General features: G+C 47.3%; 175 protein-coding genes, 2 tRNA genes and 1 riboswitch (1 of these 178 cut by a window edge). Of the genes, 75 read left to right on the top strand and 102 right to left on the bottom strand.

What is annotated here, in order from left to right; genetic code table 11:
* Nucleotides 1-1,695: the 5' portion of an ABC transporter ATP-binding protein gene (locus EL633_RS01560; RefSeq protein WP_126625515.1), read on the bottom strand. It extends 90 nt beyond the left edge of the window; the window shows 1,695 of its 1,785 coding nt (coding positions 1-1,695); the start codon lies at nt 1,693-1,695; the stop codon falls past the left edge of the window.
* Nucleotides 1,692-3,437, bottom strand: coding sequence for an ABC transporter ATP-binding protein (locus tag EL633_RS01555; RefSeq protein WP_126625514.1), 1,746 nt, complete (start codon nt 3,435-3,437; stop codon nt 1,692-1,694). Before EL633_RS01555 ends, EL633_RS01560 begins: the two co-directional genes overlap by 4 nt.
* Nucleotides 3,438-3,979: 542 nt before the next feature.
* On the opposite strand from EL633_RS01555, the gene EL633_RS01550 reads away from it, so the two are divergent.
* From EL633_RS01550 to EL633_RS01540, 3 genes are all read left to right on the top strand, one after another.
* Nucleotides 3,980-8,056: a hypothetical protein gene (locus EL633_RS01550; protein WP_126625513.1), complete on the top strand. Its 4,077-nt coding sequence runs from the start codon at nt 3,980-3,982 to the stop codon at nt 8,054-8,056.
* Nucleotides 8,057-8,737: 681 nt separating this feature from the next.
* A complete protein-coding gene (locus tag EL633_RS01545) occupies nt 8,738-9,565 on the top strand; it encodes a hypothetical protein (protein ID WP_126625512.1) in 828 nt (275 codons plus the stop codon).
* A 249-nt stretch (nt 9,566-9,814) separates the two neighbouring features.
* Nucleotides 9,815-11,842 (top strand): S9 family peptidase, encoded by a 2,028-nt coding sequence (locus tag EL633_RS01540; RefSeq protein WP_126625511.1) that lies wholly within the window; start codon nt 9,815-9,817, stop codon nt 11,840-11,842.
* A 22-nt stretch (nt 11,843-11,864) separates the two neighbouring features.
* On the opposite strand, the gene EL633_RS01535 is transcribed toward EL633_RS01540, so the two are convergent.
* The 10 genes from EL633_RS01535 to EL633_RS01495 form a co-directional block, all read right to left on the bottom strand.
* Complete coding sequence (locus EL633_RS01535; protein WP_161981858.1) at nt 11,865-13,019, bottom strand: Vgb family protein; 1,155 nt, start codon at nt 13,017-13,019, stop codon at nt 11,865-11,867.
* Nucleotides 13,000-14,472: a tRNA (N(6)-L-threonylcarbamoyladenosine(37)-C(2))-methylthiotransferase MtaB gene (gene mtaB, locus EL633_RS01530; RefSeq protein WP_126625509.1), complete on the bottom strand. Its 1,473-nt coding sequence runs from the start codon at nt 14,470-14,472 to the stop codon at nt 13,000-13,002. The genes EL633_RS01535 and mtaB overlap by 20 nt, the downstream gene beginning before the upstream one ends.
* Nucleotides 14,473-14,589: 117 nt before the next feature.
* A complete protein-coding gene (locus EL633_RS01525; protein ID WP_126625508.1) occupies nt 14,590-15,231 on the bottom strand; it encodes a DUF2085 domain-containing protein in 642 nt (213 codons plus the stop codon).
* Between the two features lie 40 nt (nt 15,232-15,271).
* Nucleotides 15,272-15,535, bottom strand: coding sequence for a glutaredoxin family protein (locus EL633_RS01520; protein WP_126625507.1), 264 nt, complete (start codon nt 15,533-15,535; stop codon nt 15,272-15,274).
* Between the two features lie 323 nt (nt 15,536-15,858).
* Nucleotides 15,859-16,032, bottom strand: coding sequence for a hypothetical protein (locus EL633_RS36430; protein ID WP_161981857.1), 174 nt, complete (start codon nt 16,030-16,032; stop codon nt 15,859-15,861).
* 365 nt (nt 16,033-16,397) lie between these two features.
* Nucleotides 16,398-18,263 carry a translational GTPase TypA gene (gene typA / locus EL633_RS01515; RefSeq protein WP_126625506.1) on the bottom strand — a complete coding sequence of 622 codons (1,866 nt, stop codon included), beginning with the start codon at nt 18,261-18,263 and terminating at the stop codon, nt 16,398-16,400.
* A gap of 107 nt (nt 18,264-18,370) precedes the next feature.
* On the bottom strand, nt 18,371-18,550 hold the full coding sequence (locus EL633_RS38055; protein WP_126625505.1) for a site-specific integrase: 180 nt from the start codon (nt 18,548-18,550) through the stop codon (nt 18,371-18,373).
* A 569-nt stretch (nt 18,551-19,119) separates the two neighbouring features.
* A complete protein-coding gene (locus EL633_RS01505) occupies nt 19,120-20,979 on the bottom strand; it encodes a glycoside hydrolase family 15 protein (RefSeq protein ID WP_126625504.1) in 1,860 nt (619 codons plus the stop codon).
* Nucleotides 20,980-21,477: 498 nt separating this feature from the next.
* Nucleotides 21,478-21,975 carry a helix-turn-helix domain-containing protein gene (locus EL633_RS01500; RefSeq protein ID WP_126625503.1) on the bottom strand — a complete coding sequence of 166 codons (498 nt, stop codon included), beginning with the start codon at nt 21,973-21,975 and terminating at the stop codon, nt 21,478-21,480.
* Nucleotides 21,976-22,172: 197 nt separating this feature from the next.
* A complete protein-coding gene (locus EL633_RS01495) occupies nt 22,173-22,493 on the bottom strand; it encodes an SCP2 sterol-binding domain-containing protein (RefSeq protein ID WP_126625502.1) in 321 nt (106 codons plus the stop codon).
* 197 nt (nt 22,494-22,690) lie between these two features.
* On the opposite strand from EL633_RS01495, the gene EL633_RS01490 reads away from it, so the two are divergent.
* Nucleotides 22,691-23,191 carry a 6-pyruvoyl trahydropterin synthase family protein gene (locus EL633_RS01490; protein ID WP_126625501.1) on the top strand — a complete coding sequence of 167 codons (501 nt, stop codon included), beginning with the start codon at nt 22,691-22,693 and terminating at the stop codon, nt 23,189-23,191.
* A 68-nt stretch (nt 23,192-23,259) separates the two neighbouring features.
* Here the strand turns inward: EL633_RS01490 and aroF are convergent, their stop codons facing one another.
* The 10 genes from aroF to EL633_RS01440 form a co-directional block, all read right to left on the bottom strand.
* Nucleotides 23,260-24,339: a 3-deoxy-7-phosphoheptulonate synthase gene (gene aroF / locus EL633_RS01485; RefSeq protein WP_126625500.1), complete on the bottom strand. Its 1,080-nt coding sequence runs from the start codon at nt 24,337-24,339 to the stop codon at nt 23,260-23,262.
* 199 nt (nt 24,340-24,538) lie between these two features.
* On the bottom strand, nt 24,539-24,907 hold the full coding sequence (gene aroH, locus EL633_RS01480) for a chorismate mutase (RefSeq protein WP_126625499.1): 369 nt from the start codon (nt 24,905-24,907) through the stop codon (nt 24,539-24,541).
* Nucleotides 24,908-25,323: 416 nt separating this feature from the next.
* Nucleotides 25,324-26,181 (bottom strand): tryptophan synthase subunit alpha, encoded by an 858-nt coding sequence (gene trpA / locus EL633_RS01475; RefSeq protein ID WP_126625498.1) that lies wholly within the window; start codon nt 26,179-26,181, stop codon nt 25,324-25,326.
* A 92-nt stretch (nt 26,182-26,273) separates the two neighbouring features.
* Nucleotides 26,274-27,509, bottom strand: a complete 1,236-nt coding sequence (gene trpB, locus EL633_RS01470; RefSeq protein ID WP_126625497.1) for a tryptophan synthase subunit beta — start codon at nt 27,507-27,509, stop codon at nt 26,274-26,276.
* Between the two features lie 2 nt (nt 27,510-27,511).
* A complete protein-coding gene (gene trpCF / locus EL633_RS01465) occupies nt 27,512-28,960 on the bottom strand; it encodes a bifunctional indole-3-glycerol-phosphate synthase TrpC/phosphoribosylanthranilate isomerase TrpF (RefSeq protein ID WP_126625496.1) in 1,449 nt (482 codons plus the stop codon).
* 9 nt (nt 28,961-28,969) lie between these two features.
* Nucleotides 28,970-30,013 carry an anthranilate phosphoribosyltransferase gene (gene trpD, locus EL633_RS01460; protein WP_126625495.1) on the bottom strand — a complete coding sequence of 348 codons (1,044 nt, stop codon included), beginning with the start codon at nt 30,011-30,013 and terminating at the stop codon, nt 28,970-28,972.
* Between the two features lie 62 nt (nt 30,014-30,075).
* Nucleotides 30,076-30,639, bottom strand: a complete 564-nt coding sequence (locus EL633_RS01455; protein WP_126625494.1) for an anthranilate synthase component II — start codon at nt 30,637-30,639, stop codon at nt 30,076-30,078.
* Between the two features lies 1 nt (nt 30,640).
* On the bottom strand, nt 30,641-32,260 hold the full coding sequence (trpE, locus tag EL633_RS01450; RefSeq protein WP_126625493.1) for an anthranilate synthase component I: 1,620 nt from the start codon (nt 32,258-32,260) through the stop codon (nt 30,641-30,643).
* 78 nt (nt 32,261-32,338) lie between these two features.
* Entirely contained in the window at nt 32,339-33,382 is a 1,044-nt protein-coding gene (trpS, locus tag EL633_RS01445) for a tryptophan--tRNA ligase (protein WP_126625492.1), read from the bottom strand.
* A gap of 571 nt (nt 33,383-33,953) precedes the next feature.
* Nucleotides 33,954-34,772, bottom strand: coding sequence for a lytic transglycosylase (locus tag EL633_RS01440; RefSeq protein WP_126625491.1), 819 nt, complete (start codon nt 34,770-34,772; stop codon nt 33,954-33,956).
* A 329-nt stretch (nt 34,773-35,101) separates the two neighbouring features.
* On the opposite strand from EL633_RS01440, the gene EL633_RS01435 reads away from it, so the two are divergent.
* From EL633_RS01435 to EL633_RS01425, 3 genes are all read left to right on the top strand, one after another.
* Complete coding sequence (locus tag EL633_RS01435) at nt 35,102-35,812, top strand: metal-dependent transcriptional regulator (protein WP_126625490.1); 711 nt, start codon at nt 35,102-35,104, stop codon at nt 35,810-35,812.
* Nucleotides 35,813-36,086: 274 nt separating this feature from the next.
* The gene (locus EL633_RS01430) at nt 36,087-37,745 is read left to right on the top strand and encodes an O-antigen ligase family protein (RefSeq protein WP_161981856.1); all 1,659 of its coding nucleotides are present in this window, start codon (nt 36,087-36,089) and stop codon (nt 37,743-37,745) included.
* A 190-nt stretch (nt 37,746-37,935) separates the two neighbouring features.
* Nucleotides 37,936-38,250, top strand: coding sequence for a DUF3307 domain-containing protein (locus EL633_RS01425; protein ID WP_126625488.1), 315 nt, complete (start codon nt 37,936-37,938; stop codon nt 38,248-38,250).
* 107 nt (nt 38,251-38,357) lie between these two features.
* Here the strand turns inward: EL633_RS01425 and EL633_RS01420 are convergent, their stop codons facing one another.
* The 8 genes from EL633_RS01420 to EL633_RS01385 form a co-directional block, all read right to left on the bottom strand.
* On the bottom strand, nt 38,358-39,101 hold the full coding sequence (locus EL633_RS01420; protein ID WP_170216677.1) for a PadR family transcriptional regulator: 744 nt from the start codon (nt 39,099-39,101) through the stop codon (nt 38,358-38,360).
* 161 nt (nt 39,102-39,262) lie between these two features.
* Entirely contained in the window at nt 39,263-39,604 is a 342-nt protein-coding gene (locus EL633_RS01415; protein ID WP_126625487.1) for a YrdB family protein, read from the bottom strand.
* 60 nt (nt 39,605-39,664) lie between these two features.
* Entirely contained in the window at nt 39,665-40,522 is an 858-nt protein-coding gene (locus EL633_RS01410) for a WHG domain-containing protein (protein WP_246039065.1), read from the bottom strand.
* Nucleotides 40,523-40,744: 222 nt separating this feature from the next.
* Nucleotides 40,745-41,155, bottom strand: a complete 411-nt coding sequence (locus EL633_RS01405; protein ID WP_126625486.1) for a hypothetical protein — start codon at nt 41,153-41,155, stop codon at nt 40,745-40,747.
* 543 nt (nt 41,156-41,698) lie between these two features.
* The gene (gene purU, locus EL633_RS01400) at nt 41,699-42,559 is read right to left on the bottom strand and encodes a formyltetrahydrofolate deformylase (protein WP_126625485.1); all 861 of its coding nucleotides are present in this window, start codon (nt 42,557-42,559) and stop codon (nt 41,699-41,701) included.
* A 311-nt stretch (nt 42,560-42,870) separates the two neighbouring features.
* Nucleotides 42,871-43,395: a hypothetical protein gene (locus tag EL633_RS01395; RefSeq protein ID WP_126625484.1), complete on the bottom strand. Its 525-nt coding sequence runs from the start codon at nt 43,393-43,395 to the stop codon at nt 42,871-42,873.
* Between the two features lie 127 nt (nt 43,396-43,522).
* Nucleotides 43,523-45,088 carry a flavin-containing monooxygenase gene (locus EL633_RS01390; protein WP_126625483.1) on the bottom strand — a complete coding sequence of 522 codons (1,566 nt, stop codon included), beginning with the start codon at nt 45,086-45,088 and terminating at the stop codon, nt 43,523-43,525.
* A 120-nt stretch (nt 45,089-45,208) separates the two neighbouring features.
* Nucleotides 45,209-46,312, bottom strand: a complete 1,104-nt coding sequence (locus tag EL633_RS01385; RefSeq protein WP_126625482.1) for a DSD1 family PLP-dependent enzyme — start codon at nt 46,310-46,312, stop codon at nt 45,209-45,211.
* A gap of 476 nt (nt 46,313-46,788) precedes the next feature.
* Here EL633_RS01385 and EL633_RS01380 point away from each other — a divergent pair, with 476 nt between their 5' ends.
* From EL633_RS01380 to EL633_RS01360, 5 genes are all read left to right on the top strand, one after another.
* On the top strand, nt 46,789-47,274 hold the full coding sequence (locus tag EL633_RS01380; protein WP_126625481.1) for an FMN-binding protein: 486 nt from the start codon (nt 46,789-46,791) through the stop codon (nt 47,272-47,274).
* 3 nt (nt 47,275-47,277) lie between these two features.
* Nucleotides 47,278-48,021, top strand: coding sequence for an FAD:protein FMN transferase (locus EL633_RS01375; RefSeq protein WP_126625480.1), 744 nt, complete (start codon nt 47,278-47,280; stop codon nt 48,019-48,021).
* Nucleotides 48,018-49,538, top strand: coding sequence for an RnfABCDGE type electron transport complex subunit D (locus EL633_RS01370; RefSeq protein ID WP_126625479.1), 1,521 nt, complete (start codon nt 48,018-48,020; stop codon nt 49,536-49,538). The genes EL633_RS01375 and EL633_RS01370 overlap by 4 nt, the downstream gene beginning before the upstream one ends.
* 179 nt (nt 49,539-49,717) lie before the next feature.
* Complete coding sequence (locus EL633_RS01365; RefSeq protein ID WP_126625478.1) at nt 49,718-52,882, top strand: DEAD/DEAH box helicase; 3,165 nt, start codon at nt 49,718-49,720, stop codon at nt 52,880-52,882.
* A gap of 5 nt (nt 52,883-52,887) precedes the next feature.
* Nucleotides 52,888-53,727: an SWIM zinc finger family protein gene (locus tag EL633_RS01360; protein WP_126625477.1), complete on the top strand. Its 840-nt coding sequence runs from the start codon at nt 52,888-52,890 to the stop codon at nt 53,725-53,727.
* A 95-nt stretch (nt 53,728-53,822) separates the two neighbouring features.
* On the opposite strand, the gene EL633_RS01355 is transcribed toward EL633_RS01360, so the two are convergent.
* Complete coding sequence (locus EL633_RS01355; RefSeq protein WP_126625476.1) at nt 53,823-55,163, bottom strand: MFS transporter; 1,341 nt, start codon at nt 55,161-55,163, stop codon at nt 53,823-53,825.
* A 581-nt stretch (nt 55,164-55,744) separates the two neighbouring features.
* Between EL633_RS01355 and EL633_RS01350 the strand changes: the two genes are divergently transcribed.
* The 4 genes from EL633_RS01350 (at nt 55,745) to EL633_RS01335 (ending at nt 60,507) form a co-directional block, all read left to right on the top strand.
* On the top strand, nt 55,745-56,302 hold the full coding sequence (locus tag EL633_RS01350) for a hypothetical protein (RefSeq protein WP_126625475.1): 558 nt from the start codon (nt 55,745-55,747) through the stop codon (nt 56,300-56,302).
* A gap of 125 nt (nt 56,303-56,427) precedes the next feature.
* Nucleotides 56,428-57,867, top strand: a complete 1,440-nt coding sequence (locus EL633_RS01345; protein WP_126625474.1) for a glycosyltransferase family 2 protein — start codon at nt 56,428-56,430, stop codon at nt 57,865-57,867.
* Nucleotides 57,864-59,015 carry a glycoside hydrolase family 113 gene (locus tag EL633_RS01340; protein WP_126625473.1) on the top strand — a complete coding sequence of 384 codons (1,152 nt, stop codon included), beginning with the start codon at nt 57,864-57,866 and terminating at the stop codon, nt 59,013-59,015. Before EL633_RS01345 ends, EL633_RS01340 begins: the two co-directional genes overlap by 4 nt.
* A gap of 61 nt (nt 59,016-59,076) precedes the next feature.
* The gene (locus EL633_RS01335) at nt 59,077-60,507 is read left to right on the top strand and encodes a cellulase family glycosylhydrolase (RefSeq protein WP_126625472.1); all 1,431 of its coding nucleotides are present in this window, start codon (nt 59,077-59,079) and stop codon (nt 60,505-60,507) included.
* A 20-nt stretch (nt 60,508-60,527) separates the two neighbouring features.
* Here EL633_RS01335 and EL633_RS38350 read toward each other — a convergent pair whose 3' ends face one another.
* Nucleotides 60,528-62,006: an alkaline phosphatase family protein gene (locus EL633_RS38350; protein WP_176599701.1), complete on the bottom strand. Its 1,479-nt coding sequence runs from the start codon at nt 62,004-62,006 to the stop codon at nt 60,528-60,530.
* A 681-nt stretch (nt 62,007-62,687) separates the two neighbouring features.
* Between EL633_RS38350 and EL633_RS01325 the strand changes: the two genes are divergently transcribed.
* The 4 genes from EL633_RS01325 (at nt 62,688) to EL633_RS01310 (ending at nt 66,871) form a co-directional block, all read left to right on the top strand.
* On the top strand, nt 62,688-64,469 hold the full coding sequence (locus tag EL633_RS01325) for a long-chain-fatty-acid--CoA ligase (protein WP_126625471.1): 1,782 nt from the start codon (nt 62,688-62,690) through the stop codon (nt 64,467-64,469).
* A gap of 53 nt (nt 64,470-64,522) precedes the next feature.
* Complete coding sequence (locus EL633_RS01320; protein ID WP_126625470.1) at nt 64,523-64,987, top strand: acyltransferase family protein; 465 nt, start codon at nt 64,523-64,525, stop codon at nt 64,985-64,987.
* Nucleotides 64,936-65,748: an acyltransferase family protein gene (locus EL633_RS01315; RefSeq protein ID WP_126625469.1), complete on the top strand. Its 813-nt coding sequence runs from the start codon at nt 64,936-64,938 to the stop codon at nt 65,746-65,748. The genes EL633_RS01320 and EL633_RS01315 overlap by 52 nt, the downstream gene beginning before the upstream one ends.
* A gap of 118 nt (nt 65,749-65,866) precedes the next feature.
* Complete coding sequence (locus EL633_RS01310; protein ID WP_161981855.1) at nt 65,867-66,871, top strand: alpha/beta hydrolase; 1,005 nt, start codon at nt 65,867-65,869, stop codon at nt 66,869-66,871.
* A gap of 185 nt (nt 66,872-67,056) precedes the next feature.
* On the opposite strand, the gene EL633_RS36425 is transcribed toward EL633_RS01310, so the two are convergent.
* Both EL633_RS36425 and EL633_RS01305 read right to left on the bottom strand, forming a co-directional pair.
* A tRNA-Sec gene (locus EL633_RS36425) sits at nt 67,057-67,155 on the bottom strand.
* Nucleotides 67,156-67,191: 36 nt separating this feature from the next.
* Complete coding sequence (locus tag EL633_RS01305) at nt 67,192-67,845, bottom strand: HAD family hydrolase (RefSeq protein ID WP_126625467.1); 654 nt, start codon at nt 67,843-67,845, stop codon at nt 67,192-67,194.
* A gap of 259 nt (nt 67,846-68,104) precedes the next feature.
* Between EL633_RS01305 and EL633_RS01300 the strand changes: the two genes are divergently transcribed.
* The 4 genes from EL633_RS01300 (at nt 68,105) to EL633_RS01285 (ending at nt 73,856) form a co-directional block, all read left to right on the top strand.
* The gene (locus EL633_RS01300; RefSeq protein ID WP_126625466.1) at nt 68,105-69,454 is read left to right on the top strand and encodes a phenylacetate--CoA ligase family protein; all 1,350 of its coding nucleotides are present in this window, start codon (nt 68,105-68,107) and stop codon (nt 69,452-69,454) included.
* A 227-nt stretch (nt 69,455-69,681) separates the two neighbouring features.
* Complete coding sequence (locus tag EL633_RS01295) at nt 69,682-71,169, top strand: MiaB/RimO family radical SAM methylthiotransferase (RefSeq protein ID WP_126625465.1); 1,488 nt, start codon at nt 69,682-69,684, stop codon at nt 71,167-71,169.
* A 63-nt stretch (nt 71,170-71,232) separates the two neighbouring features.
* Nucleotides 71,233-72,048: a tetratricopeptide repeat protein gene (locus EL633_RS01290; RefSeq protein ID WP_126625464.1), complete on the top strand. Its 816-nt coding sequence runs from the start codon at nt 71,233-71,235 to the stop codon at nt 72,046-72,048.
* 176 nt (nt 72,049-72,224) lie between these two features.
* Complete coding sequence (locus EL633_RS01285) at nt 72,225-73,856, top strand: helix-turn-helix domain-containing protein (protein ID WP_126625463.1); 1,632 nt, start codon at nt 72,225-72,227, stop codon at nt 73,854-73,856.
* Here the strand turns inward: EL633_RS01285 and EL633_RS01280 are convergent.
* Together EL633_RS01280 and EL633_RS01275 are read right to left on the bottom strand one after the other, a co-directional pair.
* Nucleotides 73,853-74,938 (bottom strand): L-threonylcarbamoyladenylate synthase, encoded by a 1,086-nt coding sequence (locus EL633_RS01280; protein WP_126625462.1) that lies wholly within the window; start codon nt 74,936-74,938, stop codon nt 73,853-73,855. The genes EL633_RS01285 and EL633_RS01280 overlap by 4 nt on opposite strands.
* Before the next feature lie 144 nt (nt 74,939-75,082).
* On the bottom strand, nt 75,083-75,544 hold the full coding sequence (locus EL633_RS01275; protein ID WP_126625461.1) for a GNAT family N-acetyltransferase: 462 nt from the start codon (nt 75,542-75,544) through the stop codon (nt 75,083-75,085).
* 335 nt (nt 75,545-75,879) lie between these two features.
* Between EL633_RS01275 and EL633_RS01270 the strand changes: the two genes are divergently transcribed.
* Together EL633_RS01270 and EL633_RS01265 are read left to right on the top strand one after the other, a co-directional pair.
* Nucleotides 75,880-77,112 (top strand): cytochrome P450, encoded by a 1,233-nt coding sequence (locus EL633_RS01270; protein ID WP_126625460.1) that lies wholly within the window; start codon nt 75,880-75,882, stop codon nt 77,110-77,112.
* A gap of 244 nt (nt 77,113-77,356) precedes the next feature.
* Nucleotides 77,357-78,718 (top strand): glutamine synthetase family protein, encoded by a 1,362-nt coding sequence (locus tag EL633_RS01265; RefSeq protein ID WP_126625459.1) that lies wholly within the window; start codon nt 77,357-77,359, stop codon nt 78,716-78,718.
* Nucleotides 78,719-78,841: 123 nt separating this feature from the next.
* On the opposite strand, the gene EL633_RS01260 is transcribed toward EL633_RS01265, so the two are convergent.
* From EL633_RS01260 to EL633_RS01250, 3 genes are all read right to left on the bottom strand, one after another.
* Nucleotides 78,842-79,213, bottom strand: coding sequence for a YtxH domain-containing protein (locus tag EL633_RS01260; RefSeq protein ID WP_161981854.1), 372 nt, complete (start codon nt 79,211-79,213; stop codon nt 78,842-78,844).
* 172 nt (nt 79,214-79,385) lie between these two features.
* Nucleotides 79,386-80,501, bottom strand: a complete 1,116-nt coding sequence (locus EL633_RS01255; protein WP_126625457.1) for a competence protein CoiA — start codon at nt 80,499-80,501, stop codon at nt 79,386-79,388.
* 187 nt (nt 80,502-80,688) lie between these two features.
* On the bottom strand, nt 80,689-81,141 hold the full coding sequence (locus tag EL633_RS01250; protein ID WP_126625456.1) for a hypothetical protein: 453 nt from the start codon (nt 81,139-81,141) through the stop codon (nt 80,689-80,691).
* Between the two features lie 242 nt (nt 81,142-81,383).
* Between EL633_RS01250 and EL633_RS01245 the strand changes: the two genes are divergently transcribed.
* From EL633_RS01245 to EL633_RS01230, 4 genes are all read left to right on the top strand, one after another.
* Entirely contained in the window at nt 81,384-82,517 is a 1,134-nt protein-coding gene (locus tag EL633_RS01245) for an amidohydrolase family protein (protein ID WP_126625455.1), read from the top strand.
* A gap of 57 nt (nt 82,518-82,574) precedes the next feature.
* Entirely contained in the window at nt 82,575-83,042 is a 468-nt protein-coding gene (locus EL633_RS01240; protein WP_246039064.1) for an NUDIX domain-containing protein, read from the top strand.
* 102 nt (nt 83,043-83,144) lie between these two features.
* Entirely contained in the window at nt 83,145-84,542 is a 1,398-nt protein-coding gene (locus tag EL633_RS01235; protein ID WP_126625453.1) for a mercuric reductase, read from the top strand.
* A gap of 78 nt (nt 84,543-84,620) precedes the next feature.
* Nucleotides 84,621-85,454 (top strand): SDR family oxidoreductase, encoded by an 834-nt coding sequence (locus EL633_RS01230; RefSeq protein WP_126625452.1) that lies wholly within the window; start codon nt 84,621-84,623, stop codon nt 85,452-85,454.
* Between the two features lie 138 nt (nt 85,455-85,592).
* Here the strand turns inward: EL633_RS01230 and EL633_RS01225 are convergent, their stop codons facing one another.
* The 3 genes from EL633_RS01225 to EL633_RS01215 form a co-directional block, all read right to left on the bottom strand.
* A complete protein-coding gene (locus EL633_RS01225; protein ID WP_126625451.1) occupies nt 85,593-87,608 on the bottom strand; it encodes a beta-galactosidase in 2,016 nt (671 codons plus the stop codon).
* 376 nt (nt 87,609-87,984) lie between these two features.
* Nucleotides 87,985-88,647, bottom strand: a complete 663-nt coding sequence (locus EL633_RS01220; RefSeq protein WP_126625450.1) for an NUDIX hydrolase — start codon at nt 88,645-88,647, stop codon at nt 87,985-87,987.
* A gap of 18 nt (nt 88,648-88,665) precedes the next feature.
* Nucleotides 88,666-89,646, bottom strand: a complete 981-nt coding sequence (locus EL633_RS01215) for a thiamine pyrophosphate-dependent dehydrogenase E1 component subunit alpha (protein WP_126625449.1) — start codon at nt 89,644-89,646, stop codon at nt 88,666-88,668.
* 547 nt (nt 89,647-90,193) lie between these two features.
* On the opposite strand from EL633_RS01215, the gene EL633_RS01210 reads away from it, so the two are divergent.
* The 8 genes from EL633_RS01210 to EL633_RS01180 all read left to right on the top strand — a co-directional run bounded on the left by EL633_RS01210 (nt 90,194) and on the right by EL633_RS01180 (nt 101,400).
* Complete coding sequence (locus EL633_RS01210; RefSeq protein ID WP_126625448.1) at nt 90,194-92,290, top strand: alpha-ketoacid dehydrogenase subunit alpha/beta; 2,097 nt, start codon at nt 90,194-90,196, stop codon at nt 92,288-92,290.
* 212 nt (nt 92,291-92,502) lie between these two features.
* On the top strand, nt 92,503-93,345 hold the full coding sequence (locus EL633_RS01205) for a zinc ribbon domain-containing protein (protein ID WP_126625447.1): 843 nt from the start codon (nt 92,503-92,505) through the stop codon (nt 93,343-93,345).
* Nucleotides 93,346-93,662: 317 nt separating this feature from the next.
* The gene (locus EL633_RS01200; RefSeq protein ID WP_161981853.1) at nt 93,663-94,931 is read left to right on the top strand and encodes a M16 family metallopeptidase; all 1,269 of its coding nucleotides are present in this window, start codon (nt 93,663-93,665) and stop codon (nt 94,929-94,931) included.
* Between the two features lie 23 nt (nt 94,932-94,954).
* Entirely contained in the window at nt 94,955-98,734 is a 3,780-nt protein-coding gene (locus EL633_RS01195; protein WP_161981852.1) for a tetratricopeptide repeat protein, read from the top strand.
* Nucleotides 98,735-98,783: 49 nt separating this feature from the next.
* Nucleotides 98,784-99,131, top strand: coding sequence for a roadblock/LC7 domain-containing protein (locus EL633_RS01190; protein WP_126625444.1), 348 nt, complete (start codon nt 98,784-98,786; stop codon nt 99,129-99,131).
* 26 nt (nt 99,132-99,157) lie between these two features.
* Nucleotides 99,158-99,619: a nucleoside-diphosphate kinase gene (gene ndk / locus EL633_RS01185; protein WP_126625443.1), complete on the top strand. Its 462-nt coding sequence runs from the start codon at nt 99,158-99,160 to the stop codon at nt 99,617-99,619.
* Between the two features lie 747 nt (nt 99,620-100,366).
* Nucleotides 100,367-100,528, top strand: a complete 162-nt coding sequence (locus EL633_RS36420; RefSeq protein ID WP_161981851.1) for a hypothetical protein — start codon at nt 100,367-100,369, stop codon at nt 100,526-100,528.
* A gap of 95 nt (nt 100,529-100,623) precedes the next feature.
* Nucleotides 100,624-101,400 carry a CPBP family intramembrane glutamic endopeptidase gene (locus EL633_RS01180; protein ID WP_126625442.1) on the top strand — a complete coding sequence of 259 codons (777 nt, stop codon included), beginning with the start codon at nt 100,624-100,626 and terminating at the stop codon, nt 101,398-101,400.
* Here EL633_RS01180 and EL633_RS01175 read toward each other — a convergent pair.
* Both EL633_RS01175 and pncB read right to left on the bottom strand, forming a co-directional pair.
* The gene (locus EL633_RS01175) at nt 101,353-102,189 is read right to left on the bottom strand and encodes a hypothetical protein (RefSeq protein WP_126625441.1); all 837 of its coding nucleotides are present in this window, start codon (nt 102,187-102,189) and stop codon (nt 101,353-101,355) included. The genes EL633_RS01180 and EL633_RS01175 overlap by 48 nt on opposite strands.
* 219 nt (nt 102,190-102,408) lie before the next feature.
* On the bottom strand, nt 102,409-103,821 hold the full coding sequence (pncB, locus tag EL633_RS01170) for a nicotinate phosphoribosyltransferase (RefSeq protein ID WP_161981850.1): 1,413 nt from the start codon (nt 103,819-103,821) through the stop codon (nt 102,409-102,411).
* Nucleotides 103,822-104,160: 339 nt separating this feature from the next.
* On the opposite strand from pncB, the gene EL633_RS01165 reads away from it, so the two are divergent.
* The 3 genes from EL633_RS01165 (at nt 104,161) to EL633_RS01155 (ending at nt 108,201) form a co-directional block, all read left to right on the top strand.
* A complete protein-coding gene (locus tag EL633_RS01165) occupies nt 104,161-105,678 on the top strand; it encodes a phytoene desaturase (protein WP_126625439.1) in 1,518 nt (505 codons plus the stop codon).
* A gap of 164 nt (nt 105,679-105,842) precedes the next feature.
* Nucleotides 105,843-106,901, top strand: coding sequence for an alpha/beta hydrolase (locus tag EL633_RS01160; protein ID WP_126625438.1), 1,059 nt, complete (start codon nt 105,843-105,845; stop codon nt 106,899-106,901).
* Between the two features lie 301 nt (nt 106,902-107,202).
* Entirely contained in the window at nt 107,203-108,201 is a 999-nt protein-coding gene (locus EL633_RS01155) for a hypothetical protein (RefSeq protein WP_126625437.1), read from the top strand.
* Between the two features lie 64 nt (nt 108,202-108,265).
* Here EL633_RS01155 and EL633_RS01150 read toward each other — a convergent pair whose 3' ends face one another.
* The gene (locus tag EL633_RS01150; protein ID WP_126625436.1) at nt 108,266-109,693 is read right to left on the bottom strand and encodes a dihydrolipoyl dehydrogenase family protein; all 1,428 of its coding nucleotides are present in this window, start codon (nt 109,691-109,693) and stop codon (nt 108,266-108,268) included.
* Nucleotides 109,694-109,946: 253 nt separating this feature from the next.
* Here EL633_RS01150 and zwf point away from each other — a divergent pair, with 253 nt between their 5' ends.
* A complete protein-coding gene (zwf, locus tag EL633_RS01145; protein ID WP_126625435.1) occupies nt 109,947-111,527 on the top strand; it encodes a glucose-6-phosphate dehydrogenase in 1,581 nt (526 codons plus the stop codon).
* A gap of 212 nt (nt 111,528-111,739) precedes the next feature.
* Here the strand turns inward: zwf and EL633_RS01140 are convergent, their stop codons facing one another.
* The 5 genes from EL633_RS01140 to EL633_RS01120 all read right to left on the bottom strand — a co-directional run bounded on the left by EL633_RS01140 (nt 111,740) and on the right by EL633_RS01120 (nt 118,596).
* Nucleotides 111,740-111,970, bottom strand: a complete 231-nt coding sequence (locus tag EL633_RS01140) for a CsbD family protein (RefSeq protein ID WP_126625434.1) — start codon at nt 111,968-111,970, stop codon at nt 111,740-111,742.
* A gap of 249 nt (nt 111,971-112,219) precedes the next feature.
* Nucleotides 112,220-114,016, bottom strand: coding sequence for an oligoendopeptidase F (pepF, locus tag EL633_RS01135; protein WP_126625433.1), 1,797 nt, complete (start codon nt 114,014-114,016; stop codon nt 112,220-112,222).
* A 421-nt stretch (nt 114,017-114,437) separates the two neighbouring features.
* Complete coding sequence (locus EL633_RS01130; protein WP_126625432.1) at nt 114,438-115,427, bottom strand: glycosyltransferase family 2 protein; 990 nt, start codon at nt 115,425-115,427, stop codon at nt 114,438-114,440.
* A gap of 882 nt (nt 115,428-116,309) precedes the next feature.
* Nucleotides 116,310-117,371, bottom strand: a complete 1,062-nt coding sequence (locus tag EL633_RS01125; RefSeq protein ID WP_126625431.1) for a mannose-1-phosphate guanylyltransferase — start codon at nt 117,369-117,371, stop codon at nt 116,310-116,312.
* 337 nt (nt 117,372-117,708) lie between these two features.
* Nucleotides 117,709-118,596, bottom strand: a complete 888-nt coding sequence (locus tag EL633_RS01120; RefSeq protein WP_126625430.1) for an acyl-CoA desaturase — start codon at nt 118,594-118,596, stop codon at nt 117,709-117,711.
* Between the two features lie 326 nt (nt 118,597-118,922).
* Here EL633_RS01120 and murJ point away from each other — a divergent pair, with 326 nt between their 5' ends.
* Nucleotides 118,923-121,268, top strand: coding sequence for a murein biosynthesis integral membrane protein MurJ (gene murJ / locus EL633_RS01115; RefSeq protein ID WP_126625429.1), 2,346 nt, complete (start codon nt 118,923-118,925; stop codon nt 121,266-121,268).
* 14 nt (nt 121,269-121,282) lie between these two features.
* The gene (locus tag EL633_RS01110; RefSeq protein WP_161981849.1) at nt 121,283-122,326 is read left to right on the top strand and encodes a homoserine dehydrogenase; all 1,044 of its coding nucleotides are present in this window, start codon (nt 121,283-121,285) and stop codon (nt 122,324-122,326) included.
* A gap of 59 nt (nt 122,327-122,385) precedes the next feature.
* On the opposite strand, the gene EL633_RS01105 is transcribed toward EL633_RS01110, so the two are convergent.
* Complete coding sequence (locus EL633_RS01105; RefSeq protein WP_126625427.1) at nt 122,386-122,709, bottom strand: ferritin family protein; 324 nt, start codon at nt 122,707-122,709, stop codon at nt 122,386-122,388.
* Between the two features lie 267 nt (nt 122,710-122,976).
* On the opposite strand from EL633_RS01105, the gene EL633_RS01100 reads away from it, so the two are divergent.
* Nucleotides 122,977-124,665, top strand: a complete 1,689-nt coding sequence (locus tag EL633_RS01100; protein ID WP_126629301.1) for an isovaleryl-CoA dehydrogenase — start codon at nt 122,977-122,979, stop codon at nt 124,663-124,665.
* Here EL633_RS01100 and EL633_RS01095 read toward each other — a convergent pair.
* The 15 genes from EL633_RS01095 to pgmB form a co-directional block, all read right to left on the bottom strand.
* Nucleotides 124,658-126,040, bottom strand: a complete 1,383-nt coding sequence (locus EL633_RS01095; RefSeq protein ID WP_126625426.1) for an FHA domain-containing serine/threonine-protein kinase — start codon at nt 126,038-126,040, stop codon at nt 124,658-124,660. The genes EL633_RS01100 and EL633_RS01095 overlap by 8 nt on opposite strands.
* Before the next feature lie 167 nt (nt 126,041-126,207).
* Entirely contained in the window at nt 126,208-127,521 is a 1,314-nt protein-coding gene (locus EL633_RS01090) for an LCP family protein (RefSeq protein WP_126625425.1), read from the bottom strand.
* A 239-nt stretch (nt 127,522-127,760) separates the two neighbouring features.
* Nucleotides 127,761-128,516, bottom strand: coding sequence for an XdhC family protein (locus tag EL633_RS01085; RefSeq protein WP_126625424.1), 756 nt, complete (start codon nt 128,514-128,516; stop codon nt 127,761-127,763).
* 47 nt (nt 128,517-128,563) lie between these two features.
* Nucleotides 128,564-128,881, bottom strand: a complete 318-nt coding sequence (locus EL633_RS01080) for an XdhC family protein (RefSeq protein ID WP_126625423.1) — start codon at nt 128,879-128,881, stop codon at nt 128,564-128,566.
* 24 nt (nt 128,882-128,905) lie between these two features.
* Nucleotides 128,906-130,258: a vWA domain-containing protein gene (locus tag EL633_RS01075; protein ID WP_126625422.1), complete on the bottom strand. Its 1,353-nt coding sequence runs from the start codon at nt 130,256-130,258 to the stop codon at nt 128,906-128,908.
* 2 nt (nt 130,259-130,260) lie between these two features.
* Entirely contained in the window at nt 130,261-131,118 is an 858-nt protein-coding gene (locus EL633_RS01070; protein ID WP_371865550.1) for an AAA family ATPase, read from the bottom strand.
* 251 nt (nt 131,119-131,369) lie between these two features.
* Complete coding sequence (locus EL633_RS01065) at nt 131,370-132,473, bottom strand: aminopeptidase (protein WP_126625420.1); 1,104 nt, start codon at nt 132,471-132,473, stop codon at nt 131,370-131,372.
* A 206-nt stretch (nt 132,474-132,679) separates the two neighbouring features.
* Entirely contained in the window at nt 132,680-133,546 is an 867-nt protein-coding gene (locus EL633_RS01060; protein ID WP_126625419.1) for an FAD binding domain-containing protein, read from the bottom strand.
* 93 nt (nt 133,547-133,639) lie between these two features.
* Nucleotides 133,640-135,976, bottom strand: coding sequence for a xanthine dehydrogenase family protein molybdopterin-binding subunit (locus EL633_RS01055; protein ID WP_126625418.1), 2,337 nt, complete (start codon nt 135,974-135,976; stop codon nt 133,640-133,642).
* A gap of 99 nt (nt 135,977-136,075) precedes the next feature.
* A complete protein-coding gene (locus EL633_RS01050) occupies nt 136,076-136,582 on the bottom strand; it encodes a (2Fe-2S)-binding protein (protein WP_126625417.1) in 507 nt (168 codons plus the stop codon).
* A gap of 495 nt (nt 136,583-137,077) precedes the next feature.
* A complete protein-coding gene (locus tag EL633_RS01045; RefSeq protein ID WP_126625416.1) occupies nt 137,078-137,683 on the bottom strand; it encodes a hypothetical protein in 606 nt (201 codons plus the stop codon).
* Nucleotides 137,684-137,869: 186 nt separating this feature from the next.
* The gene (locus tag EL633_RS01040; RefSeq protein WP_126625415.1) at nt 137,870-138,253 is read right to left on the bottom strand and encodes a cupredoxin domain-containing protein; all 384 of its coding nucleotides are present in this window, start codon (nt 138,251-138,253) and stop codon (nt 137,870-137,872) included.
* A 410-nt stretch (nt 138,254-138,663) separates the two neighbouring features.
* Nucleotides 138,664-138,737, bottom strand: a tRNA-Glu gene (locus EL633_RS01035).
* Between the two features lie 195 nt (nt 138,738-138,932).
* Nucleotides 138,933-141,146, bottom strand: coding sequence for a glycoside hydrolase family 65 protein (locus EL633_RS01030; protein WP_161981848.1), 2,214 nt, complete (start codon nt 141,144-141,146; stop codon nt 138,933-138,935).
* A 61-nt stretch (nt 141,147-141,207) separates the two neighbouring features.
* Nucleotides 141,208-141,855 carry a beta-phosphoglucomutase gene (gene pgmB / locus EL633_RS01025; RefSeq protein WP_126625413.1) on the bottom strand — a complete coding sequence of 216 codons (648 nt, stop codon included), beginning with the start codon at nt 141,853-141,855 and terminating at the stop codon, nt 141,208-141,210.
* A 618-nt stretch (nt 141,856-142,473) separates the two neighbouring features.
* Here pgmB and EL633_RS01020 point away from each other — a divergent pair.
* Nucleotides 142,474-143,193, top strand: a complete 720-nt coding sequence (locus EL633_RS01020) for a hypothetical protein (RefSeq protein ID WP_126625412.1) — start codon at nt 142,474-142,476, stop codon at nt 143,191-143,193.
* A gap of 130 nt (nt 143,194-143,323) precedes the next feature.
* On the opposite strand, the gene EL633_RS01015 is transcribed toward EL633_RS01020, so the two are convergent.
* The 10 genes from EL633_RS01015 to EL633_RS00970 all read right to left on the bottom strand — a co-directional run bounded on the left by EL633_RS01015 (nt 143,324) and on the right by EL633_RS00970 (nt 159,741).
* Complete coding sequence (locus tag EL633_RS01015; protein ID WP_126625411.1) at nt 143,324-144,646, bottom strand: hypothetical protein; 1,323 nt, start codon at nt 144,644-144,646, stop codon at nt 143,324-143,326.
* Nucleotides 144,647-144,990: 344 nt separating this feature from the next.
* Entirely contained in the window at nt 144,991-148,326 is a 3,336-nt protein-coding gene (locus tag EL633_RS01010; RefSeq protein ID WP_161981847.1) for a glycosyltransferase family 39 protein, read from the bottom strand.
* 75 nt (nt 148,327-148,401) lie between these two features.
* Nucleotides 148,402-149,823, bottom strand: a complete 1,422-nt coding sequence (locus EL633_RS01005; RefSeq protein WP_126625409.1) for a tetratricopeptide repeat protein — start codon at nt 149,821-149,823, stop codon at nt 148,402-148,404.
* 25 nt (nt 149,824-149,848) lie between these two features.
* Nucleotides 149,849-151,138, bottom strand: a complete 1,290-nt coding sequence (locus tag EL633_RS01000) for an efflux RND transporter periplasmic adaptor subunit (RefSeq protein WP_161981846.1) — start codon at nt 151,136-151,138, stop codon at nt 149,849-149,851.
* Between the two features lie 150 nt (nt 151,139-151,288).
* On the bottom strand, nt 151,289-152,353 hold the full coding sequence (locus EL633_RS00995) for a lysylphosphatidylglycerol synthase transmembrane domain-containing protein (protein ID WP_126625407.1): 1,065 nt from the start codon (nt 152,351-152,353) through the stop codon (nt 151,289-151,291).
* A gap of 81 nt (nt 152,354-152,434) precedes the next feature.
* Nucleotides 152,435-153,400, bottom strand: coding sequence for an NAD-dependent epimerase/dehydratase family protein (locus tag EL633_RS00990; protein WP_126625406.1), 966 nt, complete (start codon nt 153,398-153,400; stop codon nt 152,435-152,437).
* A 40-nt stretch (nt 153,401-153,440) separates the two neighbouring features.
* A complete protein-coding gene (locus EL633_RS00985) occupies nt 153,441-154,631 on the bottom strand; it encodes a glycosyltransferase family 4 protein (protein WP_161981845.1) in 1,191 nt (396 codons plus the stop codon).
* 120 nt (nt 154,632-154,751) lie between these two features.
* Nucleotides 154,752-155,819, bottom strand: coding sequence for a glycosyltransferase family 2 protein (locus EL633_RS00980; RefSeq protein ID WP_218027395.1), 1,068 nt, complete (start codon nt 155,817-155,819; stop codon nt 154,752-154,754).
* A 158-nt stretch (nt 155,820-155,977) separates the two neighbouring features.
* Nucleotides 155,978-156,736 (bottom strand): SIR2 family NAD-dependent protein deacylase, encoded by a 759-nt coding sequence (locus tag EL633_RS00975; RefSeq protein ID WP_126625404.1) that lies wholly within the window; start codon nt 156,734-156,736, stop codon nt 155,978-155,980.
* 284 nt (nt 156,737-157,020) lie between these two features.
* On the bottom strand, nt 157,021-159,741 hold the full coding sequence (locus EL633_RS00970; protein ID WP_126625403.1) for a DUF8815 domain-containing protein: 2,721 nt from the start codon (nt 159,739-159,741) through the stop codon (nt 157,021-157,023).
* A 263-nt stretch (nt 159,742-160,004) separates the two neighbouring features.
* Between EL633_RS00970 and EL633_RS00965 the strand changes: the two genes are divergently transcribed.
* Nucleotides 160,005-160,469: a DUF6992 family protein gene (locus tag EL633_RS00965; protein ID WP_126625402.1), complete on the top strand. Its 465-nt coding sequence runs from the start codon at nt 160,005-160,007 to the stop codon at nt 160,467-160,469.
* A 10-nt stretch (nt 160,470-160,479) separates the two neighbouring features.
* On the opposite strand, the gene EL633_RS00960 is transcribed toward EL633_RS00965, so the two are convergent.
* On the bottom strand, nt 160,480-162,909 hold the full coding sequence (locus EL633_RS00960; protein WP_161981844.1) for an Eco57I restriction-modification methylase domain-containing protein: 2,430 nt from the start codon (nt 162,907-162,909) through the stop codon (nt 160,480-160,482).
* Nucleotides 162,910-162,965: 56 nt separating this feature from the next.
* Nucleotides 162,966-165,548: an Eco57I restriction-modification methylase domain-containing protein gene (locus EL633_RS00955; protein WP_161981843.1), complete on the bottom strand. Its 2,583-nt coding sequence runs from the start codon at nt 165,546-165,548 to the stop codon at nt 162,966-162,968.
* Between the two features lie 172 nt (nt 165,549-165,720).
* Here EL633_RS00955 and EL633_RS00950 point away from each other — a divergent pair, with 172 nt between their 5' ends.
* The 7 genes from EL633_RS00950 (at nt 165,721) to pyrF (ending at nt 175,766) form a co-directional block, all read left to right on the top strand.
* A complete protein-coding gene (locus tag EL633_RS00950; protein ID WP_126625399.1) occupies nt 165,721-166,470 on the top strand; it encodes an FKBP-type peptidyl-prolyl cis-trans isomerase in 750 nt (249 codons plus the stop codon).
* Between the two features lie 241 nt (nt 166,471-166,711).
* Entirely contained in the window at nt 166,712-168,106 is a 1,395-nt protein-coding gene (locus EL633_RS00945) for a solute carrier family 23 protein (protein WP_126625398.1), read from the top strand.
* Nucleotides 168,107-168,546: 440 nt separating this feature from the next.
* Nucleotides 168,547-169,539, top strand: a complete 993-nt coding sequence (gene pyrB / locus EL633_RS00940) for an aspartate carbamoyltransferase (RefSeq protein WP_126625397.1) — start codon at nt 168,547-168,549, stop codon at nt 169,537-169,539.
* Between the two features lie 135 nt (nt 169,540-169,674).
* Nucleotides 169,675-170,820 (top strand): glutamine-hydrolyzing carbamoyl-phosphate synthase small subunit, encoded by a 1,146-nt coding sequence (gene carA / locus EL633_RS00935; RefSeq protein WP_126625396.1) that lies wholly within the window; start codon nt 169,675-169,677, stop codon nt 170,818-170,820.
* A complete protein-coding gene (carB, locus tag EL633_RS00930) occupies nt 170,813-174,028 on the top strand; it encodes a carbamoyl-phosphate synthase (glutamine-hydrolyzing) large subunit (protein ID WP_126625395.1) in 3,216 nt (1,071 codons plus the stop codon). Before carA ends, carB begins: the two co-directional genes overlap by 8 nt.
* Before the next feature lie 200 nt (nt 174,029-174,228).
* Nucleotides 174,229-174,888, top strand: coding sequence for a phosphoribosyltransferase family protein (locus tag EL633_RS00925; RefSeq protein WP_126625394.1), 660 nt, complete (start codon nt 174,229-174,231; stop codon nt 174,886-174,888).
* Between the two features lie 29 nt (nt 174,889-174,917).
* Entirely contained in the window at nt 174,918-175,766 is an 849-nt protein-coding gene (pyrF, locus tag EL633_RS00920; RefSeq protein WP_126625393.1) for an orotidine-5'-phosphate decarboxylase, read from the top strand.
* A 208-nt stretch (nt 175,767-175,974) separates the two neighbouring features.
* On the opposite strand, the gene EL633_RS00915 is transcribed toward pyrF, so the two are convergent.
* From EL633_RS00915 to EL633_RS00895, 5 genes are all read right to left on the bottom strand, one after another.
* Nucleotides 175,975-176,748, bottom strand: a complete 774-nt coding sequence (locus tag EL633_RS00915; RefSeq protein WP_126625392.1) for an alpha/beta hydrolase — start codon at nt 176,746-176,748, stop codon at nt 175,975-175,977.
* A 220-nt stretch (nt 176,749-176,968) separates the two neighbouring features.
* On the bottom strand, nt 176,969-177,826 hold the full coding sequence (locus EL633_RS00910; protein ID WP_126625391.1) for an LLM class F420-dependent oxidoreductase: 858 nt from the start codon (nt 177,824-177,826) through the stop codon (nt 176,969-176,971).
* Between the two features lie 336 nt (nt 177,827-178,162).
* Nucleotides 178,163-180,241, bottom strand: coding sequence for an arginine--tRNA ligase (locus EL633_RS00905; RefSeq protein ID WP_126625390.1), 2,079 nt, complete (start codon nt 180,239-180,241; stop codon nt 178,163-178,165).
* Between the two features lie 184 nt (nt 180,242-180,425).
* Complete coding sequence (gene acs, locus EL633_RS00900; protein ID WP_126625389.1) at nt 180,426-182,366, bottom strand: acetate--CoA ligase; 1,941 nt, start codon at nt 182,364-182,366, stop codon at nt 180,426-180,428.
* A gap of 294 nt (nt 182,367-182,660) precedes the next feature.
* The gene (locus EL633_RS00895) at nt 182,661-183,329 is read right to left on the bottom strand and encodes a hypothetical protein (protein ID WP_126625388.1); all 669 of its coding nucleotides are present in this window, start codon (nt 183,327-183,329) and stop codon (nt 182,661-182,663) included.
* 238 nt (nt 183,330-183,567) lie between these two features.
* Here EL633_RS00895 and EL633_RS00890 point away from each other — a divergent pair, with 238 nt between their 5' ends.
* The 4 genes from EL633_RS00890 (at nt 183,568) to EL633_RS00880 (ending at nt 187,228) form a co-directional block, all read left to right on the top strand.
* Nucleotides 183,568-184,245, top strand: coding sequence for a Chromate resistance protein ChrB (locus tag EL633_RS00890; RefSeq protein ID WP_126625387.1), 678 nt, complete (start codon nt 183,568-183,570; stop codon nt 184,243-184,245).
* A 209-nt stretch (nt 184,246-184,454) separates the two neighbouring features.
* Nucleotides 184,455-184,610 carry a hypothetical protein gene (locus EL633_RS36415; RefSeq protein ID WP_161981842.1) on the top strand — a complete coding sequence of 52 codons (156 nt, stop codon included), beginning with the start codon at nt 184,455-184,457 and terminating at the stop codon, nt 184,608-184,610.
* A gap of 405 nt (nt 184,611-185,015) precedes the next feature.
* Entirely contained in the window at nt 185,016-185,624 is a 609-nt protein-coding gene (locus tag EL633_RS00885) for an RNA polymerase sigma factor (protein WP_126625386.1), read from the top strand.
* Nucleotides 185,625-185,986: 362 nt separating this feature from the next.
* The gene (locus tag EL633_RS00880) at nt 185,987-187,228 is read left to right on the top strand and encodes a hypothetical protein (protein WP_126625385.1); all 1,242 of its coding nucleotides are present in this window, start codon (nt 185,987-185,989) and stop codon (nt 187,226-187,228) included.
* Between the two features lie 84 nt (nt 187,229-187,312).
* Here EL633_RS00880 and EL633_RS00875 read toward each other — a convergent pair whose 3' ends face one another.
* From EL633_RS00875 to EL633_RS00860, 4 genes are all read right to left on the bottom strand, one after another.
* A complete protein-coding gene (locus EL633_RS00875) occupies nt 187,313-187,999 on the bottom strand; it encodes an O-methyltransferase (protein ID WP_126625384.1) in 687 nt (228 codons plus the stop codon).
* A gap of 187 nt (nt 188,000-188,186) precedes the next feature.
* Complete coding sequence (locus EL633_RS00870; protein ID WP_126625383.1) at nt 188,187-189,134, bottom strand: GNAT family N-acetyltransferase; 948 nt, start codon at nt 189,132-189,134, stop codon at nt 188,187-188,189.
* A 448-nt stretch (nt 189,135-189,582) separates the two neighbouring features.
* Nucleotides 189,583-193,965, bottom strand: coding sequence for a DUF6788 family protein (locus EL633_RS00865; protein WP_126625382.1), 4,383 nt, complete (start codon nt 193,963-193,965; stop codon nt 189,583-189,585).
* Between the two features lie 510 nt (nt 193,966-194,475).
* The gene (locus tag EL633_RS00860) at nt 194,476-194,883 is read right to left on the bottom strand and encodes a VOC family protein (RefSeq protein WP_126625381.1); all 408 of its coding nucleotides are present in this window, start codon (nt 194,881-194,883) and stop codon (nt 194,476-194,478) included.
* Between the two features lie 554 nt (nt 194,884-195,437).
* On the opposite strand from EL633_RS00860, the gene recD2 reads away from it, so the two are divergent.
* Both recD2 and EL633_RS00850 read left to right on the top strand, forming a co-directional pair.
* On the top strand, nt 195,438-197,750 hold the full coding sequence (recD2, locus tag EL633_RS00855) for an SF1B family DNA helicase RecD2 (RefSeq protein ID WP_126625380.1): 2,313 nt from the start codon (nt 195,438-195,440) through the stop codon (nt 197,748-197,750).
* A 168-nt stretch (nt 197,751-197,918) separates the two neighbouring features.
* The gene (locus EL633_RS00850) at nt 197,919-198,338 is read left to right on the top strand and encodes an iron-sulfur cluster assembly scaffold protein (protein ID WP_126625379.1); all 420 of its coding nucleotides are present in this window, start codon (nt 197,919-197,921) and stop codon (nt 198,336-198,338) included.
* A 65-nt stretch (nt 198,339-198,403) separates the two neighbouring features.
* Here EL633_RS00850 and EL633_RS00845 read toward each other — a convergent pair whose 3' ends face one another.
* Nucleotides 198,404-199,042 (bottom strand): uracil-DNA glycosylase family protein, encoded by a 639-nt coding sequence (locus EL633_RS00845; RefSeq protein ID WP_161981841.1) that lies wholly within the window; start codon nt 199,040-199,042, stop codon nt 198,404-198,406.
* Nucleotides 199,005-199,646: a flavin reductase family protein gene (locus EL633_RS00840; RefSeq protein WP_126625377.1), complete on the bottom strand. Its 642-nt coding sequence runs from the start codon at nt 199,644-199,646 to the stop codon at nt 199,005-199,007. Before EL633_RS00840 ends, EL633_RS00845 begins: the two co-directional genes overlap by 38 nt.
* Before the next feature lie 338 nt (nt 199,647-199,984).
* Nucleotides 199,985-200,146, top strand: a riboswitch (cobalamin riboswitch).
* A gap of 124 nt (nt 200,147-200,270) precedes the next feature.
* On the opposite strand from EL633_RS00840, the gene EL633_RS00835 reads away from it, so the two are divergent.
* The 3 genes from EL633_RS00835 to EL633_RS00825 all read left to right on the top strand — a co-directional run bounded on the left by EL633_RS00835 (nt 200,271) and on the right by EL633_RS00825 (nt 204,010).
* Nucleotides 200,271-201,374 (top strand): FecCD family ABC transporter permease, encoded by a 1,104-nt coding sequence (locus tag EL633_RS00835; RefSeq protein WP_218027394.1) that lies wholly within the window; start codon nt 200,271-200,273, stop codon nt 201,372-201,374.
* Nucleotides 201,368-202,753, top strand: a complete 1,386-nt coding sequence (locus tag EL633_RS00830) for an ABC transporter ATP-binding protein (protein WP_126625376.1) — start codon at nt 201,368-201,370, stop codon at nt 202,751-202,753. Before EL633_RS00835 ends, EL633_RS00830 begins: the two co-directional genes overlap by 7 nt.
* Before the next feature lie 210 nt (nt 202,754-202,963).
* Entirely contained in the window at nt 202,964-204,010 is a 1,047-nt protein-coding gene (locus EL633_RS00825) for a zinc-dependent alcohol dehydrogenase family protein (RefSeq protein ID WP_126629298.1), read from the top strand.
* 70 nt (nt 204,011-204,080) lie between these two features.
* Here the strand turns inward: EL633_RS00825 and map are convergent, their stop codons facing one another.
* Nucleotides 204,081-204,869, bottom strand: coding sequence for a type I methionyl aminopeptidase (gene map / locus EL633_RS00820; protein WP_126625375.1), 789 nt, complete (start codon nt 204,867-204,869; stop codon nt 204,081-204,083).
* Nucleotides 204,870-204,896: 27 nt separating this feature from the next.
* The gene (locus EL633_RS00815; protein ID WP_126625374.1) at nt 204,897-205,202 is read right to left on the bottom strand and encodes an XRE family transcriptional regulator; all 306 of its coding nucleotides are present in this window, start codon (nt 205,200-205,202) and stop codon (nt 204,897-204,899) included.
* 245 nt (nt 205,203-205,447) lie between these two features.
* Here EL633_RS00815 and EL633_RS00810 point away from each other — a divergent pair, with 245 nt between their 5' ends.
* Nucleotides 205,448-205,741 (top strand): MoaD/ThiS family protein, encoded by a 294-nt coding sequence (locus EL633_RS00810; RefSeq protein WP_126625373.1) that lies wholly within the window; start codon nt 205,448-205,450, stop codon nt 205,739-205,741.
* Nucleotides 205,742-205,882: 141 nt separating this feature from the next.
* Here the strand turns inward: EL633_RS00810 and EL633_RS00805 are convergent, their stop codons facing one another.
* Together EL633_RS00805 and EL633_RS00800 are read right to left on the bottom strand one after the other, a co-directional pair.
* Entirely contained in the window at nt 205,883-206,347 is a 465-nt protein-coding gene (locus EL633_RS00805; protein WP_126625372.1) for a MerR family transcriptional regulator, read from the bottom strand.
* 108 nt (nt 206,348-206,455) lie between these two features.
* Complete coding sequence (locus EL633_RS00800) at nt 206,456-208,585, bottom strand: serine/threonine-protein kinase (RefSeq protein ID WP_126625371.1); 2,130 nt, start codon at nt 208,583-208,585, stop codon at nt 206,456-206,458.
* A 730-nt stretch (nt 208,586-209,315) separates the two neighbouring features.
* On the opposite strand from EL633_RS00800, the gene EL633_RS00795 reads away from it, so the two are divergent.
* From EL633_RS00795 to EL633_RS00775, 5 genes are all read left to right on the top strand, one after another.
* Nucleotides 209,316-210,200 carry a hypothetical protein gene (locus EL633_RS00795; RefSeq protein ID WP_126625370.1) on the top strand — a complete coding sequence of 295 codons (885 nt, stop codon included), beginning with the start codon at nt 209,316-209,318 and terminating at the stop codon, nt 210,198-210,200.
* 260 nt (nt 210,201-210,460) lie between these two features.
* Nucleotides 210,461-211,255: an ABC transporter permease gene (locus EL633_RS00790; protein WP_126625369.1), complete on the top strand. Its 795-nt coding sequence runs from the start codon at nt 210,461-210,463 to the stop codon at nt 211,253-211,255.
* Between the two features lie 5 nt (nt 211,256-211,260).
* Nucleotides 211,261-212,079, top strand: coding sequence for an ABC transporter permease (locus EL633_RS00785; RefSeq protein ID WP_161981840.1), 819 nt, complete (start codon nt 211,261-211,263; stop codon nt 212,077-212,079).
* A 78-nt stretch (nt 212,080-212,157) separates the two neighbouring features.
* Complete coding sequence (locus tag EL633_RS00780) at nt 212,158-213,210, top strand: ABC transporter ATP-binding protein (protein WP_126629297.1); 1,053 nt, start codon at nt 212,158-212,160, stop codon at nt 213,208-213,210.
* Between the two features lie 100 nt (nt 213,211-213,310).
* Nucleotides 213,311-214,453 carry a hypothetical protein gene (locus EL633_RS00775; protein ID WP_126625367.1) on the top strand — a complete coding sequence of 381 codons (1,143 nt, stop codon included), beginning with the start codon at nt 213,311-213,313 and terminating at the stop codon, nt 214,451-214,453.
* Between the two features lie 68 nt (nt 214,454-214,521).
* Here EL633_RS00775 and EL633_RS00770 read toward each other — a convergent pair whose 3' ends face one another.
* Nucleotides 214,522-215,664 carry an ABC transporter ATP-binding protein gene (locus tag EL633_RS00770; RefSeq protein ID WP_126625366.1) on the bottom strand — a complete coding sequence of 381 codons (1,143 nt, stop codon included), beginning with the start codon at nt 215,662-215,664 and terminating at the stop codon, nt 214,522-214,524.
* A gap of 741 nt (nt 215,665-216,405) precedes the next feature.
* On the opposite strand from EL633_RS00770, the gene EL633_RS00765 reads away from it, so the two are divergent.
* The 3 genes from EL633_RS00765 to EL633_RS00755 all read left to right on the top strand — a co-directional run bounded on the left by EL633_RS00765 (nt 216,406) and on the right by EL633_RS00755 (nt 218,900).
* A complete protein-coding gene (locus EL633_RS00765; protein ID WP_161981839.1) occupies nt 216,406-217,374 on the top strand; it encodes an isoprenoid biosynthesis enzyme family protein in 969 nt (322 codons plus the stop codon).
* Between the two features lie 190 nt (nt 217,375-217,564).
* Nucleotides 217,565-218,281, top strand: a complete 717-nt coding sequence (locus tag EL633_RS00760; protein WP_126625364.1) for a helix-turn-helix domain-containing protein — start codon at nt 217,565-217,567, stop codon at nt 218,279-218,281.
* A gap of 76 nt (nt 218,282-218,357) precedes the next feature.
* Nucleotides 218,358-218,900, top strand: a complete 543-nt coding sequence (locus EL633_RS00755; protein WP_126625363.1) for a dihydrofolate reductase family protein — start codon at nt 218,358-218,360, stop codon at nt 218,898-218,900.
* Nucleotides 218,901-219,175: 275 nt separating this feature from the next.
* On the opposite strand, the gene EL633_RS00750 is transcribed toward EL633_RS00755, so the two are convergent.
* Both EL633_RS00750 and EL633_RS00745 read right to left on the bottom strand, forming a co-directional pair.
* Nucleotides 219,176-220,723: an AAA family ATPase gene (locus EL633_RS00750; RefSeq protein ID WP_246039061.1), complete on the bottom strand. Its 1,548-nt coding sequence runs from the start codon at nt 220,721-220,723 to the stop codon at nt 219,176-219,178.
* Between the two features lie 208 nt (nt 220,724-220,931).
* Complete coding sequence (locus tag EL633_RS00745; RefSeq protein ID WP_126625362.1) at nt 220,932-221,264, bottom strand: transposase; 333 nt, start codon at nt 221,262-221,264, stop codon at nt 220,932-220,934.
* Nucleotides 221,265-221,662: 398 nt separating this feature from the next.
* On the opposite strand from EL633_RS00745, the gene EL633_RS00740 reads away from it, so the two are divergent.
* Nucleotides 221,663-222,808 carry a sensor histidine kinase gene (locus tag EL633_RS00740; protein ID WP_126625361.1) on the top strand — a complete coding sequence of 382 codons (1,146 nt, stop codon included), beginning with the start codon at nt 221,663-221,665 and terminating at the stop codon, nt 222,806-222,808.
* A 287-nt stretch (nt 222,809-223,095) separates the two neighbouring features.
* A complete protein-coding gene (locus EL633_RS00735) occupies nt 223,096-223,890 on the top strand; it encodes a hypothetical protein (protein ID WP_126625360.1) in 795 nt (264 codons plus the stop codon).
* Nucleotides 223,891-223,970: 80 nt separating this feature from the next.
* On the opposite strand, the gene EL633_RS00730 is transcribed toward EL633_RS00735, so the two are convergent.
* The 3 genes from EL633_RS00730 to EL633_RS00720 form a co-directional block, all read right to left on the bottom strand.
* Nucleotides 223,971-224,822, bottom strand: coding sequence for a 3-hydroxyacyl-CoA dehydrogenase family protein (locus tag EL633_RS00730; protein WP_126625359.1), 852 nt, complete (start codon nt 224,820-224,822; stop codon nt 223,971-223,973).
* Between the two features lie 181 nt (nt 224,823-225,003).
* Nucleotides 225,004-225,648: an HIT family protein gene (locus EL633_RS00725; RefSeq protein WP_218027391.1), complete on the bottom strand. Its 645-nt coding sequence runs from the start codon at nt 225,646-225,648 to the stop codon at nt 225,004-225,006.
* Nucleotides 225,649-225,784: 136 nt separating this feature from the next.
* Entirely contained in the window at nt 225,785-226,261 is a 477-nt protein-coding gene (locus EL633_RS00720) for a flavin reductase family protein (protein WP_126625358.1), read from the bottom strand.
* A 340-nt stretch (nt 226,262-226,601) separates the two neighbouring features.
* Here EL633_RS00720 and EL633_RS00715 point away from each other — a divergent pair, with 340 nt between their 5' ends.
* Entirely contained in the window at nt 226,602-228,026 is a 1,425-nt protein-coding gene (locus EL633_RS00715) for a PQQ-dependent sugar dehydrogenase (RefSeq protein WP_218027390.1), read from the top strand.
* Nucleotides 228,027-228,034: 8 nt separating this feature from the next.
* Here EL633_RS00715 and EL633_RS00710 read toward each other — a convergent pair whose 3' ends face one another.
* From EL633_RS00710 to EL633_RS00700, 3 genes are all read right to left on the bottom strand, one after another.
* Entirely contained in the window at nt 228,035-228,514 is a 480-nt protein-coding gene (locus EL633_RS00710; protein ID WP_126625357.1) for a YbaK/EbsC family protein, read from the bottom strand.
* Nucleotides 228,515-228,664: 150 nt separating this feature from the next.
* Nucleotides 228,665-230,101, bottom strand: coding sequence for a CUAEP/CCAEP-tail radical SAM (seleno)protein (locus EL633_RS00705; protein ID WP_126629294.1), 1,437 nt, complete (start codon nt 230,099-230,101; stop codon nt 228,665-228,667).
* Nucleotides 230,098-230,427: an oxidative damage protection protein gene (locus tag EL633_RS00700; RefSeq protein ID WP_126625356.1), complete on the bottom strand. Its 330-nt coding sequence runs from the start codon at nt 230,425-230,427 to the stop codon at nt 230,098-230,100. The genes EL633_RS00705 and EL633_RS00700 overlap by 4 nt, the downstream gene beginning before the upstream one ends.
* Between the last annotated feature and the right edge of the window lie 259 nt (nt 230,428-230,686).

The following is a 230,686-nucleotide window of genomic DNA, read 5'->3' as shown; positions in this document are numbered from 1 at the left end:
TTTTCCACGGGCCTCAATTTTGCCGTCTTTAAGCACAATGATCTGATCGGCTTGACGCAGGGCGGCCCGGCGATGTGAGACGGCCAGCACTGTACGATCTTTTTGGGCGAAGATGCGTTGCCAGAGTAAGCTTTCAGTTTCAACGTCCAGGGCGCTGGATAAATCATCTACCACCAGCAAACTGGCCGGTCGCACAAACATGCGGGCTGCCGCCGAGCGTTGGATCTGTCCACCGGAAAGTCGTACGCCTTTTGGTCCGACCATGGTGTCCAATCCCTCTGCCATTTCAGTGACATCGGCTTCGAGTACCGCCAGGCGTAGCGCCTCCCGTGTCCTCTCCTGATCTTCAGGCAATCCTAGCAGGATGTTGTCGCGCAAACTATCGCTGAAGAGGTGGGGCACCTGTGACGTGTACGCGCTATGTGGTGGAATAAAGAACGTATCTGGCGCTTTGATAATATTCCCATTCCAATAAATGTTGCCTTTTTCCCTGGGCAAAAGGCCTAGTAACGTCTGCAGCAGGGTGGTTTTGCCCGCTCCAATGCGTCCCGTAATCACTGTAAATGTGCCCTGCTCCAGGCTTAGATCTATCTCTTCAATACCGTGCTGGCTGTCAGGATAATGATAGGTCAGATCTTGCGTTGTCAGATATTGGAGTCGATCTTCCCCAATATTCAGGATCTCTGGTACCTCAGGAAAAGGACCTTTTGTATAGATCTGGCCGGGTTGAACTAATGTCTGGGGCGGTGCGCCTTTGAGCAAGGTTAACATGCGCTCTACGGAAACTCCTGCCTGTTTATAACGGGTCAGGACCTGGCCAAAGTAGGTTGTGAACTCAGTAATCCAGCCAAGGTAGTACACGAAGAGTGCAAAGTCACCAATGGTAAAGGTTCCTGTATGAATAGATTGTCCTGCTAATAGCAAGATCATACCTGTACCCAGGCTGACGGTGTTGGCGAAAAAGGATTGCATAACCTGATCAAAAATGCGATCGCGTACAGTCATATCCATACGCTTCTGGTTGAGTCCTTTAAAATGGTGGATTGCTTGCTCTTCGGCATTGGCAATCTGGATGGCCTGGACTGCGCCAAAGAGTTCACCAAGGAAGCCAGTTACGTCACCGGTGGCCCGACGATTTTCGTCACGCCGCTTTTTGATTTGAACGCTGGCAATATTTACAGCTGCCGTGATAGCTACTAATGGCAAGAAAATGGCCACTGTAATTATTGGATTGATTTTGAGCATGATAATCAAGGCAATGACTGCAAAGCTAGCGAAGCCGATCAGGTCATTAAACGCCATCAAGAAGACGGCATTTTCATCTACATCATCGCGCAAACGGCTAATAGCCTCTCCTGATGAAGCTGGCAGGGCGTGTGCCCCCGGCAATTGCAGGATGCGTGATAGGATATTTTTTTGCAGCAGGGCAGTATTGCAAAGGATAAATGGCGAATTGGTGAATTGGCAACCTACCACGCCAGCAATGCGTCCAGCAACCGCGCCGAGCAAAAGTGCGACCAGCCACCAGAAACCCATGTCAACTGCCGGTCTGGCGGTCAAATTATTAAAAAACTCTCGACCAACCAGTCCAGGTATCATTTCAAACAGCAGAACTGCTGTAATTGACAGGCAGTTCAAGACATAGTTGCGAGGCTGAAAGCGTATCAGGGCCAGGAAAAATTGCCAGGTTTTCATGCATGTACCTCTTCCTGAGCTGTGAGTAACAGCTGTGAGAAACGGGAATGAGTGTCTTCCTGTAAGCTTACCCGCTTCCCATATTCAGCGATATGGCCAGATTCCATGATCAAAATGCTATCGGCGCGCTTTACTGTTCCCAGGCGATGCGCGATAATGATGCCGGTTCTACCAGTAAGTAGTTTGCTTACCGCCTGTTCGATAAGTTGTTCGGTAAAAGGATCCAGGCGTGATGAGGCTTCATCCAGAATAATCAGACCAGGATCGCGCAGGAAGACGCGTGTGAAGGCCAGCAATTGGGCTTCACCAGCGGAGAGTCCACCTCCATTAGCCGCCAGCATCGTGTCCAATCCATCCTCCAATTTGTCATACCAGCTGGTCAGGCCCAGATCCTGGAGTGCCTGTAAAATTTGCTGGTCCGCAATGCCAGTATCAAAAAGTGTCAAATTGTCGCGCACCGTCGCATGGAAGAGCTGCACATCCTGGGTCACAATACCAATATGGCGGCGTATATCGGCCAGACTGGCCTGTGCCAGGTCCACCCCTCCCAGCTTAACGCTACCGGAAGCTGGCTCATAAAGACGAAAGAGGAGCCGTGTGATTGTGGTTTTTCCACTACCGGTGCGCCCGAGTAGTCCTAATACCTCACCAGGTCGCAGTTGGAAAGAAAGATCTTCTAGCACCATCTCATCGGCCCCATAGCCAAAGTTTACCTGCTCAAATGCAACGCTCAATGCGCCATCGGGCAGAGTTGCGCCAGAGCTATCCTTCAACTGGCTTTTGGTCGCCATTAATTCATTCACTCGCACTATACCTGCGCTGGCCTTTTGAAAATCATCTAATTGGTTGGAGATCATCATAATGGGCTGCGAAAGTTGCTGGGTATAGTAATAAATCAAAAAGGCGAGGCCAATACTAATGCTTTTGCTACTATAAAGCCAGGCAATTAGAGCAAAGGCGATGATGTTGCCGAGCGCGAAAAACAGAACGGGGAAGCTCCATGGAATCGAAGAGAGGATACGTGCCTGTCGGCCTGTGATGAGGCGCTCGCGCGTAAGCATAAAAAGTCGTCGCATGATATAGGGCTGGGCACCACTGGAGCGAATATCCTCGGTTCCACGTAGCCGCTCCTCTAAAAAGCCAAACAGTTCAGCACTTACCTGTCGAAAGGCCTTCCAGGGTTTTACCGCAATGCTTCGGGCGCTGTTGATTACGACCAGGGCGACAAGCGCAAACAGGCTCAGGGCCAATCCAACATGCCATTCTGTGTACCAGAGCACCACCAGGATCCCGATTAAGAGCAGTAGGCCGCCCAGAATCTTGATAACAAACTGAGAGAAGAAATTTGCCAGATTGGTAACATCTCCATCTACCCTTTCGATGAGCTCGCCGGGCGTATGGACTTTATGAAAAGACATATCCAGCTTTACCAGGTGGAGCGCCAGATCAGCCCTCAGGGCATTTGTGGCTCGCCAACCAACTATTTCACTGATATACGTGGCTGCAATCGTGGTGAGCTGTTGAAGAATTGCGACCACAATAAAGAGTATCGCGATCCCCATTAATGATGGTTGTGGCCCTTTGGAGGTGACGGAATCAATAAACATGCGCAAAAATTGTGGGTTAACGAGCTGTAAAACTATTTCAACGCATAATAATAATCCCAACAGGAGGACACGGATACGTTGAGGTGAGAGATAGCGCCATAAAAGATCCCGATAATCTTTGAGTGGAATGCGCATAAGGGCTCCTTTCAGTGAGCAGCAATACTATAACAGGCAACAAAAAGGCGTGGGTTATGCCATGACTTTTTGGATTTGTAAACAATGAGGTCTGAAAGCAGACATAAAAAAACCATGGACATGAATCGGGTTGTCCACAGTCGTGTTAAGCGGTCGTAACTAAATGTTTAGCAGGGGTTTAATGAAAAAGTTCCAGCAAAAAGGCATAGTACGACTGTGGGCGTGGGAGTGTCGTCCCGCGGGACGGCGCATATCCGACCTGAAGCTCACTTTTATCGTACTCAACATAATACTCCTGAACTTTTCAGATGTAGATCTATTTTTTTCAACAAAAGAAGCGTAACCTATTTATTGCTTTTTGTCAAGTATTGTTGAAGTGCCTCAAACATGGGGCATGTGACACTGTCGGATAGCACCGAAGCTCAAGTAGACTATTGATAACCTATATGACTGACACACTTTTAGTTCTCTACTTCATGCAATGCTTAATAGATTTATGTAAGCGCATATATTATCTACGTGGCTTTTGAAAAGGAGTTCATATGCAACTACACGCTTCCCATTGTAATTGCTGTGGGTTGCCAATTGCTGGCCGTGGACAGGACTGTCCGCGCTGTGGCTATCCCATCGAACTTACTGAGGAAATGCACTTTCTAGAACGATCGCTTAAGGATCTGGGGCGGGTAGCAGTGTATGGTGGTGCAGCCCTAAACGTATCGGACCTTATGAGCCGCTACCAGCGTCGACTATCCTATTTGAGTAAGGTGCAAGCTCAGCCAGCTGTTGAGGTCAATCAACAAGTACCAGTAGATGTTGTCGAGCCGGTACCCGTGCAGGTTGCTCCAGCCAGGGCTGCTGCCATTACGACTCCACTGGCTGATCAGGGGAAATCTGCTATGGATGTTTCCCTTGCGCGAACCCCTGCTCAACCTGCGCCTGTCCCGCAACAGGCGTTTTCATTTCAAGACTTTTTTGCCGACCAATCGATTAACATTGTGGCTTCATTAGGCGCATTTTTGATTCTGGTTGGCTCCTTAAGCTTTATTGCCACCACGCCAGATTTTCTGCTGGCTTTTCTGGTCCTATTAGGGGTGCATGCTTTCTTTGGCGCAACAGGTGCGATCACCTTTCGTTTTCCCCAGGTACGTACCGTTTCTATCATTTATACCGCCATTTTTGCGCTGCAGGTTCCATTGGTAGGTTTCTCATTTTACCGCCTGCTAAGTAATGTACAGTTGACGGCTCCTACCTTAATTGCGATCGCGGCGGCTTATGCGACCCTGGCATATAGTTCATTAGCGATCTATCAGCGTTTTCAGCTGTTTGGCTATCTGGCAGCGGCCGCCCTGGCAGTGACAGATGTAGCGACCGCATCAGCCTTACATCTGCAATTTTATTGGTGGCCTTACGCCTTCTTGCTGTTAGCTTTTCCGTTGCTAGTCCTGGTGCGCAGACCTGGTGCTGCTGTTGACAGCAATGTTGGTAAAGCGTTATTGAGCAAACCAGGTCTATTCCTGATGTATACATCTGTGATCGCTAGCGTCTGTGTAGAGGTACGGTTTATACTGGCAGCCTATCTGGTGGATATACGCTTTTCATTCAGTGATGTCGCATTACGTGCTTCGGTCTCAGTTTTTTTGGGTGCTTTACTCGTCTGGATCTGTGCATATATCTGGCTCACCCGACGTTATGCGCTGGCTCAAATAGTACCGTACCTGGTTCTGGCCTGCGTATTCTCATTGCTTTTTCTGTTTCAAGCCGCCACCATTGGCTTTATTCTGGTATTAACCATACTGGCTGGCTTGTGCTGGTTGATGGCCCGCCAGCTTTTACAGGGGAACTGGCCGTTCAAAGCTACCGCCAAGCATTTAGATATCCTGGTCATAGCATTGGTCGTCCTGGTGGCTTATCTGAGCGATCCTGCTATCATCATCCAAATCTTCTCTAGTGCGTATCAAGCAAATGCATTTTATGCTCAGGGTTTTGTTGCAAGCACCTGGTTCCCCATCTCTTGTCTGGCCTTGCTTGTCGGAAGCGCACTCCTTTTGGGAGTGGTGATTAATCATGTTGGTTGGCAGAAACCCCTCACCCATAAACAATCTGGCTGGATGTGGCTTGTGCTGTTGGCGGGATTGGTTTTAAATGATGTTTATACCCAGATGTTGTTATGGAGTCACCTCTCTATCCCCTGGGGACTTTGCTGCTTTGCTCTGGGAAGTGCCTGTATCGCGGGCATTTTTTATCGATGGATACATCCTGCCTGGTCCTATCCGCTGGCTGCCCTTGCCCTGTGTGTGGCATTGGAATCGCTCCTGATGGGGCTTAATCTGCCCATTGAAGGTATGATTGTACTACTGCTTGTATACACCTTAAGCTCATATGCTCTGGCATGTTATCTGAATTTACCTGTCTGGTTACTGGTAGCCATTGGCTTTGCGTCATTCTCCCTGATTCCCCTGTCCCTGCGCATCAACATTTTTCTTCTGTTGAGTTTATTGACACCGCTGTTGGCCGCTGGACTTACGCGCTGGGAAAAGGCACGTTTGACCCCTCTTATGCATAGAAACGGCCAACCATTCTCCCGTTTCTGGGCTGCATATGTGATTGCCCTTCTGTATGGCGTAGCCTTTGGTATGATTGAGTATGGATCTTCACAAGTGATTTTGACTGGTTGGCTTCCTTCCTCCGTCCTTTTTATACTGGAATTGGCCCTGTTGGGCCTGATCTGGTATGGCGTAGCCGCCATCGACAAAGGAAAATGGCCACTGTTTGTTGCCACTGGCTTTGGCCTGGTTGCGGTAATGATGCCGGATAACCACTACTGGTGGTTGCTAGGCGTTGCCATCGTCACTCTACTGATAGCTGCCATGATAAGCCGCCTGGCATCGCTAAAGTGGGCCTTGCCCTGGTATGTAGTTGCTATCGGTACTGTGCTCATGATGGGACTCCAGGGATCCGTACAGGGGTGGGACCAGCCGGAATCATGGTCCTTACTTTTCTTTGCCCTGCTCGTCTATCTGGTTGGTGTCATAGAGCACGAAGAGTTCATGCAGCTAGCCTTATTATGGACATTCGCTGCCCTGGCTTGTTGGGCTGTCTACGTGGCAGGATTGGTAGGAGACCTGTATCGACCGCCATTATTGACATTGATCTTTGCCATTGTTGGCGTTGGAATTCGCTCAATTCGCTCTGACTTTGACTCAGTCACAGGCCAACCACGGCATCAGTGGCTGCGTTATGCTTTGCCGCTGTATGCAACTGCTCTTTTTGCGGCAGCTTTGACAGGTATACAGGGCATGTTTAATAGCGTAAATACCCCCTTCTATGCAGCGATCCCACTGATCCTTTTCGTATATGCCTTGACTGCCTATGGCATTTCTCTGCTGGAGCGTAAGCGCGTAGGACTCTGGTTGGTGGTTTTCTTCGCTGTCTGGGGTATGCTTTTGTTGCCCTCGATCGTAACCTGTGCTACACCGGTTCAATTGCCAATAATTGGCAGCATAAATTGCCAGTCACAGACACAGCTGGTGCTCTATTCCTTTGCCAATGGAGTTTTGCTAACTTGTATACTCGGGGCTATCGTTTTGCGTCTCTTGCGTCACCCTCAACTACAGGCCCTGCGCTCATGGGGATGGATCTGGTATGCTATCGCCGTCTGTGATGTTGCTATTACATGCACCTGGATAGAGATACAATGGACCAGCCTGCCCTTGCCAATCGTGCTTGTTATACTCACCCTATTCACTATCCTGGCCGGATGCATAATGTTCCTGGAGCGTATTCCAGCGCTAAACATGCTGCTAGCCGCGCTGGCCATCTGGACCATCGTACATCTATCGATACCACTCTGGGGACAACTGGAGTTAATCAGCGTCTTCTTCCTAATCCTCTTTGGCACACAGTATATGTGGCAGTTGATTTCAAATGGAACAACCTTTGTGTCCAGTCTCCAGTTCTACAGGATTGTGCCTTTAGTGGGGCAGTTTCTTATAGTTTCTTTCGCTTTCCTCTCTGTATTCAATGGCGGTGACATCGCTCATTCTGGCGCATTTGCCTTGCTTACCTTTGCTATCCTGATCGCATGGTGGGGGCGTTTGCAGACTACTCAAGCACAGCGCCATTATGCATTTTATATTGCAGGCTTCTTATGCACATTGACGCTGAGCTGGGAATTGTGGGCCCTTGGGCAGACAGAATTAACACTCTTCTGTACCCCACCCGCTATCTACTTGATTGCCATCGCGCCTTTTATTAGTCGTGATGAGAAGATTGTTGAACGTGAAAACATAGGTCATTTCTGTTCGATAGCTGGCGCCAGCCTCCTACTTGGCCCTACCCTTTTACTCAGCTTTCAACATAGTAATGTTGCGCCGTCCCTCTTACTGGCAAGTGAAGCCATCTTCTTATTGATGCTTGGCTTTATTACGCATACTCGTTTCTTTGTCCTGAGTTCGGCTGCCCTGATCATTGTGGCTGCGATTCATGTGCTTTTCCTCCCATCGTTAGGTATTCCAACTTTTATGGCTCTCTTTCTACTTGGTATCCTGCTCGTTATCCTGGCGACCACCCTTCTGCTTGTACGTACCCGCCTGACTGCTTTCTGGCAACAGGCTGACTAAAATAGTGTTTGATTCGCATGAAATCCATGCCCCGCTGATCGTTTTTTTCGCGCCTTTGGCGCTCTAAGGGTTTTACGTGTGGTGTCAAATGTTGCGCATCGCGCAACATTTGACACCACACGTAAAAGAAGGGTGGGCCCTTCAGGGCCCGAGTGCGGCTAGCTGCATGCTCCCCGATGAGAGTGGGAAACAAACACTATCTAAGAAAAAGGGTCTGTGATAATGCTTTTATTATTCCAGGCCCTTTTTTTATACTTTTATTTTCCTCACCTGCCAAAGCAATAAGATATCCTCAGCTAAAGGAAACTGGCCGTTAGAATTGTCTCAATTACTATTCATTGTGATATGATGGGGGCATATATTCTGAAGCAGGCTATATCCAAATTACATCTGCCTATCACCATCTTTGTCCTCTATGAGCTCTGATGATAATTGAGTGGATATCAGGTAGTCTAGAAGGAGGAGTAACTCTTCTAGAACACTGGTAGCGCCAGAGGGCATAAGAAATTTCTAATTGTCAGGGTGGTAATTGTATATAAATGGTTTATATTCCCTTTTATAGAGAAAGCAGATATCTTCTGGTTCATGTGGACTTATTACGCATGAAAATCAGAGATTATGGGTTGGTAGCATTACAAATGGATCTAATAGCCGGTTCGTTCGGTTTATGAGGAGGGAGTCATGGAAATTTCGCTGCGGCTGGACACGCTAGGTGTAGTCGAAGTTCGCTATCTGCGTGGTCGTGAACGGTACCGGGATTGGCCCCAGTTTCAATTACTGGCGGCTTCGCGTCAGGCACGTGTTATTTCTTATTTCCCACGCGAAGTGGCTGAGCAACTTCATCAGCAAATCTTGATGATTGAGGCGGCGCTTGGCCTGGATGTAGGGGATGATGATGATGATGATGATGATGAGAAGCCAGTGTTTAATCACGACGAGGCAGAGCATGAAGAAGCGGTAAAGCCAGCTGAACGTGATAGTAGCTCGTTTTCGCCTGCGTTTGCGCAGGCGCTTAAGCAGCTAAACGAACTGGCACGGCAACGTTTACCAGATGCCACAGCCGGGAACCAGAGTCATGGTGAATTGAGCTCGGAACTGGAAACAGATAACGATGAAGATGCACTAGAGCAGTTACAAGATGCGTTTGTGCAGATGATGGAGGTTGTGCGCGAGCTTGCCGAAGAGATGTCAACGGATGCATTGAAGATCACTGGTCGTTTAAAATGTGTTCGTACCAATATCGAGTTTATTCCACGCGCGGACAGCACCGAAGAGAGTGATGATGACGAGGCGGTTGAGAATCCATTAGAGTTACCCACTGATGATGGCTTATTAAGCCTGGATGAGGTGGAGTTGGTGATGGTATTGCAACTGTTTGAGGATGGTCGTTCTCGTCCCGAAGATTTGCCCGCCATTGAGCTACAACTGGATGTTGATGATTTTGAACGCTTGCATGAGACACTGGATATTGCGCTGGAGCGAGATCGTCGCAGTCGTCGTCGTCGCTAAATAATGCCATGAGCAAGTTTCCCACATACTAACTTTTGTGGGGAGGGAAAAAGATGCGGTGCAACCCCCCTCCATTTTTCCTCCCCACAAATAAGTGAGCCTTGCTGGCGCGAGATGTCCGCGAGAAAGCTTGCACATAGCGTTACATAAAAGAGACGTGCCAGAGAAACCCGTGGTATTATTCTTTACAGAGAATATAAGGGATCCACGGGTTTTTTTCTATTGTGTGAAAAAAAGGATAGGAAAGCTATGGGACGATCTATTACCATTGATGATTTGTATGCTTTGAAATTTGTTAGCCGTCCACGTATTTCGCCAGATGGTCAACGTGTGGCTTATGTCGAGACAACGATCGATGGACAGAAGCATGAATATCATTCAGCTATCTGGATTGCGTCTCTACAGGACGGTCAAGCCCGACGTTTTACCAGCGGCTCCGCCAATGCGCATAGTCCAGTCTGGTCGCCAGATGGACGCTGGTTGGCGTTTGTTTCTGAGCGTGTTGGAGAGGCCGCCAACCATGATCCTGCCATCCAAAAGAAACAGGGTAAAGGAAAGCCACAAATCTGGATCTTGCCGACCGATGGTGGCGAAGCACAGCAACTCACCTTTATGCAGCATGGTGCCGCAGCCCCGGTCTGGTCGCCAGATGGAGAGAAGGTGGTATTTAATGCCCCGGTGGGTCCGGAAGATGAAGAGACGATAGAGGGGAAAGCGTTGCCAAAGGTGCGCGTTATTGATCGGCTCTGGTATCGTCTGGATGGCGTTGGTTTCATTAATGAGCGCCGCTCCCATCTTTTCTTGATCAATCGTACAGGTGGTGAGGCGCGACAGTTGACCGATGGTGATTGGGATGATAATGAGGCAATCTGGTCACCCGATGGCACACAAATTGCGTTTACTTCAAATCATAATGAGGACCGCTGGAAGCATCCCGGTGATGACATCTATGTCTTAACATTGCATAATAACGACCTGCGTTGTCTGACCAATGGCCAGCTTGGTTGCTCATCGCTTGCCTGGTCTCCAGACGGACAAGCACTCGCGTTTCTAGGAGCTCCTAAGCAGCATTCAGCCGGACAACTACGTTTATATCGTATCGCTACTGATGCCCGACAGGGTGCTCCAACCTGCCTCTCAAGTACTTTCACTGGCTCGTTTGCCGATTGGACAAACTCGGATATTGGTGATGAACATCTAGCGCCTGCACCAATCTGGTCAGCGGATGGAGAGACCCTGTATGCGATCGCGACCTATCATGGCGCCTCGCAGATCTTTGCTTTATCCAGCCAGAATGATAATGTTGATCCTCCTGTACTTACACCTGGTGAAATACATGTGCGCGATATCAGTGCTGACCAGGCTGCCCAGACCTTTGCCTTGCTGGTTGGTGGTGCTACACGGCCGCAAGAAATCTTTGTGCGTTCAACTTTGTCAGCAGGGGAACTGCAGCAACTTACACATACCAATGATGCGCTGATCGATGAACTTGATCTCTCAACTCCTGAACGAATCACTTATGCTGGCGCTGATGGCTGGGAGATTGAGGGCTGGATTTTGAAGCCGCACGATTTTGATCCAACCCGTAAATATCCACTGGTGATTGAGATCCATGGTGGCCCCAACACCGGTTATGGTTATGGCTTCTTTCATGAGATGCAATTGTTGACAGCCCAGGGCTATGTGGTCTTTTATTGTAACCCTCGTGGTAGTCTCGGCTATGGCTATGAATTTGCTGATGCCGTGCGTAATGCGTGGGGTGAGAAAGATTCTATTGATATCATGCTTGGCATGGATGAAGTTATTCGTCGTGGCTATATTGATGAGCAACGGTTGGCGGTAACTGGCGGTAGCTATGGTGGTTTTATGACTAACTGGCTGGTCGGTCATTCTGATCGTTTTAAAGTTGCTATCACTGATCGCTGCGTCAGCAATATGGCCAGTATGTTTGGCAGTAGTGATATCGGTTGGGATCTGGCCAGTGATGTGCTGGGTACTACTCCCTGGGAGAATCTGGAAAGCTATATGCAGCACTCTCCGATTGCTTACGTCCAGAATATCCATACACCATTGCTGATCATTCACAGTGAGCAAGACTTGCGCTGCAATATTGAGCAGGCCGAGCAACTTTTTGCGGCCTTGAAGTGGATGGGACGCGAAGTCAAATTTATCCGCTTTGAGGGTCAGAGCCATGGCCTCTCACGCGGCGGCCACCCAAAATTACGGCAGATTCGTCTGCAACATATACTGGAGTGGTTTGACTCTCACCTGCAATAAGATAGATTACTTGCAGGTTGGATTATGGAATCAGCTGTCCAAGTTGATTGGTGGCTGATTCCGTAAACCAGAAGCTTTTATCTGGTCCCTGGCTGATACCTAACGGAGTACAATTTTCGGTTGGGATAGGATAGTAGGTGAAGGTTTTTGTGTGCACATTGAGGTGGGCGATAGCATTCGAGACTGCTACTGTGGCCCAGATGTCATTGGCGGAAGTCGCTATTAGCCCATAGATCCCCTGTATGCCATGGCCCGTGAGGGGAACGGCATACGCAGTGAAGCTGGCTTTGTGCGGATCGAATTGGAGCAGGTCGTTGGTGTTAAAGGTAGTAAGCCAGATCATGCCAGCTGGATCGCTATGGACCTCCATTAACACAGATGTCTGCTGTGCTGATGCCGGGGGAGTATAGACATGGATCGCGCCCGTGCTGGGATCCAGACGGCCAAGCTTGCTTTCTCCAGACTGGGTAAACCAGATAGTGCCATTTTTGTCCAGGGTGATGCCATAGGGGCTGAGTTTTTGGACTGTGCGCGGGTTGGAGAGAGGATAATGGGTAAACCTGCCTGTTTTCACCTCTAGCTTACCGATGGAGTCCGCATTCATTTCGGTGAACCAGATATTCCCCTGTTGATCCATCACCAACTCATTGGGGGCGCTGGGTAGGCTTAACGTCTGTTTGGGATTACTGGGATCGGGCGTGGTGACCTGTGGCAGAGAGTACGTGGTAAAATGTCTGGTGCGTGGATCATAGTGACCAATATAATCCGCATACTGCTCCGCGAACCAGATTGTATCGTCCGGGGCAACAATCAGTCCCATGATGCCAGCCTGCCCATGCGGGGGATGGATCTGGGTGAATTTTTTGCTTTCAGGCTCGAATGAAGCCAGATAATTTTGTCCCATCTCGCCGAACCAGACCCGACCGGTCCGGTCGACTGCTGGACGCATCAAGCCGCTTTTATCTTGTGGCACATGATATTCGTTGAAGGTACCGTTAGCCTGTGCCACATCGGCTGGTTGGTTTACATTTGCTGGTATCGGCTCGGTTGAGTGGTTAGTAGGAGGAGGAGTATCTCGGCAAGCTGATAAAAGCAGGATGAGGCCAAGCATCAAGAGATATCTCCAGGCTGGCCTCTGGTAACGTAGCTGGGATGTTTTATTCAACGTAAGTGCCATAGACGCCATCCCCAATCAGGGTGTTCAGGCGCGCTTTGACGACTGTATGTTGCCAGCCATCAGCATTTTCAGGGAGGTCAGCGACTTCTACCCGGATATAGTTATCCGTCAAGCCTTCCCACTTGCCATGCTTGAATTGTTCAATCAGCACCGGCACAGATTGTCCCAGGAATTGTTCGCGGAATAAGCGGCTATGCTCTTCATGTAGATCGAGTAAACGCTGGCTACGGGCCTTCTTGTCCATATCTTTAATCTGTCCACGCATGCGCGCCGCTGGAGTTCCCTGACGTGGCGAGAAACGAAAAACATGCGATTTGGCGAACTCGAGTTCCTGTGCCAACTGATAGGTCAGTTCAAAATCCTCATCGGTCTCACCCGGGAAGCCAGTAATGATATCGGTACTGATCGCCATACCGGGAACCATACGCTTGGCGGTCTGAACGATAGTGCGGTAGCGCTCGCTGTTATAGCGACGAGCCATACGTCGTAAGATAGCATCCGAGCCACTCTGCATTGGCAGGTGTAAGTGACGGCACATGCGTGGATCAGCCCACATCTCCAACCACTCTAATTGGAAATCCTCTGGCTCCAATGAAGAAACACGGATACGGGGAATCTCTGTCTCGCGTAAGAGTGTGGCGATCAGATCGCCCAGATCCAGCTTTTCATCCTCATCGGGGTGGTAGTCGCCCAGGTGAATACCGGTCAACACAATCTCTTGATAGCCAGCGCGAGCTTTGCGCTGCACATTTTCGACTACCGCCTCAATACTGCGACTACGCGATTTGCCGCGTACATACGGCACGATACAATACGTACAACGATTATCACAACCATCCTGTACCTTCATCTGTACGCGGGTGCGCGAGAACAGACGATTGTTCGCCAGTTCACTCGTCTGTGTATTATCTGTAAACGGTGTCAGACGTGCTGGATTTTCCGGTTGTGGTTCTTCTTCCTGTACATCGAAGTTTAACGCATTATCGCTACCGATATGCTGGGTATCCAGGGGCAATACGGGTAAACTGCGTCGAAGTATTGACGTATTATCACTCTCGGTAACTATTGCTTGCTCTTCGTTTGCGCCCTGCGTCAAGATCTTCTCGCGGATAGTTGAGACCAATTCATCTTTGACTGTATTTCCAATCACCATATTTACACCTGGCAGAGCGGAGACGGCCTGTGGATTAAGTTCGGCATAACAGCCAGTGACGACAAGGAGGGCATCAGGATGGCGGCGGTGAGCCTGCGCAATCAACTGTCGTGAACTTCTATCACCCAGATGCGTTACGGTACAGGTATTCACAATATAAATATCCGCGGACTCCTCAAAGTCGCGTTGTGCGAAACCAGCCGCATTCATCTGATCACTAATGGCTTCGCTGTCTGCTTGATTGACTTTACAGCCCAGTGTCGTAACTGCAAACGTTGTTTCCTGTAAATTATTGGACATACTCTCTATTAGTTTCCTGGCCTCTTGGTGATGCCTGTTTGCTATAACGTTTCTTTCAATTTTCTATCGCTAGATTATAGCGCATTGTGCCTACATTGGGTAGTAGTGGCGACCCTATTAATGCTGTGGAGCTTGTGGTGACCTGGCTGTAGTCGTTGGAGCTTTCTGTACAAGAGGCTGCTGCAGATGAGGAGGAAGCGTCGTTTCCAGGATACTTTTTTGCATCAGAGGCAAGGCAAACCAGATATTACCAACGCCGAACAACGTTCCAGTAATCACGCGTAATATCCAGTCGCTTTCGCGCCAACCAAACATCTGAGTCGTACCATCCCAGGCCATCGGAAGGATCATCAAGATCCAGAGCCACCAGGGGATACCAGGCAGGCGTTTTTTGCTTAAGACAAAGACCAGGCTGGTGAGGAACATGGAAGTATAGATAGAGAAGTTACGCTCACAAAGACCAAGTTGATGGCCAAAAATATAGATCGAGTGGGAGGGGATCTGGGCGCAAACATAGTGCAGCGAGAAGAATAATGGCTTGGCAATACTATCCAGCCCAAAATAAGACAGGAAAGGAATCGCAATGGCTGTCCCAACCAGGATACCTAAACCGATCATGACAATATGCGCCCAATAGTCGGTCAAAAAATCGCCACCGCGATCAACAAAGCGCTCAAATGCAGATTTAGGTCGGCCGGGAATAGTGTGGGGTGGGATAGCCCGACGTTGCTGATTGTAAATAGATGGTTGTATGGCCATAGGTACTTCCTTGTTTTTTTTTGCTATTGCTTTTGGTTACTTATCCTTCAAAGGCTGCTGCCAGATCACTATATTCTATACGGCCTTCCGCCACCAGAGTTTCATCGAGGAGAATGACTGGAATACGATAGCGATATTGCTCAAAAAGCTGCATATCTCGGCGTATATCGATTTCCGTCAGGTCGTATGGGATCTCTGTGGCAATTTCGTCTAGCATGTCCCTGGCTTCATCACAAAGATGACAGCCGGCTTTTGTATAAAAGGTGACGTGCGGTCTGGGTCGTTCTTCAATATACTCTTCCACGTTGCTGTGCTCCGTCTAATAGTTATCACCTTAATCATACCATATCGTGCTCAACAGGTAAAACTCAGCCCACTTCTGGTCAGGGCTTTTTCATGTTCGCCAGAGGTCTCCGGGTGATCACTAGTAAGCGATCAGATGTCCATTATTTCAGGTGTGGAGTGTGTGTGGTGCGCAGCTGCAGCCGCGTACCACACACACTCCACACCCCCAACCCGACGCCGCAGGCGCCAAAAAGGAACATGAAAAGCGCAGAAGAGCTACATTTCATCATATTATATATATGTATATCAATATAATGCGATGAGGTGTGACCCTAGCTTAGCTTACCAGCAGCCTCGTGGTGGTGGTGGACAGGTGACGTGAGGTGTAACAGAACTGTGAGTTGTCACCACATTCGTAACATGAGCCGAAACTGGTTTAGCCCAGGCTACAGGAGTGCAGGCGAGAAACAAACAGATCGACAGGACAAAGGCCACTTTTCGCAGAAATTTTGCCATGATGGATTCTCCATTTCTGTCTGAGTAATTCTGTTTCCAATCAGATAAATGGGAACGTCGGCGTTCCTGATTTGGGCGCTAGTCCGTCATATTGAATGACTATCGGTCATGGTGATACATATATATAGCCACATTTATAGATCTTTTGTATAGTCTTTTTGGGCAGAATGGGAATTTTGGGTTAGAGTTAGCAATAAAAGATGTATAGGTATTACAAAGGATGAGTTTGTGCAGGTACCATGCTTCTGATATGTATGAGCTTGTCATGATACTCTCAAAAGCTATGGCAAGCAAAGAGAAAAACGTCCACCTCCGCTTAAAACGGAGGTGGACGTTTTTCTCTTTGCTCGTATGAGCGACGATTATTACTGATCGTTTTCGCGTGAACGTGCACGGGAACGCTCGTGCTGGGTGAGGTAACGTTTACGCAGACGGATGTTTTTAGGGGTAACCTCAACCAACTCATCATTATTGATGAAGTCAAGCGATTGCTCCAGGCTCATCAAAATCGGAGGGGTCAGGCGTACCGAGATATCTGATGTAGAAGAACGGATATTCGTTTTCTGTTTCTCCTTACAGATGTTAACAACCAGATCATCTGGACGAGCATTGAGACCTACAATCATACCTTCATAAACTGGCGTGCCAGGTTCGATAAAGGTATCACCACGCATCTGAGCATTACCCAGACCATATGTGACGGCGGTACCAAGCTCGGAAGCGACCAGCGCCCCCATGCGAGCACTATTAATCTTGCCCATCCAGGGCACAAAGCCTTTGAGCAAACTGCTCATCGCTCCATTACCTTTTGTCAGAGTCAAGAAGGCATTACGGAAGCCGATCAGGCCACGTGTTGGAATATCATACTCAATGCGGATATTGCCACTGCCATCATTGGTCATGTTGGTTAGCTGAGCCTTACGAACCGCCAGGGCTTCAGTTAGCACACCCATATAGGAATCTTTGGTATCAATGACCAGATGCTCGACCGGCTCCTGAAGATGACCGTTCTCATCTTCACGGGTGATGACCTCTGGGCGCGAAACCTGTAATTCATAACCTTCGCGACGCAGTGTCTCAATCAAGACCGAGAGGTGTAACTCACCACGACCGGAAACAACAAACTCATCAGGAGTATTTCCATCAACGACGCGCAAGCTCACGTTCGTCTCTAACTCGCGATAGAGGCGAGCACGCAACTGCCGGGAAGTTGAGAATTTACCCTCACGTCCTGAGAATGGACTGGTATTTACACCAAACGTCATTTTCAGGGTTGGCTCAGAGATCTCAAGTACTGGTAATGCTTCTGGATTGTCGATATCTGCCAGAGTTTCACCAATGTTAGCATCAGCAATGCCTGTTAGTGCGATAATATCGCCAGCCACGGCCTCATCAACCTCGGTGCGACCCAGGCCCTTATAACTCAGCACCAGGTTGATTTTCTGGCGAGAGACTTCACCTTCGCGGCTAATGCGTGCTACTGGAGTATTGGGAGCAATGCGTCCACGAATAATACGTCCAATGGCATACTTACCTTTATAATCGTCATAGTCCAGTGCTGTAACCATCATCTGGAATGAAGCATCGATCTCAACATTGGGGGCTGGCACTGTTTTCACAATAGTGTCAAACAATGGTTGTAAATCTTTACGCTCATCATCGGGATTATACATAGCCACACCATCACGTCCGATGGCATAAAGCACCGGGAAGTCCAGGTGACTATCGGCGGTAGCCAGTTCTAGGAAAAGGTCCTGTGTCTCTTCTAAAACATAATCGATACGTGCGTCTTTGCGGTCAATTTTGTTGACGACCACAATTGGCTGTAAATTAAGTTCCAACGCTTTCTGAAGCACAAAGCGTGTCTGAGGCATAGGACCTTCTGCAGCGTCAATGAGCAAGATACAGCCATCGGCCATATTAAGCACACGCTCTACCTCACCGCCAAAGTCGGCGTGCCCGGGAGTATCGATGATATTGATTTTGACATCTCGATAATCGATAGCTGTATTTTTTGCCAGAATGGTGATACCACGCTCACGCTCCTGGTCATTGGAGTCCATAATCAGTTCGCCCATGTGCTGGTTTTCGCGGAAGATATGGCTCTGCTTAAGCAATCCATCTACTAGAGTTGTTTTACCGTGGTCTACGTGGGCGATAATCGCGACATTCCGAATATCATTTCGTTTAACCAATTTTGAGCCTGCCTGTAAAGCCGTTTCAGCCTGCATAGTAATTTATCAATCCCTCCGTGTGACAGCAGATGTTACAGCAAACTTTTCAGCATGTGCTTATCTGGACACAACTATTTACGAATCTTTGCTTTTCTGCCGAACGTTTAAAAAAGAATAATTTGAAGAGTTTTTTCTTCTGGTCGTATGGACGTTGTGAGATGTCCATACCCACCTCGCGTTATTAGTACGTTTGCATGACTGAGTCGTTGTAATACAACATTGGGGTCAACGCTCATGGCCAAAACAATAGTGGCTGCGGGATGTCGCAAGTCATGAAATCGCATTCTGGTAATTATGCGTCCTTGCAGATTGCATAATAATCAAATCAATGAGTCCCTGTAAGATTTTATCCTAATAAAGCGTTTCTGTCGAGTTGATAGTGCTAAATCAAGATATTTCCATGCGGAATTTGCTTATTTCAGCTTTTTTGGGGTATATACATCTGGATTAAGAAAACATAGATGGTTTTAGTAGGCAAAGGAATTGTGCTTCTAGCAATCTTTGTTCTCTGATGTGCATAGCTTTTCTGCTTTATCCCCCACTTTGCCTGTCTTATATTTATCATAACAAAAGCAGTGGGTCAGTTATTCCCACTATGCTCTTTGTGGGATAGTGTCAGGGCTTTTGTGCTCAAAGCGCTCATGTTCCGCTTCCACACTCGTTCCCTGACGGGAGCTAGCTTGTTTTAGGCGACGCTGCAAACATGTGCTGCAGCACATGTTTGCAGCGTCACCTAAATTTTTTTGTTAGTACTATAATCAAGCCTAAAACTTTGTGGGTACCGCAGCACAAAACTTTATTAGTACCATAGCCTAAAACTTTTGGGAGTAGCGTTGGTGCGATACTCTTCGATTTAGCGTTGCAAGGTGCCGTTGAGGGCACGGTCCATATTATAGCAAGTGCTGATGAGTGAGAGATGGGTAAATGCCTGTGGAAAGTTGCCCAGGGCTTCTCCCGTTGGCCCGATCTCTTCGGCATAAAGGCCAAGATGATTAGAATAGGTAAGCATCTTCTCCAGTACCAGGCGCGCTTCGCTGAGTCGTCCAGAGCGGGCCAGTGTTTCCGCCAGCCAGAAACTGCAGGGACTAAATGTTCCCTCGGTACTACCTAGTCCATCGCTGGCTGCCTGGGTTGGATTATAGCGATAGACGTGTGAGTCACTGGTGAGCTCTCTTTGGATACGGTCAATTGTATCCATCATTCTAGGATCAGTTGGTCCGGAAAACTTGGTCAGGACCATCAGGAGTGAACTGGCATCGATAGCTTCACTGCCGTAATACTGCACGAAACTCCTGGACTTTTCATTCCAGCCCTGCTGCATTACTTCCTCATAGATCTGGGAGCTGATATTTGTCCATTCTGCCAGAGGGGCCGGTAGACCACGGTGGCGGGCGATGCGGATCGCACGATCAAAGGCCACCCAACTCATGACACGCGAATGTACAAAATGTTTCTGACCACCGCGAACTTCCCATATGCCCTCGTCCGGTTCCTGCCAGTGATCTCCTAGCCAATTCAGCAAATGACGCAGATTATGCCAGAGATCATAAGAAATATCCTGATGGCGATCAAAGATATAGATAGAATCCATCAATTCGCCATAAATATCTAGCTGCTTTTGTTTATAGGCATTATTGCCGATTCGAACTGGTGCACTCTGACGATAACCTTCTAGATGGGTCAGGTTGAGCTCGCGCAAGTCATGTCCGCCATCAATGGTATACATAGGTTGCAGTGAGCCATTGCCTTCGAGTTCATGGCAACGGGCATCCAACCAACCCATAAAAGCCTGGGCCTCCTGATAAAATCCCAGGATGAGTAGACTGTAGATCGTAAAGGCTGCATCGCGTAGCCAGGTATAGCGATAATCCCAGTTGCGTTGGCCGCCGAGTGTTTCGGGTAAACTGGTTGTGGGAGCTGCCACAATTGCACCAGTTGGCTCATAGGTCAGAAGTTTTAAAACTAAGGCCGAGCGCTGAACCATCTCGCGCCAGCGACCCTGATATTGGCACTGTGAGAGCCATTTTTGCCAATAATCTTTTGTTTCTTGGAATGCAGCTTCATATTGCCTTGAACTGAGTGGTTTGGGCTCTAAATCGTGATCCTGCGCGCTTTCCAGCACGAAATAAGCGCTTTGATTATTTTGTAGGGTGAATCTTGCTCGTACACCACCCTGTCCATCCGCTTCCAGTGGAACTGTTGAAGCTAATCCCAGACTTAATGATTGACTATGGAATACGACGCCATGATTTGAGAGCGCCAGCGTATGGGGATCGCGTCCATAATTAAAAGCGGGAGTACAGATTATCTCAAAGGGAAGCGAACCACGCACCACCCTGACTTCGCGAATAATATGATGCTGAAGAGTTTTGCTGCCTGATTTCTTGATAGGCATGAAATCAACAATTTCTCCCACTCCATCAGCCGTCAAGAAACGCGTAATTAAAATATTTGTTTCAGGTAGATACATTTGTCGACGGCCCATACTAACCGTTTGGTCAAAAGCTGGACTGATACGGAATGTGCCTCCTTTATTCACATCGAGGAGAGCGCCAAAGACACTGGGAGCGTCGAAGCGTGGGATACAGCACCAATCGATGGCACCATTTTTACCAACCAGGGCGACGGTATGTAAATCTCCAATGACGCCATAATCTTCGATTGGCTGATATGTTTTGTTTTTCAGTTGTAGTGGGGATGTTTGTTCTTGCACAGCTCATTTCCTCATTTGCAAATTTGTATCTGTATCTGATACGTGTTGCTTTTGATAATAGTTGTGCTTGCTTATCCTGAGTACTTGTAGCCATACTTGTCGGGCTGAATCGTGTACACCAGACGCTGAAAAAAATCGGCTTATTTATGGGGATGGTCTGGTGGTCGGTGGATATATCGACATGGTTTATGGAAGGGGTTATCTACATTACGGAGCAACAACGAAGTGGTTGATAGCATTAATTGCAGGCACAACGAAAGGCATGATTGCTATTTTCGCAGTCATCAAAGCTGATCTTCCTGAAGTGACAGCCTGGCTTATGCAGGACATATGCGTGCTGTATTTAAAACCAATCAGCAGAATATATGGCGTCGAATTCTAGAAGATAATTCCGAAGAATAATCTCTTTTTCCTATATTCACAAAGAAGCAACTCATAGCATTTAGAAATATATAGATCTTTAATGCTGAATTTGCCTGATTATTTTGAAAGCACGCGTTACGATAGTGGTGCTTGCATGCGTTTACCGCGTGTTGTGCGTTTGGTGACTGGCATTGCGTTCCTTACTGTGGTTGATTCAGGTGGGATAAGAGAGGCTGTTTGTACTCGTGTGACCTTTTCACGAATCAGTGATATTTGTGAATGAACTGCTTGTCGAGATTGTTGAAGCTTGCGGGCTATTTCAGATGGTCGTTGATTAGCAAGGAGATAGTGGCAAATGATGGCCTGTTTCTCTGTGAGTCCGATGCGGGGATTTTCCAGAGCCGCTCTGGCCAGATCTTCCATGACTCCAAATTTACTTCGTTTATAGTCATTCAGGTCATCTGGTGAAAATAGCCAGCGATCAACTACCCGTACTCCAGGTATTCTTCCAGCTTCTACCAGATGCATAAAGTGCCAATAACTGAGATCCAAATGTTTCGCCGCCTCATGAGTAGTCAACATACCATTGAGGTATTGAAGGTTATGATGTAACTCACTGCTCCTAAGAACCATGTCGGACGCCTTTCTACGGGTTGCCGTATTCCAAAAGTGCCTGGCAAAGACATTACTTAGTCAAGAGGAGTATACCATAGGTCCTTGTAGTACTGCAAGGTTGATCAGGTTTGGTGCCTCATAAGCGTTAAAAGGGTGGATACTGCACATTAACAGTATCCACCCTTTTTGCCTGTTTATGGAGGTAAAAATCTTATTTATTTCATTGGAAATAGATTGGGAATTTTCATTGCCAGTGACATATCGCCAGTTGCCTTGATTTTACCTGAGAGAAATGCGTTCATTGGATTGAGCTGTCCCTGTGTCAGGGCAATCCAATCCTGGTCGCTCATGGTCAAGGTAAGGTCGGGTTTGATGGATTCTGGCGGGACAAGTTCGCAGGTCTGGTTTTGAATTTTCAAGGCATAGGTGCCTGCATCTTCACCAGTAATGTTTAATTGGATGTTTTTATTCAGCCCAGCGGCCGCGGCTGGATTGAAGAGTTTCTGCATGGCTGCGAACGTATCAACAACTTTCATTGTCTATTTGTCTCCTTTGTCATTTGCACAGGGAGGGCCCCTGCTAGCCTTTTTTTAGTATACCATATTCTGTAGAGATCAATTCTCAAGCTCTAAGGTATTTTGCTCTTGTGTCACATCAGGAGCAATGGTATGCTATTGAGAAGCAATTTTGACACTTGTTTACGTATAATCTAAGAGAAAACGAGGATCCTGGTATGGCTGGTACGCGAATTCTGCGGAAGGTGAAGGTAGAAGGTGGCTATCTGCATTTTAGCTCAGCCCATTTCATTACCTATAGTGGTAAATGCGAGCGTTTACATGGGCATAATTATGGAGTGTTGGTAGAGGTAGAGGGTGAACTTGGACCAGATAATGTAGTCTTTGATTTTACGGTTTTGAAGAGGCGTACCAAAGAGATCTGCCAGCACCTTGACCATCGTTTCTTGTTGCCGTTACATAATGCTCAATTAGAGCTAACGCGTTTATCTGACGCGTGGGAGATTCGTTTTCGTGAGCGGCGCTATGTTTTTCCGTTAACGGACGTGGTTGAGCTTCCTATTGAGAACTCTACAGCTGAACTCCTTGCTCAATATATTTGTGAAGAGCTATGTAAGGTGCTTGAGGAGTATCCAGCGGCCAATCTACACACAATCATGGTGGGTGTAGAGGAGGCTCCAACTCAGATGGCTTATTATCAGAAAGATCTACGTTCGTAATGTGATTGATGTACACCAGGACCTCCCTCTGAATGTGGGATAGGTCCTGGTATGTACTATCATTGATATTATCTGGTAACGAGCTTGCGACCGATCGCTGCCGCAACGGCGTGTACCTGGGGCATCAGGTCATGGAACTGCTCGATGGTCACGGATTGTGCACCATCTTTGAGTGCCTCGTCTGGATTAGGATGCACTTCGATGAGAAGTCCATCGGTACCTGCGGCTATTGATGCCAGTGACATGGGACCAACCAGATCGCGACGACCTGTTCCCTGACTGGGATCAGAAATGATTGGCAAGTGCGAGAGGCGTTTGATCAACGGGATTGCACTGATATCCATGGTATTGCGGGTGGTTTTCTCAAATGTACGGATACCACGTTCGCAGAGGATAACATTGCGGTTACCCTGTGAAAGCACATATTCAGCAGCCAGCAGCCACTCCTCAAAGGTTGAGGACATACCCCGTTTCAGGACGACCGGTTTGCGGGTACGACCTACTTCATCCAGCAACATATAGTTCTGCATGTTGCGTGTGCCAATTTGGAGGATGTCAGCATATTCACAGACCATTGCCACATCGGTTGGAGTCATGACTTCGGTAATGATCGCCATGCCAAACTCGTCGCGAGCCTTCGCCAGTAGCTTTAAGCCTTCTTCTCCCAGACCACGGAAGCCATAAGGTGAGGTAGATGGTTTAAAGGCACCACCACGTAAGATCACCGCGCCTTCTTTACGTACAGCCGCGGCGGTTGTCATCAATTGCTTTTCAGTTTCAACGGTACAGGGACCAGCCATCATTACTATGTCGCTCCCGCCGATGCGTACCACACCACCCTCCACGCAGGCCGAAGGAACCTCAACCACCGTGTCTTCTGGATGGAACTCACGGCTGGCAAGTTTGTATGGTTTGGAGACACGTACTACATTCTCCACATTGGGCAGTCCTTCAAGTGCCTCGCCAATAGCAGGATTAATCCCGCCAATGCTACCAGGGGCGCCTGTTGCACCGACGGCTCCCAGCACACCGATTATCGTACGCTCGACACCCTGAGAAAGATGGCCGCTGAGTCCATGCTTCTCTAGAAAGGTGATTACATGTTGGATATCTGTGTCACTACTGGTTGATTTCATTACGACAATCATGAAAATTTACTCCTTATGAATGAAATAACAGAGAGGTTGGAAGTACAAATGGAGTCATTGCATCATCCCGATAGCTTCTATGTATACATCGGTAGCATAAACGGTCCATCGTGACCTCTTCGTCATGATTGCCGGCCGGTACTTGCTTCTTTTCTGTGTCACTTGTATTCCATTATGCAGGGAATGATTACTCCTCCACCTACGCATCCACATTAAATGTAGGGCGTAAATTCACCGCCTCTTTGAGATACACATGTTGTATTTCTTCAGCACTACGAGTTGTGTTTACATGTATGAGCACACGAATACATTTTCCGAGACTATTGGGGACAGGAATTTCGCGAGCGCACATCAATGCGGTATCGGTCCATCCTAATCCCCGGGCTGCTACGGCAGGAAATTCTGCGTCAAGATCGGCTGTTAGTGAGAAGATCGCACTGGCAATATCTTCCTTTTTAAGCTCATTTTTTTCGATTATTAGTTCGAGCAATTCTCTGGTTGCTGCCAGGATTTCCTCGCGTTCATTATGTTCTACTGTAGTCGCACCACGAATTCCTCGACAATACATCACGGCACCATCCCTTTCACTGGATACCTCCCCCCTACTCATGAGATAAAGGCAGGTGGATTTATCCTCTATTGTATAGGATGATAGCAATTTTTTATCTGTATCATCTAACTGTTAGTGTGTGCTTTCATATGTATACATAATCTGTCGATAATCGAAATCAGTTAGAATCGGCGATAGCGGTAGCTTATGAGCCTGTTTTGTTGCCCTGGTTGTTCGCCCGCTACGCGGGCGGTAGGAGGGGAGAAACCGTGGGCACAGCCCCCGGATCCCCCAGTCAAGGGGCTTGCCGCCCCTTGCATTCCCGCTTTCTATCAAATGAGTCTGGCTTCCCCTTGCATTCCCGCTTTCCTATCAAATGAGTCTGGCTTCCCTTTGCATCCCTGCCATCTCATTAAGTGATGTCTGACAGACTCCTAGTGTTTTCTCAGACTTTGAATATATGTTTTTACGGCCGCCGCTGGATCTCCTGCTTGATTCTGATCGATTAATTTGACCAGGGCACTACCGACGACAGCCCCTTCGGCATAGCTGGTGACGCTGGCGATATGCTCTGGTGTTGAGAGTCCGAAGCCAACTGCGAGTGGTAGGGGATACTGCCGGGTTGCGTTACGAATACGCTCAATAAAGCTTTGTAACTGTGGTGGCAGTTCCTGACGCGAGCCAGTTACACCACTCAGCGACACACAGTAAATGAAACCTCCAGGTCCAGCGGCGGTACGTTGGGCCGCCATCGTGATGCGTTCATCAGGAGCCGTAGGGGGCACCAGAAAGATCAGGGCAAGGCCATGGCGATAAGCGGCGGCTTGCAATAAATCAGCCTCTTCTGCTGGTAGATCTGGAATAATCAAGCCACTCACACCGTTGGCCCTGGCTGTGGCACAAAAACGCTCTAATCCGTAAGAGAGAACAGGATTATAATAGCCCATCATGAGTAATGCGGCATCTGTTCTGGCTGAAACTTGACGAGCGATCTCCATACAGCCTCGAATACTCATCCCATTTTCCAGCGCGATATGGCCAGCATGTTGAATGGTTGCTCCATCCGCGAGAGGATCGCTAAAGGGCATGCCTAATTCGATAATATCGGCCCCGCCTTCAGCGGCAGCAAGAATAATCTCAACTGAAGCCTTGGCGCTTGGGTAGCCACACATAAAATAAGGGATAAGCACTCCTCGTCCCTCAGCATGGGCACGTTCAAAGGCACGGGTAATCTTTTGTGCCGGTACCCCATGGCCATCCTGCTCAATGCTACTGCTTGTGATTGTTTCCATGGTTATTTCCTCCTGCATCCATTGTCCCTGGAGGGCGTTGATACGCTCACTAAGGGCAGTATCAACGCCTGTTTTAGTCAGGTAATCCCTACTTATAGATTGACGTTAAAGGCTTTGGCGACCGTCATCATATCTTTATCCCCACGACCGGAGAGATTGATGATAATCAGAGAGCCCGTAGCAATCTTGCCCTGCTCTCCCTGCTCTAGCAGATAGCCGATGGCATGTGATGACTCCAGGGCGGGAATGATACCCTCGGTACGGCTGAGTACTTCTAAACCTCTGAGCGCGGTTGCATCACTGGCCGTAACGTAGCTGGCGCGACCACTGTCTTTCATATAGCTGTGTTCTGGTCCCACACCAGGATAATCCAGTCCAGCGGAGATACTATGGGTATCCAAAATCTGTCCATCTTCATTTTGCAAGAGATAGCTCATCGCGCCATGCAGGACTCCTGGGCGACCAACCACCAGAGTGGAGGCATGCTGACCAGGTTCCATGCTGCTGCCACCGGCTTCAACCCCTATCAACTCAACATCGCTGGCATCGGCGAAAGGATAGAAGATACCAATGGCATTACTACCGCCACCAACACAGGCATAGATCTGATCGGGCAGGCGCCCTTCCTGCTGCATGATCTGTTGCCGGGCTTCGCGACCAATGATGGCCTGGAAATCGCGCACGATACGTGGATAGGGGGCTGGACCCGCGGCTGTACCGAACAGATAGAAGGTGGTATCAACGTTGGTGACCCAGTCGCGAATGGCTTCGTTGATGGCATCTTTTAATGTTTTGGTACCACTATCTACAGAGCGTACTTCAGCCCCTAATAACTTCATGCGAAAGACATTCAGGGATTGACGCTGGATATCTACTTCACCCATGTAGATGATGCAGTCCAGACCAAGTTTGGCACAAACGGTGGCCGTTGCCACACCATGTTGACCTGCACCTGTCTCGGCAATGATGCGTTTTTTGCCCATGCGTTTCGCCAGCATACCCTGACCCAGAGCATTATTGATTTTGTGGGCACCGGTATGGGCGAGATCCTCACGTTTCAGGTAAACCTTGACGTCCTTACCGATCAACTCGGAGAAACGTGGAACATAGTGCAATGTTGTTGGACGCCCGACATAGCTGGCCAACTCTTGATTAAGTTCCGCCATGAATACAGGATCTTGCAGGGCATCTTTGTAGGCGACCTCCAACTCAGCCAGGGCTGCCATCAGATTTTCGGGGACAAATTTGCCACCAAAGTCACCAAAGCGTCCCCGCTCATCGGGATAGACATCGTGCTGGTAAGTGTTTGGAGTTTTTGCCTGTTGCATATTTACCTTCTTCCCTGCTCGCCCACTATGGAGGACGAACGTACTTGCGCAACGAATGCTGCGATTTTGTGTATATCTTTTTGCTTGTTGGTCTCGACGCCGCTACTGACGTCAAGTCCCCAGGGTTGAACTTGTTGGATGGCGGCACTGACATTCTCAACGGTGAGACCACCTGCCAGAATAATCTTGCTATGTTGTGCAGCCTGTCGCGCCAGTTCCCAGTTACTGGTAAGACCTGTGCCACCCCAATTTGGGGTAGGGGTATCAATTAGCAGGCGCCAGGCAACCTTTTGATAGGCTGCCATCAGACTGAGATCTGCTTGCTCTTTCAGTGAGAGCGCCTTAATGACCGGACGTTTGATTTGCTGGCAGAACTCTGGTGACTCATTACCGTGAAGTTGTACATAATGCAGGCCAACCTGCTCCACGACATCATTGATATAGCTGGCATCTTTGTTTACAAAGACACCTACCAGATCGGGCCGCACCTGTCCACTGGCTGATTGGCTGTAACTCTGACTGGCCTTTAGCAAGGCTGGCACCTGCTCTGGGGCAATATAGCGATGGCTGGGTTCATAGAAGATCAAGCCCAGCAGATCCGCGCCAGCATCCACCGCTGCATTGATGCCTGCTGTATCGTGCAGGCCACAAATTTTAACCTGGGTGCTATGGTTGGCACCTTGTAAGAGCATATCTATCTGGTCAGGGATATTATTGGATACCACCAGCGATTCGCCGACCAGCATTGCCTGGACATCGTAACGGCTGAGGCGGCGTACATCTGCCCCGGTATGAATGCCACTCTCAGCTACAATAATCTGATTTCTTGGCAACATCTCGCGGATGTCGCGCAAAAGATAAGGATTCATTTCAAAGCTGGCCAGATCACGGCTATTCACTCCAATGATCATTGCACCGGCGTCGATGGCGCGCTGAGCCTCTTCGCGACTATGTACCTCGACCAAGACACGCATGCGCAATGCATTGGCGCGCTGATGCAGCAGGCGTAGTTGCTGGTCGTCCAGAATGGCACAGATTAATAGAATCATATCTGCGCCCCAGGCCCGTGCTTCATAAACCTGGTATTCATCGATGATAAAGTCTTTACGTAGTACTGGTATACTGACCGCGTTTTTTATCGCTGTGAGATACTCTGGCGAGCCCAGAAAGAAGTGTGGTTCGGTCAACACAGAGATAACGGAAGCCCCATTGCGCTCATATAAGAGAGCTGTCTCTACTGGATCCAGGTCAGGCGCGAGTATGCCCTTAGAGGGCGAGGCTCGTTTGACCTCGGCAATGAGGTGTATTTTATCGCGTGGTTCAAACGCTTCGAGCACATCACGCGGGCGGGGCTGCTCCAGGGCCAACTGTTGTAGTTGTTCCAGTGGCAACTCTGCTTTGCGTTGTATTAAATCTTTGCGCGTTTGTTCAACAATTTTATCGAGAAACATAAGTTTTACCTACCTGGCGTATGACTGGGAAAATTCAATAACCTCGGCGAGCTTGCGTTTGGCCTTGCCTTCTTGTAAAGTAGCCTGTGCCAGTTTAATACCATCCTTAAATGAGGCCACCTGTTCGTTGGCCATCAAGGCTGCGGCAGCATTTAAACAGATTATCTCAGTAGCGGGTGTCGCATGATATGTCGAAAGGATATCACGTAAGATTGTGGCATTATGAGTGGGGTCTCCACCTTGAAAATGCATGATATCGCTAACGCTGGTTAGTCCAACCTCTTCAGGTGTAATGGTATAGGTTTTCATTTCCTGACCGGCACGGACCTCACAAATATGGGTAGGGGCGCTCAGTGAGCATTCATCCAGACCATCCTCACTATGGACAATCAGAGCATGTTTACAGCCGAGGCGCAGCAGGACCTCACCCATTTTCTGCATGAGCGAGTCGTCTGCCACACCTAATACCTGGTAGGGGGTATGGGCTGGATTTGTCAGAGGACCCAGAATATTGAAGACGGTACGAATACCGATCTCACGTCTGGTTGGTCCAACATATTTCATGGCTGGATGGTAGGTTTGAGCAAACATAAAGCCGAAACCACAATCCTGCACGCTGCGTGCCAGCGCCTCCGGTCCCAGATCAATTTTTACGCCCAGTGCCTCTAAGACGTCGGCGCTACCGCATTTGCTGGTCGCCGAACGATTGCCGTGTTTCGCAACTTTTGCGCCGGCCGCCGCCGCGATAATGCCCGCGGCGGTCGAAATATTCAAGGTACCAGATCCGTCACCGCCAGTACCACAGGTATCCATTGCGCGTCTGGATGTTTGCTCATCAAGCTGCACCTGTACAGCCTTATCGCGCATGACCTGTGCCAGACCGGCGATTTCCTCCACCGTTTCACCGCCGGGCCGTAGACGCAGGGCTGTCAGAAAAGCCCCGATCTGCGAAGGCGTTGCCGCACCCGTCATGATCTCTTCCATGGCGCTGGCAGACTCCTCGGTCGTCAGTGTGGCTCCTGACGCGATATGAGCAATAGCTTCGCGAATCATGATCAAAATTATCCTCTCTGGCTTGCAATAGTAGGAGACCCGATGCTCCTGTTGAAGTTGTTCTACTGCTCTAAGAAGTTGCGTAATAAATCTTTGCCGACGGTAGTCATAATCGATTCGGGATGGAACTGCACACCCTGTACTGGATAATCGCGGTGTCGTAGTCCCATGATCAAGCCATCTTCTGTTCTGGCCGTAACTTCTAGTTCTGTGGGTAGTGTATCTGCTTCAACGATTAAACTATGATAACGAATGGCCTCAAAGGGCTGTGGTAATTGTTTGAAAACGCCTTTACCAGTATGGTGCATTTGTGATGATTTTCCATGCATTGGTTCTGGCGCGCGAATAACTCGTCCACCATATACCTGACCAATTGACTGATGCCCAAGGCAGACGCCCAGGGTTGGAATGCGTGGACCAAAGGTCGCGATAATATCACAGGACAGTCCCGCCTCGTTAGGAGTACAGGGCCCTGGGGAGACTACAATATGGTCAGGTTGTAGTTGCTCAATTTCAGCCAGCGTAATCTGATCATTGCGCCGTACCATAATCTCAGCCCCGATCTCAGCCAGGTATTGATACAGATTATAGGTAAAGCTGTCATAGTTATCGAGTAACAAGAGCATCTTATTTCCTCCCTCCCTGTGGAATCGTGGGTGACTCAAGAACCGTCTGTCGATTAACCTGGGCGATATGTTCAGCCTCATCAAGCGCTCGTAGCAGTGCTTTGGCTTTATTCAAGCTTTCTTGATACTCGTTGGTCGGGGTGGAGTCAGCGACTACTCCGCCACCTGCCTGAATATAGGCTCGACCATTTTTGATTACCATCGTGCGTAGCGCGATCGCCGTTTCCTGGTCGCCTGTATGACTAAAGTAGCCAACAGCGCCGGCATAGACGCCGCGTGTCTCTCCCTCTAGTTCGCTGATAATCTCCATGGCGCGTATCTTGGGTGCTCCTGAGACCGTGCCAGCGGGAAAGCCCGCACGTAGCGCATCGAAAGCCGAAATTCCCTCACGTAAATGTCCTGAGACATTGGTGACCAGGTGCATAACATGAGAATAACGCTCAATGGTCATAAAATCGTCGACCTGAATACTGCCGATTTTACTGACGCGACCAACATCATTGCGGGCCAGATCCAGCAGCATGATATGTTCTGCCCGTTCTTTCGGATCTTGCTGTAACTCGATGGCCAATAGCTCGTCGCTTTGCTTGTCAGCGCCTCTTGGACGTGTGCCAGCAATCGGACGAATAGTCACCTCGTTGTCCTCATAGCGCACTAACAGTTCAGGTGAAGCCCCAACCAGATGGAAGTCCTCCAGATCCAGAAAGAACATGTGTGGTGAAGGATTAATGGCGCGTAAGGCACGATAGACAGTAAAAGGTGAGGCATTGACGTGGCGACTCAGGCGCTGTGAGGGCACCACCTGAAAGATATCGCCGGCTTTGATATATTCAATTGCCTGTGTGACCATCCCTTCAAACTCAGCCTGCGTGCGATTGGAGGTTATACGCAATGCATCTTCATCGTGAATCGGTTGAGGTTCTACTGGCAAACGTACCGGCTGACGTAGTCGGGCCTGGACATCATCAACGATGGCTCTGGTACGCTGATACTCAGCCTCAATATCCTCCGCATCCAGATGAATGTGTGTGACGACACGGACACTATGGCGTACATGATCAAAGACCAGTACCGTTTCTGTGAGCATAAAGACTGCCAGTGGCAGATCCAGTTCGTTTGGCTTTGGTTGCGGTAGGCGCTCAAAGCGGGCTGCTGCGTCGTAGGAAAGATAACCGACCGCTCCACCAAAGAACTTGGGGAGCTGATCATGCGCCCGCTCAAGATGCGGTGGCTTAATCAGCCGGTATTGCCCGAGTTCCGCCTCAAGTAATTGCAGTGGATCATGGCAGGCTAACTCTTCCTCATTGTATGTTCCCTGAACTGTGTTCATCTTGCGTAACTTGACGCTCTCACCACGATGAATCATCACCAGATAGGGATCGATACCAATAAAAGAATAGCGTGCAACCTGTTCGCCACCCGAGACACTTTCCAATAGAAAGCTATAGGGTTTTTGGGCCGTTTTGCAATATGCTGAGACTGGTGTTTCCATGTCAGCCAGGATATCGCTGTACAGAGGCAGTAGCGGCCGGCGATTATCCTGCTCATCCGTACCGCTCTGTCCGGGCTGCAAAAGCGCAGCCCGGATCTGCTTCACCTCATCTAATGTCGGATAGTACATAATTCATACCCGTTTCGTCTAACCGCTATGCAACTGTCCTTATCAAAGAACCACTTTTCTAGCTGGCCTGTGTTTTATTTAGCCCAGGCCAATAGCTTTTTTGACTTCTTGTACTGTGTGTTCGGCCATCGGACGTACTTCATCCGCGCCTTGTTTAAGGATGGCTTCCAGCGTTGGCATATCGTTGATAAGCTCATGATAGCGTTGTTGAATGGGACTCAACGTCTCTACCAGACGTTCTGTCAGGGCTGCTTTAAAGTCGCCGTAACCTTTGCCTGCAAAATCTGCTTCAATTTCCTGGTTTGACTGACCGGTTAACGCCTGGTAAATTGTCAATAGATTGGTAATGCCGGGCCGGGCCGGATCAAACGTGACCAGGCGTTCTGAATCGGTGGTGGCGCGCCCGATCTTCTTCTTAATCGTCTTTGGATCATCCAGCAAAGTGATATATGCATTAGGATTTGGATCACTTTTACTCATTTTTTTGGTTGGATCTTCCAGAGACATGACGCGTGCTCCAGCGGCCCTAATATCGGCTTTAGGAATAGTAAAGACCGGTTTGTTGTAGAGGCTGTTAAAACGCTGTGCCAGATCACGTGTGAGTTCAACGTGTTGGCGCTGATCATCACCAACCGGCACAAGATCTGTCTGATAAAGCAAGATGTCACCAGCCATCAGCACTGGATAGCAGTACAGTCCAGCACTCACTGTTTCCATATCATCGCCCGCTTTGGTTTTGAACTGTGTCATACGATTCAACCAGCCCATTGGTGTGAAACAGTTCAAGATCCAGCTTAGTTCAGCATGCTGATGTACATGCGACTGTACAAACACTTTGCAATGGGCGGCATCCAGGCCACAGGCCAGGTATAATGCGGCCAACTTACGGGTATTATTATGCAAATCCTTGGGATCGATCGGTAGAGTAATAGCGTGTAGATCCACAATACAAAAGACATTATCGTATTGATCTTGCGTCTCCACCCAGTTACGAATTGCTCCCAGATAATTGCCTAGATGAATATTGTTCGTGGGCTGGATCCCTGAGAAAACACGTTTTTTGGTGGCTGGTTTATCCTGAGTGATCGCTGGTTGTACCTGTTGATTCGTGTCGATTGACATAGTATTTCCTCCGCAATTGTGTATAGATCCGCTAAAAATTCCCAATAAAAAACGCCCCTCATCCCTACAAGGACGAGAAGCGTGATATATAGCGCTTTCGTGGTACCACCCTGTTTTAGATTGGCCGTCTCGAAGTGTAGATAAAAACTACGTTTATGCAGGAGACGAGCAATCCCTCTTTGCCGGATACGAATGAAACTACGTTCTTCAAGCAAATCTCAAGGAAGAAACATGTATGTAGTTAGCATGTGTATATCCTGTCCTCAGTAACGGGGGACATTCCGAAAGAGTGCTACTGATTTCGTGTGACCGAAATGTTCGTTCTTTAGCTACCAGGTCCATTCCATAGCTAGACTGGTATCGGTTTCCACCATTCCCGACTCTCTGTGCCCATGCATGGCTATGTACTCTTCCTGTTCGTGGCTTCACTATTCTATTGTTGATATGACACTAGTATAGTGTGAAATTTGCGACCTGTCAAGGCTACACTCGCGCTTGCTTGTTTAGCTTACGCGGGTGTGCCAATGCCTTAAGGATTTTATTTATGGGTAAATACAAGGAAGACCTTGCACTAATAGCGTTGCATGAGAGCATGGACACTATTAACGTAGCGCCAGTTAAAAATACCGCGATGTTTGACGTTCCAACCACCTTCGTTATAGGCGCTAATGATTTTTGTCTTGTTTCCGTGAAATCCATGCCAGAGCGAGTGTAAATAAATCGCCCCTAACTCGATGTTGTCCTGTAACTTGTAAGGATCATAGTGACCATTGACCTGCCGATTAAGTCCCTGTGCTGTATACGGCATGATCTGCATCAATCCTATACCACCATCCCTGGCGATCACATGCTGGTTCCAGCCACTCTCTTGCCAGGCGATGGCCAGCATCAAGTTTGCTGGAAGACCATAACGCGCTGCTGCGTCACATAATAAAGAACGTGCCTGTTGTCTGTTCGACCACTCCAATGCGCCATAGGCATACCAGGTGACACGTCCATTGGGACGGACTCCACTGGCTGCCCATCGGGCTTTAGAGGGAATACAGAGGTTCTGACCTGTAAATATCAGATTAATGTTACGGATATTGTTGGTACGAGCCAGCGTTGCTACACTAGAGCGATACGCATGCGCAATGCCATTGAGTGTGTCACCGTTTGTGACGCGGTGCCAGAAACAGCCTGTCTTGACAGTAGTTCGTTTAGATTCAGCATAAGCCTGAGGATGACTGAGAGACGTTACATACGAGCCACAGAGCAGAAAGATGCTACAGAGGAGCAATACTATGTGCCTGGGATTTATAGAATGGAAAAAGATCTGCCGACTTCTGGCATCATAAAAAAGACTTCTGTGATGATCGCCAGATGCCTTTGGCATAGGGTCCTGCTCCATACTTTTACTTCTCCTTTCCCATTCACTATAGTCTGTAGCGCAATTGTTAAATACAAATGCAAGTGTTCGAAGGGTTGCTATCCTTTTGCGTTAGCGGAAAAATAGAGTAGTAAATAAAATAGTAAGCAAATAGCTGTCGTGACTTAAGGATTGTCTTGTGCTTATAGACTGAATCCACAAAAAATGCTACACTAGTAGCGGTGTAAGCGTACCCACAATTGCCGGAAAGGGAGACCTACAGCGTTCCTTTTTCACCCACCAGATCCAAAGCCTCCTTGCTGTGTATGTGGTAGCTTTTTGATGATAGTAGAAAAATAGGACATGGAGTCATGAAAACAGAAGAGATTTTAAGTGCAACAGTTGAAGAATACCTGGAAATGATTTATAACATGAGTATGGAAGATGAGGTGGTAATCGGGGCTCGTCTTGCTGAGCGCTTTCAAGTTTCTGCTCCCACGGTCACAGAAATGCTCAAGCGTCTGGTTCGGGATGGCTATGTAGAGATGAACTCAAAGCGCCATGTATCTTTAACAGAGACAGGGAATCAAGCTGCTGAGGCTGTATTACGGCGTCACCGTCTGACGGAACGTTTTCTGGTTGACATGCTGGGGATGCAATGGCACGAAGTTCACGAAGAAGCCTGCCGGCTGGAACATTTTATCTCTGGAGCTGTTGAATCGCGGGTGATCGCGAACCTGAATAATCCAATGACCTGTCCCCATGGCAATCCTATTCCGGGCTCTGTCCCCAATGCCCGTACCTATCTTAAGGATAATCATGCCGTCCGTCTCTCCACTGTCTCCAATGGAACAAAGGTAAAGATTTTGTGTGTCTCGGAAGTGGTAGAAGACGAAGAAGCGCTGATTATGTATATGCATCAGAAGGGCTTAACACCGGGCACACAATTGCTTATGTTAGCCCAGGTGAGCGAACAGGCCTCCACTGAAGAGAATCAGGAGCAGGTACGTTTACTGGATGGTGAGCGTGTGGTATGTATCAGTGCTGAAGCTGCCTCTAAACTCTGGGTCGTGCTCGTTTAAGCGTAAATATAAAGCAAGCTAACTTCAGTAGTGGATATGTTTTGCTCCTATCTACTCCTGAGGTTAGTGATGTGTGCCGCTGCATCTACCCTTCCTCTTCAATAACTTAGCATTAATAGCTATGCAAGCGTCCTACCATCTTCTTATAAATGGACTGACAGCCTCAATTTTGTTATACTTCTTTTCTGATTATCTATAATAAATTGACAAACTCAAAAAACAGTATGCACGCTGGGGTGCGGATTGGTATAATGTGATAATGAGCGATTCACCTATGTCTTTTTCGCAAACAAATACTTCTTCGCAGGCTGCGGGTGCCGGAGAAAACGCTGGTCGAGCGGCTTTAACTACTGCGCATTCCGCTGACCAACCTGATGGGGTAGATAGAGCATCTTTCTGGCATGATCGGTTGATTGAGATCGGCCTTATTTTTTCCATGGCCCTTTATTATCTGATTGGCAATGAAAATGTTAAATTCCATATCGGAAATCTGGCCCAACTTTCCCCTTTGTTTGCACTTCCTTTCCTTTGTGTGTTTATTGGTTTAGCCTGGTATCGATTGCCATTTGCTGTTGCGCTCCTTCCCCTGGCATTGCCTTATTATCTGGCACCTAAGGATGTGATAAGATCCGTTCAATTGAGTCCTGCCGAGATCATACTATGGATCTGTCTGGGTGTGGCCCTCGTTCAATTCGCTGTCTTGCGCCGCAAATGGCCATATAAACTCTCACTTCAAGAACTGCGGCAACGGCTGGGACCTTTTCTCTGGCCGATTCTGTTGTTTGTGCTGGCGAGTATCATTTCTCTTCTGGGTGTCAGCGCGCCAGGCACTGCCCTTCGCGCATTTCGGCAGGAAATACTAGATCCGCTGATCTATGTCGGTTTGATCTTCTGCTGCCTACGCTCGCGTCCGGCTATTACCCGTCTATTAGTGGCGCTATTTACGACTGGTTTAGTCATTGCTTTTATTGCCATCCTTGACTATGTCATGTTTGGTAAAACAGATACAGTCTATGGTGGTCCCCCAAGTGTAGGATTGCTATTTGATTACACACTACCCATTGGTCTCGCGATCATCTTTGCGCGTATTTCCTGGAAGGTCCGCCTTGCAGTATTGCTGCTATCTATACCCTTTATCTATGCACTATTGCATAATGATTCACGCGGATCCGCGCTGGCTGCTTTTCCCGTTGTGTTGCTGTTTGTGATAATTCTGGCGATTCGCAATCGTAAAGTGTTGTTAGTCGGCGGCTCAATTGCGCTGGTAATTGTAGCTATCGGTTATGGTCTGTTTTATCCTAAAGTAAATCGGGTTGTGATGGATACGATAATTAATGGACATGCTGATAAAAATAATGTCACAACCTTACAGAGGCGCGTGCATCTATGGCAGAGCGCTGAAGCTATGATCCATGATTATCCATGGTTTGGCGTTGGCCTGGATAACTGGCTCTGTCATTATGCCAATCCACGTGTTGTGCCCGCTGCCGATCCTAATTATAAGCTTCAGGGGAAAACCTCTCAATATGCATGGATGCAGTTGTGTCCACCGGCTTCACATTACTATATTGTCAGCGAAGAGAACGGCAAAGATACTCATATGTATGATGAGCCCGGCCTTTCTCATCCGCACAATATCTTTTTGCATGTGTGGGTAAGCATTGGTGTTTTTGGTTTGCTGGCCTTCGTTGCCTTTCTTGTGTTTTTCTATTGGCTATTTGCCCGCATCTTGCGCTACCTGGACACACACACTATAGCTCATAGTGAGCAGTGGCGCTGGATGACTATTGGGGTTGCCGCCGCCATGCTAGCCGCCATTATTCAAGGCCTGGTAGATAGCTCATTTCTGGCCCAGGACCTGGTTTTCTGTTTCTGGCTCCTTATCGCTACACTCCTCATCATTCGCCGTCAGATCAGTCTGTCCTGGCGCTAATAAAAGGTCTACTTTGCTATTGATGCATCATAAATGGAGTGGTGGTCGCGACCACTACTCCATTTATGATGCATCAATATATTTCTTTCCCATGTGACGTAGTCCACACTCTACGAGAGAGTTAACACACTGTGTTTTAAGCCAGGCACTTCTATAATTGATACAAGAGCTTATTGGGGGGAGAAAATAGATGTTTTTTACTTTTTCAGCGACCACACTGTTCATCTGGCTGGCCTGCCATTTCGTTGGTGATTTTGCCTTTCAAAGTACCTGGATGAGTTTAGAGAAAGGGAAAAGCTGGGAGGTCAATTTCTATCATTGCGCTACCTATACCGCTGTCTTTATCTTGTTTGCTCATCCTTCTCTATTAGCGACATCTGTCATCTTCGGAACACATTTTGTAATCGATCCGCTGAAAGCTCGCTACAAAATCATTGGTCCCATCTGGTTAGATCAAGCCCTGCATATTGCAACGATTTGGCTCATTCTTTTTTTTCAATTTTAATCGCATTAAATATATGTGACCTGGTGATGTGTTATTGCTCCAGGAACCCTATAAGAAGAGAGGAGCGCCTATATAGACGCTCCTCTCTTCTTATGGATGGGTGTTGGTTAGACTTGCTGGTCGCTAGATGGGGCACTATTCTCAGGCTCAGCGGCTTTCTCATTTGTCTTGTAAATGAAATCATTCAACTCCTGGCGCGTGTGCTCCAAAATGCCGCGCAGGCGGTTGAGCTTCTCGGTATCGCGGAATGATGAGCGGCCAGCGATTGCGAAGAGGCGGGCAACCTCCATGGCTTCACTTCGGATGGCCTGGATCTCTGGATCATTCCAGAAACGGCCAGGACCATTGCCACGGGCCCATGGGGGCATGAAATTCTCTTCTTCTTTCTGACGTTCAGCAAGAAAGGCTTTACCTTCTTCCGTGATGCTATAAACTTTTTTGCCCTGTGCCTCCAGGACCGTGACCAGTCCACGATCTTCCAATAGCTGGAGGGTTGGATAAATGGTGCCAGCGCTTGGTGCATAGAAGCCACCAGAACGCTCTTCTAATGCTTTCATCATCTCATAGCCATGCATTGGACGCTCACGGAGCAGTTCAAGCAGAGCATATTTTACATCTCCGCGCCCAAAGAAGCGGCCACCTTCCTTGAAAGGACCACCTTCAGGACCGAAGGGACCGCCAGGACCAAATGGTCCGCGTCGCATGCGCATTGCGAAGAATCCTGGTCCACGATGGTGATGGTGATGGCGATGATGCTCATCATGGTTTAACCATGGTGGAGTCCAACCTTCCCAATCCTGGGGACCACCTTCATAACCAAAAGCAAAGCGTCTATTAAAACGGTTAAACATAGGTGCGGGTCTCCTTTCCGAGTCCACTAGTTTGCGATATATCGTTATCGTGTTTATAGTATATGCGATATATCGTATTGTTGTCAATAAGAGATACGCACTTTCAGGTAGAAGGTTGCATAAAATGGAGGAGTGAATAGATTACTGGATATTTTCTTGCTTTATTGGTGCCAGATAGAAAGCAGGATATGGTTGATTACCAGCACGATGATAAATACGATGGAAAGTTGTTTTTGTTGAGTCGCGAAGAGAGCCGCAATAGCTACACTAAATATGATGAATTTAAAGGCAACGTATGCCAGTCCCTGGAGTTGCCAATTTGATCTTGGTGCTCCAAATATGCCCCAGAGTATAATTGCCAGGATGGGAGCACCAAGGCCTAGAATGATTTTGAGGATCATACCGTTTCCTGTTGTAAAGCCCCAATATCCCAGGGATGCGATCATACATAGTTCTAGCAAAAATGCGATGGCCAGATTTATGTTTTTAAGTAGTGTGAGCATGAGGTGAATCCTTTCAATCTCTTTGATAATTTAGCGCATATTTCTGATAGCCGTAGATAGCTATTTATTGATTTGTCTGTCATGTAGATCATGTAAGAACATAGTTAATAAGCGTTGAAATGTTTCATCGATGTCCAGTGGGAGCCCGAAGCCCCCAATCGCTTCCAATGAAGTACAGCCATGAACAACACTGCGGAACATCCGTACAGCATGAAGTTCATCGTCTGGTGTTAATGCATAGGCAGACAATGCCCGTCGCACAATGGTAACGACCTCATTTCCGCTTGCCAGCCATGTCTGATCATTGGGATCTGGTGCCTGGTTGATGACTTCGTAGACGCCAGGATGCTTTTTCGCAAAGGTGCGCATACTATGAGCAAGCGCGTATACAGCATCATCCCCAGCTTTCCCCATAACTGCATCGCCTAGCAGTTTGGCTGCTTCTTTTAATCCTTGCAGTGCTATGTCTCGCCGCAATCCAGCCAGGCCTGTAAAGTAATGGTAGAGCGTCGGTGTTTTAACTCCTAATTGAGAAGCGAGCGTTGCCATGGTTACCTCATGCAGGCCATCGGCATCAATGAGCCTGATGGCTGTATCTATAATAGTTTTATGGTCTAAACCTGCGCGTGTGGCCATATTTAATCTCCCTGACTTAAAGCTGTTTTGGATAAGATATGTGCAAAGAGCGTTAGAATACTTTCGCCCGTTTTTTTCTGGTTCTTCAACCTGCAAATGATGGCCAGCACCCTCAAAAATTTGTACCGTTGCTTGTTGTAGGCGTCCCGCCAGCATATGCGCTTCCTGTTCCGGTTGCTTAAAATCAGGATCACGTGAGCCCATCAAGATTAAGGTTGGGGCCTTGACTTCAGCATGGCGAGTATAGGTGGCGCCGCTGCTTTCCGATTTATCTATTGCCAATAGGACATTGTCTAATATATATTTATATTAGTCTAATTGTATTAGATTGTCAAATATGAATAAGTGTGAGTACTTATGAAATACAGTAAATGTGAAATAGCTAAAAGAAATTCGCCAGAAAGATGAACGTTCATCTTTCTGGCGAATTTCTAGATTTGATTTTACGAATTTTTGGTTTAAGGGAATGATGTCAGGGGTGTTGGGGATATTGGGAAATAAAAATTAGACTGGTTGGCTGTGCCAGCGCGTTGCCATTAAGGCGTAGTAGCTATGATTGACCAGAGTCCAGAGCGCTTGAAAGAAAGCGGGATCCCGAGATTCAAGGTGGCGTAAGAGGTTTTGTTGTTTTTCAGTGGTAGCGCGACAGAAGTTACCTCCAGCGGATAAATTTAACTCGTTTAATGCCGTACGTAAACGCTTCTCACTCAACATTGGGGTAGCATTTTTTTGCCCGGCTCTGGGCAAAATATGAAGAAGTAGTTCGTCAATCAAATGTAGACTAGATGGGGGTGGAAAATCTTTGTCAGACGGAATAAGCAGGTCAATAATTGTGTTTAATTGAGCCCGTTCCTCTAAACTCAACTCAACTTTTGTTTTACGAAATGTCGGTGCGAGCCGAAGCATGTCGCTCATTTGAACTCCTCTTTTGGATTTTTGGGGTGCTAGCCGTTCCTATCTCGCATAATAGTATCATATACCTGATAGATAATTCAACACCAGTTTCAAAATTTTTTTTACGCTATGTGATTTTTAAGTTTGTGTCGGCTTATAAAAAAAACCTCAAAAATGCGTTTACAGACTATTTTTGCAGCTCTCTGAGGAAGCAACAAAGGGCTTTTCATGCGCTCTGATGGCTATGTGAGACGCCTTTGAAGTAGAAGGTGCAAGAGAATACATGTAGGCAATTCTTGATTATTTGAATGTAAATATGCTTCAGCGTCTGCAAAATTGTGGATAAAGTATATACATTACACTAATTATTTTATTCCTGTGTTTGTGGATCAGGTGGTACTATCTTCTCAGTTGAAATGGATGAGCTTTTATACTAGTTTTGATGAAAACTATTCTTTGATTTTTTCTATGCTTGTAAAATGATTTATGAATTATAAGGGAAACGTAATCAGAAGTGAGTACGTTTCCCTTATAATATGTTTTATGCTTTGAGAGTAGGCTGATTTAGAAGACGACGGTCTTATTTTCGTGGATCAGTACGCGATCGGTAGTATGCATGCGCACCGCTTCTGCCAGGACGCGACGTTCTACATCCCGCCCTTTGCGTTCAAGGTCACTTATCGTATCACGATGGTCACAATGAATGACATCCTGCGCGATAATGGGACCTTCATCCAGATTGTTAGTCACATAATGGGCGGTGGCGCCGATCAATTTGACTCCGCGTTTGAAGGCTTGTCCATAAGGACTGGCACCTATAAAGGCTGGCAAGAAACTGTGGTGGATATTGATGATGCGTTGTGGAAAGGCCTCCACAAAGAAGGGCTCTAAAATCTGCATGTAGCGTGCCAGGATTAGTAAGTCGGCCTGATCACCGATAAAGTCCAACATACGTTGTTCATCTGCCTGGCGAGTTTCGCGTTTTACTGGGAAGTGATGATACGGAATATTGTACATGTCAGCTAGATTTTTTAGGTCTGGATGGTTGCTGACAATAAAAGGAATATCCATGGCCAGTTCGCCGAGTTTCCAGCGCCAGAGGAGATCGACGAGACAATGATCATATTTTGAGACCAGGATGCCCACACGTAAGCGTTCCCGTGAGTAGTGTATGCTCCACTGCATCTGAAACTGTTCGGCAATGGGTTGAAATGTTTTACGTAGATCAGCGGGAGTTAGCTGAAAGCTTTCCTCAGCAAAACTGATACGCATAAAGAAGGTGCAATCATCCTGATTGGTTGAATGTTGATCTGATTCAAGAATATTTCCATTGTGCTCATAGATGAAGCGCGAAACTGCTGCGACGATGCCTGGCTTATCTGGACAAGAAATGAGCAACGTAATTACATCTTTTTGTGTTGTCACCTGGACCCCTCCACCATATTTATTAAGAGCGTGCGTAGCACTTGATGCTTTATGTAAGAGGAAACAAGCAGGGATATTTTTCACTGTTTCCTTTTGTTGTCAGGTTGAGGTATATGGTACGTCGTGCTTGTGTTTCTGTCAATGTGAGATATTACATATTTGATTATCAGAGTTGTGTTTGAAAATTACTCTGATGAGGATGATATTCTTCTGGCCATATGCAGGCACTAAAGTGCCACCTTCTTATGAATATTTTTGTCGCCAGGATGCACATTGCGCATCCTGGCGACAAAAATATTCATAAGGGGAAGTCAGGAAAGTAACTGGTTATCAAATTGTATTTTGATTTGTGATAGATCTATCTTCTCGTTGACTGGAAAATCTACATAGCCATTTTGTGGTTGGCCAGGATAGACTGCTGCGTTAATTGATGCGACTTTTCCCTGTACAGCCTGCCCGGAAGGGAGGATCAGGCGTGTCAAATTAAAATAATCTACACCAATGGTGTCCTTGTTATTGTTGGTCGTATTTAGAGAAACACGTACAACATATTTGCCACCACGCTTAAAATCATCTGAAAACTTTGTGGCCATTTCTGCTTTGGTAAAAACGATATGCACCCCTTTATAATCATGGGTTTGATGTAATGTGGTATTGGAAATTGGATTGGTAACCACTACCGTTGGCTGTGGTGGTGGCGCAAATAATGAATCATGCTCTACTTCATGAGGACCATCGATGAGCACAGCGATGACCGCGAGTGCAATCACCACAATGCCTATAATTGTACCCGCCTTACGAGGAATAGTGAAGCGTTTCCTGGCTGGTTGTTCCATAATATATGTTTAGCTCCTGGTCATAATCAATGAATGTATATCGTATTATAGCAAAACGAAGGCAAGGCTATCGGCTTCTTGTACCAATGCCTTGTCTTAGCTTGATCAGGCAGGAGCTGGGATTATCCTATTTACTTGTGTTGATTGCTCGGGCCGGTGACTTTTCTGATGGAAGTAAGGTGTAATGTTGTGCATCAAAGTGACGTATACGGTGTCGATATTCAAAGGTGAAGCCTGGCCAGAGCGTAGTGTTATGCCCTCTGGCATCCAGATACCAGCTAACACATCCCGAAGCCCAGACTGTTCCCTTCATGCGTCGTTGCATTTCTTTGACAAACGTCTCTTCAACGTTTGATTGGACTTCAATGCTCTGGATGTTGCGCTTATTCATAATGCGTAGACAGTCGAGGATATAGGTAAGTTGAGACTCGATCATGTAGACCATCGAATTGTGTCCAAGGCCAGTGTTGGGTCCTATCAAAAGGAAAAGGTTAGGAAAGCCTGCTACGGTCGTTCCATAATACGCTTCGGGACCGTTTCGCCATTTGTCTGCGAGGGATTGTCCCTCGCGACCATAGATATGGTGGGGGAGCTCAGTATCGGTAACATGAAAGCCGGTACCACAAATGATGGTATCAACTTCGTATGTTTGTCCATCCTCAGTAATAATGTTCTTTCCCTCTACCTGTCGAATGTGTTCAGTGACAACCTCTACATTTGGTTGACTTACAGCTGGATAGAAATCATCTGACAATAGAATACGCTTACAACCCATCGCATAGCGAGGTGTCAACCTGGTCCGTAATTCAGGATCAGATACCTGTCTTTCTAAGTGTCTATGGGCGATTTGCTCGGCCTTGAGCAGCATTTTTGAGCGATAGACCATCCCTAGCGCGGTAAGCTCGCGTTCCCAGTACATTCGTGTACGGATCAGGCGCTGGATGATGGGTAGGAACTGGTAGAGTTGTTTTTGCCTGGCGGTGATCGCATGGTCCAGACGTGGGAGAATCCAGGGTGGAGTACGCTGGAAAAGGGTCAGAGAGCTAGCGAGTGGCTGAATATGGGGGACAAACTGAATAGCTGATGCACCCGTGCCGATGACGGCAATGCGTTTTCCGGTCAGATCGTAATCATGTTTCCATTGTGCAGAGTGAAATAGCGTGCCTTCAAATTGGGTCAGACCTGGAATATTTGGTAGAGATGGCTGACTGAGGGGCCCATTACCCAGAATAAGAATATCTGTCCACAATGTTCCCTGTGATGTAGTAATCTGCCAGAGTCGCTTATCCTCCTGCCAGATAGCATCCTGTAGTTCCGTGTTCCAGCGGATATGAGGAATGATCCCAAAGCGTCTGGCGCAACGCTGTAGATATGCTTGGATCTCACTCTGAGGAGAATAAGTGCGGCTCCATTGAGAGTTGAGCGCGAAAGAAAAAGAGTAAAGATGGGAGGGAATATCACAGGCGCAGCCTGGATATGTATTGTCGCGCCAGGTTCCACCAATATCGGAGGCCCGTTCGAGCAGCACAAAATCTTTATAACCCTGCTGCTTTAACCGAATAGCCATTCCTAAGCCAGCGAATCCAGTTCCCAAAATTACTATGCGTACACGTTGCTTATTGCCCAAATCCTCATCACGATAAGTATCATCTTGTTTTTTGCTAGCGTCTCTGCCTGCAAATACATTGAACATATTATTCAGCCTCCAGGGGATGATGTTCTGACGATCGTATGGTGTTGTTCGCATCTTTTTGAATATATTAGTATCATATACCCTCTGGCAGTCAAATTCTAGAGTTTGTTGCTTTGACTATCATTGTACTTTGCCACGAGTTGCGACGGGCCAAATCGCTTCCAGGATGCCATTGCGATGGGCGTAATAATAATCGTGCAGGTTGATTGTTGTGTCGATGTGGCTCGGAATAAATTCAAGGCGATCACCGATCTCTAGCGGGACCGTAGCATTGTCTGTTGATGTCAGAATACCATGTTCATCGCCTCCAGGATGATAAGCGATGTCGTCTTGTCCCTTGAGTTCAGGCATACCGCTATCGGTGGAGAGCGATTTTAGTCCGGCGTCCACCACGGCTCTGGTAGGAGTTGGTCGGCTGATAACCGTCGAGAGAATGGTCAGCGCGTTAGCATAGCTTGAACCAAGGGCATGATGATAATCGGTATCCATGAAGATGAATGAGCCAGGTTGCACCTCTGTTACTCCATCCACCTCGGCACATATCTCTGCGGTACCTGTGCCACCGGTTGTGACGATGTCGATGGGGAAGCCATCGGTTCTTAATTGTGTTGCCGTCTCAACCAATATTTGCATTGCCTGGCGACAACGCTGTGCCCGCTCCTCGGGGTTATGGATATGCTGCAAGTGGCCTTCATATCCCTGTACTCCGATCAGATGCAGTTGTGATAACGTGCCGATATGATGGGCTAAAGTACGTGCATCTGCTCCTGGATTCACCCCACAGCGATTCTGGCCAACGTTCAGATCGAGTAACACATTAATTTCTAACCGGGCCTCAGCCAAAATTTGATGAAGGGCTTGAGCGCCAGCCAGACTATCAACGACGACTTTAAGCGCTGGATGCTTTTGTATCAGTGAGACGAGCCTTGCCAGTTTGGGTTGACCAATAATCTCGGTCGTAATCAAGAGATCCTCAATACCGGCATCGGCCATCACCTCAGCCTCGCTGACTTTGGCAACACAGCCACCAATGGCACCGGCTGCTAAGAGTTTTCGCGCCAACGCGGGACTTTTTACGGTTTTTAAGTGTGGTCTGACATGGACTTTTCTGGCCTGTAAGCGTTGCATCATACTGGCAATATTTGCCTCCATCAATGTGAGATCTACCAGCATTGATGGTGTATCCAATAACTCTAGCGCATCTCCAATTTGTGGTTGATACATGTCGCTACCCTCTCTATCCGGTAAATAATATGGCTGTATTATACTGCATAGATTCCTCCAGTGATGATCGTGTTCCACTTGGGTATACTGGTCTGGCCGAAAACTATGTTAGGCTACGTTTGGTCGTTTTGTGACGGCCTTAATTCAGGCCTTTACATTTTTTTTACAGCTTTAAGCCTTTTTTTTGATATTCATGCGCTACGATACAGATAACAAGTCACTCATGCTCACGATTTGCCGTCGGATGTGGTTGGAGTGGTAAAGCAGCATTATTCTGAGGGTGTATTCATCCAAGGTTAATACTGGTGTAGTAATACATTTATACGGCGGCATTTTCTCTCTGGCTGGACAAGCGATGCAATGTATGCGTCTATTTGCATGTCGAGATGCGTTCCTCAACACAAGGTGGTGGTAGAGAAAGTTGCTGTTACGGCAACTGGAGTGTATGTATATCCTTGGAAAGGTCAGAATATACCATGAAAAAATTTACAGTGGCGGTATTGATTATAGCCGCTTTTATCTTTTACAGTCTTCTGTTCAGCCACACAAATCAGGTCGCGGTTGTACCCAATACATCGACGAATTCTAAACCTTCTAGCCCTTCAGTGAGCAGTACTCCTGCAGATGGTGGGGCGCCAGCACCTGTTCCGACGACAACAACCAATACGCCGAGTGGAACCTATAAAGATGGTTCATATACGGGGAGCGTCGCAGATGCGCACTGGGGGAATATCCAGGTTAAAGCAATCATTCAAAATGGCAAAATTACTGATGTACAATTCCTACAATTCCCTAATGACCGTAATCGCTCGATTATGATCAACAATAATGCTGATCCGCAACTCACACAGGAAGCTATTCAGGTCCAGGATTCAAATGTTGATATTGTTACCGGGGCAACAGACTCGAGTGAAGCTTTCATCCAATCACTCTCAGATGCTCTGACACAGGCAAAAGCGTAAACCATGAAAGATACACGTTTGATCATGGGCATGCCCATCACTCTTGAAATCCTGGATACCTCTGCTACAGAGGACGATTTGGAGCGAGTGTTTGCCCATTTTAATGCTATAGATGAGAATTTTAGTACGTATAAAACTGGCAGTGAGGTCTCGCGGTTCAATCGAGGCGAGCTTACTGCCGAGCAATACAGTGATAATCTGCGCACAATTTTGTCGTTAAGTGAACAAACAAAAAAAGAGACGAATGGCTACTTTGATGTGGAGCATGCTGGTGTGTTTGATCCCTCAGGCATCGTTAAAGGTTGGGCTATCCATAATGCTGCACAGATGTTGAGAGATCGCGGACTGCAAAACTTTTATGTCGATGCTGGTGGGGATGTTGAGGTCGCAGGTCATAAAGCTGGTCAAGCGTGGAAAGTTGGTATCCGCAATCCATTCAATCGCAGTCAGAACGTCAAAATTCTGGCCCTTTCAGATCAAGGCATTGCTACCTCTGGCACCGCTATTCGTGGACAGCACATCTATAATCCGCATCAGCCCACAAGCCAGTTGCAGGATGTTGTTAGTCTTACTGTGATTGGTCCCAATGTGTATGAGGCCGATCGTTTCGCAACAGCTGCCTTTGCTATGGGGAAAGATGGAATCGTCTTTATTGAGAGATTAGCTGGATTTGAAGGATATATGATCGATGTCCACGCTCGTGCCACGTTTACCACTGGATTTGAAAGGTATGTATATCACCAATGATCGCAAAAATAGATTCTCTACTAGATAATATAACGATGTACCGTCTGGTGCTCTATGTGCTTATCGCTTTGCTTGGTATCGCGACCGCCCTGGCATTTTTTCATCTGCTGCCATTCTCGCCGCTGGCCTTGCTGGCCTCAACTGCCTTTCTCGTGGTGATTTGCTGGGCGATGAATACAATCTTTGGTTTTGTTTTTGAAATTCCTACTAATATTGAATCAGCCACCATTACAGCTCTGATTCTGGCGCTCATCATTGATCCTGCACAGTCGCCAACTACCTTCCAGTTTCTTGGCTGGGCGGCTATCCTGGCGATGGCGTCTAAATATATATTGGCGCTCTATAAAAAACACATCTTTAATCCGGCCGCTATTGCTGTAGTGATTACCTCATTTGCCCTTGGTGAATCTGCAAGTTGGTGGGTAGGAACCACAAGCATGGCCCCTGTGGTCATTCTGGGTGGTTTGTTGATTGCCCGCAAATTGCGGCAGATCGATATGACGATGATTTTTTGTGCGGTTGCCCTGCTGGCTGTCATCATCATGACTGTAGTACAAGGCAAATCAATGTTGACAGAAGCAAAACAATTGTTTCTGCTCTCTCCGCTCATCTTTTTCGCATTTGTTATGCTTACCGAGCCGTTGACTGCTCCACCAACCAAACATTTGCGCTGGGTCTATGCCGCAATCACCGGCATCTTATTCATTCCCCAAATCCATGTTGGAAGTGTCTACTCAACTCCAGAACTAGCCCTGGTGATCGGAAATGTTTTTGCCTATTTGGTGAGTCCAAAACAAAAAGTTGTCCTCAAGCTCAGCAGGAAAATTAAGATGGGACCGAATCTCCTTGATTTTGTGTTCAAACCTTCACAAAAGCTTTCATTTGTTCCCGGACAATATATGGAATTTACGCTGAGTCATCCACATACAGATAGTAGAGGCAATCGCAGGTACTTTACTCTGGCATCATCACCAACTGAAAATAATGTGCACCTGGGCGTGCGCTTTTATGACGAAGGAAGCAGTTTTAAGAAAGCCTTATATGCTGCAGATGGTAAAACAAAAATAGTCGCAGCGCAGATTGCTGGGGACTTTACCTTACCCGCAGATCCTGATCAGAAACTGGTATTTATTGCCGGTGGCATAGGTATTACGCCATTTAGAAGCATGATAAAATATCTGCTGGATACTCGTGAGCGGCGCGATATTATCATGTTCTATGTGAATAGAAAGAGCAATGAGATTGTCTATAAAGACATTTTGCAGGCTGCTTATCACGAACTGGGCATGAAAATGTTCTATACTCTCACTGATGTCAACGCTGTCCCGCGCGACTGGCCTGGTTTTGTCGGCAGAATTGATGAGAACATGATCGCGCAGGCCATCCCTGATTATGCTGAGCGCACCTACTATCTATCGGGCCCTCCTGAGATGGTCAGAGCTAATGTGAAAATCTTAGAGAATATGCATGTAAAAAGTAGCCAGATCAAGAAAGATTTCTTTCCCGGATTGGTATAGTACAAGTATCTTGCATTACGGGATGAAGAAAGAATAAGGGTAAAGTTCATCAATTTGCTGAATGTTAGACAATAATGACATCAATATGTTATGCTGTACGAAAAAATTACATAAAAACATGTATTGAGTACGATTGATATATCCCCCAATCAGATCGTGGCTCATAGCAGGAGTACCGCATGCATATTATCCATGGAACCTGGATTCCCGATGACTCGCAAGGGTTCATCCGAAGTGGAGCTTTCTATCTCTGGGTAGAGACGGATCTGCCGCCATCTGTGGTGACAAAGAGCAAAGATGCTGTCCACCCTCGGCACCTGACACAGGCAACTCTGACAACCTTTCTTGTGGAGAAACTGAAGCTGGCAGATTCTTTTCCTGATACGGTGAAGAGCAACCTGGTTGACCGTTACTTTCTGCTTCCTACAACGGCTGGTAAGCCTGCACCTTCTTTTGAATTGTTGCGTTACGTTGAGGAAGAAGAACCACTAGAATTTGAGCTGATGCCCTGGCAGATCTGCTGTTATAAAGTCTCAGAGATCCTCACCGTCCTGAATTTGCTCCATTTTATGGCGCTTAACGGTGCCGAAGATTTTCAACTGGGGGCAGACCTATTATTCTGGCATTACTATGCTCAGGCGCTCAAAGCTATCATTGCCAAAGACCAGTACATTCCTGCACTAAAGTATCAAGATATGGGAACAATCCAGGAGAAAAAAAATACACGTAGCAAAAAGGCAACGAAAAAAGAAGCCAGTTTTATACTTCATCCTTCCTGGGAACTGATCTCAGATACCTATGAGACGCTGCTTCAGCGTTATCTGACTGCTATGCCAGGAGTGTGCACGGCTGGATTAAGTACTCCAGATAATGCTGTCTTGTTCGAGGAAGAGGCGTTGTTACGCCATTTTTCAGAATGCCTGCTTCACAACATTGTCACAGGTACTCCCTTTACCGGGGCATTTGATCATCAGATTGCTGATACGCTCCTATACAGATGCATCTATCCATACCGTCCGGCTCCCATCCAGGATCCTGCTGAGGCGCTTCAAGATTATAAGCACTGGCTGGCCTGGCGTACCAACTTAACCGGGGTCCATACGGATGCTGGTTTTACGCTCTGTTTTCGCTTAGAGGAGGCTCCCTCTACTGACATAGACAACTGGCATATGCATTTTCTGGTGGCCGCTAAGCATGATCCTTCTCTCCAATTGAGTCTACATGCATACTGGGAACTTGAGCCGAGGGAGCGCGTGGAGGCGGTAGATGCCTTTGGAGAGGATTTTGAAAAAAATATTTTACTGGCTCTTGGCTATGCAGCACGTATCTATCCCAAAATCTGGGATGGGTTAGCTACAGATAAGCCTGCCGGCTATCAACTCACCCTTGATGAGGCGTTTGCCTTTTTAAAGGAGAGCGCCTGGGTACTTGAGGACTCCGGCTATATTGTGATTGTTCCTGCCTGGTGGACGCCTGAAGGCAGACGGCGTAGTAAGGTACGCCTCAAAACAGCGTTGCGCTCACCCAAAGGATCAACAAATGCACCACAGGGTGGACATCTTAGTCTTAAAAAAGTAGTTGACTATAGTTATGAACTGTCAATCGGTGGACAGGTCGTCTCGGAAGAGGAATGGCGACAACTGGTCAATGCCAAGTCATCTTTGGTTCAGTTTCGTGGTGAATGGATGGAGCTCGACCGCGAAAAGATGCAGCAGATGCTTGAGTTCTGGCAGACGCATCAACACGAATCCACTGAAATCTCACTGATGGATATGTTGAAACTTGGTGCAGAGGGGGCAGAGGAACTAGAATGGGAGCATGATCATGACTTACAGGATATGCTTGCCCAGCTTGATAATAAAAATGCCATTGCCCCCATTGCGGATCCTGTGGCCTTGCAGGGAACTCTGCGTGAGTACCAGAAGCGTGGTGTGGCCTGGCTGCACTATTTAGAGAGCCTGGGCATGAATCCTTGCCTGGCTGATGACATGGGATTGGGCAAGACCCTCCAGGTGATTGCTTGTTTGCTGAAAGAACGTGAAGAAACCGAGTCTATCGGACCAACCTTGATTATCGCGCCGACATCAGTGTTAGGCAACTGGCGTAAGGAGATTGAGCGTTTTGCACCAAAACTACAAGTTCTGGTACATCAGGGGGGAACACGGCCTAAAGATAAGCAGGCGTTTCTGGAGATGTATCAGGAGCAAGATGTTATTCTGACCTCCTTTGCGCTGGCTCGTCTGGATGAAAAGTTATTACAGAGCATCGATTGGCATCGCGTAGTAGTTGATGAGGCCCAGAACATTAAGAATCCACAGGCGGCCCAGACACGTGCCATCCTTAAACTGACTGCTCCGCATCGTCTGGCTCTGACCGGCACTCCTGTCGAGAATCGTTTGCGCGACCTATGGTCCATCTTTAATTTCCTCAATCCTGGCTACTTAGGTAAGGAAGCACAATTTCGCAAAAATTTTGAGCTACCGATCTACAAAGATAATAATGCCACTCAATCCACGACCTTAAAAAAGCTGGTCGAGCCGTTTATCCTACGGCGTGTGAAGACTGACAAGCGCATCATCAACGATCTACCAGATAAGATCGAGCAAAAAATGTATTGTACGCTCTCGTCCGAGCAGGCCTCGCTGTATGAAGCTGTCGTTAAAGATGTGATGGAGCAATTGGATGAGGCAGAGGGCATTCAGCGTAAAGGTTTGATTCTATCAACATTGCTCAGGCTTAAACAGATATGTAATCATCCGATGCAATTCTTACAGGATGGTAGCGCCTTTACAACGGAGCGTTCCCACAAGCTACAGCGGCTTACAGAGATGGTTGAAGAGGTTATTGATAGCGGCGAAAGCGCACTGATCTTTACCCAGTTTACTGAGATTGGTGGGGCACTGGAGCGCTACCTTGAGAATAAGAAGCACTACAATACCTATTATCTGCATGGTGCTACAAATGTGGCCAGACGCGAAAAAATGGTGACGGAGTTCCAGGATCCAGTGACCGAGCCATCACTCTTTATTCTCTCATTGCGAGCAGGTGGCGTTGGTCTGAATCTCACCAAAGCCAACCATGTGTTTCACTTTGATCGCTGGTGGAATCCCTCTGTTGAAGATCAAGCGACCGACCGGGCATTCCGTATCGGTCAGCGCAAAAATGTTTTTGTGCATAAATTTATCGCCATGGGAACGATGGAAGAGCGCATTGATGCAATGATTGAAGACAAGAAGCGCCTTTCATCACTGGTGGTGGGCACCGATGAGTCCTGGCTGACAGAACTCGACAACGATACATTTAAAGATCTGATCACGCTGCGTCGCAGTGCAATCATGGAGTAAGAACAATGACACAGTTCAGCCGAACATGGTGGGGCCAGCGTTTTATCCAGGCCCTGGAAGAATTTACTGATTCTGGCCGCCTGAGTCGTGGGCGTTCATATGCCACCAACGGTCGTATTATGAGCTATAAATTGGATCAAGGCACCGTTGAAGCCAAAGTGCGTGGCTCAATCAACCCTTACTTTGATGTCTATGAAGAGCCCATTTATAAAACGTCAATTACGATCAAAGCCATTAGTGCCAGCCAGTGGACCAAAGTTATCCAGAAAATTGCTACCAGAGCTGATCTGCTCACCAAACTTTTGATGAGTGAGATGCCTGATGACATTGAGGATGTTTTTTCAGAGCTAAATTTGCACTTGCTGCCGCATAGTGAACGCGATTTCAAGACGAATTGCTCATGTCCCGATTATGCTAATCCCTGTAAACATATTGCTGGTGTCTACTATCTGCTGGCCTCTGCCCTGGACAAAGATCCTTTTGTCATGTTTGCTTTACGTGGACTCTCCAGGGAAAGCCTGCAGGCTGAACTGGTCAAGACCCCGCTAGGAGCCAATCTGGCTTCTGCCCTGACCATCAAGGAGCCTCAGCTTCAACCAGCGGCATCATACTATACTTATCTAGCTACCAGAGCGGCCCAGATTGCTAGTCACAAAGAGTTCTGGACTGGCGCAGCCCGCCTACCAATCCAACAGCCAGCCAGGACAGCACAACCCGCCGTTCCTGCTCTCCTGATCAAAAAACAAGGGGACTATCCAGCTTTCTGGCATAAGAATGCCTCATTTATCAAAACCATGGAAGAGCTCTATGAGCGTGTACGTACGAAAAACAAACAAATGAAATAATGAAAAAATCTGTTCGCATTAGCATGATAAACAAGTTCACCTCTCTTCTAATGACCTGCAGAAGAGAGGTGACATTTAACAAGAGGATGGGATGATCAAGCAGTCTCATGTTCGCTTATACCAGGTTTGACCGCTTCATTGACATTGTATGCGTTTTCCTCTTCCTGTATAAATTCAATTCCGCGTGCCTCTTTACCAATAGCAGTAAAGATGATTACCGCGATGAAGGCACCAAGTGAGAAGAAAGCCAGGGCAGCGGCGTAATTAGGTGTTTTGCCGATACTCAGCCCTGCAGCTAGAAGGGCTTCGAAGAAGACGATCCAGGCCGCAAAGAGATTTCCAAGTTGGTAGGCGAAGCCAGGAAAGGTTCCCCTCACATCTGTGGGAGAGAGTTCATTGAGGTGAACGGGGATAATTCCCCACGCCCCTTGAACCATGAATTGTAAGAGAAAAGCGCCAATCGAGATCGATGCCAGTAGCCCGATACCCGGAATGCGGACATAGCCAGTCCATAACGGGATCATAATTATGCCAAGCAGACAGGCAATGATAATCGCGCGTCTGCGGCCCCAACGCTGTGAATAATAGCCAAACATTGTGCCGCCGATAATAGCACCAATATTGGCAATGATCGTAATCGTTGAGGTCGCCGATACGCCGAGCTTCAACTGTGCCTGTAGAAATGTTGGCAGATTATCTTGCGTGCCATGTGAAAGACTATTGAATGCTGTCATCAAGATAATCACATACAAAAATACCAGCCAGTGGCTTGTGATCGCCTTCCCCATACCTTGCCAGACATTGCTACCTGTACGCCTGTGTATATCCTGTTGATGTTCCCACACAGGTGACTCGTGTACACCAACCCGGATATAGATCACAAGCAAGGCAGGGAGGACGCCAATCACAAACATCCAGCGCCAGCCAAGATTTGGGAAGAAGGTAAAAAGCACAAAGTAGGCAATTGCCCCAAGCAGATAGCCACAGGCATAGCCTTGTTGGAGAATACCTGAGAATAAACCTCGAGACTCAGTTGGCAACGACTCCATTGCCAACGAGGAGCCAAGTCCCCACTCTCCTCCCATTGCCACACCAAATAGCGCGCGCAACAACAAAAACACCACATAATTTGGTGAAAAGGCCGTCAATAGTTCGATAACGGAATAGCAAATAATATCGACCATCAGTGGAATACGTCGACCAAAGCGGTCAGCCAGGATGCCAAAGAGCAGGGCTCCGACTGGTCGTAGCATTAAGGTGAGCGAAACAGCAAAGGCGATGGCGGGTAAAGCCACCTTAAAATCGTTCGCAATACGAAGTGTGACAAACGTTACCAGGAAAAAATCAAAGGCATCCAGCATCCAACCCAGGAAACTTGCAATAAAAGTGCTGCGTTGTTCGCGATTCAGCGAACGCACTAAAGCAATAGCGCTCATACCTATCTCCTCTCAGGTACCAGTAACACTTCCTTATGTGACTTTATTGTGCGTAAGATAATTATACATGAATATAAAAGTTATGCTGCCTATTTATCTGTATATGCATGAGAATGTTGAAGAAGATAAGGACGTTTAAGGAGTGCTTGTATAGATGGTACTAATTGCTGCGGCATTATCCTATCTGTAGACACGGAAGAAATACATAGGTAGATAATACACAGCTAGCTTGTTATTATTATTTGTGCATAAAAATATCAATTAATTAAACTGATTATCAAAAAGCATGAGCAGCAGTGTATTTCTGAGCTGCTTGTAACCATTAAATCATATGTAAAATAAAGGCTTCAAAATATACATTTATTCTGATCACACCCCCCATAAGTACTGATCCATATCCGAGCCAGGTCTGCTATGTGTATTATTAGTTGAAACGTATTTGTCAAAATCTTGCCAAGATTATATATGTATTTATCAAATTTTTATCGAATAATCGATATGCGTGATGCCGCCATTTATCTTTAATCATCTATTTTACACCTGTGTAGTTTGGTAAGCATAAAAGGAGAACCATAAACACTATGAGTACAATAGAAAAAGTAGAACTGCAGGATCATCCCACGCAGATAATGAACACACTTGCCTTGAAAAAGACAGATACTCTGTTCCGCAAATTTCTAACATTTCTCGTCCTGGTAGGAGCATGTTGTGTTATTGCGCTGTACCTGGTTGTTCCTCTGATGCTTCTCCTGAATATCTTTCAGGACTGGATAACGCAATTGCTGTGCGCGGTTCTTATCCTGGCCATTGGAGAATTTATTATATTCAGTATTCTGATCAAAACATCTAAAGCAACAAAAGTTGGCCACGCGACAAAGCATGCTGGCTACAAGGTTCTCGAGCAGGATCGAGAAGATGAGCAGCATATAGTGCCATTTGATGAACTTGTTAATACAGCCACAGTACATGTGCCTGCACTTAAAAACGAAGACGTTGAAGATCAGACTCCTTTATCCGATGATCTTGCCGACGAGACTACAGTGCACATGAGTGCGCTTAAACCTTCGTCTGGCAAATTTGCATTGATCCATTTAGATGAGGAGCCCACACAGGCACAGGACAAGGTGTCTATCAGTTAAAATTCAGTAGGTGGCAATACTTGTTGGTGTGTCTTCATTCTTTATGATCTTCCACTTTCGCGTGAATGCAAGTGGAGGGAAAGGCAGGCCAGCAGGTCCAGTAGCATAAGGGAATACTCATTTTCATGACTAATTTTATGACTATTGTTGCGAATGCCGGAGGGGTGCTGGGCTATATCATGGTGGCCCTTATCAGCTTGATCAATATCCGCTTTCTTTCGTACTTCCATAGCTTTTTCTTCCACTGGTCACGCTATCGTCAGCGCGAGAACGTGACAACCGCTGATCTTCAGAGGTTGCCGATGCCTTTTATCAAAATTCAGATTACTACACGTGGAAGCCCGGGAAGCACGGAGGTTATCAGGCGTGGTATCGAATACATCATGCGGCTGGCGCGTGAGGCTCCGACATTTTACGGGCATTATCTTAGCATTGAAGTTGTGACCGAGGCGGAAGAGCAAAAACACCAATTTGAGCGTGAGTTCGTTTCCTATCCTGTACCGGTCTCGGTCATTGTATTGCCCAAAGATTATCAGACGCCTGGCGGTACCCAACTGAAAGCACGCGGTTTGCACTATATGGTTGAGTTAAGAAGGCAGGGGTTCAATCGTAAAAATGGACGTACTGTGATCGTACATTACGATGAAGAGAGTGTCATGGAGCCATTGGAGCTACGCCGCCTCTTCCGCTTCCTGGCCTTAACTGATAAGAAATTGACCGAGGGACCAATCTACTATCCACTGGAATACCAGGACGCCAGTATCATCTGTCGCGCGATGGAGGCTAATCGACCAATTGGCTGTTTTGAATGCCGCGAGGTGATGGAAAAAGGCGTTCCCCTGCACCTGCATGGCTCGAACCTGGTCATTGATGAAGCTCTAGAAAACGAGCTTGGCTGGGATATTGGCAATCTGGATGGGCAGCCCTTCATTGCGGAAGATTACGTCTTTGGCGTCAATGCTTATCTGCGCTATGGCTCCTCCATTTTTGGTTGGCACGGAAGTGCGATGTTGGAACAACCCCCCTTCTCCTTCAAAAGTGCCTTCCGTCAGCGTTATCGCTGGATTATTGGCGTGCTACAAGGTATGGAGATGATGAAGCGCATGCCAACATTCTATCAGATTCCTCGCAAATTACGCTTTCAGCTGACATGGGGAACACGTTATCGCATTTCGACTTTTGCACTGGGGTTGCCAGCAGGAGTGATTTCGGTACTCTACTTACTCGTGCAATACGTGCAGTTTTTACTGGGTCACCATATGGCACCACCTCTATCTCTGGTGCTTATGTTCTGGATGATCCTGGCAGGATTTCTCTGGCTTAATTCAATCTTTATTGGTGCCTGGTATAACATTTCCAACATTTTGCGCCTGCCTCTAAGCGAGGCTATTGCTGAAATGGGGAAAGTAATCCTGGTTGCGCCGATCGCAGGTATTATGGAAAGCTCTGCCGCTTTCTGGGCCGTCGTTCAATGGATACGCGGTAATCGTCGGGTCACCTGGAAACCGACACCCAAGACTGTTGCTGCCGATAAAGTTTCTATCAGGGCGGAAGGAGCGCAATGAAATTAAAATATCGCATAATCTGGTTGACGGCCATTGCGCTTCTCCTGGTGATTCTGCTGGTTCGTATTTATGCCGTACGGCCGGCCGGCCTGGAACAACTTTTCTCGCAGACACAATCTGCACAATCGAACCAAGGAACCTCAAGTCATGCACCAGCTTCGTCTATTACCCCAACACCGACCCCGCCACCGCTACGTCCAAATCTCGCCGCGGGAATGATCTTTCCGCAGTGGGGACCCAGGTCCTATACTACTGCGGACAAGAACTGGGAGCCTGGCTTAAAGGAGATTCGGACACAGACGGGAGCTAACTGGATCGGCCTCTATCTCCAATTCCACCAGGATTCAGAATTCACGACAAATGTGCATATTGCCCATGATGGCCAGACTCCGGCCGGTCTGAAGGCGGGGATCGAGATGGCGCATAAAATGGGCTATCGCGTCTATGTTTTTCCCGCAATCACGCTCGATAACGCGCATGCCTGGGGAGGATACATCAGGTATGATACTGATGTAGACAACCAGGCCTGGTTTGATAATTACTGGCATCAACTTCAACCATTTTTACAGGCATGTCAGCAAGCTAAGTGCGATCGTTTCTCCATTGGTAACGAATATGAGGGGTTGGAACAATCACCAGATAGCTACTGGCACCAGTTACTTACACGTGTTCATTCCGTATACCCGGGACAGATCGTATACAGCAGAAACTTCTCGTCGCAGCTCAAATATCCTGTTGCGGGATGGATGAGAGATCCCCTCCTGTCAGAGGTAGGCCTCTCCAGCTACTATTCGCTCATAGATACTGAAACGAGCATTCCAAAACAGCAATTGCCGGACCTCTGGAAGAACCGCGTCCAACCACACCTGGACGCGATGGCACGCGATCTCGGCAAACCTGTGTTTATCTCCGAAATCGGGTATAGAAATACCAGCTACGCAGGCTATCTTCCCTATCAGGATACTGATAATGGTGTAAAAGATCCAACTATGCAGGCTGCATTGCTTGATGCTGCATTTCAGAACATCGCGAAAGATAAACTTATTGATGGCGTCTTCGTATGGGCCTGGTCTAAACCACCATTTGCGCCCAATTACACCCCGGCCGCAAAAACTATTCATCACTGGTATGATGTATTCTTACGGTAGAGATTGGGGAGGGGTGCACTAAGAATAGTAATGATTACAAAAATGGATAGGAGCTATCCTCATGAAGTCGCTCCAGGCAAAAATTCTCCTGGTATGTGCCGTATTGTTTATCTTGCTTTTGCTCTTGAAGGCCTGCATAACCCAGCAACCACAGGCACCAGAGCCGCTGCCAACATTCACGCTTCCGAAAGGAGCAACGACAATACCAGTATCAATAGCAGAGAGCGATGCCATAAAACGTCCCTGGCTCGGCTTCGGTATCGAATGGGATATCGAAAATAACGATAAACAACCTCTGCCACTCACCCAGAAGCAGTGGCAAACGCTGTTCACACGCGTTGATAAGCTGCATCCGAACTGGATACGTAGTATGTTCGACATAAAATGGTTTTGCCCTGATGGCAAGGTTGGCGAGTATAATTTTGATAGTTCTGAAATGCGTGCCTGGTATCCTATTCTAGACTATGCTCATTCCCATCATATTACCGTCGTTATCGGTTCCTGGAATCATGGTCCATGGGCCCCTGGATCAAGCGACTACGCTGAGGCCCTGGGTGACCTGGCGCAATATTTAATTAAAGAGCAGGGTTATGACGATATCCGCTATATAAATGGATTAAACGAACCCGATACCAAGCTGTCCTCGTTTGGAGATTGGGAAAAGCTTGCCCAGACTATCTCCACGGCCTTAAACCAACGCGGCCTGTATGACAAACTTACGCTTATAGGCCCCGATACCTCACAGACCAATGGCTGGATTACCAATAGTGGACTACCCTGGAATGCCCAGACGATGCTGGGTGCTTACGAGTGGCATAATTATATCAACACATGTTGCGAGATTCGGCAGGGACAGGTAGAACAGAACTTTAAACCCCAGATCGATAGGCTTATCAATGTGGATCCTGCCAACAAGCCGGTATTGATTGGTGAAATGGGATGGGGATATCAAAAGGATGCTAAAGATAATCAGTATCAGGTTCAAAATTACCAATACGGAGTCGAGATCGTAGATTATGCGGTGCAACTGGCGCGTGCAGGCGTATCAGGTGGCAGCGCCTGGGACCTGGATGACGCCATGCATAATAAGGTCTGGGGAATGTGGAATATTCTTAAGGATAGCCCACCCCGGCCCTGGTTTTACTCCTGGTCATTGTTATGCAAATACTTCCCCTCTAATGCCACCATCTATCGGCCAACCAATCCCTCTAATGTGCGCGTTCTGGCGGCCCACCTGTCAGGTGCAAATGCACAAGATAACACACACTGGTCGGTACTCCTTGTCAACCGCAATGACAGAGCTACAAATATAGCCCTGTCATTGCCATCAAAAGAGCAACCGACCGCATTTACGATGTACACGTATAGTGAGAAGCAGCTTGAAGCTAGCCGTGATCTTTCTCTCCAACCCATTGCTATAACTCGGCAGCAGAAGGACCATCGCCTGCTCACGCAGGTCCCAGCCAACAGTATCGTACTGTTAAGTTCATAGCCACTTCACTCGCGCTATGGCTATTGTACTGTCAGAGCAACATCATCCACATAGAAGCTTGAAGAGAGCGAGGAATCGGTCGTACCTAAAAAGGCGACCTGAACCTGCTGTCCCTTATAACTTGACAGTGTTGATGTCACATCGAAAGTATATTGTGTCCAACCCTGCGCATTGGTATTACAGCGTGTTTGTGGCGTTGAGATAGTTGTTCCACTGCTCGTATTTAGGCGCACACGCAAGTAATCATAGCATGTGCTACTGCTAGTTTCAGTGGTACTGATAGAAATCCAATAGCTGAGTGTAACTTTCGTGGCACTGGATGGAATTGTGACCTTTTGATAAATTGTATCTGTACAAGAGTTGTAACCACACATATAGGCACTATTACTACCAGTATGGGGATTACTATTATCTACGATCTCAAAACCACCCGAAGAACTCTCCGTCCAGGAGCTTGAGCCACTCTCAAAACCACCATTGGTCAGGATATTGCCACCAACAATTGGTGTCGGCGTTTGTGTAGGTGTATTGGTAGGAGTAGGTGTATTGGTAGGTGTCGGAGTGGGCGTTGGTGTCGATGTACTAGTAGGTGTTGGTGTTGGGGGAGATACAGATTGCCAGCAATCTTTAATTGACGAGGCACTTGCACTATTATTAGCCGCTGGCAAGCCATACATGTCTTCCAGGGTTCGTAGCACATTATAGTGGTTGATTTGTTCAGTGTACTGACCGGTTTTGACCATTGGGCCGACGAAAATGGTAGGGATTTGATTGCTTTGTGAGCTATCATCCTCATCCCAGGTCACGATAAGAAGGCTATTATTGGTCTTTGCCCACTGAACATACGAATTCATATTATTCTTAAGCCAGGTATCGCCTTGCTGAATGGTCCCGTTGTGCATATCATTGGCCTGGTTTGGTACCACGATCGAGACAGTTGGCAAGGAGCTAAAATTGGAACTGGGAAAGCTGGTGAAGGGCAAGTTATTATTGGATGGCACATCGGTAAAGTTACTCCAGGGATTATGCTTGCGTGCATAGTTGCCGGAGGTACACACCGTCGAACCAGGCGAAGGCAGGCTTTCTGAATAGCCTTTAAAGCTCAAACCAGCATTAATTAATTCCCCACCCAGATCCGGGCCGCTGAAAGTATGGGGGCACGAATCATCTGTAATCCCTTGCGTAGATCCCGAGAAGAGCGCTAAATAATTCGGTTCGCTGGGATGGGTCACCCCGAAGGAATGAGTAAACACTGCACCGCTATTAGCCAGAGAGTTAATATAGGGGGCACTACTTGAATTAATGATCTCATTATAAGAATGATTTTCTTCCATGACCAGTACAACGTGACTGGGCGTTGGCAATGTTGATTGGGCATACGTGTGAGTTGTAATCAGGAATCCATTGATGGACAGGGCCGCTACCAGCGCAAGCAGACATGCAAGTGTACCCGCAGCCAGCATCGTACGCGGAGAAATAGGATGGGAAATGGTTTTCATGAGCTGAAACCTTTCTACCAAAAATAAAGACATGTTTTTTATGGTAACACTTCTTTAAATATAGCTTTCACCTTTTAAATCAACGTTAAATGTATTTGGTTTTCCACCAGACTTTTGTTAAAAAGACATAAATATAGCTAAGCTAACGCCATGTTCCTCCTCAAAACAAGCGAGTGCCGTAGGCGCGAAGTGTGAGGGATAAAAATTGCACATGGCGCTAGCTATTGAAACTAGAGGTGAAAGATGATCCGAGGAGTGTGGGAATTCCAGTGTAACTCTGAAATGAAGTGAGCAGGATCGGACCAAAAAGCCCCTGAAAACTCCGAAATATTCCAGTGTAAGACTGAAAAATTAAATGCTCGCTAGATATATTATTATAGCTATCTCGCTTTATATCTTTGAAGAGGGTGTGATTAGAGCTTGATGATATTAAACATGCATTACAGTGTGGTCATGTACAGCCAGTGTGGATTTATTTATGTGACTGAATATCGACGAACAGCTATTTAAGTATTTGTAGGACAGTGTTTCTTGGACCAGGGATTGAGATCTGTTCGTGTCTCAATGAACTTTTATGTGATCACTCTGTGATTGCTGAATAGTATGATAATTAATTAGCCAGAGAAGTATTTTTATATTCTAACAGTGGATCTTTGCATATTTGTTTAAAGGAAGTGCACAATGTTGCCACCCCATTCTAGAGTCCCTTCCTCATGTGATCAGCTTGATCATGAGGCTAAGGGCTTTGTTGCTACATCACCCTGGATACAGCACTACCAGCAGGGAGTTCCAGCCCACATCGAGCTGCCGGAGCATACGCTAAACTGGCTGCTTGAGGATACCGCTACCCATTATCCAGAGCATATCGCCTTTAGTTATTTTGGGACAAAGCTCACCTACACCCAGTTTTCTCGCAAAGCCAATCGCTTCGCGCTTGCATTGCAACATCTGGGAGTAAAAAAGGGTGACCGTATAGTGGTTGCCCTGCCAAACATTCCTCAGTATCCACTGGCTTTTTATGGTATCTTAAAGCTAGGAGCCGTGGTGGTACCCCTTAATCCTCTCTACACCGAGCGTGAAATGCAGCATCAGATCGCGGACTCTGGAGCGCAGGTAATCATTACGCTTCCAACCCTTTATTCACGCATTTGTGCCATCCATAAACAGACCGAATTGAAACACATCATCGTCACCAGTCCAGCTGATTTTTTGCCACCTATCGCACGTATCCTTTATATCCTCACTCAGGGTCGCACACTCCATCTGGCTTACCTTGCCTATAAAGAAGCACACTCCGACCCCGCTCTCCACATCATGTCTAACATGTTACGGCGAGAGAATAAAGACGCAATAGTAGCGCCTGTGGAGATTGCTACCTCAGACATTGCTGTCTTGCAGTATACAGGTGGGACCACCGGATTGGCCAAAGGGGCAATATTGACGCATCGCTCTTTGCTGGCTAACGCCATTCAGATACGCTCGTGGTTTACTGAAATTCGGGCAGGAGAGGAACGCGTGCTCTGCGTAACACCTTTCTTTCATGTCTATGGACTGACCACATGTATGAACATCTCAATTCTGCTAGCTGCCACGATGATTCTAATACCGCGTTTCAAGATAAAAGATGTGGTAAAAGCTATTCGGCATGAGCAACCCACGCTCTTTCCTGGTGTCCCAACTATGTATTTTGCTCTTCTACATGAAGTTAGCAAACATCCGAACTACTTCCGATCGATCAAATATTGTATCAGTGGTGCAGGTCCATTGCCTGCAAAAGTGCAAGAGCGTTTTGAAAAATTCACACATAGCAAGCTTGTTGAGGGTTATGGACTGAGTGAGGCGGGACCTGTTACGCACTGCAATCCATTGACTGAGCAGTGCCGAAATGGCAGTATTGGCCTTCCGCTGCCACAAGTTGATGCGGCCATTGTAACACTTGAGACAGGCGAACCAGTTTCTATCGGCGAAGTGGGCGAGCTTGTTGTCAGAGGGCCGAATATCATGCAGGGATATTGGAAGCGTGCAGAGGAGACAGAGGCGATTTTTCGTGATGGCTGGCTACGTACAGGAGACCTGGGAAAGATAGATAAAGATGGCTACTTCTATCTTGTTGAACGGGCCAAGGATATGATTATTGCCAGTGGACTAAAAGTGTATCCGCGCGAGGTCGAAGAGGTTTTATTGCAGCACCCCGCTGTTGCGGAAGCGGTAGTAGTTGGCGTCCCAGACGCATACCGAGGCGAAACAGTCGCCGCGTTTATTGTCCTGAAACGTGAGATAACAGCCTCTGAACAAGTCCGACATAAGCTGATCAAGTTCTGTCAACAAGAACTGGCGGTATATAAAGTGCCGAAGGTGCTGGAGTTCCGCACAAGTTTGCCCAAATCTTTTATCGGAAAGGTCTTACGAAGGGAGCTACGGGCCCAATTCATCCACGAAAACGATGTGCCAGACACGAAATAATCCAGGGTTTTATGTTGTGACAAAGATAATGGATCTGGGGTGGGATAGGAAAAATGAATACACATATGTCGCCCGTAAAAGTGGTAAGTAGTAACAGGCCTCGCCACGAGCAGAGGCGCTTCTACCTGGACTGGCTCAAAGTGCTGGCCGTGTTAGGAGTCTTTGCAGCGCACAATATCGATGCCCTGGATATTATCAGCTGGCGTATCAGGTATCAGGAGCAGAGTGTGGGTATCATGACATTTACCAACTTTGGTGCGATGTGGGGCATGTCTCTCATGTTTCTCCTGGCTGGTTCGACGACCTGGTTTGCGTTAGGCTCTAGAAATGGTGGTCAATTCATTAATGAGCGTATAAAGCGCCTGCTCATCCCATTCTTAGTCGGTGTGTTATTCCTCTCACCCGTCGAGGCATATTTTGAGGATCTCAGGCTTTTGCACTTTATAAAGGTAACTTTGTCCAGTTCGTGCCATACTTTTTTATTAACCTGCACATTGATTGGAATCTGCGCTGGTTAGCAACTGTTTCGTTTCATCTCTGGTTTCTGGCTTTTCTTTTTCTCATTTCGGCCGCGACACTTCCTTTGTTGATGTTGCTCAGGCGAGAAACAGGGCGGCGCTTCATACACAAACTGGCTAGCGTTGCTGAAAAACGTGGCGCTCTGCTGCTGTTCGCCATTCCTATAGTTTTTATGCAGATCATCTTGCGCGCACCATTTCCTGGATACCAGAACTGGGCGGATTGTTGCACCTGGGTAATATGCTTCATTTATGGCTATATTCTGGCATCTGACACACGTTTCGAGCAGGCCATCAGATCTGAAAAGGGCCTTATGTTGCTGATAGCAAGCGTATGCATTTTTCTGGTGATACTGTTTTATCTTGTTGGATATGTTGCCCGCTGGGAAGCAAGCCCTTATTATTCAATTGGCTACATATTCTACCAGATTTTACGTGGGTTGATAGCCTGGTCTCTGCTTGCTCTGGCTTTATACATAGCATTGCGCTTTATGAATTTCAGTAGTCGCTTACTGCTTTATGCTAATGAAGCGGCCTTGCCATTCTATATTGTGCATTATCCAATTATTGTAATCAGTGCATTTTTTATCAAAGGGTGGAGTGACAATATTCCACTAAAATTCCTCTTACTCAGCAGTATCTCCCTGACCTTAACTCTACTAGTATACGAGCTACTTGTCCGACGTATCCGTATGCTACGCTTATTGTTTGGTATGAAGGTACAGAAAAAAATATTAGCTAGCACTGTAAATAAAAGCTAGACCATAGTCAAGCATGGCTTGACTAAAATGCTGGCCATAGCGTATGATACAGCTGTCATTAGCGTACAGTTTTAGTCAAGCACCTTTTGTATCGCAAACAAGGTACGATTTTTTCACTATGAAATCTCCAAACACAATTTTATCCAGCGTACAGCTGCAGCCAGCTATGAAGTATAAACTACGCATCTCTAAACTTGTGCGCAGACTATTTCTCATTTCCTTTTTGCTCAGCCTGGTATATGTCAGCATATCTATGTATGTTGCGATGCGGGTAGTTTCTGTAGCGCCACTGCCAGTGACGCAGACGCCAGCGGCATTCAATCTCGCCTTCCGCGATGTTACCTTCCCAAGCCGGGAGGATCATTTGAAAATAAGGGGCTGGTTTATTCCTGGTATGCTTGCTAACGGGCATCTGACTACTGAGCGCACGCTCATTCTCGTCCATGGTCTACATTCCAATCGAGCCTCTCCTTTGCTGCTAGGTCTTAGCGCGAACCTGGCTCGCCGTGGTTTCGCTATTTTAGACATTGATCTGCGCGGCCATGGTCAATCTGCTCCCGCGCCCTTATCAATGGGCTATTTTGAGCAGCGTGATGTATTGGGGGCGGTTGATTTTCTGCACTCCGGCACATTGCCTTATCCAGAATTGGGACGACCGCGTTTTATTGGAGGCTGGGGCGATTCGATGGGGGGTGCGACGATGCTGCTGGCAGCGTCGCACGAACCTGCGCTGAAAGCTATAATAACCGATAGTGCGTTTGCCGCCATTGTACCGTTGCTCAAGGAATCCAATGTTCCTCCCCTGTTTCTCCCTGGCGTCCTGGAGTCTATTCGTGCGCTCTATGGCATCAACTACTATACCGTACGTCCAGTGGATGTGGTAGCAGAGATTGCTCCTCGTCCAATCTTATTTATCCAGGGAACAGCTGATACAGTAGTCCCGCCAGATAATATGCACGAACTGGCAAGCGCGGCCATGGATACACGCCACGCAGATGTCCATACCTGGCTGGTATCTGGAGCAAACCATATCGAATCATTTCAGCGTATGGGCACTGTCTATGTTGATCGGGTAGCAAAGTTTTTCACAGCGGCGCTGGTGCCACCGACGGCTGGGAGATAGGGAGGTGGCGACATAGATAGCCAACTCCAAGTGCAGAGAAACAGGTGTTGATGGGTATATAAAAAGGGAGTGCTAGTCCCCATGTTCCCGTTTTGGCTCAAGTGTGAAAGAATACACATCCATCTTCTACTTCTTGATCAATAGTGAGGAAGTAGAGCATGGTCCTATGCACAAAAAATAGGGCGTGGCAGAGGTGTATGAGAGTCGAACTCACCGGGGACCGCGCCGAGCGACCCCCCAGCCGTTTTGAAGACGGTGAGACCCACCGGGGCCCCTACACCTCCATGCTTTTGTTATCATGCCACGCTTGCAGCGGCCTGTCAAGCCAGGGTACGGATGGTTTCTACGCTGACCTGGGTGAGGTCTTTGACCATGAGGTTGGCGGCTTTTAAGCCTGGCAGATCGCGTTCGCCTGCGACTGCTATGCTATACATTCCTCCGCGTCGCGCGGCTTCGATTCCTGCGACGGCGTCCTCGATGACCAGGCTTTTAGGGGGCTCAACGCGTAGTTCGGCGGCGGCTTTGAGAAAGACGTCTGGTGCGGGCTTGCCATGGGGGACGGTTTCTCCGGAGATGAGGGCGCTGAGGTATTTTTTTAGGCCCAGGACTTCGCTGATGACTTCGATGTTTTTGATGGGGGTGGATGAAGCCAGCGCTTGCATATAGCCTGCATCGCGTAATGCGGTTAGCAGCTCGATGGCTCCGGGTAGGGGAGCGGCGGTGTCGCGTACGAATTCGCGGAAATAGGCTTCTTTTAGATCGGCGAGTTCTTGAATACGGGCCGCGGGCATGTCTCCCCAGAGGATAGGAATAATGGCGCCGTTACGCATGCCAAAGGTGTCGTGAAATTGTTGGTCGCTGAATGGCAGGCCTTCTCTCTCTGCAAGGCGGTACCAGGAGCGTTTATGCTCCTCGGCACTATCAATAATGACGCCATCCAGATCCCATATAATGGCGCGAATCTTGTCTGTCATAGCTCTTAATCTACTCCTATATTATATATGTTTCACCCTGGTCCTGTTATATGGTAGTGTCATAGACGTGCTATGGTGACCATGGTAGAATGGGGCGAAGCACATGCTTTTGCATTATACCTATCTTTTGATAACAATGTGACGTCTTTATCTTCTGGATGTGGACGCCGAGATATTTCTATGTTGATACTATCATATCCCGCAGGTTGTATGTGGTCTATCTGTACAGGTGGGATGTGAGTGGATTTGGAGGATATTCGTGGTAAGTCATCGCCAGTTCTTCAATGAGGAGATGGAGACGCTTCCAAAGCAACAATTGCAGGCTTTGCAGTTGGAACGTCTACAGGCTGTTGTTGAACGTGCCTATACACAGAATGAATTTTATCGCAAGCTATATGATGAAGCGGGCGTAAAGCCATCTGATATTCAGTCGCTAGATGATATTCGTAAGTTGCCTTTTCTTGAGAAGAAGACGGTGCGGGCCGCTTATCCATTAGGGACGGCTATGCGTCCAACTGGCGGTGAGGGCGGGGCCCTGCAACTCCATGCGACCAGTGGCACAACGGGTAAGAGTGTGCCGGTCTTTGCGACCAAAAAAGATATTGAGAATTGGGCCGATCTAAATGCTCGTGAATTGTGGATGGTTGGTCTGCGTCCTGGCGATGTGATGATGAATTGTTATGGCTATGGTTTACCAACTGGTGGCTTCGGTTTCCATTATGGCGCGATGGCTATGGATGTGATGTCGATTCCAATGGGGTCAGATGCCCGTCAGTATGAGCGAATGTTTGATTTTATCAAGGATTTTGGCGTTAAGGCTGTCTGCATGACCCCATCCGTTGGCCTGTATATTGGCAATAAAGCTGCTGAACAGGGCCTGGATTTCAAGCAAACATCCTTAAAGATCGGGCTCTTTGGGGCTGAGCCATGGCCCTGGGAGACACGGTTAAAGATTGAGCATTTGCTCGGTATCACCGCGTATGATGAATTTGGCATGACCGAATTCCTGGGACCTGGCATGACCTGTGAGTGCGAGGCACGTGATGGTATGCATGCCTGGGCGGATAGTTTCCTGGTTGAATGCATTAACCCTGAGACTGGTGAGCCAGTACCAGATGGTCAGGATGGCGAGCTTGTCTGGACCTGGTTGACGGGTGATGGTACGGCTATGATTCGCTATCGTAGTCGCGATCTTTCCCGTCTCTGGTGGGAGGAGCGCTGTAGTTGTGGTCGCACTCATCCAAAAATTTCTGCGATTAAAGGTCGTAGTGATGATGCGGTCTCCATCCGTGGACTGATTGTCTTCCCAAGTCAGGTTGAAGCGGCCCTTATCCAATTTCCTGAGACCGCCTCGAATTTCCGCATTATCGTTGATCGCAAAAATGATCTGGATACTTTTGCTTTAAAGGTTGAAGTCAAGGATCAGGCGCTCCTCGATGATGCCGATAGGGTAAAATCACTCCAGACGAGCATGGCTGCCGCTGTGAAATCAATTACAGGGAATACGCCGAAGGTTGAACTGGTGCCGCAGGATAGCCTTCCACGCGCCTCAGGTGGTGAATCCAAAACTGCCAGTGCTCGTGTCGAAGATCGCCGCCGTTCATCATAAGCGCTACGCCAGGCTGTATGATGTTATAATAGAAGCTTCCCATCTGGAGTTCAAATGACCTTCATATGGGAAGTCGGTGAAAATTTGGCTCAAATCAACGAACAAGAAGGATGACAGGTAGCGCCGCATGGTGTATAATACCGTCCATCTTAGAATAAGGACGCGTAGGTAAAAGATATCCCATATGCTACTACACAAGCTATTGATGCTCGAAGAGAGGCTCTGAAATGACCACGATTAGTATTCCTCATGGTAAGTACCATATTTGGACAGTTGGCTGTCAAATGAATCAGGCTGACTCTCAGCGCATTCAGACTATGCTTGATGAATTAGGTTGGGAAGAGACAAGCATGGAGCAGGCGAATCTCGTGGTGCTGAATACCTGCAGTGTGCGTCAGGCACCTGAGGAGAAGGCTCACAATTTGCTTGCCAATTTGAGACGAGCCAAGAATGATCGTAGCGATCTTCTGGTAGCCCTGATGGGATGCATGATTGGCAATCAGAAGACGATTGATGCGTTGGGCAAACGTTATCCGCATATTGACCTTTTTATGAAGGTTGAGCATGCTGATATCTTGCCTCGTTTCCTGGAAGAACGTTGGACTCCTATCTCAGGAGCAGGTTGTCTCGATATTGATTTCATGCCCGATCATCCTGAAGATAGCGTTGATGAGATTTCTATCTCGCCTACCGTGCCCACTTTCGCTACCTCTACTGATCGCGCAGGCAAGCGCACGGTGCTCCCGATGGCAATTACTCCCAAGCCCGGGGAGCGTGTGGCCCACTATCCAACGAAAATTGAGCCAGCCCAGGCCAGTCCAACTGCCTGGCTGCCGATCGTACTTGGCTGTAATAAGGTTTGTACCTATTGTATTGTGCCATATCGCCGTGGCCGTGAGCGTAGTCGTCCGATGGAAGAGTTGATGGTTGAAGCCCGGTCACTTGTGGCCAAAGGTGCCAGGGAATTGACTCTATTAGGGCAAACGGTTGAGGCCTATGGTCTGGACTTGCCAGATAAACCTGATCTGGCGGATCTAATGGCTAATCTCAGCGATATCGATGGATTGGCGCGTATTCGTTTCATGACCTCCTATCCACGTCATATGACCGATAGTATGATTGAGCGTATGGCGCACCTGCCAAAGGTGTGTGAGCACCTGAATATTCCGGTCCAGTCGGGTGATGAGAATATGCTCAAACGTATGAAACGTGGCTATTCTCTGGATGAATACGTCGAGCGTATCGATCGCGTCCGTGAATTGTGGCCGAATATTACCTTATCAACTGATGTTATAGTAGGCTTCTGCGGTGAGACTGAAGAAGAGTTCCAGCATACGTTGGATCTGTTAGCAAAGATCCGTTTTGATGTCGTCCATGTCGCTGCTTACTCGGTTCGCCCCGGAACAGTAGCATCTCGCTGGGAGGACGATGTCCCTCTGGCTGAGAAAAAACGCCGTCTGCATGCAGTGGAAGATGTTCAGGGCAAAATTGCGTTTGAGCTGAATCAGTCTTATGTGGGAAAGGTAGAGGAAGTGATGGTTGAGGATATCAATACGACCCATGATCAAAGACAACTGAAAGGGCGCAACCGTGCCAACAAACTGGTCTTTTGTCCAGAACCAGAGGGTCGTTTCATTCAAGCTGGCGAATTTGTGCAGGTGCGTATCGAGCGGGCTACGGCCTGGTCTTTACAAGGCGACGCTGTTGCGCTATAAGTTGAGCTATACCAAGCAAACGAGAACATATACCATATCCCAACGAAGTTGGAGGAGGCTTTGATGACGCAAGCATTGTCAGCTGAAGAAAAAATGCGGCTGAAGAAGCAGTGGACAGACCTGGCGATTAAACAAGCTCAAGAGGGTCAGTGGGGGGAAGCGGTCACCACGAATAAAAATATTCTGAACATTTTTTCCCAGGACCCTGAGGCTTATAATCGTCTGGGCAAGGCGTATAGTGAATTAGGTCAGTATTCAGAAGCCCGACAGGCCTACTCACAAACGCTGAAATATAGTCCAGCAAATACGATTGCTACGAAGAACCTGGATCGCCTGCAGGCGCTACAGGACGCAGCTACGCCAGGATCTGTTGGTGTTGAGCGTATTGATCCTCGACTTTTTATCGAGGAAACTGGCAAGACAGGTATCACTGAATTGATCAACCTGGGTCCTGCTCCTGTACTTTCGCGTATTGGAGTTGGGGATCGTGTCAATCTGGTTGTTGATGGTCATCGCCTACTGGTGCGCAATTCCGCCCAGGAAACGATTGGTCAGATCGAGCCTCGCTTAGCTGCTCGCTTGATCGGCTACATCAAAGAAGGCAACCGCTATGGTGCAGGTATTCTGACCCTGGATATTCACCTTGTTCGTATCATCATTAAAGAAGAGTATCAACATCCTAATCTGTTTGGTACCGTAAGCTTCCCATCTCATGGGACTGGCGATACCGTACGTGCTTATACGAAGGACACCATTTTGCGTCACGACCGTGAGGATGACGATGAGTTGGGGAACGACGATGAGTACTATGATGGTGGTGATGATTCCGAGGATATGAACGAGTTCGAATTCGAGGGCGGTACTGATATAGAAGAGTAACATTTCTAGAAGAAAGGTTGTATAATAAATGAATAAAGCGAAAAAAGTTGCCTGGCACAAGCATTTAATCAAAGCAAAAAAGCTGAAAGATAAACAGCGTGCACAGAAAGCAACAGCCACACCAGCAACAGCAACACGTCGTTAAGTTTATGCATGCTTAGTTTTGCTAGTGAGTTATGAGCAGTTTATCCCCTTCGCAATCACAATCTTCGGCTTCGGTCCGAAACATTTTAACTCTGCTCGCCTCACGTGACGCACAATTAGTAGCTGGCGGGGGGGGATTAGAGCGTCGTGTGACCTGGGCTTGTCGTATGCGTTCACGTTTGCCCGCTTTTGAAAGTGTTCAAGGCGGCGAACTGGCGTTATTGACATTAGCTCAGTTACGACGCCTGGATGAGACCCTCCCTCATCTCCTAAAAAGCTTGTATCAGGCTGGTGTAGCAGTCGTTGCGGTTGCTGCGCCGTCTGAAGAAGCCCTCAGCGCGGAAGCGAGAGAATTCGCTGATCAGATGCACCTTCCTCTGATCTTGCTTCCTCTCAATGCTCTGCTCGAAGAAATCGAGCGGGAAGTAATTACGTTTGTGGTTAGCTTTCGTGGCGAAACTGAACGTAAAGCGACAGAGATTGCCAGCCAATTAATGCAATTAAGTTTGCAGGGTGCTGGAATTCAAGGTGTTTGTGAGCATCTGGCAACGAACCGTGGAAAATGGGTCGTTATTCAAGATGCTGATCAGCATGTGCGTTTTCAGGCTGCGCCGGCCAATCTTTCCCCACTTATCCTTCCCAGCCCTTTAACGGATGAGCAGTTACGCCGTCAGGGTCTGGTCCGCGTTGTTGAGCCGATTCCCAGTAGCCGTCACGAGATTGCTGGCTATCTTTCCTTGATCGGCAATGAGAGCGATTTTGATTATCTTGAACGCATCATTTTAGGTCAGGCAACTCCAATTATTGCGATTGAGTTTGCGCGTGAGCGTGATCGTACGGAAGTCGAGAGTCGTTATCAGGTAGAGGCCTTTACCGATGTGATTCAGGGCCACTATCAACAACCTGAAGAGATGATGGCACGTGCCCGGCTACTCGGTTATGATTTGACCACGCCACAGACGGTAGTCGTCTTTGAAATTTCACCTGAGGAGCATGATTTTTCGGCCAGTGGTCTGTATGCTCAATGGAGCAAACGTGTTCGTGAGGAACTTCTGCGCGAGTGGTCTGGTTGCTGGGTGCAAAATGAAGCCAGGCGTGTCATTGCGATCTTGCCACTACCAGCTTTTGATGATCAAGCTGAGACCGAGCGGGAACATGAGAATTCTCTGTACTCGCGCCTTGAGCGTGTGGTCTTCCGCATTTCTTCTCAAAAAAGCAATGGTACCGGACATCCTATTTATTCCTGCGGTATAGGTCGTATTGCCAGAGGCTTACAGGGACTGCCGCTCTCCTTCCGTGAGGCCCAGCAGGCACTGGAGATTGGTCGTCGACTCTTTGGTGAGGGGAACCTGCATTCATTTGCGCGCCTGGGCATTTATCGTTTGCTCTTCCACCTTAATGGGCATAGTGAACTTGATGATTTCTATTATGAAACCCTGGGTCCTCTGCTTAACAATGACAGCACCTACGTTGAGACCCTGGAAGGTTTCTTCCGCTGTAACGGTAATCTCAGCGAGATGGCACGTACCATGCACTTTCACCGTAACTCGCTTCTTTATCGTATCAATCGTATTGAAGCTCTGCTCGGGCGTTCGCTGGAAGATCCAGAACTACGGTTAGCGCTCCAGATCGCCCTTAAGATCCACCATCTCAAAAAACACTAGGTATTATTAAGTGTTTTGACCTTGCCACCAGCCGCTTTGAGCAAGCGATCACGTACAGCCAATCCTAAGCCCTGTGCGGTAAAGTTGCGACAGAGGATCACATCCACGCCAGCATCTTCCAGAGTGCGCAAACCAGCAAAGAGGCGCGTCGCCACCTGTTCCAGCGTATTTCCCAGGCTATACACAATAGCTCCGCTCTCATGAAATGCATTGAGGTCTTCATCGGCAATCAGGACGCCGACCTGTTCTCCCTGTCGCTGGCGTTGTTTAACCTCATCCAGTATCGTCTGGCGCATTGCTTCAACCGAGCCCTCAAACAGATAGGTTGGCACTTTGGGGGAATAGTGGATGAGCATCTGTCCTGGTGCGACCCTGGCCGTCTCCAGGTCTTCTGTATGTGTCTGACGGGATTGTGGTGGTTGTACTTGTGGTAAAACCTGGCGTAAGGCTTCCAGGCTGATACCTCCGGGACGTAGAATGGTTGGGATATCCGTACAGAGATCAATGATGGTTGACTCAACTCCAACCGTGCAAGGGCCACCATCCAGAATGAGAGGAATGCGACCTTTGAGATCATCATAGACATGTTGGGCAGTGGTCGGACTGACATGCATAAAGCGATTGGCACTGGGGGCGGCTACTGGTATTCCTGCTGCTCGGATCAGCGCACGTGCAATTGGATGATCAGGCATACGTACCGCGACATTGGGCAGACCAGAGGTAATCAAGCCAGGCACCTGCGGCCCGGCGGGCAGAATCATCGTCAGGGGGCCTGGCCAGAAGGCTGCAGCCAGTTGCCGGGCCGCTGCCGGTATACTGGCAACCAGGCTCTCCAGCCCCTGCTCATCGGCGATATGCACGATCAAAGGATCGCTAAAAGGCCGTTCTTTGGCCAGAAAAATCTTTTCGGCCGCCCGTGGATTGAGCGCATTTGCCCCCAGGCCATATACCGTCTCAGTTGGAAAAACGACTATTTCCCCCGCATGCAATAATCTAGCGGCATAAGCAAGCTGTTCTTGCTCATACGCCCGCTCCAAATGATCTTTATTCAATGCTACTATCTGTGTCTCTTTTTGCTGCATCAATGAAACTTTATCCCTATCCCTACTCTCAATGGCCTATATCAGCTTGATTTGGCTTGAGTATAGCACGTTTCTATCTTCCCTGAAAGCAAGAAGGAGAACTGTGATGACTCCTGTTAAGGGGTCATTCATCATCAGGGTTGATTATTCTTTCTCTTGCCTGACGGAGCGTGTATAAATATCAACATCTAATTTTTCCATTAGACGTTCAGGATAGCGCGCTGGCGTAAAGTTAGCCTGTTCATATAGGCCATGGGCGTCTTTTGTGAACAGTACCCAACGACGCAGCCCTTGTAATTCTGGGTGGTTCGTGACAACCTGGATTAACCATTTCCCCAGTCCTTGACCGCGAAAAGCGTCCAAAACAAAGACATCTGCCAGATAAGCAAAGGTAGCGTAGTCGGTGATCAGGCGGGCCAGCCCAATCTGTTGATCACCAGCATAGAGGCCAAAGGCGAGTGAATGCTCAAGGGCACGTTCTATCGTCTCGCGTGGAATACCGGGAGACCAATAGGATGTGGTGAGAAAATTATGAATAACCTCAATATCCAGCCGTTTTTTGTCTGTACTGATTATATAGTTATCGCGCTTCCATTCATGTGCCATAAAAAATTCTCCTGGCATATATTCGCTTTTCTTAGGTTCTACTTAAGACAAACGAAGAAGCAAGTAATCAGCAACACGATTGGAAGGATAGATACCTTTGCATTCGTTTTTGACCGATATACCATGGTATGATGATATATATTGGTATGCTATGATACTTCAACCAGGCCATTAGCCAGGAAAAGGGAAGATGTATCGAAAGGTTGGCTTTCTTATATCCGTTTTGTCGGTGTGTAGCATCTCAAAGGCTGTAGACTACATCCTTGTAGTGTGTATTGGCAATCGAAAGGAGATGGTGCTTCTCGGCAGTTGTCACCAGGAGAAGCATCGTACCTATGATGAATCCACGCGACTATTTAAACCAATTACTCTATCCTTATGCAAGTTTTACCGCTTTACGAACCGCTTCTGGACCTGTTGTGCATAATGAAAAGGCCAGATTCTGGGAAGTTTTTGAGTATGATGATGTGCTCATGCTTGCTTCGGAGCATGAGACCTTTTCATCGGATGGATCTAAGTTTGCTGACCATCCCGAAGAGTTTATTAAGGCCCAGAGTATTTTAACGACTGATCCACCACGTCATCGGCAGTTGCGCTCGTTGGTCTCGCAGGCGTTTACTCCTCGTGCGATCGCTAGTATGGCTCCTCGCATTGCTGAGATTACCCATGATTTATTAGATCACGTGGTGGGTCAAGGTTCAATGGATATCATCACTGACCTTTCGTATCCGTTGCCAGTGATTGTTATCTCTGAGCTTTTAGGTGTACCTGCTGAGGATCGTGCTCAGTTTAAGCGCTGGTCTGATGATATGGTGTTTAGTGAGTATGATGAACTGACCGCCATCAATGTTGAGGAATACAATGAGCGCATGCGCCAGGTCATACGACGTACCCTGGATGAGTTGTATGATTACTTTCGCATCGTACTGGCAGAACGACGTTTGCAACCATGTCAGGATCTTGTGAGTGAGCTTTTGGCGGCACGCATTGAGGGACAATCCTTATCCGAAGCTGAGATACTGGCTTTTTGTACCCTGTTATTAATTGCTGGCAATATTACCACGACCAATTTAATTGGGAACGCGTTACTCTGTTTTGATGAGCATCCTGAAACTATGGATCAATTAGCCGAGCGTCCGGATCTGTTGCCCCAGGCAATTGAGGAGGTTTTGCGCTATCGCTCTCCAGCACTCCTGCTAGCTCGCTATACGACGCGTGATGTAGAACTACACGGCCAGACGATTCCATGTGGACAAATGATCCTTGGTTGGATTGCCAGTGCCAATTTTGATCCCCAGCAATTTCCTCACCCCGAAGCATTTGATATTACGCGTAGTCCTAATCGTCATCTGGCATTTGGCCATGGTATCCATTTCTGCCTGGGAGCTCCATTGGCACGGCTTGAAGCAAAAATTGCCCTTAGTATTTTGCTAGAGCGCTTCCAGCAGATCCGCCGTAATCGTGAACAACCTGTTGAAACCATCCACAGTGCCTTTATCCTTGGCCCCAAACACTGTCCTGTGACCTTTAAAGTTCGCCAGGAAACTGTTAAACGGGTGAACATATAATGCAGCAGGCCAGCATGTTCCGATAATATGCTGGCCTTTCAGTATTGAGATAGGTAATGAATTCAAGTACAGCCCAAGATGTTTAGTGATTAATGTCACGTACCATTTTTTCATTCCCAACTTTTGAAGCCTTACTTCTAGAATAAGGTTTTATTGTTTAGATACATTCAATCTGTTATACTTCTTTCGAAGATGAAGATTACTCTTTCTGTCGCAAAGGTAGTAAAACAGGAGTAAATTTATAATGGATACGCGAGATGTAATACAGCAGGCTCAGGCAGCAAAAATACGCCTTGTACGTTTCCTCTATTGTGATAATGGTGGCATCATTCGTGGTAAGGCCACCCATACACAAAAGCTCGCCAACCGTATGCGCGGAGGAATTGGTCAAACGCTGGCTATGCAAGCTTTTACCGGCGTCGAAACACTTGCTTCTGTTGAAGGGATGGGGCCTGTCGGAGAGTTTCGGCTGCTTCCTGATCCAGAGACTTTTATGACCCTTCCTTATGTTCCTAATACTGCCAGTATGCTTTGTGATATGGTTCGTCTGGATGGTGTACCCTGGGAAGCATGTCCGCGTAGCTTTTTGAAACGTATGATTGCGCGCCTGGCTGAACATCATATCCGTGCTGAGGTCGGTGTTGAACATGAATTTTATCTGGCGCGGGACGTCGAAGGGCAATATGTGCCTGCTGATTATAGCGCCTGTTATAGTAGTATTGGCATGGATGAGCAAGCCATGGTTGTTGATAGTATGTTAGCCGCCCTGGAGGCGCAAGGTTTCTCCGTTGAGCTTTTCCATACTGAATTGGGGCCATCGCAGCAGGAACTTTCACTAAGTCATGCCGATGTGTTGCGGGCCGCCGATCAAGTGATACGTGTACGTGAGACGGTGAGGGGAGTGGCGCGGCTATTCAAGCTCTATGCATCATTTGCACCTAAACCTTTCCTGGATCAAGGGGGCAATGGGGCCCATATACATATTAGTTTATGGGGTACAGAACAGCATACTCGCCCCCAGAAGAATCTTTTCTATGATCCCCAGCAACCAGGAAGCCTGAGTCAGCTTGGACTTTATTTTATTGGTGGCGTTATGCGACATCTGCATGCGTTAGTCGCTATTACCTGTGGCAGTCCTAATTCCTATCGCCGTCTGCTCCCACACTTTTGGAGTTCCGCCTATGATGCCTACGGTTTTGATAATCGTGAAGGTGCCATTCGTATTCCATCATTATTTAGTGGTCGCGAAGAAGACTCCAGTAATCTGGAATTAAAAGCTGCTGATCACAGTGGTAATCCTTATCTGGCGATTGGAGCATTGATCGCAGCTGGCCTGGATGGCATTATACATAAGATTGAGCCAGGTGAGGCCTATAGCATTGATCCGGGAAACTACAGTGAGGAAGAGCGGGAGCAGCGGGGCATTCGTCGCCTGCCAACTTCTCTGAACGAAGCTTTAGATGCTTTAGAGCGCGATCAAGTTTTGCTAGATGCGCTGGGACCTTTGCTTGCGACTTCATATATTGCAGTTAAGCGGGAAGAAGCAGCCTTTTTCCTGGATAAATCGCCTGAAGAAGAAGCCGTACAACATTTCTACAAATACTAATCTGGTGAGCAGACAAAAAAAGCATCTCCTCGCATTGTATTTTTAGCCTTGCGCGAGGAGATGCTTTTGATTCCATTCATCAAAGGAACATGGCTTTTGACCACTCCTTGAACAGACTTAGACTTATAAGCCTGTGTTGTTCAAGGTTGAATTGTTTTTCGATGAATTAATGGTATCTTTTGTTGTGTCAGCGATATCCTGGCTGCTGTCCTTTACTGTTGAACCAGCATTCTGAGCGATATTGCTCAGGTTATTTGCAGAGCTCTTTACAGTTGTTGCTGCCTGCTGAGCATAATCTTTCAGGGTACTAGCGGTCTGATTGACACGATCGGTAACCTGATTCTTATAAATGTCAAGCTGCTCATTTTCTGGAACATAACCGCGCAACTCGCCCATACGCTCGCTCACCAGACGGCGAAACTCATCGCCTTTCATTGGGGCAACGAGTAAGCCAACACCAACGCCAACGAGGATACCTTTTACAAAATTGTTCATGATTAACATCCTTTCGTATACACACTGCCGCGTTAATACGACAGAATTGTTACTTCTATACGTCTCACTGAATAGATTACGCGTAGCACAAGTGTTTAGTTTCAGCCAGGTATAGTATAAAGGACCATTAGAAATGAGGAATTAGCATGGAGGGAATAAAGACAAAATAGTCTTAAGATTTTTGTTGTGAAGTAAGAAGTAGCAACGTTTCTGTGTAGTGAACAAAAGCAGCGTAAGGACCAACTGATGGCAGCTCTTTTGCGATCTCCTGCAACCTTTCCAGACTATAACCATGTGCATCCAGACTACGTATCCACCTGGATGCTTTTTCAATCCTTTGTATATCAGCTGGCATTACTGCCTGACCCGCTACTCCTCGGCCATAGTTATAGCGCAAGAGTAATTCTGGATCTAACAGATAGGCATGAAGGAGGGGCAGCACAAAGCGCTTTTGATCTTCCTCTTTTACGTTGTCATTCGTATAGTCAATGATATATTGCTCTTGGATGTCGTTATCTGCATTCATTGCCTGGAGCAATCTATTGTGCTTTTCCATTGTCGATCTTGTCGGATGGATTAAACGTGCCTGTTGATTAAGTGTGATATCAGCTAACGTGCCGGGAACACTCATGCCATATCCCGCACGTCCAACCCATCCAGCCAGAGTTATTCCTGATGGATCAGAAGTCGGTGCCTGCCATTCAAGGGCTTGCTGGCGGGTAACAGGCCAGCGTAGCCAGATGTGTGGTGGATGAGCGAGTGGATCCAGGAAAAGGAGTTCGCGAGCGCTGCTCAGCAGTGCTTCTATAAATGCCTCTTGCTTTTCAATTCGATTATTGCCAATGATCCAGGTATCTATGATATTAGCATTCCTGTAGGCATTATGTCGCATCCTCCATTCTAGAATATCCAGGGGGGCGCATTGAAACTCGATAGCCCATTGCCTCCCATTTTGATGTTCCAGAAAAACATCGGCAATTCTATTTGGCTCTGGTAAGCGTTTTTCCAGTGAGATCTGAGCTTCAGGATACTGCTGGCGCAGCCACTGAGCCAGGACCAATTTCCCCTGGGCATGGCGCACCGACTCGGCTTCAGTGCTCCAGGCACACTCGCCTTTTTGATGCGCGAAATGGAGCTGAGTACGCTTTTCTGCTCCCCCACGGACATGGACAATTCCACGACAATTGGGGCAGTGTATTTGATGATCTCGTGACCATTGCTGTAGTTGCCCAATCGGCGTCTCTTCCGCAATAATTGGTCGTTGATCAGGTCCATATGCAACAAGCATGACAGAATCCCGTAATAGTTGATAAATGTTTATTTCATTGTCATCTGTGCGCGCGATGTGCTTTGCAGATGTCAGATTTCAGTGCCAGAACTTCCAGATGGTGCTTATAAGAGAATAATACCGCCCCTGCAAGTATAGCATAAGTATACGGACAGGGGCGTCTGATACCACGATTTGTTGGCTGGTTTTAATGTGTTGAAGTCAGTAGCAATGAAAAAATTGATAACATAAAAATGCCTCCCCAGATGGCCAGGGGGACAAGGACCCATACCAGTAGGAGTGATAAGAGGCAACCATAGCCTTCAGGGGATCTGCCTCCGTTACGGCGTTTGGTCTCATTGGCTTGCACAAAATAGACAATATTAACAATCAATCCAGGTAGCCAGAAGACGAAGTAGAGAAGCATTGTAACAACCGCTGGCGTTACATAGCTAGTCGTAAAATTTATGTACTGCCGATTGTCTATATAGCCATAGAATGGTTGTGGTGGTTGATTATTTGGCCATTGTTGATAATTGCCAGCCGGTGGCGGTTGAGCCCCCCATTGTGGATTATTTGGTGTATATTCCTGTGGTGGTTGATTATTTGGCCATTGTTGATATCCGGTTGGCTGCTGAGGCTGCTGAAACGGTGGTTGCATCTGGCGCCCTTTCCGTATTTTTAAGCTTGCATCATCGAACGAAAGGTTTTGAATTTTACATTATTGTCAGTATTTATATTCTAAAAGTGTTTTAAGCAGGCTATAGTATATACTAGCAGAGACGGCCAGTGCTGTCTATATTTTTTCATAAGTCTGGAGCTTTTGGCGCACTTCGTGTCTGTGAGTTGGATGCGAGCCACAGTTTTTAATTTGAATGCATATTGAAATGGTAGGAGGTAGAGATGTTGGATCTGAGTGGTATTCCAATCATTGATAACCATTGCCATCCCATACTGAACCAACAGCACATGAATGTGCTTGATTTTCGGGGCTATTTTACCGAAGCAACGCATCCTGACTTTGCTCAGAAGCATGTGCAGCACAGCATATACTATACCTGGCTCCTGCGCCAATTAGCGCAAGTCTATGCTTGTTCTGCCGCGGAGGAGGAAATTGTTCGTATACATAATAGTATGTCTGCCGAGCAATTGTTGGCGCTTCTGGTCAGAGCAGCAGGTATTGAAACACTTATCTTAGATACAGGCCATCCTTCACCGGAAGATTGTTTTTCACCTCAGGCTATTCAGCAGGCGGCGGGTTGTCGTACTGCGCGTATGTTGCGCTTAGAAACCTTGATGGAGCGCCTGGTCATTGAAAATACTGAGTTTGATGCGCTGGTTGAACGCTTTGAATTATCTCTTGTTGACCTCAAAGCTCAGGGATACTGTGCCTTAAAAAGTATTGTGGCGTATCGTTGTGGGCTTGAGATTCGTACATGGAGTAAGGATGAGGCTGTCCAGGCCTTTCAGGAAGCGCGTGCGATTGTGCAGCGAAATGGCAAGCTGCGCCTGGTGCAGAAGCCGTTGATCGATTATCTCTTGCACCGCGCCTTTCAGCAGGCGGCTCAGCAACACATACCGATCCAGTTTCATACGGGATATGGTGATAGCGATACCGATATGCGTCTGGGTAATCCATTACATCTGCGGGCGGTTTTAGAGGTCAGCGATTATCACCATATGCCGATTATCTTGTTACATGAAAGTTATCCTTATTGCCAGTTTGGAGCCTATCTGGCGGCGATTTATCCGCATGTATACTTTGATTTATCTTATACGATTCCATTGCTGGACAAGCTGGAGATGCTTGCCTTTACCCGTCAGGCCCTTAGCATTGCACCAGCCAGTAAGATCATGTATAGTTCGGATGGTATCCATGTGCCAGAAATGTATTGGGCTGGAGCAATTCGAGGGCGCGTGATCATTGGTCAAGTGTTGCAAGAAATGCTGGCCGCCGATGAATTAGATCACGAACAGGCTGAATTATTTGCACGTTTCATTTTACACGATAATGCCTTGCTGGTATATCAACTTTAATAGACAATGTTCTTGAGAGTAAGCAAAGCTTTTTATATACTGATGGGGAGAATTTGTATGATGACCGATTCCTCAACAAGGAATTTTCGTATAGCTGTCTCGGCGCTCATTTTTGATAAGGATGTTAATAAGGAACGCATTCTATTAGCTTTGCGTCGCGATATTGACTGGTGGAATTTGCCAGGAGGTGGAATGGAAATAGGTGAGACGGTTGAAGAGGCGGTGTGTCGTGAAGTAGACGAAGAGACTGGCCTGAAGGTTGAAGTTGAACAACTGGTGGGTGTGTATTCAAAGCCGCAGAAGCAAGAACTTGTCCTGACTTTTCGCTGTCGTGTTATTGGAGGAGCTTTGATTGAGACAGAAGAATCCAGTGAGTGTCGCTATTTTGAGACGACAGCTCTGCCGAGCAATATTCTTCCCAAACATCGGCAGCGTGTAGAGGATGCATTGCTCCATCAAGAGCGAGCGGTACTGCGTAATCAGTTGACTTCTTCTGAAGAAGACCAGCGCCAGACGCTGGAGTAGGCTTGCTTGCCTGTCTCTCTTTTGTAATATTGAGGCGTGTTGATGTTGTGATGATGAAGACACATCTATCACAATAATTATATGGAAGAAGGGTAAAATGTGATGCCAACCATAACAGAATATGATGTGATTATTATCGGATCAGGTCAGGCGGGTGGACCATTGGCGACCGCCTTTGGTCAGGATGGGAAGAAGACAGCAATTATTGAGCGCGCGCATGTTGGGGGAACCTGTATTAACGAGGGATGTACACCAACCAAAACTATGGTAGCCAGCGCACGAGTAGCCTACCTTGCCAGACGTGCGGCTGATTATGGTGTGCAGACCGCGGGTCCGATAAAGGTTGATATGGAGGTAGTTCGGAAGCGCAAACGTGATATCGTAGATAGTTTCCGCGAGGGTAGCCAGAGTCGCCTGGAAAAGTCTGAAAACGTGGATCTGCTTATGGGCGAAGCATATTTTATTGAGCCGAAATTGATTGAGGTTCGTTTGCATAGTGGTGAAGTGCGCCAGTTACGTGCTAAAACAATCTGTTTGAACGTTGGTGAACGTCCATCCAGCCCCACTATAGAGGGTATTGAACACGTACCATTTCTTAATTCGACCAGTATCATGGAGTTGGATCAGCTACCTGAACATTTGCTGGTATTGGGCGGTGGTTATGTTGGACTGGAGTTTGGCCAGATGTTCCGCCGTTTTGGCAGTCAGGTCACAATCATCCAGCGAGGTAAGCAATTACTGGCACGGGAAGATGCTGATATTGCGGACGAAGTTATTAAAATTTTGCGTGAAGATGGCGTTGAGGTTTTATTAGAAACCTCTGCAACCAAAGTCGCAAAGGCTGCGGATGGTCAGATTCAATTGACGCTTCATACAGCAGATGGTGAGCGAACTATTAGTGGTTCACACCTCCTGGCAGCGGCAGGCCGCACTCCTAACTCAGATACCCTTAATCTGAAAGTAGCAGGCATTGCCACTGATAAAAAAGGATATATTACGGTTAACGATCGTCTGGAAACTAATGTAGCAGGCATCTATGCCCTGGGCGATATCAAGGGTGGACCAGCGTTTACCCACATCTCATATGATGATTTTCGCATTCTTCGCACCAATTTGATTGAACATGGGAATGCCAGTATTGCCAATAGGACACTGGTTTACACCGTCTTTACTGATCCCCAACTTGGTCGTGTTGGTATTTCAGAAACTGAGGCCCGCCAGCAGGGACGCAAGATCAAGGTCGCTAAAATGCCTATGAACTATGTGGCTCGTGCCCTGGAAGTAGATGAGCCTCGTGGTGTCATGAAAGCCATCGTGGATGCAGATACCGATCAGATTTTAGGTGCCTGTATATTGGGATTAGAAGGTGGCGAGATCATGTCTATGCTAGAGATTGCTATGCTTGGCAAGCTACCCTATACCACCTTGCGCGATGGCGTTTTCGCGCATCCTACCCTGGCTGAGTCTTTGAACAACCTGTTTGGCTCTTTTGAGTCTTGATTATCAGTACATTCATGCAGTATAAGCTTGCGAAAGTAGCCAATACTGCATGAATTTTGGCTATTCATGGAGTGATATATGCCATCTTTATTGGTCACTGGCACAACGGGTAACGTTGGCCGTGAGGTTGCTAATGCACTTAAAGCTCGCGGGGTGCCATTTAAGGTAGCAACCCGTCATGCAGAGCAGGCAGGGGAAGCAAAAACCTATCTGGATCTAGAGCAGCCGGAAACTTTTCTAGCGGCCTTAGAAGGCGTCGATAAAATATTTTTAATTCGCCCCCCACAAATCGCGGATGCCAAAAAATATTTTTTACCTTTTCTCAACGCGGCGAAGCAACAGCATGTAAAACATATCGTCTTTCTATCCTTGATGGGTGTTGAACGTAACAAAATAGTCCCACATGCCAAAATTGAAAAGTATATACTTGATTCTGGTATCGCTTATACTTTTCTACGGCCAAGTTTTTTTCTGCAGAACTTACAGGCCCAACATGGTCAGGAGTTGAAGCAAGAGAACATTATTTATGTGCCCGCAGGCAAAGGGCGTACCAGTTTTATTGATGCCAGGGATATTGGAGAAGTGGGGGCGCTGTGTTTGTTAGATGATAACCATCTTAACAAAGCCTACACACTGACTGGTAGTGAAGCATTGACGTATTATCAGGTCGCTGAAATTTTAACCCAGGAATTGGGTCGTCCAATCACTTATGCTAATCCATCAGGTCGGCAGTTTCGCAAACATGAACTGGCCAAAGGTATTCCTTCCGGGCTTGTTACGATCATGTCGTTGATTTATTTAACGGCAAAAATTGGTCTGGCTAAAAAAGTGACGCCCGAGCTAGCGCAGTTGCTTGGGCGACCGCCACGGACGGTGCGAGACTATGCGCATGATTATCGTGATCAACTGTAAGTTTTTCAATAATGCCATGAGCAGGGTTTCTCTCTGACACCTTGCGCCCATAGCGAACAGTATGAGTTGTGAGGAATTGACAGGGCATGGTGGCCCATCAATTCCTCACAACTCATTATTTTCTATACTCTTGGCAGATTAGCGTGTTTTCAAGACGATAACATCTATTGCTGGAATGGTAAGCTGGCCTGAGACCGCTTTTTCATCCAGGATCGAGGTGAAGTTCCCCTGTGGGAGTGTGACTGTCTGTTCTTGCTGGGTATGGTTTAGCAGGAAGTAGACACTCTCACCAGTGCTGGTAATACGCCGTGCGACCTCTATATCTCCATCGATGGGAAGAACAGCTGTAACGTTCGCCTGTTGACAGAGATCTTGAGCCAACTTATCCAGTAATTCTTGCGTACTCTGTGTGGCCAGATAGTATGCGCGGCCTGCGCCGAAGGCGTTGACGGTTAAGGCCGGCTGTTGAGCATAGTAGTCAGAGCCAAACACACCAATTGTGTGGGCCCCTTCTGTATGTATCAGTTCTCCCCACAGTTCGCAAGGATAGCTGCCAGCCAGTGAGCCTTCTTTGATTTCCAGTGTATTCGTCATAGCCGGGGTCAGAGGATCGAATTCCTCGACATGAATGCCCAATAATTTGCGCAACTGGGCTGGATAGCCATCCAGACCAACATGATCATTTTCATCAACAATGCCACTGAAGAAGGTTGTGAGCAACGTGCCGCCCTTATCGACAAAGTTCTCCAGATTCTGCGGTACGCCTGAACGTAGCATATGGAGCAGTGGAGCGACGACGACGCGATACTTGCTCAGATCACTTTCTGGTTTGACGATATCGATACCAACATTTTGTTGATGGAAGGCATGGTAATAGCGGCCAATCATTTCCATATAGCGAAGTCGATCACTGGGTCCTGGCAGATATTCTACCGCCCACCAGTTTTCCCAATCCAATAGAATAGCTACATCGGCCTGTGTACTGGCCCCAGTAACTACTGGTGATAGATGCGCCAGATCCGCACCGACCTGTGCGGCCTGTTGGAAAATGCGGTTATGTTCATTGCTTTCATGAGTAACTACGGCACTATGGAACATTTCAGCGCCGGCTTTGGATTGACGCCACTGGAAGAAGAGAATACCATCCGCACCATGTGCGACACCCTGTAAAGAATGCAGTCGCATCTGACCTGGACGCTTGTGAGGATTCTGCGGCTGCCAGTTGACCTGACTGGGACTCTGCTCCATGACCAGATGCGGCTGACCCTCTTTTGCTGAACGCATCAGATCATGCTGCAGGGCATTCCAGGAAGGAAGGGTTCCAGGGGCTGGATACATGTCAAAGGAGACGATATCCATCTGTTTGGCCCAATCGTATACATCAACCGGCTTGAAAGCAACCATCAGATTGGTCGTCAACGGAACATTGGGGGTAACCGCGCGTAGAATATCTTCTTCAATACGATAGCAACCGAGTAGTGAGTCGTTCATAAAACGCCAGTAATCAAGTGTCTGGCCAGGATTGTTCTGGGCTGGGGTGATTCGTGGGGGGAGGATATCTTCCCACTCATAGTAGCGCTGGCTCCAGAAATTCGTGCCCCAGGTCGCATTGACCGCTTCCAGCGAATTATAGCGTTCTTGTAGCCAGACGCGGAAAGCTTCCGCGCAGTTATCACAATAGCATTGTGCTGTGTGGCAACCATACTCATTATTGAGATGCCACATCTTCAGCGCCGGATGTTTGGCATAGCGCTCAGCCAGCAACTGTACCAGTTCAGCGCTTTTGCGACGAAAATCCGGGCTATTGGGACAATAATGTTGACGTGAGCCATGAGACATACGTATGCCCTCACGTGTTACAGGCAACATGGAAGGATAGAGGCGGCTCATCCATGTAGGCGGAGATGCAGTCGCCGTAGCAAGGTCAGCAGCGATCCCATGCTCATGCAACAGATCCATAATACGATCAAGTTGCTCAAAGTGATAGTGGCCAGGTTTTGGTTCCAATAAAGCCCAGGAAAAAATATTTATCGAAACCATATTCACGTTGGCCAGTTTCATTAAGCGCATATCTTCCAGCCAGACGTCTTCAGACCATTGTTCAGGATTATAGTCGCCACCATATAAGATATGGCCGGGCAATGGATGTTGCATAGCTTCCTACTTCCTCGTAAAAGTGATTGATACCCTTATCTAATATCATCTATAACAGACATGTATTATTAGATGAATGGGGGTGATTTGTATGGTATATGTCGATTAGAATTTACAGGCACTTTTTATTGCCAGTGACATATGTATCCTATTATATCAAATTCTATCCACCTCCGATTCTGTAATGCAGGAAATTGTGCCTGATTTAGTCTGTGTACAGCATTTGCGCTCATTGAAGCCTTTCTTTCTGGTTTTGCAAGCTGTAGGAGCAAAAATTCTTCGCATGGTGTGTGGGAATAGTGCTCGATGCGCACTATTCCCACACACCATGCTAAAAGAAGTATGGGCACTGAAATTCCGCGTGCTTATGCCCTCACTATAATAGTTCAGGATGTCTTTGTAACAAAGTTGCAGCTAAAGTAAAAGACTCCCATGGATGCACCCAGATGCGGTGTTCGCGGACCAGTCTGGTGTTTTCCATGATGGTGGCTCCGTGTTGGAGGAGGGTTTCTAAGGTTGGTTGTTGTTGTAAGATAGGCCAGAGGTGGGGCTGAATAAACAATAGTCCAGCAACTGTGCCGGGCTGAGTAAGAGGATGTACGGTTTGAGCGAGAAACAAGCTGAAGTAAGTATAGGGACCAGCGGGTAATCCGGGATGCATCGGTGTGTATGGATAAAGGTTGCTCTGACGTTCAAGCAAAAAAGGAGCTATCGTATCGGTGCAATTGACTGGATATTGCTCTCCGGTATCAATTTCATGAAAATATGTAGCGGGTGAAGGCAATAAAGTGAGCTCCACCTGTAGTTTTGCTTTTGCCTCACGTAAAGCACACTGCCAGATCGTCTCCCCTGGCACCTGATCTCCCCCTACACCCCTGATGCGGTATGCGGCCGTTTTATTTCCCCCTTCAGAGGGAAGATAGTCAGCATTGAGGCTGACAACCAGTTGACCTTGCTGCAAGAGAATTACTCCCGCGCAGAAGGGTTGGTTTGTGGTGAGATGTCTCACATCAATGCTTTCCAGGCGTGAAAATGTCATATCCTCTGCTCGGCTTTCTCATTTTGACTGGAGTGTGTCGCGTAGCGCATCTTGGAGTGCGCGCTCAACTTCGGTCATCATGCGTGTAGAAAGTTGGTTGGCCCACTCATCATCCCAGATGCCTTGCTCTTGTAAGCTGTGCCGACATCGCACCAGAGGATCAAAGAGCTTTCCTGCATTGGATGGTGGAGGCGCATACTGTACCATAGTGGAGGGATCTCCGCTATAAGGGAGGAGTACAGTGGGTTGCGAGCGGGCAAGTGCCATTTCCAGAAATGTCGGTCCACGTCCCTCACGTGCATTCAACATTGCCTGGCACATCGCGGTATAGACGGCAGTCACGTCTGTGCCATCAATACGTTGATAGGCCATGCCAGCTGGTAATGCATCCCTGGGCATACAAGAGGGAGGAAGTGAGGTAGCAAAGCTATCGTGAGCCAGGAATGGAGTACAATCCTGTTCACAGATAAAGACAATGGGCAGGCTATGGTTAGCAGCGAAGTTCAGGCTTTCCGCGAAATCAGGCTCATTAGTGGCATCATCGCCGCAATAGGCTACCGTTACAACAGCTGCTTTGCGCAATTTGCTAGCGAAAGCGATGCCAGCAGCATGTAACAATTGAGTGGCCACAGGAACAGGACTGGTGATTGTGTTATGCTTTTGATAGCCCCAATGTTGGATAGGCATCTTTGTACTTCCAGGTTGGCCTTTTTGTTGCAGGCGTTGTGAATGTAAGCAGGTTCGAAACACCTCATAGGGAGTCATCCCAATCGTTAGAACGACGCCCTGGTCACGGTAGTATGGAAGAGTAAAATCTTTCCCTACCTCTATACAGATGGCGCTTCCAACCTGTGCTGCTTCGTGCCCATGGCTGCTAGTAACAAAATCGATGTATCCCTGTGCATATAACCTCCAGACGCGATCATCGACGATGCGCGTTAAGAGCATCTTTGCATAAATATCTCGTAAAATGGCTGAGGATGGAGCTGTGCTCATCATTTACTGATACATCTCTTTGGGTACTCATGACCTTCTCTGCCATCGACCAGTATTTCTCTGGTGAGACATGTTCCGATGAAAAAATAGTTAGACTCATTATAGTGTCCAATGGTCGAGAATGTCTACCCTCATGTTTTACGTCTGAAGGGGGCCACAAATTCATAACAGTATGTGAGACTCCTACCCTCATTGGGAACGTGCAGCCAGCCACACTCGGGTGCTAAAGCACCCATGCTTCTTTTAAATGTGATGTGCGATTGTGCACTTTGTGCACAATCGCACATCACATTTAAAACTGTTTGCACGCCAAAGACGCACAAAATCAGGCGTGAAGTCGCGAAGGGAATGTCCTGCGCCTCCCTGTTTATAACGCCTTTTTTGCGAAAGATTATCAGGCATTAACTAAACCTGAATAGTGACAAATAACTAGTGATTGCTTTTCAAAGGCATCAAACATTATAATGGTGTTGTGATTTATATTATACTGGAGTATCGATGAAGCCTACAGCGTCAATGCAGACAACTATGTGGAGGCATTAGTACAAAAATGACAATTAATCTTCGAGCTACACAGACAGAGACACCAGCAGGGTCGCTGGATGTTGTTGCTCTCTACCGCACCATGGTTACCGCCAGAGTCACGAACGATTTGCTAAAAACTCGTAAGACTCAGGGACGTTTCCCTTTTTATATTGGTTGTGCCGGCCATGAAGTAATGGCCGCGGTAGTTGCAGCACTGGATGAGAATGATTGGCTCGCGCTATATTATCGTGATTTAGCCGCCTGGTTACAACGAACTGGAGATATCCATGGACCCATTCAAGAGGCCTATTCACGTATAACCGGGCCGATGAATGCTGGCCGTAATATGCCATCTCATTATGCCAGTAAAGAATACAAAATTCTTCCGTCTGTCAGTGAGGTTGCTGGTCTGGCCCCGTTTGCAGGTGGTGTTGGTTTCTCGCTTAAGCAAGAGAAGAGCACTACATTAATTTTATGCTCCATGGGTGATGGTGGAGCAGCTACAAATGATTTTTCTGTGTTGTTTCGGCAAGCAGGCATTCATCGTCTCCCTATTTTAATCGTTGTTGAGGATAACGGTTGGGCTATCACCCAGCCTGGTGGCAATCAATGGTCCGGTTCGCTCGTAGATTGGTCCAATGCGGGCAATGTCTACGCTGAAGAGGTGGATGGCTCTGATGTCATGGCAACGTATGAGACGACCTGCCGTCTGGTAGAGCATATTCGCTCGGGTCAGGGACCTGCTTTGCTGCATTTACGCCTGGGACTTTTAGATGCCCATTCCAGCAGTACTGACATTCGATCCTATCGCACGAAAGAAGAGATTGCGCAGACTGCAGCCACCAAAGATGCCGTGAAGAACTTTGGCCTCTGGCTTGTTGAGAAAAATCTCCTGCAAGAAGGCGATATTGAACGCATACGCAAGGAGATTCGTGCGCAACTGGAGAAGGTTGAGCAAGAAGTGCTCACCGAGCCTGAGCCAACTGCGGATCGTGTGTTAGAGCATGTGCTGAGTGTTCCTGAGTGGCGCGAGAATACGCCGCGTGGAACGCGCCGTACACTAACCATGCTGGGAGCGATCAATGAAGCTCTGGTCGAGCTGGCGCAACGAGATCCAGGCTTCTTTGTCTATGGACAGGATGTGGGAAGCCCCAAAGGTGGCGTCTTTGGCGCAACCGCTTCCCTGGTGTCGCAACTGCCAGGACGAGCTATCAGTAGTCCTCTCAATGAACAGATGATCATTGGTATCGTGGCAGGTGCAGGTTTACGTGATGGTAAGGCGCGCTGTGCCGAGATCCAGTTTGTGGATTATCACCAATCAGCCACGCAGTCAATCAGGCTGGCAGCACGTTTCTTTTATCAGACCAATGGTAAATGGAATGATCCGCTGCTGATTCGCACGAAATCTGGTAGTGGCGGTGGTGGTCCTATCTCAAGTAGTTCTGTTGGTGGTGGTGCCTATGGGCATTCAAATACAGGTGAGCAATGGTTTACAACCATCCCGGGTATGATTACCATCTGTCCCGCTTCGCCTTTTGATGCTAAAGGCCTGTTATTAGAGGCTGCCCGTGCCCAATCGCCAGTCACCTTCCTGGAGCGCGGACGGTTGTATCGTTCCGAGCCTCCCAAGGATGCCCAGGGAAAAATTATTCCTGAAATGGCTGAATACTGGAATGTGCCTGAAGGCTACTACACGTTGCCGATCGGTAAAGCACGGCGTTTACGCCTGGGTACCGGACCGGTTAGCCTGGCGATAATCGCCTGGGGAACGATGGTATTGGAAGCCTGTTCTGCAGCCGTCAATGTCATCAATCGTACCGGAATCTCGATTGAGGTGGTGGATTTACGTACCCTGGCGCCTTTTGACGAAGAAGCTGTTGCTGCCGCCGTTAAAGAGGCAAACCGTGTGATGGTGGTCACAGAAGAGATCGACCTGACCAGCTTTGGACGTCACCTGCACTCCTGGATTGTACAGAACTGTTTCTATGATCTGGATGGTACACCAGTATTCCTCTCGGCTGTACCTGCCCCACCTGCTCCCTATAGTGGAACTGAGGAAGAAGGTTTCTATCCTTCCGCGGTTACTATTGAAGCCCGCATCAACGATTTGTTGGCTGAATAAAGCACGTCAGGTTGCATATAACGAGGGCCGTCTATCTCGCCAGGATAGACGGCCCTCGTTTGTTGTAGGGAAGGCTGTGGATAGATTGTGAGTTGAAAGGTGACCTTTCGCTAATCGAATATGTTTAGCTCGACTGATTGAAAAAACTATGCTACACTGCGTTTATATACATATACGACAAATACGATGTTCTATGTTTGAGGAGGCGCGGAATGGCCACCTGTACAGTCTGTGGAAATACAGTCACCGGTAAAAAATTTTGTCCTCAATGTGGAACCGCTGTAAAGGCGGCTCCAATCACGTCACCATCTTATACGCGACTCTGCCCTCAGTGTCAGGGCGAAGTAAGGTCCGATGCGGCCTTTTGCATGCATTGTGGAACCGCGTTGAATGTACTGCCAGTGCCATCTGTCGAGATGCGCTCGTGTCCAGCCTGTCACACCCAGGTAGACGCGGCAACTGCCTTTTGCACGCAGTGTGGACATGATATGCGTGCGCCAGCCGGACTACAGTGCTCACAATGTGGTCGCCAGAATGCAGCCAATATGCGTTTTTGTGGAGGGTGTGGTACACCTCTCAGCAATCAAGCAGGACTGAATGTGCCAACTCCTGCCTATCAGCAGCAGCCATCTCAGTATGCGCAACCCTACGCTCAGCCACAATATGGTCCGGCTAATTATCAACAGCCGATGGTGGGACAGCAACAGATGGTTTTGCGTTGCCCAACGTGTATGGCGATGGCACCACTTGGTTCAACTAGCTGCACAAGTTGTCGGACGAATCTGGCTGGCGTCGTACCAATGCCTGCCAATATGCCCGTTCAGGGACAGCAGGGTGGAATGGGAGGCTTCTTACAGGGAGATGGAGGCAAATATGCCATAGGGGCCCTCGGTGGAGCTGCGGCTGTGCTGGGTGGTGAGATGTTAATGCGCGGTATAGAAAATCAGATCGAAGATAATATCGGCTTTGGTGGCCGTCATCATCACCGCCATAATGAGGATGAGGGATTGCTAGGAGGTCTGGGCAAACTTGCCGATGATATCGGCTTGATTTAATCGCATTCCTCGTAGATGGGGCATGAAGAAAATTGCCCTATCTACGCCTTTCCACTTTACCCTTTATGCCTATTCACATTGCTTGATTTCAGGTTGGAACTTCCGTCTTTTCTTCCTATTCCTCCTGTCTTCTGTTGCGGCTACCTGCCAAACGGTCTATAATACGGCGAGTAAACTCATTTTTGTATGCAGGAAATCAATAGACAGCTACACTTTTGGAAATTGTATCAGTTATTTTTGATCAGGTACTATAAGGAGATCGGGGCGCTCGTTCCACGTATGAATGAGGCTCTGTGCCCAATTATCAAATGAATTACGTGCGAACAACATTACATAACGGATTACGCCTACTGACTACACACATGCCTGGTATGCGTTCTGCAAGTATTGCTTTCTTTTTTAATGTAGGCTCTCGTTATGAGTCGGATGCTGTTTCAGGCGTCTCTCATTTTATTGAGCATATGCTTTTTAAAGGTTCTCGGCAGTATCCGAGTGCAAAGGCAATTTCTGAAGCGATCGAAGGGGTGGGTGGAAACTTTAACGGCAGCACGGGAAAAGAGTTGACAAGCTATACAGCTCGAGTTCCAGGCGAATATCTACCAATAGTTTTACAGACAATGGCTGATATGATCCGTCATCCGCTTTTTGACCCGGCTGAAGTAGAAAAAGAGCGGGGCGTGATTATTGAGGAATTGAATTCCACTCAGGATGATCCTCAGGAGTGGGTCAATCTCTTAGTTGATGAGGCTATGTGGCCAGATTTACCGCTAGGTCGAGATGACGCTGGAACAGTAGAGATAGTGTCGCGCCTCCAACATCAACAAATGTTAGACTATATGGGTACCTACTATCGACCAAATTCTCTGGTGCTTAGTGTGGCCGGAAATATTGATCATGAGCAGGTTATCGAGCAGGTGAAGCGGTTATTTGATGACTGGGAACCCGCAAATCACCCTCATTGGAGTGAATGCTTTCCCCCCCGTGATGTATCTCCTGTGCGTATGATTCAAAAAGATACGGAACAGACAAATATTTGCCTGGCAACGCTTGGAACTGCATACGCATCTCAGGACTATTACCCCTTGCTTCTTATTAATGGTATTCTCGGTGATGGAATGAGCTCGCGCCTGTTTCAATCGATCCGGGAAGATCAGAGTCTGGCATATGATATTGGTAGTTATGTCAATAGTTATTATGAGACAGGGAGTCTGGTGGTAAGCGCAGGTGTTGATCCTGCTCGGACATCAGATACCATTCGTGCGATCATTGCAGAGTTTACTCGATTATGTGAGGAGCCCGTCCCAACAGATGAATTGGAGCGGATCAAAGCCTATGTCAGGGGTGGTATTTTCCTTGGTTTAGAAGGAACGCAGCAAATGGCTTCCTGGTTAGGAAGTCAGGAGTGCCTCTATAACCGCGTGTGGGACGTGGACGAGGTCATTGCAAAGGTGGATGCTGTCACTGTAGAAGATATACAGCGTGTAGCGCGGAACTGCTTTGCTCCTGAATGGCGTCGTCTGGCTATCATTGGCCCGGATTCACCCCATCGGGCAATTCAATTCGAACAGTTGCTCGCAGGTGCGTAGGCGGGAAGAGGAGACCAAGTTTTATGGCACAAATAACGCTTCGGAATTATCTGCAAGAGACGGAAGACGCTATTAGTTCCAAACGCGTCGATGAGGCTCTTGCCAGCTGTCAGTATGTCCTGGCCTTTTTTCCGGAATCACTTGAGGCGCAGCGTCTTCTAGGTGAAGTATATTTGGCTCAAGATAAATTAGAAGATGCGCAGCAATCCTTTGATTGGATACTGACAAATGATCCTGAAAATGTCATTGCCTATTGTAGTCGTGCGCTTGTGAGCGAGCGTATGTCTGATTATGATACAGCTTTAGATTGTTATCAGCAGGCATATGAGCTGAGTCGTGGTAATGGACAGATTCGTCAGGCTTTTAATCACTTAAGCGAGAAGGTGGGCCAACCGGGCTTTATGTTCTCGCGTGCAGGCCTGGCCCGCCTCTATATGCGTGGTGATCTACTGGCTCAAGCATCTCAGGAATGGGATACTGTGCTTGCTATATCTCCTGACCGTTTAGATGCTCGCACTGGTCTGCTTGAGGTCTATTGGAGACAAGGATTATATGATCGTGCAGCGCAGATTGCGGAACAGATTCTGCATGATGTGCCAGGATGCTTAAAAGCATTGCTTATTCTGGCTTTTGTAACAGCCCCTCAGGATATGTTTCGCTCTAAAGAGTTAATTAAGCGTGTTGAGGCTTTGGATCCTGATCTGGTGATGGCCCATGATTTATTCGCGGATCATCTAACACGCTCTCCAAATGATCCTTTCCTGAAGCTGTTGAGAAAATCGCCAGCCACATTAGGTACTGCGGAGCAAGCTACAAAAGTAGCATCATCTCAAAATAGTGGCGTACTCAATCAGCTAAATGCTGCAGGCGCCCCGATTTCAGCAGATGCATTGTCCTCGTGGGGTAGTAATGCTGGTTGGAATAATGATGAGACATTATTAAAATCACGTTCGAACGAGCCAGCAGCAAAAGATAGTAAACCCTCCTGGATGTCCGAGGGACTTACTCCTGGTGATGCTGGGATGGTGAGTAGCACGGATGCGCGTTCTTCGTCCTGGAGTAGTGATTCCTGGCGTGCTGCGGAAAGTGGTTTGAATGAGCCTGCGCAAGGCGTATCTAATGGCACATCGAACCAGTCAGAGCCGTGGCAACTCTTGCAGAATGCCTTGAATAGTATTAGTCCTGATGTTGTGCGTCAGGCATCAGATCCAGGCCTGGCAAATGCTAACCCTACTTCCTGGTCGGGGACAGATAACTTTGTGCTACCCTCTCATGAGCCTGAAAATTCTGTACAAAGTCCTTCCGGTGCTGGTCTGGCTTCAAATGACTCATCTGAACAGTTCAATGATCAATCGTGGTCTTTTGACATTCCAGAACAGACGAAAGACAACAGCGCTACTCCTGACTGGTTGAGCCAGTTGACGAATAATGAGAAGCAGCCTTTGCAGGATCAGTCACCAGTTGAGCAACCAGCTACATTGCCTGATCCCTTTACTATTAGCCCGGTTTCTCAAGCACCCGTGCAACAGCCAATCTCTCAGGTTCCTATTCAACCACCGGTACAGCAGCCAACCTTGCCAGAGCCAGAGAAGCCCGAGCCAGAGGTTATGCCAGACTGGGCACGTATGATGCAGTCTGATGGAGATGGCAATTCTGACGATGCTGATGAGGAGTCTTTCTTTGGTCCCGATTGGTTGAAATCGTTGGGTGCCGCCTCGCTGGATGGCACTGGCGAATTCTTTAAGCTTACCGAGGAATCTGAACCGCTTGCGCAACAAAAGGCAAGTGGAGCATCCTGGGAACAGTCGCAGACAACGCCTGAGCAACCGAAAACCAGCAGTGGTACTGCCTGGGAGCAGTCAGCTCAACCATCAGGAGCGCAACAGAAGGTGGATGATGTGGCCTGGGAGCAGTTGCAGACAACGCCTGAGCAACCAAAAGCCAGTAGTGGTACATCATGGAGTCAGCCGGCTGAGAAATCAGAACAACCGAAGGCCCAGGCTTTTTATGATCCTTCCTGGTTGCTTGAGCCTGCTCCACAGTCAGCGAAAAATAGTGTATCAGCATGGGAACAACCACAGGCTGAAGAAAATGCCACGAACAGTCCTGCTTGGACGCAACCTGGGGATCAGCAGCCGCAGCAAGAACTGACGCCTTCTGTCACCAATCAGGCAGATCAGGAGAATGATCCCTGGCTGGCATGGCAAGCTGCTTATGCACAGCCGCAGCAGAATGTCAGTCCCTCCTGGACTGATCTTCCTCAGCAGCAACAGGAGAGTCAGGATTACTGGTCCTCATCGTCGCAAGCGAATGCTAATGCCGGAAATTCAGAGCAACCTTCCTGGATGCAACAGTTGAGTGAGAGTAGTTCTACATCATCTTCTAATCAGGAATATGATGATTGGGCAGCGTCACTTGCTACGCCGTCTTCTCAGCAGTCAGAGCCAGCCTGGAACGATAATGCGTCGTCAGTTCAGGAGCCGGAGGTTTTAGCCCAGCCTGAACAGCCACAATTCAATCAAGCTTTACCGATAGATGTTCCACCAACTGCTGACGATCCATGGGCAAAGTTGAATCAGCAATTGCAGTCGCAAGCTATTGATTATGATTGGTTAGCGCAACTGGCAGGTAATAATCAGTCTGGCACCGAATCTGTTCAAAATGCGCCCTCTACAGAAGCTGCTATGCCTCAAGCTGATAATCAGCAAGAGAAAGCAGAGCAGAATCTCTTGACCACCCTTGAGGATTTGGAACAGAAATTGTTATCGCGTGGATTTACACCGTTGGAGCCTAATTCTCTGGCAGACATCGCGCAAGCGCAAGAGCAGTCATTTGTTCCTGAGGCTGAAACGAAACAGGCAACCGAATCAGGAGTGGGTCCTGAGCCTTCACTGTCATCTGCCCTGGCCGAATTAGGGAATTTCTTTCCTCATCCGGCGACTCCAACTGGTCAGGCAGCCGAACAGCCACAAAGTCAAGCTACTACATCCAATGCGGAGGAGCAACCAGTCGCTGAGCCTGCATGGTTAGCTGCATTGAGTACTGTTCCAGCGGCGCGCGCAACGGAGGAGCCACAATCGCGAGGAGTTGAAGCTAGCCCTGAACAGCAACCAGTTGTTGAACCTTCATGGCTAGCGGCCCTGAGTCCGGTTCCCTCTGTTCCCGCGACTTCAGATACAGGAAGACAGGCAACCGAATCAGCGATGGCTGAAGGACCTGTTGAACAGCCAGTCGCGCAGGTTCCTATAAAAGGTCCTGAGCCGGAAAATATTCCAGCTGAACTACCTGCGCAGGTAGAGCCAACCTTTAGCGCATCGAATAAAATGGCCGCAGTGCCTCCTCAGGTTCCGGCCGCACGCGCTAATCCCTTGCTTGATAATGAACTAGAGACTACAATGAGACGACCGGCGGTGCGCTTACAGCCAATGCAGCAACGTACCACCGTGGCTCGCGATCCCGGGGTTGCCGCAGTCAATCGCAGTCGTAATGGAGAAAGAGCGAGCCAGCGTCAGGCTGATACTGGTAGCAATGTGAGCCAGCGTGAGCGCCTGCTTAGAGGGTATCAAGCACAACTGATTGGCGATTTTGATAATGCCATGCAAGAGTATCGGATTATTATCAGAAACGCTCCTGAATTGCTGGGAGAGGTCGTCAGTAATGTTCGTGCTCTGTTGAAGTTAGCTCCCAATTATTCAGCCGGCTATCGTGTCCTTGGTGATGCATATATGCGCCAGGGAGAATACTTACAGGCAATGGAAGCATATAATAAAGCGTTGACAATGGCCAAAAAGTCAAAGGGCTAAGAGGGGTAGTGTGATACATACATTATCCATTAAGAGAAGGAGTCATTGAGTGGAAACCATTTTGCAGCGGTTAACAGACCTCGAAGAAGTACATGATGCGATTCTTGTTGGAAAAGATGGTCTGATTGTCTCTGGCATACTACATAGTGAAGACGAGGAAGTTATTGGTGCAATGGCCGCCGCCGCCTTTGGCTCCATTGGCGATTTAACTGCCCAGGTACATAATAGTGAGGCGAGGCACGTGATTGTTGAAACAAAAACTGGTACAATCCAAATGGAAGAAGCAGGTGACCTGATCCTCATTGTAACAACCCAGGGTGCAGGAAATCTTGGACGTGTTCGTGTAGAGATGAAAAAGGCCTGCCGGCAACTTATCCAATTGGTTGCCAGTTATTAAATAGATACAAGGAGTTTTGTAGCGTTATGGAACGTACATTAATTTTGCTTAAACCCGATGCAGTACAGAGAGATCTCGTCGGTGAAATTATTTCTCGCCTTGAGCGCAAAGGCCTCAAGCTTGTTGGTTTGAAGCTGATGAGTCTGTCCAGCGAGTTGCTGGATGAGCACTACAGCCATCTGGTGGGACGCTCTTTCTTTCCAGAGGTGAAATCCTTCATGCAGCGCACACCAGTTGTCGCTATCTGTGTTGAGGGCTACAAGTGTGTGGACGCCGTGCGTTTGCTGGCAGGTGTGACCAATTCTCGCGAGGCTACCCCTGGTACCATTCGTGGTGAGTTTGCTATGAGCGTACAGGCTAACCTGATTCACTGCTCCGACTCACTGGAGACCGCTCTGGTTGAAGTTCCTCGCTTCTTCAAGTCAGAAGAGCTTTTTGAGTACAATGATACCTTGCAGGATTATGTTTATAATTCCAGCGAGCGTTAATCTCATTTATTGAGTAAAGCGGAGAGGCCCGATCAGTTATGCTGATCGGGCCTCTCCGCTTTTTTATGTTTGATCGTGACGTCTACAACCTCTCTCCATAGATGCTGATAGACAAGCCTGATTCATCAATACAAGATCCTCAGAGGCGCAAACACCTGAGGAACCGTGTAGTTCTATTACGACTACCCGGTACTGCGGGTAAAGTGAACACAACAATGTCAGTATCTACTATATGTGAGGATGAAGCTAAATTATTCGTTGTTGGATATATTTTATTTAAGGACCGGGATGGACACATGTGTGTTAGTGGACATTGATCGTGGATGGGTATCGGCGATCCGACATGTGTATATTGTGCCTAGTGTGAGGCCGCCCGAGCCGACGTAACTGGTTCTTTGGCTGTTTCCTGCTGATCCTGCTTTTTACCTTTGGCTAATCTCCAGCAGCAAGATTTGCTACGGAAACATTTTTCCTGCTCCTCTGTCGTCTCAGGAGGAGTGCCTTTAAGACAAAACACCTGATACATTGGTTCACCTGAAACATCGTTACATGGGAACCAACGCTCCCGATAGAACGGACAAGCATTTTTGTGCCTGCGCCAGTTTGAATTTTCTTCTGGATGAGTTTCTATTGTCCCTGACAACCAGGTATCCTTCCTAACTATTTATGACTTGCTATATGTGAAAACGATGTTGCACCTAGTATACCATATTGTGTATTTTCCTGACGCTCATGGGGCGCGTTTTGGTGGCTACACCGTGCGTAGAGGTCGATCTGGAATATCCGCATCTGCCCTCTTTTGTGCGCACAAATTCAAGCTCTATGCTGTCAATTATGCTGCCAAATTTGGAGTTGCAGTTAATTGGTAATGGTGGTTCAATGGAGATGCTGCCTACCTTGAGTAGTTAGTAAAAAATCTGGTGCATCTCTTCTGTGCTGTGATCCTGCAGACAAAGGAAGAAATATGATGTTATAATAGCTGATGAAAAAACTGGAGTAATCCCTTGCTGAAACAGAAGTTTGATAGCGTTCCCTGGACCACACAGCAGACCTTTAATGGTATATTTTTTACGCTGGTCCCATGGATTGCTTTTACGGCACTTACTACTTTCTTGAGTGGTAACACAAATACTATAGATACCTCTGCGCGGCCGCTTGCATCACAGGTAGATATCAGCAATGCCATTGTGACCTTGATTTTCTCATTGGTGGTTTACAGCGGTTTTCTGGTCGCTCCTTTTTATTATGCCAGACGTTCCAGGCAGGCTACTATTCACGACCAACGCTCTGTCTGGGAGTTACTGGGCTTCAGGGGCTTTAATGTTGGACTTACTCTGCTGCTTGTGCTTGCTTTGCTCATCCTGATTATTTTACTTAATCAGATCTATTCATTTCTGATTACGACCTTTCATTTGCATTTACAAACAAATGATCAGCTTGTTCTTCATCGCGCGAAGGTTGCTCCCATTACAACCTATGTCTCACTTTTTACTGCCGTTTGTATCGCGCCTTTTTGTGAGGAGATATTCTTTCGTAGCTTTTCTTTTATGGGACTTAAGAATGGTATGCAGCTGTGGGTGGCTGTAATCATGAGCGCCTTGATTTTTGGCGTTGCCCATGGGGATCCGGCCTCATTTCCCGTGTTGTTTTTCATCGGTGTGGCGCTGGCTTTATTACGGTTATGGACCAGATCTTACTGGCCAGGCTTTTTCTTGCACTTCCTCAACAATGGTTTAAGCGCGGTCCTCATCATCCTGGCTCTCAACGGGCTTAACAGATAAGTCTTCTACGACCTTTGCTTTGCTGTTTGCTTGCTTTTCTCCTTGTAGGATACGAATAGCGCCCAACAGCAAGCAAAGGAAAAACACCTGTAAGAAGAAGACGTTTTGTTCAGTGTTGAGGCTACCTGATCTGATCAGGAAAAAAAGAATGATTGGTGCCAGGCCAAAGAGGAAGGTTGGTCCAGGCTGATCGCGCCAGCAGGAAGGGCGTAACCACCAGACGGCCACACTTAGATAAAGGGCTAAAGAGATAATTTTTCCTTCAATGAAGAGTAATGAACTTTCATGGGCCGGCACTTTAAGATAACTATAAGCGAGATATGCGCAGAATACCAGTAGTAAGGACCATAGCAGGATTGCGTCCCAGAGTTTAAGACGGATGCGCGCTATTGAGAGGCAGAGTACGCTGGCCAGCAACACACTATTTGCTGTAGCACGCATTTGAATTATAATTGCGTCCTGTGCGCTGCTACCATGTCTACTCAGCCAGAACTGGCCAAGCATGCAGAGTGCCCACACACATCCGAAGATTGCCCCACCGCGGGTCCACCATGAGCGTGCATAAAGAAGGACTACCAGCCAGGCAGCCATGAGAATGACGCTATAAGCCATGCCTATCTGCTCTACTGAGTAGATGCCGCTATTGAGCCAGATATGGGTTACCAGACTGGCAATGCCAAGTCCCAGGCCGAGTAACGCGGCAAAAAACAGTAGAAATGGTGGCGTCCAGATCAAGCTGGTTGAACGAGTATCCGATTGTGCTGAATAACGTAAATTTGTATCTGTCACAAAAAAGCTGCCTTTATAAAAAATTTTTGATACCTACTTTTGTAACGGACAAAGCAGCCTGCAAGGCACATATCTAGTCAGAGATACCAAGCTTTTTTCGTTCGATGAAGTTATGATGGAGCTGATATGAGACGAAAGCCTTTCACTCTACTATAAAAGTGAAAGGCTTTCGTCTCATATGCTGATGTTTGCTGGACATGTTGTGTGTAAAAGAGGCAGCTATATCAGGTTATCTTTATTGAGGTTGGCTCCTCCAACCATATCGAAGGCTTGTTTGCGCAACGATTGAATACCTTCACTGAAGCGGACTGGATAAGGACTTTCAACCGTCAACTGGCGATAATGTTCTGGTAGCAAGTTAAGGTTGTATTGGGCTAGTTCACGGATTTCTGAAAGGGGAGGCAGGCTACCAGGGACGACGTCGCCATTGCGCATGATAGGCTTGAGGAGGCGGTGATAGCTATCTGGTCGTGGTTCATGGGCCAGTTGGATTACATCCTCCTCCCAATTTGGATGCCGATAGATCTCTTTCTTTCCTGGCCATGTGCTTTTTGCACCGGCTATTTTTATTTTGGGATACTCGGTACCTAGTTCGTCAACATACCAGGCTTCTTTATAGACAGTTCCCAACGAGCCACCCTCAACCTGACGTTCGACCGATCCGGCCCCACTGCCCAGCGCCGTCCCAACTCCAAAGGAATCAATAGCTGCGCCAGCTTGCAAGATTTCCTGAATCTTCCATTCATCCAGGTCGCCACTGGCCAGAATGCGTACACTGTGAAGTCCTGCTTTATCCAATTGTTCACGCACATAAATAGTATCAGCTACCAGGTCTCCACTATCCAGCCGTACGGCCGCCAGGGTGTGACCAAGGGTTTCTTGTGAACGTAGTCCAACCTCAATGGCCGTAAGAATTGCTCGTCGTACATCATAAGTGTCTAACAAGAGCGTATAGCGATTATATGCTTCTGCGATCGCCTCAAAAGCTTCTAGCTCCGTCGGATACATCTCAATCAATGCGTGTGGTACAGTGCCAGTGGCAGGCAGACGATATTCATAGGCGGCATTGAGGAGGGAGGTGCTTGAGCAACCACCTATATAGGCCGCTCTGGCGACAGTCATTGGTTCTTGCGCACGGCGAAAGGCAAATTCAGCAATACGCCGAGGGTGCCCTTGTTCGGCTGCATAGACGATGCGTGAAGCCTTGGTTGCGATTAATGTTGAGAGTCCAACTGCCTGTAGCAGACCTGCTTCCAGTAGTAGAGCCTCACGGAACGGAGCGGTCACGCGCAAAATTGGTTCATGGGGAAAGGCAATGCTACCTTCGGGCATCGCCAGAATATCGCCGGTAAAACGCAGCCCTGCCAGTTCATCCAGGAATGCGGTATCATAATCCCGAATGTGAGCCAGAAATTTCAATTCATCATCTGTATAGCGGAAAGATTGGGCAAACTCAATCGCCGCCTCAATGCCCGCTACCAGCAGATAAGCGCCCCCAAAAGGAGCTTTTCTCGTGTAGAGATCAAAGGTGGTCATGCCATTCTGACCGCTACGCCATGAGACGTATGCTGAGTCCGGGTGATACATATCGGTCATTAATCCCGGGTGTAAACTAGGGGTACGACGATTCATAAACATCTCCCTTTCTTCCGCTAGCGCCAATTGACTTAGTGTATTTTTTACAATATCTATACAGGTGATATTATTGTATCATACTAGCGCAAGTAGATTTCTTTCCCGAATAACTGTTTTCAAAGGAGGCATGATTGAGTTTTTTTTATACTCAGCCTACCCTTTTAATTGATGGCTGACGTCTTTATAATGCTCTTATAGATGATACGATCGGGAATTGCTACAGGCTTACGGGCCGTGCTGATATTTCTCTGCTAGGCAGGTGGGGAGCGATCATTAGTGTAGTCATGATGGAACATATTTTCAGCATACATGCATGTTTTATATAAAGGAGTCTTCATGAATATTACCGTAATTGGTAGCGGTTTTGGTGGCCTGACAGCAGCGATACGCTTGCAGGCTCAGGGTCATCAGGTAACCGTGATTGAGAAACGAGACAAGCCAGGTGGACGAGCCTATGTATATGAGCAAGATGGTTTTACCTTTGACGGGGGACCAACAATTATTACAGCCCCATGGTTAATCCATGATTTATTTGCCCTGTGCGGAAAAAAGACCGAGGATTACGTTAATATCATCCCAATTGATCCATTTTATAACATTCGTTTTGAAGATGGTTCTATTTTTCGTTATAATGCCGATCGCGAAAATCTCTTACGACAGATTCGTGAATTCAATTCAGCAGACGAAGAAGGTTATTTACGCTTTGCGCATGCAGGCGAAAAGATCTTCAAGACTGGCTTTGAATTAATCGATCAGCCATTTACCACATTTGGATCAATGGCAAAAGTACTGCCTGATCTGGTGCGCTTACAAGCGCAAAAATCCGTGGCAGCCTTTGTGAATCAATATATTAAGGACGAACGTCTGCGCCAGGTTTTCAGCTTCCATCCGCTCTTAATTGGAGGCAATCCTTTTCAGAGTACTTCGATCTATGCATTAATTCATACATTGGAGCAGCGTTTTGGGGTCTGGTTTGCTATGGGAGGGACAGGTGCGCTTGTTCGTGCCCTGGTTAAGCTGTTTGAGGATATGGGAGGGCAACTCCATCTCAATACTGAAGCGTCCGAGATTGTGATCAATGAGCAGAATAAGCAGGCTGAAGGCGTTCGTACCAGCGATGGACAATTCTTTCCAGCCCAGATCGTTGTCAGTAATGCGGATGTTGCCTTTACCTACATGAATCTGGTACAGGCCAGATATCGTCAGAAAAATACTGATCGTAAATTGCAAAACATGCAATATTCGATGTCGCTCTTCGTACTGTATTTTGGTACTGATCGCAAATATGAAAATATGGCCCACCACGAAATTTTGATGGGGCCACGCTATCGAGGCTTGCTAGATGATATCTTTAAACATAAGGTATTATCCAAAGATTTTTCTTTATACCTCCATCGTCCAACTGCGACGGATCCTTCTTTAGCCCCTGAAGGTCATGATGCCTGGTATGTGCTTTCTCCTGTTCCTCATCTGGGTGGAAATACCGATTGGACCACGATGGCGAAACCGTATCGAGACTCGATCGTCCAATATCTGGAAGAACACTACATGCCGGATCTCTCCAAACATATCGTTACTGAGCATGCTATTGATCCACTTCACTTCCGGGATACCCTTAATAGTTATCTGGGTAGTGCTTTCTCAGTCGAGCCGATCCTGACACAGTCCGCATGGTTCCGCCCACATAACGTTAGCGAAGATATTTCCAATCTTTACTTTGCTGGAGCCGGAACTCATCCCGGAGCGGGTTTACCTGGAGTCATGAGTTCAGGTAAAATAGTAGCAGATATGATTGGAGTTAATCCTTCTCAGAAAGAGATGCAGACTATGACATCGGCGGGAACTGGTAACTAGGATGTGCTATAGATAAGCCAGGCTACTATTTGTGCAGTGAAGAGCTGGAACACAGATGGAATGTATGTTGTTCCTTTTCTTCGCCGCACCTCCCTGTGTTTGGTCGGCACTTGTACTGTAATCGGTGATCCAGCTTGATCATTACCTGGAAGGAGACAACTGCTATGGCTGGGCAGCATCGATGGGCCATCGGGCTCGCAACGAGTACAGCAAGCATCCTAGGGCTTACTGTAGCTAGTGGATTGGCACTTGTAGCGCATTTCTTTGTTAATGAATTTTCTCGTCCACATATCCCTTTGCCTGAGGGCGCCTTTGAATGGGGTATACCACCATGTCCACCTGAAGAACCTCCACTACAAGCACAGCGTTCCTTATTGTTTAATGCCTCTGACGGTACGTTGTTATGTGGAGATTTCTGGGCTCAGCCGGTTCAGGCGCCAACCGTGATTTTATGCCATGGATATCGCATTTCTCGCTCGTATCTGCGTCCAGTTGCCCAACTGGAATATGCACGTGGATATAATGTCCTTTTCTTTGACTTTCGGGGACATGGCGATAGCGAGAGTGTGATGACTACCGCTGGTAATGCTGAAGTACGCGATATGGAGGCCGCCATTTATGTGGCAGGGCACCAACCGGAGACCATGCCAGGAAAAATCATTATTCATGGCTTTTCAATGGGAGCGGCCGTCGCACTATTGACTACTCCCCATCCGGATGTAGTAGCTATTATTGCTGATAGTCCTTATGCACGCTCAGATGATATTCTGCGTCGTCTGGTTGCCTTTCGTCTGGTTGATGAATGGATGCTGCGCTACCCACTGCGGCCGTTGCCGCAATCGTTAGTGACGATATTGTCCTGGAGTATTGTTGCCATGAGCCGTATCGTCTTTCGACTACGTTTTGGTTTTACGGTCGTTGCGCGTCCTGATAGCAGTTTTAAACGCTGGAAACAACGCTCAAAAAAAATCTTACAATACCATCCTATTCCTATCCTCTTAATTCATTCCTCGGGTGATAATCTCATTCCTATTGAGCATGCTCACCAGATTAAAGCTGAAGCCGCTGCCTATGGGGCTCCTCTAGAGACCTACTTTGTTGACGCAAATATCCACTGTGGTGCTTATGGCTGGAATCCCCTGCAGTATGATCTTGTTATTCAAACATTCCTCGCCAAACACCTGAAAGATTTTCTGCCAGAAGGTCATCGTCTGGTAGGATAACGCTGTTACTAGAGCGGGAGGAACCATAAGTGGTTCCTCCCCATCTCAAAATGAACCATAGTACTGCTGCCTCTTTTATTTTATCATCCCGTCAGGCCACAAAAGCCTTTGAATTATACAGATTCATGGTGAAATAAAATAAGGCGTAAAGCCACTTTAACACAGGTTTTGGAATTCAGGCCCTTGAATCTTTCCGAAGTTACGTGCATAATCTATTACAAGCAGCGCTCAATAATGTAGTCGCATTCTATGCACTATCGGCCATGTCGGTTTTTGTTGGTATTAAGGAGATAGGGGTACAATGTTTTCATCGGAAGAGGTTACACAAACAACCGAGGCTTTAGAGAAGCTTCCGCGTACGTTCGACCATCGTAGTGCTTTGAATGAACGTCGTCAACACATCCTACAGCAGAAGCAGCAGGCGGATAAAAATACTGATGCCTTGCCTGCTTTGGGAACTGAGCCTTCAACGAACAGATTTGCTTGGCGTCAGATGGTGATGTTACGCGAGGAAAATCGTCGTCTGCAGGCTAATCTGGATGAGGTACGTAGCGAAGTGCAGCGGCTCAATCAGGAAAAGGCTCAATTGCAAAGTCGCTTTGAGACCGACATTGCCGTTATACACGATGGGCAGCAACAAGAAATCTCTCATTACCAGACCCATTTGTTAGAGCTTATGGATGAACGTAATCATTTAGCGGAGGAGTATGCAGCACTAAACGCTATGCAGCAGGATCTCTTGCAGAGTTTTGAACACACAGTGGCTGAGCAAGTGCAGATTCACATTAGTGAGATCGCGCAGACATTAACGGATACATCTGCTGCGATACCTGAACCTTTACGGCAATTTGTGCAGGCTGTAGAGATGAAGTCGCGTGCTGATGGTGATCGTTATCTGGCTGAGACCATACATTTGAAACGGGAAGTTGAGCGCATGGCGGAAACGCTTGATGAGGAGCGGCGACTGCTGGATGAAGAGCGACAGCGGGTAGTTGCATTGCAATTCAGTATCTCAGAGCAATCGCACCTACGCCAGAAGGTCATGAGCCAGCGACTCCGTGCGCGTTGGAAAGCCATCGCTATCTTTACCACCTGTGGCTTACTGACCCTGCTAGTCGTGCTACAGTTTGTCTGTCTGGCCCTTTTACATGTACCGCTGGTGGCATCAATCACTTTGTCTCTTCTGCTACCAATTATTTTGGGTGGTTTACTGGCGCTTCTACTGGCCAGTCCGCCGTTACAATTTTTAAAGCATGCCTATCATAGCGCTCCACGACGCAAGAAAATTGCCACATCGTGATGTTATTTGTATGAGGTCTATGAGGGCATCATTTGAAGGATGATGCCCTCATCTTTTCGGGTTCTTATTTTTTTAGACGTAAAATAGTCTGGATCAGTCGGCGATTGTTGGTGGCGGCCTTACTCTGTAAATATGTTGCATAGGCGGCTTGCTGTAGGCCAGTGCTATAGGTTGGATAGGGATGGATTGTATTATAGATAGCATTGATGGGGAGATGTTGTTTCATCGCCAGGGCCAGTTCGCCGAGTAATTCACCTGCGTGTGCGCCAACAAGATGTGCACCAACAATCTCCTGTTTACGACCGGCCATGACAAGCTTGATCAAGCCAGCAAGCTCATTTTCGGTCTGGGCTCGATCTATTTCATACCAGGGATAATTGATAGTTTGCACCTTCTTATAGTGTTGTCTGGCTTCGCTTTCTGTCATGCCAATGTGGCCAACTTCAGGATCAGTAAATGTACACCATGGAATAACGCGATAATCTACTTTCCGTTTGCCAACTGGTAACAAGGCATTACGAACCGCGATGCCAGCCTGATATGCCGCGACGTGAGTAAAATAATAGCCACCCAATACATCTCCGAGTGCCAGTATGTTTGGTGTCGAGGTTTGTAAATAGTCATTGACTTGAATGCCATGTGGCTTATAAGCTACGCCCGCGGCCTCAAGATTGAGATTAGCTAGATCAGGTTGTCGACCCGTTGCAATAAGAATATCATCAGCTTCAATCTCCAGGGAGTGCTCTCCCTGGTTATATATAACGACCTTTTTCTGTCCCGCCTGTTTGACTTCTCTCATCTGGATGTTTGTGTGGATAGTGAGGCCTTCGGCGCGTAAGAGGTTGATCAGACTTTCGGATACCTCTATTTCTTCGCGAGGAAGAATGCGTGCAGCGCGTTGAAGGATCGTCACCCGCGTCCCTAATCTATGTAATGCCTGTCCAAGCTCGACTCCGATTGGTCCACCGCCAATAATGATCAGTGACGCTGGCAACCGCTGCAGATCGAAAACCGCTTCATTGGTAAAATAATTGATTTTCTCCAGACCTGGGATGGCTGGAATAGCCGGTCGTGAGCCAGTGGCAATCAAGGTTTGGCGAGTGGTAATCTGCTGCCCATTCAAATTAAGAACCGTTGGTGCTTCAAAGGTGACTTCGCCAAATTTCACATCGACGCCGACCGTATACGACTTTTCATTGATTGAGACCTGCTTGATTACCTCCTGAATATAGCGACCGATTCTCTCCATATCTATCTGTCCGCTATCTCCGATAAGAAATCCCGTTTGGACAGCTGTACGTGCCTGGTGAACGAGCCGGGCCACATGAATCAAGCTTTTACTTGGAATACAGCCAGTGAACAAGCAGTCGCCTCCCAGGCACTCCTTATCGATCAGAAGGACACGTGCTCCTAATGAATGACCAATCTGTGCCGCCGTCAGCCCCGCAGAACCTCCACCAATAATTGTCAAATCATATTGTGTACGATCCATAGTAGCTCCTCTTGCTTTTGCTATAATGATATGTTCCTGACAATGGATTGGGTAAGAATGGATGATGTTTTATCTGATTATCCAGCAAATTGTCAGGCTTTTTTGTTGTGAATGAGATAAAGTGTCAAAGTGTTATGCGTGTGCTTCGTATATATCATAGATATGTATGCCTCCCTGATGTCAATCAAGCTTTGTATAACAGGCAGGTATGTATATTGTGGACTATTGTCAGGTATCTTGAGGAGAAATTTTTATGACTCAGCAAACTGAAGTACAACAGACGGTCCCCAAGTTAAAAGATCATAATATCTGGCAGGGAGGACATGAAACTAATCCCTGCGCAATTGTGTTGTTTGGAGCTACAGGTGATCTGGCTCAACGTAAAATATTGCCAACCCTGGCCCATCTTATTCACGATCATCCCCAACCTGAGACGATTTGCATTGTCGCCTTTGCCCGGCGTCCACTTGGTGACGAGGGATGGCGTGCTATGGTGCTTGAGTCGCTTGATAAATATATGGCAGCCGACGATAAATTGGACGATAAAGGCAAACAGGCCTTCGCTCAGCGCCTCTTCTATTGTCAATCTAATTTTGACGAGGACGCAGGCTATCAGCGTTTAGGCCAGTTGTTAGATACTCTGGATAAAGAACAACATACTGGTGGCAACCGTCTGTTTTATCTGGCCACCCCGCCTGATACCGATGCGGAAATTATTGAGCACCTGGGTAAAGCTGGATTGGCCCAACCTCCTAAGCAAAATGGCAACGGCAAGAAATCCTGGGTCCGTATCATCACAGAAAAGCCTTTTGGTCATGATCTAGCATCAGCTCGTAGTCTCAATGCGCAGATTGGCAAGGTTTTTCACGAAGATCAAATCTTCCGGATTGATCACTATATGGGCAAAGAGACCGTCCAGAATATTGTTGCTTTCCGGTTTGCCAATAGTATTATGGAGCCGCTCTGGAATCAGAAATATATCGATCATATTCAGATTACCGTTGCTGAGAGCCTGGGTATTGAGAATCGGGCTGAGTATTATGAGACTTCAGGCGCGATCAAGGATATTGTGCAGAATCATGTGATGCAAATACTCTCCTTGATTGCCATGGAAGCGCCAGCCGATTTTTCAGCCAATGATATTCGCGATGAGAAAGTCAAAGTTCTGCGTGCCATTTGTGCTCTGACTCCAGAACAGGTGCAAGAACGTACGGTTCGTGGACAATATGTGGCAGGGGAGCAGGATGGCAAGCATGTGGTGGGGTATAAAGAAGAGAAAGGTGTTAGCCCACAATCAACCACCGAAACCTATGTTGCTTTAAAATTATTCATTGAAAACTGGCGCTGGGCTGATGTACCTGTCTATATTCGTACTGGTAAACATCTCCCTAAACGCTCCACTGAAGTTATGGTCCAGTTTAAGCGTGTACCCCATCAACTTTATAAGCCAGAACAGATGAAGGATCTGCAACCAAATCGGCTGATTTTGCGTATTCAACCAGATGAAGGAATTGATCTTAAAATTGGAGCGAAGGTACCTGGAGCCGCCAACGATCTAGCAACTATAGATCTTAATGCCTCTTATAAGACCGTTTTCGGTATTGAACTGCCAGAGGCGTATGAACGTTTGATTGCTGACTGTATTGTTGGTGATTCTACCCTCTTTATTCGACGTGACGAAATCGAAGAGTCCTGGCGTATCATCGATAGTATCACCGATACCTGGAAGAAAATGGATCCCAATACCGTATATCCATATGCCGCTGGCACCTGGGGTCCTGAAGAAGCAGATAAACTTATTCAGAGGGACGGCCGTGATTGGGTTAACCCCTAGTGTTCTGACTAGCCTCTGATGGTAAAGCAGAATGCTTTAAGCGTTAGAACCTTTGTGAAAGAGGGAGCTGGACATAACTCCGGATCCCTTTTTTTTCTGCGCGGCAAGTAAAGGTATTTTCCGGGCAAACAGAAAAGCCACCAATTAATATGGTGGCTTTTTTGTTTGGTTTAGCTTAAGTAGTTTTATTGATAATGGGGGAAGACTACTTTTTATTTGTTTGGATCCAGGGCGTTGTCGATCTTTCTTTCGGTATGACCAACAGTATTCTGGGTCTTACCCTCAACCTGTTTAGCATCGCCTCGGGCCTCGGTTTTGGGATTATCTGTAGCTTTACCGACGGCGCTCTGAACCTTACCGGCAGCTTCTTTCAGTTTGCCTTTCAGCGTATCTTCGCTACCGTGCTCTCCGAGATCTTTTTTGTGTTCGTGTTCGTTACTCATATGTTCAAATCTCCTTTAAATGAAATTGCGACATATTTGTTCGGTCGGGGTAAGGTTTTTCTCACCCTTCTCATATGATACTCATGAGAGGGACTAAAGGGATACATCTAAACTCTGCTGTAGTGGATCCGGTAATTGTATCAGGGGCATAAACACCGGTGGCGACTGACTTTGTCAGCAAGTGAGAAGAAAAAAAAGATGTTGCGTGCATATAACATGCAACATCTTTTCTCTTGAAATGGTGAAAAATTAACCCAATAACTCTTCCATCTGGTTGAGATGGCTTTCAAAGAGTTGGAAGGCCTGACGAACAGGTTCAGGCGTAGTCATATCCACGCCCGCTTTTTTCAACAGCTCGATGCTATAGTCCGATGAGCCGGAGCTCAGGAATTGCAGATAGCGCTTGACCGCTGGCTCACCCTCTGTAAGGATCTGTTGAACTAGCGCCGAGGCGGCTGAGATGCCTGTGGCATACTGATAGACATAGAAGTTGTAGTAGAAGTGAGGGATACGCGCCCATTCGATGCCAATCAGATCGTCGATGATGGCCTCATCACCATAGTATTTCCTGTTCAGTCCACTGTACATGTCAGTCAAGGAGTCGGCGGTTAAGGCCTCACCTTTTTCTGCGTGACTGTGAATCTGTTGTTCAAATTCCGCAAACATCGTCTGACGGAAGAGTGTAGCTCGAATGTCTTCCAGTGAATGATTGAGGATAGCGATACGCACCGCATTATCATTGGTGTTTTTCAACAGATACTCGGTGAGTAATCCTTCATTGAGTGTTGACGCTACTTCAGCCACAAAGATCGTATAATCGCCATATTGGTAAGGCTGGTTGTTACGCGTGAAATACGAGTGCATTGAGTGCCCTAACTCATGGGCCAAAGTAAACATACTTTCACGCTTCTCCTGAAAATTAAGCAGGATAAATGGTTGAGTACCATAGGCCCCACCGCTATAGGCGCCGCCCCGTTTACCAGGTGTTTCAAAGACATCGATCCAGCGTTTAGAAAAACCCTCTTTGAGGATTGAGATATAATTCTCACCTAGAGGCGCTAACGCTTGCACAATTGTATTCTGCGCTTCTGGATAGGTGACTCCATCTGTTGTTTCCTCAACGATTGGAGTGTAGAGATCATACATATGCAACTCATCCAATTGCAGGATACGCTTGCGGAGCTTCATATAGCGATTAAGCAATGGAATATGCTCACTGACCGTTGAGATGAGATTGTCATACACACTTTCAGGAATGTTATAACGTGAGAGTGCGCGTTCGCGACTGGAACCATAATTGCGCTGGCGCGTATAAAAGATATCGGTCTTTACCTGCGCCGCCAGTGTTGAAGCAATCGTGTTACGCTGTTTCAGGAAAGTGCTATGTAATGCCTCAAAGGCCTCCTTGCGAACACTGCGTTTTTTGCTGCGAATAAAGGTCAAATAGTTGCCCTGGGTCAGTTCAACTTCTTCACCTTCTTCATTCCTGATTGTTGGTAATTTCAGGTCAGCATTATCAATCATCGAGAAAATTGCATCAGGAGCATCTGTGATCTCACCGGCAGCCGCGAGTACAGCTTCGACTTCGGCAGAACGTACATGGGGACGTTTGCGATTTAGATCCTGTAACTGGACGTTATAAAGGTCAAGTCCCGGCGTTTGTGTGATGTATTGATTGAGTGTCTCCTGTGGGAGAGCCAGTATTTCGGGTTCTATGAATGCCGCGATAGTCGAGGTACGTACAAATAACTGCATGGCGCGATCTGCCATCGCAAGATACTTGCTGTTTGTGGTATCCTCATCCTTGCGCATGGAGGAATAGACATATAATTTCTCCAGTGCCTCATAGATCTCATCGCGTTTTTGCAGCACGTTGAGTAGTGCTGAGCTACTTGAGCTGATGGTACCTTGTAAGGATTCTAATTCGGGCAATTGCTGTTGGATACGTTGAAAATCGCGTTCCCACTCCTCGTCCTGTGAGAAGATGCTCCCGAGGTTCCAGGTATATTCTGTTGGAATCTCATCACGCTTCTTATACGTTTGCAATGTTCTACAACCTTTCCTCAATGATGTGAAAACGGGTGTGTTTCTGGATGTACTCACATAATATCATATGCCTCTAGCGAACAGCCGGTTTATATTTCCTGGAAATAGAACAGCGAAAACCCATCGTTTTGGTGAATGTTTGTCATAGAGCGAAGAGAGCTAGCAAGAAATATAGAAGCCTGACTGATCATGCGTGTTTTTGCTAGTATGTTACATGCTAATCCCTCTAAAACTTCTCCTCATTTCCTCATATGTCTCACAAATCTCGAGGAGGGAGAACACTGAAATCGTAAGACTCCTCAAGAATGTGAGATAGGAATCTCAAAATATTTGGACCCCAATAGACTTTTCCGGCATAAAAAAGAAGAGGAGCAAATATTTTTTATTTGCTCCTCTGTCAACATTGCGGGAATGAAGGAAACTATTCCTCGTCTAGATCTTCCTCATCTTCATACTCATCATCGAAGCCTTCAGGAAGCAAATCTTCGCGATCACCCCATTTTGAGAGATAGCGATAGAAGTTTCGCTTAGACCTGCGTGTACGTTCAGCGTCAGAAAGATTGATGGTATCCAGAAGCGGATGAGCGATAAGTGGAAGATCAAGCGTGCGAACAGCCTTGACATCCAGGTCGCGAATGGCAAATGAAAAGTCGATATCCATATACCAGGGATAGCGATAGCCTTCATCTAACAGGCCGGTCTGTTTTAGCAATGAGCGTTTAAAAGCCATACATTGTTGATCAATAGCTTCAACCTCTTGCTCATCACTTTCCTCAAAGTGGCGTAGATCGTCGGTATGCAGACCACGTAAGCCCGTCAAGCCGACTTCAGCACTTGAAAGAGTGCGTGCCAGTGGAGTAAAAATGTCGCCCGTGAGTTCGACATTGGTATCTAACAACAGAATATATTTACCGCGACTCTGTTGTAGACCAATATTACGTGCCTCGGCAATGCCCATTTTGCGTGTAGTTCGCAAGACATGAACACGTGGATCCTGATGGTGTAGTGCTTCCGCCCAGATGTCTGAGCCGTCCTGTGAAGCATTATCGACCAGAATAACCTCGATGTCGATATTATCAGCGTAACGCAGCACACTTTCTACACAGCGACGTGTCTGTTCACTACTGTTCTGCGTCAGAACATTCACCGAAAAAGTGCAGAGATCAGCTTCATTGAGCAGTGAAGGCAATTGACGTGCGGTCCGATAGAGGGTTCCATCCACAAAGATGCTCGGTAGAATAACCAGATGAGCGCCATGTGGATTATCTTTGACGACGTAGCCAGCCTCCTCAAGTTGCTGTTTGAGGAGATCAGCGCGATCGTATTGTCCTTTACGCCGAAGGAGATCACGTTCATGAGAGAGTGCGAGAATTTCTTCCGGAATACCTTGACGATATGGACGGGTAGTCATATGTTATTTCCTTCCTTGCTACGTTAAACTCTATCCACGAAACATTCCTACCAGCCCGATATATGTATACGGGGCGGCAGTCCCTTGGAAAATAGCCGGGTGAGCACAACAACATCTTTTTTCTGGTGTAACTTGTGCATGTATTTGCCTCTGGCTGTTGGGACATGCCTTAAGTGTGATCGATCATTGGGTCGCCATGACCAACTGGACGTAGCGTCCAAAGTCTATCATAGTTGTTCATAATTGTATATCTGCGTTGCTAATATACATTGGCTTTTACCCCATAAATATTTCTTGTTCGGCTTGACGGGATGCTCTATTGCCACCTCTGCGGGCAACATTAGTCCCTACTAGTAAGCACGTAATATATCTTTGTAAGGTTGATGAGTTGCTGTCCGGGGTATAGTGTCAGCGGTCTTGTACCTTTGCTTGCGAAGATTAGTTGTTGGGAGAGTAACATGGCAGACCCCCTTCTTTTTGAGGTATTACGAATCTGTCAACAATTATATCATATGTTTTGACGCTAAAGTGGATCAATTGTGAGTATCTCTATTGATGAGATTGAGGAAAGGTAGAAGGAGGGGTGGAGGAAGAGAGGTCGCTCCCTCTTCCTCAGAATGTATCTTGCTCTCATTATCATGGAAGCGTGCCGCTCTTGTACGGACGGGCGCTGACGCGCCCGAGCTTTTTTCTTATGCGGTAGAAAAGTGCGCACAGCGCACTTTTCTACCGCATAAGATTCATAAGATTCATTACGAGATTACTTCTTGTACGCTGAAGGCACGCAAACTCAGACGTGAAGATCGCGGAGATCGTGAGGATCAGATACAATCTCTATATATATAAAAGTACTTTTTATTACGATAGAAATAAAAGTGATTTTTACGCTTTTTTATGGTGTTCTGCCAATTCTTTCACGCGTTGGACATGTGATTTGTGGCAGATGACAGTCATATCATCCATTTCTACAATAACAACGTCTTCCAGACCAATGGTATAAATGCGGCGTGGCGTATTATTATAGACAATCACATTTTGACTACCGAGGCCAAAATGGGATCCGACTGCGTGGACTCCCTGGTCATTAGCCGGAAAGAGTGAACCGTATTGCTGCCAATTGCCGACATCGTTCCATCCGAGTTGGGCTGGAATGACGACCAGTTGAGAAGTCTTTTCCAGGATTCCATAGTCAATTGAGATTGATTGTAACTCGGTCCAGAGGGTATCAAGTGTGTTCTGAGCCTCATCCGTTGATGCTTTATCTACAATCTGATAAATCTTTTTAGCAATATCAGGTAAATGTTGTTCAAACTCGGCCAGGATGGCTTTGACACTCCAGATAAAAATGCCAGCATTCCAGACATAATGTCCATCATCCAGGTATGATTGAGCTGTTGCTAGATTAGGTTTTTCTACGAAGCGTTCCACCTGGAAAGCTGTGTAGCCAGAGCCACTACTTACTTCTTCGGCAAAGCGGATGTAGCCATACCCTGTTTCTGGTGAGGTTGGTTGGATACCAATGGTTACCAATTTACCCTGTTCAGCCAGTTCGTATGCTAGATTAAGTGTGCTACGTAAACCCTCGACATGGGTAATGACCGCATCAGCACTAAAAATAGCCATAATAGCATCGGGGTCCTGCCTGGCAATTGATGCTGCGGCCCAGGCAATAGCCGGGGCGGAATTGCGTCCCATGGGTTCGCGTAGAATATGATGAGCGGGCACAGTTGGCAGATGCTCTTGAACAAGATCGGCCATACTTTTACCGGTAACGACCCAAGACTGTTCGGGGGTCACGAGTGGGGCGACACGCTCCAGGGTTTCCTGAATCATGCTTTGACCACTTGGAAGCGGTAAAAATTGTTTGGGAAAGCTTGGTGTACTCAGGGGCCATAAGCGTGTACCACTGCCACCCGCTAAAATAACGGCGTTAAGATGTTTCATCTTGAGAAAGTACGCCTCCTCATCGAAAATCCTGTTTCATAGTTAACTTCGTATGCAAATTCTTATGCAACGAGCGTATGCTGGGATTGTATCGGTGTTTTCCTCTGGTGTCAAACTAAAGAACTAATATGCTAGAACTTTTTGACAATTGCGATCACTCTGTTTCTTTTCCGGGTCGTTTAAATTTCTCTTCGTAGGTGTCTGCAACGCTTGCCTGGGGTTCGGCTACATACCAGACCCACTCCACACATGAGATACATTGTTGTGTGAAAAGAAGAAGAGGGGCTACCCGCAATTGTCGGTAGCCCCTCTTGCTAAAATCTTATTTGTTCTGTTGCTATTTGCTGAGCGTAACCGCTTTTTTGGCTACTGTTGATGCTCCGGTTGCTGTGGCACTAGCACCTTGATAACGGCGAGCCAGCATCTCAGGTGGAATACGATAAACATCTTTCGCCAATCCCAGGCGTTCCATGGCGCGAATAAGATAGGCCGAGAAATCTACCTGCCACCAGTGAAGCCCATGGAAGGCTGAGCGTGGAAAGGCATGATGATTATTATGCCAGCCTTCACCAAAGGCCAGTAAGCCAACCACCCACTCATTGCGGCTTTTATCGCCTGTCTCAAACTCACGCATACCGAAGGTATGGCAGATTGAGTTAACACTCCAGGTTACATGGTGCACGATAAAAATGCGAACTAATCCAGCCCAGAGCAACCCATGCCAGCCACCGATCGCGAAAGGAATCAACAATGATAGTGCAACCCAGAGTAAGAAGGTGCGACTTACAAACATGACCATACGATCATTGACGAGGTTGCGGCAATAGACATTTGGATCAGCCATGCGGTCTTTGAAGAGCCAGCCAAAGTGAGCATGGACAAAGCCCTCAACGGGACTATGGGGATCGCCCTCTTTATCCGCCTGAGCGTGATGTTTGACATGAGTCGCAGCCCATTCGATGGCAGGACCCTGTAAGGACATTGAGCCAAAGACGAGCAATAAAAATTTAATGACCGGGTTGGCCATAAAGCTACGATGTGTAAGCATACGGTGAAAACCGACTGTAACGCCAAAGGTCACACACGTATAGAGAACGAGAAGCATAACTATATCTGAAAGGAAGACGGCTCTATTCCATAATGTCCACATGGCATAGATGGTGGCAAGGAAGGGTAGTACAACTACAACTACAAGGACACCTTTGTACAGGGTACTGGATTTCATCAAACCTCCGGTTTAAATATCTCATCATAAGATACATCTATTTTGCTCAGGCCTCATATGAAAGGCGTTTATTTCAAGACTCATATGAAAGGCAACTATAAGTAAGAGCGTATTCAATTACAAATTGTTTCACGACTTTGTACTTTTTTTTTCATGCACAATTATAAGCAGATGAGTACCATCTAGTAATCCTCTAGGCAGAAGCATTGCTAGTATGGTATGCTTGACGCACAATACTGTACAGAAATGTAATTGGACTGAGTTGTTATACTCATTGCGATTTATCGATAGAGAAGAACGTGGAAAACGAAGGACAACAAGGGCCTTTGTCTGATCAAAGGCCATCAGAACAACAAGGATATTACGGCTGGCAGTATGACCAGGACGCAACAGAAGTGAGACCTCCGTCTCCCTCTGGTGCACCTCCCAGGTCTTTACCCCCTTTTTCAGGGCGGCCACCGCAAAAATATCCTCCTCAGGCACCCGATCCTCAACAGACACGTGTGCCCTCTAAATATCAACAGCAATACCAGCAGCAATCCCAGCAGCAATCTCAACAACCTGTGCAAGATATGGGAATGACCCTGGGCTTTGGGCAGGGTACGGAAAATCAATTTTTTGATGTTCCGCAGCCATCACAGCCAATGGCACAATTGCGCCAGGAACGTTTGCAGCAGTTACGTGAAGAACGTATGCGTCGGCAGCAGCGTCGTATTCGTGGTGCTGACCTGACAACGATTTTTCCCTGGAAAGGGAATAACGCAGGGGCTGGAGATAGTCTTCCTCCTCCCAGCGGATCGCTCAGTTCAGGTAGCCATGGTGGACCTTATGTGCCGCGTACTCCAGGGCAGGCAGGACAATTTTCTCCGCGAGCCCCACAGCCTGACTATGAAGATGATCAGACGGTTGTACCGGTTCGCTCATCTAGCCAGCGTCCTGAGGGCTTAAGACTTCCTAAACGTCCAGCCCCAGGAACGGGTGTTGACCTGCAGCCAGCCGCGGCATCTGCTCAGGATACCGGCATGTTGCAGAAGGTACGTGTTGGACGGGCCATGTCCATCCTGACAATTGCCTTTGTGGCCAGCCGTATTCTCGGTATTTTACGCACATCAATGTTCGCGTATGTCTTTGGTACCAGCGCCGTCTCAGATGCCTATTTGCAGGCATTTCTAATTCCTGACTTTATTTTTAATATCGTATCTGGTGGTGCGCTTAGTTCAGCCTTTATTCCTGTTTTTACCAATTATATGGTTGGTGAGCATGATGAGAAGAAAGCCTGGCATGTAGCGAGCTCTGCCCTAAATCTAGCCATTGCCTTGATGACAGTTCTGGCACTTCTGGGTATTATTTTTGCTCGTCAAGTCGTTCCTCTTTATAATCCCGGGGCCGCGCCTGCTCAGTTGGATCTGATCGCAGCATTAACGCGTATCATGTTGCTGCAATCTGTGATCCTGGGTGGTGGTGTGATTGTCACCTCGGTCCTGAATGCACAACAGGATTTTAAACTCTCAGCGATTGGATCTGTTCTCTATAATGTAGGACTTATTGGTGGACTGATTCCAGGTATTTTCCTGGCTTTCACGAATAATCATGGTGGGAACACGACGTTTGCTGTGTATGCAGCAACCTGGGGGGTTGTGGTCGGTGCCTTATTGCAGGTAGGTGTGCAGGTACCTGGATTACTAAAAGTCGGCATGAAGTATACGCGTACCTTTGATTGGAAAGATCCAGGCGTTATACAGATTGCCAAACAGATGGTGCCCCGCATTGGTAACTCTGCTATGATCTATCTTTCCACATTTGTGGACCGCAGCTTGATCCTTCTTGTTGTGGGTACTGCCGGCGGTGGCGTGACGCAGTATTATCAGGCATTCCAGCTGGTACTCCTCCCATTTGGTATCTTTGGACTCTCGCCGGCGACGGCTGTCTTTCCAACTCTGGCTGAAAACGTCGCTAAAGGGCGCTTTGATCGTGTACGTAGCACGATTCTGGAAACCTTACGCAGTGTGCTCTTTACCACAATACCATCGAGTATTGGTTTGATTATTCTAGGTTTACCAGTCATTCAAGTGCTCTTACAACATGGTCATTATAATTTAGAGAGTGCTCAGTCAACCTATTTCCCACTGGCCGCCTTTGCAATTGGCCTGGCTGGCTTGTGTGCTGTAGAACTGCTGACACGTTCTTTTTACGCCATGCGTGATACAAAGACTCCTGTTATTGTCAGTGTTGCGCAGTTTGTATTTAAGATTGCTTTAAGTCTGGTCGTTGTGAATGCGGCAGTCTGGGGTACAAACTGGGGTCTGGCCGCATTAGCGTTTGCTACCTCGTCAGCCAATATTCTAGAGGCGATTGTGCTGTTCTGGCTACTTGATCAGCGTATTGGTGATATGCAGATCAAAGAGTTGCTCACGTTTATTGGTCGGGTGTTACTTGCCTCGCTTGCTATGGCCATTGTAGTCTTCTTGGCCAAGGAGCTACTTGACCGCATTTTAGATACAACAACGGCGCAGTCAACCGGTTTCCTGGGTACTATTGAAGCAGTGATCAAACTTGGCATTGAAGTCTTTGTTGGCTTGTTTATCTATGTACGAGCCTCACGCTTCCTGGGTATTCAAGAGCTAGGTCCAATTAAACGTATCCTGGACCGTCTTAAATTATCATGGATATAGGTTGGGTGGAAGTTATGAAACGAGTACGCCTTTCCATTGTAGGCTTTGGTGTGGTTGGTCAGGGGTTAGCCGAGCTTCTGCACACGAAGCGTGAATTATTACGGCGCACCTTTTCCCTAGAGGTGGTGCTGGTAAGTGTAAGCAATAGTCGTCACGGTTTTATTTACCGTGACGAAGGGCTCGATATACCAACACTGCTGGATCTGTCTGCACGTCGTCAACCACTGACACAACATGCAGATATTCAGCACTGGCCAAATGCCTTAGAGGGTCTACAGGCAACTACTGCCGATGTGTTAGCTGAGGCGACATGGACTAATTTGCAGGATGCTGAACCCGGTATTAGCCATATTCGAGCCGCTCTGACCAAAGGCATACACGTCATCTCTGCGAATAAGGGGCCAGCAGCCCTGGCAGCTACTGAACTCCTGACTCTGGCTCAACAGCATGGTGTGCAACTGCGCTTAGAAGCAACTGTCATGGCTGGAACACCTATTTTGAGTACCGTGCAGGAAGGTATGGCGGGTGTCAATATTCATGCTGTGCGTGGTATTCTCAATGGAACAACCAATTATATCCTGACTGCCATGGCTAGAGGTCGTAATTATGCGGAGGTACTGGCCGAGGCTCAGGGTCTGGGCTATGCTGAAGCAGATCCTACGGCCGATGTTGAGGGTTACGATGTTGTGGCGAAAACCTTGATTCTGGCTGCATTGGTCTTTGGACAGTCCTTGAAGCCCGAGCAGGTCAAGCGGGAAGGCATTACAGGCATAACCAGGGAACAGATTCAACAGGCGGCCCATGAAGGAAAGCGCATTAAATTGGTAGCCTCGCTTTCACGTGCGGCTGATATGCCAGCTGCTCCATTAGAGGCACGCGTTGAGCCAATCGCATTGGCAGCCGAAGATGCTCTGGCTCAGGTAAATGGTGTCATGAACGCGTTGACCTTTCACTCCGACTCGCTCTCGTCTGTGACGATCATTGGTCCTGGTGCTGGACGCCTTGAGACAGGGCAGGGACTCCTGGCTGATTTAATCGCGGTCAGCAAGACTCTTTGAAGTTCCATTCAAGCAAGAAAGCTAAAAAGCGGGGATGTTTTGAAACATCCCCGCTTTTTTTAATCTACCTTTTCCTCTTCTTCTTCACCTTTTTCAGCGTTATCCACAATATTACCATCCTGGAAGAGCACATTTTTAGCAGCTACACGCCATTTTGGATGACGGCGCAAAAGGAATTCTAAATCCATCGAAAAGTGGAGAAACTCCTCTTGCTGTGCATGTTCCATGATACTTCTAGCTTCGGGATCCGGCTCAACTGAAATACGTTGCTGATACCAGTTGATGGCTTCACATTCTTCCTGTAGGGAGGTAATCATGCGTGCAAAAGTGCGTGTCTCCGCAGAAAGCTCATCAGCTGGTTCATGATATTGGTTGGTACTCATGTTTTAGTCCTTCTTTTTACTATTTAGAGTCATGCAATGACCCGAGTTTGTCAATAATGATTTGTACCCTCGCCTATAACACGATAATTTAAGTGTTTTGGATGTCAATTGATCACATATTGCATTCCTGCTTTTCCTATGAAGTTTGGCAGAATGTCAGTGGATTATCTATGGTGTTGGCTTATGCTATACTTTCTCTTGTATTCATGATCGCTATCTATGTATTTGTGCTCGTGTTGTCTGTAGAGAAAATCGATGAGGATAATGATGGACATTGTTGAGCAACCTGACGTGATGTATGCTGCGACCCATAAGGTCTTTAATCAACCTCCAGCATTGCTTAATTACAATATGTTTGTACAAGATGTAACCCTGGTAGAGTGCGTCAGACGTGAGGGAGCCGATTGGGCAGAAGCGCAATTGGTGGCATTGGGAGCCAGAGTTGGCAGTGAAGAAGTACTGAGTTGGGGACAGGCCGCAAATGCATTTCCGCCTGTATTGCAGACCCATAATCGTTATGGTCAGCGCATTGATGAGGTTGCGTTTCACCCTTCATGGCATCAGTTATTGGACCTTTCAGTGACCCATGGTGCTCATGCGCTCTCCTGGCAAGCTATGCGGCCTGCGGGAAATCATGTTGCTCGTGCCGCAACCTTCTATCTTTGTTCCCAGGCCGAAGCAGGCCATGGGTGTCCTATTTCGATGACCCATGCCGCTTATCCAGTCTTAAAAGCGCATGCGGAAGTGACCGAGCCATGGCTTTCACTATTGCTTTCATCCAGGTATGATCCCGGTCTACGCCAACCAGAACAGAAGGCTGGTCTATTGTGTGGCATGGGCATGACCGAGAAACAAGGCGGATCGGACGTACGTGCGAATACGACCACGGCACGTTCTGTAGCAGGAAGCTATGGAGGATCGGCATATCTGCTGACAGGCCATAAATGGTTTTGTTCAGCCCCCATGTGTGATCTTTTTCTGGTACTTGCCCAGGCTCCGGGTGGACTTTCATGTTTTGTCTTGCCACGTATCTTAGCGGATGGAACGCGCAATCGCTTTTTTATCCAGCGCCTGAAGGATAAATTAGGCAATCGTTCGAATGCATCCAGTGAGGTAGAATTTAATGCTGCATGGGCTGTGTTATTAGGGGAAGAAGGACATGGTGTCCGTACGATTATTGAGATGGTCAATTTTACACGGCTGGATTGTGTATTAGGTACTGCTGCCATGATGCGGCAAGCCCTGGTTCAAGCCCTTCATCATTGTGAATATCGAATAGCATTTGGGCGACGCCTGATCGAGCAACCATTAATGAAAAACGTCTTAGCCGATCTCGCCATTGAATCCGATGCCGCCACTCTCCTGGCTTTTCGTCTGGCTCGTGCTTGTGATCAGGCCCAGAGCAATCCACATGAGCAATATATCAAACGCCTGGGAACCGCCATTGCCAAATATTGGGTCACAAAGCGTGGACCGGCCTATGCTGCTGAAGCACTGGAATGCCTGGGTGGTAATGGATATGTAGAAGAGAGTGGGATGCCACGTATCTATCGAGAGATGCCTGTCAACGCGATCTGGGAAGGTTCGGGCAATGTCATTTGTCTGGATGTTCTGCGTTCAATCGGGAAAGATCCTCAAGTGCTAGCGACCTTTCTGGCTGAAATAACGCAGGCCAGCGGGTATGATCAGCATTTAGATGCAGCCATGACGCGCTTTGAGCAGGATATATCACGCTTAAGTGCGTCCGAGCAAGAATGGCAGGCGCGTCGTCTGGTTGAGCAGATGGCGTTGATCTGGCAGGCAGCCTTGTTGATCCAACATGGACACCCCGCTGTTGCAGAAGCCTTCTGTGCCTCAAGGTTGGCCGATGCTGGCGCCTATCGAGGCTTTGGAACACTCCCTGCCGGCTTAGCTACAGATGCTATTCTTGAGCGAGCTTGCCCAAAGATTAGGTAGCGTCAGGTTTCATGCCTGGAACTTCAAAGCGCAGGTTCACACTGCCAAATGCGATTTGTGCGCCATGGGTAAGTAGTTCAGGCTTTAATGGTGTCAGTACGCGGTCATTTAATCTGGTTTTATTCCGGCTTTTCAGATCTTCAATGGAAAAAAAAGTATCCTCAAAGCGAATACGTGCATGCTGGCGAGAGATGCTCATTTTAGGATCAATATGGCTAAGGTCCAGGTCTGGGCTGACGCCACGCTTAGGATCTAGTCGTCCGACAATCAAATTACGTTGTGTAATAGCAATACGCTGCGTCAGCTCACCCTTTTTTTCATGGCAGAGATAGGCATAGATCCCTTGCTCATTGGGGACCTGCACATTTAATAGTTCAGTTGATGGCTGACTTTTTCTTATAGTTTTACTGCCATCATGTAAGCGCGCATCGGTCCCGGTGATACGCTCAAGCACTTTTTGGGGGATAGCCGCGGTAGCACTGGTTCCATTCTCTCTTTCCGGCTTTGACTTTTTCAGAGGGCCAGCAGTGAGCGTTTTCTGAAACGTATCAAGCGCCCTCAGGAACTCTTCTGCGCTGGAAAAACGTTGGGCAGGATCTTTAGACATCGCGTGTTCAACTAATGCCTGCAGTGAATCAGGCGCTTTATGTTTAAAGCGCTTGATTGGTGGTAACGGGCTCGCAGTCTGTAAAATGCCAGTTTCGGCAGGTGTGCTTCCCACAAAAGGCAAGCGACCTGTGTACAGGGTGAAGAGGAGGAGTCCCACTTGATAGATATCGCTCCACGGCCCAATTTGCGTATGGTGGATATACTCGGGGGCAGTATAGCGGGGATCTAAGTAGCCAATATCATCTGGACGCTGACTATCTACATAATGGAGGGCATATAAGAGTGTGCGCAGACCGATATCATCAATTTGCACACGATCCTGGATGCCTACGGTATCAACGGTTATTAATTGTGGCCGCAAGTCAAGTCCAGCGATGCCTTCAGCATGTAGAGCCCTTAAACCGAGTAGCAAGTGCTGGCATAAGTCAATGGCTCGTGCCAGATCAATGTTTTCAGTATCCAGCACATGTTGCAAGGTTAATCCGCGTGGTGGATCAGTTGCAATATAGATACGTGTGCCATCGATGCCCCAATCCAGAACATGTAAGACATGGGGTGATTGAACCAGGCGGCGCTTCTCATATGGTTTGAGCAAGGCAGGAATTGCATCAATTTGCTCTGAAGAAGGGATATCCACGACATAGAGACCCACAACATCATTAGTATTGTGGTTATATGCTGTAGATGTAGTGAGTAGACCGCCGCCAGTAATAATTTGTCCAATGCGGTATACCCCGCCAATCAGGCGTGCATCTCGTTGTGGCATTGCTCTCCCTTTCCTTACGAGGAACGCTGTATGTCATTTGCCGCAGCACTGCTGGCCTTGCAGCATAATTTCATCCAGATGGTAACACTACCAGCCAGTGTAACTATTCAGGACTGGGCGATGCTTGCGGCATCGCCCAGTCCTGAATAGTTATGGGATAACGCATGTTAATTATAAAGTTTTTGTTTAATATATTCAGGGATAAGGCCCCAGTTGTTGCCCCGTGGGACGACAATGGATTGTCCATCATTGGAGGTATCAATTGCCATGACATTTTCTGTACTCAGGCCAATACGCGCGGTATGTGGATCATTTAGATCCATTTTTTGTGAGAAAAGGCCTAAATCAGCCAATGACATATTGGTATGAATTGTCTGTTCCAGTGCGTCCATCGCTCCCAGGAAGCGTGGCCAGGTTGCGATATCGCGTATTTTCCCCAGTGCAGCTTTGATAATTAACTGCTGACGTGCCGACCGTCCGAAATCACTTAATTCAGCTTGATTCTCAGAAGTTCCCATGCCACAAACTTCCAATGGCTCGCGAGCGCGAGCGTAACTAATCGCAGTGGCCCCGTCCATATGCTGATTGCCCTTTTTGAAGTCTACTTTAATCCAGCTGGCATCTTTAGCGGCATCATCATTTTTTGGATAGCAGGCGTTAAAAGCGTTAGGGACATAAACATCGACACCACCAATTGAATCAATAAACTGCTTGAAGCCGTTGAAGTCGATCATCATCCAGTTTTTAACATCCATGCCAGTTACAAGTGATATTTTTTGTGCCAGGGTATCGGCACCAACGGTGCGATTCTGGCCATTGTTAGAGGCGGATTGATAGACAACATTAATTTTGGAAAACTGCCCTGAGTTTGGTGGATTTTGTACCCAGAGGTCACGGGGTATCGAGACCAGCGAGGTATGTTGATTAGATGGAATCATACTGATCACGACCAGAGAATCAGTCAGGTTAGCGCCATCATGTTTGCCACCACCATAGCCGATGACCAGCAAGTTTGTGCGATCGCCGGTCGTCATATAGCCAGTTTTGGTACTGGTTGGTGATTCAGTGGAGATCGCCGATCCAAAAGCCAGCACGCGCTGTGTTGTAATAATGCCAAAGATGAGTAGCACAACTAGAACGACCAGCGTGGTCGCGCAGCCAATCTTGCGCTTATTTCTTTTTTTGCGTGGTGCAGGAGCTTGCGGAGCATTGCCAACATGTCCCGGTTGACCGGGTTGTTGATATGGATAGGCTGTTGGCGAAGATCCGGGTGGTGAATAGGGCCGCTGCTGTTGTGGGCCTACGAAATTTTGAGGTGGACCACCAGCTTGATGGTGGTGTGGTGGTGCCTGAGGACGAGGTGGTTGCTGTTGCTGAAAATTGCCAAGCACCAATTTACCCTGTGGCCCCTGTTGTTGTGGTGGATAAGGAGGTCTCGCTTCCCTGTTATTGTCTGGTCGATAATTATTATCCGACATCATTTATCCTTTACTGAAGTTTATTATGCCATAGGATGATACTACATATGTATGTTTCAGGACTTGTGTCAAGACCTGATGATTGGCAAAAAATCAAATTGCATGAATAGACTCTTACATAAAGACGAACGAAGTGGGAAGAAGTTTCATTTGCAAGCTCAATTATCGTTAATATCCCAATGAAGTACTACAAAATCTCCTATCGCAATAAATATCGGAGTCAGATGCGTAGATGTTTTTACTTAGCGCTCTTGTTGTTTGATTTTTCCGTGGCGGTAGGCAACGATCTGGGTAATGATTGAGAGCGCAATCTCTTCGGGTGACGTCGCGCCGATATCGAGTCCGATTGGACCATAGATGCGTTGTAATTGTTCGTCGTTGAGCCCCTGTTGTTTTAAGCGTTCACCACGTTCAGCACTGGTTTTACGACTGCCGATGGCACCGATATATCCGCTATGACGTTCAAGCAGCACTTTGAGGGTGGGTTCATCGAACTTTGGATCATGGGTCAGAACGGCGATTGAGGTAGAAGGATAGAGTGGCCGTTTAGTCAGAATTTCATCGGGCCAGGCGACAATCAACTCATCCGCGTGCGGGAAACGTTCGGGCGTGGCGAAGGCCGCGCGCGCATCAATGACCACCACGCGATAGTTTAAGGTTTTGGCAAAGGTAGTAAGCGGAATGGCGATGTGTCCTGCGCCAACAATAATCAGTTCAGGTGGTGGAGGGAAGCCTTCAATAAAAACCTCAACGCTTTGAGCGTCTGGCTGTGTCAGGCTATATTGATGTAGGGCGGCCTTACTGGTCCAGATGGCCTGGGTGGCATCACCAACGACTTGCTGATCAAGTTCCTGTGAGCCCAATGTTCCATGGGTCGTGGCATCAGGATAGATCAGCATTTTAGCACCGATCTGCTCCGAGCCACTGACAAGCGTGGCAATAGCAATCCCATGTTCCTGCTCAAGTCTGTCTCTAAACTCTTCGTAGAGGCCGCTCATTTGCCCTCTCCTGCTCTTTTTTAGTGATTACTGCCTGGTTTTTTGTGCTACCAGTCCAGACGTTCTACAAAAACTTGAATGGTGCCCCCACAGGCCAGACCAATCTTCTCGATGTTATCGGCTTCACTGATACCGAATTCTAACAATTGCGGTTTGCCATTCTTAATAACTTCCATGGCTGCATGCACGACGGCTGGTTCTACGCAACCTCCACTTACTGAGCCCGTCAGTTCACCTTTTTCGCTGACAGCCAGTTTTGCCCCGGGCAAGCGCGGAGCAGATCCTGCCATACTGACAACGGTCGCAATCGCGACCTGTTCTCCCTGTGAACGCCATTTTTCAATATCGGGAAGTACATCACGCATTTTCTTTCCTCCGTTTTATGATCATCACGTGCGCTTTTTTCTGTTGCTCCAGTCACTTACAGCTTTACGCCGAGCGGCTTCACTTCTATCTGGACGACTATCGTCAATATTGGAAAGTAGATTACCCAGGCTAATCAAGCTATCCAGATTATGCGAGGGCAGAAAATTATCGATAAAAGGCAAGGATGTCTTCATGCCAACGGTCAAAGGACGATAATCTGGAGAGCCTAATAAGGGATTCAGCCAGATCAGGCGATGACAGCTATGTTGTAAACGATCCATTTCAATGCGTAATGTCTCCGCTTCTCCTCTATCCCAGCCATCACTAATAATCAGCACAACTGCCCCACGACCCAGCACACGTCTGGACCAATGATAGTTAAAGTAGTGCAGGGCATCGCCGATGCGTGTACCACCAGACCAATCCTGAACGGATTTTGAGACATCACGTACTGCATCATCGACATCACGCCTTTTAAGTTGACGGGTAACCCGTGTCAGGCGTGTGCCAAAGACAAAGGCTTCAACATTCATCAAGCCGTTAGAAACGGTATGGATGAAGTGCAGTAGCAGACGTGAGTAGAGGCTCATTGAGCCACTGATATCACAGATAATCACCAGGGGCCGTGGCTTTTGTTTGATCTCGCGCCATGTCAGTTCGATCATCTCCGCGCCATATTTCAAATTATGCCTGACCATCCGACGCATATCGGGATACGAGCCGCTACGAGCCGGTGCCTTCCGGCGTGTGGAGCGCTGGCCCAGATTCCAGTGCATCTCAGCCATGAGTCGCTTGGCTTCCTGTACCTCTTCCCAGGTAAAGTTTTCAAAGTCTTTTTTACGTAACTGTTCAACGGCACTATAGGCGGTACCCTGAGGATCACCCAGATCATTTTCTGGATCGCTATCATCTTCTTCTACGGTCCGTTTGCGTTCAGTCGGCCGCATTTCACCGCGTAATTCTTTGCGCGTCTCGCTGGTCTGTAAATGTTCAGCCAGGCGTTTACGTTCAGAAGGTGGCAGACGCATCTGCCGCTCCTCCCGTTTAATGCCACGATTATTACTATTTTCAACCTTTTTATCCAGGTTGTGGCGCATCGACCAGAAATAATGAAACATCTGGTCAAAAATTGGCTCCTGTTCATGGCGCGTAATCAGGCTACATTTCAGGGTATAGTAGAAATCCTCATGATTCGTGATATCAATTGTATTCAGCGTTTCTGCCACATCCAGTAATTGATGAGGACCCACATTGATGCCCGATTCCCAGAGCAGGCGACCAAACTCGGTTAAGCGATAGAGCAGCCGCTCACCATATTCAGCCTCGCGGGCCGTGAATGCCAGTTGTTCCTGGTTCTCTGGTGGTTGTGCATTCATGGTTAGGACGCTCCTCGTAACTTCTGGATGATTTTACCAATATCGAGTCCACCAATCTTCAATAGATCATCTTGATATTTGAGTAACGCCCCCAGCGAATCCCGCACCGCACCCTCGGTCAATTCTTGTTGGTCGAGTGCCAGTAGCGAGCTCATCCAATCTAGCGTTTCAGAGATACCAGGAGCTTTATAGAGGTCCATGCTGCGTAACTCGTGGACGAAACTGGTGACCTGTTTAGAGAGTCGTTCAGGAGCCTCTGGCATGCGTGTCAGAATAATCTGATATTCTTTCTCAAGGGTTGGATAGTCGATCCAATAATAGAGGCAGCGGCGTCGTAGTGCGTCATGGATCTCACGTGTTCGATTGGAGGTGATAATCACAAAAGGTGGCTCTTTCGCCTGAATCGTGCCGATTTCTGGAATAGTAATCTGGAAATCTGAGAGTAATTCGAGTAGATACGCTTCAAACTCTTCATCACTGCGATCTAATTCGTCAATTAGAAGGACAGGAGCCTGCGTATTGTGGGGATCAATCGCCTGTAGCAAAGGACGCTGCATCAGAAAATCGGGTCCGAAGATCTCTTTCATCTCTTCCTGCCGATTGACGTCAGCCGTTTCCAACAGGCGGATATGCAGCATCTGCCGTGTATAATTCCATTCGTAGACAGCCGTATTGACGTCGATACCTTCATAGCATTGCAGACGAATCAGGCGCGTATTCAAGAGTGAAGCAAGCACCTTGGCAATCTCGGTCTTGCCGACTCCAGGTTCACCTTCCAATAATAGCGGCTTACGTCGTTTTAGCGCCAGAAAAACAGCCGTAGCCAGACTGCGATCTGCGATATACTGTTGACTGAACATTGCTTTTTGCACATCTTCGATTGTTGCGAAATTGGTTGATTGGCTAAACTGTGCCTGCTCCAACGTAAGCCTCCAGATAAATACTACTAGTGTCATAGAATAGTAGAAGAATATATCTACTATTCTATGCTATTTGATAGCCAACAATAAAGATTTCTTGCTACCCGTTCCGGGTCAGCAGAAAAAATGAGCGTTTTTTTGCGCTATACGGTGTTGAAAACAACGAAACGATGTTCGCGGAAAAGAGGAGATTATACCAACACTTTGCCGTTTTTAAGGAAAAGTGTCTCATCAATCCAGACCTCTCCGGCTGTACGTAGATCACAGACCATGTCCCAGTGTAGTGCGGATTTATTGAGACCTCCCGTCTCGGGATAACTGGCACCCAGGGCCATGTGAATAGTGCCCCCCATCTTCTCGTCAAAGAGGATTTGCTTGGTAGCATGGGTGACGCGATCATTATTACCGAAGGCAAATTCGCCCAGATAGCGTGCACCTTCATCAAGATTGAGCATCTGTTGAAGATAATCATTGCCCTGACGTGCGCTAGCCTCTACAACTTTGCCCTCATGGAATACCAGCCGTACACCCTCAACAGAGCGGCCACCATACGTGGCAGGAATATCAAATTGCACCACACCTTCCGCGCTGTTCTCAATTGGTCCGGTAAAGAACTCTCCGCTGGGAAAGTTACGTTTGCCATCGCTATTGATGAATATACGGTCAGCGATAGACAATTTTAGATCAGTTCCCTCTCCCAGAATATGTACCTGTTTCTTACCAACCAGCCAGTCTACAAAATGCTGTTGTTTTCTAGCAAGCTCTTGCCAGCGAGCAATTGGATCTGGATCATTAAGGAAGCAGACATCAAAGACGAACTCTTCAAACTCCTTGAGCGACATATTGGCTTCCTGCGCATAGCCAGCAGTTGGATAGAGGGTACCGCACCAGCGATAATCGCCTGCCTGCTCACGCTGCCGAAATGTGTTTGCAATGCTGTAAGCTGCCCGCTGACGTATGGCAGCGCGATCTGGAGGAATAGTGCTCAGCGCTTTAGGATTACTACTGGATTGAATGTTTAAGCGAGCATTGGCTTTTTCTGCCATGGTGAGAGTCAGGGGCGATATGGTGCTCAACTGATTATCATTACCCTCACGCAACAGAATTTCATTTAATCCCTCCAACTCAATCACTGGCACAGGATGTGCCCCTACCTTCAGAGCCTCACGATAAACCGCTTCGATTAATGGTGCGGCCAGAGGTGTGGCTTGAATCGCAAGGATATCTCCTGGTTTGAGATAGAGACAATAATGTACCAGTGTATGTGCCCAACGTTCAATACGAATATCATTCATGTGGTGACAAGCTCTTTCTCGTAGTGTTTTCTATCATTGCTAGTTAGTTTCCTCTTATTATACAAGTTTTGAAAGGAAACCGTTTACTAACGCATTGTGAGAAATTATGAAAAACCTGCCTCGCACACGATAGGCATTAATGATCCCTTTTTATGTGCGAAGCAGGTTTTTTAATCACAGTTACAAAATGTAACCGTGAAGTATGTTTAGATCCGCTCTAGAGCGCGCATGATGGCACGGCGGGCGACCACGGAGGCCATTTTGCGGCGATACTCTTCTGAGCCATGAATGTCGGAGATCATATCCGCACCATCGGTAGCATGGCTAACAGCCTCGGTAATCACTGCATCACTGAGGGGCTTACCCACCAGAGCACTCTCTACAGCACTGGCCCGGACTGTGAGGACCGTCGCACCTGTAATCGCGATACTGGCCGCTGCACAGTTTCCATCCTGTCCTTTTGTGATGACAGCGGCACAGCCAGCGATGGCATAGTGTGAAGCCTTATTCGCCAGTTTATCATAGGCTGATCCCGTCCCGGTTACGGGTTTAGGGAAGCGGAACTCGACCAGAAGTTCATCAGCCTCTAGCGCGGTCGTAAAGGTATCTACAAAGAAATCATCAGCCTGAATGGTGCGTTTGCCCTTTGGTCCTTGAACCACGATCTCAGCCTTAAGAGCCAATACGACTCCAGGTAGATCGGCGGCTGGATCGGAGTGAGCGATACTTCCTCCGATTGTGCCACGATTACGCACCTGCTGATCACCAACCATCGAGGTTGCTTCGGGCAGAAGAGGAAAGTGCTTGCGCAACAGTTCTGACTGCTCGATCTCAACATATCTGGTCAGAGCGCCCATGGCAATATGATCCTGTTCCTCCCGAATGTAGGAGAGGCTACTGATCTTGCTGATATCGATCAGGTGTTCTGGCTGGGACAGGCGCAATTTCATGGCAGGAATCAGGCTATGGCCTCCGGCCAGCACCTTGGCTTCATCACCATATTGTTGTAAGAGTGCAATCGCCTCGTCAACTGATGCTGCGGGATGGTAATCAAATACTGCAGGTACAGACATACTTTTTTCCTCTCTTCTCCTCTTTACCGTTTCTTCCCTGACAACTGTGCGCAATGACCAGAGGCCAGTTCGCACAGTTGTGTGCGGTAGAGTCTATGGCTTGTGGATAATCCGCCACAATTTTTCAGACTTGAGTGGCATATCGATATGGGCAACGCCCAGGGCATCGGCAATCGCGGCCGCCACTGCTGGTGTTGAGCCAATAGTGCCAGCCTCGCCAACGCCTTTGACACCCAATGGATTGACATTCGTAGGCGTGACGGTATGACCAAGCTCGAAGTGTGGTAACTCTGGCGCGATCGGCATGGCATAGTCCATAAACGTCGACGTCAGCAGCTGTCCGTCTTCATTATAAACTACTTCTTCGTACATCGCTTGCCCGACGCCTTGTACGATGCCACCATGGACCTGTCCTGCGACGATGAGAGGATTGAGCTGTCTACCGCAGTCATCGACTGCGATATAGCGGGTAATTTTAGCTTCCCCTGTATCTTTATCCACCTCAACGACACAGATATGGGTACCGAAAGGAAATGTACAGGCTTCGGGTTCAAAGAAAACGGTTGTCTCTAATCCAGGCTCGATGCCGGGTGCCAACGTATTTGAGGTATTGGCCGCCGCCGCCACTTTATTAAAGGAGATAGATTTCTGTGGTGAGCCGGCCACCGTGAATTTTCCATCTTCCAGTTCGATATCAGAAGCGCTAGCTTCGAGCATAGCAGCGGCTATCGTCTTCATTTTTTCCTTCAGACGTAGGGTTGCCTGGAAGACCGCGCTACCGCCAACTGCGGTGGTACGACTGCCATAGGTGCCACGGCCCTCAGGAGTAGAATCGGTATCGCCATGCAGGATCAATACCTTTTCCTGTGGAATACCCAGCTCACTACCCACAATCTGCGCAAACGTCGTCTCCTCACCCTGTCCATGCGGCGAGGAGCCAGTATAGACCATGACAGTACCCGTTTGCTCGATACGCACACGGGCACTTTCATACAAACCAAATGGCGCGGTTCCCTTGGGTCCAATGCCGCAGATCTCGACATACGAAGATATGCCGATACCCATCAGTTTGCCCTGTGCCCGCTTCTGCTTCTGTTCCTCACGCAACTTATCATACTCAATCATATCCATCGCTTTTTCCAGAGCTGCGGCATAATTGCCACTATCATAGAGAGCACCGGTAGCCATGGTATGGGGAAACTGTTCTGGCTGCACAAAATTGAGCAGGCGTATCTCTGCGGGATCGCGTTTGAGTTTATCGGCCACGATATCCATTGCACGCTCAACCATATATGCTGCCTCGGGACGACCGGCGCCGCGGTAGGCATCAGTGGGAGCTTTATTGGTAAAGACAATGTCACAGGTATTGTAGATGTTAGGAATATCGTAACAGCCGCTAAGCATCGGGAGGGTAAAGGAAATCGCAATGATATCTGTAAAGAATTGTAGATATGAGCCCATGTCAGAGATGATATTGAACTTGAGGCCAACCACCTTGCCATCTTTTGTCGCAGCGGCTTCCAGGTAATTAATCTGGTCACGGCCATGGATAGTGGCGGCCAGATTCTCATCGCGATCCTCAATCCACTTTACTGGTCGACCCGTTTTCATGGCGGCGAAAGAAGCCAGAGCCTCTTCAGGATAAATATTTAACTTACATCCAAAGCCACCGCCGACCTCTGGAACGATCACGCGTACCTGGTGTTGCTCCAATCCCATTTGTTCGGCCAGATAATTGCGCAGGAGATGGGGAATCTGGGATGAACTCCACAGATTCAGCGCTTTATCTGATTTACGGAACTCGGCGACTACACCTCGTGTCTCCATGGGAGATGGGGCCAGGCGCTGGTTCACGAAGCGCTCTTTGACAATGACGCCCCCATTGGCGACCGTTTCGGCAAAAATCTTATCGATATCCTCTGAGGAAGGATGCATAGAGACGGCGACATTGGTTTTAAAATCTTCATAGAGAAGAGGAGAGTCAGGCTGCATCGCTTTCTCAACATCGATTACTGCTGGTAATGGCTCGTAATCGACATCAATGAGATCCAGCGCGTCTCGGGCAATATAGCGATTTTCCGCTACCACGATCGCTACTGGATCTCCATAAAAGCGAACTTTTCCCTCAGCCAGAGGGATGCGGCGACCCATACCCTTCGTAATATGTGGAGGCAGGGGAGCGGCCACGGGAATATTACCCACCGTACCTTTTATATCTTGCGCAGTATAGACCGCGACCACACCAGGAAGTTGGCGGGCGCTATCTGTATTGATACTGGTAATACGAGCATGTCCGTAAGGGCTACGGAGCACTGTCATATGAAGCATACCAAGGAGCTTGATATCATCGACATACGTAGCTTGACCAGTGATCAAGCGTGGATCCTCACGCCTTTTAATTGGCGTACCAAGCATAGCTGCAATGCCCATGAGTGTATTTATCCTTTCTCGTACGTTGAGAAATGAAACATATTCTATACACAACACTGGTTTCGAGAGCATCCTTGCGCAGAAAGGGGTTTCTAGGGATTAATCTCCGGCTGGAACTGGTGTTTCTGCACTGGTACTCATACGCTCTGAGGCATCCTGGACGGCGCGCACGATATTCTGATAACCCGTGCAGCGACAGATGTTGCCTTCTAATCCACGACGAATCTCTGTTTCCGTTGGATGAGGATTATTTTTGAGCAGTTGATAAGAGGCCATAATCATGCCTGGAGTGCAGAAACCACACTGAAGTCCATGTTTTTCCCAGAAGCCTTCCTGAATGGGATGAAGTCCACCCTCAGGAGCCAGACCTTCAATCGTCATTACCTCGCCGCCATCTGCTTGAACGGCCAGCACGGTACAGGATTTAATGGCCTCTCCATTGAGCATAACCACGCAGGCACCACATTGTGAGGTGTTACAGCCGATGTGGGTTCCAGTCAGATCCAACACTTCACGTAAATAGTGAACCAGCAACATGCGAGGCTCTACCTCAGTCTGATGTTGTTGTCCGTTGACCGTGACTGTGATTGAACGCTTCGTCGTCATTGATAGTACCTTTACCTCTGCTAATCACGCATCTTTCCGCCTCTGTCGAAAAGGCTCTATACGCGATATTCCTATGCAACTCATGCTACAAAAGATTCTGCTGTACTGTTTTGGTGGGGAATGTGTTGAGTTACTCATACTTTTAGTGTACGCTACTGCTTGAAATCAGCCGGTCTCCTTTCATTTTACAGGAAGAAGGCGAAATCTGTAGCGACCTACAAGTAATAGATAATGGCTGCTAGATTTGCCTTTGTCTATCTTTTTGTAGATAATGCGACACTGATACCGTCCCTATCCCGTTACGACCCTCCTTTGAGACGTCCAGAAAAGGAATTGTATGACGTGAAGAGCGTAGCACACGCAAGGTTAGATTGTCAATGTAAAAAGACGAGAGCGCTTTACCGCCGCTCTCGTCTTTTTCGCTCAACTATTGATGAGACTTCAATTTCTTATAGTTGGGGACTACCAGTAGTATGTGCGATTTTCGCTATTGTTTTAATTTCTCGGTTTTCTGCCAGGTTTGGTTGTCGGATTTACGGTACCTTTGACTTTAACGCCATTAATCACGACAAAAGATTGAGGACGTTTCTCATCCACCGTACAGGTTACATTGCCTGAGGTAAAGGTAGCGGTAATCAATGAGAGCCGATTCAGTGCGGCTGCATGTCCGCGCATAGATAAAGATGCCACAGCCAGCCCATCGCTGGTTGTACTGGCGGGCACAGGTACAAATGAACCATCACCCCAGTGCACATTGAAGGTAACGTTGGCTTGAGGGATGCCCTGAGGATTGCCATCCTTATTTAATGTAAACTTACCGTAAATATTTATGAATCCATTTTCATCAAAAGTGGGTGAAGCGTTGAGTAACCAGACACCACACCATTGAGGTGGTAAGGTAGGGGTAGGGCTGGCCAGAGAGTTTATGTTAATTTTTGTAGTTGGTTCAGGTGTACCAGCCGCACCAGCGGTTGTATCGCTATTAGCTCCACAGGCTACAACCAGTGTGCTGAGTAAAAACAATAATAAGATAGACCCATACTTGAAAGAGAATGAGATGGGAGATACTTTTATGTTAGCTGTAATTGATTTTTGTTGCATAAAGCTGCTATCACCCTCGTCGATTTCACTATACTGGTGCGTAGTATAGCATACCTTGTAGCAAGGGCCGCAAAATTGTGCAGTAACTACCATGAAAGTACTATTGGTATGGAAAAGAAAAACACACGGAGGACTGAGACATGCGCGCTAAATCTCGGTTCTCCGTGTATCAGATATAGAAGATTTTTATTTGACTACAACTGTGAGATTCATTCCACCGTGTATAGTACAATAAAGTTGAAATGTTCCTGCGGTATTAAATGGACCAACCGATATTTTATCGTTACCGGTGAAGGTTGAATTAACATCGGGGGCACCTTGCTCTTTTGTCTCATCAGCTTTTGAACCTTTCCAGGTTCCGTTTTTAATAACGTGGCCTGCTGATACATCGTCAACGAGATCAAGCTTTTGACCTTTCGGTACCTCTACCTGGGTCTGGATAAAGGTTGCTGCACCCATATGCGCGGTCACATTTTTGGGAATAGAGTTTGCATCAATAACTCTACAGGCTGAGAATAAAACGGTCATGAGAGTGAGGGCTAAAAGTCCAAATAGGATCTTTTTATTCATAATGCTCCTTGGAGTCCTCCTTGAGAATTCTGTTCGTCTCCAACAGATGTAATAATGACAAGGATATCCTGTCTGGGGACACTCTTACTATAGCAAAATGTTGTCGATATGGCAAAGCTATCAGCAAGAGTTTCTGGAAAGGTTCGCTATCCTGTTTCTGAATTATACTGATATTTCGTTTGTTTCGTTTACGTTGTGCATTGTGGAAATGACTTGATGCTTTCTGGTACCGCATCTGATCGATGTGGTAATCAAACCTTCTCCTTTTATCTATAGCAAAATATTGCTAATTTGACAAGTGGTATATTTTTTGGCCTTCCAGGCGATCCGAAAAGCCATTGAGTAGGTATATTAATTGCACTCCAGAAATAAAAAGCAAGCAAGAATTTACATCTTCTTGCTTGCTTGAGTAGCGCATACGGGATTCGAACCCGTGATCTCCGCCTTGAGAGGGCGATGTCCTAAACCGCTAGACGAATGCGCCTTGGATAGGCGTGACTTTATGTGTACATTGGCCACGCGACATATAATAACCCGACTTTGGGTTTTTGTCAAGGTTTTTTAATGATCACTAGCAAGCGATAAGATAAACAGCGCTTCAGAAGTGAAGTGTATTGGGTGCGTAATTGTGGCCGCGCACCCAATACACTTTCTGGCGCTCGCGGCACCAGAGATGATATTAGCGTTGCAGATCTACGTGAACGGTTTCACCTTTGTGTTTGAATTGGAATTTCAATCGCTGCCAGTTATCGGGCCAATGCGGTTGCGTGCTATAGCCATCTTCCGTGACGCGTAGGCCAGCAAAGCCAAAGACGACGGCTTGCCAGACGGCACCAGCGCATGCGGCATGGATTCCTTCCGGTGTATTGCCGCGCAGGTTTTCAATATCTACCAGTGCACCCTTCATAAACATCTTATAAGCTTCCTCAGTATGGCCGAGTTCGCTTCCCAGGATGGCATGTAGGGCAGGTGTCAATGAGGAACCATAGTCATGGTCGGTAATTGGGAAGTAGTAATCCCAGTTGACCTTTTTGGTGTCGTAATCAGTTTCTTGACGCAACATAGTCAGCAACATTAATACATCTGCTTGCTTGATGAGCTGATACTTTTGTACCTCATGGATACCCAGGATACCTTGATAGGAATCTTTACGTCCTTTATATTTGCTCTGGTCAAAGGTAGGAAGTTTGAAGAAACCATCAAACTGTTCAAGTAATCCTTTAGCACCTTGTGGTACATAGAGATGTTCCTGCACATCTTGCATGTGTTGTAATCGCTCATCAGTAAGGTGTAATTGTTCTATCAACGCAGTTGCTTTAGATGGTGCAGCAGTTTGAAGCCATTTGAGCGTACTTAGTGCTGTCTGGATATTCCGTTTGGCCATCATATTGGTATGGGCATTATTATTCACATGCTCATGCCATTCATCGGGTCCAATAACATCTGAGATAGTATAGTTGTTGTGCTTCTCGTTCTTTTCCGCCCGGCTATCCCAGAAGAGGGCGGTACTCAGCAGCAGCTCGGCTCCATAATCCCGCATAAATTTATCATCGCCAGTGACCCGCCAGTACTCCCAGGTCGCATAAGCAATACTTGAGGTGATATGCAATTCAATAAAGCCATTGAGGACTGGAATAACCTCACCTGTTTCTGGATGGACAATGGAGGGTGGTGTAGTCTCTTCGCCATTGAGCGTGCTTTCCCAGGGATACTGGGCACCATCATAGCCGTTGCTAGCCGCCTTTTTGCGGGCAGCGGAGAGCAGGTTATAGCGATACAATAACAGGTCACGAGCAATGTCTGGCAACACATAGGTGAAGAAAGGCAACATAAAGATCTCGGTATCGTGGAAAATGTGGCCACGATAGCCAAAGCCAGTCAAACCTTTAGCCGCAATGCTGTAGCGATTATCATGATCAGAGACATTGATGCGCAGTTGATAGATATTATAGCGTATACCTACTTGCGCTTTTTCATCGCCATCAATAATAACGTCTGCCTGTTGCCAATACTGTTCCCAGGCGGCTTTTTGCTGCTCAAATTGATAGTCAAAGATCATGACTTTATGTGGAGAACTAGAATGTGTTTCTGCGGCAGTGCTGAGAATCTTTTGATGATGACTGAGCGCCACACGTAGTGGCTCATCTCCATCGCGCGAAGTATACATGACTACAGATTTTTCCGCGGTAATGGTCGCACCAGGTTGTAATGAACCTGTTAAGCGAATGCTTGGCTCTATATCGCCATCCACAAATTCTTTTTGTACCTGGTCATCGTCTGAATTAAAGCTCATGCTCTGTACCAGGGTCACCTGAGTTTTTTTGGTCTGACTTTGCAGCCAGAGCAAATCTGATGTATGACCCTGATCCGTCGTATTCCAGTGCATGACATCGTAGTTACCACGGGCGGCATTAAAATTGGCCCGCAAAGAAACTTCAACCGGTTGATCTTTTGGTGCTTCATCCAATGTGACGCTGTAGCGTATCATTCCCAGGTGTTCGTCAGCCAGGCTAGCAAAGCGCTCGCTATTAACACGCAAGAGGATTCCTGAGGGGCTTTTCCATTGAACTGTGCGCGTGAGCAGGCCAGTGCTCACATCGAGTATACGTGTGTATGATAACAATTTTCCCTTATCGAGCCGAAAACGTTCGCCATTTACGAACAACTGGATACCGACCCAGTCTGGCGCGTTTGCAAGCTCTTCTTTGGCGATCGGAATTGTATCAAAGACACCAAAGAGCAATGTCGCCGATGATTCATGTGGATACCCTTCTTCAAAGGTACCACGTGTACAGAAGTAGCCATTACCAATAGTAAATACCGTTTCCTGGCTCTGAATCTGTTTGAGATTAGGACTGAGCGACTCCTCGCTTATTTGCCAGAGGTTTCCCACTTCGCATCCTCCATGCTTTTTGTGTTCAAAAGCACAAAAGAGCGCCTGATCAGGCGCTCTATTAATCCGCCAATATATCTTGTAGACGAATATTTTCCATAGTTGGTACCACTTTATTAGCGCGTTTAAAACGCTCTTTGGGTCCAACCCCCAGAGCATACATCCCTGCGGTTTTAATCGCTTCAACACCCGCATCAGCATCCTCCACACCAATGCAATCAATAACTGGCGTTCCTACCAGGCCAGCGGCAAAAACAAAAATATCGGGTGCCGGTTTGCCATTGACGACACTATTGCCATCGGCAATACCGTCAAAGAGATCAATAATTTGTAAACGTTCCAATACTGTACGACAATTCTTACTGGCCGATGCCACCGCACTTTTCAGCCCGGCCTGACGAATCTCCTGTAATAATTCTCGACCACCCGGTACAACTTCACTGGGACTCATCTGCTCAATGAGTTTATTATAGTAGTCGTTTTTGCGCTTCATCATCTCCTGAATTTGATCTTCGCTATAGTTTCGGCCACGAATAATATACATCAAAGAATCGCGTCGGCCCACACCACGCAAGTGAGCATCGTTTTCCTCTTTTGTTAAAGGAATGCCCTCTTCATCCGCCAATTGTTTCCAGGCTCGATAATGATATTCAGACGTATCAGTGAGAACCCCATCCAGATCGAATAAGATCGCTTTTGCCTTTGGCATACATGTTTCCTCTCGTGTTAAAAACGTAAAGTGGCCACAACTAGCCTTTTTGTTATAGCCCCTAGTTTATAAACGATGATCTTGCGTAAATGTTGACAAGATAGCACTTAAAAAAGGCATAAATTTTATCTGTATTAAGATATTAGTATACGCTAGATGTGTTAAATTACATAGAACAATAATGGAACTATTTTCTGGTCCTTTTTTTGAGGGGACAATTTGCAGATGTGATTAGAAAGTCAAGGCATTGCTACGTTTATGCAGGGCTTTTTCATGTTCCTTTTTGGCGCCTGCGGCGCCGGGTTGGGGGTGTGGAGTGTGTGTGGTGCGCGGCGGCCGCCGCGCACCACACACACTCCACACCTGAAATAATGTACATCCGATTGCTTGCTAGTGATCTCCTATGCGAACATTAAAAAGCCCTGACGTTTATGTAAGTAAGGAGATATTTCATCGGACGGGAGACTAACGTGCCGCGAGCGTTATGATGAAACGAGCATTTTTCCTATGAAAACAACTTGAACTGAAAAAAGTGCTTGGGTCGTATAGTATTAAGAAGATGTCTGCTTGAGTTCACTGGGACGTTTCTCAACACCATCCGAAAGGCTGAGGATTTCTATGAATACACCTGTACAGATTGGCTTACCGCAATTATTCTTGTTTTTAATCGCTGTAATTGCTATTGCTCTCCTGATTTCATCGCTTATGGGCCTGCTGAGCGGCCGCCGCGAATTGGAATTATTTGAAGATGAAGATGGCCGGCAATACCGTCGCTGGCGTAAACATCGCCGTGAACTGCGCTGGAAGCGTGGTCTTGGTGGTGTCGTGATGTTAATACTGGCTCTCTTTTTGCTCTGGCTTACATTCTCTATTCAAAGTTACCTGGGTTTAACCAATGATATTAAAGTTGCTCAGGTGCAAGCGCAGACCTTTGAAAATGATCCCCAACATATGAGTGTTAGGTTAACCATGCTGGATGATAAAGGGAACCAGATTTCAAATAAAGTCTACAGCATGAACGGTGATCGCTGGCAACTGGAATGCACCATGGTGAAGTTTCCGTCCTGGATGAATATCTTTGGGATCCATTCCAGTTACAAACTTACGCGCCTGGAAGGTACCTACAGCGATCCAAATCTAGAAAGTACCTCCAAACACACGGTAGTGACGCTGAATGGTGGTGATGGCGACTTTTTTAAATCGGTTTATAAGCAGGCCTGGTCATCGCCATTTGTTGATGCTGCCTATGGCAATGCTGTTTTTCAACCAGCAGATACCCACACATATGATGTCTACGTTTCGCAAACCGGCCTGTATGCTAAACCTGCTGGCAAATAAGAGTAGGGTACTAACTTTATCATTGTGCTTTTTTCTACATAAATAATGATAAAAGGCATCTAGATAGAAAGAAAGAGCAGTAATCCAGCTAATGCATTAGCTGGATTACTGCTCTTTCTTCTGGCTAATGTTAGGGGGTAGCCCGGCGCATGAACAGATCCACGATACCCAGGACTGCGGGTATCTGTGCGCAGGTGGCGAGCAGGAAACTCATGAGTGTTTCCATGCGCGGTTTTTCCATGATATTGTAGATGTAATTGCCGAGCCAGGCTCCAAAGAGCATGGTCACAGCGGCAGGAAGTGCCAGCAGAAGCATCCAGGGGCTATTATGCCAGATGAAGAAGGTACAGATACCAAAGATGAATCCACTTATGAGCAGGATACGGTTCTCCTTAAAACTACTCTGGCGCAATAAGGTATAGACAAGCGCAGCCACAAAGAGCGGTATTGGTATCCAGAGTGATGGTTCTCGAGGAATGATTTTGAGAATGTCCGTGATTTTATGCGCGCCTGCATAGTGCAAGAAGTAGAGTGTATACCAGTCACGACCCATAAGCAGCAATGACCACAGTAGTGGCGCCAGCAGGAAGACCCGCTTGCGCGCATCCAGGCGGCGTAGCATAATGATGGCCGCGCCAGCAAAGAATGTCGCGATGGGAATGAACAGCACATGAGTCTGACGCGTCAGGCCAAATTGTTCATAGATGCGATACATATGCTGGGCGGATGGTTCTGTACGCACAATAGGAATATTCTTTAAGGCATCAACCAGATGTGGGGAATACATCAAGTAAAACGGTCCCAGTACCGCGGGACAAAGAAATTCTAGAATTAAGAGCGCCATCACCAGATTCGTAAGCCAGTTTGTTGGTCGATAGGTGCGAAAAGCCAGGCGTGCGGCGATAAAGCCAAGAATAATTGTCAACCATGACCAACCCAGCATGCAATGAGGAACAGACCATTGCGTTTCATCCAGACCATAAGTTGAATGCCAGAAGTTATCGAACATAATAGTAATGCTTAGCGCAACCAGTCCGCCACCCAGCACGACCAGTGATCCAGCGATTTCAAAAGGCAAAAACGGGACGCGCACAGATGGTCCATACCAGGTACGCAGTTTTGGTGTGAAGGCAATAAATGCTACCAGGGCTGCGGTTAAAGATGTCATCACAAACACAAAGAAATGTGGTGGAGACCAGAAAGTATCAAAGCGTACAGTCGCATGCCAGACACGATCCCACAGTTTGCCCGCTCCTGTTGAAGCAAAGAAAATGAAGAACGTTATCCATAAGAGTCGGTAGGCCCAGGCCTGGCCTGCGGGTGCTGCGGATGTATCCTGTTGTCGCCCCTTTTTTTTCGTAGACCGATTATCTTGTCCTTTATCTTCCGACAAACTTTCGGATGGCGAAAAATTGGCAGCGGGCAACTCTGCCATTGGCGTCGTGTGCTGCATATGACTACCTGCTTTCTCTATTCCAGACAAGTTTTTGCTGTGTGCGATAACGCGAGTGTATATGATTGGCATGTCTGAGTATGATAATACAAAGAATTTGTATAAGTGTATTTGAACAAGATGACGGCTGTCCATCATAGGTTGCTGAAACCAGTGGGACCGGGTGAGGAAGGAAAAAGGTTCGATCCTCTTCCTTCCTCTATAAATCCCATTGCTTAAGCTGGCTTATTTGTACGAAGAGAACGTCAGTGTTTCTGATTACTATTATCGGCATGCCTGAGTAGCGCATGTATGTTGACAAGGATGATAATAGCAATCCCTCAAGCATATTTTCAGCATGGGTGCTAAGGATTCTGTGCTCGGAAGTAGACGGCTGACCCATAGCCTTCATAGACCATGCGGAAATCAGATGGTGGGAAAGTAAAGCGCCCCAATTTCGTCACACCTCCCTGATAGCCACCATTATCTGTGACCAACCAGATGCGATTATGTGCGGCCAGCACATCCTGGAAGTCCTTTGGATTGAACAGTGGATGACTGCCAGAAGTAGTTTCAATGATCTTTTTATCTTGCTCAATCAAGAAGAGTGCCCGGTCAATTGAGAAGTAGTAATCAGCCTGACCAACATAGTAGAGGACAGAAACGGCAGGCGCAATCGTGATAACCGTATCACCTTTCTGTAAATGCTTGTGCATATAGTCTGAAACATTGTCATAGTCGGCAAAGTGATGGCGATAACTCAGTCCCAGAGCGCGACTCACAAACAGGTTATAGTTGCTCAATGGTAGTGCCGGGAAGACAAGCACACTAAAGGATAGTATTGCTACCATTGTCCCTAGAAGAATACGTACTGGTAGTGAGACAGCCTGGTGTCGTCCGTCTAGTAGATGTTTGTCCAGTGCCAGATGTGGTCGAGCAAAGTGCCACAGGAGATCCAGAACATTCCAGAAGGCATAGGCTCCTAGCATGTAGTATATGGGGAGTAATGGATAGTAATAACGATCCGCTTGCATGGTAAATACCATGATCAGTGTGGTACTGGCAATAACGAGAAACAAGGCGCAGAAGCGTGGGCGCCGATCTTTATGCACAAAAGCCAGCACGATACCCAGTACTGTCAGCGATGAGTTAATAATGAGCCAGGGCTGTGTGAGTAGCCATGGAGCCGCATTATCTTTAATCGCAATTTGCTTGAAAAGTAGTGAGAAGTAATAGGGTATATTATCAAATCCTGGTTGTATTTGTGGACGCCGACTCTGATCTGTCGCAAAGGTAGCGGGATGGGTCCAGAAAACGGCCAGCAATTGAATAATAATCAAGGCGCAGGCAGTCAGGGCAGGTATCCACCAGTGCTTCTTGCGCAGGATGTAGGGAATACCATAAGGGGCTTCGCGCGTCGCTAACAAGGTACATAACAGCGCTGCGGGTAGAATAATAAAGTTTTCCTCATGGCTCAAGTAGGCCAGTACCAGACAGGTCAGCGCCAGGTAGACCGGGCGTTTTTTCTCACGCTGCTCGATTGCGCGATAAAGCATATAGATTACAATGATAACCATAAACTGAGCCTGTTCATACATACGTGTCTGTCGAGACCAGTTTAAGGCATACGGTGAGAAGGCCAGCATGGCTGCTGCTAACCAGGCAATTTTTCGATTAAACATGCGCTGGGTAACTATATAGAGTATTGGAATGCTTAGCAGATACTCTATCAAGCTGATCATGCGTGGTACTGTGCGTCCTGTTGTACCGAAAATGAACATGAAGCCTGCCAACAGGTACGAGAAAAGTTCTCCCTTTGGATAAATGAAGCCAGACGGAAATGCTGGAAAGCCGTGTGCCATGATATTGCGAGCAGCATTATAACTTGACAGTTCATCCTGCCAGAATGGCTCATAATCAATGCTGTAGCAGACCATCGGAATAATCGGCAGCATAATCAAAATGAGACCCCAGTTCAAGCGTAACCAGGCAATGAGACGTTGCCGCCAGGGCCCCGCTTGTATTGTACTTGCTGCCTCCGTCTCAGCCAGCAAGCCCTGGAGATTGTCATCTGGAACGGCTGCTTGTGGAAGATCAACAAAGAGCGTATTTCGCTGCTGCCAGTAGCGTGCGTGGAGCCAGAGTCCAATGGCACTCGCAGCCAGCAGGACGAGTAAAATGCATCCCCACCATGCCGTATATGGGAACGGCTGTGGCAAGAGTGGTTCGCGTGCCAATACCACCAGTAGCCCTTCCAGTGCCAGAGCAGGTAAGAATACCAGGCTAGCTGCTTCAAGGGCTGCTCTACGAGATCGATAGTAACGTGGTAGCACTAGCAGTGCCAGTAAGAGCCAGAGAGCCAGTACAGCGACACTGCTATAAATGATGACCTCTACCACCCGCATTGGTGGTAGAGAGACCACATTACGCGGTGTGCTGTTATCTGGCACGTAATAAGACATACTGGCGCCCGGTCTTCCGATGGGGCTGGGATCTGCCCAGCGTAAGGTTTCACCACCCCCTTGGGTCCAATGATCGACCGCCTGTGATGATGCATGCCATTTTGCATCTTGCTGTGCCAGATTTGTTACCGTATTACCTGTTTGGGTCAGTACATCGATCGCCATCGCGCTTTTGAGCGCATCCAATCCTACCTTCGCTGTACTATTTCCAGGAGCCAGTACGTGGATTGCCAGGACATTGGTACCCCTATGAAGATAGGGAGTAATATCATAAACACCTGTAATTAGTCCTGTACGATAGACAACCGGTATACCATCTGCCTCATCCAGGATAGTTGTGAGTGTTTGTTGTGGGACGGGAGGTTGACCATTCCATTGCATATATTGGTGGTCATTAATAAAAACATTTGCCTGTCCGGTCGCAACCAGCCGTAGTAAGACACTGCCTGCTTGTTGTGGTATCTCAAGTTGGCGGACAAAGTACCCCTCCTGTCCGCCTTTCACACTAAGCCAATGAGAAGGTAGTGGATGGGTATAGACGATTGGATTTACCGTAAGGAGCGCATCCGCATATTGTGGTCGATCAACCAGGCGTGCTGTTTGCCAGAGCGTGGTATCAAATGGAGCCAGTGTCCAGCTATAGGGTTTAGGGGCGCCACGTGCATGGGCCAGTACCGTTTGTCCTGTCGCCTGCCAGGAGGCATCGCTTTTGATATAGCGGGTTTGACTGCCCCAGTTCAGACCGATCAAGGCGCGAAGTTGCGGATGTTTTTGATCGGCGTCCACTACACGTACACTAAACGCATTAATACCAGCTTGCAGCACAGAATCCAGATCAAACATATAGGTACGTGGCGTCTCGCCATGATCAAAATCCTGTATATTATCCCCGATAAAAATGCCATTAGCAAACAGACGAAAAACCTGATTGGCCGTGATCATTACATAGGCGTTATCTGGAATAGTATTGAAGTTAGTGTTATAGCGATAATAAGACACAGGTGCGCTGGTATCGACAGCCTCAATCCAACGTGCCCCCTGCCATTGAGGAACATATGTCGTCTGTTGTGGGATTAGCGTATATTGGAAGGCGAACCAACTTGCACCTGTACATGCAAGCAATAGACATAACCACAAAGAGAAGCTTGCCAGACGATGCCTGACCTTTTGTATGGCCAGTGTTTCAAGCTTCCTTTGTGATATATCTCCGCTAGAAATCTTTGAGGAAATGACACTCATAGACTTTCTCCATGTCATGCTATTACAAAGCAATCGTGAACGCTACTCATGCGCGGCAGGAGCTTCCAGCATTGGTTATCGCATCCCTGACATATGCTGGCGAGCAGTATTGTTGCGATAGGCCGGATCTAAATTTTGTGCTTTATACAGATACTCGCGCGCATTACTGATATCCCCCGAATCAAATCTGCTCATAGCGATATAGGTATAAGCGGCGGATTGCATTTCAGGGCTGGAAATGATATTCAGAACCATACGCATATGAGCTTCGCATCCAGAATAATCATGTAGATCATAGAGAATGCGTCCGATAGTAAAATGCGCATAAAAATTGGTATCATCAATTTTTAATAGTTCGGTCAGCCAGGGTAAAGCTGGTTCATTACTCACCAAACTATTCTTAGGTATGCTCCTAAGTGGGCGACTGAGCTCAGCCATTTGTATCAATGACAGGCTAACTTCATCGCGTAACCAGGGCGTATGAGCATATGTGTTCCAGCTATTTTGTAAGGCCTGATAGGCGCTATAAACATCATTCTGGCTACGGTAGTAATCACCCAGATACACAGCACTTTCAGCATTTGGCTGTTGTGGGTGTAGAAAGTACCAGGCCTTCCCGCGTGCAATGTGGTATTCCAGTGATTGCTCAAACGAAGGATTCAGTGTTCGGGCATGATCAAGCCAGTTGAGGGCATTGGTATACTCGCCCACATTCAAAAAGTGGTCAGCCTGAGCCTGACAGGCCAGAGCGGCAGGCGCGCGACCAAAGATGATCAGTCCAAGTAGGACAGCGACACCTAGCAGCCAGTTGCGACGGCGACGTTCTGAGCGTAGGGTTGGAAACGCCAGTGGCAGCAGGCGTATGCGCATCGGAAGGAAAACCTTTGCCGTAAAAAGTATGGCCATACTAATCAGCGGTACAAACCAACCAGGACTTAATTGGTTTGTCAGCATTGCCAGGCGACCAGCAATATGGGATTCATGCAAGGTAAATGGCAAAATTGGCGTGAATTCCGGTGTGGCTTGATACCCCAGATGGGTACGAGCCAGTTCCAACTGAATCTGTTGCCGCGTCACATCTGCTACCGTTACCATATCCGCGCAAAGAAACTGAAAAAGGAACAGCACCATTGGCACCAGACACAACAAGCCTGCTTGTATATAGTTTTGTGTTAGTGAGACGCGTGGCGCTGCCAGCAGGTAGGTTGGATCTGCGCTATTTTGTGCCCGCAGTACCAGCCATGTCTGGCGAGTTACATAGAAAATGTAGAGGGCACAGCAAGCGCAAATCAATCCATAGTTGAACATACCCGAACGCAACTGCCAGCCGAGGTCGACCGGCAGTTGCCATGCTATCAGGCGTGTTCCCGAGGGGTTGGTGAACCAGGGAAGCACGCTAGCGATCAACATGCTAACGCCAGCGGCCCCTGGTATAATGACCCGGTATGGCGCCCAGCAGCGCCGGGCAGACCAGGGTCGTCGTTGCGAGGTAACCATGTGCTTCTTCCCCTCATTTCCAGCCTTAGTGTTCAACAGAGTTAACGGTGATAGCCTGTCCGTGATGGAGACGGTTCAGTGGTAGCACCACAATCTGATCATTAGGATTCAGTCCACTATCAACATAGAAAACATCCGGTGCGGAACCAGCCACATGCACTTGTCTGAGGAAAGCATGGCCGTTCTGAACCAGGAAGACCGATGATTCGTGATCAGGATTGAGTACTGCGATACGAGGAACGATAAAGGCGGTCTGCTTGCCTTCTAAACGCACATATGTACTCATGCCTGGTAGGAGAAGTTGCCGATTATTTGGGACAGTCACATCAACCTGAAAGGTATCCGTTTGCGCATTAGCCTGCGGTATAATGCCCGTGACTTTTCCCTCAAGAGTCACATCTGGCAAAGCGGAAGGGGTAATATGGGCGGCCGCACCCAACTGGATTTGTTGTAGATTAGCCAGCGGAATCTGGGTATGTACAACGACTGAGGATTGATCCATCAGGGTCATTAATATGGCATTCGCGGCAAAAACCTCACCTGGACTGATCAAGACCGTGATCACTGTTCCATCTACTGGTGAGATCAACGTACCGCTATGGAGGGTTGGATTATTGGTTTGAGCGAGCAGGGCGTGATAACGGTTGTTGGCGACTTGATAGGCCTGTTGGGCCTGCGCTATGGTAACGGGATTAATGGCTGTCGCTGTAACTGAATTCAGATACACCTGGGCAGCAGTGACGTCATTGGCCGCCTGTTGTATCTGCGCATTAAGTTGTGATGGATCCAGCTTAAGCAGTGCCTGATTGCGCTTAATATGATCGCCTGGTTTCACCAATACATCCATAATGCGTTCCGCCAATGGAAATTGAACATTGAAGCTTTGTTTCGCATCTACCAGGCCACCACCACCCACATTTTGGGTTACCTGTTGCTGCCGTCCTACATTAAACACGGTCACCTGTTGTACCGCCAGAAGCGAGTACCATAAGGTATAAAGGATAATAGCGATCAGGGCCACTACTGCAATCAGGGCTGTAATGCTCAAGGTTCGTATACGCCTGGGCTGTTGTTGAAACTGTTGCGCTGCATTTGTGATAGTGACCTTTGAACGACGGAGTAATAAGGGCAGCGAGCGTTGTACTTTTATGGCTGCTTTTTTTATTTCTGGTTCGGTATTTTTATTTATCAATGCAGACGTATACTGGTCCTTCGTATTGTTCAGCTGCTCTTTCCCTTGTTTTGGCAGGGGCTTTGAGACTGCTTCAGAAGGATCTGTATATTCGGGTAAAACTTGAGACCGTCTTTCGTCCATAGTAAACCTCTCCATAGCTGAATATGCCCATGAGTAGCTAGCATCATGAGCTCCAACCTGCCGCCGCTACACTGCTGCAAACGGAACGTGTCAACCTGATTTCATACAGTAATCATAGGGCTAAGCTGTACGTCTTATACGATTATGCATTCAAGGTGCTGGTTTGCCTGCGATCTTCTTTTCCCTCATCAACAGGTACATTATTCCTCCGATAACGGCAAAGAAGATGCCCTGTGTATCTGTCAGCAACACTAACGCTGTTGCGCTTGATGGATCAACATGTAAGCTGGTAAGAATAGCGATAAAAGTACTTTCGCGTAAGCCATAGCCATTAATCGTCGTAGGTAGCACTGAGACCAGCGAGACCATCGGAATGATTATCAGGAAAAAAGGAAGCGGGATATGGATATGCAAGATCATCGCGAATGCATAATAATTGAGTGCCGCGCTAAGATGAAAAAGCACTCCAAAGATCGTCGCCGCACATAGTGCCTGTGGATGTCTGAGGCTTTCCCGTAGTGTCATACCGATTTCGAGCAAGGACGTGACAATGCGGTATCTGGCCCAATTTCCTTTGAGAAACTTTGGTAGCAACGTAACCGCAAAGAAGACACAGAACAGAGCGCTACACATAGCCAGACTGGCAAGACCATAAGTGATAACTACCCATTGCGGAAAGGCTATATGCCAGATGATCAAACTAGGAACCGAGACAATGATCATCCCAATAAAACCAGTCACGCGGCTCATAACTACGGCACTAATTGAGCCGCTGGGATTGCGTCCTTCTCTGCCTACATAATAGGCCTTGACTACATCACCCCCCATACCAGTAGGTAAAAAATGATTGAAGGCAATGCCGACAAGGTAGAGATTGATCAGCCTTTTAAGATCGATAGTAATGCCTTCACCTTCCAACAGACTTTGCCATTGATAAGAGCTAAGCATGACACCGATCAGACCAATAATCACTCCTATTACTACTCCTCCATCGTCAAGATGCTCTAATTTCTGTAGGACGCTCGACCAGGAAAATGACTTGAAAAGAAAGGCTAGTAGCAGAACCGTACAGCTAAGCCGGAGCGCAAACTTAATACGTGCAATATAAGGTTTGCGAGGGCGAATGGGAGGCAACAACTCTGTTGTCTCTCCATCTGACTCAGGCACAGTATTCTCCTGGGACGGATCTCTTTTCTGTGGCCGTAATATGCTCATTACACCTCCACATTTTCTATTAAGAGGAGCAAGCCAACTGGCTCCCTCGGTAGTGGCTTGCTCTCGGAGAACAAGTGCGAACTAAGCAGATTGAGCTAGATGATAGAGTGAGCGAGTATAATCAAACTCCTCGGCCAATCCTTGTGCGAGTGAGATCACGGGAGCATAGTCGAGAAATTGTTGAGCTCGCCGTGTATCGGCAAAGGTATGGCGTACATCTCCATGCTGTTTTTGTTCAAATGCTACCTTGATGTTGTTACCACTAACCTCGGCCAGAATAGCGATCACACTCCTCAACGTGACGCGTGAGCCGCCAGCAATATTCATAATTTGACCAACCGCAGTCTCTGAGGTCGCGGCGCGAATGTTTGCCTCGACGATATCCGAGATGAATGTGAAGTCGCGAGTCTGATATCCATCATCGTAAATGTGGATAGGCTCATGCTGCAAGATGGCTTTACAAAATTTGTGGAAGGCCATATCCGGCCTCTGGCGTGGACCATAGACCGTGAAGTAACGTAGTGAGACCGTTGGGACATCGAAGTTATGATGATAGAGGGTACAGAGATTCTCGGCCGCTAATTTAGTTACCCCATAGGGCGAGAAAGGGCGTAGCCGCGTATCTTCCTCAATCGGAAAGATCGTTGCATCTCCATAGACTGATGAAGAAGATGCATAGATCAGGCGTTTGATGGTTCCGACGCGTAACGCAGTTTCCAGCAGGCGTTGTGTTGCCAGCACATTGCACTCAGTATAGCGTGCAAACTCACTACCCCAACTGGCCCTGACTCCGGCTTGTGCCGCCTGATGGAAGACCCAATCTACGCCATCGAGTAGTGCTTCCAGAGGAAGGTTGATCAGATTACCTTCAATAAATGTAAATGTACGCCATGAACGCGGGCCGTCCAAATTTTTTTCCTTAATCGAGCGATCATAATAGTCAATGAAGGCATCAACACCACAGACTTCATGTCCATCAGCTAGTAAGCGTTCAGCCAGATGGGAACCAACGAAGCCGGCGGCACCCGTAACTAAACAGCGCATGATGTTCTCCTTGATAGTCGGTAGCAGTATATCTGTTTCTACTTTACGCAGCCATTTCTAATACATCAGCAGAAAATTCCTCCTGGACATACGTGCTCTTTTTAAGAAACACCCGCCAACTATAGTGTTCTTCTGCAAACAGTCGTCCGTTTTCACCCAGAGCCTTTGCCCATTCTGGATCGCGTAGTAGTGTGATCGCTCCTTCCGCCAACCCATCGGCTGTTGGTGGTACCAGTAGCGCTGTCTCCGACGAGAGAACCTGGGTTTGTGAATAAATTTCCGTCGCCAGAATTGGTTTGCCTGAATGCAGGTAGGTATATAATTTCAATGGCGTATTGGTCCCTTTACTGCGCGGACTCAACAGAATATCCGCAAGGGCCATATATTTTGGCATTTCATCCAGTGGTCTCTGGCCGATAAAGCGGACCGCATCCTGGATGCCAAGCTCTTTTGCCATGGCGTGTAGCCGCTCAATCTGAGCTGTCTGGCCGCCGACCAGAATATAATTGACATCTGGAAAGGCTTTATAGACAGCCGGGATACTGTGAATTAACAGATCAATGCCTTGATAACTTTCCATGGTGCCCGTGTAGAGCAAGACCGGACCAGAGCCCAGTTCAAGTTCTTGACGAGCCTGTAAAATCTCCTCCTGTGTGGGGGCGGGCAAATTTTCATCTACTGCCGAGTTTTCAATCATATGGATTGGAGTCTTCTCGGTCATACTGCGTGCGGTTCCTTCGATATCGGGGCAAATGGCAATGACTCCATGAGCCTTGCGCACAATCAGTTTTTGCACCATTTCAACGCAACGAATAAGAAAGGGGTTTTTTGTGAATTCCGAGCTCACAATTTGTTGTGATAGATCTGAATGCATATAGTAGAGATGTTTGCGCCCAAAGATACCGCTTAAGATAATCCCCATTGCACCGGCTTCTTCATGCGTGTGCATACAATCATATCGTTCGATGCATAAGCGCCATAGAGCAAGGAAGAAGACCAGCAGATCCAGGGGAAACTTGGCCATAGAGGGCCCAACCTTCACCTGATGAATACCAGGAATGGTTGGAATACGAAAAATGCGTAGGCCAGGCAATTCTACTGGCTTCCCAATATGATAGGTGACCAGATCAACTGTATGACCCATGCATAAGAGCGCCTTAATATGATGATAGATGGCAAATGGTGCCCCTCGCTCTTCCATAAATGGTTGAGGGGCAATCATTAAGATTTTCATCGCGTTTCCTTTCGTATGCATTGACTGCTGGATCGCCTATACTATTGGGCCTTGTTTGGACTGATAAATGTGGATGTATGCCATCTTTTTTAGAAATTTACACCTGATCAGCGCAAGCGGCTAATGACTGGATGCATTCTCTTTTTCCACATGCTCCTGGATATCCAATGGTTTTGATGATTGAAGATCATCATTTGGTAGGTGTCGCACAGGGTTTGATACCGGCGATAATTGCTTAACAACATAGGTTTGTTTGTTTTGTGACTCATAGTAGGTGCGAATGAGCAATTCAGCCAGCAGACCGGAGAGGATACTGAGCAGGCCGAAGCCAGAAAGGAGGAGTGAGATAGGAAACAGAGGCGTACGCTGTCGGCGTGAACGGACAGGGAAAAGATTGCGTAACAGACTAAACACTCCCGTACCCAGACCTAATCCTATGGATGCGAGACCGGGAATGCCAAAGGCGTAGAGTGGCTTGGTACCAAAGCTACCCAGAAACTTTAATGTGATAAGGTCCAGGACAACGCGTACCGTACGTGATATACCATATTTGGATTTTCCAAATTGCCGCGCATGGTGATTAACCTCTAACTCAGTGATACGCGCTCCATAGAGGGCGGCATATGCGGGTATAAAGCGATGCATCTCGCCATAGAGGCGTACATGGCGTAGCATCTCATAGCGATAAGCCTTCAGCGTGCAGCCATAATCATGAAGATGGACACCGGTAACGTTGGAAATGAGTTTATTAGCCAGTTGGGAAGGAATTTTCCGACTTAATTTTGCATCCTGACGATTTTTGCGCCAGCCACTAACGACATCATAACCCTCTTCGATCTTTTCCAGCAGGAGTGGAATATCGATAGGATCATTTTGCAAGTCACCATCCATAAAGACAATAATCCGGCCCTGACTATGGGCCAGACCTGCGGCCATTGCTGCTGTCTGACCAAAGTTGCGTTGAAAACGGATTATCCGCACATGAGCATCTGTTTCAATCAGCCGATTTAACTGCTGAAATGTCTGGTCGCTACTACCATCATCAACATAGATCACCTCATACGAAAAAGATTGCTGGGCCAGTACCGCGTGCACACGTTTATGTAAATGTGAAATGCTTTCTTCCTCGTTATAAACGGGGATAATGACGGACAAGTACTTGGAACGTATGTCGTTGTTTTTTCTCACAATTATCTCCTTCGTACACTCTTCCCCAAAAAGAGCATGAACATCAATCTTTATGTATATGGATCTCTATACATGACACAATCGACATCTCAACAACGATACTTTAGATGAGTGTTGGGGAGTGCCTGTTGCGATGCCACGAAGTCAGATATCAAGTATCAGAGGTTGGAGACAATGGTTGGAAGCACTGCTCCAGCGTGTTCATGGATAACGACGTCAGCGAGCGTATCCAGGCTGGTAGGTGTAAGGTTGATAATAATGAGGGGCACATTGCGTTGTAGTGCTAACCGAGGTAGGATCGAGGCAGGGGTAACTTTGAGTGATGAGCCGATGACCAGGAACAGATCACAAGTATTGGCCAGAGCTTTTGCACGGTTAAGTTCAGCTTCTGGTATGCGTTGGCCAAAGAGGATAGTGGCGGCTTTTAAATAACCTCCACAGAGAGTACAGCGCGGATCATGTTCACCTTCCTCTACCCGCTGTTGCAGTTCAGCTATAGAGGAACGGTTACCGCAATGGGTACAAGCTGCAAAGCGCGAAGTCCCATGCAATTCCACGATGCGTTCAGGTTGGTGACCCGCATCATGGTGCAGTCCATCAAAGTTTTGTGTAATCAATCCCAGCAAGCGTTGTTGCTGCTCTAATCTTGCGAGAGCTTGATGCGCGGCATTTGGCCGTGCCTGTGACACCTGCTGGGCAAGCTGCCTGCGTGTCTGCCAATACTGTCTGCGTGCTACGGGATTGCTGATAAACTCGCGATAGCTAACTGGAGGCTGGCGTTGCCAGATGGAATCAGGACTACGAAAGTCCGGGATGCCTGATTCAGTACTGATGCCCGCGCCTGTAAGGACCACAATCTGTCGTGAGTATTGTAGCAATTCAATTGTATCTTGAATTTGTTCTGCTAAACTTAACATAGATCCTGATAAGATATACAAATATGCGTAGAAAAAGTACCTCTACAGACTATAACGCCTGTCTGATCCTTTGGCAAGCACAAGTATTCGATCAGCAGGGCTTTTTAATTTTCCTCTTCCTGGCGCCTACGGCGCCGGAGTCTGGTGTGGTGTGTGTTCTGTGGGCGGCCACGGCCGCCCACAGAACACACACCACACCAGAAATACTCTGTATATGATTTGCCTGACAGTTACTCCCGGCTGAAAATTAAAAAGCCCTGTTCGATCAGGCGGGTGGCTGTCTATCAAGGAGTAACATTACCATTAATACTTAATAGTGGTTTGCCAAAGTAAATTTGTGCAGTACTCTTGTTTCCCACCTGGATCAGGATACGACTGTAAGGTCCGGTATATTTTTCTGCTTGCCTGGTGGTAAATGTATCGGCTGGCGTGAAATTGATTGGTTCCCAGGTTTTAGACTGCCAGTTATACAATCTGGCTTGAATGTTGCCATTATGGATTGATGAGCCCGAACCGGGGCCAGAAGGATGCTTGATGAGGTCTGGCACGGTAATGGTCAAGCTTTTAATCGCAAGCCGTTTTGTCCCTGGCAGTGCTATTTCAAATTTGAGACTGCCAGTTGAGAGCGTATAGGCGCCAGGTAGGATGGCACCCGCGTCATAGCTGGCAATATCAATGATCGTTCCTGTAATACTATCTTGCGGAATGGTGATCGCACCTGAGTACTCCATCGAGAGTGGCATCTGCAGGAAACTTGTATGTTGCCCTTGAGGTGTTTGTTGATTGACCGTTGATGCAGACACCGCAGTTAATGGGTCATCCGACCAGGCAATCAATGTTGCCTGCGCACCGGGGATGAGTAATGGATCGTAGTCATTCTTGAGATTGGGATCAGGTATCTGCCCACCAGTGACATAAATGGTACTCTTGCTAGTGATTGCGTGAGTCAGGCACGATCCTTCACAGGCCACGTAGTTGGAGCCTATGCCACTAAGTGCCGATAAGAGCGCCATATGCTGTTGTTGATTGGTTTGGGGCTGCTTTTTCTGTTGATAAGGAAAGTATTGACCTGGCAAGCCTGTTTGCCTGCCAATCTGGTCCGCCAACGTTTGCTCTGAAACGGGCATGATATTTTTAAGTAAGACATCAAATGTACGGGTCTGACCTACTGCTAAATGTCCCAGGGGAATAAACGTATGCGGGAAAAGTACATATGCATCGCTGAGCGGAGTTGGCAAATTATTGTGGACGGTACCCAGAACATGGTTGTTTTGTAAGGTGAGATGTCCTGACAGTTTTCCTTGCAGGGTCAGATCTTGTTCTGAAATTATAGGATCAATGGACCACAATTTATCATTATATAATTTGAGATCGGTATTGTGTGGATTATACGTCACCGTGGTTGGCGTACTCTCCATGGACGTCTGGTTATCAGGATTACTCGCATTACGATTCAGATATTGACCATCGATGGGTTCGGCCAGACTGGCCTCTGGAAGTTGCAGATTCATATCACCCTGACCTGGGACCAGAACACCCATATATGTTGTCGCATGGGCCGCCGTTCCATTTTGATTGATCTGAATGAGTGAAACGCTGTTATTTGTTACCGCTCGTATTTTTATGGAGGCGGCCACACCATAAGATAGCAGTGAGAAGACCAGGATACCGCAGAGAACGATACGCCAGCTTTGCAGACGTGCCTGTGGATGTTTACGCAGATACCATAGACGTACAGGACCCAGGAATAGTAAATATCCTATTATGAGGCCGATCAATTCTAAACTGAGTGGTGATATAGTTGGCGCCAAAAAATTGATCAGACCACCGCGCGTGAGAATTTGTCCGGGTCCACCATCATAGCTTTGGGCGCCACTTGAGATCAACAGATGATCACCCATTACACGCTGTAATAACATTTGCCAGATTCCTGAAGAGGTTCCCCAATTATTGAGTGGCGGTGCGGCCAGATCAAAAGCGAGATAACAGATAATACCAGCGCCCTGGTGTCCCTGCACAAGGAGTGGCATATTTGTGGTGCCGAAAACTGTTTGGATCGAAGAAAAAGCACTTTGCTCATGAATAGTTGCGGTACTGATGGTAGGTGGAACCGGCGGAATATCGGTAGCGGCTGGAGCAATAGTATTGCCATTAAAAGAAAGCAGATGGGTTTGTGCGGGTAGCACATTTAGTCCTTGCATGGTAACAGGCAACAGGCTCTCTGGTAGAGGTCCCAGTGTACGTTGCCAGTTAAGTCCTCCCACCTCAATGAGAATACCTCCACGATTTACCCAGGTTTCGAGTATTGTCAACTGTTGGGCGCTCAAGGTATTGGTGGCAAAATTATCTAAAATAAGGACATCGAAATTTTCCATAGCGGTTTCCAGCGTCGGCAGTGTTCGTGTATCTAATCTTGAAACGTTAAGCGAGCCAGACTGATTGATAAGTGTAAGTTTTGCCAGTTGCGGTTCGAGCGCCTCATTGTCTGAAAGAACGCCAACGAGGGTATCGCCGGGTTGTACCTCATAGCCCTGTCGACTGGATTGGGTGCTGATAGTTTGTCCCAGACTGTTACTCAGGGTAGCCAAAAAACCACGAGTGAGCAGATTGCCTGTATAATGTGGAGCATAGACTGTTAAGCGTTTCTCCGCCCCTTGTGCTAATGTCACAGGTTGCTCAAAACTCCACGGCGAGATCGTATCAATATGTTGTTGGCGAATGGATCCTGAAAACGTACGTACGGAGATCTTGCCATCAAAAGCAGGACCGTTATTATCAATAGTCACGCGTACCGGTGTCCAATAACCTGAACGGTAAGTATTCTCAAAGCCCGCCTCAATCGTGATGGTTGGATTAATGCCACTGGCTGCGGTTTGAGGTGTGGAAGGAGGAAGTGCCAGATGATAAATGACCAGAATAAGCAAGGCCAGAGTGCAGATGCCTATACTATAGATGATCTTTTTGCGTCCAGATGTTGGGAGCCAGCTGTTGTGGCTAGTACGCATACTAAATGGCCCTTTCCCACTGCTTCAAGACATCATTACGTGTGACAATAAGCGTCTTTCTGTAAGCTTTCCGTGTTTACTCATCGTGAGAAAAATACGAAAGCAGGTATCCATGGTAAGGACCATCATCAGCTAATGATGGGATATACTATGAAACTTTATGAATATTCTTGAGACAAAATGGTATAGATGCTACGCGTATTACAATAGTAAATTTTTGGTTCGCTTTTGTCCAGTACCAGATAGAGAAAAGAGGAGAATGAATGACAAATCCATTTCAGAATTTTTATCGTTATCAGCAGCGTCGGCTTGGTATTTTGCTTGGTTGGGGTCTGGTAAATATGCTCATCGGTGCCAGTTTACAAGGCACATCATCTTCATTCTGGAAACAGTTTGGCTTGCAAGCATGTACCTGGGGAGCCATTGACACCGTCTTGGCCATATTTGGTATCCGAAGCGCCCGGCGCAAAGAACAGGATTTTCAGCAGGCAAAAATCGAAAAAAGGTCCGAGCAAAAAGAAATTAACTGGCTACATCGCATTCTGGTCATAAATGTGGGGCTAGATGTTTTGTATATTCTCAGTGGAGCCTGGGTACTAGGGCGCTTTACAGAGCAGCAAGATCGTCAGGGTCTGGGCTGGGGCGTTCTCATACAAGGACTCTGGCTGTTCCTTTTTGATGGTTTTCTGGTGGGTGAAATTCGGCGGCATTGGTTGCAGAGACCATAAGGCTTTCCTGCTATACTTCAGGTTGCGCCAGACGCATGCGATATTTGATATCGTAGTTGATAATAAAGGCTAATTCGTTGGCGCTCAAGCCATAATGCTGGGCCAGAAGCATATCAATGCGATCGATAATCGCTTTTGATTTGCGAGCGTAAACAGTATAGCTACCAGTCTGGCCGCGTTTAAGATGTCTGGCATAACGACAGTAATCATCCATCAACTGCTGATTCAAATCCTGCAATTGTTGGATGATTGATGATTGTGTGGGATAGTTAAAGCGGAAGCCAAAAAGCATATAATCTTTCAAATTAAAAGTATCAAAGGTTACCGTATAATACCACCAGAAAAGTGAACTATTAAATAAGGCTACAAACACGTCACGGTCATAATTCTGCTGGAAGAAACATTGTTTATTTGAAGTTGTTTCATAGGGCCAGGGAAAATTGACAAAGACTTTCCAATACAGTCCACCCGCAGTGCGATAAAACATAGTATTTGCATTAGGTATGCGTGAAACATAGTTACTGACGGGCTGGTGCAGCAATAATTTTTTCAGGATCTCATCCTCAACCGGATGACTGAATTTGGGATAATAGTGCAGATTGAGTGGATCGGGTGGGGCAGTAATCGCGTGATAAATGAGCCGAGAGAAAAGCAAAGGGCGCTGTTCCTGTGCCCATTTTATGAGACGAGTGCTATAGCGTTGTACTGAACCCTCTGGTTTAGCCAGATAGATAGCAGTAGGGATGCTGGCGACCTTGCCACCAGAGAAGAGCATGGATGGGCGAAAATGATAAAAAGAGAGCCAGCTAACAGGAAACCAACGTAGAAATGCGCTCAGAAATGGCTGCATATTTCTGGTGGCAAAAGCAGCTAATGGTAAGATCATACCATGGCGTCCATGCGCCGAAAGCAACTGGTGGCTGCGCTCAACAACGCAGGTATACAGGTTGGCGCAGCATCTGGTGACGAAGTGTTTAAGCGCATAAGGGAAGGTCTGTTCACTATACTCTACATAGGGGGGATTGCCAATAATAACGTTAAAGCCCCCCTGTGATAGTATATTTTGAAAAGAGTACTGCCACTGTGCTTGTGGTGGAATGGTCGCTTGATATATAGCTGGAGAAGCAGGCATCGTAATATCTTGTAGCTCTATCAGGGTGTTGCCCACGAGAATGTGTTGCTCAATGTCAGGTAGTGGTTCTATATCTTCGACCTGCTCGATCAGGGCCAAAAGCTTTAAATAGAGATGGAGCTTACATATCTCTATTGCTTCTTCCATAATATCAATGCCATAAAGATTGCAAGTAATAATTGTCTTCAGCACATTATAGCGGCGAGATCTCTGACTGGTATATATAGTTGACACAATTATATTGATTTTCTCTAATTGATCCAGGCAGGCTTCATATAAAGGTAACAATACACGTAGAGCTGCCAACAAAAAGGCACCGGAACCACAGGTAGGATCCAGAATACTCAATTGGGTCAAATGGTGATAGCATGCAAGGAGTATCTGAGGATCATTCAAAGACTGTAGTGCATCTACCGCAAAACGATTTATCTCCAGGTTAGAGGAGATCAGTGCGTCAATGGCGGTGACCTGTCCAGTCTCTAATGAGGTCAGTAATTTCTGGATAGCTTGTTGACGTTGTTCATACTCGTGTGGCGTTTCATCTGGCAGATAGTTCTGTTCCAGTAAGATAGCAGAGATATAGCGTTCAGGCTGCTGTTGAAGAAGTGACCAGATTGGACCCGCAGGCCCAAACATGGCAGGGTATAAGTGTGTCATGTGATCAAAGAAGGCAGGAATAATAGTATTACTGGCGATATATGTCGTTACATCCTCACGCGTATAATAAGCGCCCATCTGCTGTTGATTGATATACTGTTCAAAAATATAGCCCAGCACGTCAGGTGTGAGTAAACTTTTTTCCTGTCCCGCTGGTTCATCAACGTGCCAGCGATACAGATCAAAAAAGGTAAAGAGCCGTTCAAAAGCGCTATCAGGGATTGTAATGGAGTGATAGTGTTCTTCAACCTTACGTAACGCAAAGAGACTCCCCCCTAGATATGGAACCTGTCCGAGCCGCGCAACTATTTCCGGTGTATGGACGGGGCTGTCAAGTCCTTGATGAAAGAGTGGCCAGAGGAATGAAGCGTAAAATGTATCAGGGCCAGCACGCTGGCGGGTCGCTTGCAACTGATGAGAGAGATAAAGCAAATCGTGATTCAGGAAGCCCTGTTTTTGCAAGAAATAGAGAAACATCAAGCGATTAAGGAGAAGGGAAGCCAATTGCTCTTGTTCGATGATAGATATACGAGAATCAGGACATGAAAAACAGCGTTGGAAGGTTGAGCGCTCTACTTTAAAGCGTGCATAGAAAAGCTTAATAACCTGTTCAATATGTTGAAATGCTGAATAGTGTCCAGATTTAAGCACTCTACACCCCATCCTATTTCTTGATATTTTTGTTATACATCATATGTCCTCGCTCTTTATTTGTAAAGTATATTTGAAATACTGCTTTGCCCTTTATGCTTTTTACGTGGTCCTGTGAGGCGATGTTTCTCATCATAATGGAGCACAAAGTCTAAATCATGCGGGTTAAAGCGATAATATGTTGCGAGTACCCGATCGATATCATCTAGAATTGGTTTAGAGTGCCGCATATAATATTCTGTTAGTTCGATCATATGTCCACTTTTGCTGGTTGGTTCTTTATGTTGTGTATTGCGTGTACTTAAACGCGCATGGACAAGTATATCTTGTTCGAGTCTTTGTGCAAGGATGCCTAGTTCTGGAGAGCAAAGCAGATCCTGGTTAAGGGGAAAGTTTTTGACCAGGGCATGGGAAAGATGAAAGCCATCCGCAAAGGTCGCGAACCAGAGGTAGAAAAGTGAGCTATTTAAGATTGCCATAACGTTCTGCGCGGTTTGTTGATCCGCAAAAAAGAGAAATCTGCCATGCGGAGGGTTCATCACCTGACCATTTTTCTTGTAAAATGGCACATGACATACTGCCTTCGCCCAATAATTCGTCGCCTCCTGATAATATACATAATACTCCGTGGGCTGATCACACATTGTTATTCCTATAGTCTTCTTGTTGGCAACCTGTTGGAGTTGTTGAAGAATGAGTTCTTGCTGACTAGAAGCCAATTTTGGGAAGACGAGGGGCAAGTATAATTGGAGCTGCTGTACCTGCGTGTAGTGTAATAATGAGAGTAGATAAGGACGCTCAGCACTATACCAGCGGTGGATACGGGTTACATGTAATGTTGGAGGAACTGGCTGGGCTTGTTGGCTGGCTAATAGAATAGAGAGGCGTTGAAATGCTCCTTCAAAGAGGCGGCAAGGAAAAATCTCGAAATTAGCCAGCCAGAGTGCTGAATGTTTTTCAACCAATAGCTGGCGTAGGGCCGTAAAGCGTTGACTACCACATAGACTGATTGGCACGATTAAGCCCAGCTGACTGTGATATGGTCGGCATAAAGCTAATGAACGCTCAATGATTGCCGCATAGATATTGCCACAACTCTTTTCCTCATAACCATCGATTGTGTATTCGCCTTTAATCTTACTGTACTCTAGATAAGGGGGATTGCCAACAATCACATCAAAACCGCCAGCGCTGAAGACCTCAGGAAATGTTTGTTGCCAGTGAAAAGAATGCTGTTGGCTATGTTCAATCGTGGGTTGAGTGGGAGCAGTGATAGTAGCGTGTGTATCCAGGTCCGCATTCCAGATCGTCCCCACCAGTGCATTACCGGTATGGATATTGAAGGTTAGCGTACTCCATGGCTGGATATCCTCAATGTGTTTGATCGAAGCCAGGCGGGCCAGATACAGGCGTAAGCGACAGATATTAATCGCCTCCGGTGCAAGGTCTACACCATAGAGATTATGCTGTGCGATCAAGGTCAGAATATAGTGTTGGCGGGTAGGATGGTATTGCTGTTGTTGTCTTTCTTCTATGATAATGCTCAGGCAAGCGTCTTGCTGATTGATCGAAGTTGTGACAAGTACATCAAGGCGCTCCAGGCAAAGGGTATAAAGTGGTTGTAAAAGTTGCATGGCTGCCAGCAAGAATGCACCTGAGCCACAGGTAGGATCCAGAATTGTTATCTGTTTGAGATTTTTTAGAAAAAGCAAGAGAAAAGCGGGTTCCTGGATATTCATCAGGATATCTGTGGTAAAACGTTGCAGATTGAGATTATAGGTGATAAGATCTACGATATTATGGATAGAGCCAGTCTTGAGTCGGTCCAGTACGTCGTGATAGCGCACTTTACGCTGCTGATACTCACGTTCGGTTTCTTCAGGTAGATAAGCTGTTGTACATACTGTCTGATGAATATATCGTTCGGGTTGTGTCTTGAGCAATTGCCAGCAAGAAGCATGTTCCCCAAAAGTCTCAGGGAGATCTTCAGCGATCTTCAGGAGTAAGCGTGGGAGAATTGTATAACCTGTGATATACAGCGCTATATCTTCCTGTGTATAGTATGTGCCTGTTTGTTTTTGATCGCTGTGCTGTTCGAAGATATAGGCCAGAATAGACGGTTGGAGAGTGTCCTTTTGCGGCTCAAGCTGATGATCTAATTGCCATTGATACGAAGAAAAAAAGTCAAACAGGCGAAAAAACATAGCATCTTCTATGAGGAGTAGTGGTGAGCGCAATTCTAGCGGGTCCGGCTGAAAAAGGGGAATCTCAACATGCGGGAGATGTCCCAGGCCGATCTTTTGAGCTAGCGCTATTGGCTGTCCTGTATACAGTGCATTGAAGAGGGGCAGCAAATACTCACGATAGAAGCAGTCGGGACCTGACCATTGTCGTACACGTTGTAGACGATTGAAGAGATAGTCAGGATCATTATCTAACAGTCCCTGGCCTTGAAGAAAATAAAGGACGATCAAGCGAAGTAAGAGGGTGGTGATGTACGCAGTGGCATCGTCATTATTTACAACACCATGAAGTTGTCCGAGTGCCAGAGCATGTTCAGACTTAAACTGATTGTAGAATCTTTTGTTCAGTTGTTCCGAACTGAATACGGTATCATGGACAGGAGGCGGCTCATTCACATTTACACTCCTCATCCGAGTAGTACTGTAGTTGAGTCTATTGTAGCAAGAATGTCAAGATAAAGCGAGGATAGAGCATTTTGAGTTCTTGTCCCTCTTGTCAGAAGGATAAAATCATGGTAACCTCGACCTGCTATGATTATGCCTATCATCCAGAGGAGAATAGAGTATCGTGACGCAGACGATGAAAAATCAGACCCCCCCACCTTCACGTCCAGGCCGTCCTGGTCAGCGCCAGCAGGAGCGCCTGCAGCGTAAGCAGCGCCGCCAACGCCGCCTTGTGCTATTGTTTAGTGGCCTGGTGGCTTTGGCGATCCTGATTGCCGCCTTGACCTGGGCCTTAATGGCGGCACGCCAGAGCAGTGAAGCCGCAGCGCACGCAGACGCAACCGCAACCGCAGCAGCCAATGCTGTCACCGTTAACGCCACCCAGACCGCCAACGCCGCCAATGTGCAGGCGACCGCCGATGTCCAGTCCTTAATCAAAGCAAATCCAAAGGGACCCGACACCCCACCCAAGGTAGATGGTACGCCAACCAAGACCGCCAGTGGACTTCAATACGTCATTATCAAGCCAGGTACCGGTGGTGCTGTGCAGTCAGGCAGTACTGTCGCTTTTGAGTATACGGGCTGGATTCAGGGCAGCAACAAAAAATTTGACAGTAGTTATGATCATGGTGGTCAGCCATTTGCCGTCACCGTTGGCCAGAATCAAGTCATTAAAGGTTGGGACGAAGGTGTTACTGGTATGAAGATTGGTGAGACCCGCCGCCTGATCATTCCATCCAGCCTGGCTTATGGCGATAAGGATCAAAAAGACCAGAGTGGTAAAGTGATCATTCCTGGTAAAGCCACGCTTATTTTTGATGTCACCGCTGTAAGCTTTACACAGCCGCCGGCCCAGCAGCAGCCTGGACAATAATGATTCCTAACCATCACTTTTATGCTTCGTATGAATGGCGGCAATCGCTTCCATTCGTACGAATGCATACGATTTATAATAGATATTTTGTGTAATCTATATAGAATATAATCTTGACATTTCTAGATCGGGCACGTATACTCTCACAAGTTTAGCTATATTGTTCTTATCTCATCCAGAAGGGGATGATTTTTTTTGTCTTACAGCTCTACGATTATTTTTGTAAGGTAAGAGGATTGTCATGGGAGTTCCGAAACTGAATAATGAACATTCTACAAACATAGAAGAGGTCGAGCAGAAATCATATTTTCCACGCTGGCAAGTTAAAACTGAAGGTATTATTCGGCCTGATGAGCGTTTGCCCTGGGGCCCAACAGTGCTGGTTGGTCTACAACACGTACTGGCCATGTTTGGTTCCACTGTTTTTGCGCCTTTAGCCATGGGTTTTGATCCCAATACCGCCATATTCTTTTCTGGTATTGGTACACTTATCTTCTTCTTGATTGTAGGTGGACGCGTCCCTAGTTATGTAGGTTCAAGCTTTGCTTTTATTGGTGTTGTCGTGGCTGCTACTGGCTATCATGGTGGTGTAGGTGGTCTTAATCCTAATATTCCTGTAGCTCTTGGCGGTATTGTCGTAGTAGGTATCATCTATGCGCTTGTTGCGCTTATCGTAATGTTTGTTGGCTCCCGCTGGGTTGAAAAATTAATGCCACCAGTTGTTACCGGATCGGTAGTGGCGTCGATAGGCCTAAATTTGTCGGGGGCGGCTATTGGGCAGGCTACAGGTAGCGCCTTTGCGGGTTGGATGGCTGCAGTTACTGTCATTGCGGTTGCTTTGATTGCAGTCTATGCCCCAGGTTCATTACGTCGCCTCTCGATTCTCATTGGGGGCATTATTGCTTACCTGATCAATCTTATCTGCGGTTTTATCGGATTGGGTCCTAAGATTGATTTTGGCAAGGTTGCAAAGGCAGCCTGGATCGGTTTACCCCACTTTTCTATGCCCGCTTTTTCCGGTAGCGCGATTAGTCTGATTGCTCCTGTGGTTATCATTCTACTGGCAGAAAATATTGGACACGTACGCGCTGTTTCATCGATGACGGGTCAGAATCTAGATAAATATCTGGGTCGGGCTTTTATGGGTGATGCTGTTGCGACTATCGTTTCAGGTTTTGGCGGTGGCACTGGTGTTACGACCTATGCTGAAAATATTGGGGTTATGGCCGTAACCAGGATTTATTCGACGCTGATCTTTGTCGTTGCCAGTTTTGTGGCTATCCTACTTGGTTTTTGTCCTAAATTTGGTGCTCTTATTGGTACTATTCCCACAGGTGTTTTTGGTGGGCTCTCGATTGTCCTGTTTGGCTTAATTGCTATTTCGGGTGCTCGTATCTGGGTTGAAAACAACGTTGACTTTGCTAAGAGTCGCAATCTCTTGACTGCAGGTATCTCTTTGATTATCGGTTCAGGTATGGTTGGTGGAATTGTGATCAAGTTTGGCAATATCACCTTTGATGGCATTGGGGTTGCCACATTTACTGCCATTGTCCTCTATCAAATTTTGCGTGAAAAAGAAGCACAGCCAGATGAAGCAGTCGCTGCTGATTCAGCTGTTGGTAGCGAGGAGTCATAATAGTATTCATAAAAGTGGCTCCCAGGAATAGCGAATATGGTAGCTTTTCCCGTATGATTTGGTGATGATTAGCTTGACATTGATGAATTTCATAGGGTATACTCTTAGCAATTTGAAACTGCTTCCCAACTAGTTTTTGAAAAAAGGACACGGCATCTACATGGGCAAAAAACTATGGCACATCAATATGCTTGCGCAAAAGATATGTCAATCCATTCATTTTCATGATGGGCCCGGTGTCGTTTCTCTTAGAAGAAATAATTTTTCCTCATCCCTTTTATTCCGGGGGTGAGGAATTTTTTTTTGCAAGCTTAAAGGTGTTTCGTAGTTCGATAGAAGAGATACTCTCTCCATAGAGAAAACAGCCAGATATTGGTGACTGGAGAGGAAGAAAAGGATGACCTATCAACCTGTCGTTGTAACTGATCAAGGGAGGTTTTATGTATCAGGTTCCGTCTCGTATACAGCCAGAAATTGAGATGATTAATGGGGATTTTAAGGGCAAGGATATTGTGTCCCTGGATCAATTCTCGGTTGAAGATCTGACGGTTTTATTTAATCATACACGTCAGATGAAGCGAATCGCTGAGAATAATGAGCCTTCTCGTTTATTAGAAGGTTTACTGGTAGGCTTATTATTCTTTGAACCTTCTAGTCGGACGTTCGGTTCTTTTGCCGCGGCAGTCAAGCGTCTGGGGGGGCAGACCATTGAGATGCAGAATCCTGAGGTGTTTTCTTCGGTCAGCAAAGGTGAGACCTTTGAGGATACCATTCAGGTGATGGAAGCATATACCAATGCGATTGTTTTGCGCCACCGTTTCTCGGGAGCCGCTAAGCAGGCGGCGCTGGCAGCAAACTTTGTGCCAGTAATCAACGCGGGCGATGGTAACAATGAGCATCCAACGCAGACTTTGCTGGATATGTATACGCTGTATGAGCGCTTTGGACGCCTGGATAATCTGACGGGTCTGTTGGCGGGCGATGCCCTGAATAGCCGGACGATCCACTCACTGTTGCGTGGGCTCTCACTCTACGAGAACAATACTATGTATGTACTCTCGCCGCGGCAGTTGCAACTATCTCGCGATGATTATGTGAGCTTGCAGGATCGGGGTATTCGCTTGATCGAGATTCATCGTGAGCAGGATATTCCCAAAAACTGTGATTTCTGGTATTGGACGCGGGTGCAGAAAGAGCGTTTCGCTTCCGCTGAAGAGTATCAGAAGGCTCAGAGCGAGATTGTGGTCGCATCGCCGGAACTACTCAAAACGTATGCTAAAAAGGACATGATCCTGATGGATCCTCTGCCTCGAGTTGAGTCGGTTGATCCAGCGGTTGACGCGGACGAGCGAGCCGTTTACCTGCGCTCACAAATTCGTAATGGTGTCTATACCCGTATGGCATTGCTGGCACTGGTGCTTGGTCGTCTATAAACTTACGGGTTTATAGCGTACATGTCTATGGCGACTGTATAAAATTTGACGTATGGACCGCTCCCGGTGTTGATCTGGCTGGATATGTGGAGTGGACTTTTTTTGACAATATATCGCAATCTGAGAGGATCATACATGCATAATAATAATGTCACTGGTAACCTGCTGGTGTCACCTGAGGATACACAGAGAATAGAAAGTTACGTTGGAAACTCTGAACGTCCACCTACTTATGGGACCCTGTTATTAGAAGATGGGACGCGTTTTGAAGGCATTTCGTTTGGCTACCAGGGACCCTCTGCTGGTGAAGTCGTTTTTTGCACAGGTATGGTTGGTTATCCGGAAGCTTTGACCGATGCCTCGTTCGCCGGACAAATCTTGACCATGACCTTTCCCCTGATGGGTAATTATGGCGTACCAGATAAATCATTATGGGAAGATGATCATATTCATGTGTCTGGTTTGATTGTCTCCAATTATGTTGATACCCCCTCCCATCCGCAAAGCACTATGAGCCTGGGCGAATGGCTCAAGCGCGAACGGATCCCGGCATTAGAAATCAAAGATACACGTTTGTTAACGCAACATATCCGTACGCATGGGGCAATGCTTGGTAAGATCGTTTTCGAAGAGGACATTCCTTTTTATGATCCCAATAACGATAACCTGGTAGCGCGTGTTTCGGGAACGGAAGTGCAGCAGGATGGAGAAGGGGATACTACCATCGTCCTGCTGGACTGTGGTGCCAAGCGGAATATCCTACGTAGCCTGCTCCACAAACATGTCCATGTCATCACTATACCATGGGACTACGATCTGTTCTCTGATGCCTGTACCTTTGATTTCGATGGCATCTTGATCTCGAATGGACCCGGTAATCCTAAGATGGCGGATAAGGCGATCGAGACAGTGCGTATCGCCATGGAGCGTGGTATACCCACCATGGGCATCTGTCTGGGCCATCAAATCCTGTCTCTCGCAGCAGGTGGCGATACCTATAAGTTGAAATACGGGCATCGTAGCCAGAATCAGCCGGCGCTTTTACAAGGAAGCAAGCGTTGCTATATCACAACCCAAAATCATGGTTTTGCTGTCGGCACATTGCCTGAGGGCTTTGAGTCCTGGTTTATTAACGCCAACGATGGCAGTAATGAAGGCATCAAACACCAACATCTACCGTTCTTTTCGGTCCAGTTCCATCCCGAGGCCGCCCCAGGTCCTGAGGATACCGATTGGATTTTTGACTACTTTCTGGAGAGGGTAAGAGGCGAACATGACTAAACCAGGTAAGGTGCTGGTACTAGGAGCGGGTGCTCTAAAAATTGGACAATCCGGTGAATTTGATTATTCAGGCTCCCAGGCTCTTAAGGCACTAAAAGAAGAGGGAATCTCGACCGTTCTGGTCAATCCCAATATTGCTACTATTCAGACATCCCGAGAAATGGCTGATAAGGTCTACTTTTTGCCAGTAACACCATTCTTTGTGGAAAAGGTTATTGCTAAAGAGCGACCAGATGGTATCTTGCTGTCCTTTGGTGGTCAGACGGCCTTGAACTGTGGTATTGACCTGCACCGCAATGGCGTGCTGGAGAAGTACGGTGTGAAGATCCTTGGTACACCGATCTCCGCGATCATTTTGACTGAGGATCGTGATGAGTTCGCGCGACATCTGGGACGCATTAATATTCCCACACCACAAAGTAGGACTGCTGAGACACTTAAAGACGCGTTGGTAATTGCGGAAGAGATTGGTTTTCCGGTCATGGTGCGTGCCGGTTTTGCACTGGGTGGACAAGGTTCTGGTATCGCTAAAGATCGCCAGGAACTAGAGCATATCGTGAATGGTGCTCTGGCTTTTGCTCCCCAGGTATTGATTGAGAAGTACCTGCACCATTTTAAAGAAGTTGAATATGAAGTGGTGCGTGACGCCTTCGACAATTGTATTACCGTTTGTAACATGGAGAACATGGATCCTCTGGGTATCCATACTGGCGAATCAGTGGTAATTGCCCCCAGTCAGACGCTGACAAACTCCGAGTATCATATGTTACGCTCGGCCTCAGTTGCCATTGTACGCAGTCTGGGCATCGTTGGTGAATGTAACGTCCAGTATGCGCTCAATCCAGAGACTTCACAATATTCAGTCATTGAAGTCAATGCCCGTCTCTCACGTAGCTCGGCATTGGCCAGTAAAGCGACAGGCTATCCACTGGCCTATGTGGCCGCTAAATTAGCCCTTGGTTATGCTTTAACAGAACTTACCAATCAGGTGACAGGTGTAACCAGAGCTTGTTTCGAACCAAGCCTTGATTACGTCGTAGTCAAGATCCCTCGTTGGGACCTGGACAAATTCAAAGGTGTGGACGAAACAATTGGTACAGGCATGAAGTCGGTTGGTGAGGTGATGGGTATTGGACGAACCTTTGAGGAAGCCTATCAAAAAGCCATTCGGATGTTGGACCTTGATTTTGAAGGGGCAACCTCGGAGAAGGTTTTTGCTACGAGTGGCGATATCGTCGCTGATGTGATTAGTAAATATCTGTATACCCCCACACCCAAGCGCATGTTTGTCCTGCCGTTAGCCATGCGCAATGGCTATAGCCTCGAAAAGATTCACGAGGTTACCGGTATTGATCTCTGGTTCTTGCAACGCATCAAACATATCGTGAACCTGGAGGAAGGACTCCATAGTGATCCAACGCTGCCAGAGAGTCGCTTGCGTACCCTGAAACAGGCTGGTATCTCTGACAAACGTATTGGTGAACTGATCGGCAAGACTGGCCTGGAGGTTCGTGCCATTCGTAAGCAGGCAGGTGTCGTGCCTAGCGTGTTCCAGATCGATACACTGGGTGCGGAATTCCCATCTGAGACCAATTATCTCTATACCACTTATAATGGACAGCATAATGACGTTACTCCTATTGGTGAGAGTGGTGTGATCGTCATTGGTTCTGGACCCTATCGTATCGGTTCGTCGGTAGAATTTGACTGGACTTCAGTCAGTACAGTGCAGGCGCTGCATAAATATCACAAGCGTTCAATCATTATCAACTGCAACCCGGAGACGGTCTCAACGGATTATGATACCTCTGATCGGCTCTACTTTGATGAACTGACCTTTGAGCGTATCGCTGATATCTGCGAGTTTGAAGCCGCGTTGGGCGTGATTGTCTCGGTAGGCGGCCAGACACCAAACAATCGGGCGCGTGCCTTACAGAAATATGGTTTCCGTCTGTTAGGGACAGATGCTAATGATATTGATCGTGCTGAGGACCGCAATAAATTCTCTGCCCTGTTAGATTCATTGGATATTCATCAGCCAGCATGGAACAGTTTTACAGATTTAAGTGAGCTGACCAGTTTTGCTGAGCGGGTTGGTTTTCCAGTTCTCGTACGGCCTTCGTACGTACTTTCTGGCAGTGCGATGAATATCTGCTACAACCAGCAAGAGTTGGAACAATATGTGCGTGAAGCCGCTGCCGTCTCACCTGAGCATCCGGTAACAGTCTCCAAATTTATGCGCAAGGTAAAAGAGATTGAACTGGACGCAGTTGCCCAGCGTGGCGAGATCAAAGCTTTTGTGATCTCTGAGCACATTGAAAATGCCGGCGTCCATTCGGGCGACGCTTCGATTGTGCTACCTCCACAGACCCTCAATATTGAGACCAAAACGCGTATTGAGCAGGTCGGACGAGCCGTTGCCAGCGCCTTGAAGATCACAGGACCTTTCAATATGCAGTTCCTGGCCAAGGATAACCAGGTCTATGTAATTGAAGTGAACCTGCGGGCCTCACGTACCTTTCCTTTTATCTCAAAAGTGACAGGTATAAACTTTATCGAACTCTTTGTGGATGCACTCTTTCAAGATACTATCCCCGTAGTTGAGATGCCAGAGCTAAACTTCACCGCCGTCAAAGCCCCTCAATTCTCCTTCTCGCGTCTAACCGGTGCGGACCCCGTCCTACGGGTTGAAATGGCCTCGACGGGCGAAGTTGCCTGCTTTGGTGACAACCTGGAAGAAGCTTATCTCAAAGCCATTCTCGCAACTGGAGGTAAAATTCCCCAGAAGGGTATCTTTATCAGCCTTGGTGGTGATGAGAAAAAGGCAAAATTCCTGGAGAGTGCCAGATTGTTAGCAACGCTGGGCGTGCCATTGTATGCGACAGAGAAGACGAGTGCATTCTTGCGCGAACACGGCGTCGAAACCACGATGCTCTACAAGATCCATGAAGAGAAGGCCCCTAACGTTCTGACCTACTTTGCGGATAATAAGATCGATCTGGCAATCAATATTGTTGAGGGCCACATCAATAAAGAACTGGATGATGATTACGCCATGCGTCGTTACGCGGTAGATCACAATATCCATCTGTTCACGAAAATCAAGCAGGCACGGCTGTTTGCAAAGGCCCTTGTCGAACAAGATCTGGCAACCATTCCCATCAAATCGTGGGATGAATATTCAGAACAGGGTGTTGTTGTACATTAGTCCAGTGATAATATAGACAGTATATGTTATCGCAAAGGATCATTAAAAAGGAACATATGGCGGAGTGGCACTTCATCTCTGGATATTCCTGGTAGAGATAAGTGCGCTCCTCCAGTAAAAAAGACATAGCTGTTCGTTACTTTGTTTGGATAGCTTGTTTTTCTCATAATACATCACAAAGTAGAGCAAGGGAATTTTATATGAGTGAGCACAATGATGCAAAGATCATGAAAATGTTTGCGGATGTCGGGGCTGTTGTCAGTGATAGCCACTTTGTCTATAGCTCTGGGCGCCATAGTTCGGTGTATGTTAACAAAGACGCGCTCTATCTGCATCCGAAGGTGATTTCAGAGCTTTGTCAACTCATGGCCCAACCCTATAAAGCCGAGCAGATCGATGTTGTGGTTGGTCCTGTGATCGGTGGCGTTGTGTTGTCGCAGTGGGTTGCTCACTACTTGAATCAGCGCCGCCAGTCTGGTGAAACTCTGGCCGTTTTTGCGGAAAAAGGCAGTGATAGTGTTGATAAACAATTTGCCTTTAATCGTGGCTATGATAAATATATTGCGGACAAAAATATTTTGATTGTTGAAGATGTATTAACTACAGGTGGATCTGTGCGTCAGGTTGTGGATCTGGTGCGTCATCATGGTGGACATGTCGTTGGTATTAGTGCCCTCTGTAATCGTGGTAGTGTGCAGCCCAAAGATGTAGGCGATGTGCCTATCCATGCTTTGATTTCGCTCTCACTACAGACCTATAACGAGGACGAATGTCCTTTCTGCCAGCAAGGCGTTCCGGTCAATACTGAACTTGGCAAAGGCCGTGCCTTCATCGCTCGTCAGAAAAATCAGCATAAGTAAATGGGGAATGGGATGAAAGGAGCGTGATAATGACAAACCAGCCAAAGACCTTTCTGGCTTTACTTGAGCAGCGCTGGCAGCAGGGACATTTTGTCTGCGTTGGACTTGATCCAGAATACGAGCGTTTGCCCGAAGTGGTTAAAGAGGGGCGTACACCTGAAGATGCGCTAGTTTTTTTTGCCTGTGCTATCATCGATGCGACCGCTGACCTGGTATGTGCATTTAAGCCGAATAGCGCTTTCTATGAAGCCTATGGCGAGGTTGGAATGCGCGCGCTAGCCCAGATAGTATCTTATAGTAAGACGAATTATCCAGAGGTTCCCATCATACTGGATGCCAAGCGGGGCGATAATAGCAATACAAACTTAGGATATGTCCGATCATCATTTGATCTTTTGCAGGCTGATGCCATCACGGTCCATCCCTATTTAGGAAAAGAGGCTCTGGCACCCTTTCTGGCACGTGCAGATAAAGGTGTGATTGTACTGGTAAAGACCTCCAATTCAGGGTCCGGTGAATTTCAAGATCTGCTGGTGGGCGAGGAACGTGAGCCGCTCTATCTGGCTGTCGCCCGTAATGTGGCCCGCTATTGGAACAACAATGGTAATTGTGCCCTTGTGGTTGGTGCCACTTATCCCGCTGAGTTGCAGCGTGTACGCATGCTGGTAGGTGACCTGCCATTGCTGATTCCCGGCATAGGTGCTCAAGGGGGCGATGTTGCCGCCACAGTGAAAGCCGGACAGGATAGCCGGGGATGGGGTATGATCATTAACTCCTCACGTGGCATTATCTATGCCTCTAAAGAAGCAGATTTCGCGCAGGCTGCCCGTTCAGCCACTAGTGCCTTGCGTACCGAAATCAATAGCTATCGCAACTAACTGCTAGCTGTTTCTAAGAAGCCATAAAATTATCCTTGCATAATTTTATGGCTTCTTTTTGCTTATTGATTTTTCCATAGATTATGGGTGGACTACTATATACGGCTCTCGCTTGTTTTGAGGAGGAAGATGACGAGGCTGTCGCGACCGCCTCGTCATCTTCCTTCTCAAAAAAGTAGGTATGTGGAAAACTTGCACATGGCGTTAGTTAGTGAACAGGGGCATAATGGGTCACAAATTTAAGGATGAGCTGTGTCAGTTTGTCACCATTATCACTATCAAAGATTGCGGTGCCATGTAAATTGCCCTCATACATCTGCAACTCTTTGGGATCTTTGGCAATTGAATGCATATGGATCGTATCCTCCGAGTATGTGTCGAACTTGCTATTCACAAAGAGCTTTGGTGCTTTGATTGCCTTCACATCGTCGTCGGTAACATTGGTTGGAAACATTTCGGGAGAAGAGAGCGTAATAACAGCCGCTACGTTGGTGTTAGCCGCCACTTTCAGCGAGGCGGTTCCGCCCATACTTGAACCGAGCAATACAATCTTCGTCGCACCTTGTTTTTTCACAAAAGCAATCGCCGCCCGCAGATCCGTATCCAGGATTGTGATGTCACTTGTCCCTTCCGAATCACCATTACCTCGAAAATCGTAGGCCAATACCTGATAGCCCAGGGATGCCAGCCGTTGAGGTACACCACTGTTCTCCCAGATTTTCTTATCGGTGCTCAACTCATGTGAACAGATGACAAAAGCCTTGCCGCTTCCATAGAGTGAGCCTGCCAACTGAACATTGTCTGAGGTCTTAAAATGGACCAGATGAGAAGAGACTTGAGGTATCGTGGCGGTTGGTGTAATCGCAGGTGTTGGTGTTGCCTGAGGAGTGGCGACTGTGGTTGGTTTTGCTGGTGCTTCCGATCCACAGGCAGCCAGAAAAAGCAAGATAAACAGGAATGACAGCAGGCGAGGTGATTTCATCGTAAAATAATCCTCTTTCGTGTGTCTTTTGTGTCACATATTTGTAATACCAGTATAATAATTGGATATAGATATGTCAACAATAGTTAAAACTACAAGGCGTGTAAGTCAGTTCAGGATTCTAAACTGACTTACACGCTTTGCGATTAAAAACGATATACTGGATAATAAGTAGCCATTATAGTAAAGGAAACTATTATGGTATGTATATGCAGTTTTCTTAGTGTGAGTTCTTCAGTGGCTCAACGACTTCCTGAACGAGGCGATGGACGATAGCCTCGGGAAAAGGAGGGCGGATATTAAGGACAATATGATTTACGCCGGCCTCAATATAGCTACGTATCTGCTCACGCGTCTCTTCTAGATTATCGGGATTGATCACGATCTGAATCGAACGTGCGATCTCTGCTGGATTGCGTCCTATTTCTGCACAGTGTTGATCTAGAATCGCATTTTTATGTTTGAAGTCCTCAACGGATCCCCCGGCCATGTTCCAGACGCTGGCGTATTTAGCGACAATACGGAGCGTGAGTTTCTCACCACCGCCCCCGATCACAAATGGAGGATAGGGCTGCTGTACAGGTCTGGGTTCGCAATAGGCATCTTTGATCTGGTAATAGCGGCCCTCGAAGGTCGCTCCTTTTTCAGTCCACATACGTTTGATAACTTCACAGGCCTCATCCAAACGACGCAGGCGCTCGCCCGGTTTATAGAGAGGAATACCATACGCCGAGTGCTCAGCTTCATTCCACCCGGCGCCTATACCGAAATCAAGACGACCGTGGGAGATAACATCAATGGTGGCCGCGATATTAGCCAATACAGCGGGATGGCGATAGGTGTTGCCAGTAACCATCAGGCCAAGGCGAATACGTTTAGTCACAGCCGCGAAAGCGGCCAGGACGGTCCATCCTTCAAGACACGGCCCACTTAATTCGCCATAAAGAGGAAAGAAGTGGTCGAAAAGCCAGGCATGTTCTAGCAAAGGTTCTTGATCTGCCGCCTGCCAGATAGCCAGCATATCCTCATACGTTGTCCATTGTGGAGCGGTTTTTACACCAAAACTCAGGTGAGTCATAATAGCATACTCTCCTTCGTACATTACTTCTATTTAGTGTTTGACTCTTCAGTCTACCCCATCATGTCGCTCACTGCAAGCAATCCAGTCTGTTACCAGGGCTTTTTCATGTTCCTTTTTGGCGCCTGCGGCGCCGGGTTGTGTGTGTGGTGCGCGGCTGCAGCCGCGCACCACACACACAACACCTGAAATAATGTACATCTGATCGCTTGCGAGTGATCTCCCTGCGATCTCTGGGCGAACATGAAAAAGCTCTGGTCTGTGTAGGGTCGAGGGGAAGATAAAAAAAGCTCCTCTAACCCTATCGAGGTTAGAGGAGCTGGGGATGTTTAGGATCTAGATACGCTCAAGTGGTTCAAAGCCTAATACACGCAAGGCATTGTTCATGGTTTGGGCGGTAGCCTGAACCAGTAAGGTACGGAAGGCTTTGACTTGTTCATCGGTTTCTTTTACGATAGGTGCGGTGTGCTCGTAAAAGTCACTGAAATGAGCAGCCAGATCGTAAGTGTATGAAGCCAGCATTGCTGGTGCCAGCTGTTCGGCATATTCTGCCAGACGACGAGGATAGGCATCCAGATGGCGTAGCAGATCCCATTCGCTCTGTTCGAGTTGTTCAGGTAACTGTTCCAGTGTAGTTGGAATGGTATAGCCTGAGTCCTGTAACCGGCGACGGATGCTGTTAGCACGCGCATAGGCATATTGGAGATAGACGCCAGTATCGCCATTGGGGCGCAAGACCTCATCCATATCCAACGCGATAATCTGTTGTAGGTTGAAGCGAATCATAAAGTAGCGGATTGCTGAGGAGGCTAGAATCGCCGCAGTCTCATCAGAGAGATCGGGCTTATTATTTTTCTTGGCGACCTCTTTCATACTCTCAATAGCGGCATTAATCAAATCATCGGCCTTAATTTCAATGCCTTTACGTCCGGACATCGCGTAATACTCGCGACCATCAGAGGTATCGATGCCCAACTGTGCAGCGGTTGATGCTGAGAGTGTCACGACCTCATAGGCTAGATGTTTGGAATTATCAGCCTGTTCTTCATAACCCAGCCGGCGTAAGCTTTCATACACTACCTGCTGTAAGTAGGACTGGCGTCCGTCGATGACATTGATGACCTTTTTGGCATGACCAAATTTTGTCGCTGGTGCCTCATCCGTGTTTTGTTTTAACAGAGTGTCGTTCGGTGTGCGCATCGTCCAGAGTTTGCGACCATCGTGCTGGATACCCCAGGGCACAAAATGGAATTCAACTCCCAGCTGATCAGCCAGACCAAATTTCCATAGCTGGTAGGCAATATCTTTCGCGGTATACGTGGCAGTCCCATCGCTGCGGACCAGGATCTTATCACTGTTACGATCGCCCTCGCTGGTCTGGCTTTCGCCTTCACCAAAGGGTAAGATCCAGCAGCCGGCGGCATGACCAGTCTCTGGTTTTTCCAATAAACCACGCTCTTTGAGCATCTCAAAAGTATGTTGCCACAGGCCAGCACGGAGGATTGCTGACTCCCAGGGCAACACATCATAGGAGATATTGAGGCGAGACATCGTCTTTAAGTGCGCCTGAACAATCTGGTGGGAGATATCGGCAGCCATGACTGGATAATCGGGCCCTGATTCTGGCTCTTCTCCATGCTCGATTGAGTGCAAAACTTCTTTACGTAATCTGGCGGCCATCTGTCCCAGCTCAGACTCTTTATTGTCATAAATCTTGCTGATCGTGGTATACACGCGTGAGCAGTAGTAGTCAAATGATTCATCTGGCTGTTGCTCATTGCCGCCGGCAAGATCAAACAGGCCACGCTGTAGCATCGTGAAGCCAACCACAACATCTGCAACCTGTACACCTGAGTCATCAATATAATTGTCGGCTTCTACTTGATAACCCTGAGAGCGCAACATACGTACCACGGTATCACCAATACATGAGTTACGCAGGTGACCAACGTGGGCCGCTTTATTACTATTGATGTTGGTGTGCTCAACGATAACTTTCGTGCCGATACTGACTTCATGTTGTCCATAATCGGGACCTGCTTCGAGTACACGTTCAATGATGCTCTGGCCAACCGTAGGGCGGTTCAGGCGAATGTTGAGATAGCCCGGTTTGGTGGCGGTAACTTCCTGGATAATGGGCTGTGGGTGCGCCTGAAGGATGGCTTGTAAGGCCTCAGCGATTTTCAACGGAGGCCGTTTGAGTTTGCCCGACCAGGCCATAACGGGAATAGAATAATCACCAAAGCTAGCCTGTGCCGAAAGACGTAAATCGATAGGTAGCTGGGCCGCATCAAATTCGATCTGCTCTTGTTCCAGGAATGTTGCGACCGCCTGTTGCATAATACCAATAAGATATGCGTGAATATCTTGCGCCGATGTTTCGGTCATAGAATGTGCCTCACTAGATACTGTCATCAAACCCTCTCTCTTCAACCTGAATGTTGCAACTTACTATATCGTAGGTTGTGCCTATGGTCAAGCACTGGTAAAGTGGACATCGCTTGTGGCCTGATAGCAGAGGTTATACATGAACGAGGGCAGACATTTGATCGTCTGCCCTCGTTCTTCGTGTTATTCGGATAATAGCTGTAGGCGTCAGTTAGCCGTCCAGTGTGCTGGTATCGCCAACCGGCTCGCCCAACTCTTTCGCCCGGATGACACGGCGCATGATTTTTCCTGAACGTGTCTTTGGGAGGCTTGGAGTAAACTCAAGCTCCTCGGGCACGGCCAGAGCACCTACCGTGGTACGGACGTGTAGTTTAAGTTCTTTGGCCAGTTCGTCGGACGGCTCAAAACCATTTTTGAGGATCACAAACACTTTGACGTGTTCGCCCTTGAGCTCATCTGGCTTCCCAATCGCTGCAACCTCAGCAACCGCAGGATGGCTAACCAGGCTAGACTCGATCTCCATCGAACCGAGGCGATGGCCACTCACCTTGATGACATCATCGACACGGCCCTGTACACGAATAAAGCCCTGTTTGTCGATAGTCGCAGCATCACCAGCAAAGTACACATTGGGAAGCGTCTCCCAGTAGGTCAGATAGCGAGCAGGATCGCCATAGATGGTGCGCATCTGGCTCGGCCAGGGATGGCGAATGACCAGGAATCCACCTTTACCCAATCCTACCGACTTACTGTTTTTATCAACCACATCTGCTTCAATAGTTGGAAGTGGCCGGGTCGCGCTACCGGGTTTCAATGGTTGGATAATAGTAGGACTGATCAGAATCGAGCCGGTCTCAGTCTGCCACCAGGTATCCATGATTGGCAATTCATCGTGTCCGATGTTGTGGCGATACCACATCCAGGCTTCCGGATTGATTGGCTCACCGACTGAACCGAGTAATCGCAGGTGAGAGAGATCATGTTTGGCCGGCCACTCTTCGCCAAAGCGCATCAAGCCGCGAATACCGGTAGGGGAAGTATACAGGATCGTTACCTTGAAGCGTTCAGCCACGCTCCACCAGCGATCCGGATTAGGATAGGCTGGAGTACCCTCAAAGAGGACGCTGGTCACACCTGTCATGAGTGGTCCATAGATAATGTAGCTGTGTCCAGTTACCCAGCCCACATCGGCGGTACACCAATAGATATCATCATCTTTAATATCAAAGACAAATTTGGTTGTGGCATAAGCTCCAACTGCGTAACCACCCTGGACGTGTACCACTCCCTTAGGCTTGCCGGTGCTGCCGCTGGTATAAAGGATATACAGGAGATCCTCACTATCCATTGGCTCACAGGGGACGACCGTATCTGCAGGGACATCAGCCAGTAGATCATTCCAGTAGATATCACGTCCCTCTTTCATCGGGACCTCTAACTGCTGATGATTATAAACAACTACATGTTCGATGGTGGGAGTCTCCGCCACTGCCTCATCGCTGATCTGTTTTAGTTTGATCAGCTTACCGCCACGATGATTGCCATCGGCGGTAATGACCAGTTTTGCCTCAGCATCGATAATACGATCGCGCAACGCACTGGCCGCGAAACCACCAAAGACCACTGTATGTACAGCGCCCAGGCGGGCTACAGCCAGGACCGCCACGATCTGTTCCAGGATAGCAGGCATATAGATAGCGACACGATCGCCTTTCTTGATGCCCAGATTTTGTAGTCCTTTTGCCAGGCGATTCGTCTCCACATACAACTGCTCGTAGGTTATTGAGCGTGTCTCGCCGCCATCACCTTCCCAGTGGAACGCCACTTTATGGCGCACATCGGTCTCCATATGGCGATCCAGGCAGTTATAGACAATATTTATTTTGCCGCCAACGAACCACTTAAAAAACGGTTTTTCGGTCCATTCAAACGTCTTTTGCCATGGCTCAAACCAGTGAAGTTCTTTAGCCATGTCATCCCAATATTCGTAGCGGTTCTCCAATGACCACTTATAGAAGGCCTCGTATTCATCGAAGCCTTTCGATTTCATATAAGCGGTGATATTTGCGTTGTCTACCATCTCCTGGGTAGGAGGGAAAATACGTTCTTCAGATAAAATTGAATCGGTGTCTTCAAATAGATTACTGCTCATATCTATGTATCCTCCTCAATACAAAAGGGCCGTCCCTAGATTGCTGTTAGTGTGTGCATCACTTCATTGTAGAACAGGTAGCGTGGGGATTTCAATGTTTATGTCCAACATACTTTTGCGAATTGCCTGTGAATAGGTCTGATCTGGGTAAGTAAAAGGTGCAGTGGGCGTTGTCTCGTTAGCCCCTCTTTTTTATGATCCTTTTCTATTATATGGAACGAAGCAGGGTTTAGAAAGAGTTTCCTGTCTGATTTTGGTAAACCAGGCTTAGATAGACACCTGTGCCAGCGGGTATCAGACGCCAATAAAGCCATGAATAAGCAGAGCAAGCGCAAAAAGTAGTGCAGTCTTTACATAAGCGCCAGAAGTAGTAATACGTAAGTGCAGAATGTTTCTCCTATCCTGTCCTATACGTAGGAGTGTGAGTAAGACAGGGAACGTGGTCAGAATAGCGATGCCTGCATACCAGGGATAGATGCCAGCAAGGCAATCCAGTACAATGGCAAAGGCAATCAAGCTTGTGAGACCAGCGCCAATCAGGCGCAGTTTCCGGACGCTGATATATTCCTGGTTTGGGCCTATTTGTTGTGTTCCATAGTGCTGACAGTAGAAAACAATTGTTGTGTAGAGACCCATAGGAACGCCTGCCAGCAGTATGCTGACATTCCAATTTCCGACTTGTAAAAGATAGGCAGTGCTTAAAAGTAAGATACTCGAACAACATACCAGCAACATACTGATCCAGCCATGTTTGTGAGCTGCAAATGCAGTCCTGCGGGGAAGTAGATAACCATAAAGTAAGACAAAGAGGCTGATATTTATCACGAGCATACAGGTAAAAGGCCACCAACGTAGAAACGTCAGGGTTTGCCAGGCGAGTAAGGTACCAATCACGACAGGCGCAAACATGCCAGGAAGCAAGTAGGTTTTGCTATGTTGAAACAATTGTTGTAAATAACGCATGCTTCGCATCTTTCCTCGTGCTAGATAGTCCTCATCCTTGTGGATAGACTCTAAGTATATCATTACTTGCACCGTACCTGCCGCCTGAACAAGCTTGCTGATTGGAAGCTTGATATATTAAGGATGTATGCTAGAAAGATATTACTTATGCTTGACTTTGCAGCTTTTTTTAGAGTACGATAGCAACGATCAGTAACTATAGATACAAACAAATCTCTTTTCTAGTGGGAGTACACAGATGCAAGAGCATGGAGTCATGCGTTGGTTGCAGTTAACATATAAAGTACCCAGTGAGCCTTCGCAGAAGCGCGTGTGGGTCTGGCGACGGCTACAGAATCTTGGTGCCTATGCCCTGCAAAACTCGGTGTACCTGTTACCCTATTCTGACGAGGTTGAAAAGCTTTTCCGTCAATTGGCCCACGATATTCAAGAGATGGGTGGTGAAGCCAGCATTTTTTCAGTAGTGGCGTTAGATGTCGCTGACGAACAGCGTATTCTGCATGCATTGTTAGATTGTCGTAACGCTGATTACAATAAAGCAGTAAACGTCTGCGCACACTTTCTGCATCGAGCGGTCGCCCTGGTTGAGAAGCAAGAATGGAATGAGCAAATACAGGCAGAATGTTCAGATATTCTTGAGAAAGTCCATCTTTCCTTTCGTGCGGCTAAACGGCACGATGTACTTGGATCATATACCGCGATTGCGCGGGCCTCGGCTGCGGAAGCTATAGCTGTCTGTGAGCAAGTTTTCCGTGTCCTACAAGTACGAGAATTTACCAAGGCACGACGTTTGCTTGAGATGAACTATGAATGGATTTACCTGCCAACTACCTCTGAAAAAGATTCCTCTCCTTGTTCAGGAGAATCAGAGTTATCGACCGACGAACCCGTATCAACGCGTTCTGCCCCGCGTTAGAATTGTAGGAACCAGTTTTTGAGCAGCCATTATCGATAGTCCATGAATATTTGCAAGAATTCAGGTTCCTTCCCTATAGCATTTTAGTATCTTATCGTGTACACTCAAACTAACTACAACGAAACTCTTCGCTCGCACGTATATAATGTAAATATAAAGTAGTTTAAGTAGGTCACCCTCCTACTTTTAGGATATCAGGGGGAAGGACAATGCAAGGACCAAATCAAATTCGCAGATCAAGTGGCGCAAAAGCTATAGCCATTGATGAGCGGGCAAAATATGTGCGCTATCGTCTCTATATGTTGATTACACTACTGACCGGTTCTGGATTTGCTCTTGGCCTCCACCTTATTCTTGGTCGCTAACTGAGCAAAAGACAGTGTCCATCCAGGGATTGTTAATAATTTCCTGGTGGGCACTTCTTTTTGCCTGTTTCATGTGAATTGTTCGCAAAGTGTTAAGCATAGGACATATAATTAGATAGCCAAATTGTCTTTTTTTGTAACACTTCTATAGAAAAGTGCGACTTATATTAAGAGAAGATATTTCCCGTTCCGTTTTTGTTTGCTCTGATAGTTCTGGATGCTCATAGTGGAAAACAAGAAAATACCAGAGCAAGGGGAAAATGTGAAATAGTTCATAGTTTTATAGTGATCTGCGCTGCATACTAAAAGAAAAATTGTTATACATAAAGAAAAATCTTTCTGGACGAGACAAAAACCGTAAGTTTTGTATTACTCTTTAGTAGAGAACTGAATCAGGAACTCTCATTGGATACCAGGTCCCAAATGAATGTAGTGGAAAATGAGACTCAACTTGTAGACGATGCCTGCCATGGATCGCTTGATGCCTTTGAGTCTCTGGTAAAACTTTATGAGCCGCGCATCAGACGGATGCTGTATGGTATGACTCAGGATGTTCAACTCACGCAAGATCTTTGTCAGGATACGTTCCTGGCGGCCTATCGTGCACTGCCACGTATGGAAGGGAAAAATCTGCGTTTTGCTCCCTGGCTCTATCGTATCGCACTCAATCTGGTTCGTAGTGAATGGAGACACCATAAACATATCAAAATGGTTCCCTTTGCAACACCATCAGGAAATGACGAACACTACTTTGAAGAGCAGCAAGGTGAAGATTACCTTGTAAGCGATGAGCACTTCGAAGAGCAGGTGATGCAACGAGAACTGGTTCGTCGTGCCCTGGCCCAACTTCCAGAGTCCTCGGCAATGTGTTTACTATTAGATGCCGAAGGGTACTCATACAATGAGATTGCTGAAACATTACAAGACTCACTCTCTGCTGTACGTAGCCGACTCGCACGCGCACGGCAGGCGTTCCAACGCATATATAACCGTCTCGATCAGGAAGGAAGATGATGAAGGATAGGCATCCTGACCCCCATAACTCTAGTCACAAGTCATGTTCTTTTAGTGCTAGTTGTGTTCAAAGAATCGATGAGATCGAAGCATTAACGGCCCAGTCCTCGCAGGATTTCTCTAGCTATATGGATATTTCAGGCGAGAGAGTGCAGATTGAGCGGCTGCGTGAGCATCTGCTTTTTTGTGAGACTTGTAGAAATGCTGTCAATGCTACTTATAAATTGCGCGATCGACAACGCCATGCATTACAAGACTTTCTATCTGAAGGCGAGACAATCGTACCCTCGACGACTGCTTCTATCCTGGCCAGGCTACAAAGTGAGCCACGTCGAACTCCCTCGACTGCTCATGATATTCCTATGTTGATGGATACGCCAGTTTTGAAGTTGCCCAAACCCAATAATTCTATACACCCTAAAAATAAAATAAGTTTTTTCTTAACGTTGGCGGCGGCCGCTTTACTGATTATGGGTTCTCTCCAGCTTTTCACAAAATTTGGCGCCCATTTACCTTTGTCACAAATATCCACTACCGCATCAACCGCAAATAATCGTAGTACTGCTGCCAGACCGAGCATGCTAGCAAAAAATAAAAAACATGATCTAACAAGCTTGCGCAAAACTATTGACTGGTCTGCTGTGATTATGACGCACCTTTCGGAAGATGGTAAGGATCTAATGATTGAGAATTATGATCCCATCCATAATAAGTCTGCCCTACTATTTACCTCCTCAAATGCTACCGTTGTAGATGGTGTCTCGCATCAAGGTGATAATCTGATCTATCACATGTACGATAGAAAATCCCAAAAAACAGTATATGCTTTTCTTTCTGGTGAGCAATATTATTTTTCTGGTCGCGGCCTTAATGCAATCTGGTCGACAGATGATCGCGAAGTTTTTTTTAATACTGCTGATGGATCGTTATGGAAAATTGATACAAAGCAGCATGATAGCTTGCCAATCAAGCTACCACAGGTGATACACGCCGATCAACTGAGTTTTTATCGCAATCATTTCTTATATTATGTGCGTGGATATGCCCTTTATCGTATAAGTGTGGATGCCAGTCCAAGTATAGAGCAGCAAGTGGTTTATGCGGCATCCTCTAAAGTGTTCTGGATGGATCCAATTTCAGAGGACATTTATTATGTCAAAAAACATGTGGCCGAATACGATATCTATAAGCATCAGAGCAATGCGGCCTTAGCAAGCGATTTGCCGATACAGCCCAATGGCATACCTGTTGGATATACAAACGATGCGCCAAACATCTGGGCCATTATGTATGTAAGTTGGAATTCACAGACAGGTGGTTTTGATATCAGGAAAACTTCTGCAAAGCAAGCGCTAATTAGTGATATCGTTGATGGTAAAGTCCGGGCGCTTTGTGGTTTTGAAACAACGGATGGCGCTATCTGTGATAATAGTCTGGCGCTCTCTCCGATGGGAAGCATATTGCTGGTTGGTGGGGTTGATAAAGCGCAAGCATACCACCTCTGGTCTATTAATCTGAATACGAAAACGCAGACCGAACTGACAAATCCTGCTGGCAAAAGTCCAGTACAATTGATTGGCTGGGATAAGCTTGGGGTTGACTAACCTGTGCTGATTTTTCTGGATGAGGAAAATAAATCCTCCATCAAGAAATGGCAGGCCTTTTTTGATGGAGGATGGAATTACTGTTTAATTGGCTTTAACAACGGCTACATTTAAGCCATCAGTATAGTCATTGTCGTTGGCTAACACAATTGTGGTTAAGCGTGGATCTTCCCGGGTCAGTTGATTATATTTTACCAGTCCGGCGGTGTCAGCATCCATATCTGCTGTTGGTTGGAAGGCTATGCCGTTGCGTACACAATTATCAGCAATGATGATGCTGCCAGTACGGCTAAGCTTGATGGCCCATTCTAAATATTGCGGATATGACGCTTTATCTGCATCAATAAAAATAAGGTCAAAAGGGGCTTCAGCCGTGAGCGTGGGTAAAAGTTCCAGCGCATTACCGACCCGCACCTCTGTTTTATCACCTACTCCTGCATTCGCAAATGACGAGCGCACCACTTCAGCATGCTGAGGATTGATTTCCAGCGTAATCAAGTGTCCATCTGCAGGTAATGCGCGTGCCAACCAGATGCCACTATAACCAGCCAATGAACCAATCTCTAGAATCTTATGGGCCTGGCAGGCTGTAGCAAATACCTGTAATAGTTTGCCCTGGATTGGATTGATCTGTATTTCTGGCAGTCCAGCATCTTTAGCCGCCTGTAAAGCTCCATGTAAACCAGCATCTTCAGGAGCAAAAAGGTGAGAAATTGTAGACTCGATTCGATGACGCTGTTCATCTTGTTGTTCTAAGGTGTTTTCTGACATAAATGAGTTGCCTTTCATCCGGCCATACAAGCAATTTCATCGAGTTGTTTTAGTGACGCCTGATCATCATTGAGGCATCGAAGTTCTTTTTTTATCATACAACATTTTGCTTTGAGCGCTGAAATTAAAGGCAGAGATACACGCCGCTTATGCTGCACCTATATCCCTGCCAGTAATATAAGGGTGCCTAGAAGACTTTTGCCAGGCTATCAAACTGAACATATTTGTGCATGCCAACACTGGTGTAGAGCTGATGGGCCCCGGTTGCATTTGTGGCATTCACCGTGAGTAGAATGCGCCGCATTCCCCGTTGATAATAGGTAGAGAATGCTGTACGCAATAATTGTTGTGCAATGCCTTGCTGACGCCAGGCGCGTCGTATTGCGACCTGCCAGATAAAGCCTTCCGCATTCTCTGGATAGATACGACACGATATAGTACCTACGAGCTGAGTTCCAGCCACCGCAACATAAAGCATTGATGGATCAAAACTTTTGGTTTTCACAAAAACATTTTCATACCAATCGGCATAAGCTTTATACGGTTTGCCATCGATATCAGGAAACGCTTCGGCAATTACCGCATAGACGGCCTCCTCCTCCTGTCCCTGTACAAACGGGCGAATAATAATGCCAGATAATGGTCGGGGGGCTTCTGGTTCCTGATCCAATATGATCTCCATTTCATAGTCGCTTTCCTCGATGGTAAAGCCATCCTCAACAAGTACAGCCGTTTTTGTTGGAATAAAGCTCCAACTATAGAGGCGATGTGGAGTTTCTGGATAGGCTGCCAGTAAAGCCAACGTACGTTCATTGGCAAACTGGAGGAGGTAGCTGGCAATGGGCAAATGTTGATAGGCTGGATGCACATTTGTATGTACATCTAACATGATACCTTGACGGGTAACCGCAACACCTGTATACCCGATAATCTCTCCGCTAGTAGTAATGGCGCACGCATTCCGGGTTAAATCTACCTTTTCTTTGTCCCAGAGTTCATAAACATCCTCAACAGTAGTATCACCCTGACCTATTTCAGCCATGTCGGCTTGATTCGCGAGTGTCATGATTGCGCTTGCGTCCTCGCGATAAACCTCGCGAGCGAGTAAGCCTGCTGGTAGCGTAATTGTAGCCATCTAAAAATGCTCCATTTCTTTCTGTTACTGATGGGCGGGACCCTGTGGAAGAATCCTGCATAATTGTCTTGCATAAGAATGCAGGCAGGCACAACTCTGTGTATTCAGCCAGAGCATTATTGAGGTATGGGTATTGATAGGCAGCAACAGGCTCAGCGTGAACACGTAGGAGATGTGCCCATGGCCTGACTGGTAGATGAACTATGCGAGGGATACAATCTTCAGGCTATATTTAGCATGTAGTGTTATGCATTGTGATGCAACCTGAAAAAGGGCATAGTGGGCCTATGGGCGACAGTGAATCGCTCGGGTGCAAAAATGCAGAGCCGGCAACCACAGCGAGCAAACAAATGTTTGTCTTTCGCTTTTGCCATAATATAACTACTAGCCCTTTTCTATTTAAGAAGACACGGTCTGTTTTAATATTAGCATAATCTAGTATTTCAGGTCAACGCCTGATTTTTATCGTTGTTTCCTTTCTCGCAGACTGTTCAACTGCCTTTAAATCAATCGCTGCATGACATTCCTGGAAAATTTGACGACTTTCATTGATATAATCTATTCCCTGCTGATATATATGCTTGTGCGTATCGTGAGGGAATGGAGACGATTGATGATATTGCTGTAACAAGAGGGAACCACAGCAAGCCAGCGTGCGTGCATAATCGAGCTGTAAACCATGCTCCTGACAAATCTTGCGTGCTTCCTCAAAGTAGTTAAGGGCCAGACTCAACCATCCTCGGGACTGGAAGATGCGACCTAGTAGCCGATAGGCTCGTTCGATAATACGTGTCGTCTCATAATCCTGGGCCTCTTTGAGAGTTCGCTGTGCAATTTCCTGAGCCGTATCCAGATCCCCCTGTAAAAAATGCACCAGGGCTAGTGAATGCTTGGCATCGATAATCGTTTCAATCTCCATGCCTTCGTAAGCGATGGATTTTTGCAGGGTTGTTTTAGCACGGGCTAATAGTTGTGTGCAGCGTTTCGTGTTTTCCTGATTCTCTGGTAACTGCCGTATGGCAAGGGCCTGAGTGATTCTCAGATCTGCAAGTCCAACCATCGCAAAGCGCATACAGCGCGTACTTTTAATGGCCCGACTGGTGACAAGGGCATGTTGGATATCTTTGGTGGCTGCTTTTAAATGACCAAGGTCTGTATGTACAGATGCCAGGGAAATACAGCACCAACTGATGTGTTCCCGATCATTGATCCGTTCAGCTAGTTCTAGACTTTGTTTATACCAGGCTTCAGCCTCCTGTAAGGAGCCGGAACGCTGAGCAACATCACCTAGATTATGCGTTACAAACGTCATGTTTGGAAGATCACCGCCGCGTTCAGCCAATGCCAATGAGCGACGCATATACATACGTGCCTCATCATGTGCGCCTTTGACAATGTTGACCGCGCCCAGATTTCCGCACACACGTGCCATTTCTGAGATCAACTCACTACGTTCATAGATACCTAAAGCGGTATGCAAATGATCCATGGCACTATTTACTTCACCCAGGCTCGCAGCCACAATTCCCAGGCGTTCATGAGCATAGCCAATCTCAAGCGGATCACCTGTAAGCGCTCGTTCAATGCGTGTCAGCGAAAGATCTCTTGTAGGTTCCGGGGCATGAACAATACCTTCTAGCATTGTTAAAGCTTCTTGTAAATAACGTCGTGATTGAGTGTAATCGCCTTGTAAACGGAAGAGTGCGCCATACTGGAGATGGAGGCAGGCCCAGGCCGCACCATTGGTAATACCAGCTTCGAGCATGGTTGTTTTTCCGCGTTCATAACAACTATAGGCCGTCTCATACTCGCTGGTAAAGGTCCAGGTATTGCCAATCTCGCGCCAGAGCATGGCCTGGATCTGTGCCTCTTGCTGGTGTTGTTCTGCATTATGAGCAGCACTTTTAGACAGATCGCTGTTCAAATAGCTTTGAAAACGCGTACTGGTGCGCAGGAGAAGAATATATTCATACACCTGACGTCCTTCGACAAAATTGCCAAGGACAATACTACATTCAGCAATACGTTCCAGGATACGGCAGAGGTGAAGTGGCTCATCGAAGCGTAATTGCTCAATATCCTTATGAATAATGTGCTGGATGTATGCATGAATATCAATGTGGGCTGTTGCTGTAATGTCATTGCTGCTTAGTGCCTGGAAGACCAGGCTATAGTATTGCTGTGCCTCAGTATAAGCTGCTAAGGAGTAGGCCTGATTGCCTGCGAACTCAGCATAGTAGGCTAATGTGGCTGCATCGCCACCACCTTTGCTTAGATGGTAGACGATCGTAGCGGCTACTTTTTCAGGCTGGTTACCTGAGGTGCTTTTGATTGCTTCAGCGGCTCGTCGATGTAACTGAGCTCGACGCGCTGCTGAGAGACGACTATAAAGATGGCTAATAATTAATGGATGCCAGAAATGATAAATGATATGTGCCCCGGTACCTTCTTCGATCAACAGACCAGCATTTAGCGCTTCGTCAAGCAAATCCAGCACTGTATCTTCATCCGCATCATTTGCCATGGGCAGCAACTGGCGTAATTCAAACGATCCACCGATCACAGTTGCCTTACCCAGCAATTGCCGACATCCAGGACTAAGTCTGTCCAAGCGACGTTCCAATACGGCAGCAATGGCTTCAGGTAACGAGATAGTTGGACGGTTGAGTTCGTTCTCAGGCTGATTGGACGTTTTTATGGAAGAGGTGTGGGCATGATAAGACGGACCATTTGAGGTAGCCAATTTATAGTCAGGCAAGGGATCCAGAGGAAGGCTTTGATCAGCATCCTTGTTGGTCGTATCGATATAACGCGCTAGCTCTTCCGCAAAAAATGGATTGCCAGCGGCTTGATTTTGAATACTTTCCACCAGATCATGTGGCAGATGTGCTACAAGCGTACCAATTTGGGTTGAAGTGAGTGGGAGCACAGGTACCACTACCACAGCTTTTTCGCGTTGTAGATCAGCGATCAACGAACGTAGCTTATGTTGCGGGGTTAATTCGCCATCTCGGCAGGTGCCAACCAAAAGCACAGGTTGGTCCTGAAGATGATGAATCAAGTAGGTAAGTAGCTCAATACTACTATCATCGGCCCAGTGTAGATCATCTAGAACCAGGAGTAGGGGATGTTGTTTACTGAAGCTTGTGATTAAGCCAAGCGTAGCCTCCCATAGATTGAGTCGCTCCTGCTCATGTGAAATAGGAACCGTAGGCTTCCCATTGCCATTGGCCTGGTGGATAATTTCTAGATCAGGTAGCAACGCACTCAAGCGCTCTAGTTTCAGTGGTGAGGCCGCCAATTCACGAAGCATCGTATGCGTTGAAGTATCGTTTCGACGTTTGGTGAGATTAGCAAATACTGCTGTACTTTTAAAAAGCGTACGTAATAGATCGGTCCAGGGATGATAAGGGATAGAGCTTTCCTGTTCATAAGAACGACTCCAGGCCACGGTCCAGCCGTCTTTATACGCTTGCAGGCTAAGCTCTTCCGCCAGACGGGTTTTGCCGATGCCGGGTTCACCGCGCAATAAAATAAAGTGTGGATTTCGTGTACGTAAACTGCTCGTAGCTGTCGTAGGAAAATGCTGTTGGGTCAGTGGTTGGGTTATGGATGCCGCAGCCGCCACTTTTTTCTGCAGGGAGTGCATAACCTGGCGCATGGTATGAAACTCCCGGTCACGTCCGATTAAAGGACTTTGATAGTGACGACCGAGCTGAAAGGTCGGGCGTGTAAAAGATAAATCTGCCTCAACTTCTGCAACTTCTGCCTGGATTTCTGAAGCAGGAGCAATTGCTTCAACCTTTTGGGTATAGAGTGTGGGTACATGGCCTTTGCGTAACTTCTCATAAAGCTCAGTCGTCTCTGGAAGCGGCTCGCCTTCAAAATCGCGTTGAAGCATGGTCTCATGCTGGCGATAGATTTGGAGCGCTTCTCCACGGCGATCGCGTTGTGTTAAAAGCATCATGAGATGTTGAAGCGCGGTCTCATTTGTGGGATCCGCAGTACGTAATCGATCCAGCGTTTCAATCGCGCTGGCATACTCCTCATGTTCCGCCAGATTTTGTGCCAGGTTGAGTAAAAGTCCAACCCAGGCCCGATGTAAAGCATCACGGCGTTGGGACGCCCACTCCGAGTAAAGCTCTTCTAATAAATAACTGCCACGATAGAGTTCTGCCGCCTCTTCTTGTAATTGTCTGATTTGTGTTGGATCAGTAGCGGTATCAGCTTCCTTAATCAAATTTTCGAAGGCTTCAGCATCTACCCAGATCTCTTGATGGCCTGCTAATCCAAGCACATCGCGTTCCAGACGAAGCAAACGTGAGTCTGCGGGCCGCGTTAAGTCCGGTTCGAGCATCTGCCGAAGTTCATGTACAGCGCCATTAAGGCGATTAGCGGCAATGCCAATCTCAAGGTCCGGCCAGAGTTGATCCATCACTTGTTCGCGACTCAGTCGCCGGTTTGGACTACTCAGCAAGCAGCCGAGGAGAGAACGGGCGCGACGGCGGTGCCAGAGCCGTCCATCGATAGTCTGCCATTCATCGTGTTCGCCTTTACGATCAATGCGAAATTGGCCCAGTACATAGACACGTAACGCTGGTGTCGTGGTTGGAGAAGACAGCGAAGCAATCGAGGTAGCCATAGTAGCAGAAGCCTGCTCAAGTTTCACGCTATCTGGTAGCGTGGCCCCAATATACTTGCTGACGGTACGTCCATTCTCACTCCAGTATGCGTACCAATATGGTCCGTGTCCTGAGCCTTCTTTGCATTTACGGCAGCGTTCTTTACCGCAACGTGTGAATTGTTGGCGATAGGTAATTTTTCCAGTCATTTTATTTGCCTATCTGCCTGTGAGAAGCATTTATCTAAATAAATACCTTCTATAGCTGAAATGGAGATACATGTATAACTTCAGATTAATTATAACCTAGTTTAGGGGAACCCTACAATAGCATAGCCAATCTGCTTTGAACGTGGAAGGCCAGCTAATTTATTTTCCGTCTTGATTTTGCTATAATTATAGGCAGTTGAATTCATGTAAAACAATCGAGAAGGAGAATATGCTACATGATCCGCAGAAGCAACAAAAGGCAGTCATAAAAAAGCGCAAGAAACTTTTGGTCGTGACGGCAAGCCTCTATATATTGCGGGACCTCATGACAATGCACGCTCTATCATTCAACAATTAGAGAGGACCGCGGGGACCAGCAATTTTGATTATGTCATGCCCTTTGCTGACTTTTAAGTAGTAGACTAGCTGGCGTCGCTCCCAAAACAGGTGCGGCACCAACTAGTCTTGTGGTCGGCCACCAGCCTGGTATCGAATATCCTGATATCAGGATTATGCCGTTGGTGTATTTGTCTCACTCAAGGTGGTATAGAGTTCTAACACATGTCCATCGGGGTCGCTGAGATGGGCTGTGCGGGCCCCCCATGCTGGACGATCTTGAGGACCAAATACGGAAGTAGCTCCGCGCTCAACCAGTTGTTTATAAGTGGCATCGACATCATCTACCTGGAAGTTAAGCACTACCTGGCGATTAGCGGATGCGGTTGTGGAGGGAACCTCGCCGATAGAGCTGACAAACTCCTCTCGATCCAGAAGTTCAATTCCTGTTTCCCCTAGTTTGAAGTAGGCGTATTGCATACCATCGTCACTGTAATTTACAGGTAAGCCAACGATATCCCGCCAGAATTTCAGTGACGCCTCAAAATCACTGACCAGCAGACGAACACAAATAAGTTTCATTGTTTCACCCCTTTGTTTTTCTATGATCAAGAGTTGCCTCTAAATCAAGATCATTCGTAGAAAGGTAACATTCCAGGATCAATGGATCCGGCTTGCTTCTTTTATGGAAGTATATCAGGAGTAGCGGTTACAATCGATCCTGATTATGTTTGTTTTTACAGATAAAAAAAGAGCAAAAATCGTCTATCGTGGCGGAAAATTGGCGGCACAGCCGCCAATTTTCCGCCACGATAGACGATTTTTTAGTCGGTGCCACAGGCACCGACCGTCTTGAAGAGTTGCATGTAGGAGCGGTGTGCTGTGTTCATGCATTCGCGATACCTTTGTAGTGGTGTATTGCCGTTACTATGCTGAATTTGCGTTTAGCTGGTAAGAATACAGCAAAAAGTGATATAGTTACTACATGGAAACCGTGAAAAAGACAGCGTGCAATAGTTTTCTGGTGACCTGTACCTCGTGGTAAAGTACAAATGTGTATTTCAACCGCTGTTTCCACTTCGACCAGCAAAATAAGAACAAGAAATTGATATTAAGAAGAAAAAGAAAATTGATCTATGCCAAAGCTCGAAGGTTCAGTTGAAAGTATCGTTTTTCACAATGAAGAAAATCAGTATACTGTGGCCCGTTTCCGTTTAAATGATCGCGGACGACTTTTTCGAGATGATCTGACGACGATTGTGGGGGTGTTACCTGGTATTCATCCTGGTGAATTGTTGTCGCTTGAAGGGGAGTGGGAGAGCGATCCACGCTATGGCCGCCAATTGAAAGTCACGAGTTTTGTGCAACGTTTGCCCGCTTCGACTGAAGGTATGGTACGTTATCTCAGTTCAGGATTGATCAAAGGCATTGGCCCCAAGAAGGCGCAGGCAATTGTTGATCATTTTGGCGAACAGACGCTGGCGATTATCGAGCAGCAACCAGAAATGTTGACAGAGGTCAAAGGAATTAGCCGCAAAGATTGTGAGCGCATTGAAAAGGCCTGGTTGGAACAGGAAGATATCAAAGAGCTCCACTTATTTTTGCAGTCCCATGAAGTCTCGATGAGTGTGGCCACGCGCATCTATAAGGAATATGGCCGTGAGTCGATTCGCGTTGTACGGGAGAATCCTTATCAATTAGCTGAGCAAGTTAGCGGTATCGGCTTTCGTACCGCGGACGATATAGCCGTCAAACTGGGTTTGCCGCAAGATAGCCTGGCGCGCCTGGCGACGGGCTTAAAGTATGTGTTAACCCAGGCCGCTAATGATGATGGTCATTGTTTCCTGCCAGAAAGTGATTTGATTCGACGAGCATCGCATATCTTGCAGGTTCCTGTCGAGACGCTGCAGGAGGCGATGGTGCATTTGCGCACTGAACAAGATATTTTTGTTGAGCCACCATCTAAAGCATTTGAACTACCACCAACCGAAAAAAAACTGCCTGTAGTCGCCGAAGATATGGATGAAGATGAGGTTGAGCATGCAACCGCGTCAGATGAGTTCGATGCGCGCATCTACTTTGGACCTTTCTGGTATGCTGAGAATGGTTCAATGCGTTTGTTACGTATCCTTCGTAACGCGCCCAGTTGTCTGCCACCCACTTCACAAAAGCAGTGGGACATCGTTTTTGCACGCCTTAAACAGCAGCGCCAGATGGAACTAACGGAGCGGCAACGTGAAGCCGTGCAGGTTGGATATAACCAAAAAGTCTCGATTCTCACTGGTGGTCCGGGTACGGGCAAATCAACGTCATTGCGCGCCTTGCTGATGCTTTTGCGTACACGCAAAATTGATGTTGCCCTGGCCGCTCCGACAGGACGTGCGGCGAAGCGGTTAACCGAGGCTACCGGTGTCCAGGCTAAAACCTTGCATCGACTATTGGAATATGCGCCACACGACAACAGCTATCAGCGGAACGAAGAGAATCCCCTTCCTTTCCAGTTTGTCATCGTTGATGAGTTCTCCATGGTGGACATTCTGCTCTTTTATCATTTACTCAAGGCTCTGCCGCGTACCTCTCATTTGTTGCTAGTAGGTGACGCTGATCAATTACCTTCGGTAGGACCTGGCAATGTCCTGCGAGACCTCTTACGTAGCCAGGCTATTCCAGCGGTGCGTCTAACCGAACTATTTCGTCAGGCGCAGCAAAGTAGAATTATCGTTACCGCTCACCAGATTAATCAGGGCATCGTGCCTAATCCTAAAATTGAAGCCAGCAGTGATTTCTTTTTTATGAAGGAAGAAGATCCTTTTCGCGCGCAGCAACTGGTCATAGATCTGGTCAAGCGGCGCTTGCCAGCAAAATATCACTTTAATCCCATCGCGGATATCCAGGTGCTTGCTCCTATGTACAAAGGTGCAGTAGGAGTTAAACTGCTTAACGAACGTTTACAAGAGCAGTTGAATCCTTCAGCTTTAGCGCAGGTGGAATGGAGCGACCGACTTTATCGTGTGGGCGATAAAGTGATGCAGACCAGGAACAACTATGATAAAGGAGTCTTTAACGGTGACGTTGGCTTTATTCGGCGCATTGATCGCGAAAATATGGTAGTCAAGGTAGAGTTTTCTGAAGAGGCCGGCCCACTGATGGTCGAGTATGAATTTCACGAATTGGATGAGCTTGTGCTGGCTTATGCCGTTACCGTTCATAAGAGTCAAGGTAGCGAATATCCAGCCATTGTCTTGCCATTGGTGCGTGAACATCGTATGTTGCTACAACGCAACCTGCTCTATACAGCCATTACGCGCGCCAAGCGCTTTTGTGTTATCGTTGGTCAGCCCTCGGCCCTGGAATATGCCGTCCATAATGATCGGGTGGCCCTGCGTAATACAGGTCTGGCTGAGCGCTTACTGGAACTGGCGCATAGCCATATTCAAGCCTCAATCTAGTCGGGTTCATGTTGGAATAAAGTCTCCAGTCAATTGTGTTTTCAACCTAAGAGAGAAAAACATTGTGCATTGCCATGTCAGCATTTTAGTTTGAATGTTATAATTGGTGAACGGAGTGGGGTGCATTTTGGATAAGCTAATATTAAACCCCTCCAAAGAGGAGAAGATATGGACCGTCAAGAAGCTATTGACTTTCTGCTAGATCATTACGAGAATCCCCGCAATCAAGGTGAAATCGAGCATCCAGATGTAAACTTGAATGGTGGTAATCCTGGTTGTGCCGACGTAATTACCATGCAGGCTCGCTTTGGCGAGGATGGGAAAGTGCAAGAGATTGCCTGGGATGGTACCGGTTGCACTATTAGTCGCGCCGCTGCTTCATATGTGACCGAGATGGTACAGGGTATGAGTGCCGAAGAAATTGAAAATGTGACCTTTGAAGATTTGATGGATCAACTGGGTCGTGAGATCGTGATGACCCGTCCAACCTGTGCGACTCTGGCTCTGGGTACCCTGAAAAAGGGCGTGCATGAGTTCGATATGCATCAGCGTGCCGACAAAGCTGACTACTCCCATCATCAGCACTAAGGCTTAAAATCTGGTTGTCTCAGGTAGTATTCATCTTGTTGAGAGGTCAGAGCTACCAGTACCAATTACAAATTATATCTATTGCGCCAGTCGGCTAGAAGCATTAAGGCCCGCTGGTGCAATTTTTTATGCGCGGGATCATTTAGCCAGCGACTGACTCCGGAAGGATGGGGAAGAGGCAAGTAAAGCGTACCATCTTCAGTCTCGATGTAAGAACCGATACAATCCTCAAGTTTGATTTTGCCACAGAACGCCTCGACGGCCATCGTACCAACAAGCAAGACTACCTTAGGACGCAGGAGGCGCAATTCTGCGTTGAGGAAAGGACGGCAAAGAGCCATCTCAGATGGAGATGGTTTGCGATCGCCATGGCCACGTGGATTGCGACCCGGATCGCAGCGCGTCAAAGAGCTCAAATAAGTATGTTCATGAAGATAGCCAGCTGGAAACCCCGCAGCCTCCAGCCATGATTGCAAGATACGCCCACCAGGACCACTAAAAGGGCGGTCCTGTGCGATTGAGCGATGACCGGGGGCCTGTCCAATGACCATGATGCGATCGCTTGCGCGTCCACTTACGATAGGGTGAGCTACAGGAATATATCCATGATCCTGACAGAGTTGGCACTGACGGATACATTGTTGAAGATCAGTCAGTGCCTCAACCCTACCTATTGCGGGCTGGCTCTTCAAGATTACCCTCATGATATTCTTCAACCAGGCTGGGCTCATGGAATAATTTGGTCATATGACGGTATTGCCCACCATAATAGAGTAACGGATCTTCTTCTTTATGGGCCGTATGTTTGCCATTACCGTTGTTGGTCGCGGGCATATTGTTTTCCGTACGTCCATTGCTATCTACAAATGCAGTTGTTTGTGGTGTGCCCATGGCTTCAACCTGACCAATGAAGATAACATGATCGCCGCCTGGATATTCAGCCACGATCCGCGCGTCGATAAATGCTAATACATCTTCAATAATAGGTGAACCAGTGGCCGCAGTATGATAAGGTGCATAGCAAAAATGCTCAAAGCGTTCTGGACTATTTGTCGCAAAGCCGCGTGACCACTCCTCTTGATTCTTAGACAACATATTGACAGCAAAAATCTTACTTTCTCGTAAAAGAGGAAGAGTACTACTATTATTATCAACACAGATAAGAACAAGTGGTGGATTTAAAGAAACCGAACAAAAAGAGTTGACAGTAAGACCGGCGAGAACCCCATTACTACTCGTTGTGACAACCGTAACACCGGTAGCAAAGCGTCCCATCACCTGTCTGAAAAGTTCTTTTTCAATAGCCATTTATTAGTCCTTCAAGTGGAAACATAGGAAAACGTAGGAACGCCATTGGCTCCGCGCCGAACGCAGTGGTCGGTTCCATCCCCTGCATTTCAAACGTTCTATAAAAAGTTTTATTGCGCCAGGGCGACTACTATTCTTGTTAAAAGTATCACCCTTTCCTCTAGCTCTTGTCAACTGGCCTTCCGTACAGGTCTATATGTTTAACACGTGTTGGGCGATTTAAATTGCCTCTTTGATGTCATATGCCAGGCACACTCTATACATGCAATAATTTGTGGTGATGGCCGCTTGACTTTGTAGAAGGGTATCGATATACTCTTCTGAAGAAAAAGAAATACTTGATGGTGTCTTCATTGGGTGGCCTGGTTGTAGGCCAGGCAGAATAGGGAAGTCGGTGTAAATCCGACACAGTCGCGCTACTGTAACCAGAGATGTAGTTTAAACATAGCCTGTTTTTACGATCTGGAAGTCAGGAGACCTGCCCATTGAGAGGCTCACGTTCCTTCGCGTCAAAGGAGTGAACCAGGACCATTGTGTGCATGCCGCTCAATGTTTTCCTCCAGGTGGCTGATCCAGGCCATTGCTCTCCTTCTCGCTCTATAAATTAAAGTGAGCAATTTTGTTATGAAGATGGTAACGCGCCCAACCTCAGCAGCGCCCGCGCCCGTGCCGTCATCTCCACGGCGTGTTTTGCCTCTATTTGTGTTGAGCAGTCTGGTAATTGTGCTGATCGCTGTGATCTTAACCTCGGTCAGTTTTGGTTCGGTATCAGTACCTATAAGCACTATTGTGCAGATCTTATTGAATGGTACGACACTATTTCATTTTCCCGTCACCTGGGATGCTTCGCTAGATGTTATTATCTTGCAGGTACGTTTGCCGGTAGTATTAGGGGCAGTCCTGGTAGGAGCGGCCCTGGCGGTGGCTGGAACCCTTTTCCAGGGGATGTTGCGTAATCCGCTGGCGGATCCCTATTTGATGGGAACCTCATCGGGCGCGGCCCTGGGAGCCACTATCGCTTTTGTGCTACCGTTTGATACTGTTTATGGAAGTCTGTTTCCTCTAACCCCCGTACTGGCTTTTGTCGGGGCGCTACTGACCGTTCTCTTTGTGTATGCGCTGGCGCGTTCTGGTGGCCAGACGCCAGTCATTATGTTGTTATTAGCAGGCGTGGTCGTCAACGCCATTTTGACAGCCTGCCAGACCTTGATTTTAAATCTCTGGCCCTCCAATGACTTTGGGCGCATTCTTGGTTTATATAACTGGCTCTCAGGCGGAATTGCCATTGTCGGGTGGGAGTCACTGGCCGTTGTCGCCGGTATTGTCCTGTTCGGATTACTCCTCGCCTTCTGGCTAGCCAATCGCTTAGATGTCTTTGCTTTGGGAGAAGAAGCGGCAGCGCACCTGGGCCTGCATGTCGAGCGAACCAAGTTTCTGATTGTCATTGTGGCCTCGCTTCTGACTGCCGCCGCGGTCTCGATCAGCGGTCTGGTTGGTTTTGTTGGTCTGGTCACACCACATTGCATGCGCCTGCTGCTCGGACCTCGTCATCGGACCCTACTACCGGCATCCGCTCTAGGGGGAGCAATCTTTTTGACGCTGGCGGATATGTTGGCTCGTGTGCTGCTGGCTCCAACAGTAATACCCGTTGGGGTCTTTACCGCTCTGGTAGGTGCGCCCTTTTTCTTATTTTTATTGCGTAGCAGTAAGCGAGAATACAAATGGTAGAGAGCAAAAAGTTAGTGGCAGTCAGGCCCGAACCTATTCTGGAAATGCAAGGCATCTCCTTTGGTTATAAGCGACAGGATTTGCTATACGATGTCTCTGTCTCGGTTGCGCCAGGAGAGATGATTGGTTTACTGGGACCAAATGGCTCAGGCAAGACCACCTTACTACGTTTGTTAAGTGGAGTGCTTCAGCCCAGACGAGGCCAGATCTTGTTGCAAGGTCGGACTCTATCCCAGTGGGGGCGTCGCCAGGCGGCGCAAAGGATTGCTGTTGTGCCGCAAGAGCTCCATATGCCATTTACGTATACGGTTGAGCAGATGGTGAGCCTGGGTCGCACCCCTTTTACCTCATCTTTCTTTGGTTCTCGTAAAGAGCATGATAGCACCATTATTCAAGATGCCATGCAGGCCGCAGGTGTCACATCTTTAAGTGAACGTATCTTCAATGAGCTCAGTGGAGGAGAGCGTCAGCGTGTTACAGTCGCCATGGCGCTTGCTCAGCAGCCCAGCATCCTTTTGTTAGATGAACCAACCGCGCACCTGGATATCAAATACCAGATTGAGACACTTGAACTGGTACAACAGCTTAACCAGGACCGAAAGATGACCATCATCGCCGCCATGCACGACCTCAACCTGGCCGCACGCTACTTTCCGCGCCTGATCCTTTTTCAACGTGGTATCGTCGCAGATGCCAGTCCCGCTGAAGTACTCGAACCCGGACTCCTCAGTCGGGTCTACGGTGTGCAAGTCCAGATAGGTATCCTACGTGGTGCTGAGCATCTCAGTGTGTTACCTCCAGCACAAGCAGAAGAAGCTTCCAAACAATCCCCGCATCCAGCGCCAGCAGTTCATCTTATCGCAGGTGGTGGTTCTGGCGAGTTAATGATGAGAGCTTTAGCGGATGCGCATATTCCATTTAGCATAGGAGCTTTAAATATTGGTGATAGCGATCACACCCTTGCTTTGCGCCTGGCTGAAGATGTGATTACCGAGCAGCCTTATGCACCAATTTCAGAAGCGTCAATGCTCAAAGTACGGCAACGTCTGCAACAGGTTGATGTGCTTCTACTCTGTCCTACCGCGATTGGGCCAGGCAACCTGCTTCTTATGCAAGAAGCGCTCCGCGCAGCCCATAATGGATTACATATAGTCTTAGTAACTGCACCATTTAACACAACTTGTGTGCCTGGTGAAGAATTGAGAGCCGCAGGAGCGAGCATAGAGCAGCTGCTAAAGAGTGTGGCGGCACGTGACTATACAGGCGGCCAGGGATTGCATTGTTTTGAACAGATAGTCCAGGCTGGCGCCGTGATTGTCGATTCCGTTGGTGTAGCTCTCGAAGAAGTTCGTAAAGCCGCTCCTAGTCGAGCAATATAGTACTGGCACGTAAACATAAACATGTGCCTGCATATACATAAGTAGGTTTCATTATATATTGCCACTAATAGGAATAATTGTTGTATCCTGTATTAGTAACAACTCTAAAGAAAGAGATAGTTTTATCCTTCTGAAGGATTGGAACATGCGCCTTAAATAATTATCTTATCGTCTGAATTATATTGAAGGGGGTCTATGAGTATGTCTACAATGAAAGGTGTCGTTTTACCAGGGAATCGACAGGTTGATATACGAGACTTTGAGGTGCAGGAGCCAGGGCACGGGCAGGTACTTGTGCGTATGAAGGCTTCATCTTTATGTGGTAGTGATTTGCGCGCAATTTATCGCCCGACAGATCAAGGGGTTGGAGCCGAGGCGTATCAAGGAGTGATTGCAGGACATGAGCCGTGTGGCATCATTGAACGTGTAGGACCAGGTGTTCAGCGTTTTCAGGCTGGTGATAGAGTCGTTATCTATCATATTGCTGGTTGCGGTGTCTGTCGAAATTGTCGTAGTGGCTGGATGATTAGCTGTACCGATGAGAACCATGGAAGAGCCGCCTATGGTTGGCAGCGTGATGGTGGTCATGCTGAATTTGTCATTGCGGAAGAACGAACCCTGGTTGCTTTGCCCGCTGAATTAACCTACCTGGACGGAGCAATGGTGGCCTGTGGTGTTGGTACAGCCTATGCGGCCTGTCAGCGTGCTGGCGTCTCTGGCCGAGATGATGTACTGGTTACCGGATTAGGTCCTGTAGGCTTAGGCGCCGCATTACTCTGTCAGGCCATGGGAGCACGTGTGGTTGGCGTTGAATATGTCGCAGAACGCCGTGAACTGGCACGAAGACTGGGAATTGCTGAAGTGGTAGGTCCGGAAGAGGGTGATGTATTAAGCCAATTGCAGGCTAAAACCAATGGCAATGGTTTTGAAGTGGCTATTGATTGCTCTGGTAATGCAGATGCACGCCACCTTTGTTTGCAAGCGGCACGTGAGTGGGGACGTGTTGTGTACGTAGGAGAAGGTGGGACCGTCTCCTTTGCGCCCAGTCCACTCCTGATCCATAAGCAACTCACCCTATATGGATCCTGGGTCTGTAGTATTCAACAAATGGAGGAACTGGTTGAACACCTGGTACGTTGGAAACTGCATCCTGATGTGATGGTGACACATCGCTTCACACTTGAGCAAGCTCGTGAAGCTTACGAACTTTTTGATAGCGGCCTTACAGGCAAAGTTGCCATTGTCTGGAACGACTAAACGCCAAGCAGCCAGGATCCAGAATTAGCATTTATCTGGAATTCCCGGCTGCTTTAGCGCTTGAAGCGTTTTACAGAACGGTCAACAGTTCTGGCTCACCATCGGTAACGGCAAGACTGTGTTCATACTGAGCTGAGCGTTTGCGATCAGCAGTAACAATGGTCCAACGATCTGCAAGAGTATTTGTCTCATAGGTGCCAACATTAATCATTGGCTCGATGGTGAAGACCATACCTTTTTGCAGACGCATGCCAGTGCCAGCACGTCCAAAATGAGGGACATTAGGATCTTCATGCAATGAACGTCCAACACCATGGCCGACCAGATCGCGGACAACCGAAAAGCCATTTGACTCAGCGTAGGTTTGAATAGCCGCGCCAATATCTCCCAGGCGATTACCATGGCGTGCCTGCTCAATACCTAAATCCATACATTTTCGCGTCACATCCATCAGACGCTGGGACTCTTCATCTATATTGCCTACTGCATACGTCATACAGGAATCCCCGACCCAGCCATTGAGGATGACGCCGATATCGACGCCAATAATATCGCCATCCTGTAAAACTTGTTTGTCACTAGGAATGCCATGACAAATCACCTCGTTAACCGAAGCACAGATAGTGCCAGGAAACGGTGGGATTGCAGGACGACCATGGCCACCTGGATGGGCTCCATACCCTTTATAAATGGGAATAGCATTGTGGCTGCGGATATAGTCCTCCGCGATTTTATCCAACTCTGCTGTGGTTGTGCCTGGCTTTACATGTGGGCGAAGAACTTCAAAGGTTTCAGCCACCAGACGGCCTGCCTCGCGTAATTTATCAATTTCTTTGCGTGATTTTATAAGAACTGCCATAATATCCTCTTGCTAACAATCAAATAGTCATGCATAAGATGTCTTCTGGGTATCCTTTTTAGGATACAAGGGAAGATTGTGCTCAGGAGCACGTTCCCAATTGAGAAGATCATCAGTGGTGACCAGGAAATAGCGGTTAAAATAGGTGAGGAGGTGATCAATTGTCGTGTAATCTATGCGCTGGCTTTTACCCGTATGTAGTGCTGCAAGCACACTAAGGGATACACTGCTCTCATCAGCCAGTCGCCGTAGGCTCAATGCAGGTTCACCTATCCTTGCCCGTTCAACATTCGCTCTGGCCAGCAGCAGGCGTAGTTTGCAGGAAATGGTCACGATCAGCACCTCAAAAATTTTACTATCTACTAAACTTCTATGCGCAGTATAACAGCATCTGTTGTGGGATGTCAATACAATGTATCTGTTTGCCTGTACAATCCAGTCGCCAGTCTATGTGTGCACCCGAGCCTGATTGAACACTTGCAATCTTGCGGACTTCCCCGTATACTTGCACCAAGTTGTGGATTAGGTATATAAATACCGCAAACAAGTTATGCCAGGGTTATCTAAAAGAGGTGTATATGAGTCATGCAGACAAGGCAACGGCCACCCTTCGTTTACCTTCAACATTAAGTGCATATAGTGGAGGGAAAAGTCAGATCACGGTTGAAGCTGAAACGGTGGAGCAGTTGCTCAATGCTTTGCACAAAAAGCATCCCCAGGTCTGGGAAAAGTTATGTACCGAGCAAGGAAGCATTCGAGAGCATGTCAGAATTTTTGTCAATAATCAATTAATCAGTGGTGACGAAGGACTCAAGACGGTATTAATGCCGGGGCAAGAAGTAATTGTGTTGCCGACCACCTTCAATGTATAATCCATCTATCCTCCTCTGACTATCCGTGCGCTCTTAGCATGTGCCGGTGTAGCCGCCATAGTGCCTGTCTTCTCAATGTTGAATGGGATAATGAGCGGCTTCTCTGATTTTTATAGGCTGTGTTGGTGTACTACATGTGTGCTAATGTTGTTGGAGTTCACCTGTGACTGAATCGACTCGGTTCAGGCGCATTGATTTTGTGGCATGTTGAGGACCATGGCAATTGGTAAGCACGCAATTAATACAGTCTGTTAGATTAGGACAGTTGCAATGCAAGCCTCGAACCAATAATTTTCTGATGCTCATCGCTTGCTGAATCAGCGTATCTACCTCAGTGAGTTTCTGCTGCGCCAGACTTTGCCAGTAATCTGAAAGCGGGACCTCCTCATCCCGATTTTGGAAGAGCGACTGTACCTCAGTCAGTGTAAATCCCAACTTCTGAGCGATCTGAATAAACGTTAGCTGATCAATCACCGTTGCATCATAGCGTCGTCGTCCGTTGACCCTGTGTGGTTGCGGCAGGACATTGATGCTCTCATAATAGCGGATAGCTGATGGACGTATTCCAGCTTGTCTGGCAACCTCACTGATAGTTAAATCTTCCATATGCGCAAATCATTTCTTCTGGCTAGAGCACTTTTTATGGATGACTAAAGAGAGTCGTCACGAGGAAGCACCTTACTAAAAGATGCTTCCTCATGGTTCTGGTAAGCCTTATTTGATTTCCAGAGCGTGCATTTCGCCGGTACTAACAAAAATCATGCCTTGTTCGGCGGCAGGACGATTGATACGACCCTTCCCTATCTTAGCGGTAAAGAGAATATGCCCATTTTGGGCATCAATCGCATAGAGTTCGCGTCCAAAGGTGCTGACGTAGACGACATTATTGTCCGTAACGACTGGAGCCGACTCAATTTCATGTCTGAGATGAGCTACCCAGAGGATCTGACCATTGGTCGTATTGATAGCGTGGAGCTTTGTATTGGCGGAGTCTCCGACAAAGCCCCCATGGGAGCCAACATATGCCACACCATTGCGCAGTATCAAGTCCCCCGAGATCTGTTTATCCAGGCGTGTGCTCCAGATTCTCTGTTGCGTTTGCATATCAATGGCGTAAAGTTCATCCTCTGAAGAGCAGATACAATTGATACCAGTAACAGTTGTCTCAGCGGCATGGATTTCGCCCAGGTCAGCAAACGTTTCCAGCTTTTGACCTGTTAGTGCATCCAACTCATAGCAATAGCCCCGTTCTGTCAGCAGATACATTCGGCCGCTGGCAATGGCTGGTCGATGAGCCAGACCTGCTTTGATGGTTACTGCCCATATTTCACTGCCCGTTTGAGCATCCAGGGCATAAACAGCATGATCTGGATAAGCATAGACAATATCATTGGCAACTGTTGGCCGTATCTTGATAAACTCGCTGGTGGGAAAGGACCATAGTATTGTACCACTGGCAGCATCGACCGCATAAACTTCCCCTGGCTGATTAATGTTGCCTGCACAAACATAGACAATGCCGTTGGCGATGACAGGAGCATCATAGATGCCATAATTTGTTGTTACTGCCCAGAGCTGTTGACCAGTCAGAGCATCTAACGCACGTAACTGATTAGCTTCTTTTAGTGGATTATCAATTGTCGTGGTATAGGTGCCAGCATAAACGACGCTATTAAGCACGGCAGGTTCTGAATAATAAGTATGATCCAGACCTGTAGTTACCGACCAGGCTAACACTGTGCGTGCTGAATTGTTGCTTCCACTGTTTGAAGAAGCTTGCGCGCGTGCACGATTGGCGATTGGTGTCTGAGCCGGAGGACGTACAATAGGAGTTGGATTTGGATTGGTTCCAGTTGCTGGCAACGTCCGATGATGATCCGGAACCTGAAAGGTCTGATGCCCCTTCAAATCATCGCTTTGTGGTGTATTTTGCCCAGGGGTTTTGATGCCATCAAATTTGGATGGAATAGCAGGTTGCGGATTGCGTAGTGGTGGCAATGGAGTACTTTGAGTTATCGGTAAACCTACTGCCCCGCGTAGCGCGATAATAAAGTCCGCGACGTTCTCAAAGCGATCATCACGTTCCTTTGAAAGCGCCTTCAAGATGACCTCTTCAATCTCTGCTGGGATATCTGGATTGAGGTCACGCGGCAACACCGGTTGCTCATAGATATGTTTATAGCCAATTGTGTAAGGATCATCGGCTGTAAACAATTGTTGTCCAGTCAGTAATTCATAGGCGACGCAGCCTAGAGCGTATTGATCACTCTTCTTGCTGATCTTTCCTTTAAACTGCTCTGGTGACATATAAGGTGGTGTACCAATCTCATCGACGCGGCGTGTTTTTTGCACCTGAATAGCAATACCGAAATCGGCCAGCAAGGCATTCCCCTCAGCGTTGAACAGGATGTTGGCAGGCTTGAGATCTCGATGAACAATATCCAGATCATGGGCGTGCTGCAATGCCTGACCAACTTGATTCAAGATATGCATCGCATCCATTAAAGGCATCGGGGCTCCATTAAAAGTATCCAAAAGATCGCGTAAAGAGCCTCCAGGAGCATATTCCGCCACAAAGAAGGGGTAGCCTTCATACAGATTGGCGTCCACCACAGGCAGGATATTGGGATGAGTCAATTTGTCGAGAATTACCGCTTCCTGGAAAAAGCGATCAACTTCCTCCTGCGTATTCAAGGTTGTATTTAACACCTTGATCGCGACAGGAGGCTTGTGCTCCAGCAGAAAGTGTTTTCCAAGGTAGACGCTGCCAAATGCCCCGTGACCCAATAATTCCACGAGGATATAACTGCCAAGCTGGCTACCTATTAATTTATCGTTCACCATGCGCGTCCTTTGCGTAGAGAGGCTGTATTGAATGTACCATTTAAAATTATATCCGATTTATGGACAATGCATAAGGGGGGGTCAGGAGAAATTTATCAAGTATTCTTTAAAAGGAGGGAAAGGTGAAAAATTTTCTATGAGAGAATCAAGAACATACCAAGACAGGACCCGTCTGGGGCGCTGAAAGAATTTGCGGCAAAAGAGTATTTGAGGCTTCCTTGCCTCATTGTAAGGTTTCCATCCTACTAAGTGCATTATACAAGTCCCAGCTTTATATTGTAATGTGCACATTATCCACTTATTTATGTGTGTAATGTTGAATTTATAGATATGTGACTTCATTTTATATAGTATTTCAGCATGTATAATTCATTGAAAGCTATAAATAATTCCTCAGGTTACAGTATAAAGAATATCACTGATCACGTTATTCCTCCGGATTATTACTGATAGTTGTGAGTTATGAAGCGTGTTGAATAGCCAACTTGGGCTTGATCCTCTAAAGACGTTGACACCTTGTTATGCTGTTTCTATACTAAAGGGGCAGCAAGGCGTGCCCTGTTATCGTGTCCAACCAAAGAATCAGACTAAGCCTGGTGAGCCAATCAACTGCTAAAAAATTTATAGTGGTTATGCTGGCTATATAAAGCACAATTTAAATGTTCGCTGTCATATAAGCCGCAATGCATACCAACGAATGGATGCAGGAGAAGGGGAAAGGTACCGTTCAATGGCGTTTACGCAAGATGAACTACAATCGCTCAATACAATTATGGAGCAAAAGCTGTTGGTGCAGCGTCGCGAATTGGAGCGGACCTTTGATTTACGTTTGCAAGCCATGCGACGTGAATTTGAGCAGCGGGTAATCACACTCCATCATGATTTATTACATACAGTATCGCAACGGCTGAATGATCAGCATACACGTACCCACGAAGTTATCCAACAGAAAATTGATAGCCAGCAGACCACCTTCATTCAGGCACTTGAACATGCATTTGAGTTACATCAGCAGCAACAACAACAGGTTTATGAGGACACAATAGAGCATGCATTGGCAGCTCAACTACTTGCCATTGAACAAATGATGCAGCGTTCCATGACAGCATCCGCCAATACTGAATTTGCTACACCTTACACAATCGATGGACAGCCCGAATTTGATACTATTGAAGTACAGGCCGAAATTCCCTGGGAAGAATTGGCGGTGCTAGTTGATCAAGCTCTTGAAGGGCGTGTAGATATACTCCAAAAAACAGTCCTGGCAGCATTAAAAGAGCTAGGACAGACATTACAGGTCCAGATTAAAACGCTACAACTTTCTTTATCGCAAGCGAGCATCTCTCCAGCTACTGACACATTGTATTCCTCACATGAAAGCGCAGCCGCAACCCAGCATACCGCCAAAAGCATTGAGCGTTTGGAGGAACTGATCGAGGCTATGCAAGTAGCGATGACCTCCAATAGTGCATTAATCTCCAACCGTCTTTATCACCATCAACAACTCCCGTTAGAACGTGCCCACCCAACTCAGGATACCAGATCACATTTATCTGATCTAAGTTCTTATCATACTTATCCATCTGTTCCAGAGCCAGTTGGAGAGAATGAATGACTCTAACATTCACATATTTAGATGATTGCATCTGGTCTGAAAATACATTTGATAGGTGTATTGACGAGAATATGCATTTCCTCTATAATAACCTTCCATCCTGAGATTGGTAATAATTAATTGCCGATAACAGGTGTTACAGGGTAGTTTGCCGCTAGCCTGCGTATTTGCATGTCAAAAATTTGTAGCGTTTCAACCAGGATCTGATTATCAGGAGCCTGGTTTTTTTCTGCTTGCTCACTATTGGATAGGAGAAGACGATGTTACGGTTCTATTGGGAGGTGGCAGGTACAGCCTTTCGGCGCCAGCTGATCTATCGTTGGGCCAACCTGGCAGGCCTGTGTACAAATATATTTTTTGCTTTGATCGTAAGCTATATCATCATCGCACTTTATGCTATTCGGCATGATGTAGCAGGTTACGATGTCCACGATACCCTGCGCTATACATGGATGATGCAAGCCATTCTCATGGTTGTTTTACCCTTTGGTTTCACCGATCTTATGCAGACTATCCGGACAGGGGATGTTGTATCTGACTTAAGCAAACCTTGTGATTTCTATCTCTACTGGTTTAGCCGTGAAATGGGACGGAATGCATACTATGCCATTTTCAGAGGCATACCAACCTATCTGGCTGGTATGCTTATTTTTAATTTAGGTATACCGCTGAACTGGCAAACCTGGCTGGCTTTTAGTCTGACTTTGCCACTGGGAGCTATGCTGGGGATCGCATATCGTTTTCTGTATAATCTGGTTGCCTTCTGGATTATTGAAGCTCGTGCAATTGTGACCTTTGCCATCTCCATTGGTCAATTTTTTACCGGAAGCTATATTCCGTTGCCCCTCTTGCCAGCCTGGCTCCAGTCTATCATCAACTGGCTCCCTTTCCGTGCTTTTATGGGTCTGCCCGTAGAGGTGTTTCTTGGGAAAATTCCTGATACCCTGCTCTGGTTAGAATTTGCGCGACAGCTTGGCTGGTTAATCATTGCCACATGCCTTGTCCAATGGTTGACCCATGTCGCACGACGTCATGTAATAGCTCAGGGAGGATGATCGAAATGCTCCACAATCTTGTTGATGACCTTAAACTTTATCAGCGTTTATTGCATATGCAGATTCAAACACAGTTGCAATATAAAACGAATTTATTGGTGGACATCATTTCTTATCTGGGTGTAACAGGACTAGAATTTGTCGTGCTTCTACTCTATTTTGTCCCGTTTAAAACATTGCTTGGCTGGCATGTTGGTGAGGTAGCTATGCTGGCTGCGGTAATGTCGTTAAGTTTTGGTTTATCAGAGTTAATTGGCGCAGGTATTGACAACTTTTCCATTTTAATCAATCGAGGTGAGTTTGATCGCGTGCTATTACGGCCAGTCAGTGCATTTATTCAGGTGATTGGCAGCGATTTTCGCCTGCGCCGTCTGGGACGGATCACTCAAGGGGTGCTGGCCTTTTTCCTCTCACTGCACTTTTTACCAGCACCGCACTGGACATTTCTCAGGTTGGTTGTATTAGGTGTTGGCATCATAAGTGGCACCATTATCTTCTTATCCATTTTATTGTTAGGAGCAACATTGTGCTTCTGGACCGTTGAGACCACAGAAGTCACCAACATCCTGACTTATGGTAGTCGTGAGATGTTGAGTTACCCATTAACAATCTATCATCAGGTGCTGCAGCGCTTCTTCTTATTCATCGTACCCGTAGCTTTTGCTTCATACGTACCTGTATGCTATTTACTAGGGCGGCCCTTGCCATTTGGCCTCCCAATAGAATTGGCCTTTGCCTCCCCTCTAGTCGCACTCTTGTTTGCATTAATCTCTGGCTGGCTCTGGACCTTTGGCGTGCGCCATTATCAGAGTACAGGCAGTTAGTTTGCATGCCAAATTTGGGCTTAGAAGTAAAAAAATATTGCACTGATTAAGCAATGGAAAGGCAGTCATAAAGTGGAAATGATCATTGAAGCTCAAGGTTTACAGAAGGACTTTCGCATAGCCAAGAGGCGTCCTGGCCTATTTGGTGGTCTGCGTAGCGTTGTGGATCCCGAGGTGCGGATGGTTTCGGCTGTGCGCGATCTATCCCTACAGGTGCAGTGTGGAGAAATGATTGGCCTGGTTGGACCGAATGGGGCTGGCAAGAGTACGACCATCAAAATGCTCACAGGTATTTTAACCCCATCAAGTGGTGAGGTGCGTGTGGCCGGACTTGTACCGATACGGCAGCGACGTGAATTGACGAGCCGTATCGGTGTCGTTTTTGGACAGCGCACACAACTCTGGTGGGATCTGCCGTTGATTGATTCGTTACGATTATTACGACATCTTTATCGCATACCGGAAGCGCGTCATCGTGAGAATTTAAAACAACTGAGAGCGATGCTGGACCTGGACGAATTTATTGATACGCCCGTACGTCAACTTTCCCTGGGACAACGTATGCGCGGAGATCTGACAGCCGCCCTGCTACATGAGCCCGAACTGCTTTATCTTGATGAGCCCACGATTGGCCTGGATGTTGTAGCTAAGGCTCGTATCCGTGAATTCTTACTCTCACTTAACACACAGCGCGGAACTACTGTACTGATTACCACTCATGATATGGATGATATCGAGACGCTTTGTCCGCGTATGGTAATTATTGATCATGGTTGCAAGTTATATGATGGTACGGTAAAAGATATTCAAGCCCGTTTTGGAGGAGAGCGCATCCTTGTCGCAGTCCTGGATGCCGCCGAAATGGCGAGAATGGCCACTCTGTCCAGGAGTGAAGATGGATTACCTGTATTACCTGACCTGCCGGAAGGTGTACGTCTGATAAAGTTGGACGGGCCACAATTAGAACTTGGTTTTAGACGTGAGGCTATTCCCGCACACGAGCTCATCTCCTGGCTGGGCGCGTGTTATGCGCTACGTGATGTTACCTTTCAGGAGCCAGATATTGAAGATGTTATTCGGCGTATCTATGAAAAAAACCTCTTACTTGGAGATATCGGTGTGGCTGTGTAGCGCTTGACTATTGTATATTTCTGCATCATTCATGTATGATGAGAAACGAAGAAATGTGAGTCAGAGGTTTTTACTAGCTTGAATGGTGCAGAATAGAATCATGCCAATAATCCTTTTATTTTTGCTTAAAGTCATAGCCTTCGGGGTGGGTGCTCTTATCGTCATCGCCACGTTTCTGTCCGCACTACGCACCTTTGTGCTCCCGCGTAGTGCGCCAGATGGCTTGAATCGCTTTGTCTTTATTACCGTGCGTTACCTCTTTGAATTACGAATTAAGTGGCTCTCCAGCTTTGAAAAGCGTGACCGAGCCATGGAACTGTATGCTCCAGTATGTTTGCTGTCACTTTTAGTTGTCTGGTTAGTATGTATTCAGCTCGGGTATCTAGGTATGATCTGGGCCGTTGATGGACAAGTGTTGTATGAAGCCTTTAAAATCAGTGGTTCATCTCTCCTTACTCTGGGCTTTTATGTTGTTGATAATCTAGCTACAACAATTCTGGTCTTTTCTGAAGCTACCATTGGCCTGGTTGTGATTGCATTATTAATCGCCTATCTTCCAACTATTTACTCTGCCTTTGAGCGGCGTGAAGCAAATGTCACGATGTTAGAAGTAAGGGCAGGCTCACCTCCTAGCGCGGTTGAAATGATTATTCGTTATACGCGTTTGAAGCGTTTATCTGAATTGAATGAAATCTGGACCGATTGGGAAAAATGGTTTGTGGATATTGAAGAGAGTCATACTTCCCTGGCTGCGCTAACTTTTTTTCGCTCACCCCAGCCCCACCGTTCCTGGATTACCGCGTCAGGAGCCGTCCTGGACGCTGCATCTCTGGTACTGTCTGCTGTAGATACTCCCCGCGATTCCCAGGCAGATCTCTGTATCCGCGCAGGTTATCTCGCCTTACGCTATATTGCTGATCTTTTTCGTATTCCTTACAAGGTCAATCCAACTTTAGCTGATCCGATTAGTATCTCACGTGGCGAATTCGAGCAGGCACTCGATCAATTAGCTGCTGCCGGTGTACCGCTGGTAGCGGATCGTGAGCAAGCCTGGAATGATTTTAGAGGATGGCGCGTCAATTATGATACTGTTCTCTTGGGGTTGGCTGAATTAGTAATGGCACCAGTGGCCCCGTGGTCGTCTGATCGTCAGCTCAAGGACGCCCCTCAGATCGTTTTGCGTTGGCGCAAGGGGAAGAAATTAGTTGAGACACATGAGTGGATACCGCCTTCAAATCTTTAACTTGAACTGGTCTCTAATTGCTTATTGGACAATCCATCTAGAGCCAGTCCAAGTCAAAGAGGCAGATATCAATGCATGCTAAAAACGGAGGCATGGGTAGGATTAAGCAGTTCCTCGGTATGAGGATGGAAGAAAAATATTTTATCTGGATTAATGGCGACGGTGATAATCTGACCATCTCGAACGGCTACATTATCCTTAAACTCTGCTGTAATCTCTATATTTTGGCTTACACGCAACAGGACCGTACGGCGCCCCATTAACGGTCCAGAATGGATGACCTGGGCCCGCATCATAACCCTGGGTGTGCTCTTCAGAGAAGCAAATGCCCACTCGGGGACAATAATGCTAGGTCGGATACCCATGGTGATTTTAGACTGTGGACCAAGTCGTGCGAGTAGCGATGTCCACTGGGGAGGGAACGAGATAGTTAGACATTCACTTCTCAAATGATAGCGTGTGTTAACCAGTTGAATATAACCCTCAATGGTATTCAGTGGGGGATCGCTGAGAAAACGAGCTACAAACAGATTAGCCGGCGTTTGTACCAATTCATCTGGGCTACCAATTTGTTGCAGACGACCGTTGGCAATTACGCCAATACGATTCGCCATACTAAACGCCTCATATTGATCCTGAGTAATATAGATGCCAGGCTTTTTCTTGATGCGTTGGACCATCAAAATTTCCTGGCGCGTATGCCGTCGTGTGCCAGGATCTAATTGAGAAATCGGTTCGTCGAAAAGATAGAGATCAGCATCCTTAACCATTACACGAGCGATGGCAACACGTTGTAATTCACCACCAGAAAGATTTCTTGGTTGACGCCGAAGCTTCTCCTTTAATCCTAACATCTCAGTTACCATGATCACGCGCATTTCGACTTCTTCTTTTGGTAAACGCCGAAAGCGGAGACCCTGGGCGATATTATCGTAAACCGTCATCGTTGGATTGAGCCCATAATCTTGAAAGACAACAGCAATATTGCGGTGTGCAACCTCATGATCTGTGACATCATTGCCATTGAGCAAGATACTTCCCTCATCAGGAATTTCAAAGCCACAAATCATGCGGAGAATGGTCGTTTTGCCGCTATCGGATGGGCCAAGTAGGACAAAAAGTTCGTCATCATCCACTGTGAAGCTCATATTATCTACGGCGAGCTTATTGTCAAACCACTTTGAAACATTGCGTACTTCCAGCTTACTCATACCTGTGTCATCTCCATTGATAAATCCTGAACAGTGAGCGAAGGCTTTCTGGCTTTTCCCACCAACGTAGCAAGTCTGGTTCCTATTGAAACAACGATAGAACGGCCAGATTGCGGCGCAAGCTGCTATAGGCTATTCATAGGATAAGCCTATAAATGAGTTGTATTCAGTAATGAGTGCAACCTTGCACAGGCAAAAAAATAAAATGCTGCAATCAGACTGGAATAATTTCCAGGGATGAAATAAATTGCATAGCAGGAAAAATCTTCTTGTGTATAGAACGTATAATTGCAAAAAAGATATCAATAATAGGAGTATTAAACGGATGATTCGATGTTGTTAGAGAGGTAGAAATTTATGGACATATTTAGTAGTTATAAGAAGCACAGGATTGAGTAAATACTTCTATTTTTAAGATGCGTATAGTAATATCACTATATAAATTGAATGATAGTTAAACAATTATATATTTATTTCTCTCTTGCACCTATGGTTGTTTTTATGAGGTTTGCGTGTGCAACAGATTAGGTTGCGAGGAAGAGTTTGAGTTATCTCCCATAAGATAACTTTTATGGGTCTAAAACCCTTTTGATTACTTGTAATTACTTTTGTTTGCAAGTATGATGTATTTGAATATTTTAACTTTTCAAGCTTTTTCCCGAAGGGTCAAAAATCCTTGTTCTTTGTAGTAGAGAACCGAAGTGATTGGTTTCTATGCCAATAGTAGAAAGTTGCAGTTCAATGAGTAATCAGACTGACTCTATATTGCAGCCATTTGCTTTACAGCAAGGAATTCTGTTGCAACGTTTGGATGTGTTATTGTCATCGCTTGATGTGAATTTAAAAGCAGATGTAGTCCAGGCTTTTCAAGATCCAGAACAACTGTTATCTGATGATGACTGGAAGAATGGGATTGGATGGTATGCTACTATCTGCTTACTGTTTCCTTTCTTGATTACTCAATGTATAGAACCTGAGATTGATACTGATATTGCAGAGAAAGTTGCTGTTGCAATAACATGTTTTACAGTTGCTCTTGGTTTGCTTTATACGATTGAAGAAAAGGATCAGACAGCTATAGTGCAGCGATTGGGATCAGCTCGTGTCTTAAATGTATCCACCGCTTTATTGGCTCTTGCGCAACGCTCAATCCTGGCTTTATCTTCCAATATGATTGCCTCTGCACAACTGGTAAAATTACTTCTATTAATGCAAGCAACTATTCTTGAAATTCAGAATGGGCAACGTTTAACTTTACTGAATGAGCAGAAGGTGTTTATAGAGATAGAGCATTCAGAGTCCCTGGAGCAGGTGACTTTGAGGGGCGGTATCTTGATGAGGTTGGTGGGTCAACTTGGAGCAATTTGTGCAAATGCTGATAAGGGACTGGATGAACAATTCGCTTTATTGGGATATTTGTATGGAGTCGCGCTGCAATTGAAGAATGCATCTGCTCAACAGGCTGATACGGAGCGCAACCTTCTGCCCGCAAAGAATACTTTAGTCAAGATGCTGGTGCTTGAGCAAAGAACTACAATTGGAAGTGCCAGTACAGCAGAGCCAACCGCTGACGAACTACAAATGGCTGTCTCTGTGATCAAGAATGCGCATAGCATTTATCAACAGTATATACAAGAGGTGCTACAAAAAATTCAAGAACGACTTCCCTTAACCACAACGCTACAACAATTTCTAAATTCCGCTAGATGACCGCACACGAGATGTCCCACTGCACCTTTTTCATCAGCCCTTAAAACGCCCTGAGACCTCTATCGCAGGTGTGCTGCTTGTTCCTGAGACTCATGAGTGGGATAGATACAGAAGATTGGACCCCCTTCTGTAATCAGAACATTTGTGCTAATATAGAGAACGAATTCAGCCTGGAAGCGGAAGGAGAGATATGATTATATTTGATGAAGAAAGGCCATCGGACTCGCCTTTTGTTGAAAGAATCTGGCGCAGCCATAGCGAGGGTGCAGCTCCGTTTCTCTCGATTGCCGTGAGCCACTGTGAACTGGTGGTCACTAAACTGCATGGCAAGATCACGATGACAGTGCGAGGTCCAGAGACCAAAGCTACGTTTCTTGGGGATAGCCCATCTGACGGGGAGTGGTTTGGCATCCTCTTGAAGTTGGGCACGTTTTTACCGCACCTACCTACCAAAAATCTCCTTGATACAGGGATAACCTTACCTGAAGCGGCAAGCAACACCTTCTGGCTCTCTGGTTCTGCATGGCAATTTCCTACCTATGATAACGCAGACGTCTTTGTGAACCGTCTGGTGCGTTCTGGATTACTGGTTCGCGATCCCATCATCGGGGCCGCCTTACAGGGGCATTACAAAGACCTCTCGCTACGTTCCGTCCAGTATCGCTTCTTACAAGCAACTGGGATCACCCAGAACATGGCTCGCCAGATCGAACGTGCCCGCTATGCCACCCTTCTCCTACAGCAAGGCGTCTCGATCCTTGATACCATTCTGGAGGCGGGATACTACGATCAGCCCCATCTGACAAGATCTCTTCAGCGCTTCATTGGACAGACACCTTCTCAACTCATTCATCATAGCCGAGCAGAGCAACTTTCGTTTTTTTACAAGACAACGCCATTCTCTTGATGTATCATCTTCCTTGTTCTACGACAACAGCTTGTAAATTGCAACCACTAGATAGCATTCACGGATTGGAGAACAGATGAGAAAAATCGTATCAGGTTTGTTTATTGGGCTTGATGGTGTTGTTGAAGCTCCTAATAAATGGCAAGAACACTTCGATGAGGAGATGGGGGAAGCTCTGACGGCACAACTCGCTTCTCAGGATACCGTGCTTCTGGGAAGAGCGACATATGAAGACTGGGCCTCATACTGGCCTACCTCTACTGATGAGCCCTTCGCCAGCTATATTAACAACGTCTCTAAATATGTTGTCTCAAACACTCTGAAAAACGTCGAATGGAACAACTCGACACTTATCAAGGGAAATCTCGCCGAGGAACTGACTTTACTCAAGCAACAAGCTGGCAAGGACATTGGTGTGGCTGGAAGCCCCACACTAGTTCACTCACTCCTTGAACAAGGGCTGCTAGATGAACTGCTCCTGATGGTCCATCCAGCAATTGTGGGGAGTGGAAAGCGCCTTTTCAAAGATGGAGAGAGTCTTAAGAGACTAAAACTTATCTCCACAAAGGCGACCAGTACGGGTACGGTGATCCTCACTTACCAACCGGTAAAGGAATAAAGTAGCAGTCGTTTCGTCGGCTCAATGGCGAGCACGGTGTTATGCGAACGGTGGACATTGGGCACCTGAGGGCTATACTCTGGTCAAAAATGGGGATTTGTGCTATTGTTGATAATACGACATAACAGAGAAAAGCCCCCGCTAGAGCAGGCCTCTCAGGCTGCTCTAGCGGGGGCTTTTCTCTTGAGGGTGTGCAGTTGACATCCACTTTGTTTCTCCACCAAGTTTCGTGAATCAAGATGTACATAAAACCCTCAGACCTGAAGCTCCCCGCGCTAAAGCGGCGGGGGGTCCAACGGTTCATCCCACGCTTTCAGCCGTGCCTGCCATAGCACCACCGCTGACTCTTGTAGGGGTTCCTCTGGACTTTCGGGCAGACGCGCTCTGGCTCGGGTGATACCCAAGCTTCGAGGCAGATCCTGCCTCTCTTTCGCACGTTGGATGAGACGCTCGTGTGCTGCCCCGAGGCGCACTTCCGCACCCTCCCAATACGCTTGGTACTGGGCACACGAGGGAATGGGATCTGCTGGATCGAGATAGGCAGCCAGAAAGGCCGAATACAGGTCGCGTTGGACCGGTCCCACCCCGCAGGCACAGTGATGCCAGCGCTGGGAGAGGGGCTTCTTGACCTTACGACCGCAGCCGTGACACCATTGGCTCAGCGCAGTTGTGCGTGTGGGAACCTCAACAAGGATGCCGCCCGTGCTTGCAACGGTGCGCCTCAACCGATCCACAAACATTCCCGGGGCTCGCAGTCCCACGCTCTTGCCATACTGACGTTGCCACGCTTTGTACGAAATTTTTTCGATGATGATGGTGCTGCCCTGCGCACATACCTGGTGCACCAGACGCCCGTGCAGGCTCTTGCGGTGGGCCGCCAGCTTGCGTTCTCTGCTCGCCTTGCGCCGCCGTGTCACCTGATAGCGGTGACTCTGCTTCCAGTGCCGCTTCCTGCTGCCTTGTGGCTTGATGCGTCCCTGTTCTTCATAGTGCTCGGGATTGCCTGCACGCCGTTGCCGCTCCATCTGCCGCTGCAGACGACGGAGACCACAGCCATCGGGGAGCAGTTCGGCGCAGAAGACCTGCACGCTTGCCTCTCCCTGCCGCGGAACCAGTGCCAGGGTCGAGGGTCCCAGGTCTCCTCCGATGACGCCCTGCCCCATGGCATGCTTGAGTTTGTGGTGGGGCGTTCCCTCCAGGGCCAGTTGCACTACATAGCGGTTCCCGAACGCATCGGCTCCGGCGGCTCGGGGACTACTGGCGGCACGTTGGACGAGGCGAGCATACTTGATGCGGTGCCTGAGCCCATGCACCGCCACCTCATCCTGCCAATCGATGCGGGCAGGGAGCTGGTCCCCGTTCCAGAGCAACTGCCCACCATTCCCTTCCTCAGGCGATTGCAGGACAAAGCGCAGTCCGGTATCATTGCGCTTGTTCTCGATGCTGGAGAAACCACGTCCCCGGCTCTTGAAGCGCACCCGCCTGGCCTGACCCAGGCAGACACGGTTGAGGGCGCGGTAGGCGCGGGTCGCCAGGGTTTGAGCCAGCACGGCCTCGATGTGCTCGGCAATCCAGCCCACGCGCAGCCCTTTGACCGCCTGATGCAGGCCAGCCTCCGTGAATCCATGTGCCTTGAGCACCGCTGCAAAGGCAGCCGCTCGCTCACTCCTTTGGGAAGGAGGCAGGGCACGGGCGTGCTGCCATGCCGGGTCTGCCCGCAAACATCGCAGCCGTTTCTGGCCCTCGGAAAGGATGGCATTGTAGAGCTGACGGGCGGCTTCCAAGTGGGCACGCACGCGAGCGGCTTGCCCGGCATCAACCACTAGTGGCAGTTCAAGCAGAAAGGTGGGCGTGGCTGGCCCTTTTTTGCTGTTTTCGAGGTTCTTGCTGTTTCTTCGTCCGCGTCACGCTACTCGCTCCCTCTACGTGTTCTCAACCCACACGGTGCTATTCTAGCAGAAAGAAAAGAAGAACGCAAGTTCTCATGCCTGGGTGTATTTCATGTTCCCCATTGCTCGTCGATGGGGCGATTCATCCCCGCCATGAATGGACGGGGCTTTCTCGCCATATTCTCTGTAAGAGATCAAAGTTGGTGCGCCCATACATACTCCTCTTGATCAATTTCAACCGATTGATCTGGCCTTCCAGCAAACCATTACCGTAGGTCAAGGTCAATCCAGCGCGCACCGCAGCATAATCCCATTGGACTCCTGAGGCGAAGGACTGCAATGCTGAAAGACTGCTTTCATTGGCTGCACGAAGCCAGTGATCCAGCTGATCTCCTTGATGTTGACGAACCATCTGCCCAAACTCTTGAACCAGATGATAGACCTGCTCCGATGTTGCACTCGCTTGCCGAAGCATTCCAAGTTCCTGCTATTCTTGCTCATCGAGCTCCTCTGGAGGTTTCACCAGCAAGCAGGTGACCCGTTTGTTGGAGAGAAGGAGCTGAATGCTGTGTGGTTTCTGCTTGGAAGATGTCTGGGCACTCAGGTACGTGAGATACCGATGGACTGCACGTTCTGACCCACGATACCCTTGGGCTTTGAGCTCACGGCAGAGCACAGAACCTTTCCGATTTAGCTTTCATATCCCAAGTTTATCTCATCTGACTGGATGTCTCCTTTTCAAACGATCTCCAGTGTTCAGTTATTGACAGATATTTCTAATGCGAACTGGTTGTATATACTCATTTGCAGGTTGCTTATCGTCTTACAAAATTAGGACGAAAGTGTGAAAGGTCAACGAGGTTTTTTATTCGCATGGCTACAGAACCCCCGAAAATCAAAGAGCGGCTTCAATATATTAAGAACAAACTACAGGGTCCTACCTGGCTACGCAGCCCTCTCATGGGATATATCGCAGCTTTTTTGCTTGTTGGTTTTCTGCTGTTGATAGAAAAGGCCGATGAAGGTATCCCTGATGTACCACTCTTCATCGGAACGCCCTTTGGTCTCCTCGCGATTTTGGTTGCTCTGGTATGGGGGACCGGCCCGGCTCTGGTCGCTCTGGGGTTCGGATTGATCGTTGTGATTGAATTTATTTCCCCAAACACTCTTACAACCGATATCCCCCGGGATGTGCTTATCATAGGACCCTTTATTGCCCTCCAACTCACAGCGATTGCGACGGTCGTGCGCTTAGAACAAGCTCATCTAAAACTCAAGCGCAGCCAGCAACAATTGGAACAAGCCAATGCCCTGAAGACCTACGTGCTCGTACGAGCGGCACATGAATTGAAAACACCGTTGACTACTATTATTGGTCGGACGCAATGGCTCTCTTCCCACCTTGACAGGTCTGGCCCAACGCCGGAAAACTGGGCCGCCCTGCAGAGATATTTGGAGGTGACCAGGAAACGTGCATATTATCTGCAAGAGTTAATAGACAGTTTGTTTGATCTGAGCCGTGCATATGTACAAGGGGCTGCTGCGCTCCAGCTTTCCCCGTGTGACCTGGTAACTATCTGTCGCGATGCGGTAGAAGACGTCCAGGCACTTTCGGATCGTTCAATCGATCTCGATTGCCCCCCTTCTCCTCTTCTTCTCCAGGCCGACGAGAAATACCTCGCTCAAGTTCTGATAAATTTATTGAATAACGCAGTGAAATATTCGCCGGAAAACAGTAAAGTTAAGGTGCACGTGCATTCAGAGGACAACTCTTTTCTCCTGCAGGTCCATAATGATAGCCCTACACTTTCACAAGAGCAATTAGAGCGTCTGTTTGAGCCTTTTTATCGTGATCCTGTGGTGGAGCGGGCTGGTCTACCGGGCTGGGGTCTTGGTCTGACGATCAGCAAGCAGTTTGTTGAGCTACATGGCGGGCAACTCTGGGCAGAGCTTTATGCCGACAATGGTATAACATTTCTGGTTAGACTGCCGGCTGATCCAAATGGCCCGATATTGTAGTTTGTTTAGGTGATACATTTATTACCTAAACAAACGTATTCTGAGAGTTTTCCTAACCCCTCTTATGCTGTTTGAGAGAGGAAAGATCTGACATCCACTTGCGCGAACAAAAGAGGATAACATCGATCAATTTTGCACAAGAAATGGAGGAGTTGGAGCGTGATGAGAACGTTGTGGAGGGACTATACTCTGGTCAAAAATGGGGATTTGTGCTATTGTTAAGAGCAGGACAATTTATTGGGAATACTCGTCCTCACAGATCTTAATACATTCTAGAGGAAATGCTTATGGATAGTTCTCTTCAACGTGTGAATCCCGCCATAGACGATAGAGAGAGTGCTCTCGTCTCAGATCATGAGGAGGAGGCACTGGCTACTGAGGAAGAACCGCATGTTCATTTACCTAATCCAAGTTTGTGGCCTGTTTTACTCAGTGTCGCAATTTTGGTGGCGATAATTGGCTTGTTGTTCATTCCCGATGCCCCATGGTTGACGCTGGTTGGCGCTGTCTTCGTCCTTGTCGGTATTCTGGGATGGGCCCTGGAGGATCCGATGGCTGCACCTGAAGAAACATATATTTCTTCTCCGCAGCTAGCTGGAGAGTTGGCAAAATTCCAAATTGGTCAAAGTATCATTGATAGAGATGGTGAGTCGCTGGGTACATTACAGGCTCGACTGGGCAATTATATTCTGGCCGATCGTGGTGGTCTTTCCGTGAAGGTATATTATGTGCCACTCCGTTTTATTGAAAACGAGATTGTTAATAACGTTGTACGTCTGAAGGTCAGTGAAGTTGATCTGCTGAAGCGCAATCTTGATCGCGTACCGGCTGATCTTTATAACGAGACTCCTGAGTTTGGCGTTCCACAGGTTAAAGGCGTGCCAATGTTTGCACGTGGTCCTTTATCTCCTGCAGAGACTGGCCACTACAACTATGGTCCTAACTTTCCTGGCATCAATACTGATGCAGCTGGCTCATATAAACCTGATGAAGTACGACCCGTTCCTCAGCGCTATGTGGGCGATCGCCGTAGTTACAATACGCGTCGATCGTTGCCGCCACGTGTGGCAACCGCAGACTAAAGAAAAAAAGGTTGTGAGCTTAACTCACAACCTTTTTTTATCTACAGATGGCATCCCTGCCGCTTATTCCTCGCACTTATCTATTGATAATCATAAAATCCTTTGCCGCTTTTCTTGCCATAGTGGCCAGATTGCACCATACGTCGCAGGAGTGGTGGTGGAGCATACAGCGGATCTTTATATTCATCATAGATCGCCTCAGCCGCCCAGAGCGTTGTATCCAGTCCTACGTAGTCCAATAGTGTAAAGGGCCCCATTGGATAGCCGCAGCCGAGTTTCATCGCTGTATCAATATCATCGCGAGTTGCCGTGCCATTTTCTAGCATCCGAATGGCTGAGATTAAATAAGGAATCAGCAAGAAATTCACAATAAATCCTGCTGTATCTTTCGCCAGAACTGGTGTCTTGCCCAGTGATTGAGCAAACTGTTGGACAGTAGCGATGGTTTCATCCGAGGTTGAGAGGGTACGCACAATTTCCACTAATTGCATGACTGGTGCTGGATTAAAAAAGTGCAGGCCTGCAACTTTGTCAGGACGTTTGGTGACCGCACCCATTTGAGTAACGCTTAAAGACGAGGTATTGCTGAGGAGTAATGCTTCTGGTTTAAGCAGGCGGTCGAGGGCAGGATAGAGACGTACTTTCTCTTCCATATTCTCGATCACGGCCTCGATGATGAGATCACAATCGGCCAGATCTTCCAGGTTGATGGTACCTTGCAAGTGTTCGCGCGTCTCTGCTGCCTGCTGTGCAGTTAACTTTCCCTTCCCTTCCATCTTTTTCCACGCAGCCTCAATACGGGCCATTCCCTTATCCAGAAACTCCTGATTGATCTCGCGTACGATAGTAGTATAACCAGCCTGGGCGCAGGTCTGGGCGATTCCCCCACCCATTAGTCCGCATCCGATAACGCCAACTTTGCGAATCTCCATTGATGTAATCTCCTTAGGTTACAAATAGTGTTACTGAGATATGTTGAAAGAAAGAATATATCCAGTATGTATAGGTGAATATGTGCAAAAGCACACGATTATTATTATACGCTTTTTTTGAAGAGCGTGCGTAGCTATGAACGAGCATTGAAGCCATGGGTCAAATTTAAGCGTTCTTCAGTTACCTGTTCTGTTGAAACTCCTGCCATTTGTGCATAACAGAGGCAATGAGAGGTTTGCCTTCAATCTGTCGTTCCTGTGATAGCCGCCATTGTTTATATGTGCTATGGGCTGTGACCATAGGCCCTAATTCATTTTTGACAATAAAGTTATAGTCGTCCGCCTCTGGTGGAAAGATCCAGCCATGTTGTGAGTCTCCCAGATAAAAATATTCCCCTTTTTCTTGATGCCAGTCACGAATCTTCTCCTGCCTATCTACCAATTGACCACGACCTGGCTGTTTGTTGGCATAGGTAAGTGGTCCGATGGGGAAGCAGTGTAAGTGAGCGTGAAAGACTGTCTGATGGAAAATGCCATGTTCCCAATAGACTGGATTGACATAGGTGAGTTTGAAGAAGCGTTCCACCTCTTGTTTGATTTCAAACAGTTCATCGTCCAACGCTGCGGGCACATCTCCATAGCAGGTATAGTGCTGTTTAGGAATAATTAACAGGTGGCCCTCAATCAGAGGGGCATGGTCAGCTACCAATCGAAAGTTGGGTGTCTGTTTCATGACTAATTGTGCAATTGCATTCACCTGGCAAAAAGGACATTCTGAATTGAATTTTTCCATGGTCTTTATCGAGACGCTACTCTCGTCTTGCATGCAGGTAACTCCTTTTTTCTGCGTTTTCTCGTAAGGATAGAGAATATCTCTCTATAACATATATAGCTGTGGCTGATGGCGGGACAAGTATCAAAAATACAAATACCTGTCACCACCAACATTTCTACGGACCTTTTTAGCCAGCATGACGAAAGCCCGCCTCGTTCATCGTTAAAGATGTCCCTTCAGCGAGCACACCTGCATCAATAACTTCGGCAATACATAAGGTAGAATCGCCTGCCGGCACCATGTTGCGTACCTCACAGGCTACCCATGAGAGTGCAGCGTCTAAGATTGGATAACGGTTATCTTGTAGGTGATAGGCAATATCTGTAAGTTTGTCAGGATTCTTATTGTAAGAGCGACCAAGCTGGCCGGCCAGCTCACGCTGTCCTGTACGAAGAACATTGATGGTAAAGGTCTGAGTTTGTTTAATCATTGCCAGTGATCTGGCATTGTTTTCGATCGAGACGGCAATCAGTGGCGGTTCAAAAGAGACTTGTGTGAGCCAGTTGGCGGTAAATGCGTTTACCACCTCATTCTCTTTGCTCATAATAACATAGAGTCCGTACGTAAATGCGCGCAAGGCCTGCTTTTTTGTGGCTGGGTCCATGAAATTACCTCGTTTCTGGCTTATAGATGTCTTATCTCATTGTAGCTCTCAATGTGGGAAGTATCCACCCAGTGTTGAGTTATCACAACAGCTTCATCTCTTTTTACGGTTGTACAACGCCAGGGGTAGACATAGAAAAGAGCATGCAATCTGCTGGTGAAGCTCTTTTGTTGTATGTGGTACTTTGCTGCTATATTGAGTACAAGGGTGCAGAAAAATAAGTTATAGTAGGCAGGGAATGCAGCAGATTAAGAGGGTTAGATACTGATAAGTGCTTTTTGGGTTGTTTTGCTTTTTTGACTCGATGAGTTTAGTGATTTTGAAAGAGGAGCCTGATACTGTGCGGAAATATTCACGTATTGTTAGCATGACCGCTTTATGGTTTTGTGTGGCTTTACTATTTAGTAGTTGTGGTGAGAGTAGCAGTTCTACTAATACTCAACCAACAGCAAGTAGCCCAACGGCAACACCACAGGCAACTGCAACGGTGCAGTTTGAGCAGAAGACAAAAAAAAGATCAGCGGTCTCAGAGATTCTGACACAGCCGAGTCAAGGTAGCCAACGTGTCAAAGTGTTAACGCCAGCTGCGATGCGAAGTGGAGTTTTTGAACAGGATCGTTATTTAAATATTCCACCACATATGCAAATAGCTGTTTATAGCCGCATTCCTAAGGCCCGCTTTATGGCGACGACGCCAGATGGTGACCTGCTTGTCTCTGTACCCGATGAAGGAAAAATTGTCCTGGTTCGGGCCTCACAGCAAGGTGATCCTGTTATGTCGGACTTTGTCACGGGTTTGCGCCGGCCACATGATATGGTTTTTCATACGATAGGCCAGCAAACATATCTTTATATTTCTGAGACCAATCAGGTGAATCGTTTCCTGTATCAAAAAGGTGATACCCAGGCGCATGATCGGCAGGTTGTTGTCGCTAATTTGCCAGATAGCAGTACAGGAGAATTGCGTGGGGCTTATGGCCATGAATTGAAGAACATCGCTTTGGATAGCAATCACAAGCTGTATGTATCGATTGCCTCGACCTGTAACGCCTGTCTGGCTGATACACAGAGTAATCCTTTGCGTGGAGCAATCTATCAATATAACGCTGACGGGACGCAAGGTAAACTTTATGCACATGGCTTGCGTAATGCTGAGGGTTTAGCTTTTGTTCCAGGCACGGATGATCTCTGGGCGGCGGTCAATAATCGTGACAACATATTGTATCCACATCAGGATGCTACTGGTCAGTATGGTCAGAGGATTCCAGCCTATGTAGATAATCATCCGCCCGAAGAATTTACCAGGGTTCGAGATGGAGCTAACTATGGCTGGCCGTTCTGTAATCCCAATCCAGATCAAGGTGTCAATCAGATGCCTTTTGATCGCGATGTTCAATTTAATGCAGATGGGCATGTCAATTGTAGCCAGATGACGCGCATTGATAAAGGCATTCAGGCCCACTCAGCACCTCTGGGATTGACATTCCTGCAAGATCCGTTGGCGATGAATTCACAACGTACAGGAGCATTAATTAGTCTGCATGGTTCCTGGAATCGTACACAGCCAACTGGCTATAAAGTTGCTTACTTTCCCTGGAATACCCAATCACAGCAGCCAGGACAGCAGATCGATCTGGTGACAGGTTGGAATGATAACGCTAATATCTGGGGACGTCCGGTGGATACCGCCATTGATCATCAGGGAAATATCTTTATCTCAGATGATAATAGCGGTACCATTTATAAAATGTCTTATAATGCCTAGCTTCTTTATTACGAGATAGAGACTACCTGGCCCTGGGTCATCTGCTGGAGCTCTTGAGGAGTTAATTGAAAAACTGCAAAGGGAGTGCCAGCAGCAGCCCAGATCTGCTCATACTGTAAAAGATCGGAGTCGATAAAGGTGAGCAGTGGCTCTGGATGTCCCAGGGGGGCGACACCACCTACAGCATAGCCGGTATGCTGGCGCACAAAATCTGGATCAGCGCGCACAATAGGTTCGCCAACTAGCTGTCCCAGCAGTTTCTCATTGACCCGATTAGAGCCGCTGGCTACTACCAGAACTGGCCTGGACGTATTTTTCGTCATAAAAATGAGCGATTTTACGATCTGGGCCACCTGGCAACCGATAGCCTGGGCCGCTTCTTGAGCCGTACGCGAGGATGCGGAAAGTTCCACCACCTGTGATGAATAGCCTTGCGCCTGCAAGGTGTCCTGTACAAATTTCGCGCGAGCCTTCATTTCCTGCGCCATTACGAGTTCCTCCTATTTCATTTCACCGCTTTTGTGATTATAGATACGATTGAGACGAAAAAAGTAACAAGAAACGAGTTATGGGGGAGATCCGTCTTCCTGTAGGAAGCGTATCATCCATAGAACCATAACTCGTTTCTTGGGTTGCGATCAGGCCCGTTTAGCACAGAGTTGATTACTGGTTGGTTCCGCGCAGCAGAACCAGGACTCTGTTAGATGCGGTAAGTCTTTGCGCTCTCCATATTGGCGCATAGCTTTGAAGGCTGAAAGCTTCTCACCCTTAAAAGCGAGCGCTTTGGCCTTGATCTGGAAAAAAGTCATGATCGCGTCAGAACCCATCTGGTCTGCCTGTTCTACCAGGATCGCTACTTGCTTCTGTAGTTCATCCATGCGTGGATCAGGATGGCTCCAGCGATAACCGAAGGCGGTTGGATCGAGTTCGCCGATCCATTGCTCGCTTTCCGGTGTATCCAGGTGGGCAGAACCTGGAGGAATGAGAAGGCGGATCGAAAGATGGACAGGATCAATATGCTCGATAAAATGGCCGGCTTCAAAGAAGTTAAGTAGCTCAATATAGCTTTCAAGCGTTTCCCAGGGTGTAAATGGGAGCAGGGAAGGGCGCAACGTAATACCGACGCGTTCCATTTCTGCAAAGGCCGCTGCTACATCGGCGGCTGTGTGGTTTTTGGCTAGCTGCTCAAGCACGGTATTGTTGAGAGACTCTACCGCTGAGACCACGAACACACAGCCGAGCTCTTTCATTTCTGGTAGGAGTTGTCGATGTTTGAGTAAATGCTCAATTTTAATGGTGGCATCGAACGTCAGCTCAGGAAATTCCTGGTGCATAGCACGTGTAATGCGCAGTGCATGGGTTGGTCCATTCCAGAAATCTGGATCGCCAAACGTAATATGTTGGGCTCCCTGCGCTACCTGGGCACGGATATCAGCCAGTACAATCTCGGCTGGCACCGCAAAGAAACGGCCATGGTAGATTGGAGTAACCGGACAATGGACACAGGTATGCTTACAGCCGCGTGTCGCCTCGGTATAGCCTACCACGTGTGTCTCGGTGCCTTGTTCCATCCGTGCATAACGTTCCAACGCAGGTAAACCACTACGTTCAGGAACCACAAAAGGTGTGCGTTGAATCCAGGGACCGCTAACATGTCCACGGCTATAGACACCAGGGGTCGCTTCGTCCTTTTCCTGTTCAAAGGCAGCAATCAACTGGCATAGTGGTACCTCATATTCACCACCGATTGCAGCATCTATCGCGCCTTGTTGCAATAAATGATCGGCATTGAGCAAGGCATAGAGTCCATATAAACAAATATAGGCAGTGGGATTGAGCGTGCGAATCCGTTGCGCAATCTGTTCCCCTAGTCGCATCGCTGTATGCATAGGGACTGAGATCGCCACGAAGCGTGCCTGATTGATTGTTTCATCTGAGAGTGCATCTAGTGCTGTATCCACACAGACAGGAAGATAGTCGGCCTGCTCAAGCATGGCCGACAATGATGCAAGATGAAAAGGTTGATGCCCTAATTCATAGCAGGAGATCAAAAGAATGTCTCCGCGTTTTTTTATTTCTTTCGTGGTGCTCCTCCTCCTCCTTTGCGCTGTGGACCTGGTCCACCTGCTCCAGCAGCTTCTGGCGTCCATCCTTCTGGCATAGCAGAATCCCTGCCAAAAAAGAATTCTTCCATTTGTTCGCGCAAAATCTTACGTGACTCAGGATCGGCCATGTTCAGACCATAGTGGTTGATAATCAACACCTGCTGAGCCGGCCACATGTCGTAAGCTTGTTTTGAAATTTGTTCGTAAATGCGTTGCCCAAGCTTGCCTGGGAATGGAGGCTTGTCCAGGCCTGGGAGCTCGCGTTGTAACTTCACACAATAAACTATTCTTGGCATATGAAATGTCTCCCATAGTTAAGGTATACCTAAGACCATTGAGCAGCTCGCACTTGCCGTTAATGGAAAACGTTAGTCAATGCCCCATGACATATCCTTCTTGTTATTGTACTATGTCGACGGGTATGATTGCTTGCATTTTTCAATCTAAACTCTGAAAGAAATTCTGGTAATCATAATAGAGGGCTGTATGAACAATTAAGCAAGCGTTTGACATTGGGTGAGCGATTTGCTACTATCATTTAGAACTTTTGTTTGT

It is taken from the genome of Dictyobacter alpinus (assembly GCF_003967575.1).
Lineage (GTDB): Bacteria > Chloroflexota > Ktedonobacteria > Ktedonobacterales > Ktedonobacteraceae > Dictyobacter > Dictyobacter alpinus.
This window is presented reverse-complemented; position numbering and strand designations above follow the sequence as displayed.

Excerpts from the sequence above, each read along its gene's own strand:
- EL633_RS01555 (WP_126625514.1), bottom strand. The coding sequence starts at position 3,437 with ATGCGCATTCCACTCAAAGATTATCGGGATCTTTTATGGCGCTATCTC.
- EL633_RS01550 (WP_126625513.1), top strand. The coding sequence starts at position 3,980 with ATGCAACTACACGCTTCCCATTGTAATTGCTGTGGGTTGCCAATTGCT.
- EL633_RS01545 (WP_126625512.1), top strand. The coding sequence starts at position 8,738 with ATGGAAATTTCGCTGCGGCTGGACACGCTAGGTGTAGTCGAAGTTCGC.
- EL633_RS01540 (WP_126625511.1), top strand. The coding sequence starts at position 9,815 with ATGGGACGATCTATTACCATTGATGATTTGTATGCTTTGAAATTTGTT.
- EL633_RS01535 (WP_161981858.1), bottom strand. The coding sequence starts at position 13,019 with ATGGCACTTACGTTGAATAAAACATCCCAGCTACGTTACCAGAGGCCA.
- mtaB (WP_126625509.1), bottom strand. The coding sequence starts at position 14,472 with ATGTCCAATAATTTACAGGAAACAACGTTTGCAGTTACGACACTGGGC.
- EL633_RS01525 (WP_126625508.1), bottom strand. The coding sequence starts at position 15,231 with ATGGCCATACAACCATCTATTTACAATCAGCAACGTCGGGCTATCCCA.
- EL633_RS36430 (WP_161981857.1), bottom strand. The coding sequence starts at position 16,032 with ATGGCAAAATTTCTGCGAAAAGTGGCCTTTGTCCTGTCGATCTGTTTG.
- typA (WP_126625506.1), bottom strand. The coding sequence starts at position 18,263 with ATGCAGGCTGAAACGGCTTTACAGGCAGGCTCAAAATTGGTTAAACGA.
- EL633_RS38055 (WP_126625505.1), bottom strand. The coding sequence starts at position 18,550 with ATGCGATTTCATGACTTGCGACATCCCGCAGCCACTATTGTTTTGGCC.
- EL633_RS01500 (WP_126625503.1), bottom strand. The coding sequence starts at position 21,975 with ATGGTTCTTAGGAGCAGTGAGTTACATCATAACCTTCAATACCTCAAT.
- EL633_RS01495 (WP_126625502.1), bottom strand. The coding sequence starts at position 22,493 with ATGAAAGTTGTTGATACGTTCGCAGCCATGCAGAAACTCTTCAATCCA.
- EL633_RS01490 (WP_126625501.1), top strand. The coding sequence starts at position 22,691 with ATGGCTGGTACGCGAATTCTGCGGAAGGTGAAGGTAGAAGGTGGCTAT.
- aroF (WP_126625500.1), bottom strand. The coding sequence starts at position 24,339 with ATGATTGTCGTAATGAAATCAACCAGTAGTGACACAGATATCCAACAT.
- aroH (WP_126625499.1), bottom strand. The coding sequence starts at position 24,907 with ATGTATTGTCGAGGAATTCGTGGTGCGACTACAGTAGAACATAATGAA.
- trpA (WP_126625498.1), bottom strand. The coding sequence starts at position 26,181 with ATGGAAACAATCACAAGCAGTAGCATTGAGCAGGATGGCCATGGGGTA.
- trpB (WP_126625497.1), bottom strand. The coding sequence starts at position 27,509 with ATGCAACAGGCAAAAACTCCAAACACTTACCAGCACGATGTCTATCCC.
- trpCF (WP_126625496.1), bottom strand. The coding sequence starts at position 28,960 with ATGTTTCTCGATAAAATTGTTGAACAAACGCGCAAAGATTTAATACAA.
- trpD (WP_126625495.1), bottom strand. The coding sequence starts at position 30,013 with ATGATTCGCGAAGCTATTGCTCATATCGCGTCAGGAGCCACACTGACG.
- EL633_RS01455 (WP_126625494.1), bottom strand. The coding sequence starts at position 30,639 with ATGCTCTTGTTACTCGATAACTATGACAGCTTTACCTATAATCTGTAT.
- trpE (WP_126625493.1), bottom strand. The coding sequence starts at position 32,260 with ATGTACTATCCGACATTAGATGAGGTGAAGCAGATCCGGGCTGCGCTT.
- trpS (WP_126625492.1), bottom strand. The coding sequence starts at position 33,382 with ATGTCAATCGACACGAATCAACAGGTACAACCAGCGATCACTCAGGAT.
- EL633_RS01440 (WP_126625491.1), bottom strand. The coding sequence starts at position 34,772 with ATGGAGCAGGACCCTATGCCAAAGGCATCTGGCGATCATCACAGAAGT.
- EL633_RS01435 (WP_126625490.1), top strand. The coding sequence starts at position 35,102 with ATGAAAACAGAAGAGATTTTAAGTGCAACAGTTGAAGAATACCTGGAA.
- EL633_RS01430 (WP_161981856.1), top strand. The coding sequence starts at position 36,087 with ATGTCTTTTTCGCAAACAAATACTTCTTCGCAGGCTGCGGGTGCCGGA.
- EL633_RS01425 (WP_126625488.1), top strand. The coding sequence starts at position 37,936 with ATGTTTTTTACTTTTTCAGCGACCACACTGTTCATCTGGCTGGCCTGC.
- EL633_RS01420 (WP_170216677.1), bottom strand. The coding sequence starts at position 39,101 with ATGTTTAACCGTTTTAATAGACGCTTTGCTTTTGGTTATGAAGGTGGT.
- EL633_RS01415 (WP_126625487.1), bottom strand. The coding sequence starts at position 39,604 with ATGCTCACACTACTTAAAAACATAAATCTGGCCATCGCATTTTTGCTA.
- EL633_RS01405 (WP_126625486.1), bottom strand. The coding sequence starts at position 41,155 with ATGAGCGACATGCTTCGGCTCGCACCGACATTTCGTAAAACAAAAGTT.
- EL633_RS01395 (WP_126625484.1), bottom strand. The coding sequence starts at position 43,395 with ATGGAACAACCAGCCAGGAAACGCTTCACTATTCCTCGTAAGGCGGGT.
- EL633_RS01390 (WP_126625483.1), bottom strand. The coding sequence starts at position 45,088 with ATGTTCAATGTATTTGCAGGCAGAGACGCTAGCAAAAAACAAGATGAT.
- EL633_RS01385 (WP_126625482.1), bottom strand. The coding sequence starts at position 46,312 with ATGTATCAACCACAAATTGGAGATGCGCTAGAGTTATTGGATACACCA.
- EL633_RS01380 (WP_126625481.1), top strand. The coding sequence starts at position 46,789 with ATGAAAAAATTTACAGTGGCGGTATTGATTATAGCCGCTTTTATCTTT.
- EL633_RS01375 (WP_126625480.1), top strand. The coding sequence starts at position 47,278 with ATGAAAGATACACGTTTGATCATGGGCATGCCCATCACTCTTGAAATC.
- EL633_RS01370 (WP_126625479.1), top strand. The coding sequence starts at position 48,018 with ATGATCGCAAAAATAGATTCTCTACTAGATAATATAACGATGTACCGT.
- EL633_RS01365 (WP_126625478.1), top strand. The coding sequence starts at position 49,718 with ATGCATATTATCCATGGAACCTGGATTCCCGATGACTCGCAAGGGTTC.
- EL633_RS01360 (WP_126625477.1), top strand. The coding sequence starts at position 52,888 with ATGACACAGTTCAGCCGAACATGGTGGGGCCAGCGTTTTATCCAGGCC.
- EL633_RS01355 (WP_126625476.1), bottom strand. The coding sequence starts at position 55,163 with ATGAGCGCTATTGCTTTAGTGCGTTCGCTGAATCGCGAACAACGCAGC.
- EL633_RS01350 (WP_126625475.1), top strand. The coding sequence starts at position 55,745 with ATGAGTACAATAGAAAAAGTAGAACTGCAGGATCATCCCACGCAGATA.
- EL633_RS01345 (WP_126625474.1), top strand. The coding sequence starts at position 56,428 with ATGACTAATTTTATGACTATTGTTGCGAATGCCGGAGGGGTGCTGGGC.
- EL633_RS01340 (WP_126625473.1), top strand. The coding sequence starts at position 57,864 with ATGAAATTAAAATATCGCATAATCTGGTTGACGGCCATTGCGCTTCTC.
- EL633_RS01335 (WP_126625472.1), top strand. The coding sequence starts at position 59,077 with ATGAAGTCGCTCCAGGCAAAAATTCTCCTGGTATGTGCCGTATTGTTT.
- EL633_RS38350 (WP_176599701.1), bottom strand. The coding sequence starts at position 62,006 with ATGAAAACCATTTCCCATCCTATTTCTCCGCGTACGATGCTGGCTGCG.
- EL633_RS01325 (WP_126625471.1), top strand. The coding sequence starts at position 62,688 with ATGTTGCCACCCCATTCTAGAGTCCCTTCCTCATGTGATCAGCTTGAT.
- EL633_RS01320 (WP_126625470.1), top strand. The coding sequence starts at position 64,523 with ATGAATACACATATGTCGCCCGTAAAAGTGGTAAGTAGTAACAGGCCT.
- EL633_RS01310 (WP_161981855.1), top strand. The coding sequence starts at position 65,867 with ATGAAATCTCCAAACACAATTTTATCCAGCGTACAGCTGCAGCCAGCT.
- EL633_RS01305 (WP_126625467.1), bottom strand. The coding sequence starts at position 67,845 with ATGACAGACAAGATTCGCGCCATTATATGGGATCTGGATGGCGTCATT.
- EL633_RS01295 (WP_126625465.1), top strand. The coding sequence starts at position 69,682 with ATGACCACGATTAGTATTCCTCATGGTAAGTACCATATTTGGACAGTT.
- EL633_RS01290 (WP_126625464.1), top strand. The coding sequence starts at position 71,233 with ATGACGCAAGCATTGTCAGCTGAAGAAAAAATGCGGCTGAAGAAGCAG.
- EL633_RS01285 (WP_126625463.1), top strand. The coding sequence starts at position 72,225 with ATGAGCAGTTTATCCCCTTCGCAATCACAATCTTCGGCTTCGGTCCGA.
- EL633_RS01280 (WP_126625462.1), bottom strand. The coding sequence starts at position 74,938 with ATGCAGCAAAAAGAGACACAGATAGTAGCATTGAATAAAGATCATTTG.
- EL633_RS01275 (WP_126625461.1), bottom strand. The coding sequence starts at position 75,544 with ATGGCACATGAATGGAAGCGCGATAACTATATAATCAGTACAGACAAA.
- EL633_RS01270 (WP_126625460.1), top strand. The coding sequence starts at position 75,880 with ATGATGAATCCACGCGACTATTTAAACCAATTACTCTATCCTTATGCA.
- EL633_RS01265 (WP_126625459.1), top strand. The coding sequence starts at position 77,357 with ATGGATACGCGAGATGTAATACAGCAGGCTCAGGCAGCAAAAATACGC.
- EL633_RS01260 (WP_161981854.1), bottom strand. The coding sequence starts at position 79,213 with ATGAACAATTTTGTAAAAGGTATCCTCGTTGGCGTTGGTGTTGGCTTA.
- EL633_RS01255 (WP_126625457.1), bottom strand. The coding sequence starts at position 80,501 with ATGCTTGTTGCATATGGACCTGATCAACGACCAATTATTGCGGAAGAG.
- EL633_RS01250 (WP_126625456.1), bottom strand. The coding sequence starts at position 81,141 with ATGCAACCACCGTTTCAGCAGCCTCAGCAGCCAACCGGATATCAACAA.
- EL633_RS01245 (WP_126625455.1), top strand. The coding sequence starts at position 81,384 with ATGTTGGATCTGAGTGGTATTCCAATCATTGATAACCATTGCCATCCC.
- EL633_RS01240 (WP_246039064.1), top strand. The coding sequence starts at position 82,575 with ATGATGACCGATTCCTCAACAAGGAATTTTCGTATAGCTGTCTCGGCG.
- EL633_RS01235 (WP_126625453.1), top strand. The coding sequence starts at position 83,145 with ATGCCAACCATAACAGAATATGATGTGATTATTATCGGATCAGGTCAG.
- EL633_RS01230 (WP_126625452.1), top strand. The coding sequence starts at position 84,621 with ATGCCATCTTTATTGGTCACTGGCACAACGGGTAACGTTGGCCGTGAG.
- EL633_RS01225 (WP_126625451.1), bottom strand. The coding sequence starts at position 87,608 with ATGCAACATCCATTGCCCGGCCATATCTTATATGGTGGCGACTATAAT.
- EL633_RS01220 (WP_126625450.1), bottom strand. The coding sequence starts at position 88,647 with ATGACATTTTCACGCCTGGAAAGCATTGATGTGAGACATCTCACCACA.
- EL633_RS01215 (WP_126625449.1), bottom strand. The coding sequence starts at position 89,646 with ATGATGAGCACAGCTCCATCCTCAGCCATTTTACGAGATATTTATGCA.
- EL633_RS01210 (WP_126625448.1), top strand. The coding sequence starts at position 90,194 with ATGACAATTAATCTTCGAGCTACACAGACAGAGACACCAGCAGGGTCG.
- EL633_RS01205 (WP_126625447.1), top strand. The coding sequence starts at position 92,503 with ATGGCCACCTGTACAGTCTGTGGAAATACAGTCACCGGTAAAAAATTT.
- EL633_RS01195 (WP_161981852.1), top strand. The coding sequence starts at position 94,955 with ATGGCACAAATAACGCTTCGGAATTATCTGCAAGAGACGGAAGACGCT.
- ndk (WP_126625443.1), top strand. The coding sequence starts at position 99,158 with ATGGAACGTACATTAATTTTGCTTAAACCCGATGCAGTACAGAGAGAT.
- pncB (WP_161981850.1), bottom strand. The coding sequence starts at position 103,821 with ATGAATCGTCGTACCCCTAGTTTACACCCGGGATTAATGACCGATATG.
- EL633_RS01165 (WP_126625439.1), top strand. The coding sequence starts at position 104,161 with ATGAATATTACCGTAATTGGTAGCGGTTTTGGTGGCCTGACAGCAGCG.
- EL633_RS01160 (WP_126625438.1), top strand. The coding sequence starts at position 105,843 with ATGGCTGGGCAGCATCGATGGGCCATCGGGCTCGCAACGAGTACAGCA.
- EL633_RS01155 (WP_126625437.1), top strand. The coding sequence starts at position 107,203 with ATGTTTTCATCGGAAGAGGTTACACAAACAACCGAGGCTTTAGAGAAG.
- EL633_RS01150 (WP_126625436.1), bottom strand. The coding sequence starts at position 109,693 with ATGGATCGTACACAATATGATTTGACAATTATTGGTGGAGGTTCTGCG.
- zwf (WP_126625435.1), top strand. The coding sequence starts at position 109,947 with ATGACTCAGCAAACTGAAGTACAACAGACGGTCCCCAAGTTAAAAGAT.
- EL633_RS01140 (WP_126625434.1), bottom strand. The coding sequence starts at position 111,970 with ATGAGTAACGAACACGAACACAAAAAAGATCTCGGAGAGCACGGTAGC.
- EL633_RS01130 (WP_126625432.1), bottom strand. The coding sequence starts at position 115,427 with ATGACTACCCGTCCATATCGTCAAGGTATTCCGGAAGAAATTCTCGCA.
- EL633_RS01125 (WP_126625431.1), bottom strand. The coding sequence starts at position 117,371 with ATGAAACATCTTAACGCCGTTATTTTAGCGGGTGGCAGTGGTACACGC.
- EL633_RS01120 (WP_126625430.1), bottom strand. The coding sequence starts at position 118,596 with ATGAAATCCAGTACCCTGTACAAAGGTGTCCTTGTAGTTGTAGTTGTA.
- EL633_RS01110 (WP_161981849.1), top strand. The coding sequence starts at position 121,283 with ATGAAACGAGTACGCCTTTCCATTGTAGGCTTTGGTGTGGTTGGTCAG.
- EL633_RS01105 (WP_126625427.1), bottom strand. The coding sequence starts at position 122,709 with ATGAGTACCAACCAATATCATGAACCAGCTGATGAGCTTTCTGCGGAG.
- EL633_RS01100 (WP_126629301.1), top strand. The coding sequence starts at position 122,977 with ATGGACATTGTTGAGCAACCTGACGTGATGTATGCTGCGACCCATAAG.
- EL633_RS01095 (WP_126625426.1), bottom strand. The coding sequence starts at position 126,040 with ATGCCACAACGAGATGCACGCCTGATTGGCGGGGTATACCGCATTGGA.
- EL633_RS01090 (WP_126625425.1), bottom strand. The coding sequence starts at position 127,521 with ATGATGTCGGATAATAATTATCGACCAGACAATAACAGGGAAGCGAGA.
- EL633_RS01085 (WP_126625424.1), bottom strand. The coding sequence starts at position 128,516 with ATGAGCGGCCTCTACGAAGAGTTTAGAGACAGACTTGAGCAGGAACAT.
- EL633_RS01080 (WP_126625423.1), bottom strand. The coding sequence starts at position 128,881 with ATGCGTGATGTACTTCCCGATATTGAAAAATGGCGTTCACAGGGAGAA.
- EL633_RS01075 (WP_126625422.1), bottom strand. The coding sequence starts at position 130,258 with ATGAATGCACAACCACCAGAGAACCAGGAACAACTGGCATTCACGGCC.
- EL633_RS01070 (WP_371865550.1), bottom strand. The coding sequence starts at position 131,118 with ATGTTCAGTCAACAGTATATCGCAGATCGCAGTCTGGCTACGGCTGTT.
- EL633_RS01065 (WP_126625420.1), bottom strand. The coding sequence starts at position 132,473 with ATGAATGATATTCGTATTGAACGTTGGGCACATACACTGGTACATTAT.
- EL633_RS01060 (WP_126625419.1), bottom strand. The coding sequence starts at position 133,546 with ATGTCTGTACCTGCAGTATTTGATTACCATCCCGCAGCATCAGTTGAC.
- EL633_RS01055 (WP_126625418.1), bottom strand. The coding sequence starts at position 135,976 with ATGGGCATTGCAGCTATGCTTGGTACGCCAATTAAAAGGCGTGAGGAT.
- EL633_RS01050 (WP_126625417.1), bottom strand. The coding sequence starts at position 136,582 with ATGACGACGAAGCGTTCAATCACAGTCACGGTCAACGGACAACAACAT.
- EL633_RS01045 (WP_126625416.1), bottom strand. The coding sequence starts at position 137,683 with ATGCAACAAAAATCAATTACAGCTAACATAAAAGTATCTCCCATCTCA.
- EL633_RS01040 (WP_126625415.1), bottom strand. The coding sequence starts at position 138,253 with ATGAATAAAAAGATCCTATTTGGACTTTTAGCCCTCACTCTCATGACC.
- pgmB (WP_126625413.1), bottom strand. The coding sequence starts at position 141,855 with ATGCCAAAGGCAAAAGCGATCTTATTCGATCTGGATGGGGTTCTCACT.
- EL633_RS01020 (WP_126625412.1), top strand. The coding sequence starts at position 142,474 with ATGAATACACCTGTACAGATTGGCTTACCGCAATTATTCTTGTTTTTA.
- EL633_RS01015 (WP_126625411.1), bottom strand. The coding sequence starts at position 144,646 with ATGCAGCACACGACGCCAATGGCAGAGTTGCCCGCTGCCAATTTTTCG.
- EL633_RS01010 (WP_161981847.1), bottom strand. The coding sequence starts at position 148,326 with ATGAGTGTCATTTCCTCAAAGATTTCTAGCGGAGATATATCACAAAGG.
- EL633_RS01005 (WP_126625409.1), bottom strand. The coding sequence starts at position 149,823 with ATGGTTACCTCGCAACGACGACCCTGGTCTGCCCGGCGCTGCTGGGCG.
- EL633_RS01000 (WP_161981846.1), bottom strand. The coding sequence starts at position 151,138 with ATGGACGAAAGACGGTCTCAAGTTTTACCCGAATATACAGATCCTTCT.
- EL633_RS00995 (WP_126625407.1), bottom strand. The coding sequence starts at position 152,353 with ATGAGCATATTACGGCCACAGAAAAGAGATCCGTCCCAGGAGAATACT.
- EL633_RS00985 (WP_161981845.1), bottom strand. The coding sequence starts at position 154,631 with ATGAAAATCTTAATGATTGCCCCTCAACCATTTATGGAAGAGCGAGGG.
- EL633_RS00975 (WP_126625404.1), bottom strand. The coding sequence starts at position 156,736 with ATGTTAAGTTTAGCAGAACAAATTCAAGATACAATTGAATTGCTACAA.
- EL633_RS00970 (WP_126625403.1), bottom strand. The coding sequence starts at position 159,741 with ATGCGTACTAGCCACAACAGCTGGCTCCCAACATCTGGACGCAAAAAG.
- EL633_RS00965 (WP_126625402.1), top strand. The coding sequence starts at position 160,005 with ATGACAAATCCATTTCAGAATTTTTATCGTTATCAGCAGCGTCGGCTT.
- EL633_RS00945 (WP_126625398.1), top strand. The coding sequence starts at position 166,712 with ATGGGAGTTCCGAAACTGAATAATGAACATTCTACAAACATAGAAGAG.
- pyrB (WP_126625397.1), top strand. The coding sequence starts at position 168,547 with ATGTATCAGGTTCCGTCTCGTATACAGCCAGAAATTGAGATGATTAAT.
- carA (WP_126625396.1), top strand. The coding sequence starts at position 169,675 with ATGCATAATAATAATGTCACTGGTAACCTGCTGGTGTCACCTGAGGAT.
- carB (WP_126625395.1), top strand. The coding sequence starts at position 170,813 with ATGACTAAACCAGGTAAGGTGCTGGTACTAGGAGCGGGTGCTCTAAAA.
- EL633_RS00925 (WP_126625394.1), top strand. The coding sequence starts at position 174,229 with ATGAGTGAGCACAATGATGCAAAGATCATGAAAATGTTTGCGGATGTC.
- pyrF (WP_126625393.1), top strand. The coding sequence starts at position 174,918 with ATGACAAACCAGCCAAAGACCTTTCTGGCTTTACTTGAGCAGCGCTGG.
- EL633_RS00915 (WP_126625392.1), bottom strand. The coding sequence starts at position 176,748 with ATGAAATCACCTCGCCTGCTGTCATTCCTGTTTATCTTGCTTTTTCTG.
- EL633_RS00910 (WP_126625391.1), bottom strand. The coding sequence starts at position 177,826 with ATGACTCACCTGAGTTTTGGTGTAAAAACCGCTCCACAATGGACAACG.
- EL633_RS00905 (WP_126625390.1), bottom strand. The coding sequence starts at position 180,241 with ATGACAGTATCTAGTGAGGCACATTCTATGACCGAAACATCGGCGCAA.
- acs (WP_126625389.1), bottom strand. The coding sequence starts at position 182,366 with ATGAGCAGTAATCTATTTGAAGACACCGATTCAATTTTATCTGAAGAA.
- EL633_RS00895 (WP_126625388.1), bottom strand. The coding sequence starts at position 183,329 with ATGCGTTATTTACAACAATTGTTTCAACATAGCAAAACCTACTTGCTT.
- EL633_RS00890 (WP_126625387.1), top strand. The coding sequence starts at position 183,568 with ATGCAAGAGCATGGAGTCATGCGTTGGTTGCAGTTAACATATAAAGTA.
- EL633_RS36415 (WP_161981842.1), top strand. The coding sequence starts at position 184,455 with ATGCAAGGACCAAATCAAATTCGCAGATCAAGTGGCGCAAAAGCTATA.
- EL633_RS00880 (WP_126625385.1), top strand. The coding sequence starts at position 185,987 with ATGTTGATGGATACGCCAGTTTTGAAGTTGCCCAAACCCAATAATTCT.
- EL633_RS00875 (WP_126625384.1), bottom strand. The coding sequence starts at position 187,999 with ATGTCAGAAAACACCTTAGAACAACAAGATGAACAGCGTCATCGAATC.
- EL633_RS00870 (WP_126625383.1), bottom strand. The coding sequence starts at position 189,134 with ATGGCTACAATTACGCTACCAGCAGGCTTACTCGCTCGCGAGGTTTAT.
- EL633_RS00865 (WP_126625382.1), bottom strand. The coding sequence starts at position 193,965 with ATGACTGGAAAAATTACCTATCGCCAACAATTCACACGTTGCGGTAAA.
- EL633_RS00860 (WP_126625381.1), bottom strand. The coding sequence starts at position 194,883 with ATGAAACTTATTTGTGTTCGTCTGCTGGTCAGTGATTTTGAGGCGTCA.
- recD2 (WP_126625380.1), top strand. The coding sequence starts at position 195,438 with ATGCCAAAGCTCGAAGGTTCAGTTGAAAGTATCGTTTTTCACAATGAA.
- EL633_RS00850 (WP_126625379.1), top strand. The coding sequence starts at position 197,919 with ATGGACCGTCAAGAAGCTATTGACTTTCTGCTAGATCATTACGAGAAT.
- EL633_RS00845 (WP_161981841.1), bottom strand. The coding sequence starts at position 199,042 with ATGAGGGTAATCTTGAAGAGCCAGCCCGCAATAGGTAGGGTTGAGGCA.
- EL633_RS00840 (WP_126625377.1), bottom strand. The coding sequence starts at position 199,646 with ATGGCTATTGAAAAAGAACTTTTCAGACAGGTGATGGGACGCTTTGCT.
- EL633_RS00835 (WP_218027394.1), top strand. The coding sequence starts at position 200,271 with ATGAAGATGGTAACGCGCCCAACCTCAGCAGCGCCCGCGCCCGTGCCG.
- EL633_RS00830 (WP_126625376.1), top strand. The coding sequence starts at position 201,368 with ATGGTAGAGAGCAAAAAGTTAGTGGCAGTCAGGCCCGAACCTATTCTG.
- EL633_RS00825 (WP_126629298.1), top strand. The coding sequence starts at position 202,964 with ATGAAAGGTGTCGTTTTACCAGGGAATCGACAGGTTGATATACGAGAC.
- map (WP_126625375.1), bottom strand. The coding sequence starts at position 204,869 with ATGGCAGTTCTTATAAAATCACGCAAAGAAATTGATAAATTACGCGAG.
- EL633_RS00810 (WP_126625373.1), top strand. The coding sequence starts at position 205,448 with ATGAGTCATGCAGACAAGGCAACGGCCACCCTTCGTTTACCTTCAACA.
- EL633_RS00805 (WP_126625372.1), bottom strand. The coding sequence starts at position 206,347 with ATGGAAGATTTAACTATCAGTGAGGTTGCCAGACAAGCTGGAATACGT.
- EL633_RS00800 (WP_126625371.1), bottom strand. The coding sequence starts at position 208,585 with ATGGTGAACGATAAATTAATAGGTAGCCAGCTTGGCAGTTATATCCTC.
- EL633_RS00795 (WP_126625370.1), top strand. The coding sequence starts at position 209,316 with ATGGCGTTTACGCAAGATGAACTACAATCGCTCAATACAATTATGGAG.
- EL633_RS00790 (WP_126625369.1), top strand. The coding sequence starts at position 210,461 with ATGTTACGGTTCTATTGGGAGGTGGCAGGTACAGCCTTTCGGCGCCAG.
- EL633_RS00785 (WP_161981840.1), top strand. The coding sequence starts at position 211,261 with ATGCTCCACAATCTTGTTGATGACCTTAAACTTTATCAGCGTTTATTG.
- EL633_RS00780 (WP_126629297.1), top strand. The coding sequence starts at position 212,158 with ATGATCATTGAAGCTCAAGGTTTACAGAAGGACTTTCGCATAGCCAAG.
- EL633_RS00775 (WP_126625367.1), top strand. The coding sequence starts at position 213,311 with ATGCCAATAATCCTTTTATTTTTGCTTAAAGTCATAGCCTTCGGGGTG.
- EL633_RS00770 (WP_126625366.1), bottom strand. The coding sequence starts at position 215,664 with ATGAGTAAGCTGGAAGTACGCAATGTTTCAAAGTGGTTTGACAATAAG.
- EL633_RS00765 (WP_161981839.1), top strand. The coding sequence starts at position 216,406 with ATGAGTAATCAGACTGACTCTATATTGCAGCCATTTGCTTTACAGCAA.
- EL633_RS00760 (WP_126625364.1), top strand. The coding sequence starts at position 217,565 with ATGATTATATTTGATGAAGAAAGGCCATCGGACTCGCCTTTTGTTGAA.
- EL633_RS00755 (WP_126625363.1), top strand. The coding sequence starts at position 218,358 with ATGAGAAAAATCGTATCAGGTTTGTTTATTGGGCTTGATGGTGTTGTT.
- EL633_RS00745 (WP_126625362.1), bottom strand. The coding sequence starts at position 221,264 with ATGCTTCGGCAAGCGAGTGCAACATCGGAGCAGGTCTATCATCTGGTT.
- EL633_RS00740 (WP_126625361.1), top strand. The coding sequence starts at position 221,663 with ATGGCTACAGAACCCCCGAAAATCAAAGAGCGGCTTCAATATATTAAG.
- EL633_RS00735 (WP_126625360.1), top strand. The coding sequence starts at position 223,096 with ATGGATAGTTCTCTTCAACGTGTGAATCCCGCCATAGACGATAGAGAG.
- EL633_RS00730 (WP_126625359.1), bottom strand. The coding sequence starts at position 224,822 with ATGGAGATTCGCAAAGTTGGCGTTATCGGATGCGGACTAATGGGTGGG.
- EL633_RS00725 (WP_218027391.1), bottom strand. The coding sequence starts at position 225,648 with ATGCAAGACGAGAGTAGCGTCTCGATAAAGACCATGGAAAAATTCAAT.
- EL633_RS00720 (WP_126625358.1), bottom strand. The coding sequence starts at position 226,261 with ATGGACCCAGCCACAAAAAAGCAGGCCTTGCGCGCATTTACGTACGGA.
- EL633_RS00710 (WP_126625357.1), bottom strand. The coding sequence starts at position 228,514 with ATGGCGCAGGAAATGAAGGCTCGCGCGAAATTTGTACAGGACACCTTG.
- EL633_RS00700 (WP_126625356.1), bottom strand. The coding sequence starts at position 230,427 with ATGCCAAGAATAGTTTATTGTGTGAAGTTACAACGCGAGCTCCCAGGC.